Here is a 230686-nt window from a genome sequence, read left to right as displayed (position 1 = left end):
GGCAAATTGCGCATCAGCTGTAATCCGGGCTTTGCCAGTTTCTGGCTGTGCAACCACATCAACGGCTTCCTGCGCCAATACCCCCAGGTGCAGCTGCAGGTGGTCAGCCCTCGGGCCCAGGACGACACCAGCGACGCCGAGGCCGATCTGTTCATTGCCTATGGCATCGGCGACTGGCCGGGGCTGCTGGTGGAGCAGATCGTCACCCTGCGCTTCTCGCCGGTGTGCAGCCCGCGCCTGATCAACGCCATCGGCGGTTTGAAGAGCCCGCTGGACCTCAAGGACTTTCCGTTGATCCACATGAGCGACACCAGCGACTGGCGGGTCTGGCTGGCGGCCGCCGGTGCCAGTCAGGTCAACCCCGACCGTGGCATTACCTTCTCCGACGCCCATTGCGCGCAATCCGCCTGTATCGCCGCCCAGGGCGTGGCCATCGGCGACAACCTGCTCAGCGGCGATGCCCTGGCCCGGGGGCTGCTGGTGCGCCCGTTCGATATCAGCATCAGCGCCCTGCGCGGTTATTTCCTGGTGATCAATCCGGCCAAGGCCGAGCGGCCAGCGGTCCAGGCCTTCAGCGACTGGCTGAAAAACCAGCTGCAGGCCAGTGCCCAAAGCATCAGTGACAGCCCGCTGATCGAGCCCTGAAAGCCGAGTCGAATGGGAAATTTCACTCACCAATGAGGCAAAAATTATTCCATTGATGTGGCGTTGCTTTTCACAATAATGAATCCACCACCTGCTGCACTCACAATAAAAATTCAATCGTGCAGGTGGGTTTCCGGGAGATCTCTGTAGTGTCCAGCAGCCCCTCGACTCAACTCAGCGCCCAAGGAATCAGCCAGTATTACGGCAACTTCACCGCCCTGGACGGCATCGATCTGGACGTTCGCCAAGGCGAATTCCTCACCCTGCTGGGCCCCTCCGGCTCAGGCAAGACCACCCTGTTGATGATCCTCGCGGGCTTCCTCAGCCCCAGCGCCGGCAAGCTGCTGGAGCGTGGCGTCGACATCAGCCGGCGCCCGGCGGAAAAACGCAACTACGGCATGGTGTTCCAGGGCTACGCCCTGTTCCCGCACATGAGCGTGGCCGACAACGTCGCCTATCCCTTGCGCATTCGTGGAGTGAAGGCCGAGGAGCGCCAGCGCCGGGTCAAGCACATCCTCGACGTGGTGGGCCTGGGGGCTCACCTGCACAAGAAACCCTCCGAGCTGTCCGGCGGCCAGCAGCAACGGGTGGCCATCGCCCGGGCCCTGGTGTTCGAGCCGGACATGTTGCTGCTGGACGAGCCGCTGTCGGCCCTGGACAAGAACCTGCGCGAGCAACTGCAGACCGAGCTGCAACGCATCCACCGCCAGGTCGGCACCAGCTTCGTCTTCGTCACCCACGACCAGGGCGAAGCCCTGGCCCTGTCGACCCGCATCGCCATCTTCAACCAGGGACGACTGGCGCAGATCGATACCCCGGAAACCATCTACGACCGGCCGAAAAACCGCTTCGTCGCCGAGTTCCTCGGCAAGATGAACCTGTTCCCGCTGCAGGGCCTTTCCCGCAATGGCAGCCAGGCCAGCGGGCGCTTTGGCGACAGCCCGCTGCACGCCACCACGACCGGTGACATCAGCAACCAGCCGCAGTTGCTGGCGGTGCGCCCGGAACACATGACCCTGCACACCGAGCGCCCACAAGCCGGCGAACACAACGTGCTGCCCGCCTGCCTTGGCGAGCGGGTCTACCAGGGGTCCAGCACTCATCTGGCGCTGAACATCAGCCCGGAACTGGCGCCGGTCAACCTCTCGGTGTCCGGCGATCATCCCGGTGCCCGCTTGCCCAGTGGCACCCCGGTGTGGCTGAGCTGGCCGGTGCGCCACAGCTTCCTGCTGGAAGCCTGAGCCGGCCACGCTCGCTGTCGAGCGTTTGCGTAGAAAGCCAATCACACTATCGGCCGGCGCCTGGCGCATCGGCCTCGCGAGGACTTGCCCCATGAGCCAGCACCACCAACGCGACTGCATCGAAATCCTCATCGAAAAAGCCCGTGGCGGGCAGGTCAGCCGCCGCACCTTCCTCCAGGCCATGGGCCTGCTGTCGGCGGTGCCCCTGGCATTGCGCAGCGGTATCAGCTGGGCGGCGGACAAGCCGCTGGTGGTGGTCAACTGGGGCGGCGATGCGCTCAACGCCTTTCGCAGCGCCTGGACCGACAGCTTCACCCAGAGCACCGGCATCCCGGTGCGCATCGACGGCGCCGGCCCCACCGAAGGCGCCATCCGCTCGCAGCTGGCCAGCGGCCGGCCAAGCTGGGACGTGGTGGATGTGGACAGCTACAGCGCCATGACCCTGGGCCGCGACAAGGTCCTCCAGCCCCTGGACTACAGCGTGGTGCAACGGGACCTGGTGGCCCCGGAGCTGTCCCACGAACACGGCGTCGCCGGCTACCTGTTCAGCTACGTGATCGCCTGGGACAGCCAGAAATACGGCAACCACAGCCCCAAAAACTGGGCGGATTTCTGGAACGTGGAGCAATTCCCCGGCAAGCGCACCCTCTACAAATGGATGAACGGCATGCTCGAAGCCGCGCTGCTGGCCGATGGCGTGGCCGCCGACCAGCTGTACCCGCTGGACGTGCCCCGGGCCTTGCGCAAGATCGATGAGCTCAAGCCCCACGTCCTGTCGTTCTGGGGCTCGGGCGCGGAAAGCCAGCAACTGATGATCGAAGGCGAAGCCTCCATGGGCGCCATCTGGCACACCCGCGCCACCCTGCTCCACGAGGACAGCGGCGGCCGCATCCAGTGGGGCTTCGACCATGCCTTCCTCAACGCCAGCAGTTGGGGCGTGCTCAAGGACAACCCGGCAGGCGCCGCACCGGCCATGCAGTTCATCCAGCACGCCTTGCAGCCCGCCGGCCAGTTGAAGCTGTTCGAAGCCCTGGGCAACGGCCCGTCCAACGCCGCCACCCAGCAACTGATGAGCGCCGAACAGCGGGAGATCAACTGCGCCTCCGAAGCCAACATGAAGAAGCAGATCTTCCTCGACACCCAGTGGTACGCCGACCACTACTCCAGCACCCTGGAGCAGTACCTGACCCACCTGTCCAAGTGAGCCGTCGACCATGAGTGCAACCCGAACCGCGCGCCTGGAACGCAGCCTGCTGCTGTTTCCCCTGCCGTTGCTGCTGGTGGTGTTCTACCTGTTGCCGTTCTTCGGCGTGGTGAGCTGGAGCTTCACCCTGCCCGAGCCCGGGATCGAGCAGTACCAGCGCATCGCCACGGACCCGGCGATCCACGACATGCTCCTGCGCACCCTGCGCCTGTGCCTGACGGTGAGCCTTCTGGCCCTGGTGATCGGCTACCTGCTGGCCTATTGCTGGGTGTTCAGCCCGCCGTTCTGGCAGCGCATGGTGGAGATCTGCGTGTTCATCCCGTTCTGGATCTCGGTGCTGGTGCGGGCCTTCGGCTGGCTGATCGCCCTGCGCAGCAATGGCGTGGTCAACGACAGCCTGCTGTCCCTGGGCTGGATCGATCATCCGTTGCAACTGACCCGCAACGAGCTGGGAGTGGTGATCGGCATGCTGCACTTCATGATTCCGTATGCGCTGTTCCCGCTGCTGTCGAGCATGCGCCAGCTGGATCAACGGGTGCTGCTGGCCTCCCGCGGCCTGGGCGCCGGCGCGCTGCGGACCTTCTGGCAAGTGCTGCTGCCCCAGACCCTGCCGGGGCTCTTGGGGGCCTTCATCATGGTCTTCGTGTTCTGCCTGGGCTTCTTCATCACCCCGGTGCTGCTGGGTGGCGGGCAGACGGTGATGATCGCCGAGTACGTGTTCCTGCAGATGTTCCAGACCAGCAACTGGGGCCTGGGCGCGGCCCTGAGCCTGGTGCTGCTGACCCTGGTCAGCGCGCTGATCTGGCTGCTGCTGCGCGTCACCCGTGTCAATCGACTGGTGGGTTGAGGTCACTATGAATACACATCGCACTGCATTGAGTACCCGACTGATCGCCGTGGTCGCCATGGCCTTCATGCTGTTCCCGCTGCTGACGGTGATCCCGGTGTCGTTCACCGCCAAGCGCTACCTGTCGATGCCGGACGGCAACTGGTCGCTGCGCCACTACGAGGCGCTGCTGAGCAACCCCGACTGGCTGTCGAGCATCGGCCAGAGCCTGGCGATTGCCAGCGCCACCAGCCTGATCGCCACCGTGCTGGCGGTAAGCTTCAGCCTCGGCATCTGGTACCTGCGCTCGCGCCTGGCGACCCTGCTGATCGGCCTGGTGCTGCTGCCCATGGCCATTCCGCCGGTGATCTCGGCGCTGGTGCTGTACTTCATGGAAACCAACCTGGGGCGCATCGCCCCGGGCTGGGGCTACGACACCCTGCCCGGGGTGGTGATCGCCCACGTGGTGATGGTGGTGCCCTACGGCGTGGTGACCATGCTGGTGGCCCTGAGCCAGGTGGACCGGCGCATCGAACTGGCCTCGCGCAACCTGGGAGCGAGCCTGATGCAGACCACCTTCCTGGTGATGCTGCCGAACCTCAAGCTGGGGATTTTCTCCACCGCGCTGCTGAGCTTTGCCCTGTCCTGGGAGGAGGTGGCGGTGACCCTGTTCATCACCAGTGTCGACGTCAACACCCTGCCCCGGCGGATCTGGAGCGGCCTGCGGGACAACGTCGACCCCAGCGTGGCGGCGATCTCGGTGCTGCTGATCGGCCTGACCCTGCTGGTGCTCATGGGCCGCCTGGCCTTGCAGTACGCCGCCCAGCGCCGCGCCCGCACCTGACAGCCCCTTGTGGCGAGGGAGCTTGCTCGCTCGCCACCCCTTCTTTCGCGCTCATGACTAATCACCTTCTAGCTGACCGACGTCATGCCCCGCCCCCCGCGTTTTATCCGATAGTGCGCAGCTCGCTCCAACGGCTTGCCCGGGCTCTTCTAGACTCGATGGGTGGTCGTATTCGGAACCGAACGGGTCGCTTTCGTGCGGTTCAATCAGAGGCAGCGTGTCAAGCTGCCCTTTATGCCCTGAACAGGTGCGGCAACGACCGTACCGGGTACAACAAGATACCCATTCAGGGTGCATGGCCAACGGCCTGAAACGCCGCGCTACCGTGACGTGGCAACCAGTGCCGCAGCCGACACTTTCGGACAGCCGACAACCACCAGGTTCGTCCGTGACCGTGAGGAATTGCTGTATGCCTGATGAAACACTGCATCTGCCGTTGATCCACACCCTGCTGGAGCGTCACAAAGGCTCCCCGGGTGCGCTGTTGCCGATTCTCCATCAGATTCAGGAAGAGCTCGGCTACATCCCCGATCTGGCCGTCCCCGACATTGCCCATGCGCTCAATCAGAGCCAGGCGGAAGTGCGCGGGGTGATCAGCTTCTACCATGATTTTCGTACCGCGCCACCGGCGCGGCACATCCTGCGCCTGTGCCGTGCCGAGTCCTGCCAGAGCCGCGGCGCCGAGCAACTGGCGGCGCAACTGCGCGCACGCCTGCAACTGGATGACCACGGCAGCAGCGCCGACGGTTCCATCAGCCTGCGGCCGGTGTACTGCCTGGGTGCCTGTGCCTGCTCGCCGGCCCTGGAGCTGGATGGACAACTGCATGCCCGAGTCAGCGCCGAACGCCTGGACGCGCTGCTGGACAGTTGCCGGGAGGACGCGTGATGCCGAGCCTCTATCTGCCCTGTGATTCCCTGGCCCGGGCCGTGGGCGCCGACGCGGTGGCCGACGCCATCGCCTCCCAGGCCGAGCACCACAACCTGCCGCTGCAATTGCAACGCACCAGCTCCCGTGGCCTGTACTGGCTGGAACCGCTGCTGGAAGTCGATACCCCGGACGGACGCCTGGGCTTCGGCCCGGTGAGCGTCGCCGACGTGCCCTCGCTGCTGAAAGCCCTGCAAGACGCCCCTACCAGCCATCCCCTGGCCCTGGGCCGAGTCGAAGACCTGCCCTACCTGAAAAGCCAGCAACGCCTGCTGTTCGCCCGCGCCGGCATTACCCGGCCGCTGTCCCTGGCGGACTATCGGGCCCACGGCGGCTTCGAGGGCCTGAGCCGCGCCGTCGCCCTGGGCGGTGAGCAGACCGTGACCGCGGTGCTCGACTCAGGCCTGCGCGGCCGCGGCGGCGCGGCCTTCCCCGCCGGGATCAAATGGCGCACCGTGCGCGACACCCCGCAGCAGCAAAAGTACGTGGTGTGCAACGCCGACGAAGGCGACTCCGGCACCTTCGCCGACCGCATGCTGATGGAAGGCGACCCCTTCCTGCTGATCGAAGGCATGGCCATTGCCGGCATCGCGGTCGGCGCCAGCTACGGCTACATCTACGTGCGCTCGGAATATCCCCAGGCGGTGGCGACCTTGCGCGAGGCCCTGGACATCGCCCGGGATGCCGGTTACCTCGGGGCCAATGCCGGCGGTAGCGGCCAGGCGTTCGACATGGAGGTACGGGTCGGCGCCGGGGCCTATATCTGCGGCGAGGAAACCGCGCTGCTGGACTCCCTGGAAGGCAAACGCGGCATCGTTCGCGCCAAGCCACCGATCCCGGCGCTGCAAGGCCTGTTCGGCCAGCCGACCCTGGTGCACAACGTGCTGACCCTGGCCTCGGTGCCGCTGATCCTGGAAAAGGGCGCAGCCTTCTATCGCGACTACGGCATGGGCCGCTCCCTGGGCACCATGCCCTTCCAGCTGGCGGGCAACGTGCGTCATGGCGGCCTGGTGGAACGGGCCTTCGGCCTGACCCTGCGCGAACTGGTGGAAGGCTACGGCGGCGGCACCGCCAGTGGCCGACCACTGAAGGCCGCGCAAGTGGGCGGCCCGCTGGGCGCCTGGGTGCCACCGGCGCAGTTCGATACACCGCTGGATTACGAAGCCTTCGCCGCCATGGGCGCGATGCTCGGCCACGGCGGCGTGGTGGTGGCCGACGACAGCCTGGACATGGCCCACATGGCGCGCTTCGCCCTGCAATTCTGCGCCGAGGAGTCCTGCGGCAAATGCACCCCATGCCGCATTGGCTCGACCCGCGGCGTGGAGGTCATCGACCGTCTGCTGGCGGCCCCCGATCAAGGCCGCCGCGACGAGCAGGCGCTGATCCTCAAAGACCTGTGCGACACCCTGCAATACGGTTCGCTGTGCGCCCTGGGCGGGATGACCTCCTACCCGGTGGCCAGCGCCCTGAAGCACTTTCCCGCCGACTTCGGTCTGCAGCCCTCGGAGGCCGACCAATGATCAGTATTTTCGACCCTGCCACAGACATCGACCTCAATGCCGTGGACTTCGGCACCCCGGCCCGCGACAGCCAGGTGCAAGTCAGCCTGAACATCGACGGCCGCAGCATCAGCGTGCCCCAGGGCACCTCGGTGATGCGCGCCGCGGCGCTGATGGGCACCACCATTCCCAAACTCTGCGCCACCGACAGCCTGGAAGCCTTCGGCTCGTGCCGCATGTGCCTGGTGGAGATCGACGGCATGCGCGGCTACCCGGCCTCCTGCACCACCCCGGTCAGCGAAGGCATGGTGGTGCATACGCAAACGCCGAAACTGGCGACCCTGCGGCGCAACGTGATGGAGCTGTACATCTCCGACCACCCGCTGGACTGCCTGACCTGCTCGGCCAATGGCAACTGCGAACTGCAGACCGTGGCCGGCCAGGTGGGTCTGCGGGAAGTGCGCTACGGCTATGACGGCGCCAACCACCTGGACGATCAGAAAGACAGCTCCAACCCCTACTTCGACTACGACCCGAGCAAGTGCATCGTCTGCAACCGCTGCGTGCGCGCCTGCGAGGAGACCCAGGGCACCTTCGCCCTGACCATCAGCGGCCGCGGCTTCGAATCCCGGGTCGCGGCGGCCGGTGGCGACAACTTCCTGGACTCCGAATGCGTATCCTGCGGTGCCTGCGTGCAGGCCTGCCCCACCGCGACCCTGATGGAAAAAAGCGTGGTGGAAATGGGCCAGCCGGAGCGGGCAGTGATCACCACCTGCGCCTACTGCGGGGTTGGCTGCTCGTTCCGCGCCGAGATGAAGGGCGAGCAACTGGTGCGCATGGTTCCGGACAAGAACGGCCAGGCCAACCACGGCCATTCCTGCGTCAAGGGCCGCTTCGCCTGGGGCTACGCCACCCACCCGGATCGCATCACCAAGCCGATGATCCGCAAGCACATCAGCGACCCGTGGCAGGAAGTCAGCTGGGACGAAGCGGTGACCTACGCCGCCAGCGAGCTGCGGCGCATCCAGTTCAAGTACGGCCGCGACTCCATCGGCGGCATCACCTCCAGCCGCTGCACCAACGAAGAAACCTACCTGGTACAGAAGCTGGTGCGGGCGGCCTTCGGCAACAACAACGTCGACACCTGTGCGCGGGTCTGCCACTCGCCCACCGGCTACGGCCTCAAGCAGACCCTGGGGGAATCCGCTGGCACCCAGAGCTTCGACTCGGTGATGCAGGCCGACGTGATCCTGGTCATGGGCGCCAACCCCAGCGACGCGCACCCGGTGTTCGGTTCCCAGCTCAAACGGCGCCTGCGTGAAGGGGCCAAGCTGATCGTCATCGACCCACGGCGCATCGATCTGGTGGACGCGGTGCACGCCCGCGCCGAGTTGCACCTGGCCCTGCGCCCAGGCACCAACGTGGCCATGCTCAATGCCCTGGCCCATGTGATCGTCACCGAGGGCCTGGTCAATCAAGAGTTCGTCGACGCCCGCTGCGAGCCGCAAGCCTTCGCCCAATGGAGCGCCTTCGTCAGCCGCGCCGACAACTCGCCGGAAGTGCTCGGCGCGATCTGTGGCGTACCCGCCGCCGATATCCGCGCCGCTGCGCGCCTGTACGCCACCGGCGGCAACGCGGCGATCTACTACGGCCTGGGCGTCACCGAACACAGCCAGGGCAGCACCGCGGTGATGGGCATCGCCAACCTGGCGATGGCCACCGGCAACATCGGCCGCGAAGGGGTCGGGGTGAACCCGCTGCGGGGGCAGAACAACGTCCAGGGTTCCTGCGACATGGGCTCCTTCCCCCACGAGCTGCCGGGCTACCGGCACATCTCCAACCAGGCGGTGCGCCAGGAGTTCGAGCAGGCCTGGAACGTCACCCTGCAAGCCGACCCCGGGCTGCGCATTCCCAACATGTTCGAAGCGGCCCTGGGCGGCAGCTTCAAGGGCCTGTACTGCCAGGGCGAGGACATCGCCCAGAGCGACCCCAACACCCAGCACGTGACCGCGGCCCTGTCGGCCATGGAATGCGTGGTGGTGCAGGACATTTTCCTCAACGAGACCGCCAAGTTCGCCCACGTGTTCCTGCCGGGCAGCTCGTTCCTGGAAAAGGACGGCACCTTCACCAACGCCGAACGGCGCATCTCCCGGGTGCGCAAGGTCATGGAGCCGCTGGGCGGCAAGGCCGACTGGGAAGGCACCCTGGCCCTGGCGGCGGCCCTGGGCTACCCGATGCACTACAACCATCCCTCGGAAATCATGGATGAAATCGCCCGCCTGACCCCGACCTTCACCGGCGTCAGCTACGCCAGCCTGGATCGCCACGGCAGCCTGCAATGGCCGTGCAACGACGCCGCGCCGGACGGTACGCCGACCATGCACATCGACGAGTTCGTGCGCGGCAAGGGCCGTTTCATGCTCACCGGCTACGTGCCCACCGACGAGAAGGTCAATGGCCGCTACCCGCTGCTGCTGACCACCGGCCGCATCCTCAGCCAGTACAACGTCGGCGCCCAGACCCGACGCACCGACAACGTTGCCTGGCACGCCGAGGACCGCCTGGAAATCCACCCCACCGACGCCGAGAGCCGGGGCATCAACGAAGGCGACTGGGTGGGCATCGGCAGCCGCGCCGGGCAGACCGTGCTGCGCGCCCGGGTTACCGAGCGGGTAGCGCCGGGCGTGGTCTACACCACCTTCCACTTCCCCGAATCGGGGGCCAACGTGATCACCACCGACAACTCCGACTGGGCCACCAACTGTCCGGAGTACAAGGTCACGGCGGTGGAAGTCAGCCGCGTCTACCACCCTTCCGAATGGCAGAAGCGCTACCAGGCATTCAGCGACGAACAGCATCGCCTGCTGGATGAACGCCGGCGCTCCCGGGGCGGCAAGGCGGAGGTGCGCCGATGAGCACCGCCAACCTGATCAAGATGGCCAACCAGATCGCCGCGTACTTTGCCAACGAGCCGGATCAGGCGCAGGCGGTGCTGAGCGTGCGCAACCACATGCAGATGTTCTGGACCCCGGCCATGCGCAAGGAACTGCTGGCCTGGCAGACCGAGCAGCAAGGTGCCGAACTGCATCCGTTGGTCCAGCAAGCAGTACGTGACGCGGGCTGGGAGGCCTAGGCAAAAGCTCCCTGGCCGGCTAACCCCCGGCCGGGGACACTCACTGACCGGGGCAACGCCGGTCCGCTGGAGGCCTGGACTGGACCGCCAGCGGCAGGGTTGCCCCCGGTTTGCTCAGCGGCAGCAACTGGTACACCGCAAACGCACACATCGCTTGCACCTCGCCCCCGGCCACCGGGATGTAATTCAAGCCGACAAAGGCTTCGTAACTCTTGCCCGGCTCCAACAGCACCACCTTCTTCACCGGCGGACAGGCGCGATAGGTACTGCCATAACTGCCTGCGGCAACACCTCCCCCTTCCAGCAGAAAAGGCCTGCCAGCGGGCACCCGATACTCGGTGACGACCTCGTTGTAAGAACCCTCGCCCATACGGATCGCCCCCACGTAGGACGGCAGCTTCGGCGCGAAACGCGGCAGCATGTCGATCTGCCTTGGCTGCATTGGAAACTGCGGATAGTTGATGTTCGCCTGTTGATCGCTGCCGAAGCGCCCGGCCTTGGCCAAGCGCTTGCTGTCACCCTGGCAACCGGCATAGGCCTCACCGCGCACCTCGCCATTGGTGATCACCCGCAACTGCGCCGTCGGCACACCCAGGGGCGGCTCCGAATAAGGCTCCACCGGCTTGACGCTACAGGCGCCGAGCAACGACAGCAGCGCCAGCAAGGGAATATTTCCAGGTTTCATGACTGATCTTTCCTTTGTCTGAAGCGGTATGAGCGGCTGAGCAGGCTATCGGCCGAGTGGGGGCCGTCTGCACTGAATCATCGGCTATCCGCCGATGATTCAAAGCCTCCTCGCGCTTGAGCCCCAGAGTGCCTGGGAACGCTACGTATAGAGTCCGCATGGGCCCACGCAAAAATAGTCAGATTTCAGGGGTTTACAGAACCCCGCCAATCGCTATAATCGTCGCCCTAACACGCCGGTATAGCTCAGTTGGTAGAGCAACTGACTTGTAATCAGTAGGTCCCGGGTTCGACTCCTGGTGCCGGCACCATACAAAGCAAAGCCCCTGCAGAAATGCAGGGGCTTTGTTGTTTCCGTACCTCAGAAAAGCCTCACGTCATGTCGTGAGAGCGCCCACAAATTGTCCGCACCTACGCTTTCGCTTCCTGGCATGCCCATCATTTTCATCGAGACTTGGGATTTGCTCGTCGTCAACGCACGACCTATGCCTCTAGCCATTTCGAGCAGGTCATTTGCATCGAATTTGATCGACGCGCAACCAGAAGGATAAGGAGCGCCCACGTGGCAGGCACCCAGCAGAGCTCCCTCGAAGGGCCAAGGTGATGGAGGTTGGATGAAAAACCCCGCCGAAGCGGGGCTCAAGGGTCAGACTCGCCTATTGGCGGCCTCATAGACTTCATCGTCGCGTCTGGCCCCAATGCACAGGACCAGCACGATCTCAGAACCTTGGATCCTATAGACGATGCGAACACCACCTGTCCGAATCCGGCGGTGACCGGCGAGAGCGCCGCGAAGGAGCTTGCCGATCTTGTCTGGCTCGCCTTCAACGATCCGCTCCCGGATCACCTTAAGGACTCTTTTTGCCTCAGCCCTACCTAACTGAGCGAGATCTTGCTCAACATCAGGGTGAAACCGAACGCTCCAGTTCATTGACTATTGCCTACTTGAAGCGAGCCTCCATGTCCTCAAGGCTCACTGTGTTCTGTTCGTCCAAAGTGGACAGGCGCTCAATGGCCAAACGCTCAGCGCGAAGATCTTCGAGTTCGTCCTGCAAAGCTTGGTAGGCGTCTACACCCACCAGCACAGCTGCTGGCTCGTTATCCTTGAAAATCACCAAATGAGTGACTTCACCGCTCGTAACTTCCTTCAGTTTCGCGCTAAAGCCTCGAACCATCGCTGTAGCGGACACTGCCTGCTCAGCTCGGTCTAGGAGTGCACTCATGCTCTATTGCCTCGATTCATCACTCAGTTCGTTCGTCTTTGTCAGTTCATTATCAGTCGGTATTGCGGCACGCGCACCCTCAATATACGCAATATTATGCATACAACAATACACATCAAAAAAATAACGATGAACGGAACCACATGTGAACCTAACTGTTTTGGCTATCCATCTGCACCGCACTTCATGCTCCAATACCCGCCGATCCCCGTTGTACACAGGCCGCCCATGAAGTCCATTTCCCTATCGATCCTGACCCTGTTGCTCCACTCCCTGCTGTTCAGCGCTCCGGCCCTGGCCGGCGACGCCGAGGCCGGTGGCAAGCTGTTCAAGCGCTTGTGCAGCGGCTGCCACAATATAGGGCCTTCGGTGCGCAGTTCGTTCGGGCCGCAGCTCAACGGCATCATCGATCGCCCGGCAGGCAGTGCCACGGACTATCAATACTCAACGGCCATGAAGTCGTCGGGCATCGTCTGGACCCGGGACAAGCTCATCCAGTACCTGGAAGATCCAAAAGCCGTGGTGCCCGGTACACGGATGATTTTCTGGGGGCTGAGCGATGAAGAAAAAATCGATAATCTGCTGGCCTATCTGCAGACCTTCCCTTCCCCCTGATCCGAGCTCGTTTGCCTACAAGGATGTTTTGATGAAATTTGCTCTGCCGTCGCTCGTCGTCACGGGCCTGGCCCTGGCTGCGTGCATGTCCCAGGTGCAGGCCGCCGGTTTTGACTGCGCCAAAGCCTCGACCCTGGTGGAAAAAACCGTCTGCGACACGCCGACCCTGTCCGCCAAAGACGATGAGTTGAACCGCCGTTATCAGGCGCTCAAGCACCTGCAGGTGTTTCGCCTGTTGCAAACCCAGTGGCTGCGAGAAGTGCGCGACACCTGCATCGACAGCGACTGCCTGGAGTCCGCCTACCGGGCCCAGGTGAAGATGCTCGGGCTGTTGCCGATCCCTCCGGCGCCCGGCAAGGACGAGCTGCTGCCCATGGATCCCACCCGTCAGTACCGCCTGCAGGACCCTGATGACTGGCAGCGCTTCACCCTGGCCAGGTTCACCGCCGCCCCGCCCCAGGGCGATCAGCAGATCGTCGACGCCCAGGTGCTGGAGGGCGTGCTGCATGTGGTGCTGTTCGTCGGTCAGTACCAGAAGGGGCAGGAAGGCTATGTCGGCACCCTCTACGAATACGCCGATGACCAGCCCGGCCTGCACCCCATCGCTCGGGATATCGGTTTTGTCGGCTGGGCCCTGCCGGGGGCCAACGATCAGGGCCAGCGCTTCGCCGGGATCGTTGACGGGGTGTTTTACTACCGCCAGCGCAGCGGCGGCGAGCTGCAGCAGGGCATGCGCTATCGCCTGGGCTCGCGCAGTGCTCCCGAAGCCAGCCAGCAGGTGTTCCAATCGCTCTCCAACACCCTGCGCCATGCCCGGGCGCGGGTCGGCCAGGATCTGAATCAGGAGAACTACAGCCTGTCCCTGGACTACGACCGGCAGAGCAATAACACCTACTCCGAGAACGTCACCGAGCACAATGAGGTCGAGGCCGGCTGGAGCATCGTCAATCCCACCTGGAGCGAAACCCGCCCGGTGATGTACTTCGATAACGAAGGGCCGCGGGCCTGTATCTGGCGGGTCGACGTGCAGCACAAGGTGCTGTCCAAGATCGTCCCGGAGCATGAAGCGATTTCAGCCCGTCCTGTGGATATCCATGGCCGTGAGGCGGTGGTGTACCTGGAAGGCGATCAGCTGAAGTTCGCGATCAATCCGGATGACTGATGGGCAAGGTTGCTGAACAAAAAGGCTCGCCAAACGGCGAGCCTTTTTCATTGCGTCGGCAAGGCTCTGCTCAGGGCAGGCTGATCTGGTATTCGGCCAGCTTGGCCTGGTGCTGCGGTTCGACGTACTTCTGGTCCACCCGCTTGGCGAACTGGGTAAAGTCGGCGCGGGCATCGTCGGTCAGGCCCAGTTTTTCGTAGGCCAAACCACGATGGTAGAAGGCCCAGGCATAGTCCGGCTGCTTTTGCAGACCGGCGCTATAGGCTTCAGCCGCCTCACGGTATTGCCCCAGGTCGTAGAGGGCCTGGCCCAGGTGGTAGTAGGTCGGCATGTTGAAGCCGCTGCCCTTGCCCGCCTCGCCCAGGTTGGCGTCGAGGTTGGACTGCACCAGTTGCAGGGCCTTTTGCGGGTTGCCCGACTCACGATAGAGACGGCTCAGGTCCAGCACCGCACGGGCATCGGGTTTGGGCCCCAGTTCGATGGATTTTTCCTTGGCGCTGATGGCTTCCGGGTAACGCTTGAAGCTAGCGTAGGCGTCGGACTTCAGCCAGTACACCAGGCTCTGCATCGGCTTGGACAGTTGGTTTTTCGACAGGCACAGGTCGGCCTCTTGCAGCACCACATCGAACTTCTCGGCCTTGGAGGCCTGGCCCACCAGGCGGCAATGGGCGTAGTTGATCTGGTCCTGGCTCTGCAGGCTGGCACAGCCAGTGACGGCAAGGGCACACACAAGCAGGATCGACCCGCGTACAGACAATGAAGGCATGTTGTTCAATCCAGCAGGTGAGCGTTGAGGTCAGGGCGATAGACCTGCAGCAGTGGCGCGGTAACCGTGCCCTGCAGGCTGCAGAAGATCGTGGTGCGACCTGAGATCGGCGCGCTGGCGATGCCTTTGTCGATGCTCAATACCCGCTCGACGAAACCGAACGGCGTGGCCACGCCGCCGCCGACCAGACCTTCGGTGCGCCAGCTGTCGATAGGGTCGCCCACCCGGCGGATCTCCACCCGGACCATGGCGCTGCGGTCTGCCTTCAGGCGGTGGTTGTCCACCAGCAGAGGTTTGAGCGCTGCGGCCACTTCACGGGGCTCACCCTCGGCAATAAACCCCCAGAACAGCAGGTTACCCACCGACTTCAGCGACTGGGCTTCGTTGTAGTAGCCCAGCAAGCGCACGCCGTTGACCAGCAGCGGCTGTTCGAACGCCTGGTAGCGGCCGCCTTCCTGCAAGGGGTTCAGGATCTTGGGCGCACTCACCGCACCGTACTTGGCCACGGTCAAGGTCGCGGCCGGCAGTTGGGCGGTGTTCAGGCTCTGGAAAAACTGCGCATCGCAGCGTGAGAACTGGCTGAGCAACTGCTCGGATGCAGTCGCTGGCTGGCCGTGGGCGATGCTGGCGACGCTCAGCAGGCACAGGCCGGATAACAGGGTACGGAACATCGAAATCATCCGTGACAGGAAGGAGCCGCGGACTGTAGCAAGATTGATATCGACCAACCACTCGCCGAAAATCCCGGTGCCCCGTGACCAGGCCATTCATGGCCAGACCTGCCTGCCCCCCAAGGACCACCCGCAGATGGAACTGTCAGAACGACTACTGAAAATCCTCAAGAACAACCCCAGCTGGATCGGGCGGGTGTATGAGTCATTCATCATTTCGGCGATCAAGGACTTCGAGCGCAACAATCCGCCGGCCCATAGCCCTGACTTTAAGCCAGAGACCAACCGTAGGCCTTACGGTTACCTGCACAACAAGCTGTTTGACCCGGTCAGCGAAGACAATGGCGAAAGCGATGTGGCGGATATTTACTTTGGCTATCCGCAACCGCTCCTGGATTCGTGCAAGGTCACCACTGACCCCCTGACCGAAGACACAGACTGGTTCTGCCGAACCACCTGGAACGGCTGGGCGGTGGAGGTCAAAACCAAGCTCGTCGACAAGACAGAGCGACCTCTTCGTCACCTGGCCTATGCCAACGAACTGAAAACTGCGCTGCCGGTGTCTCCCAAGGCAGCCTGGATGCAGACCCGCAATGGCAAGGAATTAGCCAGTAATCAACTCAAACGACGCTGGGCAGACCTCTACGTTTATATCCTCTACCAACTCGACGACGGTATTCCGGACTTCACGGGCGCTACCGGCACCTACATCATGGTGATCCCGACCTTCATCTTGAATGAAGCATTGAAAGACACTGGCGAAAACGCGGAGACCATACAGCTCAACAAGCTCATGAAGGTTCTGGCCCCTCACCACCTGCGCTACTTCACCTACCTGACGGAACACATTCCAGGGAAAATGCTTCATCTCGCCAGCGAACATTGGCAAGAAATGTTTGCCTACAAGCGCGAAGGCGACGCCTTGAAAAGACAGTGGTACGAAAACATCCACCTGCCCTCTCTGGCAAAACCCCGCAAGCGATAACCGAACATGAAAAAGCCCCGAACCAGTCGGGGCTTTTTTGCACGGCAACCACCCAGAGTCAGGTGGTGATCAAGCGCTCATCAGAACACGTTGATCGGGTAGTCGACGAACACGCGCAGTTCGTTGCCACCTTTGTTGTACTCATACGACTTCTGCGACACACGCAGAACCGAGCTGCGCACTTTGATGCTCAGGTCCTTGGCCGGGCCGCTCTGCACCACGTACTTGAGCTGGTTGAAGATTTCTCGCTCGCTGCCACCCGTGCTGTTGACGGTGGTGATGTTGTCGCCACGCACGTAGGCCACGTTGTAGGTCAGGCCCGGTACGCCGAAGGCGCCGAAGTCCAGACCGTAGCCCAGTTGCCAGCTGCGTTCGTCTTCCGCGTTGAAGTCGGACCAGTAGGAGTTGGCCAGGTAGATGGTGTTGCCGCCATCACCCACATAGCCGGACTTCTGATAACCGCCATAGGCGTAGCCCAGGTGGCTGTCGCCGGTGCTGCGCTGATGGGCGACGGTGAACGAGTGCGGGCCAGTGGCGAAGGTAGCCGCCAGGCTCCAGATCTTGTTGTCCTGGCCGCCGGCGTTGAGGCCCTTGGCGAAGGATTTGTCCAGCTTGGTGCGGTAACCGTTGAAGTCCAGGGTCAGGGACTGTTCGGTGGCCAGTGGGAACACGTAGTTCAGGTTCACGTATTGTTTCTTCAGCACGTCTTCGACGTCGGAAGCGTACAGCGCGCCCTTGAACTGTTCGGTGAACTGGTAGCTACCGCCCAATACGTTGATCGACTTCAGACCGCCACTGTCACGGCCTTCGGCGCTCTTGCGCGATTCGGCGGTGAAGTGACCGGCGTTCAGCTCCAGGCCCTTGATCTCCTTGGAGGTGATCAGGGTGCCGGTGTAGCTTTCCGGCAGCAGACGCGAGCTGTCGTAGTTGAGTACCGGCAGGGCCGGCATCTGGTCACCGTAGGTCAGCACAGTGTTGGACAGGCGGAACTTGACCGCCGCACCGAACTTGCTCAGGTCATCGGCGGCGTTGCCGCTGTCGCCTTGCTTGAAGAAGTCGATACCGCCAGCGCCGCTGCGGCCCTTGCCGCCGTCCAGGCGCAGTGCGTACAGGCCGAAGGCGTCAACGCCCACGCCCACGGTGCCCTGGGTGAAACCCGAGGAGAAGGTGCCGATGGCAGCCTGGCCCCACTCGGCCTTGTCCTTGTTACCGTCTTTGTAGTCACGGTTGATGTAGGCGTTGCGCAGCAGCACTTTCAGGCTGCTGTCTTCGACAAAACCCTTGGCATCGGCCTGGCCGTCGGCCATGGCCTGTGTAGCGCTCAGAATCCCCAGTGCAATCAAGCAGATCCGCTGTTTCGACATTTTATTTTCCTTATTACGGTTTGATGACGCGCTGTGAGCTCTTTCGGCTATGGCGTTTGAACGCTCTTCTACCGTCGAAACAAAAAAGCCCGACCGCGGGTGATCGCGACGGGCCTTTTATTATTCTTAAATATGGCTCTTGGCCACAGGCGTTGGGGGCGAATCCTATCTGCGCCCTGAACAACGTGTCAATTTCGTGAATCGTCTTTGAATAGCTGAAAATATTCTAAGAACTGCGGGCTAGAGCATTGCCAGCTGCACGCTATGGCTGTCGACGAATTGTTCGAAGTGGGTGACTTTGCCGTTTTTGAGGGTCCACAAATGGGCCACTCGCACATCGATCGGCTTGCCCGAGGCCTTGTAGATGCCTTGGTAGTTGCCATAGGCGAACACCTTGTCGCCCTGGGCCACATAGTCTTCCACCTTGAAGGTGAAGTCCTGCCATTCCGAGCCCAGGCGCTTGAAAACATGCTCCAGCACCGCCTCGAAACCGACGTAGGTGCCGGCATAGGGAAAGCCCGCCGCTTCGGTCCAACGCGCATCCGGGGCCAGGGCCGCAGCGGTGTTGCGCGCATTTTCCTGGGAGTTGGCACCTTCATAGGTGCTTTTGATCAACGCTAGGTTATCCATGGGTGACTCCACGCAGGTCAGGTGAGATCAAAGCGCACAACCGTCCAGGCCACAGGCCTGGAGCGCGCCATCTTGAGGGGCATTAGTGGCGCCCTGGGAAGCCTTCAACCACTGCGCGAAGGCCTCGGGCTTGCCCAGCCAGGGGCTGATGTCGAGCAACTGATAGCGACCGTCCCGCTCCAGCGCCAGGGTTGGGAAACCCTGGCCGCCAACTTTGGCCAGCAGCGCCCGGCTGCTCTTTATATGCTCGTCCAGCTCAAGGGCCACCGCCTGATCGTAGGCGACGGCGAACGGTTGTGGAGCAAACCCCAAGGTCTGCGCCAGTTCCAGCAGGACGTCGCGATCAGCAATCCGCCGGCCCTCCAGGTAATGAGCCGTCTGCAGGCGCCCCAGCAATTCCAGTCCACGACCGCCCTGGGCCTCGGCGGCCAATACAGCAGCGATCGGCGGTGCCGAGTCGAACACCGCCGAGTGGTCACGCAGCAAGCCCTCGAAATAGGCCTCGCCAAAAGGTTGCCCTGTGTACTCGGCGATGCGTCGGTCATGGGGCATGACGTAATCACGCAACTGCGGCGACACCGGCTGGCGGTTGCGACCGGTCATCATGCCACCGGCATGGGCCACCACCGGCACCACTGCCTGGGCAGCCTGGACCAGTGGCTTGGCGCCATAGCACCAACCGCACAGCGGGTCATAAATGTAGTGAAGGGTGGCCGAGGACATAAGGGACTCCAACAGGATCTTGAGTATTCGATGGCCCGCAGACTATGCCCCGCACGCCAGGGGAAAAACCTCGAAATGGCTTTTAGTCTGTTGCTGTATCCGGTCGAATCAGTCTGTTTAGCCTGTGTATGCGGGCAGATACGGCGCCGACACAATTAGAAACAATAGAGCAAAGGAACTTTTAGCGAATAATTAACATAAGTAAATAGCACGCATTATCATTCGCGCCCCTTGACTCACCTTCCTTTCGGATGCGCTTCAGATGCCTGCCCATTTCCGCCTTACGCCCCTGTCACTGGGACTCTGCACCCTGCTGACCGCCGGTTTTGCCTGTGCTGCCAGCACCACCCTGCCAACGACCTCCATCAGCGCCGAAGCCGAGGCCGACCCCGACGATCCCCGGGTCAAGGAAGTCAGCACCGCGACCCGCACCGCCACCGCTGCGCGCTATGTGCCCCAGGCCATCGACACGATCAAGACCGCCAACGTCCTGGACTACGGCCACAACGATCTGGGCAGCGCCCTGAGCGGCATTCCCAACGTCAGCAGCGGCTCCGACACCCGCTTCGACAGCCTGCGGATTCGGGGTTTCGATGCCAGCAACGACTTCTACCTGGACGGCATCCGCGACGACAGCCAGTACGTGCGCGACCTGCACAACATCGAGCGCATCGAAGTGCTCAAGGGCCCGGCGGCCGTGCTCTACGGCCGTGGCAGCCAGGGTGGCATCGTCAACCGGGTGAGCAAGCTGCCGGAGTTCGGCCGCCGCTCCAGCGTCGAAGTCCAGGGCGGTAGCCAGGACCTGCGCAGCCTGTACGCCGACCTCAGTGCCGATCCGACAGAGAACCTCAGCCTGCGCCTGAACCTGGGCAACCAGGACCAGAACAGTTTCCGCGACGGCGTCAGTGGCAATCGCCAGCTGTTCGCACCGTCCATGAGCTGGCAACTGACCCCGGAGCTGAACTGGCTGGTGCAGTACGAATACAGCCGCTACAACCGCACCCCGGACCGCGGCATCACCAGCCTCAACGGACGCCCGGCGAACGTCGGCCGGGAAACCACCTACGGCGACCACCGCGACTACATCGACGACAAATCCCAGTCCTTGCGCTCCAAGCTGACCTACGAGCTCAACGACAGCTGGCAACTGCGCCACACCCTGGCCGTGTTCAAGCTCGACAGTGACTTCGACAACACCTACCAGACCGGCTACAACGCCAACACCGGCAAAGTGCAGCGCCAGCGCTGGCAGCAGGATCTGAAGACGCGCAACATCTACAACAACACTGAGCTGGAAGGCCGCTTCGACACCTTTGGCCTGGAACACCGCCTGCTCACCGGCATCGAGATCGGCAGCCAGCGCCGCGACCCGATCCTCTACAACGCCGCCACCACAGGCCCCGGCAGCCAGGCGGTTCCCGCCGTGGATCTGTACAACCCCAATCCCTACCAGAGCCACACCGGCCGCATGCAGGTCTCCAGCAACAACCACACCGAGGTCGAAAGCCGAGCGCTCTACGTGCAGGACCAACTGCGCCTGAACGAGCAATGGCAATTGCTCGCCGGCCTGCGCTACGACAACTTCGATGTCGAGACCACCAACCGCCGCACCGGGGTTTCCGATAGCCGCAACAGCCACAGTGTCAGCCCGCGTCTAGGGGCAGTCTGGACGCCACTGGAGCACCACTCGTTCTATGCCTCGTGGAGCAAATCGTTCTCACCGGTGGGTGGCGGCCTGATCGGTATCACCCCGAACGCCGCCGGTAACGGCAACGACCTGAGCCCGGAGCTGACCCGGCAGAAGGAAGTCGGGGTCAAGAGCGATTGGCTGGACGAGCGCCTGAGTACCACCCTGGCCGTGTACGAACTGGAGCTCTACAACCGTCGCACCACCGATCCGCTGGATCGCAACATCATCCTGATGACCGGCCTGCAACGCTCCCGGGGTATCGAGTTGACTGCCAACGGCAAGCTCGTCGGCAACTGGTACTTGCGCGGCGGCATCGGCCTGCAGGACGCGGTGGTGGTCAAGGACAACAACGGTTTCGAAGACAAGCGCGTGAACAACGTGGCCAAGCGCAATGGCAGTCTGTTCATCACCTGGAAACCGGAACTGGGCTGGTACGCCGAGACCGGCCTGACCCTGGTGGGCGACCGCTACGCCGATGGCGCCAACACCGTGGTGCTGCCGGGCTACGGCCGTTGGGACGCCCTGGCCGGCTACCGGCACAAGGACTGGGACGTTCGCGCGGCGCTGAACAACATCGCTGACCGCGAGTACTACAGCTCCGCCACCAGTGCCTTCCAGATCCAGCCGGGGGAGCCCCGTAGCCTGGTGGTCACTGGCAACTACCGCTTCTAAACGACCGGCCAAAAAAAAGCGCTGCCATCCCGGCAGCGCTTTTTACAATCCGTCGTTTTCTATCCTTTCACCACATCCCACAGTGCCTGCAGTTCCGCCTCGCTGAGCAATCCAGCGGGGTAACGCTCAACGATGATCCGGCGCGGATCAGGTTCCCTGATCTGACGCGTTCCATTGGACTTCAACCATTGCGCCAGAACCTGCAGCGACTCGTTATTCATTGCCAAGGGATGGGGTGCCCGCTCGCTGACCATATTCATTCCAGCGCTCTCTCCTGGTATCTGAGCGGCCTAACTTATCCAAGGTTTATGACAGAACAACAAAAGTTCCACCTGTCTCAGAATCACCACGAAGCAGATACAAGAGCTATGCCAAAGTGCCAGGTGGCTCGACGTACGGCCATGAAAAAGCCCGCAACCCAACTGGGCTGCGGGCTTGCTGAAAAGCACCCGGTGCGGAATCGGTCCGACGCCGTCAAACAGGCAACACCATCTGTTACAACGGCACTCAAATTCGCTGCGGCGCGGGCTGCTGTTGGGTAAGGCAATGGATATTGCCGCCACCCAGTAACAGTTCGCGCCCCGGCACCATTACCACTTCATGCTTGGGAAACAATTCCTGGAGGATGGCCTTGGCCGGGGCGTCCATCGGGTCGTCAAAACTCGGCGCAATGATCCCGCCGTTGACGATCAGGAAGTTCACGTAGGAACCCGCCAGGCGCACGGAGGGATTTCGCTCCTGGCTGCCTTGCACGGCATCGACACCGGCGCATTCCTCTTCGGTGGCATACAAGGGACCGGGAATCGGCATCTTGTGCACCTTGAAAGTGCGGCCCTTGGCGTCGCGGGTGTTTTCCAGCACCTGCATGGCCGCTCGGCAGCGGGGGTAGTTCGGGTCCTGGGGATCGTCGGTCCAGGCCAGCAGCACTTCGCCCGGGCGCACGTAGCAGCAGAAGTTATCCACATGGCCGTCGGTTTCATCGTTGTACAGGCCATCCGGCAGCCAGACGATCTGCTCCACCGCCAGGTGCTCGCGCAACACCGCCTCGATCTGCTCACGGGACAGATGCGGGTTGCGGTTGTGATTGAGCAAGCATTCCTCGGTGGTGATCAGCGTGCCTTCGCCGTCGACGTGAATCGAACCGCCCTCGAGCACGAAGCCTTCGGTGCGGTACTCCTGGCAACGCTCGATCTCCAGCACCTTGCTGGCCACCTGCTCGTCACGGTTCCACGGCGCATAGAGGCCGCCTTCGAAGCCGCCCCAGGCGTTGAAGCCCCAGTGCACACCACGCACTTCGCCGCTGTGGTTGATGACGAAGGTCGGACCGGTGTCGCGGACCCAGGCGTCGTCGCTGGACATCTCCACCACGCGGATGTTGGGTACGTCCAGCCGCGCCCGGGCGTTTTCATACTGGCCCGCGGAGACGGCCACGGTCACCGGTTCGAAGCGGGCAATGGCCTTGGCCACCGCCGCGTGGGCGGCCTGGGCCGGCTTGCCGCCCAGGCGCCAGTTGTCCGGACGCTCGGGCCAGATCATCCAGGTCTGGGTCTGGGTCGCCCATTCGGCCGGCATGTAGAAACCGTCGGCGCGCGGCGTGCTGTGCAAAGTGCTCATAGTGTTCAGGACTCCAGGGAACCGTCGAGGGTTTTCAGCGCGCCATAGAGGTTCGGACGACGGTCACGGAAACTGCCCCAGGCGCTGCGGATGTGCTCGAGCTCGTCGAGGTCGAAGCTGTGCACAAGGATACCTTCTTCGGTTTGGTTGAGCTCCTGAACCTTCTCGCCGAACTGATTGGCGATAAAGGACGAACCGTAGAAGGTGATGTCGTAACCGTCCTGCTCTTCGTTGCCGATGCGGTTGCTGGCGATCAACGGCATCAGGTTGGCCCCGGCATGCCCCTGTTGCACTCGCTGCCAGTGGTCGCGGGAGGAAATGCTCTGATCATGGGGCTCGCTGCCGATGGCGGTCGGGTAGAAGAGGATTTCCGCGCCTTGCAACGCCATGCTGCGGGCGCACTCGGGGAACCACTGGTCCCAGCAGATGCCCACGCCGATCTTCGCGTAGCGGGTGTTCCACACCTTGAAGCCGGTATCGCCCGGGTTGAAGTAGTACTTCTCGTGGTAGCCGGGGCCGTCCGGGATATGGCTTTTCCGATAAATCCCCAGGTTGCTGCCATCGGCATCGATGATCGCGATGCTGTTGAATCGCGCACGCCCCGCCAGCTCGTAGAAGCTGATGGGCAGCACCACTTGCAACTCCCGGGCAACTTTCTGGAAGTGCGCGATGGCGACGTTGCTATCGACCGTGGTGGCCAGTTGCAGGTAGTCCGGGTTGGGCTTCTGGCAAAAATACGGGGCCTCGAACAATTCCTGGATCAGGATGATCTGCGCACCTTTGGCGGCGGCTTCACGGACCAGTTTTTCGGCGGTTTCCAGGTTGGCCTCAAGGTCCCAGGAACAAGCCATCTGGGTAGCGGCGACGGTAACGATTCGGCTCATGGAACAACTCCCGGGCAATGGACGCGGTCGATGACAACGGATTAGGAAAAGGACGGGGCACGACAAGGTCGCGCCTGACGACGGCCACTTTATATCCGATAAATATCGACTTTAAAAGCCACAGAATTCTTAAGCGCGCAAAATATCCGGCAAAATACCGATAACAATCGAATAGGCATAAACACATTCGCCGGCAAGCCGGCCCCCACAGAAAGGTGTAGGAGCCGGCTTGCCGGCGAATGGAGATGAACGCAAGCGAACGACGATCCCTTACAGATCTTCGCCCAGCACCTTGTCCAGCATGTCGACGAAGAAATCCACGCTCTGCCGGCTGGTGACCATCGGCGGCTTGATCTTGAGGATGTTCAGGTGATCGCCGGTGGGCTGCATGAAGATCCCCAGTTCCCGCAGGCGATCGCACAGCAGGGTGGTCTCCTCGGTGGCCGGTTCCAGGGTCTGGTGATTGCGGATCAGCTCCAGCCCCAGGTAGAAACCGGAGCCATGCACCGCACCCACCAGGGGATGCAGATCCTTGAGCGCCTCCAGGCGTTGCCTGAAATGTTCACCCACCACCCGTGCGTTCTCCCAGAGGCCCTCCTCCTGCATCACATCCAGCACGGCGATGCCGATGCGGCAACTGACCGGGCTGCCACCGGATGAAGAGAAGAAATAGCCCTCGGCCTCCAGCGCCTCGGCAATCTCGCGACGGGTGATCACCGCCCCAAGGGGCTGACCGTTGCCCATGCCCTTGGCCATGGTGATGATGTCCGGCACCACGCCCTGCTCTTCAAAGCCCCAGAAGAACTTGCCCATGCGGCCATAGCCCACCTGGACCTCATCGGCGATGCACACGCCACCCCGGGCCCGAACCCGTTCGTAGACTGCCTGCAGATAACCCGGCGGCAGCGAGATGCCCCCGGCATTGCCGTACACGGGCTCACAGATGAACCCGGCCAACTGACGATGCTGCGCCTCCAGCTTGTGCAACTGCTGGTCGACGCTGCGCAGGTACTGCGGTGTGCTGTCCTGGCCGCGGAACTCGCCGCGATAGGTGTTGGGCGCCGTCACCGGGTGCACCCAGTCGGGACGGCTGGTGAGGGCCTGGGGATTGTCGGCGATGGAGGTCGACACCGCGTCGGCCGCCACCGACCAGCCGTGATAGGCCTCCAGCACGCTGAGCATGTCGCGCCCGCCGCTGTAGGCCCAGGCCAGGCGGATCGCCAGGTCATTGGCCTCGGTGCCGCTGTTGACCAGGAACACCCGGTCCATGGAATCCGGCGCCAGGGCCAGCAGGCGCTCGGAGAATTCGGCGATCGCCGCATAGTGAAAACGCGAGTTGGTATTGAGCAGCGACCATTGGCGCGCCGCCTCGGCGGCCATGCGTGGGTGACCGTGGCCGAGCACCGCGACGTTGTTGAGCATGTCCAGATAGGACCGCCCTTGCATGTCGATCAGGTGATTGCGCCAGCCGCGCTCGATCCGCGGCGGGTCGACGTAGTAGTGCTTTTGCGAGCGGGCAAAGCTGGCATCGCGTCGCTCCAGCAGGGTCTGCGGGTCCAGCTCCGGCTCGGCATCACAGGCCAGCCCCAGCAGCGCGGCCGGAGAGGGGCACAAGGCCTGCCAGGCTGGCGCGCGGGAAGGGGTACAGAACAGCGGCGGATCCAGCTCGGCCGCTCGACACAACTGCACCTTGAGCCGACCGTCGGCTACCACGGCCCCCAGCACCTGCCCCTTGACCAGGGCCGCCCCCGGGTGCAACGACGGCTCGACGCCCCACAAGCGCACGCTCAACGCCGGGCCATCCAGGCGCAGCAGGCCGTTCTCGGCACGGTGCAGCACACCGGCGAACGGTGCTTCTACCGGCGTGCCTGCCGGTACTTGCAACTGCACATGCAACGGGCAGGTTTGCGGCTCCAGGGCGCTGTCGGGGCAGGTCCGCGACAAGCGGTACTGGCCATAGCGACTGGCGGCCAGGCCATGGGCAACAGCGGCTTCGGCCAACAGACGATCATCAATCCCCGGCTGCTCCCAATTGCCGGCTTCGAAGTGCGGGCTGAGCACTCCCAGGTCGATCAGGGCGAACTCGCGCCCTACCAGGCTCGGCAGCAGCGGGACAAAGCCGTCACTGCCAATGGCCGGCAGCGACTCCCCGACAGCGCTGAGAATGGCCGCTTCCATGAACTCGAAAGACACGGAGCTGGCGACCCGGAAAATCTCCCACTCGTGGTGCAAATTGGCGCGGCTGTAGGCGTTGCCCGGATCGATGCTGACCTGCTGCTCGCCACTGAGCACCAGCACCGCGGCGCGGGCCACGATCAATGGCCAGAGCGCCAGCAGCTCGGCCCGTTGCAGCGGGTTGACCTGGTGATAGGCCTGGATCGCCGGCAGGATGCGCAGCGGATCGCCCTCGGCGTGATGCAGCAGTGCGGCGCACGTCACCGACAGATCGGTGATGCGCCAGGTACGGATCAGGTCGCCGAAATCGATCACCCCCTGCAACTGCCAACGGCGCGCGGCATCCCGCTGCCAGACCACGTTGTCGTCGGTGATGTCCATGTGGATCGCCTGCACCGGCAATTGCTCCTGCAAGAGCTGCAGCCGACGTTCGGCGCGCTGCGCGGTGTCAGCGATCAAGGCCCGTTGCTGCGGGTCCTGGATGACTGGCAACAAATGCCCGATCAGCGCCTGGGCATGCCGGGCATCCCATTGCAGGGTGCGTTCGAGCCCCGGATGCTGGAAACCTTCCAAAGCCAGGTCCATCTGCCCGCAGAGCCGGCCCAGGCCCGCCACCAGCTCGTTCCCCAGGTGCGGCAGGTGGGTCAGGGAGCGACCCTCTATATAGTCGAGCAACCGCACGTGCAGCACTTGCCCGGCAATCTCCAGGGACAGCAGGTCCGCACCGTTTTTGGCCGGAATCACCCTGGGCACTCGCAGATCGGGGTATTGCTGCAGGTGCTTGAGGCCCGCGTGCTGCGCTTGCAACTCCAGGGCCGAGTAGTCGCCACGGCAGATCTTCAGGACAAAGCGGCCCTGGGGACTGTCGAGGCGATAGTTGAGGTCCTGCTGGCTGCCCAGAGACTGCAAGGTGCCTTGCAGACCGTAATGGGTTTCCAGCAGCTCCAGCGCTTGCTGTGCAGTGACCTGTGGGCTGGGCAGACTGGCGCGGTGGATCAAGGTGGCGAGCAACATGCAACGATCCCTGGAATTGTTATAAGCCGCTTATATCGCCATTGCCCAAGGCGTTACGCAAGCCCAAAGAACGGGAAACAGACAGGCACCGCCCCCGCCTCAACCCTGCACTTTGCGAAATTTCCGACCGTTCGCGGTGAAATCGACTGATGGCGCCTCTTGCACCTCAGGCGTCATGTCGACAAGCTATGCTGCATTTTTTGCAGTAAATGATCGTTTTCAAGGACACAGGCCCTCCAACATGCGCATTCTCGTCACCGGCGGAGCCGGATTCATCGGCTCGGCTCTGGTCCGCCATCTGATCCAGCACACAGAACACGAAGTGCTGAACCTCGACAAACTGACCTACGCAGGCAACCTGGAATCGCTGCACAGCATCGCCAGCAACAGCCGCTACGAATTCGTCAAGGCTGATATCGTCGACCAGGCCACCGTCAGTGCGGTGCTCGCACGCTTCCAGCCCCACGCGATCATGCACCTGGCAGCCGAGTCCCATGTCGACCGCTCCATCGACGGGCCGTCCGACTTCATCCAGACCAATATCGTCGGCACCTACAGCCTGCTGGAGGCAACCCGCGCTTACTGGCACAAACTGCCCGAAGCGGAAAAGGCCGCTTTGCGCTTCCACCATATTTCCACCGACGAGGTCTATGGCGACCTGCATGGCGTCGACGACCTGTTCACCGAAACCACGCCCTACGCCCCCAGTTCGCCTTACTCCGCCAGCAAGGCTGCGTCCGACCATCTGGTCCGCGCCTGGCAGCGTACCTACGGCCTGCCGGTGCTGATCACCAACTGCTCCAACAACTATGGCCCGTTCCACTTTCCCGAGAAGTTGATCCCTCTGGTGATTCTCAACGCCCTCGCAGGCAAGCCGCTGCCGGTCTATGGCAATGGCCAGCAAGTGCGCGACTGGCTGTACGTCGAGGATCACGCTCGCGCGCTGTACAAGGTGGTGACCGAGGGTGTGGTCGGCGAGACTTACAACATCGGCGGCCATAACGAGCAGAAGAACATCGACGTGGTACGCGGCATCTGCAGCCTGCTGGAAGAGCTGGCCCCGCAAAAACCCCAGGGCGTTGCCCACTACGCCGACCTGATCACCTTCGTCCAGGACCGCCCGGGCCACGACCTGCGCTACGCCATCGATGCCGGCAAGATCGAGCGGGAACTGGGCTGGGTGCCAGAAGAAACCTTCACCAGCGGACTGCGCAAGACTGTGCAGTGGTACCTGGAAAACCTCGAGTGGTGCCGTCGAGTACAGGACGGCAGCTACCAGGGCGAACGCCTGGGTTCCACCGACATCAAGGATCTGATTGCATGATTAAAGGCATTGTTCTGGCGGGCGGCTCCGGCACCCGTCTGCACCCCATCACCCTCGGTGTCTCCAAGCAACTGCTGCCGATCTACGACAAGCCGATGATCTATTACCCGATCTCGGTACTGATGCTGGCCGGCATCCAGGACATCCTGATCATCTCCACCCCCCAGGACTTGCCGCAGTACCGCAACCTGCTGGGTGATGGCAGCCAGTTCGGCGTGCGCTTCAGCTACGCCGAACAACCTTCACCGGATGGCCTGGCCCAGGCGTTCCTGATCGGCGAAGAGTTCATCGGCAATGACCCGGTGTGCCTGATCCTGGGCGACAACATCTTCCACGGACAGTACTTCGGCGAACAGCTGTGCGCTGCCGCCAAGCGCAATTCCGGCGCTACGGTGTTCGGTTACTGGGTCAAGGACCCGGAGCGCTTCGGGGTGATCGACTTCGACAGCGAAGGCCGCGCCCTGTCTATCGAAGAGAAACCCAAGAAACCGAAATCCAGCTACGCGGTCACCGGCCTGTACTTCTATGACAACGACGTGGTGCAGATCGCCAAGGCAGTCAAGCCGTCGCCCCGTGGCGAACTGGAGATCACCGACGTCAACAACGCCTACCTCAAGCGTGGCGATCTGCATGTGGAGCGCTTTGGCCGGGGCTTTGCCTGGCTCGACACCGGCACCCACGATAGCCTGCTGGAGGCCTCGCAGTACGTGCAGACCATCGAGCACCGTCAGGGTTTGAAGGTCGCCTGTCTGGAGGAAATCGCCTACCAGAACCAATGGATCAGCCGTGAGCATCTGCTGGAGCGCGCCGCCTACTTTGGCAAGACCGGCTATGGCCAGTACCTCTTCACCCTGGCCGGGGAGACGCAATGAAGGTCATCCCCACCGACCTGCCCGGCGTGCTGATCATCGAGCCCAAGGTGTTCGGCGACGAGCGTGGGTTTTTCTACGAGAGTTTCAATGCCAAGGCCTTCGCCGACGCCACCGGCCTGAACCAGCCGTTTGTCCAGGACAACCATTCACGCTCGGCCAGGAACGTCCTGCGCGGCTTGCACTACCAGATCGAACATAGCCAAGGGAAACTCGTGCGGGTCATTGCCGGTGAGGTGCTGGATGTGGCCGTGGACATTCGCCGTGGTTCGCCCAACTTTGGCCGCTGGGCCAGCGTCCGCCTGTCCGCCGAGAACAATCGTCAACTGTGGATACCCGAAGGTTTTGCCCATGGTTTCGTAGTGCTCAGCGACTTCGCCGAGTTCCTCTATAAAACCACCGATTACTACACGCCATCCGCTGAGCGCTGCATTCGCTGGGACGACCCGACCCTGGCAATCGATTGGCAGTTGCAGGAGCCGCCAACGCTCTCCGCCAAGGACCAGAATGGCAAAAGTCTGAAAGAAGCCGATCTGTTCCCATGAGCACTCCCCTGAAAATCCTCATCAGCGGCCAGCACGGCCAGGTTTCCCGCGAGCTGCAGCAGCGGCTCGGCGACCTGGGCGAACTGGTGGTCCTTGGTCGAGACCAACTGGACCTGAGCCACCCGGAACAGATTCGCCAGCAGGTCCGCGCCATTGCTCCGCATCTGATCATCAACGCCGCCGCCCACACCGCCGTCGATCAGGCCGAAAGCGAGCCGGAGCTGGCCTTTGCGATCAACGCCACGGCCCCCGGGATCTTCGCCGAGGAAGCCCGGGCACTGGGTGTGCCACTGATTCACTACTCCACCGACTACGTGTTCGATGGCCGCAAGGACACGCCCTACGTAGAGGAAGACGAGCCCAATCCGTTGGGGGTCTACGGCCAGAGCAAGCTGGCGGGCGAACGGGCCATCAACCTGGTACAGGGCCAGCACCTGATCCTGCGCACCAGCTGGGTCTATTCCAGCCATGGCAAGAACTTCCTGCTGACCATGCAGCGCCTGCTGCAGGAACGACCCGAGCTGCGGGTGGTGGCCGACCAGATCGGCGCGCCCACCTGGGCCGGCACCATCGCCAACAGCACGCGCGCCCTGATCGAACGCTGGCAGTCCGGGAATCAAGGCGCCTGGGGCACCTACCACCTCACCGCCCACGGCGAGACCTCCTGGTTCGGTTTCGCCCAGGCCATCGGCGAACAGTTGCTGGCCCTGGACAAGCCTTGCGCGGTGCTCGAAGCCATCCCCTCCAGTGCTTACCCGACCCCGGCTCCCCGGCCGCTGAACTCACGCCTGGACTGCAGCCGCCTGGCTCGCGAATGGGGCGTGACCCAGCCGGACTGGCGCAGCGCACTGCGCGAGTGTCTTGCCGAGCAGGGCTAGGCATAATGCGCCTGTATCCACAGGCGCCCTTTCCATGACCGCACCTCTTCCCCGTCGTCCCCGCTGGCGCAGCCTGGCCCTGCTGGCCCTGTGCCTGGCGCCGTTGCTGTGGCCGCTGGAGCACTTGGCCGAGCGCTACTATCGCAACGAGCTGACCAGCCAGAATCGCCAGACCCTCGACCTCTACGTGGCCAACCTGCTGGGCACCCTGCACCGCTACGAAGTGCTGCCGCAGATCCTCGGCGACCTGCCGGCACTGCGGGCGGTGCTGGGGGCCCCGGACGACGGCGTGACCCAGGGCAACGCCAACCGCCTGCTGAAAAACATCAGCGCCCAGACCGGCGCCGAAGTCATGTACCTGATGGACACCAACGGCAAGACCCTGGCGGCCTCCAACTGGGACAAGCACGACAGTTTCGTCGGGCGCAATTTCGCCTTCCGCCCCTATTTCAGCGAAGCCATGGCCGGACGCCTGGGACGGTTCTTCGGCCTGGGCACCACCTCGGCCAAGCGTGGCTACTTCTTCGCCGCTGCAGTGCGCGACGGCGAACGGATGCTGGGCGTGCTGGTGGTCAAGGTGGACTTGGACCATACCGAAAGCCTGTGGGGCAAGACCCCGGAACAATTGCTGCTGACCGACCACAATGGTGTGGTGATCCTCACCTCGCGCCCTGAATGGCGCTTTCGTGCGACCCGGCCACTGAGCGACGAGGAACGCCAGGCCATCGTCGCCATCCAGCCCTACCCAACCCGGGATCCGCGCCCACTGAACCTCAATCCCGATGCCTGGCTGACCCAGACCCAGCAGATCGAGGAAACCCGCTGGAGCGTCAGCATCCTCGCCCCGCGCACCCTGATCGATCGCCCGGTGCGCACCGTGGTGGCGGTCGGCGCCGCTGCGCTGCTGGTGCTGATGCTGCTGCTCGGCCTGATGATGCAGCGCCGCCGCCACTACCTGGAGCGGATCGCCTTCGAAGCCAAGGCCCGGCGTGAGCTGGAAAGGCGCGTAGCCGAACGCACCAGCGATCTGGAGAGCCTCAACCGGCGCTTGAAACAGGAAGTGCTGGAACGCGAAACCGCCCAACAGGAACTGGTGCGCGCCCAGGACAATCTGGTCCAGGCCGGCAAGCTCTCGGCCCTGGGCACCATGTCGGCGAGCATCAGTCACGAACTCAACCAGCCCCTGGCCGCCATCCGCAGCTACGCGGAAAACGCCGAAGTGCTGCTGGACCACCAACGCACCGATGACGCCCGGGGCAACCTCAAGCTGATCAGCGAACTGACCGGGCGCATGGCCTCGATCATCGCTCACCTGCGGGCCTTCGCCCGGCGCGATCACCACGCCCCGGAAAGCGTCGCCCTGCAACCGGCCCTGGACGATGCCCTGGCCCTGCTGGCCAAGCGTCGCCGGGCCATGGAAGTGGAACTGATCCGCGACCTGCCAGCCGCTACCCTGTGGGTCGAGGCCGGGGAAACCCGCCTGCGCCAGGTCCTCGGCAACCTGCTGGCCAACGCCCTCGACGCCCTGACCGAAAAGGGCCCGCCGCGCAAACTCTGGCTGAGTGCCGAGTCCACCGCCACAGGCGTCAATCTGTACATCCGCGACAACGGCCCGGGCTTCTGCATGGAGGCGCTGGGCCGCGCTGGCGAGCCGTTCTACACCACCAAGACACGGACCCAGGGCCTGGGCCTGGGCCTGGCGATCTGCGACACCCTGATGCGCGCCTTCGGCGGTGAGCTGTCGTTCGCCAACCACCGTGAAGGCGGCGCCCTGATAACCCTGCGCCTGCGTGCCGGGGCCCCCGGCGTCAGCCTGCAGCCCTCCGAGGACCGCGGGGTATGACGCGCAGCGGCAATCACCTAGCAACCACGCCCGGCCCGGCGTTGCCGGCCACGACACGACCTGGAAATTGAGCGATGACCCGTCCCGACAGCCTCGACCCTCAGTTGCAAGTGGTGTTGATCGACGACGATCCGCACCTGCGCCAGGCCCTGAGCCAGACCCTGGACCTGGCCGGGCTCAAGGTGCTGTCCCTGGCCCAGGCCCAGGGCCTGGCGCCGCGCCTGGAGCGGGACTGGCCGGGGGTGGTGGTCAGCGACATCCGCATGCCCGGCATGGATGGACTGGAACTGCTCAACCAGCTGCACGCCCAGGATCCGGAACTGCCGGTGCTGCTGATCACCGGTCACGGCGATGTGCCCCTGGCGGTGCAGGCGATGCGCGCCGGTGCCTATGACTTTCTGGAAAAGCCCTTCGCCAGCGATGCCCTGCTCGATAGTGTGCGCCGCGCCCTGGACTGGCGGCGCCTGGTGCTGGACAACCGCAGCCTGCGCCTGGCCCTCAGCGACCGCCAGGAACTGAGCGCGAGGCTGGTGGGCCAGTCAGCGCCGATGCTGCGCCTGCGCCAGCAGATCGGCGCCCTGGCGGCGACCCGCGCCGATGTGCTGATCCTGGGTGAAACCGGCGCCGGCAAAGAAGTGGTAGCCCGCGCCCTGCATGACCTCTCGGGGCGGCGCAACGGGCCATTTGTGGCCATCAATGCGGGCGCTCTGGCCGAGTCGGTGGTGGAAAGCGAACTGTTCGGCCACGAACCGGGGGCCTTCACCGGCGCGCAGAAACGCCGCATCGGCAAGTTCGAATTCGCCAACGGCGGCACCCTGTTCCTCGACGAAATCGAAAGCATGAGCCTGGATGTCCAGGTCAAGCTGCTGCGCCTGCTGCAGGAGCGGGTGGTGGAACGCCTGGGGGGCAACCAGCTGATCCCCCTGGACATCCGCATCATCGCCGCGACCAAGGAAGACCTGCGCCAGGCCGCGGACCAGGGCCGCTTCCGCGCCGACCTCTACTACCGCCTGAACGTGGCCCCGTTGCGCATTCCACCGCTACGCGAGCGAGGCGAGGACATACTGATGCTGTTCCAGCACTTTGCCGACGAGGCCAGTACCCGCCACGGCCTGCCACCCCAGGAACTGCAACCCGGGCATCGTGCCCTGCTGTTGCGGCATCGCTGGCCGGGCAACGTGCGGGAACTGCAGAACGCTGCTGAGCGCTTCGCGCTGGGTCTGGAACTGGCCCTGGACAACAGCGAGCCGGAGCAGGCTGCCATCGCCTCCCCGACGTTGATTGCCGGCGGTCTGAGCGAACAGGTGGAACACTTCGAAAAGAGCCTGATCGCCGCCGAACTGACGCAACCCCACAGTTCGATGCGTAGCCTTGCCGAAGCCCTGGGCATTCCGCGCAAGACCCTGCACGACAAGCTGCGCAAACACGGCCTGAGCTTCGCCGACAGCGGTGCCAGCCAGCCCGGCGATGAGTCCGAATGAACCGCACCATCCACCCTTCCACCCTTGAGGCCCGTGCATGAACCGCGACAGTCGCTACCTGGAATCCATCCTCCACCACGACATTCCCCTGACCCGGGACATGGGCCTGAAGGTGCTCGACTGGCAGGCGCAGCAACTGCGCCTGCAACTGCCGCTGGAGGCCAACGTCAACCACAAGAGCACCATGTTCGGCGGCAGCCTGTACTGCGGTGCGGTGCTGGCCGGTTGGGGCTGGCTGCATTTGCGGCTCAAGGAAGAAGGGATAGATGACGGGCATATCGTCATCCAGGAAGGCCAGATCAGCTACCCGCTGCCGGTCACCGGCGATGCCGTGGCCATCTGCTCGGCACCGGAAGACAAGGTCTGGAAGAAATTCCTTGCGATGTACCAGCGCCACGGTCGTGCCCGCCTGACCTTGCACAGCCGTGTGGTCAACGTCGGCAGCGAAGACGACGCCGTACGCTTTGCCGGTCAGTACGTCCTGCACCGCTGACCCGTTTCGGAACCTGCTCAACTCTGTAGGAGCTGGCTTGCCAGCGAAGAGGCCGGAAATTCTTGCACAGGGCTCAAGGGCCCCTTCGCCGGCCAGCCGGCTCCTACACAAAAGGTGGCAGAGGCAAGTCGCCGTGGGGCGATCAGGCGCGGGCCAGCTCCAGCAGTTTGCCGCGCCACGCCGCCTTGGCCGGTAGCGCCAGGAAGAAGCCGTTGAGCAACGACTCCCGGGGGGGATAGCAGAACGGCGCACCGGCAAGATCCAGCACTTCGCCACCCGCCCCTTCGAGTACACCCTGGGCCGCCGCGGTGTCCCATTGGGAAGTCGGCGCCAGGCGCGGATAACAGTCGGCTGCGCCTTCGGCCAGCAGGCAGAATTTCAGCGAGCTGCCGATATTGGCCAATTGCAATTCACCCAGGGCCGCGCTCAAGCCACCCAACAAGCGCTCCTGCTCCGGGCTCGAATGGCGCCGACTGGCCACCACGGTAAAGGCCTCGCCAACACCTGGCTGTTCACGCACCTGGATCGCTTGCGGCGCTTGCCCCTGATCCACACGCCAGGCGCCAAGGCCAGCACCACCGAGATAACAACGGCCATTGGTGGGCATCGACACCACGCCAAACACCACCCGCCCCTGTTCGATCAGGGCGATGTTGACGGTGAACTCTTCACTGCCGGAAATGAACTCCTTGGTACCGTCCAGCGGGTCCACCAGCCACCAGCGCTGCCAACCGGCGCGAGTGGCCTGGGGAATGTCGGCATCTTCTTCGGACAGCACCGGGATGCTCGGGTCCAACGCCGTCAGGCCAGCCACGATCAAGTGATGGGCCGCAAGGTCGGCGGCGGTCACCGGCGACTCGTCAGCCTTGTGGTTGACCGCCACGTCGGCGCGCCAGAACGGCAGGATCGCCTCGCCAGCGCGCAAGGCCAGCTCGGCCACCGGAGCCAATAAAGGATGGGGAAAATTCATCGAAGTCATGCTCATGCTGGAAAGGCTCCGCGCTGGCTCAGCAGGTCGCGGGTCAGGTACAGCGCGGCCAGGGCCCGGCCTTCGCTGAATTGAGGATTCTGCGCCAGGCTGGCCAGCTCACGCAGGTTGACCTTGTCGACCCGCATCGGCTCCGGCTCATCGCCCTCCAGGCGCTCTTCATACAAATCGGTGGCCAACACCACCTGGATCTTCTGGCTCATGTAGCCCGGGGACAGCGACAGCTCGGTCAGATGCTCCAGTTGCCGCGCGCCAAACCCGGCTTCCTCCTTGAGTTCACGCTCGGCCGCCGCCAGCACATCTTCACCCGGCTCGATCAGGCCCTTGGGCAGTGACAGCTCGTAGGCGTCGGTGCCGCCGCAATACTCCTCCACCAGCACCGCATGCTCGGCATCGAGCATGGCCACGATCATCACCGCGCCATAACCGGCCCCTTTGCCCACCAGGCGCTCATAGGTGCGCTCGACGCCATTGGAAAACCGCAACTGCACCTCTTCGACACAGAACAGACGACTGGTGGCGACGATCTCGCGGGCGAGTACAGTGGGTTTCTGGCGCATAGCGGGCTCCTTGGCGATAGCGGGTTACTATACAGACTGTTTTCTTACCGCTGGAGAAGTGTTCAATGGCCCTGCTGCCCTGGTGCGATATCGATACCGTCCTGCTGGATATGGACGGCACCCTGCTGGACCTGCACTACGACAACCACTTCTGGATGGAACACTTGCCCCAGCGTTACGCCGAATTGCACGGGGTCAGCCGGACCATGGCCGAGCTGGAACTGCAACCGCTGTTCGAACGCAACGCCGGCCAGTTGCAGTGGTATTGCCTGGATTTCTGGAGTACCGAGCTCAAACTCTCGGTGCGTGAACTGAAGCTGGAGACGGCTCACCTGATCGCCCTGCGACCGGATGCCGACACCTTTCTCGCGGCGATCAAGAAGGCCGGCAAGCGGGTGATCCTGATCACCAACGCTCATCGTGATTCCTTGTCATTGAAGCTGGAACGGATCGAGCTGGCGCCTTACTTCGAGCGCCTGATCAGTTCCCACGACTACGGGTTCCCCAAGGAGAATCCACAGTTCTGGGATGCACTGCAGGCCGATATTCAGTTCGATCCGGCCCGCAGCCTGTTTATCGATGACACCCTGCCGATTCTGCGCAGCGCGCGGGATTTCGGCGTAGCGCAGTTGCTCGCGGTGAGCCAGCCAGACAGCCGCAAAGGGCCGAAGGATACGGCGGAGTTCGCGGCGGTGGGAGATTACCGGGAATTGATCGAAGGGCTGTGAAAGCCTTCGCGGGCGATCCCGCTCCGGCACTGGGAGCGGCATCGCCGGCGAAGAGGGTCGATCATTCAGGGATGCGCAACACCTGGCCCGGGTAGATCTTGTCCGGGTGGGACAGCAGCGGCTTGTTGGCCTCGAAGATCTTGTTGTACTTGTTGGCGTCACCGTATTGCACCTTGGCGATGGCGCTCAGGGTATCGCCCTTCTTCACGGTGACGAACACCGCAGAAACCACCACGGGACCGGTCACCGTAATCTGGTCCTCGACACTGCTGACACCGGCGATGTTGCCCAGGGCCAGAAGGATTTTTTCCTTCTCTTCCTGGCTCGCCACTTCACCGCTGACGATCACCTTGTCGCCTTCCACCGTGGCGTGAACATTGGGATTGCCCAGGCCAACCTTTTCGATGTGCTCCTTGAGCTGCTCGCTGGCATTGGCATTGCCCGGGGTCAGCAGGTCGATCAGTTTTTCACCGGCTTCTTTCACAAAGCTGAAAATGCTCATGTCGCACACTCCTTGGTTGATAGATCCAGACGCGAAAGACTAGACCAGCCTGGAACAATGAGGTTCCCGGGCGACCAGTGACCCAAGGCCCGGCCACCACGGTAGAATCCCGGCCTTTTGCCGCTCCGGAGCGAAGATGGACCTCAAGCAGCTGAAATTCCTCATCGCCCTCGACGAAACCCGCCACTTCGGCCAGGCTGCCGCGCGCTGTCATATCACCCAGCCAACCCTGTCCATGCGCCTGCGCAGCCTCGAGGAAGAACTCGACCTGCCCCTGGTCAACCGCGGCCAGCGCTTCGAAGGCTTTACCGCTCCTGGCGAACGGGTGCTGGCCTGGGCCCGGAGCGTCATGACCGCCTATGACGGCTTGCTGGCCGAGGCCGCCGCGTGCCGGGGCAATCTGGTGGGCACCCTGCGCCTGGGAGTGGTGCCGCTGTCGAGCTTCGACCCTCTGCCGTTGATGCAGCGCCTGCATGCCGAACACCCGAACCTGCGCTTCGAACTCTCGTCACTGAGCTCGGAGCAGATCCTCGAACAGTTGGCGAGCAATCGTCTGGACCTGGGCGTGTCCTACCTGGATCGCCTGGACAGCGAGCACTTCGACTTCCTGACCCTGGACCCGACCCACATGGGCCTGCTCTATGACCAGCGGTATTTCAGCTTCGGCGAACAGCCCCTGAGCTGGGAGGCGCTGATCGAGTTGCCCCTGGGCCTGCTCACCAGCGGCATGCACTTTCGCCAGTCCATCGACCACCACTTCCACATTCGCGGGCTGCAGCCGCAACCGGTACTGCAGACCGACGCCGTCCATCAATTACTGCGCATGGTCCACGGCGGCCTGTGCTGCGCAGTGATGCCCCTGGAAAGCGGCCTGGAGATCGTCACCGAACACTTGCGCCTGCATCCCATCGCCGACGCCCAGACCCTGGCCCGCCTGGGCCTGATCATGCGCCGCAGCGCGCCGCGCTCAGCCCTGGCACAAGCCTGCTTTACCCTCTACCAGGAATCCTTCAGCCCTTCTTGATCGACGCCATCTATCAATAGATCAGTACTAGCAATTAGACGCGACACAATGCCGCGCTTAGTCTTGGGACCCGATGGCCGCTGGTCCCTCATTCAATGCCAGCCCCGGCAACTCCCGCCCTCGCGCTCGGCGCCAGCCAGACCCACAGACGCCTTGAGCGCCCGCCAGCGCAGACACCCGCCAGGCCGGGCAATGGCCGCGTCATCACCGCCTCAACCTTGTCCACCTGCCGCAGAACCGTGCGCCGCGGGTCCACAGCCCCGCGATGGAGAACCCCTGTGAGTACACACAACCAAGCCGATCAGACACCCGTTGCCCGCTACAAGCCTTACAAGGGCCCGGCCGGTGGCTGGGGTGCCCTGATCAGCGTGGCCCAGGCCTGGCTGACCAGCGACAACGCCCTGAAGAACATCCGCATGATGCTCAAGACCAACCAGAACGGCGGCTTCGACTGCCCGGGCTGCGCCTGGGGCGATTCGCCGGAAAGCGGCATGGTCAAGTTTTGCGAGAACGGCGCCAAGGCGGTGAACTGGGAAGCCACCAAGCGCCGGGTGGACGCGGCCTTCTTCGCCAAGCACAGCGTCACCTCCCTGCTGGAACAAAGTGATTACTGGCTGGAGTACCAGGGCCGGCTGACCGAGCCGATGCGCTACAACGCCGAAACCGACCGCTACCAACCCATCAGCTGGGAAAACGCCTTCAGCCTGATCGCCCAGCACCTGAACGACCTGCCCAGCCCGGACATGGCCGAGTTCTATACCTCGGGCCGGGCCAGCAACGAAGCGGCGTACCTGTATCAACTGTTCGTCCGCGCCTACGGCACCAACAACTTCCCCGACTGTTCGAACATGTGCCACGAAGCCAGCGGCGTAGCCCTGGCGCAAAGCGTCGGGGTCGGCAAAGGCACCGTGACCTTCGACGACTTCGAACATGCGGACGCGATTTTCGTCTGGGGCCAGAACCCCGGCACCAACCACCCGCGGATGCTCGAACCGCTGCGCGAAGCGGTGAAACGCGGCGCCCAAGTGGTGTGTATCAACCCGCTGAAAGAGCGTGGCCTGGAACGCTTCCAGCACCCGCAGAACCCGCTCGAAATGCTCACCAACGGCAATCGCCCGACCAACACCGCCTACTTCCGCCCGGCCCTGGGCGGCGACATGGCGCTGTTGCGCGGCATGGCCAAGTTCCTCCTGCAGTGGGAGCGTGATGCGCAGAAAGCCGGCGCAGAATCAGTGTTCGACCACGACTTCCTCAATGCCCACACCGCCCACGTCCTCGATTACCTGGGCACCCTCGACGACACCCCTTGGGAGCAGATTGTCGAGCAGTCCGGCCTGACCCTGGTGGAAATCGAGCAGGCAGCGCGCATGTACGCCAAGGGCAAGAACGTGATCATGTGCTGGGCCATGGGCATCACCCAGCACCGCCACTCGGTGCCGACCATCCAGGAAATCGCCAACCTGATGCTGCTGCGCGGCAACGTCGGCAAGCCCGGCGCCGGGCTGTGCCCAGTGCGCGGCCACAGCAACGTACAGGGCGACCGCACCATGGGCATCAACGAGCGCCCGCCGGTGGCCTTCCTCGATGCCCTGGAGCGGCGCTTCCAGTTCAAGGTCCCTCGGGACAACGGCCACAATGTGGTCGAGGCGATCCACGCCATGCTCGAAGGCCGCTCCAAGGTGTTCATCGGCCTGGGCGGCAACTTTGCCCAGGCCACCCCGGACAGCCCGCGGACCTTCCAGGCCCTGAGCAATTGCGACCTCACCGTGCAGATCAGCACCAAGCTCAACCGCAGCCACCTGGCCCACGGCAAGGACGCGCTGATCCTGCCGTGCCTGGGTCGCACCGACATCGACCTGCAGGCCGGCGGCCCGCAAGCGGTGACCGTGGAAGACTCCTTCAGCATGGTCCACGCCTCCAACGGCCAATTGCAGCCACTGTCGTCGCAGATGCGCTCCGAGCCGTGGATCGTTGCGGGCATGGCTGCCGCGACCCTGGGCAGCCAGCCGGTGGACTGGAACTGGCTGGCGGCGGATTACGGGCGTATCCGCGACCTGATCGCCGATACCATTCCCGGCTTCAAGGACTTCAATGAACGGCTCAAGCACCCGGGCGGTTTCTACCTGGGCAACAGCGCCGGTTCTCGCCAGTGGAACACCCCTTCGGGTCGGGCCAATTTCCGCGCCAACCTGCTGCCCAAGGACCTGATCCACGAACGCACCCGGGCCACCGGTCAACTGCCGGACCTGATCCTGCAATCGATGCGCTCCCACGACCAGTACAACACCACCATCTACGGCCTCGATGACCGCTACCGCGGGGTCAAGGGCCAGCGCGACGTGCTGTTCGCCAACGAAGCGGACATCATCCGCCTGGGCTTCAAGCCGGGGCAGAAAGCCGACATCGTTTCCCTGTGGGATGACGGCCGCGAGCGTCGGGTCAAGGGCTTCACATTGCTGGCCTTCGACATCCCGGCCGGCCAGGCTGCCGCCTACTACCCGGAAGTGAACCCGCTGGTGCCCCTGGAAAGCACCGGCGACGGCAGCCACACCCCGACGTCCAAGTTCATCGCCATCCGTCTGGAAGCGGCCAGCGACAACGGCCTGATCATGGCTCGCTCGGCCTGATTCCTGGCTTGAGGGCCTCTTTGCTGGCAAGCCAGCGCCTACCGTTAGCGCGTGAATCGTAGGCGCCGGCTTGCCTGCGGTTCAAAGCCGCTGCACAGCCTTGAACCGCAGGCACAAAAAAGGCCGCTTTGTTAACAAAGCGGCCATTGCGAAGTAGCTAAAGACCGGCGAAATTCACTTAAGTTCCGCAATAAAAACAGTAAGTTACGAGATTGTGTACAACTCGTGCTATTCGTCGGATTTCGTTTGTAAGCGGCGTGGTCCGGCCTCAGGATCGCGCCGTCATCCCTTTGAGGCTCCTGTATGAAGTTCTCCTCGATTCTCTTGTTGTCCCTTGGCCTGGTCAGCGGCGTTGCCTCTGCCGGTGGCACCGTTGAAGCCGGTGTGGGCGGCGCATTGGGCGGGGTTCTAGGCTCGGTGGTCGGTCAGCAGATCGGCGGCAACACCGGTTCGGCCATTGGTGCGGCCCTGGGCGGTGCCGGCGGTAGCGCGGTGGGTGCGGACAAACGCAGCCGTGGCCAGGCGGCCATTGGCGGCGCCCTGGGTGCAGCCGGCGGCAACGTGGTGGGCCGCAGCATGGGCGGCAATACCGGCAGCCTGATCGGCGCCGCGGCAGGCGGTGGCGCCGGCGGTGCCCTGGGCAACTACATGGGCAACGAAAGCGCCCGGGAAGATCGCGACTACCGTGGCCGCGATGACCGCCGCTACTACCGCGACGGCCACCGTGGCCGTGGTCATGCCTACGGGCATCGCAAGCACCGTCACTATCGCGACTGACCCCCCGCCCTGTAGCCGCTGCCGCAGGCTGCGCACGAGGCCGCAGGCCTCGCCAAGCCAGGCGCTGCGGTGGGTCAGTTGCCACGTGGATTGAGGTTTGGCGCCTCCTGCGCAGCTGATCGCAGCCTTCGGCAGCGGCTACAAGTGCCAGTGCCGGGGGTTGAGATCGAGTATCGAAGTTCACGCCAGCAGCAGACGCTCCAGAGCCGCTCGCAACGCGGGCGGAATCGGCACCGGCTGGTTTGACTCCCGATCCACGAACACATGGACGAAACGCCCCGCCGCACAGGCATCCGCCTCTCCCACCTTGAACACCGCCAGTTCGTACTGCACCGAACTGTTGCCCAGCTTGCCGACCCGCAGGCCGATCTCGATACGTTCGGGAAAGGCGACGGACGCAAAGTAGTCGCAAGCCGAGCTGACCACGAATCCCACCACCTCGCCATCATGGATGTCCAGCCCGCCCTGTTCGATCAGGTAGGTGTTCACCGCCGTGTCGAAGAAGCTGTAGTAGGTGACGTTATTCACATGGCCGTAGACGTCGTTGTCGTGCCAGCGGGTGATGATCGGCTGGAAGTGGCGATAGTCGCCACGTTGCGGCATAGGCTCGGACATCGGGGCTCTCTCCCTTGGATTGAAGGCCGGGCGATCGGTTGATCGCCCGGCATTTCACCGCAGACAGCCAAGCCTGGGCAAACCCTTTTGCGTCCATTGCGCCGGTGGCTTGTCAGGCAGCCAGATGAGCCTCGCACCACTCCCGCACGGCGGCGTAAGGGTAATCCTCCAGTGCCGCGAAACCGGGAATGCTGCGGGCCTTGAGCTTGGTGAACAAAGGCACGCTGATGCCGCAGAGAAAACGCGTCAGCCGCTCTGCTCCCGGCACATCGCCGGTGTGCTGCTGATGCCTGTGGATAAAATCGCCGCACAACCCGTTGAAGTTTTTATCCACAAGCGCGGGCAACACGGGTGGCTCCGGCAGTCGTGCCACCTGGCCGTGACAGACCGAGCAATGCCCACAACGCTGGGGCGCCTGATCGTCACCAAAATACTGCGCCAGGCGGTGCCCCAGGCACTGCTCCGTGGCGAACAGGTCGAGCATGGCGTGAATCCGCGCTATTTCGCTGCCCTCGTGCCGGGTGAAATAAGCATGCAGATCAGTGCTCAAGGCAGCGGCATCGAAGTCGGTTTGCAGCAGGCTGTAGACCTCGGTCATCTGCTTGCTTTCCAGCTCCACCCAACCCTTCTCCTGGAAGTAATCCAGGGCCTTGACCACCCGGGTGCGCGGCGCCTGGTACTGCTCGTAGAGCGCGTCGAAATTCACCGTGGCCCAAGTCCGGGCCCGGCTCGAGGTGTTGATGATGGCTTCGACAAAGTCCCGGCGCTCGCCTTCGAAACGCGCCAGCAGGGCCAGGGGCTCCTCAAGAAGCTTGAAACGGTATTCGGCGAAATAGGCGTAGCGCGGAGCGATCAGGCCCCGCAGTTCCAACTGCACCAGCAGGGTCTTGAGCGGCAACTGGCGAACGTTGCTCTGGTCCGCCAGGGGCCCGAGCAGGAACTCCCACTGTCCGTCCGGCACCGACGCCTGCAACTCATCCAGCACGCAGCGGATGCCGCTCAGCTCCGGGGTGTCGCCATAGACGAAGTTCTCCAGCACGTTGAGGCTGTCGCGGTTGGCCAGCACCAGGCAGTCCGAAGGCTGGCCGTCGCGCCCGGCGCGGCCGATTTCCTGGCTGTAGTTCTCGATGGACTTGGGCAGATCGAAGTGCACCACGTTACGGATGTCGCTCTTGTCGATGCCCATGCCGAAGGCGATTGTCGCGACGATGCAGTTACTGCGCCCTTCCATGAACCGGCGCTGGATCGACTCACGCTGCTCGTGGGGCAGACCGGCGTGGTAGGCCTCGGCGGCGATGCCCTGGTGACTCAAGTGCTCGGCGATCTGCTCGGCGGTCTTTTGCAGGGTCACGTAGACAATGCTCGGCTGCCCGGCCCGCTCACCCATCCACTGCACCAGGCGCCGGCGCTTGTCCGCGCCGCGCACCGGCTCCACCAGCAGGTTGAGGTTGGGCCGGTAGAAGCCGGTGGTCACCACGTCAGCGGCATCAATGGCGAACTTGGCCTGCATGTCGGCGATCACCTTGGGCGTCGCCGTGGCCGTCAGCAGCAGGGCCTGGGGAATGTTGAACTGGCGCTGGTAGTCCGGCAGTTTCAGGTAGTCGGGACGGAAGTTGTGGCCCCATTCGGAAATGCAGTGAGCCTCATCCACCACCAGCAGGGAGATGGGCACCTGCTGCAAAAAGTTGCGGAAGCGCTCGTTCTTCAAACGCTCCACCGAGATCATCAGGATCTTCAGTTCACCGGAGCGGGCCCGGGCCATGACGTCATTGGCTGCATCGCGGCTCTGGGCCGAATCGATGCTGGCGGCGGCAATGCCATGACGCTGGAGAAAGGCCAACTGATCCTGCATCAACGCCAGCAGCGGCGAGACCACCAGGGTCAGGTGCGGCAGCAGCAAGGCCGGCAATTGGTAGCACAGGGACTTGCCGGAGCCGGTGGGAAAGATCGCCGCCGCCGAGCGCCCAGCCAGCACCGCACTGACTGCGGCCTCCTGGCCCGGACGAAACTGTGGATAACCGAAGACCTGTTCGAGGGTGCTGTGCATAAGGGTCACTTCTTTTGACCGCTGACCTGTCCTTGAAGACTAGCGGCACAGGTCGGCGGTTCGAGAAAAGGTCGCGGGAAAACAGATACCGGATGATACCGGGCGGGAGCACTTTCACCGGTAAGCCGGCTCCTACCCAGGAGTCGGCTTACCGACGATAGGGAGCCTGGGCCTAGCGCAAAGTTCGGCAGTCCAGCCATTGCACACCATTGTGCCGATTGGCCTCAAGCAGTGCCGGCACCGCCTGGGCGGCCTTGGCGTGGGTGTCATGGAACAGGATGATGCCGCGCCGCCAGAGCAGCATCAGGGTCTGCACCCGCTGGGCTGCGGCTGCGGCGCTGACCTTTTTGCTCCAGTCCTGGGAGTCGATGTTCCACAGCATCAGTTGCAGCCCCTGGGCCTTGAAGAAGTCGGCACTGTCAGCGCGTCGCTGCCCATAGGGCGGACGAAACAGCGGCTGGTATTCATCCGCCAGAGTGCGGTTGGCCAGGTTTGCGCTGTGGATCACCGAATGCTGCCACTCGCTCCACGAGGCGTGGGACTTGTGTTCCCAACCGTGTACACCCACACACTGGCCATCGTACAACTGGCGCATCTGCCCTGCCGAAGATTGACTCAGGCGCGCCTGAAACGAGTCCCCCAGAACAAAGAACAGGCTATGCAGATCCTTGGATCGCAGCACATCGATCAGTTGATCGGTATGCCCACCCCGCAGGCTCGGCCCGTCATCGAAGGTCAGCAGGAACTCCCGGTCCGCCAGCTCGTCCCCCAGGCGTTCCGTCGGCCCCATGCGCTGGATCTCGCTGCTGACCACGGTGAACAGCGCCGCCAGGCGCAGTTGCTCATTCAGGTACAGCTGATGAAACCGGGTGCTGGCCTCGGCCCACGCCCCATAAGTGGATTTACTCTCCCCGGTAAAACTGGCCACCAGTTGCCGCAGCTCACCGAGATTGCGTACAGGGAGGCAGAACGGCGTACCTTCACAGTCCCGGCTGGCCAAGCGGTAGTTGTTCAACAGCAACTCCCAGAAGCGCTGGCGCACCTGATTCACTGACTTCAGATCCAGTTGCCTGACTCCTAGCCGCTGCTTCAAGGCCTGTTCATCCAAGGCTTCGCTGGCCAGCAGCGCTTTGCCGAACATCAGAATCTCGCCCCGTGAGGCGGTGTCGAATTCCGCGGTGCTGGTCAGGGCATTCGGCCAGCCACTGCGGTCGATGGTGGCGAACACCTGCGGCCCGGCCGCCCGGGCCACGCCGCTGGACAGACACAGCGCCAGCAGCCAGGGGAGAACACCAATTCGCATACCAACCTCCATAAATGCACAACGCGCCACTGTCGGCGCGTTGTGGAGATAACTTCTGCCTGTGTGATCAGCGGTTTTGCAGCCGCTCTATGGCCTTGTCGTACACCGGGTTGGCCTTCTGCTCCCGGGCCTTTTGGTAGTGCTCAAGCGCCGTGGCCAACTGCCCGGCGTCCTCGTAGATGCGCGCCATGTCGTAGTAGGCACTGGCGCGAATGGTCGATGCGGCCGGGCCACTGGCCAGGGCGATGGCCTTGCGGTCCGCGGCGATGGCGTCGTCGGGACGGCTGTTCTTGCGATTGGCCAGGGCCAGGTTGCTGTAGGCCTGGGCAAAGCCCGGCTCCAGCTCGATGGCTTCGCTGTAGAAGATCCGCGCCCCGCCGAAATCGCCCTTGCGGTAAGACTCCTCGCCCTTGAGGTTGAGGCTCTTGGCATCCACCGGTCCGAAGTCCGCACCCACCACTTCATCGATGGACTTGGCATTTTCCAGCAGCGGGTCAAGAGCGCTCATGACCGATTCCGGCTCCTCGCTGCCTAGCAGCAGCCGATCGATATCCTGCAGGCGGCCATCGGCGGTCAGGCGAAACACCACCCACAGATTGCCCTTGCGGTTCTGCGGCACGCGGTAGCTGCGGATCAGCGCAGCGCCTTTATAGACAAAGACCCGCGCCTGGCTGCGGCCCAGGCGCAACGCTTCATAGCTGGTGCTGTTGGTGAAGTCGTGCACGGCAAAGACGTAGGCGTCGCCCGGCACACGCTGGTCGATGGTGATGGTCTCCGGCCGGCTGCTGTCGCTGCTGTCCGATTCCAGACGAGCTCCGGGTCCCTTGCCGGTGGCGAAGTACAACAGCTTGTGGGGATAACTCAGGTGGGCATCGAGGTCCTCTCCCGGCGCGCTCCAGCTCAGCACTATTCGCAGGCTTTCCGGGTTGTCCAGCACCGGGCTCAGGGCGTAGTTGAGCCCCTGGCAAGGACACTTGACCCGCAGGTCGGCGTAACCGGCCTTACGGATCAACAGCTCACTGGCCGGCGAATCGGCCACCTGGGCCGCCAGGGTGACCCGGCCCTGGGCATCGGTGCTACCTGCTACCTGAGTCGCGCCCTGTTGCAGCTGCACCTGGACATCGGCCAGTGGCGCGCCCTTGGCCACCGCGTCCAGCACTTGAATCGACAGGGCCTGAGCCTGTACCGAACCCGCCAGCATCCCTAGCCACAACAGCGCCGCGAGGCGAAAAAAAGCCATAACAAAATCCCTGTAGATAAGGATGACCGGGCCTCTGCCCCGGCCCACCAGCCAGCGGCGAACCATACACAGTTTTGCCCGCCAATGCTCGGTCCAACCAGGGAAATACCGGGCAAAAAAACAGTGCCGATCTCTCGAAATGGCCCGCTGGCGCAACCACTTGGTGACTTGCAACTCAGCCGGAGAATCACCGTACACTGCACCTTCTCAAACGCCGCAAGTGAACTCCGATCATGCAACTGGCCCCCGGCTTTCCCGACGACGCCACCATGCGCCAACTGCTGCAGTTGCTGCATGAAGAAATCGGCCTGCCCGAACGCAAGACCCTGCGCCTGAGCACCGCCATCAACCTCGACCTGGGCTGCGACGGCGCCGACGCCCGGCATTTGCTGCAGGCCCTGGAAGAGCAGTTCGTGATCGATTTTGTCGACTTCGACAGCTATCGCTACTTCCAGCCAGAAGGCTTCGACCCATTCCAGAAACGCCGGGCCAAGGGCCGGGGCGACAAGGTGCCGCTGACCATCGGCATGCTGTACCAGGCGATCAGGCAACAACGCTGGGACACCCAGGTGCTGGAAGCGCTCTAACTGCGCAACCATGGCTTCATGCTCGAACCCGGGCGCGGCTGGCGCCTGTCCCCGGCCTACGACGTGAACCCCTGCGCCCAGGCCAGCGGGCTGAAACTCAACATCAGCGAAGCCGACAATGCGCTGGACCTTGATCTGGCACGGGAAGTAGCGGCATATTTCCGCCTCGGTCGTGCCGAGGCAGAAGGCATCATCGAACACTGCCAGAGCGTGGTTCGCCAATGGCCCACCCTGGCCCAGGCCCTGGGGCTGTCCCGGCGTGAACAAGAACGCATGGCGCCGGCGTTTCGACTCGCACAGCAGTAAACAGCACGGCCGTTGGACTCCTCCAACCCGTCAATCGACAAGGACAGTCAGTGGACGTATTGATGGGCTTGCTCGCCGCCCTGCTCTGGGGCGGCACCGATTTTCTCGTGGGGCTCAACGTCCGCGCCGTGGGCGTGAAACGGGCAGTGTTCTTCAGCCAGAGCCTGGGGTTCACCCTGATGAGCCTGCTGCTGGTGATCTTTCCCGCCATCCTCTACAAGGCCCTGGCCGCGCCCGCGCAAGTCTGGCTGATGGGCGTGCTCGCCGCGGCCTTTACCGTCTCCGGCGCCCTGGCCCTGGGCAAGGCCTTCGCCCTGGGCAAAGCCTCCATCGTCGCCCCATTGGTGACCTCCTACGGCGTGGTCACCACCCTGCTGTCCTGGGCCAGTGGCGAACAGATCAGCCTGCTGCAACTCATGTGCATCCTGTTGTGCGTGATCGGCGTCATCCTCTCCAGCCTGCACTCGGACAGCAAACTGCCCCACAGCACCGCCGCCGGCCGCTCGATCTTCTTCGCCCTGCTCTCGGCCGTTCTGTATGGCACCAGCTTCTGGCTGCAGGGCCGCTACACCCTGCCGCAACTGGGGCCGATCAGCATGCTCTGGCTGGGTTACGCGGTGGGCAGCGCAGTAATGCTGCTGATGGTGCTCAAAGTCGCGGACGGGCTGAAGATCCCGCCGCTGAAGAACTGCGGCCTGCTGGCCTCCACCAGCCTGATGAACCTGGGCGCGTTCTTCGCCTTTTCCTGGGGCGCCATGAGCGGCTCGGTGTCGGTGGTGACGGTGATCAGCACCCTGTCCGGCGGCATCGCCGCGGTGCTGGGCTATGTGTTCTTCAAGGAGCGGCTGACGGCGGTGCAAGTGACCGGCGTGGTGCTGGTGTTGCTGGGGGCGTTGGTGTTGCACCTGAAGACGTGAGGCTTTCTGTAGCCCACAAAAAAGCCGCCCCGAAGGGCGGCTTTTTCATGGCAGGTCGAAGCTTACAGCTTAGGACCAGCAGCCTTGATCGCGTCGCTCACGTCGAACTTCTTGAAGTTCTCGATGAACAGGCCGGCCAGGGCCTTGGCGGCTTCGTCGTAGGCGGCTTTGTCAGCCCAGGTGTTGCGTGGGTTGAGCAGGCCGGTTTCAACGCCCGGTACGGCTTTTGGCACGTCCAGGTTGACGATGTCCAGGTGCTCGGTCTCGGCACCGATCAGAGCGCCGCTCTGGATCGCTGCAATCACGCCACGGGTGGTGGGGATGTTGAAGCGTTTGCCGACGCCGTAGCCACCGCCGGTCCAGCCGGTGTTGACCAGGTAGACCTTGGAGCCGAAGCCGCGGATGCGCTTGATCAGCAGCTCGGCGTATTCGCCCGCCGGACGTGGGAAGAACGGTGCGCCGAAGCAGGTGGAGAAGGTCGACTTGATGCCCGAGCCCGAACCCATTTCAGTCGAGCCCACCAGCGCGGTGTAGCCGGACAGGAAGTGGTAGGCGGCTTGTTCTTCGCTGAGGATCGACACCGGTGGCAGTACGCCGGTCAGGTCGCAGGTCAGGAAGATCACGGCGTTAGGCTCGCCACCGAGGTTCTTCGGTGCACGTTTTTCGATCAGCTCGCGCGGGTAGGCGGCGCGGCTGTTCTGGGTCAGGCTGTCGTCGGCGTAGTCGGCTTTCTTGGTGACCGGGTCGATCACCACGTTTTCCAGTACGGCGCCGTGCTGGATGGCTTTCCAGATCACCGGCTCGTTCTTTTCCGACAGGTCGATGCACTTGGCATAGCAACCGCCTTCGATGTTGAACACCACGCCCACGCCCCAGCCGTGTTCGTCGTCACCGATCAGGTAACGGCTTTCGTCGGCCGACAGGGTGGTCTTGCCGGTGCCCGACAGACCGAAGAACAGGGTCACGTCGCCGTCTTCGCCCATGTTGGCGGCGCAGTGCATTGGCAGCACGTCGGCAGCTGGCAGCAGGAAGTTCTGCACGGAGAACAGGGCTTTCTTCATCTCACCGGCGTAGCGCATGCCGGCGATCAGCACTTTCTTGGCCGCGAAGTTGAGGATCACGGTGCCGTCGGAGTTGGTGCCGTCGCGCTCAGGCTCGCAAACGAAGTTTGGCGCGTTGAGGATCTGCCACTCATCTTTGCCACCGGCGTTGTACTGCTCGGGGTTGATGAACAGGCAACGGCCGAACAGGTTGTGCCAGGCAGTCTCGGTGGTCATTTTCACTGGCAGGTAGTGCGCCGGATCGGAACCTACATGCACGTGGGAAACAAAACGCTCGCGCTCGCCCAGGTAGGCTTCGACGCGGTCCCACAGGGCGTCGAACTTGGCCGCCGGGAACTTGCGGTTGATCGGGCCCCAGGCGATAGCGTCCTGGGTGGTGGGCTCTTCAACGATGAAACGGTCCACTGGCGAACGGCCGGTACGATGACCGGTGCGAACCACCAGAGCGCCGGTATCGGCCAGTTCGCCCTCACCGCGGTTCAGGGCTTCTTTGACCAGATCATCCACACTCAGATCGGTGTACACGGCGTTATTGGCTTGCGTCATGAGGTTCCCCGTCGGCCATTGGCCGAGTGCTCCAAACGTTTTGTAGTAGAAACTCGCGCACTACTACCGCGAAAAAAGTGCGCCGGATTATGCCAGAAAAGCCCAAAAATAGTAGGGTCCTCCCGTCAGTACGGCGTAATTCCGGCGTTTGCCAGGTGATTTACCTGCGCTGAACCGTTTTAGTGACGAGTATCTGACGGCGTGTCGACGCCCGCACCAGCAAACAATTGCGTGATATCGGCGGCATCGAACAGATAACGCTCGTTGCAGAACTGGCAATCGATCTCGATGCTGCCGCCATGTTCCACCACCAGCTCCTGAGCATCTTCGAGCCCCAGGCTGACCAGCGCATTGCCCGAACGCTCGCGGGAGCAGCTGCAGCGGAAGCGCAGCGGTTGCACGTCGAACAGGCGCACGGCTTCTTCGTGGTACAGGCGGTGCAGCACGGTTTCGTTGTCCAGGCTCAGCAGTTCATCGGCGGTCAGGGTGCTGGCCAGGGCGGTGAGGTGCTGCCAGTTGGCTTCGCGTTCTTCCGGATCGCGCAGGCGGTCGGCAGGCAGTTGTTGCAGGAGCAGGCCGCGGGCATTGCGGCCGTCGGCGTAGAGCCAGAAACGGGTGCCGGTCTGTTGCGACATGACGAAGTAGTTGGTGAAGCATTCGGCCAGGGTGGCGCCGTCCAGGTCGACGATGCCCTGGTAACGCTGGCCCTGGGTCGGGTCCACGGTCAGGGCGAGGACGCCGTTGGGCATCATGTCGGCAAGGGTCGCGTCAGGGGCGATCTGCGACGCGTCGTAGCGGGCCAGGCCGCGGATCTCGCGGTTGCTGGAGCACTCGATCATCAGCAACGGCACCGGGCCTTCGGAGCGGGCCTGGAGAATCAGCAAGCCATCGAACTTCAAGGTGCCAACCAGCAACGATGCCGCCGCCATCAGCTCGCCGAGCAGTTGTGCCACCGGCTCGGGATAGGCGTGTTTGGCAAGGACTTCAGCGTAACTGCGCTCCAGCGCCACCAGCTCGCCGCGGGCGTCGCTCTCATCAAAGATGAAGCGTTGAGTGAAGTCGGTATCCGGCAAATCAGTCATAGGTCTGGGTATCTGAATGATGACAAAAAGGTTACAAGCACCGAAAATTGCGGTTTTGCACCATGAAGGTGCAGTTTTTGCGGTGATTGGAGATATTTTATGAACAATCCGGGTTTGTTCCAAGCAAGGTGGAACCTCGGCAAGCTGGTTCTGTGCAATTTACTCCCTTTGGCCCTGCTGGGATTCTGGTTGTGGCCGACCGGACAGATGTACTGCCTGATGTTCGACGAGTGGCTGTTCCGTCACCTCAACACTCCCCTTGCAACCAACTCCACCTGGCTGCACATCTGGGCCGTGGCCAGCCTGCGCCCCTTCGATATCGTGGTGGGCCTGATCATGCTCGGCCTGCTGATTCGCGGTGATTGGGTGTTCAAGGCGGTGGACGTGCGCCGGGCGTTTTTCGGCTTCCTGTCGATCCTGATTCTTATGGTGGTGATTCGCGCGCTGTTTTCCAAGTTGGTGGCGCTGATGAATTGGCAACACAACAGCCCGTCCATGGTGCTCGAAGGCGCCGTGCACATGAGCGACTACTTCCCAGGCTGGGAGAAGACCTGGGAACTCAAGGACCGCTCCAGCCAGAGCTTCCCCGGCGACCACGCTTCGGTGCTACTGATCTGGGGCCTGTTCATGGGCATGTTCAGCCGCAGCGTCGGCCAGTTCCTGATCGTCTGGGGCCTGACCCTGCTGTTCATGATGCCGCGCCTGGTGGCGGGCGCGCACTGGGGCCAGGACGACTACATCGGCGGCGTGCTGTTGGCGGTGCTGGCCCTGGGCTGGGGCTACTACACGCCGTATGCGGCGCGGATGTCGAACTTCCTGCTGCGCCTGACACACCCGCTATTCAAGCTGATGACCCGGATGCCGGTGCTCTCGCGCATGAGTGTGGTCCGCTCCAGCAGCCTGCTGCGCTGATCAGACCTGTAGGAGCCGGCTTGCCGGCGAATGGCCCATTGAGGACGCCTTCGCCGGCAAGCCGGCTCCTACGCTTTCACTCGTGACTGCTGCCGTGGAATTTGAATAGATCACGGCGCTGCTTCTTGCTCGGTTTGCCGTCGGTGCTGACCCCCAGGGCGCCAGCCTTGCGCTGGGCTGCCGCGGTTTCACGCTTGGCGATGCTGGCTTCGGTTTCCGTGTAGAGCGTCTGCGCTTCGGGCGCGCCACGACGGACGATGGAAAGCGCCTGGACCACCACGGTGCGCTCGTCGAAGCCGGCGCGAATCTGATACTCGTCGCCTACCCGCGGCTCCTTGCCCGGCTTGCAGCGCTCGCCACGGTGATGCACCTTGCCGCTTTCAATAGCCGCCTTGGCCAGGGCGCGGGTCTTGTAGAAGCGCGCCGCCCACAGCCATTTATCCAGACGAACCTTGTCCTCTTCTTCCTGCTTGTGCGCCACTGGAATTCCTCTTGCTGAAAAATGTCGCAACTGTACGGCCCGCCTACGGGCTCTCATAAATCCTGCCACTCACCTAAAATAACCCAGGTTGCGTCCTGACACGCGAGGAGTCCCCGTGACTGATTTCCCCACTTCCCTGACCTCGCCGGACAAGCGCTGCGAAGGCTGCCAAAAAAGCCCGCCACTGGGTTTCGATTTTTCCTTCGCCTATCAACCCATAGTCGATCTGCGCGACCGCTCGATCTTTGCCCATGAAGCCCTGGTGCGCGGGGTCAATGGCGAAGGCGCCCACACCGTGCTGGACCAGGTCGACGACAGCAACCGCTATCGTTTCGACCAGCGCTGCCGGACCCTGGCCATCACCACGGCCGCGCAGTTGGAGATGCAAAGCCACCTGTCGATCAACTTCATGCCCAACGCCGTGTACCGCCCGGAACTGTGCATCCGCAGCACCCTGGAAGCCGCCCGCGCCCAGCACTTCCCGCTGGACCGGCTGATTTTCGAAACCCTGGAAAGCCAGCACGTAGATAACAGTCGCCATTTGACCCATATTCTGCGTGAATACCGCGAATTCGGCTTCAAGACCGCCATCGATGACTTCGGCGCGGGGTACTCGGGGCTGAACTTGCTGGCGAATTTCCAACCCGACCTGATCAAGCTCGACATGGCGCTGATTCGCGATGTCGACCAGGATCGCGTACGCCAGGCGATCGTTCGCGGGATTGTCACAATCTGTGCGGAGTTGGGCGTTACAGTCATTGCCGAAGGCATTGAAAGCGCTGGTGAACGGGACTTTCTCAGCGACTGTGGAATTTATCTGATGCAGGGTTACTGGTTCGCCAAACCTGCATTCAAAGCCCTGGCCGAGGTTCCGGTCGCGGCCTGGAAAAGCTAATTGCGGATTTCCCCTATTTGAAGACTTTTGACCATTTGACCGTTGTCGGTCTGCGCGAGTGGGTGGCGCTTCCTGATCTGGGAGTGGCCGGCCTGCGCGCCAAGATCGATACCGGAGCCAGTACCTCCAGCCTGCATGCCACCGAGATCGAGCCCTTCGAGCGCGACGGTGAACAGTGGGTGCGTTTCAATGCCCATCTGGGCAGCGTGGTGCAATTGCGTCACCGGCGTTGCGAAGCGCCGCTGGTGGCGATGAAGACCATTAAAAGCTCCAACGGCCAGGCTCAGGTGCGCTATGTGATCAGCACCACCCTGGCCCTGGGCGATCGCGTATGGCGGGTGGAATTCACCCTCGCCTGCCGCAAGGCCATGCGCTATCGCCTGCTGCTGGGTTCCAAGGCGCTGATCGACGGCCAGTTGGTGGTCAATCCGGGCATCAAATACGTACAAGACAAACCGGTGTTCCCGGTATCCACTACCTCTGCCACAGGTGTTGCATGAAGATCGCTGTGCTGTCGCGTAACCCGCGTCTGTATTCCACTCGTCGTCTGGTCGAAGCCGGCACCGAGCGTGGCCATGAAATGGTAGTGGTCGACACCCTGCGCGCCTACATGAACATCGCCAGCCACAAGCCGCAGATCCACTACCGCGGCAAGCCCCTGGAAGGCTTCGATGCGGTGATCCCGCGGATCGGTGCCTCGGTGACCTTCTATGGCTGCGCGGTGCTGCGCCAGTTCGAAATGATGGGAGTCTTCCCGCTCAACGAGTCGGTGGCCATCGCCCGCTCCCGGGACAAACTGCGCTCGCTGCAGTTGCTGTCGCGGCGTGGCATCGGCCTGCCAGTGACCGGTTTTGCCCACTCGCCAGACGATATTCCCGACCTGATCGAAATGGTCAACGGCGCGCCCCTGGTGATCAAGGTACTGGAAGGCACCCAGGGCATCGGCGTGGTGCTGTGTGAAACCGCCACCGCAGCGGAATCGGTGATCGAGGCCTTCATGGGCCTGAAGCAGAACATCATGGTCCAGGAGTACATCAAGGAAGCCGGCGGCGCCGACATTCGCTGCTTCGTGGTGGGCGACAAAGTGATCGCGGCGATGAAGCGCCAGGCCAAACCGGGTGAGTTCCGCTCCAACCTGCATCGCGGCGGCAGCGCCAGCCTGATCAAGATCACCCCGGAAGAACGCATGACCGCACTGCGGGCGGCCAAGGTCATGGGCCTGAGCGTGGCGGGGGTGGATATCCTGCGCTCCAATCACGGGCCGCTGGTGATGGAAGTCAATTCCTCGCCAGGCCTGGAAGGCATCGAGACCACCACCGGCAAGAATGTGGCAGGGATCATCATCGAACACATCGAGAAAAATGGCGGGCCGAACATGACCCGGACCAAGGGTAAGGGCTAAGGGGTACGCTCGATCGGCGGCCCCTGTAGCCACTGCCGCAGGCTGTGACCGGCTGCGCAGCAGTCGCGCTTGCGGGCCGCGCAAGGGCCTTCGGCCCTTATCGCAGCCTGCGGCAGCGGCTACAGGTGTTCAGTCCGCATCGCGTGGCAGCAACAAGCCCAAAGGCAAGCGCACTCGCGCTTCGAGGCCGCCATCGGGACGGTTGCGCAGTTCGACGTTGCCGCCGTGCATGGCGGCAATCCGCTTGACGATGGCCAGGCCCAGGCCAGTGCCCTTGCCACCCCGGGCACGGTCGCCACGGGTGAAGGGGTTGAAGATCGCTTCCAGCTCAGAAGGGTCGATCCCCGCGCCGCGGTCCATCACACTCAGCACCACATACGGCGCATTGGTGTCACCGGACACATAGGCCGCCACTTCGACATCCGTTCCCGCGTGATTCAAGGCGTTGCCAATCAGGTTGTTGAGCAGACGCTTCATCGATACCCGACGCAGCGGGAACGGCTGGATCGGCTCCAGGCGCAGGTGCACCCGTTCCTGGTTCTGGTTGTAGGGCGCGGCCACCTCACGCACCAGATCGCTCAAGTCCACTTCTTCCACCGACTCGTCGCGGCCGTCGCGGATGAAGGCCAGGAACTGATCGAGAATGGCGTCCATGTCCTCGATATCCCGCACCATGTCGTCGGTCAGGTCGGTGTGCGCGCCCATCAACTCCAGCGACAGGCGCAAGCGGGTCAGCGGCGTGCGCAGGTCGTGGGACACACCCGCCAGCATCAGTTCCCGTTCACGCCCGGCCTGCTCCACATCCTCGGCCATCTGGTTGAAGGCACGGTACACCTCGGTCATCTCGCTCGGCGTATCGCTGATCGGCAGGCGCACGCTGCGCCCCTGACCCAGTTGCCGGGCAGCGTAGACGAGGCGCTTGAGCGGTTGGTTGAGCTGGCTGACGAAGATCCACGCCGAGGCGGTGGATAACAGGCCGATGGCCAGGAACCAGCCCAGCACGCTCCAGATCTTCTGCCCCCGCAGCGGATGCGGATACAGCGGCACCTTGAGCCAGCCATCCCCCAGGCTCGGGGCACGTACCCAGAGCGCCGGCGGTGCATGCATGCGCAGGCGCACTTCGGTGTCGGCGCCCAACTCGGCCTGCATCTGCCGCTGGTAGATCTCGCTGTAGGGCCAGTGCTGCTCGCCGGCCGGCACGCCGCTGCCCACCACCTTGATCAGCCCGGCGGCTTCGGCGATCTGGTCGCGGTTGGATTCGTCGGCGGCCCAGTAGGCGCGCAGGGTCAGGGCCACGCCGTGGCTGTATTGCCGGTCCACCAGCACGTCCTCGTTCATCAACAGATAAACCAGGGTCAACGCCTTGGAAAACAGCACCACGATCAGCACCAGCCACAGGGTGCGGGAGAAGAAACTCTGGGGGAACCACAGCGGGGTTTTCATAACAGCCAATACACACTTTGCAGGAGCGGCTCGCGCTCGCGGAGTGGCAGAATGCGAACGCCCGGGTCGTTACCGGCCCGGGCGTTCGCTCCTACAAATCACCTATCACTTGGTCGCGGTGCCATCCGGCACGAAGACATAACCCACGCCCCAGACGGTCTGGATATAACGCGGCTTGGAAGGGTCGGGCTCGATCATCCGCCGCAGGCGGGAGATCTGCACGTCGATGGAACGCTCCAGGGCATCCCACTCGCGGCCACGGGCCAGGTTCATCAGTTTGTCGCGGGTCAGCGGCTGGCGGGCGTTCATCACCAGGGCCTTGAGTACCGCGAACTCACCGGTGGTGAGCATGTGCACTTCATCGCCACGCTTGAGTTCGCGAGTGGCCAGGGACAGTTCGTAGTCACCGAAGGTCACGCTTTCGTCTTCGCTGCCCGGCGCACCCGGCACCGGAGCCGACTGACGACGCAGCACGGCCTTGACCCGGGCCATCAGTTCGTCAGGGTTGAACGGCTTGGCCAGGTAATCGTCGGCGCCCAGCTCCAGGCCCTTGATGCGGCTCAGCTCGTCGCCCTTGGCGGTGAGCATGATGATCGGAATCTGGTTGTTGGCACTGCGCAGTCGGCGGCAGGCGGTCAAGCCGTCTTCGCCGGGCAGCATCAGGTCGAGGACCACCAGGTTGAACACTTCGCGACCCAACAGACGGTCCATTTGCTCGGTGTTCGGTACCGCGCGGGCACGGTAGCCCTTGCTGACGAAAAAACGCTCCAGCAGGCTGCTCAGCCCCGGATCGTCGTCAACAATAAGAATTTTTTCGCCTTCAGCAGTTTGTGCAGTGCTGCTCATTGGATGCTCCTCTAATCTCGGTGCGCATTATGGCGTAGCTGCCGTTATACGCACCGTGTGCATTGTTAGCAGATTTTTCCTCTATCGCCAGCAAACCCGCTGTCGGCCTGAGGCCGGCGATCACCCCGAAGACCGTAACGCTGGGTATAATGCGCCGCCTTTTGTGTTGGGCAATATCTGATCAGTACGCCTGCGGCCGGTTTTTTTTATTTGCCTGGGCCGGCAGTATTTTTTCGATTTCACGGGTCAACAGCCAGCCTTTTGATCCAGGTGGCGGCGCGTGCCAGGCCGCTCAACCAGACCCGCCGGGCCTCAACTTCCGTGCCCGCGGGCCTGCTTTCACACATTTGTCAGGTGGTTTTATGGACAGCATCAACAGCCGCATTGCCGAGGAACTCGGCGTACGCCCACAACAGGTCGAAGCGGCCGTCGCTCTATTGGATGAAGGCTCCACCGTGCCCTTCATCGCCCGTTACCGGAAAGAGGTCACCGGCAGCCTCGATGACACCCAACTGCGTCATCTGGAAGAGCGCCTGCGCTACCTGCGAGAACTCGACGAACGGCGGATCAGCATCCTCGCCAGCATCGAAGAGCAGGGCAAGCTGACCCCGGAGCTGGCTCGCGACATCAAGCTGGCCGACACCAAGACCCGCCTCGAAGACCTGTACCTGCCTTATAAGCAGAAGCGCCGCACCAAGGGCCAGATCGCCCTGGAAGCCGGCCTCGGCGAACTGGCGGATGGCCTGTTCAACGACCCAAGCCTGACTCCGGAAGCCGAAGCCGCGCGCTTCGTCGACGCCGACAAGGGCGTGGCCGACGTCAAGGCCGCCCTGGAAGGCGCCAAGTACATCCTCATGGAGCGCTTCGCCGAAGACGCGGGCCTGCTGGACAAGCTGCGCAACTTCCTCAAGCAGGAAGCCACCCTCAGCGCCCGCGTGGTCGCCGGCAAGGAAGAGGAAGGCGCCAAGTTCCGCGACTACTTCGAACACGACGAACCGCTGAAAAGCATGCCGTCGCACCGCGCCCTGGCGATTTTCCGTGGCCGCAACGAAGGCATTCTCAGCTCCGCGCTGAAAGTCGGTGACGAGCTGCCGGGCACCATGCACCCGTGCGAAGGCATGATCGGCCAGCACGTGGGCATCCAGAACCAGAACCGTGCCGCCGACAAATGGCTGGGTGAAGTGGTGCGCTGGACCTGGAAGGTCAAGCTCTACACCCACCTGGAAACCGACCTGCTGGGCGAGTTGCGCGACAACGCGGAAACCGAGGCGATCAACGTCTTCGCCCACAACCTGCACGACCTGCTGCTGGCCGCTCCGGCCGGCCCGCGCGCCACCCTGGGCCTGGACCCGGGCCTGCGCACCGGCTGCAAGGTGGCGGTGGTGGATGCCACCGGCAAGCTGCTGGATCACGCCACGGTCTACCCCCACGTGCCGCACAACAAGTGGGACCAGACTCTGGGCATCCTGGCCGCGCTGTGCGCCAAGCACTCGGTGGACCTGATCGCCATCGGCAACGGCACCGCCAGCCGCGAGACCGACAAGCTGGCCGCCGAACTGATCAAAAAATACCCGGCCATGAAGATGACCAAGGTCATGGTCTCCGAAGCCGGTGCATCGGTGTACTCGGCCTCGGAGCTGGCGGCCAAGGAATTCCCGGACCTGGACGTGTCGATCCGTGGCGCCGTATCCATCGCCCGCCGCCTGCAGGACCCCCTGGCGGAACTGGTGAAGATCGATCCGAAATCCATCGGTGTCGGCCAGTACCAGCACGACGTCTCGCAACTGAAACTGGCCCGTGGCCTGGACGCCGTGGTCGAGGACTGCGTGAACGCCGTCGGCGTCGACGTCAACACCGCTTCCGTGGCCCTGCTGGCGCGGATCTCCGGCCTGAATGCGACCCTGGCGCAGAACATCGTCAGCCACCGCGACGAACACGGCGCGTTCAAGACCCGCGCCGCGCTGAAAAAGGTCGCCCGCCTGGGTGAGAAAACCTTCGAACAGGCCGCCGGCTTCCTGCGCGTCATGAATGGCGACAACCCGCTGGACGCCTCGGCGGTCCACCCGGAAGCCTACCCGCTGGTGCAGCGTATCGCCGCCGACACCGGCCGCGACATTCGCTCGTTGATTGGCGACAGCGGCTTCCTCAAGCGCCTGGACCCGAAAAAGTTCACCGACGAAACCTTCGGCCTGCCCACCGTCACCGACATCCTCCAGGAACTGGACAAGCCCGGCCGCGACCCGCGCCCGGAGTTCAAGACCGCCGAGTTCCAGGACGGTGTGGAAGACCTCAAGGACCTGCAACTGGGGATGATCCTCGAAGGCGTGGTGACCAACGTCACCAACTTCGGTGCCTTCGTCGACATCGGCGTGCACCAGGACGGCCTGGTGCACATCTCGGCGCTGTCGGAGAAGTTCATCAAGGACCCGCGTGAAGCGGTGAAGGCCGGTGACGTGGTCAAGGTCAAGGTCATGGAAGTCGACATTCCGCGCAAACGCGTGGGCCTGTCGATGCGCATGAGCGACACCCCGGGCGAGAAGATCGACGGCGCTCGCGGTTCCCGTCCAGGCTCGGCGCCGCGCTCCTCTCAGGGCAACGCACCACGCAAGGAAACCACCGCGGCCGCTCCGAGCAACAACGCCATGGCCTCGCTGTTCGCCAACGCCAAGCAGTTGAAGAAACGCTGATGCAGATCCCTGCCGGCCTGACCGAAAGCGCCTTCAGCCAATTGCTCGGCTGCCGTCTGCAACGCCTGGAAACCGGCGAGGCGGACGTCGCCCTGGAGCTGACCCCACAACTGCGCAATCGCGGACAAAAGCTGCACGGCGGGGCGATCTTCAGCCTGGTGGACATTGCCATGGGGCTGGCCTGTTCCAGCACCCACGGCTTTGACCAGCAGAGCGCCACCATCGAGTGCAAGATCAACTACATCCGCGCCGTAGCCGAGGGTGAAGTACTGTGCCGGGCCAAGGTGATCCACCCCGGCCGCCGCACCCTGGTGGTGGAAGCGGACGTGATCCAGGGCGACAAACTGGTCGCAAAAGCACAAGGCACCTTCGCCGTCCTATAGCTCCCTGTCATGAATTTGGGTTAATTTCGGCGCTGCGAAAGCGGCGTCGGAGTTTTTTGCCTGCGCTAAAGCCAGATTCAGGGATGAAGGATTGGCGTTTTCAAGCGAGTCGGCTTGACTCAAAAACCAGGCGAAAACGCCAGTTTTAACTTCACCCTTGTAGACCGTCCTGCCCACCCCCATATTGGGGCGACTGACGCGTGAAGGAATCCAACTTGAGCGAACTTCTCAACCGCCGCCTGGCTCTGCTCGGCGAGCGCGCTAACCTCTCCCTGCTCGAGCAGTGCCTGCACGGTATCGAACGTGAATGCCTGCGTGTTACCGGCGAAGGCCGCCTGGCACAGACCCCGCACCCGGAAGAACTGGGTTCCGCGCTGACCAACGAACAGATCACCACCGACTATTCCGAGTCGCTGCTGGAGTTCATCACCCCGGCCCTCACGGACCCGGCGGACACCCTGGCCAGCCTCGACAAGATTCATCGTTTCGCCTACAGCAAGCTCGGCAACGAGTACCTGTGGAGTCCATCGATGCCGTGCCCGTTGCCGGCCGAGGAAGACATCCCGATCGCCTATTACGGCACCTCCAACATCGGTCAGCTCAAGTACGTGTACCGCAAGGGCCTGGCCCTGCGCTACGGCAAGACCATGCAGTGCATTGCCGGAATCCACTACAACTTTTCCCTGCCGGAACAGCTGTGGCCGCTGCTCAAGCAAGCCGAAGGCTTCGTCGGCAGCGACCGGGACTACCAGTCTTCGGCCTATATCGCGCTGATCCGCAATTTCCGTCGCTACAGCTGGCTGTTGATGTACCTGTTCGGTGCTTCGCCGGCCCTGGACGCGGGCTTCCTGCGCGGCCGCTCGCACCAGCTGGAGCAACTGGACGCCGAGACCCTGTACCTGCCCTACGCCACCAGCCTGCGCATGAGCGACCTGGGCTACCAGAGCCAGGCCCAGGCCGGCCTGACCCCTTGCTACAACGATCTGAACAGCTACACCGACAGCCTGCGCAAGGCCGTGGCCACGCCCTACGCGCCTTACGTGGCGGTCGGTACCCACAAGGATGGCGAGTGGGTGCAACTGAACACCAACATCCTGCAGATCGAAAACGAGTACTACTCCAACATCCGTCCCAAACGCGTGACCTACACCGGTGAGCGGCCGATCCAGGCGCTGATGGCCCGGGGCATCCAGTACGTCGAAGTGCGCTGCCTGGACATCAACCCGTTCCTGCCCCTGGGCATCGACCTGCAGGAAGCGCGCTTCCTCGACGCCTTCCTGCTGTACTGCGCGCTCAACGACAGCCCGCTGTTCGAGAACAACGAGTGCGGCAACGCCACCTCCAACTTCCTCGCCGTGGTCAAGGAAGGCCGGCGTCCGGGCCTGCAACTGCAACGCCAGGGCCAGCCGGTGGAGATGAAGGAATGGGCCGCCGAACTGCTGGAGCAGATCGCGCCACTGGCTGCCCTGCTCGACCAGAGCCACGGCAGCAACGTGCACAGCAAGGCCCTGGACGCCCAGCTGGCCAAGGTCAAGGATTCGTCCCTGACCCCATCGGCCCAGGTGCTGGCGGCCATGAGCGAGCACAAGGAAAGCTTCAGCCAGTTCTCCCTGCGCCAGAGCCAGGTGCATGCCGAGCACTTCCGCAGCCAGGCCCTGAGCAAGGAAGAGCAAGCCGCCTTCGAAGACGCGGCGCGCAAATCCCTGGAGCAGCAGACCGAGCTTGAGCAAAACGAAGTGGGTGATTTCGACGTGTTCGTCGGCGCCTACCAGGCCAGCATCCTGGCCATCAGCAACTAGGGCCATGGCGAGGGCGCCTGCTCCCGCTAGGTCGGCCGGCCTTCCGCGGCGCAGCCCCTCCCAAACCGGGCGACCGGGTATTCCTGCATAAGCGCGTGGCCCGAGCTGGGGGCCGCGTTGCAGCCCGGCGAGAGCCGGCACCCTCGCCATAACACTTGTCTGGCTACGGCCACGAATTTCACCTCATAAGCTAATGCAAATAAGTTATTTATTTCTGCATTCTTAGATCATTTAGTCTCCTCCCACGCCGATCACCGGCCGCCTATGAGGAGCCCCCCCATGAAACTGCATTTCCCCCTTCGCCTCCTGGCGGCCGCGTCCCTGGCCGCTGCGAGTTTCTTTGCCCAGGCGGCTGACGTCACCGTCGCCTACCAGACCACCGTCGATCCGGCCAAGGTCGCGCAAGCCGACGGCAGCTACGAAAAAGCCACCCAGGCCAAGATCAACTGGCGCAAATTCGACAACGGCGCCGACGTCATCGCCGCCATCGCTTCCGGCGATGTGCAGATCGGCTACCTGGGCTCCAGCCCGCTGACCGCCGCCATCACCCGCAAGGTGCCGGTGCAAACCTTCCTCATCGCCACCCAGATCGGCGCCGCTGAAGCCCTGGTGGCCCGCGACGGTTCCGCGATCAACAGCCCTCAGGACCTGATCGGTAAAAAAGTCGCCGTGCCCTTCGTTTCCACCGGCCACTACAGCCTGCTGGCGGCGCTGAAGCACTGGAACATCGACCCCTCGAAAGTGCAGATCCTCAACCTCGCGCCACCGGCGATCATCGCCGCCTGGAAGCGCGGCGATATCGACGCCACCTACGTCTGGGACCCGGCCCTGGGCGTGGCCAAGGAAAACGGCAAGGTGCTGATCACCTCCGGCGAGCTGGCCAAGTTCGGCGCGCCGACCTTCGACGCCTGGATCGTGCGCAAGGACTTCGCCGAGAAGCACCCGGAAATCGTCACGGCCTTTGCCAAGGTGACCCTGGAGGCCTACGCCCAGTACCGCAAGGACCCACAAGCCTGGCTGGCCAACCAGGGCAACGTCGACAAGCTGGTCAAGCTCTCCGGGGCCAAGGCCAGCGATATCCCGCTGCTGCTGCAAGGCAACGTCTACCCACTGGCCGCCGACCAGGTGCTCAGCCTCGGCGCCCCGACCACCAAGGCGATCACCGACACCGCGGTGTTCCTCAAGGAGCAAGGCAAGGTCGAAGCGGTGCTGCCGGACTACGCCCCCTACGTCAGTGCCAAGTTCATCCCTGAATAACCCGCGACCGGACAGGAGATAGCCGTCATGGCCTTGCTACAACTGGAGCGCATCAGCGCACAGTACCCCGGCGCCGCCGAACCGGTGCTGGCGGATATTTCCCTGACCCTGGGGCCACAGCAACTGCTGGTCGCCCTGGGACCCTCCGGCAGCGGCAAGACCTCGCTGCTGAACCTGATTGCCGGCTTCGTCGACCCCAGCGCCGGGCGCATCAGCCTCGACGGCGTGCCGGTCAAGGGCCCCAGCGCCGAACGTGGCGTGGTGTTCCAGGACGACGCTCTGCTGCCCTGGCAGGACGTGCTGGGCAACGTCGCCTTCGGCCTGGAACTGGCCGGCGTCGCCCGGGACCTGCGTGAAGCCCGGGCCCGGGAGATGCTTGCCCTGGTGGACCTGGCCGGCTTCGACAAGCGCCGCATCTGGCAACTCTCCGGTGGACAGAAACAGCGCGTGGGCCTGGCCCGCGCCCTGGCTGCCGACCCGCGCGTGCTGCTGATGGATGAACCCTTCGGCGCCCTGGATGCCTTTACCCGCGAGCAGATGCAGGAGCTGTTGCTGCAAGTCTGGCGGCGCACCGCCAAACCGGTATTCCTGATCACCCACGACATCGAGGAAGCAGTGTTCCTGGCCACCGACCTGATCCTCCTGGCGCCCAACCCGGGGCAGATCGTCGAGCGCCTGAACCTGGACTTCGGCCAGCGCTACGCCGCCGGCGAATCGGCGCGGGCGATCAAGTCCGACCCGTTGTTCATCGAAACCCGCGAACACGTGCTGTCCCGGGTGTTCTCCCAACGCAGCGCCACCCAGCAGCAGGAGCGCCCATGAGCAGCTACGAGATTCCCGCCACCACCACCCGCGATGCCAAGCCGAAAGCGCCCCTGCCAGTGCGTCGTAGCCTGAGCACCCGCTGGATCAGCGTGCTGACCCTGATCACCCTGCTGGCCCTGTGGTGGGCGGTCACCGCCAGTGGCCTGATCGAACCGCTGTTCCTGCCACCGCCTGCCGCCGTGCTGCAAAAAGGCTGGTTGCTGGCCACCAGCGGCTACATGGATTCCACCCTCTGGCAGCACCTGGCGGCGAGCCTGGAGCGCATCGGCCTGGCCCTAGGCTGTGCCGTGCTGACGGCGATTCCGGTGGGCATCGCCATTGGCGCCAACCGCATCGCCCGTGGCGTGCTCGACCCGTTGATCGAGTTCTACCGGCCGATTCCGCCCCTGGCCTACCTGCCGCTGATCGTCATCTGGTGCGGCATTGGCGAGCTGTCCAAGGTGCTGCTGATCTACCTGGCGATCTTCGCCCCGATCGCCATTGCCACCGCCACCGGCGTGCGCACCGTCGACCCGGCCAAGCTGCGCGCCGCGCAGTCTTTGGGCGCCACCCGGGCCCAGCTGATTCGCCACGTGATCCTGCCCAGCGCCCTGCCGGACATTCTCACCGGCGTGCGCATCGGTCTGGGCGTGGGCTGGTCGACCCTGGTGGCGGCGGAGCTGATTGCCGCCACCAGCGGCCTGGGCTTCATGGTGCAATCCGCGGCGCAGTTCCTGGTCACCGATGTGGTGCTACTGGGGATACTGGTGATTGCCCTGATCGCCTTCGCCATGGAGATGGGCCTGCGCGCCCTGCAACGCAAGCTGGTGCCCTGGCACGGCCAATCCCACTGACCTGCCTGCCCCGCACGCGGTTCACCTGTAGCCGCTGCCGAGCCCTCGCGAGGCTGCGACCGAGCGCGTAGCGCTCGCAGCAATCGATGAGGAAGACCTCGTTGCATGGGTTTGCATCTACTGCGCCGCCGTTCGCAGCCTCGCCAAGGCTCGACAGCGGCTACAGGGTCACGACACCGCCAGCGCAACCGTTTTTTTAGTTTGATGCCGATAAACCGAATCCGACCACGCCGAGCGTTCGGCGCCGTACAAGAGAACCACCATGAGCCTGACCATCACCCCTTTAAGCTCCGCCCTCGGCGCCCAGATCAGCGGCATCGACATCAGCCAGCCGCTCAGCGTCGAACAGCGCGACGCCATTGAGCAGGCGCTGCTCAAGCATCAGGTACTGTTCTTCCGCGACCAGCCGATCACCCCACAGCAACAGGCGCGCTTCGCCGCCCACTTCGGTGACCTGCACATTCACCCGATCTACCCCAATGTGCCGGAACAGCCGGAAATACTGATCCTCGACACCGCTGAAACCGACGTGCGCGACAACGCCATCTGGCACACCGACGTGACCTTCCTGCCAACCCCGGCCCTGGGCGCGGTGCTCAGCGCCAAGCTGCTGCCGCCGTTCGGCGGCGACACGTTGTGGGCCAGCGGCATCGCCGCCTACGAGGCGCTGTCCGAGCCCATGAAGAACCTGCTGCAGGGCCTGACCGCCACCCACGAATTCATCAAGTCCTTCCCTCTGGAACGCTTCGGCAACACCCCCGAAGACCTGGCGCGCTGGGAGGAAGCCCGGCGCAAGAACCCGCCGCTGTCGCACCCGGTGATCCGTACCCATCCGGTGAGCGGGCGCCAGTCGCTGTTCGTCAACGACGGCTTCACCACCAAGATCAACGAACTGTCCGAGAGCGAAAGCGCGGCCATCCTCAAGCTGCTGTTTGCCCACGCCACCCGCCCGGAGTTCACCATCCGCTGGCGCTGGCAGGAAAACGACGTGGCGTTCTGGGACAACCGTGTGACCCAGCACTACGCCGTGGACGACTACCGTCCACAGCGCCGGGTGATGCAGCGCGCGACCATTCTTGGGGATGTGCCGTTCTTTCGCTGAAAGGCGGGGAGATGCAGCAGGCCCCGGCCCCGCTGGATGAGCGAAGCCGGGGACCGCGGGCTATTTGACGCTGGAGGGAGCTTTCTTCTTGCGATTGCCGATATGAATCGCCTGGCCATTCACCGACAAGGCGGCTTCATGCAGGGCTTCGGACAGGGTCGGGTGGGAGAACACCATCATTCCCAGGTCTTCGGCGCTGGTGCCGAACTCCATGCCGATCGCGCCTTCCTGGACCAGTTCCGCAGCGCCCGGGCCGATCACATGCACCCCAAGTACCCGGTCGGTGCTGGCATCGGCAATGACCTTGACCAACCCGGCGGTGTCGTTGGCTGCCATGGCGCGGCTGCTGGCGGAGAACGGGAAAGTGCCGATGTTCAGCTCGATGCCCTGGGCCTTGAGGGCCTGCTCGGTCTGGCCAACCCAGGCGATTTCCGGGTGGGTGTAGATCACTGACGGGATCAGCTCGTAATTGAGCGGATGGTGATGCCCGGCAAGGCTCTCGGCCACCATCACCCCCTCCTCCGACGCCTTGTGCGCCAGCATCGGGCCGCGCACCACGTCGCCAATGGCGAACACCCCAGGCACGCTGGTCAGGCACTGGCCATCGACATGAATAAAGCCACGCTCGTCCAACTGCACCCCGCTGTCGGCGGCCAGCAGATCGGTGGTCAGGGGCCGGCGCCCCACGGCGACGATCAGGCGGTCGAAGGTCTGCTGCTTGTCCTCGCCGCCCTCGCTGAGGCTGACCTTGACGCTGTCGCCTCGCACTTCGGACGCCGTCACCCGGGCCCCCAGGCGGATATCCAGGCCTTGCTTGCCAAAGATCTTCTGCGCCTCCTTGGCGATCTGCACGTCCACTGCCGGCAGGAAGCTGTCGAGGGCTTCGAGCACCGTCACTTCGGCGCCCAGGCGGGCCCAGACCGAGCCCAGTTCCAGGCCGATGACGCCAGCGCCGATCACCCCGAGGCGTTTGGGCACGCGGGTGAATTCCAGGGCTCCGGTGGAGTCGACGATCACCTTGTCCGTCAGCGGCGCTGCGGCGATATCGATGGGCCGTGAGCCGGGGGCGAGGATGATGCTGGGGGCGCTGATGCGCTGGGTGCTGCCGTCGGCCGCGGTGACTTCCACTTCCTTGTTGGCCAGCAACTTGCCGTGACCTTCCAGCAGGGCCACGCCATTGGCCTTGAACAGCGAGGCGATGCCGCCGTTGAAATTGCGCACCACGTTGTCCTTGCGCGCCAGCATGGCCGGCACATCCATCTGCGGATTGCGGATGCCAATGCCGTGCACTTCAAAACCGTTGCGCGCCTCGTAATAGTGATGAGAGCTGTCCAGCAATGCCTTGGAAGGAATACAGCCCACATTGAGGCAGGTGCCACCCAGGGCGGTCTTGCCGTCCTTGCCCTTGTAGCGCTCGATACAGACCGTCTTCAGTCCCAGCTGCGCCGCCCGGATCGCCGCGACATAGCCACCAGGACCCGCGCCGATCACGATCACATCGTATTGTTCACTCATAGATTGCCGTCCTTTGCACAGACAAACTCGACCACAGCCCCCATGGTCGCCCTGTCCTTGAGAATTTTCAGGTGGCCAAGCCCGCGGGTTTGCAGGACTTGCCGGTGACGCAAGCCTTCAGCGAAGGATTGCAGGTCATCTGCCGGGACTTCCTGATCCTGCTGGTCATGCACCAGCAGCACCGGGATATCCACCTGGTGGCCATAACGACTGACCGCCAGGCTGCGCATGTCCTTCTGATAGCGTTGCTCAACCAGAAGTTGCATGCGTTGTCTGACGTCATCGTTGATCCACAGAAAAGCCGCAAAACGCCGAACGACGTTTTCGATGTCGGCCGGCGCAGCCACCAGCACCGCCCGCTCGAAGCCCTTGCCGACCGGGGTGCTCAAGGCATACCCGGCGGCGGCCCCGCCCAGGGAGTGCCCGATCACCGTGTCGAACGGCCCCAGCTGTTGCTGCACCTGATCCAGCATGCTGACGAAGGTCGGCAGCGACGCTTGCCGACCGCCGCTGCCGCCATGGCCGATGCAGTCGAAGGACAGCACTTCACAGCCCTCCTCCAGCAACAGTGGAATCAGGTACTGCCACTGGGTACTGGCGCCACTCCAGCCATGCACCAGCACCACCCGGCGCCGGACCTGCTGCGGGGTCCAGCAAAAACAACGCAGCCGCCCTTCCTCGGTTTCCAGGTCCTGCACCGTGGCGCTGGGCAGCGTCAGCGGAAAATGCTGGCGCAGCCGTTGTGGCGTGGTGAACAGCTTCAGCGCGCGCGTCGCAGCACGCCGAGGAAGCAGCCGCGACTCCATCCAGAAGCTGCAACGCAGCAGCCCCAGAACCCCGTTGTAAATGCCCTTGAAGAGCATTTTCTTGAAGCTGCTACGCCGGCCCTTGGCGGGTGCCGACGCTTGCTCTTGGGTCGCCATCTTGCTTCCTCATCGACTACAGGGTTCAGCGCTGGATTACAGCTTCACCATGTTGAAATCCAACTTGCTCACGCCGCATTCCGGACAGGTCCAGTCTTCGGCAATGTCATCCCAGGCAGTGCCCGGAGGCACCCCCGAATCGGGATCGCCCAGCCGTTGATCGTAGATCCAGCCGCAGATCAGGCACATCCACAGGCCGGACTCGGTCACGGCGCTTTCAGCATAGGTCGTCATGGGTGGTTAACCATCGTCAAAAGGTTGTGCGTTGTGCTCATGCGCTGGCCTGAGCCACTTCGGCCACCTTGATGTTCTGTACAAGGAACTGGGCCACCTGCTCCAGCACCGCGGCATCGGAGAGAATGCGCACATGGCCGAGCCCGGACACTGGCTCCAGCTTCGCCCAAGGCATCAGCGTGGTGATCTGCTGCGCTTCGCAGAACGGCACGATCGGGTCGTTGAGGTCGTGCAGCACCAGGGTCGGCAACTGCAGGCCGTTGCCCAGGGCCGGGATGTCCCAGTGCTGGACCGGCACGCCGTTGCGCTTCCACAGCTCACGGTGCATGGCCTGGACCACCGCCGGCTTGAGCTTGAGGTAACCGTTGGCCCAGCGCTGGATCACCACCGGCAGGTTGGCCGGCGAGCCCAGCAGGCACAGGGCCTTGATCCGATGGGTCTCGGCCAGTTCCGCCAGGGCCCCGGTGGCGGCGATACCGCCCAGGGAGTGGGCGACGATTCCCACCACGTCACCCAGGGCGACGATGGCTGCTTTCACCGCGTCCTTGAACTCGGTCATGGTGCTCAGGGAGCCCGGCGAGATGCCGTGGGCCGGTGCATCGAAGGTCGCGACCTTGAAGCCTTGGCGCTGCAGGACGCGAGTGAAGGAGTACAGGCTGCGACTGTCTGCGCCCCAGCCATGGACCAGGAGGATGGTCTGGTCGCCCGTGCCCCATTGATAGCCGTGGGGAACGCCGGCGATGCCCTTGATATGGAAACGCTGGGCGCCCAGGGGGCTCATTTCCTTGTCAGGTTGCTTGATGTACTCCCGGGTGTAGCCGAACAGATCCGTGGCCTTGGCACCGGCGCTGTCCACCGAGAGCGACCCCAGAATGCCCATGTAGCTGCGCAGCAGCTGCTGCTTCAGGGTCAGAGGACTGTTGGCCGCCTTGGCGCCCGGCGTGCTCTGTCCCTCGGCGGCCTGGGCCGGCCGGTCAAAGGACTCATAGAAGCCATTGACCGGGTCGTACAGGTGACAATTGCGCGCCACGTGCCAGACATCCTGCACGGTCATGGGTTTTTCCCTGACCATCCCTGGGAAGGCACTCTTCAACGCTGCCTGGGCTTCGGGCAGGTTGTAGTGGGGAATGATCGGCGCCACGTGGTGCGCGGTGTGCACCGAAATGTAGTGGGTCAGGAACAGCAGCCACTTGGGGTACATGTAGTCAGTGGTCAGCAGCAGTCGGCTGCTGTTGAAGCTCCAGTGCTCCTTGGTCAGGAACGGAGTCTCATCGCTGATGTGGTGCATCATGGTGGTCAGGCTGAACCAGGCATGGGTCGCCAGCCACGGGGCAACGAAGTACAGGAACAGCCCGGTGAAGCCGGTGAAGTACACCAGGGTCGGCAGGTAGATCAGCGCAGCCACCACCATGAACAGGATCGAACGACGCACTTCGTTGCGCGCTTCGAGCTTGTGGAACATGGACGGACGGAAGCCCGAGTGGCGCTGGTAGTTGACCGTGCCCAGCCAGAACAGCCAGGTGCGGGTGCTGCTGTAGACCAGCTTGTCCCACCAGGGCATGGCGTCGTATTGCACGCGCAGTACCGGGCGCCAGTCGACGTCCATTTCCAGGTTGTTGGTGTTGGCGTGGTGCATGTTGTGCATGTGGCGCCAGCCGTGGAACGGGTAGAGCAACGGCAGCAAGGCGATATGCCCGAGAATGTGGTTGAAGCTGCGATTGCGCGAGAACGAGTTGTGCCCGCAATCGTGTGCCACACAGAACAGGCCCCAGCCACCCAGGCCGGCCACCAGCCATAGCGGCAGGTAGAACATCCAGTGCACGTGGGCGACCGCCACTATCGCACCGATGTAGAGCATGTAGCTGACGACGAAGCTGAGCATTCCGCGCCAGACCCGTGGCTGATACAGGTGCTTGGGGATTGCGTCCGTCAGACGCAGGCCTTCGATCTCCTGTGAGCGTCGGAGCAGGTCATTGAATTTATCGTTTTTTTGCGAAGGCATCTGTGCAATGGCCATGGCCAAACTCCTGCGAAGTCAAACTTCGGATGTGGTCAGTTCATTGGCCAGGTATTTGGACAAGTCATCGATGCTGGAGTATTCGAACAGCAAGGCCGGGGACAGGCGCTGTTCCATGAACTTCTCCAGGTCGCCCGCCACTTTCACCGCCACCAGCGAGTCAAGGCCGTAGGACTCGAAGCTGCGGGCGGTATCGACCTGGGACGGGTCGATCTTCAGCAGCGTGCCCATCTTCTGCACCAGCCAATGCTTGATGCTCTCTTCGTTGAGTTCGACCGCCGCCTGTTTTTTCTCCGAGAAGCTCAGAGTGCTCAGCAAATTGGAAATGAAGTTGGACATAGGATCTTCCTTGATGAGTAGGGTGGTTTACAGATCAGACGATCCCGTTGTTCAGGATGCGGCCTGACGCTTACGGACTTTGTCGATCATTGCCTGGGACGGTGAACGCAGGTCTGAGACCAGTCTCAGCTTGCCCATTAACGCCAGTGTCCAGCCCGACAAGTCGGGCTCCCACCAATGCACGCCATGCCGGTACCAGGCAGGGAATGCGTGGTGATTGTTTTGCAGCCCCTCGCCAAAGGTGAGGAACGCGACAATCCAGTTGTTGGTGCTCTGGTCGTGGGTCACGAACGGCCGGGCGCCATAGCGGTGGCAGATGGAGCCCACGCACCAGGCCGCCTGGTTGGCCACGAAGATCCGTGCCAGGCCGCCGAAGATCAGGCCGCTCCAGGCACCGGACCAGCTCTGGGTGACCAGGCCGCCGATGATCCCCGGCAACACCACGCCCAGGGCGACCCAGAACAGGTAGGTCTGGTTGTAGAAGAACAGCCGACGGTCACGCAGGATGTCGGGGGCAAAGAAGTTCCAGCTCGACATGTCCGGCGCCAGCATCCACGGCATGTGCGCATGCCACAGGCCCTTGGCGCGCTCCAGGCGGCTCTGGCCCATGAGGTTGGGCGAATGCGGATCACCGTGCTGGTCGCTGTAGGTGTGATGCCGGCGATGGGTGGTGACCCAGAACAGGATCGGCCCCTGGGCCGCCATGGAGCCGGCGATCAGCATCAGGCTGCTCATCAGACGCGAGGTCTTGAACGCGCGATGGGCCAGGTAGCGGTGATAGCCCATGGAGACGCCGAACATCTGGATCGCGTAGAACACCCCGAAGAGGATGAAGTCCAGGGCGTGCACCTGACCGGTGACCCACAAACGGATCGCCTCGAAGGCACCGAACAGGGGCACCAGCATCACCGCCAGCGCAATGCGTGCCTTGGTTCTGGCGGCTGCCGGACTCAGCTGCGCGACCCCGCTGATCTCTGGAGTCGCAGTGGTTGTGAGGATCTCGTCCATGAATAGCTTCCTGTGAGGTAAAGACCGGCAATCAGCTTTCTGTAGGTTCTGCAGCAACCGGCGCACCAGGACGCTTCACGTCCCAAGCCAGGCCGCACAAGGCCAGCAACTCGATGAACCAGCCACCGATATCCAGCTGCCAGGGCTTGAGCCCGGCGTGGGCCAGCGCCGGAAAGGCGTGGTGGTTGTTGTGCCAGCCGCCACCGACCGTTGGAATCGCCAGCCAGAACACGTTGCGGCTGGTGTCCCGGGTCGGGTGGTCACGGCCACCGACCCGATGGGCGAAGGAGTTGATGCACCAGGTGGCGTGGTCCACCAGGAAGATCCGCACAAAGCCACCCCACAGCAGGCCACTCAGGGCGCCTTCCCAGCTTCGGGTAATCAACCCGCACACCAGGGTCGGAAGCAGCAGGCCGAGGATGATCCACAGGTAGTAGCGCTGGTTGATCTGCATGATCAGCCGGTCGCGAATCAGGTCGGGAACGAACTGGCTCCAATTCTGCTTTCTCAGGCTGAACAGCCAGCCCAGGTGGGCGTGCCACCAGCCTTGGATATTGCCGACAAAGCCTTCCTTGAGCGGACGCGGCGAGTGCGGGTCGCCTTCCTTGTCGGTGAAGGCGTGATGCTGGCGGTGGGTGGCCGCCCAGAACAGGATCGGGCCCTGGGCTGCCATCGAACCGGCGATACCGAAAAACGCAGTGATCACCGGGCCGGCCTTGAACGCATGGTGGGAAAAGAAGCGGTGCATCCCCACTTCCACCCCCAGGGCGGTCAGCAGGTACATGCTGGCCAGTGCACCAAACTCCAGCCAGCCAATGCCCTGCTGCCAGGCCAGGACCAGTGCGACCAGGGTGCCCACCGCCGGCACACCGACGGTCAGCCAGGCCAGTTGACGCTCGCGATGACCGGTACGGTCGATATGAGGATTCATGGCCGTCATGACAGAGCATCCGTAGGGGTTTTAAGAGGTTGTACCGAGGCCGCTGCGGCCGAACGTCCGGCGCCGTAGCGCGCCAGGCTGTCGTTGAGCAGGGCCTGCCGGGTGGCCTGGCGCTGGACCTTGCCGCTGGTGGTCAGCGGGATGCCGCCCATGGGCGCCAGATGAATACGCGCCGGGGACACGCCAAACTGGCTGACCAGGGTGCTGGTGATCAGCTGGCGCAGTTGTTCCTGCTGGGCTTCGTCGAGTTTTTCGCTGCGCTTGATCTCGACCACGATCGCCAACTGCTCCTGCTGGCCGTTATCCACGCCCACCGCCACGCAACCATTGCTGCGGATGCGCGGGTCCGCACTCTCGACCGCCAGTTCCAGGTCCTGGGGATACAGGTTGCGACCGGCAATGATGATCAGATCCTTGAGGCGGCCGGTGACGAACAGCTCATCCCGATACAAGGCCCCCAGGTCGCCGGTGCGCATGAAATGTCCGTCGACGCCCGGCAACTGGGCGCGAAACACTTGCTCGCTCAGCGCCTCCTTGCCCCAGTAACCGGCACCCACGTTGTCGCCCTGGACCCAGATCTCGCCGATCTGGCCGTCGGCGACCGGCAGCAGGCTGACGGGATCGACAATCGCCAGGCGCAAGCCCGGGGCCACCCGCCCGCTGCTGACCAATGGCAAGGCGAACCCATCTTCGGCGTCGACAATGGCCAAGGTTCCAATGGCGAGCTGGTCCCGATCCACCTGGGTGTTGAATGCCGGTTGGTCATGGGGTTTGCCCGAGACCAGCACCGTCGCCTCGGCCAGTCCATAGCAGGGGCCCAGGGCCACAGGGTTGAAGCCGGCGGCGGCGAAGCGCTCGGAGAAGCGTGCCAGGGTGCTTTGCCGGACCGGTTCGGCCCCACAGTAGATGGCCTTGAGCTTGCTCAGGTCGAGGGTTGCCAGCTCGTCATCGGTGATGTTTTCAACACACAGATCAAAGGCGAAGTTCGGCGCGATGGTGACGTCGGCGCCATACCTGGACACCGCATCCAGCCAGCGCAATGGCCGCTGGACAAAATGCCCGGGGCTGATGAGCACGGTCGGAAAGGCGTCGTAGATCGGCTGCAATATGCCGCCCATCAGGCCCATGTCGTGATAGGGCGGCAGCCAGCTGCAACCGACGCGGTCCTTGACCTTGCCCATCCACTGGCTGGCGCTGCGGCAATTGCTGTAGAGGTTGGCGTGGGTCAGCATCACGCCCTTGGGCGCGGAGGTAGAACCTGAGGTGTATTGCAGCAGGGCCAATTGACCAGGGGTCACAGCCTGCGCCTGCCAAGGTGCATTCTCCGTGGCCAGCTCTTGCGGATCGACCCATTGCGGCGCGGGTACATCATCCTGCAACAAGGCGTTGACCCGTTCCTGGGAGCGCATGAAACGCGAGCTGGTCAGCACGATTTGCGGATGGGCGTCGGCGCAGATCAACGCCAGGCGCTCCAGGCCTCGGGTCCCCACCGGCGGGAAAGCGGGAATCGCCACCGCACCGGCCAGGAACAGTCCGAACAGGGAAACGATGTAGTCGATACCGGTCTCGAACAGCATCAGCACCCGTTTTCCCCGGGGCTCGAAAATCTGCAGCGCCGCGGCCAATCGTTGACTACGCTGCCACAGTTCGGCGTAGCTGATGGCCGCCTCCTCTTGCTCGCCATCGAGCAAGTGGATAAAGGCGGTTGCATCAGGTTGAAGCCAGGCGCGATAAGCCAGTACTTCCGTAACCGAACTTAAACATTCGATTCCCAGGGTGCCGGCCAGCGACAAATCATCAACTGCTAAATGCGCTGAGAAGGTCTGATTAACATCATTTAGATAATCACGAGGCACGGCGTAGTTCATTCAAAATCCTTTTTAAATGGAGAGCCATATATTGACCTAATGGTCGTTTATTATTTTCAGCACTAAGGAACCGAACAAACACCCCTAACAAGGGGAGCTCTTACTAGGCAGTAGACAAGATGTCATTTTATTGACAGGGCGAAGCATTCACTTAATGAATGCCTATTTTCTTATATGTCCCACTGGGAATAGCGTGGGCAGAGAAAGTTAGATTTGGACGCGTTGAGAAGTCTGCCACCAGCTTGTATATTTTGCTAATGCACAAATGGACACTTACAGGGAGAAAATGGACATGGATGTGCTCACGTTGATCGCGCTGGAAGGAGCCATGGGGTCAAGTGTGGCGATCACCTTGGATGTGCTGCGTACTGCCAACCAGATCGCCGAAGTCATGGGACGCCCCACCATTACCTGGAAAATCATCGGCAGCAGTGAATCCGTACGAATGCGCAATGGCATGCGCCTGGATGCACTGCCACTGGACAGCGCCCAGACCATTGAGGGCAGCATGCTGGTCATCCCGGGGCTGGGGCTGGAAAACACCCAGGAGCTGGATTTCTTTGGCTGTCGCCGGGAAAAGAGGCAGCCGGGCCTCAGTCAGTCCACCGAGCTCATTGCCCGGCTCGGGCACAACGACATCCGCAAGCTGAGCAAGCTGGTGCAAGAACACCACCTGCGCGGACGACAGACTGCGGCGTCCTGCTCGGCGGTTTTCGTCCTGGGGGAGGCAGGGATTCTCGAGGGCCGCACCGTCACCACCCACTGGCAACTGTACGAGACCTTCAAGCAGCGTTATCCCGAGGCGATACTCGACACAAAGCGCATGCTTATTCATGACGGAAATATGATTACTGCTGGCGCAGGCATGTCGCAAATGGATCTGATGCTTTATGTACTGCGCAATAAGATGGGTAATCAAATTGCCGAGCTGACCATGCGCTATCTGCTGATAGATGGTCGGCCTGCGCAATATCACTACATGGCCCTATCCAACTTAAAAACAGAAAATCGCGAAGTGCTGATGCTGGAAAAGTTTATCGAGGACTGCCTGCCCAACGTTCCTCCATTGAGCACCATTGCCGAGCACTTGCGCATCACCGAGAAGACCTTATCGCGCAGAATCCGTAGCGCCACGGGTAAGCCGCCCATGGCCTTCATTCAGAAAGTTCGCCTGCAACATGTTCAAAGCTTATTGGAAACTACCAACATGAGCATTGAAGAAGTTGCCTTCAAAGTAGGCTATTCCGACGCGACGGCACTACGTCGATTGATGTGGAAAAACATGGGCTGCACGCCGAGCCAGTTGCGCAAGGCCAGGTCCGGCCCACCGATCATCTGATCAGCGCGCGCTGGAGCCATCACTTGTCATCCTCGGCCGTGCCTGGCGCAGCCGGGGGAACCTTGCACAGCGGCACCAGCAGCAGCGCCACCACGAACATCATCGCCATCAGGCGGAATACATCGCCAAACGCCAGGGTCAAGGCTTCACGCCCCACCAATCTGCCGAGAATGCCCTGGGCCATGAGGAATGCGTGGCTGGAGTCAGGCGTATCGGCGGCGATCTTCAGGGCCAACTGCCCCATCAGTTCCTGGGCCGCAACAGCCTTGGCACCCAAAGATTCCGACAGACGCAGCCCCTGGGTTCGGGCGTCGTCCTGCAGCCAGGTGTTGACCGTTGCAATGCCAATGGCGCCCCCCAGGTTGCGCATCAGGTTGAACAGGCCGGAGGCCTGACGCAATTCCACGCCCTGGAATGAACTCAAGGCCATGTTCACACTGGGAACGATGCAGAGCATCAGGAACAGGCCGCGGGCAACTTGAGGAACCAGCAGCTCATCGAATCCCCAGTTGGACGTGACCCGGGAGGTCAGCCACAAGCTCAGCGCCAGGCCCAGAAAGCCCACCGAAATGATCAAGCGTCGATCAACCTTCTCCGAAGCCCGGGCGGCAATGATCGTACTCACCAGTTGCCCGATTCCCACGACGAAAACGGTGGTGCCGATTTCCAGGCTGTCGAAACCCCGCACTCGTCCGAGAAACACCGGGACCAGATAAGTCGAGGAATACAGGCCAAAGCCAATCACCAGGTTCAGCAGGCAGGCGATGGAAAAGGTCCGATCGCGAAAGGGCACCAACGACACAATCGGGTTATTCGAATACAGCGAACGCTCGATAAACAAACCAAAGGAGACAATGGAAACCCAGGCGGCAATGACAATCCCGCTATCGCTGAACCAGTCCTTGCGCGGCCCCTCTTCCAGCACGTACTCGAAGCAGCCCAGTGCCAGGGCCATGGCCACGAAGTGCAGCCAGTCGATCCGCCGCAACATCGACAGATCGGGGCGATCCACATCGATCAGCAGCGCCGCACCAATGCAGATCAACAGCCCCGGCAGCACGTTGATAAAGAAGATCCAGCGCCAGTCCAGGTAGAAGGTCACCAGCCCGCCCACCGTGGGGCCTAGCGTCGGCGCCAGCACCGCTGTCATGCCGAGGATGGCCGGGACCATCGCCCGCTGCTTGCCCTCGAATAGCACGAAACCCACGGCAAACACCGTAGGCACCATGGCCCCGCCGGCGAAGCCTTGCAGGGCCCGCAATACAATCATCGACTCAATGTTCCAGGCCATCCCGCAGCCAATGCTGAACAAGGTAAAAAATGCCGCACTGACAGAGAACAGCCAGCGGGTGGAAATCGCCTGGGCGAGGAATGCCGAGAAGGGAATCATGATCAGTTCGGCGATCAGATAGGCGGTCTGCACCCAGCTCACTTCATCAGGACCGGCACTGAGTCCAGCCTGCACATCGTTCAGGGATGCCGCCACGATCTGGATATCGATCAACGCCATGAACATGCCAAAGGCCATGATGGTGAAGACCAGAAACTTGCGTCGGGTGGACTGTTGACCAGGCTGGGCGCCCGCGTCAGGGAGGTCGGATACGCTTGTCGTCACGGTAGGTACTTCCCTGTAGTATTGCGACCACCATATGAATATTATGATCGTAATTCAAAACAGCATGGAGCTTCAACATGGAGCAGAGCACCCAGACTCAGAACGCCATCCTGCAAGCCACGCAAGAGACGGAAAAGCCGCGCAAGCGCTCCAAACGGCCTCTGATCGCTGGTGCCATTGCCATGACCTTGGTGGCGGTCGGAGTGGCCTGGGTGCTGATGGCGCCTTCAACCGAAGCCACCGACGACGCCTACATCGCCGCCGATGCCACCTCCGTCGCACCACGGGTTCATGGCCTGGTGACCGAAGTCCTGGTCAAGGACCACCAGACTGTGACGGCCGGACAGCCCCTGGTGCGCATCAACAGCGAAGAGTTCGATAGCCGAGTCGCCCTGGCCGAAGGCGATCTCGCCGACAATCAAGCCCAGGTCGCCCTGGCTGAAGCAGCCCTGACGATCCAGGATGCCGAACAGCGCCTGGCCAACGCTCGGGTGCTGGCGGCGCGCACCTCAATCCGCACCAACCAGGCCGAGTCCAAGCGCGCAGGGGCGGAACGTAACCGTTTCGACACCCTGGTCACTACCGGTGCTGTGGCGCGCAACGAAGTCGAGAAGTACAGCACTCAGGCGATCTCGGCAGAACAAGGTCTCGCCTATGCCCAAGCCATGCTGCAAGTGGCGGAAAACGACCTTGCTGTCACTTCAGCCCAACGCGAACGCTTGCAGGCGCAGCTGCAAATGGCCAAGGCCAAGGTGGTGACGGCGAAAGCTCGACTGGAGCTGGCGCAACAGGACCTGCGACACACCACTATCTATGCGCCGATGGATGGCACCGTGGGCAATCGGCAGATTCAAGTGGGGGACTATGTGCAACCGGGCTCACGCCTGCTGACCCTGGTGCCGCTGCATGACCTTTATGTATTGGCCAACTTCAAGGAAACCCAGACTCAGCACATGTACCCAGGCCAATCCACCCGTATCAAGATCGATGCCTTGCCGGGCGTGAGTATCGCCGGCACCGTTGAAAGCCTGGCACCGGGTTCAGGTTCGACCTTCGCCCTGCTGCCCTTTGAACCGGGAACCGGCAACTTCACCAAGATCGTGCAGCGGGTGCCGGTGCGCATCCGCTTCAACGCCGACCAACCGGGCCTCGAGCGTCTGCGGCCGGGTCTGTCGGTGACCGCCAAAGTCGATCTGGGAGACTCTCAGGAACGCGCAGTGGCCAGCACCCAGACCTCGCTGAAAGTCAGCACCAACACACCCGCCCCGGCGCGCTGACAGGGCCGGCAGCAGCTTCACCCTGCGCCCCACTCCAGACGCCCAGACAGCCCCCGACAGATAACTCTGTTGGGGGCTGTTTGCTCAATGCAGATCCTGAAGGACCTACTCTGCCGTCGATGGCCTTTCCCACAGGTTGATCCGCCCCTCTTTGGCGAAATGATCGATTTCCGCCAGCTCCTCCACGGTAAAACTCAAGTTCTGCAACGCCCCGACATTCTCGATGATCTGCTCCGGCCGGCTCGCGCCAATCAGCGCCGACGTCACCCGCGGATCGCGCAGGGTCCACGCCAGGGCCAACTGCGCCAGGCTCTGGCCGCGATTCCTGGCGATCTCGTTGAGGGCCCGCACATGGGCGATATTGGCCTCGGACAAATGAGCAGCCTGCAACGAACCACCGCCCGGACGATTGACTCGCGCATCCTCGGGAATGCCATTGAGGTACTTGTCGGTTAGCAGCCCCTGGGCCAGCGGCGTAAAGGCGATGACCCCGACCCCAAGCTCGTCGGTGGTATCCAGCAAGTCCTTCTCCACCCAGCGGTTGAGCATGTTGTAGGCCGGCTGATGGATCAGCAACGGCACCTTCCACTCCTTGAGCAGCGCGGCGATTTCCCGGGTTTTCACCCCGGAGTAGGAAGAAATGCCGATGTACAGCGCCTTGCCCTGCTGCACCGCGCTGGCCAGGGCGCTGGCGGTTTCCTCCAGCGGGGTATCCGGGTCGAAACGATGGGAATAAAAGATATCCACATAGTCCAGGCCCAGGCGCTGCAGGCTCTGGTCCAGGCTGGCCAGCACATACTTGCGCGAGCCTCCGCCCTGGCCGTAAGGCCCTGGCCACATGTCCCAACCGGCCTTGCTGGAGATGATCAACTCATCGCGATAGGCCTTGAAGTCTTCCCGCAGTAGCCGGCCGAAATTGATCTCGGCACTGCCATAGGGCGGGCCATAGTTATTGGCCAGGTCGAAGTGATTGATGCCCAGGTCGAAAGCCGTGCGCAGCAAGGCGCGTTGGGTATCGATGGGCGTGCTGTCGCCAAAGTTGTGCCAAAGCCCCAGGGACAGCGCCGGCAGCACCAGGCCACTGCGTCCGACACGGCGATAGGGAATGGAGTCGTAGCGATTTTCGGCAGCTAGATAAGTCATCGAATCCTCTTTGGGTTGGGGTCAATCTGGAAGGGTTAACCTCGGCACACACATTGCCGGCCTAACTCACCGGCACACCACCGTGGGTACGGCCCTTCATACTCTGCTCTGAACAATCCGCGCCACTGCAGTTCCGGATTCTCCTGCGCCGCAAAATCCTGCAACCCTGCCGGACGATGCGATACCCACTGCCGGAAGGACTCAAATTTTTCCCGGGCACGACGCTGCGGTCAGCCATGAAAACGAACGCGCCAAGTATAATTTTCATGAATTACATACTAAATTCGTACTACCCGAGACACCCTTTCAGGCCGGCGTAAAGTCCTGGGCGCAGGCCCGGGAGGACCGCACAGTGAACACCACCTCAGCGGTTTGCACCGCCAGATCGCGCCCGTTCTCAAAGACCCGGACGGGACAATCACGGGATAACCCTGGGATGGCCGCGCCACATTCAACGGCCCTTTGATTGGGAAGATTGCCGCGAAACTGTCCAGTAAATGCGGAAACTGCGGGTTATCGTAGTAACTACTCATCCTATCCCGGACACAGGCATCGCCCTGCCATTTGCCCCAAAGCCCGGTCACTGACTGATAGAACTTCCGTGCCCGACGATGAGGTTCGACATGTTGCTCACGACCGAAATTCGCGCTTCGACGGCATTGTCGGAATTCACCCGACCCACCCCTTCCGCCGCCTGAAAGAAGGACCTTTATGCCTCTCTACGTACTACGTAGCACGGTACGTTATAGTTCTTAGCATTAGTGGCAATACGCCCCGTTCGCTCGATCACGGCCGCCAAGGCCCAGCGCACAACCAAGGGTTCGAAGAAGGTGGAGCGGGCCATGCGCTCGGCAATGGAGTCTGTGGCGCTTGCCAGGCTGTCGGCGACAAACAGCGCATCGAAGCGACGGGGCTCCGGCGATCTGCGCCAATTCTTTATAGACCGCAAAATCCAGTCTTGCCTGGGCCAGCACATCTGCATGACGCCAGGCAGCAAGGTGCTGATCGACAGCCATAAGACAGGTCCCGAGCTTGTTTGGCGGGGGGGGGGAACTGAGCACGGATGACTCCATGCTCATGCTGCAAAAGGGACAACCCCAAAGCCCGCCGCAAGAGCCGGTCGATGCGCTCCGAGCTCGTCCAGGCTGCGCGGCTCACCGTGATGCGCCAAATAGCTCGGGCTGGCGCAGGTCACCTGCTGCAAATTCGCCACCCTTCGGGGCAATCAGCGAGGGCGGCCGCAGCTTCCTGGCAAGCCCGGCGGCGGCCTGGGTCAACGGACAGATTCTGCAGGCCAATGGCGGGCGGGTTTGACGCCTATGCTCGAAACACAAGCCCGTAAATCCATTCACCGGCAAGCGGTACGCCGCCTGGCCGCTCCTGCAAGGAGATGCCCATCATGCACACCACCATCATCATCACCTTCGGCCTGATCCTGCTGGCGTTGGTGCTGTTTATCGGCGAACGACTGGGCTTTGCCCGACAGACATTGAGCTATGGATTTACTGGGTTGTGGCTGGCGTTGACGGTGATCAACGGCGCGGTGGGGATGGTCACCGCCCATCAGCCCCTGAGATCGGAACTGATGGTCGGCAGCCTGGTGTTTGCCGTGCCAGTGCTGGCCCTGGTGCTCTACCTGCTGTTCACCAGGGCCTGAGCGCCTGGCTCAGCGCACCAGATGCAGGAACTGCATGTGGCGTTCGTACTGGTCGAGGATGTCGTTGATGATCTGTTCCTTGCTGTAGCCCATCAGATCGTAATCCTGACTGCCCTCGGCCAGGTGCACCTCGGCCCGGTAGTAACGGCGATTGCGCAGCTCTTTGGGGCCCATGCCACCGCGGGCGAAGGACGGGGTGAAGTAGCCGCGCATCTGCACCTGGTAGATGAACGGGTGCTGGTCGCCATGACCGATTTCCAGGCTCACGCTGTCGTTGGCCGGGTCGGGCTGGGTCACCACGTTCAGGCCCTTCTCGGCGAACACCGCGGTCACCTCTTCGATGGCCGGGCGCACCGTCTGGTCAAGGAAGCGATACACCTCATCCCGGGACGGGAAGTGCACCGCCTGGCTCAGGCGCTGGCGCCAGCCGCCCTTGCCGCGCCGCGAAGGCGCCACCGGGGCCAGGGAATGCAGCTGGGCGATGCGCCGCTGCGACTCCAGGTAGAACGCCTTGTGCAGCCCCCACATCATCAACAGCAGAATCAGCGAGAAGGGCAGCGAGGTCAGCACCACCGCCGACTTCAGCGAGTCGATGCTGCCAGCGAACAGCAACGCGCTGGTGACCAGCGCGGTCATCGCGCCCCAGAACACCCGCAGCCATTTCGGCCCGTCTTCATCGGCGTTGCCGCCACGGGCCGACAGGGTCGAGAGCACCACGGTGCCGGAGTCCGCCGAGGTGACGAAGAACACGAAGCTGATGAACACCGTGACCGCGATCACGGTCTTGCTCCAGGGGTAGGTTTCCAGCAGCAGGTAGAGGGTCATCGACGGGTTCTCGATGGCCGACAGGCCCAGGGCGCTCATGCCGTGGTTGAGCACCTGGTCGATGGCGCTGTTACCGAAAATCGACATCCACGCCAGGGTGAAGCCCAGGGGAATCAGCAGCACGCCGAAGACGAACTCACGAATGGTCCGGCCCCGGGAAATCCGTGCGATGAACAGCCCCACGAAGGGCGACCAGGCAATCCACCAGGCCCAGTAGAACACCGTCCAACCGCCCAGCCAGTCGCTGGGTTTGTTATAGGCGTAGACGTCGAAACTCTTGACCGGCAAGGCACCCAGGTAATCCCCCAGGTTCTGGATCAGGGTGTTGAGCAGGTGCTGGGTCGGACCGGCGAACAGCACGAACAGCAGCAGCGCCACCGCCAGCAGCATGTTGATGTCGGACATCACCCGCACGCCCTTGTCGACTCCGGACACCGCAACAATGATCGCTGCGCCCATCATCAGGGTGATCAGGCCAACCTGAATCCACTGGGTGTGAGCGATGCCGAACAGGTAGTCGAGGCCGGAGTTCAGGTGCAGCACACCAAAGCCCATGTCGGCACCCAGGCCGAACACCGTGGCGATGATGCCGAAGCCGTCCACCGCGTAGCCGATGGGGCCGTTGATGCGCTTGCCGATCAGCGGATACAGCGCCGAACGCAGGGCCAGCGGCAGGTTATGCCGGTAGGCGAAGTAGGCCAGGGCCATGCCGACGAAGGCGAACACCCCCCAGCCGTGCAGGCCCCAGTGCAGGAACAGCAACTGCATGCCCTGGCGCGCCGCCTCGGCAGTGCCGGCCTCGCCCTGGGGCGGTTGCAGCATGTGGGTCAGGGGTTCGGAAACGCAGAAGAAGAACAGGGTGATGCTGATCCCGGCGGCGAACAGCATGCCGGCCCAGGACAGGTAACTGAACTCGGGTTCGTCGTGGTCGGCACCGAGCTTGATCTTGCCGTAGCCGGACAAGGCGGTGACCACCACGAAGACCAGGTACAGGGTCATCGCCAGCATGTAGTACCAGCCGACCGTATTGGCCGCCCAGTTTTGCGCCGCAAGGAGCCAGGCGCCGGCCTGTTCGGGCATGGAAATCACCACCACGCCGAAGATCAGGATAAAGCTCGCGGCGAAGTAGAACACCGGAGGGTTCATGCGAATCAGAGTATTCGCGGAGCTGGATGGCGCACTCATGAACGGTGCACCTCGAAGGGATGAAACACGGCTGAAATGTACGGACTCAGCAAAGGCAAGCCTCCTGTTGTGAGCGGGCAGCGAACCACCGGTTTAACTTGAACGAGCGTTCAAGTTAAACATGGATAGGCGGTCGAGGACTAATCGCAGGGCTCAGCGGTACTGTTCAGTACGCTAGCTCAGGGAAGGGTATGACGGATGACGAACGGAATCGTTCAGCAGAAAAAACGCCGCAGGCTGTGTGTGGCGGTTGATCGTCAAGCAAGGTCCTGCGGACCTTTTCGCAGCCTCGCAGGCTCGGCAGCGGCTACAAGAGGCCGGTGCGGCGGGAGGCATGGGCGCCTCTGTAGCCGCTGCCGCAGGCTGCGAACGAGCCGCAGGCTCGCCGGCGATCTCACCACCGCCGAGGCCCCTGCGGTGCCTGCGGCAGCGGCTACAGAAGGCCAGTCCTACTTTTGCGAGCCGTCGTCGTGCTGCAGGTTGGCCTGGGTCAGGTTGCAACCGGCCGGCACGCTGCGGGTCAGCCAGACGTTGCCGCCAATGGTCGAACCCTTGCCGATGGTGATGCGCCCGAGAATGGTCGCGCCGGCATAGATCACCACGTCGTCCTCGACGATCGGGTGACGCGGGTGGCCCTTCTGCAACTGGCCGTCTTCGTCCGCCGGGAAGCGCTTGGCCCCCAGGGTCACCGCCTGGTAGATGCGCACCCGCTCGCCGATGATCGCGGTCTCGCCGATCACCACACCCGTGCCGTGATCGATGAAGAAGCTGCGGCCGATCTGCGCCCCGGGGTGAATGTCGATGCCGGTGGCCGAGTGGGCGATTTCCGAACTGATCCGCGCCAGCAGCGGCAGACCGGCGCGATACAGATGGTGCGCCAGGCGGTGGTGGATCACCGCCAGGATGCCGGGGTAGCACAGCAGCACTTCATCCACGCTGCGGGCCGCCGGATCACCGTGGTAGGCCGCGAGCACGTCGGTGTCCAGCAACACCCGCAGGCCCGGCAGGGCCAGGGCGAAGTCCTGGATCAGGCGGATCGCCTTGGCGTTGACTTCGGCATCCGCCTCGCCGTTCTGCCGCGCCACATAACGCAGCTCCAGGCGCGCCTGGGCCAGCAAGGCATTGAGCGCCGCGTCCAGGGTGTGGCCAACGTAAAAGTCTTCACTCTCTTCGCGCAAATCCACAGGCCCCAGGCGCATGGGGAACAGCGCACCGCACAGGGCTTCAAGGATCTCTGCCATGGCCGCTCGCGACGGCAGTTCGCGCCCGCCCTGCTCACCACTGACCCGACCGTTGCGGCTACGCCACTGATCACGGGCATCACGCAGTTGGCCAACGATGGTCTGCAATTGCCAATGGCTGGAACGCTCGCTCACGATAAGACTCCTTACTCGGGCGGCCGGACAATCGGGCCGCGCAAACGGCGATCACTTTACGCCCCACCAGGGCGAGGTTTAAGAACTAATTGTTCGGCTCACAGCACTTTTTCGCATAAGCGATTGACGGTTGCCCGGGCAAATATCGCTGCCTATAGTCCTTGCACCTTCCCTGTTCCGTGCGGACTCATGATCAAACAACAGCTTGCCCGCTTTAATCGTCTGGACCTGCTCGGGTCTACCACCGCCCTGGAAAAACTCGAACGCCTGTCGACCTGGATCGGGCGCGATATCTACGTCAAACGCGACGACACCACGCCTCTGGCCATGGGCGGCAACAAGCTGCGCAAGCTCGAATACCTGGCCGCCGACGCCCTGGCCCAGGGCGCCGACACCCTGATCACCGCCGGGGCCATCCAGTCCAACCACGTGCGCCAGACCGCGGCCCTGGCCGCCAAGCTGGGGCTGGGTTGCGTGGCCCTGCTGGAAAACCCCATCGGCACCGAAGACCCCAGCTACCTGGGCAACGGCAACCGCCTGCTGCTGGACCTGTTCGACGCCAAGGTCGAGTTGGTGGAGAACCTCGACCAGGCCGATGAACAGTTGCACGCCCTCGCCGCACGCCTGCGCAGCAACGGCAAGAACCCCTACCTGGTGCCCATCGGCGGCTCCAATGCCCTGGGTGCCCTGGGTTACGTGCGGGCCGGCCTGGAGCTGGCGCAACAGATCGAAGACAGCGGCCTGGAATTCGCCGCGGTGGTGCTGGCCTCCGGCAGCGCCGGCACCCACAGCGGCCTGGCCCTGGCCTTGAGCGAAGTGCTGCCACAGTTGCCAGTGATCGGCGTGACCGTCTCGCGCAGCGACGAGGATCAGCGGCCCAAGGTCCAGGGCCTGGCCGAACGCACTGCCGAACTGCTGGGGGTGAACCTGCCGGCGGCGTTCAACGTGCAACTGTGGGACGAATACTTCGCCCCTCGCTACGGCGAACCCAATGCCGGCACCCTGGCCGCGGTCAAGTTGCTGGCCAGCCAGGAAGGCCTGTTACTCGACCCGGTGTACACCGGCAAAGCCATGGCCGGCCTGCTGGACGGCGTCGGTCGCCAGCGTTTCAACGATGGCCCGATCATCTTCCTGCACACCGGTGGCGCCCCGGCCCTGTTCGCCTACCCCGGCGCCTTCGCGTAGGAAGTGAAGTCTTGTCCAGGAGCCGGCTTGCCGGCGAAGAGGCCCGCAAGCCTTGCGCCGATCTCGACGACGCCTTCGCTGGCAAGCCAGCTCCTACGAGGGAGGGGATTGCTCGTGGACAACCAAACCAAAAAGAATAACAAAGTGAATTTATATTATTTTTAAACCTATAAAAGTCACCTTATAGTCGCGCCGCAGGCTGATTTGCCCAAAGACGCATACGCTGCATTAAGGCAGGATAAGGCGTCACTCTCGGCTCACCGATTGGCCTGCATCTCCCACCCGCATCGTGCATAAGAAAACTCACAGGGGCTTGTCATGAATTTTTCCGTACTGCGTCGCAATCTGCTGATCGGCACACTGGGCCTGGCACTCGGTGCCGGACTGATGGGGCAAGCGGTTGCCGGTGAGCAACTGCAGAAAATCAAGGATGCGGGCGTGATCAACGTCGGCCTGGAAGGCACGTATCCACCGTTCAGCTTCGTCGACGAAAACGGCAAGCTGGCCGGCTTCGAAGTGGAATTCTCCGAAGCCCTGGCGAACAAGCTCGGGGTCAAGGTCAAGCTGCAGCCAACCAAGTGGGACGGCATCCTCGCGGCCCTGGAATCCAAGCGCCTGGACGCGGTGATCAACCAGGTGACCATCTCTGAAGAGCGCAAGAAAAAGTACGATTTCTCCACCCCCTACACCGTCTCCGGGATCCAGGCCCTGACCCAGAAAAAGGATGACGGCAAGTTCAAGACCGCTGCCGACCTGGGTGGCCACAAGGTCGGCGTGGGCCTGGGCACCAACTACGAGCAATGGCTCAAGGACAACGTCCCGACCGCCATCATCAAGACCTACGACGATGACCCGACCAAGTACCAGGACCTGCGCGTAGGCCGTATCGACGCCATCCTGGTGGACCGTCTGGCCGCCTTCGAGCTGATCAAGAAAACCAAGGACACCCTGGTGGTCTCCGGCGAGCCCTTCTCCCGCCAGGAAGCCGGTGTGGCCCTGCGCAAGGGCGAACCCGAGCTGCTGGCCGCGGTGAACAAGGCCATCGAGGAACTGCGGGCCGACGGCACGCTGAAAAAGCTCTCGGAAAAATACTTCAACGCTGACGTCACCCAATAATGGAAGCAGGCCTGCAACTGGCGCTGGATTCAGCGCCATTTCTCCTCAAGGGCGCGTATTACACGGTCATCCTCAGCCTCGGCGGCATGTTCTTCGGGCTGCTGCTGGGCTTTGGCCTGGCCTTGATGCGCCTGTCGCGCCTGACCCTGGTGAGCTGGATTGCCCGGGTCTACGTGTCGTTCTTTCGCGGCACGCCGCTGTTGGTGCAGCTGTTCGTGATCTATTACGGCCTGCCGCAACTGGGGCTGGAACTGGATCCGTTGCCCGCCGCGCTGATCGGCTTCTCCCTGAACATGGCGGCCTACGCCTGTGAAATCCTCCGGGCCGCCATCGGCTCCATCGAGCGCGGTCAATGGGAAGCCGCCGCCAGCATCGGCATGACCCGGGCCCAGACCCTGCGCCGGGCGATCCTGCCGCAAGCCATGCGCACGGCCCTGCCGCCGCTGGGCAACAGCTTCATTTCCCTGGTCAAGGACACCGCCCTGGCCGCCACTATCCAGGTGCCGGAACTGTTCCGCCAGGCGCAGCTGATCACCGCCCGTACCTTCGAAATCTTCACCATGTATCTTGCCGCCGCGCTGATCTACTGGGTTCTGGCCAGCGTGCTCGCGCACCTGCAGAACCGCCTGGAGCAGCGGGTCAATCGGCACGACCAGGAGTCCTGAAGCCATGATCGTGGTGGAAAAACTGACCAAGCAGTTCAAGGGCCAGACGGTGCTCGATGGCATCGATCTGCAGGTCAAGGAAGGCGAAGTGATTGCCATCATCGGCCCCAGTGGCTCGGGCAAGACCACCTTCCTGCGCTGCCTGAACTTTCTTGAAGAACCGACCAGCGGACGCATCCGCATCGGCGACATCGCCATCGACAGCAACATCCCCCTGAACCAGCAACAAAGCCGGATCCGCCAGTTGCGCCAGCAAGTGGGTTTCGTGTTCCAGAACTTCAACCTGTTCCCCCACCGCACCGCCCTGGAGAACGTCATCGAAGGCCCGCTGGTGGTGAAGAAGACCCCACGGGAACAGGCTGTTGCCCTGGGTCGTGCGCTGCTGGCCAAGGTCGGCCTGGCGGGCAAGGAAGACAGCTACCCCAGGCGCCTGTCCGGTGGCCAGCAGCAACGGGTGGCGATCGCCCGGGCCCTGGCCATGGAACCGCGAGTGATCCTGTTCGACGAGCCGACCTCGGCCCTGGACCCGGAACTGGTGGGCGAAGTCCTGGCCACCATCCGCAGCCTGGCCGAAGAGAAACGCACCATGATCATCGTCACCCACGAAATGGGCTTCGCCCGGGACGTGGCCAACCGGGTGATCTTCTTCGACAAGGGGGTGATCGTCGAACAGGGCGAAGCCAAGGCGCTGTTCGCCAACCCCCAGCACGAGCGCACCCGCCAGTTCCTCAGCAAGTTTCTCCACCCCGGCACATGAAGCTTGAAACTCCCCTAGCCGGCTGCCCGCTCCCCTTCCAGGCCATGGAGGCCTGATGCTGGCGCCGCAGAAAATCCATAACCTGCTCCGGCTCTCGCCCCAGGCGCGGTGTGACTACCTGATTCGCAAGGTGGCGGATTTCCAGGTCATCTGGGGGCTGTTCGCTGACGGCTGGGCCACCGCCGGCTCCGCCCAGGCCAGCGCCATCGCCTTCTGGCCAGAGGCGGAGTTCGCCGCCTGGTGCGCCCACGGCCCATGGCACGGCTTTGAACCCAAGCCCATTGAGCTGGGCCATTTCCTCTCCCACTGGCTGCCTGGCATGCAGCGCGACGCCAGGCTCTGCCTGGTGTTTGCGGATGCGGACGGACAAGGCCTGTTGCTGCCCCCCGAGTCACTGCTGCAATCGCTCACCCACGAGCTGGATCAGTACCAGTAACGCCTGCGGCGGCGCCTGAACGCTCAGCGCCGATCGCCTCACTTCGCGTGCTTGCATCCCCCTGCCCGTGTTCTTTTGCACCGACGAAAAATGCTCGCCGGCGTCTGCCGCACACCGCGCCAGCCCGCAGCCACTGGGCCGCAACCGGCCATCCTGCCGTATACGTAAAGCCCTTCTATTAATATTCCTAAAAGTTAGTTTATTTAATTTTTATACGCGCTTAGGGTATATGCACCGGACCACCGGACATTCTTGATTCTGATTTCGCCGCATGACGCGGCCTATCCAAAAGATGTGAGGTAGGTATGGTTCGGAACACAATCACCCCAGTGCAGATCGCCAGGGCATTGCGTGCAGCCAAGGAGTGGCGCTGATGTCCAGTCTGGTTGAAGCACAGGTCCAGAGCGATCTGGATATTGCCCCCCTTTTGTTGCCCGCACGGGTTCTGCGCAACGACGCCGAAGCCCTGCAAGCCGCCCATGAACTGGCCGACGCGGCCCGCCAGCAGGCCGCCCAACGCGACCGCCAGCGCAAGCTGCCCTGGGCGCAGATCGAACAATTCACCCGCAGCGGCCTGGGCAGTATTTCCATCCCCCGCGCCTACGGCGGGCCACAGGTGTCCTTCGTCACCCTGGCCGAAGTCTTCGCGATTATTTCCGCGGCCGATCCGGCCCTGGGGCAGATCCCGCAGAACCAGTTCGGCCTCCTCGGCCTGATTCTCGGCTGCGGCAGCGAGCGGCAGAAGAAACAGCTGCTGCAGAGCGTCCTGGAAGGCTGGCGCATCGGCAATGCCGGCCCGGAGCGCGGCACCAAGAACACCCTGGAACTCAAGGCGCGGATCACCAAAGACGCCGACGGCCATGTGATCAATGGCCAGAAGTTCTACTCCACCGGCGCCCTGTTCGCCCACTGGGTAGCGGTCAAGGCACTCAACGAGGAAGGCCGCCAGGTGCTGGCCTTCGTCCGCCGTGGCACCCCAGGCTTGCGCATCGTCGACGACTGGTCCGGCTTTGGCCAACGCACCACCGCCAGCGGCACCATCCTGCTCAACGATGTGCGGGTCGAGTCCGAGCTGGTGCTGGACAACTGGCGGATCAACGAATCGCCGAATATCCAGGGCGCGGTGTCGCAACTGATCCAGGCCGCCATCGATGCCGGCATCGCCCGGGAAGCCGTGGCCGACGCTATCCGCTTTGTGCGTGAACGGGCCCGCCCGTGGATCGACGCCAACGTCGAGCGCGCCAGCGACGACCTGTACGTGATCGCCGAGATCGGCAAGCTGCAGATCGAACTCCACGCCGCCGAGGCCCTGCTGCGCAAGGCCGGCCAGGTGCTGGACCAGGTCAGCGCGGCGCCGATCACCGCCGAGTCCGCCGCCCGCGCTTCCATCGCCGTGGCCGAAGCCAAGGTGCTGACCACCGAGATCTCGCTGCTGGCCAGCGAAAAGCTCTTCGAGCTGGCTGGCAGCCGCGCCACCCTCGCCGAATTCAACCTCGATCGTCACTGGCGCAATGCCCGGGTGCACACCCTGCACGACCCGGTGCGCTGGAAGTACCACGCCGTCGGCGCCTACCACCTGAACGGCACGCTGCCGGCCCGGCATTCCTGGATTTAACCGCCCAGAACGCTTTTGACCAGATCTCTGGAGAAACACATGTCTCTTGCTCAACACGTTGCGGTCATCACCAGCGACGAACAAGCCCTGATTGTCGCCAGCGACCTGGCGGAAGATTTCAAACGCGACAGCGCCCTGCGCGACCGTGAACGGCGCCTGCCCCATCCCGAGCTGGAAGCCTTCAGCCGCTCCGGCCTGTGGGGCATCAGCGTGCCCAAGGAATACGGCGGCGCTGGGGTGTCCAACGTCACCCTGGCCAAGGTCATCGCCCTGATCGCCGAGGCCGACGCCTCCCTGGGGCAGATCCCGCAGAACCATTTCTACGCCCTGGAAGTGCTGCGGGTGAACGGCAGCGAGCCGCAGAAGCAGCGGTTGTACGCCGAAGTCCTGGCCGGCCGCCGCTTCGGCAACGCCCTGGCCGAGCTGGGCACCAAGACCGCCCACGACCGCACCACCCGCCTGAGCCGCGACAGCAGCGGCCAGGGGTACCGCATCGACGGGCGCAAGTTCTACGCCACCGGCGCCATCTACGCCCAGCGCATCCCCACCTCGGTGGTGGATGAGCACGGCGTGCAGCAACTGGCCTTCGTCCCCGCCGACGCCCAGGGCCTGAGCGTGATCGACGACTGGAGCGGCTTCGGCCAGCGCACCACCGGCAGCGGCTCGGTGCTGTTTGAAAACGTTGCGGTGGACGAGGCCGACGTGGTGCCGTTCCAGAGCGCCTTCGAACGCCCGACCCCGGTCGGTCCCCTGGCGCAGATCCTCCACGCCGCCATCGACACCGGCATCGCCCGCGCCGCCTACCAAGACGCCCTGCGCTTCGTGCGCACCAAGACCCGGCCCTGGATCGACTCCGGCACCGACAAGGCCACCGACGACCCGCTGACCCTCAAGAGCTTCGGCCAGCTGAGCATCCGCCTGCACGCCACCGAAGCCCTGCTGGAGCGCGCTGGGGAGTTCCTCGACCGGGCCCAGGCCGAGACCAACGCCGACACCGTGGCCGCCGCCTCCATCGCCGTGGCCGAGGTCCGCGCCCTGAGCACGGAAATCTCCCTGGCCGCCGGCAGCACCCTGTTCGAACTGGCAGGCAGCCAGGCGACCCTGGCCGAGCACGGCCTGGACCGCCACTGGCGCAACGCCCGGGTGCACACCCTGCACGACCCGGTGCGCTGGAAGTACCACGCGGTGGGCAACTACTACCTCAACCAGCAGAACCCGCCACTGCGGGGGACCATCTGATGGCCGCTGCCGAAACCGCCAAGAAGAAGATCCTGCTCAACGCCTTCAACATGAACTGCGTCGGGCACATCAACCACGGTCTGTGGACCCACCCGCGGGACAACTCGACCCAGTACAAGACCCTCGAGTACTGGACCGAACTGGCCCAGCTGCTGGAGCGCGGGCTGTTCGACGGGCTGTTCATCGCCGACATCGTCGGGGTCTACGACGTCTACCAGAACTCGGTGGACGTGACCCTCAAGGAGTCGATCCAACTGCCGGTCAACGACCCGCTGCTGCTGGTTTCGGCCATGGCGGCAGTGACCAAGAACCTGGGCTTCGGCCTCACCGCCAACCTCACCTACGAGGCGCCCTACCTGTTCGCCCGGCGCCTTTCCACCCTCGACCACCTGAGCCGTGGCCGGGTCGGCTGGAACATCGTCACCGGCTACCTGGACAGCGCCGCCCAGGCCATGGGCCTGAAGCAGCAGATCGAGCACGACCGTCGCTACGACCAGGCCGATGAGTACCTGGAGGTGCTGTACAAGCTCTGGGAAGGCAGCTGGGACGACGACGCGGTGCTTGATGACCGCGAGCAGCGCATCTATGCCCAGCCGGACAAAGTGCACAAGGTCGAGCACCAGGGCGAGTTCTATCAGGTCAGCGGTTATCACCTGTGCGAGCCCTCGCCGCAGCGCACCCCGGTGCTGTTCCAGGCCGGCAGCTCGGACCGCGGCCTGCTGTTCGCCGGGCGCCACGCCGAGTGCGTGTTCATCAGTGGGCAGAACAAGGCCGCGACCAGGGCCCAGGTGGACAAGGTCCGCGCCAGCGCCGTGGCCGCCGGGCGCAATCCCGAGGACATCAAGGTGTTCATGGGCCTCAACGTGATCGTCGGCCAGACCGAGGAACTGGCCTGGCAGAAGCACGCCGAGTACCGCCGCTATGCCAGCGCCGAGGCCGGGGTGGCGCATTTTTCCGCGTCCACCGCGATCGACTTTTCCCAATACGAGATCGACGAACCTATCCAGTACGTGAAGAGCAACGCCATCCAGTCGGCCACCAAGCACCTGCAGAACAACGACTGGACCCGGCGCAAACTGCTGGAGCAGCACGCCCTGGGCGGCCGCTACTTCACCGTGGTCGGCTCACCGCAGCAGGTGGCCGACGAGCTGGAATCCTGGATCGCCGAAACCGGCCTGGACGGCTTCAACCTGACCCGCATCGTCACCCCGGAAAGCTACGTCGACTTCATCGATCTGGTGATCCCCGAACTGCAACGCCGTGGCTCCTACAAGACCGCCTACGACGACGGCACCCTGCGGGAAAAACTGTTCCACGAAGGCCGCAAACTGCCGCAACGACACACCGGCGCGGCCTACCGCCGCTGACCACCCTGTGACGAGGGAGCCTGCTCCCGCTGGCTTGCGCAGCAAGCCCAAACCCGGACGACGCGGTATGCCTGCAACACCGTGGCGCCTGGGTCCAGGGCCGCGATGCGGCCCAGCGGGAGCAAGCGCCCTCGCCACAGACAGCGGTCTTCGCCACACCCAAACGCAATTGTTCAACCTCCTCATTCGGATTGACTGGAAGTAACCACCATGAAAACCACGCTCCTGCGCCACCCGGTCAAAGCCCTGGCCCTCGCCCTCGGTCTGTTCAGCAGCGCCGTGTTCGCCGCCGACGCACCGCTCAAGGTCGGCACCACCGCCGCCTTCGCCATTCCCCTGGAGGCCGCCGTGGAAGAGGCCGGCAAGCAGGGCCTGAAGGTGCAGCTGGTGGAGTTCACCGACTGGATCGCGCCCAACGTCAGCCTGGCCGCCGGCGACATCGACGTGAACTACTTCCAGCACATCCCCTTCCTGGAAAACGCCAAGGCCGCCGCCGGTTTCGATCTGGTGCCCTTCGCCCCGGGCATCATCAACAACGTCGGCCTGTACTCGAAGAAATACACAAGCTTCGCCGAGCTGCCCGAAGGCGCCAGCGTGGCCATCGCCAACGACCCGATCAACAGCGGACGCGGCCTGCAACTGCTGGCCAAGGCCGGGCTGATCACCCTCAAGCCGGGCGTGGGCTACAAGGCCACCGAAGACGACATCGTCAGCAACCCGAAGCAGATCAAGATCCTCCAGGTCGAAGCCGTGCAACTGGTGCGCGCCTATGACGACGCCGACCTGGTCCAGGGCTACCCGGCCTACATCCGTCTGGCCAAGACCTTCGACGCCGGCTCGGCGCTGCTGTTCGACGGCCTGGACCACAAGGAATACGTGATCCAGTTCGTGATCCAGCCCAAGAGCAAGAACGACCCGCGGCTGATCAAGTTCGTCGATATCTACCAACACTCGCCAGCCGTTCGGGCCGCCCTGGATAAAGCCCACGGCAAGCTCTACCAAGCCGGCTGGGAAGGTTGAGATGAGTGTCGCGACGCTGCAGCGCAAGCTGCCGGAAACTGCGCCAAAGAGCGCCGAGCAGACCGAGCTGCACCCCGAGCTGAACCGCGCCCAGGTGCGCTTCATCGGCCTGGGCAAGACCTACCAGGGCCAGCAGGGCCCGGTGCAGGCCCTGCACGGCATCGACCTTTCGATCCAGCGCGGCGAGGTGTTCGGCATCATCGGCCGCAGCGGCGCCGGCAAATCGTCGCTGATCCGCACCATCAACCGCCTGGAGCAACCCAGCAGCGGCCGGGTGCTGATCGATCAGGTGGACATCGGCGATTTCGACGAAGACCGCCTGGTGGCCCTGCGCCGACGCATCGGCATGATCTTCCAGCACTTCAACCTGATGTCGGCCAAGACCGTGTGGCACAACGTCGAGCTGCCGCTGAAGGTGGCCGGGGTGCCCAAGGCCGAGCGCCAGCGCAAGGTCCGCGAACTGCTGGAACTGGTGGGCCTCAAGGACAAGCACCAGGCCTACCCGGCGCAACTGTCCGGCGGCCAGAAGCAGCGGGTGGGCATCGCCCGGGCCCTGGTCCACGATCCCGAGATCCTGCTGTGCGACGAAGCCACTTCGGCCCTGGACCCGGAAACCACCCAGTCGATCCTCGCCCTGCTCAAAGAGATCAACCAGCGCCTGGGCCTGACCATCATCCTCATCACCCACGAGATGGCGGTGATCCGCGAGATCTGCGACCGGGTGGTGGTGCTGGAGCACGGGCGCATCGTCGAGCAGGGGCCGGTCTGGGAAGTCTTCGGCAACCCGCAACACGAGGTCAGCAAGACCCTGCTGGCGCCCTTGCAGCACGGCCTGCCGCCCGAGCTGCAAAGCCGCCTGCGCAGTCATGCGCAATCGTCCGAGGCCGCCGTGGTGCTGAGCCTGCGCTTTACCGGCAGCCAGACTGAGGAGCCGGACCTGGCGGCGCTGTTCGGCGCCCTGGGCGGCCGCGTGCGCCTGCTGCAAGGTGGCGTCGAACGCATCCAGGGCCACGCCCTGGGGCAACTGCTGCTGGCCGTCCAGGGCTCGCCCCTGGGGGCGGCGGAACTGCACCAGCGCGCCGGGCAATGGGCACAGCAAGTGGAGGTACTGGGCTATGTGGTTTGATCGCTTGTTGCAGGGCATTCTCGACACCCTGCTGATGGTCGGCGTGTCCTCGCTGATCGCCCTGCTGGCGGGGATTCCCCTGGCGGTGATCCTGGTCACCAGCGGCAAGGGCGGGATCTACGAGGCGCCGCACCTGAACCGGGCCCTGGGGGCTTTCGTGAACCTGTTCCGCTCGATCCCGTTCCTGATCCTGATGGTGGCGCTGATCCCCTTTACCCGGCTGATCGTCGGCACCACCTACGGCGTGTGGGCGGCGGTGGTGCCGCTGACCATCGCCGCCACGCCGTTCTTTGCGCGCATCGCCGAAGTGAGCCTGCGGGAAGTCGATCACGGCCTGATCGAAGCGGCCCAGGCCATGGGCTGCCGACGCTGGCACATTGTCTGGCACGTGCTGCTGCCGGAAGCGCTGCCGGGCATCGTCGGCGGTTTCACCATCACCCTGGTGACCATGATCAACTCCTCGGCCATGGCCGGGGCGATTGGCGCGGGCGGGCTGGGGGACATTGCCTACCGCTACGGTTACCAGCGTTTCGACAGCCAGATCATGCTCACGGTGATCGTGCTGCTGGTGATCCTGGTGGCGGCGATCCAGCTGGGCGGCGACCGACTGGCGCGGGTGCTGAACAAGCGCTAGTGGCACCCCGTGTAGCCGCTGCCGCAGGCTGCGACAAGGTCCGCTGGACCTTGCGAGGCCCTCAAGAGCGGCGTCTCCTGCGGAGCCGTTCGCAGCCTGCGGCAGCGGCTACAGGGTGCATGGGGTATATTCGGGCCATTCCTCTTCACGCCATGCAGCCCGCCATGAAACTTGCTCCAGACGACCTAGACACCATCACCGCCACCACCCTCGGCCACTACCAGCAGGTGGCCGAAGACTTTCGTGAAGGCACCCGCGACCACGACGTCAGCCAGAACATCGACGCGCTGCTGCGGCATATCCAGGGCCCGACGCCCTTCACCGTGCTGGACTTCGGCTGTGGTCCGGGGCGCGATCTGCAGACCTTCGCCCGCCTGGGCCATATCGCCATCGGCCTCGACGGCTGTGAGCGCTTTGCCCAGATGGCCCGGGACGACAGCGGCTGCGAGGTCTGGCAGCAGGACTTTCTCAAGCTTGACCTACCCGCGGAGCGCTTCGACGGCATCTTCGCCAACGCGGTGCTGTTTCACATTCCCCGCCAGGAACTGCCGCGGGTGCTCAAGCAACTGCATGCGAGCCTCAAGGACGGTGGCGTGCTGTTCAGCTCCAACCCGCGCGGCGACAACCAGGAAGGCTGGAACGGCCCGCGCTACGGTGCCTACCACGACCTCGCAAGCTGGCAGGCGTTGCTGACCGAGGCAGGCTTTGTCGAGCTGGAGCATTACTACCGCCCCGCCGGTCTGCCCCGGGAACAGCAACCCTGGCTGGCCAGCGTCTGGCGCAAAGCCTGAGCCCCCCGCCACACTTCCCCCATAGAAGCCGGCTTGCCGGCGAAGGCGGTCCCGGATCAGGCGCCCGCCTCCCGGGCCCCTTCGCTGGCAAGCCAGCGCCTAAATGGCCGTGGGATGCCTACGCCATTCGCAATACCGCCAACCTCGGAGGAGCCGGCTTGCCGGCGAAGGCGGTCCCAGATCAGGCGCCCGCCTCTCGGGCCTCTTCGCTGGCAAGCCAGCTCCTACAGGGCTGTGGGGCCAGGGGTGTCTTTGCTGGGCTCCTTGATTTTGTACCAGGCCACGTACAGCGCCGGGAGGAACAGCAAGGTCAGCAAGGTGGCAACGATGATGCCGCCAATCATGGCGTAGGCCATCGGCCCCCAGAACACTTCCCGGGCAATCGGGATCATCCCCAGGCTGGCCGCGGCGGCGGTCAGCAGGATAGGTCGACGCCGATGGTGGGTGGCTTCCAGTACCGCGTCCCAGGGGTGATAACCCTCGCGCTCGTATTCGTCGATCTGGGTCACCAGGATCACCGAGTTGCGGATGATGATGCCGATCAGCGCAAGAATCCCGAGGATCGCCACAAAGCCCATGGGCGTGCCGGTGGGCACCAGGGCCAGGACCACGCCAATCAGCCCCAGGGGCGCGACGCTGGCCACCAGGAACAGCTTCTGCACGCTGTGCAACTGGATCATCAGGAAGGTCGCCATGAGGAACAGCATCAGCGGCACCACCTTGGCAATCGGACCCTGGGCCTTGCTGCTTTCCTCCACGGTGCCGCCGGTGGCCACCGAGTAGCCGGCAGGCAACTGCGCGGCAAACTGGTCGATGTCCGGCTGCAATTGCTTGACCAGGTCGGTGGGCTGGATCGCGTCGCGCACCGCCGCCTTGATGGTGATGGTGGGTTTGCGGTCGCGGCGCCACACCAGCGGCTGCTCCAGTTCGTAGCCCACCGTGGCGAAGGCCAGCAGCGGAATCGAGGTGCCATTGGGGGTGACGATCTGCAGGTTCTGCAGGGTTTCCGGTGAGTCGCGCTCACTGTCGTCGGCGCGGCCGACCACGTTGATCAGGTAGATGTCGTCATGCACCTGGGTCACGGTGGAACCGCTGACGATGCTGTTCATCAGCCGCGCCACATCTTCCGAGGACAGCCCCAGTTGCCGCGCCTTGTCCTGGGCGATGTCGATGCGCAGCACTTTGCCGGGCTCGTTCCAGTCGTAGATGATCTCGCCGATGTGCGGGTTCCGGTCCAGTTCGGTGGCCAGGTCGATGGCGTGCTTGCGCACCTGGTCGATGTCCTTGCCGCTGACCCGGTACTGGATCGGCCGTCCCACCGGCGGGCCCATTTCCAGGGCCTGCACATAGCTGCCGATGCCGACGAAGTCTTCGCGCAGGCGCTTGCGCAAACGCTCGGTCAGGGCCGTGCGCTGCTCCAGGCCCTTGCTGACGATCACCAGCTGGGCGTAGTACGGATTCTGCAGTTGCTGGTCCAGGGGCAGGTAGAAACGGATCGCGCCTTCGCCGATGTAAGTGCTCCAGCGCTCAATGTCCGGGTCGTCCTTGAGGGTCGCTTCCAACCGATCCACGGCCATGCGGGTCTCGTCGATCGAGGCGTTCTGCGGCAGGTTGAGGTCCACCAGGATCTCCGGCCGGTCGGAAGACGGAAAGAACTGGTTCTGCACAAAACGCATGCCGAACACCGACGCGGCAAACAGCAGCACGGTGATGCCAATCGCCCACCAGCGGTTGCGCATGGCCCACAGCAGGCCGCCATTGAAGGCGCGACCGACGCGCCCCGGCTCCTCGGAGTGGGGTTTGACGTTGGTGCTGAGGATGTGGATGCCGATCACCGGGGCAAACAGCACCGCGACGATCCACGACACCAGCATGGCCACGGCGATCACCGCGAACAGGGTGAAGGTGTACTCACCAGCGGAGCTGGCGTTGAGGCCAATGGGCACGAAGCCGGCCACGGTCACCAGGGTCCCGGTGAGCATCGGGAAGGCGGTGGAGGTGTAGGCAAAGGTCGCCGCCTGCTCCTTGCTCTCGCCCTTCTCCAGGCGCGTGACCATCATTTCCACGGTGATCATGGCGTCGTCCACCAGCAGCCCCAGGGCGATGATCAAGGCCCCCAGGGAGATCCGCTGCATGGTGATGCCGCTGTACTCCATGAACACGAAGACCATGGCCAGCACCAGCGGAATCGAGCAGGCCACCACCAGCCCGGCGCGCATCCCAAGGCTGATGAAGCTCACCACCAGGACGATGATCACCGCCTCGAACAAGGCGCTGGTGAAACCGCCCACCGCCTCCTGCACCACCTCGGCCTGATCCGAGACCTTGTGCACGCCGATGCCGATCGGCAGGTCGGCGGTCAGCTCATTCATGCGCGCATGCAGGGCCTTGCCGAATTCCTGGATGTTGCCGCCCTTCTTCATGGCAATGGCCAGGCCGATGGCCGGCTGGCCGTTGAAACGGAACAGCGGTGTGGCAGGGTCGACGTAGCCGCGACTGATGTCGGCGATGTCGGCCAGGCGATAGAAGCGGTCGTTGAGGCGCAGGTTGACCGTGGCCAGGTCCTTCTCCGAGGCGAACTGCCCCGAGGTGCGCACCGAGATCCGCTCCGGCCCGGCCTCGATCACCCCGGCCGGGGTCACCGCGTTCTGCGCTTGCAGGCTTTGCAGGACCTGGCGCTGGTCGATGCCCAGGGCCGCCAGCTTGCGCGTGGAGAAGTTGAGGTAGATGACTTCGTCCTGCTCACCGACCATCTCCACCTTGCCCAGGTTCGGCACTTCGCGGATCTCGGCGCGCACCTGCTCCACGTAGTCACGCAGTTGGCGCATGCTCAGGCCGTCGGCGGTGAAGGCGTAGATCGAACCGAACACATCGCCGAACTCATCGTTGAAACCCGGGCCCTGCAAGCCCTGGGGGAAATCGCCGCGGATGTCGTTGATCTTCTTGCGCACCTGATACCAGATCTCGGGAATGTCCTTGGCACTGGTGGTGTCGCGCAGGTTGACGAACACCGTCGACTCGCCGGGGCGGGTATAGCTTTTCACGTAGTCGAGCGAGTCCAGCTCTTCGAGTTTTTTCTCGATGCGGTCGGTGACCTGCTTCAGGGTTTCTTCCTGGGTCGCGCCGGGCCAGCGAGTCTGGATGACCATGGTCTTGATGGTGAAGGACGGGTCTTCCTCACGCCCCAGGTTCAGGTAGGAAAACACCCCCATCAGCAGCGCAACAAACATCAGGTACCAGACGAAGGACTGATGCTTGATCGCCCACTCGGACAGGTTGAAGCTCCCTTTGCTGTCAGGCGTCATTGTGCGCGGCCCTCATCGACTTTGACTTTCTGCCCCGGCTTGAGGCTGTTGACCCCGGCGCTGACGATACGCTCGCCGGGCTTGACCCCCTGGCTGATCAGCGCCGAATCGCTGTCGCGGCTGAGCACTTTGATCTCCCGGGGGGCGACGGTCTGGCTCTGCGGGTCGATGACCCAGATCCGGGTCTGGCCATCCACCTCTTGCAGGGCCGTCAGGGGCAACTCGGTGCGCGGTTCGATGGCCGAGCTCAGGGTCACGCTGATGGCGGTGCCCAGGCGAAAGGCCTCGGGAGTGTCCTTGAGGGTCAGGCGGGCGCGACGGGTACGGGTCGCGCTCTGGGCCTGGGGCTCGATCTCGCGCACGGTGGCCGTGGTGCTGATGCTCGGGTCGAGCTGGGCCGCGACCTTGAACTCCACGTCCGCCGGCAGTTGATCCACCAGGGTCGCCGGCAGGTCGATCACCGCTTCCTTGATCTGCGGCCGGGCCAGGGTCACCACTTGCTGGCCGGCGGTCACCACCTGCCCGGCTTCAGCGTTCCAGGCGGTGACCACGCCGCCGTGATCGCTGCGCAGTTGGCTGTAGTTGAGCTGGTCCTGGGCCTGGCGCACGGCCGCCTTGGCCTGAGCCAGGGAAGCGCCGGTGGTCTTCAAGTCGGTCTGGGCAATGTCCAGTTGCGCCTGGGCGCCGACGCCACGGTCGAACAGCTCCTGCTGGCGCCGGGCATTGGCCTGGGCGTTGATCCACTGCGCCTCGACCTTGGCCAGGTCGCCCTGGGCGGCCCGCAGTTGGTTCTGCTGGTCGGTGGGATCGAGGGTCGCCAGCAAGTCCCCGGGCCCCACTTCGGCACCGACATCCACATTGCGGCTGGCAATCCGCCCCGGCACCCGAAAGCCCAGGTTGGTTTCAAAACGGGCCTGGATGTTGCCGGCAAAGCGCCCGAGGCTTTCCTCCGATTGCGGCGCCACCTGGATCGACAGCACCGGACGCACCGGCTCCGGCGCCGGTTCTTCCTTGGAGCAGCCCAGCAGCAAGAGGCTGGCCCATAACAACGGCAGCAGGCGCTTCATGGTTGTGCTCCCTGTTCCTTGGTCGGCCCGGCAATCTCGACCAACATCCCCGGGTGCAACAACTGCCCCCCGGCCACCACCACGTTCTCGCCGCCCTTGAGGCCGTCGCTGATGATCACCTGGCCGGTCAGGTAACGCCCGACCTTGACGCTGTGCAGCACGGTCTTGCCGTCCTCGCCCACCAGCCACACCGCCGGTTCGCTGAGGTTCTTGGTCAAGGCCGACCAAGGCAGCACCACCGTGGCCTTGCCGTGGGCGCGGGCGGTGGCACTGACCACCGAGCCCAGGTCCATGCCCGCCGGCAGCGAATCGAGCACCACCTTGACCTGCACCGTACCGCTCTGGGCCGAGACCACCGGGGTCACCTCGCGGACCTTGCCGGTGGTGGTCACCTTGGGGTTGTCCAGCAGGCTGACGTGGATGGTTTCCTGGCCCGGCGGCTGCATCAGCAGCGATTCGTAGACGTTGAACACCGCGTCGCGCTCGCCGTCCCGAGCCAGGCTGAAGATCGGCATGGTGGCCTGCACCACCTGGCCCACCTCGGCCTGACGCGCGGTGATCACCCCCGGCGCCTCGGCCACCAGTTCGGTGTAGCTCAACTGCTCGCGGGCATTGGCCAACTGTGCCTGGGCCGCGCTCAAGGCGCTCTGGCTACTGCGCAGGGCGGCCTGGGCCGAATCGTATTCGCTCTGGCTGGTGTAGCCCTTGGGCAGGAGCTTCTGCTGGCGGACGAAGGCTGCGCTGGCCTGCTTGACCCGCGCCTGTTCGGCAAACACCGCGGCAGCGGCGGAATCGACGTTGGTCTGCAAGTCCTTGGGGTCGAGCCGGGCCAGTACCTGCTGGGCGGAAACCCGGTCGCCGACATCCACCAGACGCTGGATGATCTTGCCGCCAACGCGGAACGACAACTCGGTCTGCACCCGAGCCTGGACGTCACCGGTGAGGGTCACCGACGGGGCAAAATCGCTGCTCTGCACTTGCTGGATACGCACCCGCGGGCGTTCCTTCTCGGTCGGCTTTTCCGCTCCGCAGCCGCCGAGCAGCGCCAGCAGGCTCAGCCCCACTATCCACCTCGATTTGAGACCAGCCATGCAGGCTCCTTGTGCTTGATCGTCGCGCCAGTGACGTTACGACTGTGAGCTTAGAACAGGGTTCAACCCTTGCACGCAGGTCTCATAAGCAGGGCTTTCGTAGCGAGGGCGCCCGCTCCCGCTCGGCCGACCGACGCCCCTGGGCGCCGTAGTCGCCAGCCTTGCAGCGCCCCCTGTCCGGGCAAACACAGCAGCGGTTTCGGAGCCGGTGGCGAGCAAGCTCCCGCTCTACAAATCAGGCACACTGCGCACCACGCAACAGGAGACCCGGCATGCTCAAGACCCTGGCGGTGGCCAATTACCGCTCCATCAACAAACTGGTGATGCCCCTCGGCCGACTGAACCTGATCACCGGCGCCAATGGCAGCGGCAAGTCCAATCTGTACCGGGCCCTGCGCCTGCTGGCAGAGACCGCCCAGGGCGGCGTGGTCAATGCCCTGGCCAAGGAAGGCGGGTTGGACTCGACCTTCTGGGCCGGGCCGGGAAACCTCAGCCGACGCATGCGCAACGGCGAGGTGCCGATCGAGGCCAGCGTGCGCTCTTCCAGCAAGCGCCTGCGCCTGGGCTTTGCCGGAGAAGACTTCAGCTACGCCATTGCCCTGGGTCTGCCGGAGCCCAGTCACTCGGTGTTTGCCCTGGACCCGCAGATCAAGAAGGAATGCATCTGGTCCGGGCCGCTCTATCGCCCCGCCAGTCTGCTGGTGGACCGTGCCGGCCCGTTGATCCGCGCGCGCCAGGGCCGCAGCTGGGATGTGCTGGCCCAACACACGCCGGACTTCGACAGCCTGTTCGATCAAGTGGGCAGCCTGCGCGGCTCGCCGGAAGTGCTGCAGATGCGCGAGTTCATTCGTCGCTGGCGTTTCTACGATCACTTTCGCAGCGACAGCGAAGCCCCGGTGCGCCAGCCGCAACTGGGCACCCGCACGCCGGTGCTGCATCACGATGGCCGCGACCTGGCGGCGGCGTTGCAGACCATTCGCGAGATCGGCGACCCCGAGGCGCTGCAGGCGGCCATCAGCGACGCCTTCCCCGGCGCGCGGCTGAACATCGCCCCGCTGCAGGGTGGACGCTTCGCCATCGAGTTCTATCAGGAGGGGTTGTTGCGACCGCTGTCGGCGGCGGAACTGTCGGACGGCACCTTGCGCTACCTGTTGCTGGTAGCGGCCTTGCTGACCCCGCGTCCGCCGAGCCTGATGGTGCTCAACGAACCGGAGACCAGCCTGCACCCGGACCTGTTGCCGGCCCTGGCGCGCCTGATCATCAGGGCCTCAGAGCAGTGCCAGGTGTGGGTGGTGTCCCACGCCCGGCGCCTGATCGCGGCCTTGCAGGAAGACCCCGAGTGCAACTGCATCGTGCTGGAGAAAGAGCTGGGCCAGACCGGCATCGTCGGCCAGCGCATGCTCGACGAACCGGCCTGGTACTGGCCCGACTGAAAATCGCGCCTCCCACACCCTGTAGCCGCTGCCGAAGGCTGCGATAAGGTCCGCAGGACCTTGCGAGGCCCTCAAGAGCGGCGTCTGCTTCGGAGCCGTTCGCAGCCTTCGGCAGCGGCTACACCGTGGATTCAGGACCCGGTTTCAGCAGCCGCCAGCACGCCTCAGCCCTGCCATTTGCCGCCTTCGACAATCACGCTCTCAGGCGGGGTGTCGTCGCTCAGCTCTTTGCGCACGTACTGGTCATACAGCTTGAGCAGGTACTTTTCTTCGCCCAGCTTGGCCAGCTCGGCATTCACCCAGTCCCGCAGTTCGAGGTTGCCCTTCTTCACCGCCGGGGCAATCGGTGCCTGCTCGCCCAGGGTCTGGGGCAATACGCGGTAGCCCGGGTTCTGCTTGGACCAGCTGAACAGAATCAGGTTGTCCTGGGCGTAGGCGTCGCCACGGCCATTGGCCAGGGCTTGCAGGGACTCGGTGTTCTTCTCGAACTTGAGCAGTTTCCAGTCCGGGTGGTTCTGGGTCAGCCAGATGTCTGCGGTGGTGCCGGTGGTGACGATGGTGGTGCGGCTTGCCAGGTCATCCAGGCTCTTCACCGGGCTGCCTTCGGGCACCAGGGCCTGCACCGCCACCTTGAGGTTGGGGTTGGTGAATTCCACCGCTTGCTTGCGCTCCGGGGTCACGGTCATGTTGGCCAGGATCAGGTCGACCTTGTCGCTCTGCAGGAAGGGAATGCGGCTGGCCGGTTCCACGGCGACGAACTCCACCTTGTTCTCGTCCCCCAACAGGTCCTTGGCGAACTGGCGGCCGATGTCGGTATCGAAGCCCACATAGCGCCCGGTTTCATCGACGAAACCGAACGGCGGCTTGTCGGTGAACACGCCGACGATCAGCTTGTCCCGAGCCTTGATCTTGTCCAGGTAACCGGCCGCCGGCGCGGCGCTGGCAGCGGTGGCCGCAGGCTTGGGTGCATCATTGGATTTATCGCAGCCGGCCAGCAGGGCCAGACCGAACAGCGGCAGTAACAACAGCGAAGACTTGGCAGTTTTCATAAGAGCTCCAGTTCCTTTTTAGGGGCTTTCTTGGGCAGTGCTTCAACGAACGAGAACTTCTCCAGGAACTGCTGCGCGCGTGCGCTCTGCGGGTTGGTGAAGAAAGCCTCGGGGGTGTTCTGTTCCACGATGCGCCCGCCATCCATGAACACGATGCGGTCGGCCACGGCCCGGGCGAAGGCCATTTCATGGGTGACGATCAACAGGGTCATGCCGTCCCGGGCCAGGCCCTGGATCACCTGCAGCACTTCCTTGACCATCTCCGGATCAAGGGCCGCGGTGACCTCATCGAACAGCATCACCTGGGGGTTCATGCACAACGAGCGGACGATGGCGATGCGTTGCTGCTGGCCGCCGGACAGCTGCCGGGGAAAGGCCTCGCGCTTGTCCAAGAGGCCCACCCGCTCCAGCAACGCTTCGGCCTGGGCCCGAGCTTCGCGAGGCTCGCGCCTTTGCACCTTGAGCGGCCCGAGGAGGAGGTTGTCCAGCACGTTCATGTGGGGGAACAGGTGATAGCTCTGGAACACCATGCCGATCTGCTGGCGCACCTGACGCCAGTCGGTGTCGGGGCTGAGCAGCTCGCGCCCGGCGAAACGCAGATGGCCGCTGTGGGCGCTTTCCAGGCCGTTGAGGCAACGCAGCAGAGTGCTCTTGCCGCAGCCGCTGGGGCCGAGGATGACGATCACCTCCCCCGCCGCCACGCGCAGGTCGACCTCCTTGAGCACCTGCTGCGGGCCGAAGAACTTGTTGAAACCCTGGAACTCGATCAATGCGCTCATGCTTGCGTCCAGCGCCGCTCCAGCACGCGGGAGGCGGCCGACAGCGGGTAGCAGATAAAGAAGAAAAACAGGAACAGGACGCCATAGATCAGCACCGATTCGTAGGTGCGCTCGATGATCTGCTGGCCGACCTTGATCACGTCCACCACGCCGATCAGCACCGCCAGGGAGCTGGTCTTGATGATTCGCGTATAGACGTTGATGGTCGGCGGCGTCATGCGCTTCAGCGCCTGGGGCAGCAAGACGTAGCCGTATAGCTGGGCACCGGAGAGGCCGATGGACAAGCCCGCTTCACGCTGGCCCCGGGGCAGGGATTGCAGGGCCCCGCGCACCACCTCGCCGACTTCGCTGGCGCCCCACAGCGACAGCACCAGCACCGCGCAGGTGAAGCTGGGAATGCTGAGGCCGAAGAAGATCGGAAAGCCGAAGAACAGCAGGTACAACCAGACCAGCACCGGGATCGCCCGGAACAGCTCCAGGTAGATTCGCAACGGTACATCCAGCACTTTGCGTTGCAGGCTGCGCAGCACGCCGTAGAGCACCCCGCCCAGGGTGCTGAAGGCAATGCTCAACAGCGAAATCGACAAAGTCTGCGCAGCGCCCCGGGCCAGTTGCGGCAAGGACACCAGCAACAGCTCAAGACCCGAACTGGCCATGTTGCAACCTCCTTTCCAGACGGCTGAGCAACAGCGACAGCGGCAAGAACAACAGCACGCAGATCAGCGTCAGCACCGCGAGCATTTCGTAGGTCTTGTAGTACAGGGCGATGTAGCTCTTGGTGGTGTAGAGAATCTCCGGCACCGCCACCGCCGAAACCACGGTGGTTTCCTTGAGCAGGAAAATGAAATTGGCGAACAGCGACGGCAGGCTGAGGATCCCGGCCTGGGGCAGGATCACGTAGCGCAGCAACTGCCACTGCGACAGGCCTATGGAGCGCCCCGATTCCAGCTGCGCCTGGGGCACGGCTTCGACCCCGGCGCGCAGCACTTCGGTGAGGTAGGCGCCGCCGAGAAAGGTCATGGTGATGATCGCCGCGGCAAAACCCGAGACCTTGATCCCCAGGGCCGGCAAGGCGAAGTAGACGAAGAACAGCTGGATCAGCAGCGGTGTGTTGCGCGCCAGTTCCACGTACAGGCCGATCAGGCGGTGCAGATAAGGGGTGCGAAACACCAGGACAGTGGCGTTGATCAGGGCTACCAGCAGCGAGGTGCCGATGGCGATCAGGCCGACCTGCAGGGTCACTCCCACGGCTTTGAGAAAGGCCGGCAGGGTGCTGAGGATAAACGCGTAATCGAGGGTCATGAATCATCCTGAACGCCGCTGGGGTACAGCGACGGTGGTGCAGTCCGTGGGGCAGTGGATAACCGCCCGGCTGCCGCGACTTTATAGCTATAAAAAGCAGAATTTAAATACCGTTAGAGCATATTGATATCACCCAAAAACCTAACCCGCGGATTTGCCGGGCTGGCGCCGGGCTACTACCTTTTCAACCGGGTCGAACGGAGCTTTCGCGCCCGCACCTCCACTGGACGCTACCCCCCTCAAGGACGACCACCATGGCCGATACAAAGCCCCCGCAACCCCTGCCCCCCCATGAACTGATGAAGTGGCTGACGGCGTTGCGCCGCGCCACCCAAGCCACCGCCAAAAGCGCTCCACTTGTGTAAGAGCTGGCTTGTGTAGGAGCTGGCTTGCCAGCGAAGGCGCCCTTCAGGTTCGTACCCGGCCTGAGGAGCTCTTCGCCGGCAAACGCAACGCCGCCCGGCCGGCTCCTGCGGCTTTTGCGGACGCAATAAAAAACGCCGACGCTGTGATAGCCGTCGGCGTTCAAACCTTGAAGGGGTTTGTCGCTTCAGTAGCCTAGTTCATCAGAACGCCGGCAGTACCGCGCCGCTGTATTTCTTCTCGATGAAGGTTTTGACCTCTGGGCTGGTCAGGGCCTTGGCCAGCTTCTGGATCGCCGCGCTGTCCTTGTTGTCCGGACGGGCCACCAGGTAGTTCACGTAAGGCGAATCGGCGCCTTCGATAACCAGCGCATCCTTGGCCGGGTTCAGGCCCGCTTCCAGGGCGTAGTTGGTGTTGATCATGTCCAGGTCAACCTGATCCAGGACCCGTGGCAGCATGGCCGACTCAAGCTCCTTGAACTTGAAGTTGTGCGGGTTCTTGGCAATGTCCTTGGGCGTGGACACAGCGTTCTTCGGGTCCTTGAGTTCGATCAGACCGGCCTTGTGCAGCAGGATCAGGGCCCGGCCGCTGTTGCTGCCTTCGTTGGGGATGGCAATGGTGGCGCCATCTTTCAGCTCGGCCAGGGACTTGACCTTCTTCGAGTAGCCGCCGAAGGGTTCGACGTGCACACCGATCACGGTTTCCAGGTGAGTGCCCTTGCCCTCGTTGAAGTTCTTCAGGTACGGCAGGGTCTGGAAGTAGTTGGCGTCCAGACGCTTCTGATCGACCTGTACGTTGGGTTGCACGTAGTCGGTGAAGACCTTGATCTCCAGGTCCACGCCTTCCTTGGCCAGGGTTGGCTTGATCAGCTCGAGAATCTCGGCGTGGGGCACCGGAGTCGCGGCAACCACCAGCTTCTCGCCGGCCTGGGCAATACCGGCGCTCAGGGCTGCCGCCAGTGCGGTGAACAACAGAACTTTTTTCATGCAAGGTCCTTAGGTGTCGGGATCGACGACGGCTTCAAATGAGGTGCTTATAAGGGTGCCAGTGATGTGCCACTGCTGGCGTGAAGCGGACAATACCGAGATTTTTTATTCCCGAACAATATCTTTTATTCACGTTCATATTCCATTTTGTTCATACATCCCGCCCCACCACCGCGCCCTGTAGCCGCTGCCGCAGGCTGCGAACGACGACGCAGTCGGCGCCAGGGGTTCCGTGGCTATCCAGCAGGATCGTGGTGAACGGTTTTGCGTCTGCTGCGCAGCCGGTCGCAGCCTGCGGCAGCGGCTACACCGCCAGCAGGCGCTTGAGGGCCTGGCGATCCGCGTCTGAATCGCTCTCGGCGATCTGCCGCAGCAGCAGCTCGATCTGCTCCAGCGGCGAGCGCGTCGGCGGCAGGTTGAGGTGCTCGGGAAGGATTTCCTCGCCGCTGCTGACCAGCAGCGCAAAGTGAATGACGTTCTCCAGCTCCCGGGTATTGCCCGGCCAGCTGTGGCGCTCCAGGGCCTGTTGCGCGGCTTCGCTGATCAGCGGCACCGGCAGGTCCAGGCGCTGGCTGTAGATCCCCAGGAAATACTCGGCCAGGGACTCGATATCCCCGACCCGCTCGCGCAGCGCCGGCAGCTCCAACTGGCCCTCGCTGAGGTAGCGGTACAGGCGCTCATGAAACTTGCCCGCCGCCACCGCCTGGGCCAGGTCGATGCTGGTGGCCGCCACCAGGCGCACATCCACCGGGCTCGGTTGCTGGGCGCCGACCCGGGTCACTTCGTGGTTCTCCAGGGCTGCCAGCAGCTTGGTCTGAATCGGCAGCGGCAAGTCGCCGATCTCGTCCAGGTACAGGGTTCCACCATTGGCCGAACCGAACCAGCCGGCCCGGCTGCTGGCGGAGCCGCTGAAGCTGCCGGCGGCGTAGCCGAACAGTTCGGCGTCGGCGTAGGTGGGGCTGATGGCGCCGCAGTTGACCGAGACAAACAGCCCGCTGCGGTCGCTGGCGCGGTGGATGTGTCGGGCCAGCAGCTCCTTGCCGGTGCCGGTTTCACCACGGATCAGCACCGAGATCGCACGGGGCGCCAGTTGCTCCAGCTCTTCACGCAGTTGTCGCGAACGTGGATCGACGAACACCAGCGCCTTGGCGCGGATGCTCAGGGGGCTTTTTTCCGCATCGGGAAAGGTCAGCAGCGGCTGGCCGAAAGGGGTGTGAGGACTCATGGCAGACTCCCGCCCAAAACCGCCTGAGGACGGGGGCGTTTAAACAGGGAAAATACGGTCAGGCACGACGCAGGGCGTGTTGTTCCATGCGGTTCTGCAGGCGATAGAGATAGGCGAATCCCTGCTCCCAGCGCTGGTGGCCGGACTTGACGTTGATATGCCCGGCTCCCGCCAGAATCCCGGCTTCGGCGCCCCAGTCACGGGCCAGTTCCAGGGCACGCGGCGCGCTGACGGCGCTGTCGTTGTCCGAACTCACCACCTGGCTGGGGAACGGCAACAGGTCCCGGGGAATCGGCGCGAAATTGCGCAGCGCCGGGGCACAGGCCGCACGTTCGACATCCGCCGGCGCCACCAGCAGCGCACCGCGCACCTGGCGCAGCGCTGCCGCGGGCGCGCGCGCCGCCCAGTGGGCCACGGTGATGCAACCCAGGCTGTGGGCAATCAGGATCACCGGCGTGTCGTCGATGGCGATGGCTTCGGCCAGGGCCGCCACCCAGTCTTCACGGCGCGGCGTCAGCCAATCGGCCTGCTCCACCCGCGCACTGTTGGGCAGGCTGTTCTGCCAATGGGTTTGCCAATGATCTTCTGGCGATCCTTGCCAGCCCGGCACAATCAAGTAGCGAATGGATTCGTTGCGCATGGGGAACTCTCCTGCTGCGTGTCTGTTCCCGGACGAGTATAGGGAGGGGATTTATATTCGTTAAGGAATAAGAAGCTATTTATTAATACCCCAAAAGAATATAAGGCCTGCCTCCTTCAATCCTTTTGCCTGCGCGCAAACAATTCGTCGGCATCGAACTATCGGCCAAAAATATACGACTTTTTCTTGAGCAAACCGGCTGGCTAGGATGAGAACCATCCGCCCCCGGGGTGCGTCATTCCAAGACTGTCACGGGGGATAAACCTCAACTCATTTGAGGCATGGCCGCGATGAACATCGGTGAACCTTGGATGTGGGCTGCTTTCATCGTCTTCGTCATCGCCGTACTGGCGCTTGACCTGTTTGTCTTCGGTGGGCGCAAGGCCCATCGGGTTTCGGCCCGGGAGGCACTGGCCTGGGTCATAGCCTGGGCCAGCCTGGCATTGGTCTTCGCCGGTCTGCTCTGGTGGTATCTGAACGATACGCTGGGTGCGCAAATCGCCCAGCGCAAAACCCTTGAGTTCCTCACCGGCTACCTGATCGAACAGTCACTGTCGATCGACAACATGTTCGTCTTCGTGATGATCTTCAGCTATTTCGCCGTACCGCCGCCATTGCAGCGGCGCGTGCTGCTGTACGGCGTACTCGGCGCCATCGTCATGCGTGCAGCTATGATTCTCGCCGGCGTCTGGCTGGTACAGGAGTTCGCCTGGCTGCTCTACGTCTTCGGAGTCCTGCTGGTCGTCACGGGCATCAAGATGCTGATCTTTGCCGAGCAACAACCCGACCTCGACAAAAACCCGATACTGCGCTGGATGCGCAAGCACTTGCGCGTCACCCAGGAGTTTCACGGCGAGCGTTTTTTTGTCATCCAGAATGGCCTGCGCTGGGCAACGCCGATGTTCCTGGTGCTGGTGCTGATCGAGGCCAGCGACCTGATTTTTGCGGTCGATAGCATCCCGGCGATTTTCGCCGTGACCACCGATCCCTTCATCGTGTTCACCTCCAACATATTCGCCATCATGGGCCTGCGCGCCTTGTACTTCCTGCTCGCGGACATGGCTGAGCGGTTCCATCTGCTCAAGTACGGGCTGGCCATAGTGCTGGTGTTTATCGGAAGCAAAATGCTGGCCGCGCCCTGGTTCCATATACCGGTCCATTGGTCGCTGGCCATCGTCGGCGGCATCATCCTCAGTGCGGTGGTACTGAGCCTGACGCTGACAAGGGACAGAACACGCATCGCTGGCAAACCATGAGGCCTCAGGCACGCCCAGGAATACGCTAAAAGCGTCTGGCAAAAAAAAGGCCGCACCCTGCCAAGGAGACGGCCTGAAAAGTCGTGGCTTTGTTGCTCGGTTTCAGCGCGCGGTAATCACCGACAGCTTGGTGATGCCCGCACGCTCGATGGACGCCATGGCCCGGGCCACTTCCCCGTAATTGACGCCATCGTCGGCCTGCAGCTGGACCCGCACTTGCGGGTCCTTGGCCTTGGCCGCCTGCAAGTTGGTTTCCAGCAGCTCCGGCTGGATCTCGTCCTTGTTGATAAAGAGTTTGCCGGCGCCGTCGATGCTCACCACCAGCGGGTCCTTCTGCTCCACCGGAGCCACGGCCTCGGTCTTGGGCAGGTTGATCGGGATGGCGTTGGTCAGCAGCGGCGCGGTGACGATGAACACCACCAGCAGCACCAGCATCACGTCCACCAAGGGCGTGACGTTGATCTCGCTCAGCACCTCATCGCTGTCTTGAGTGGAGAAGGCCATATCAGGACGCCTCCTGCACTTTTTGCAGGCTGCCCTGGGCCGCAGCCTTGTGCACGCTCGGGTGGATCAGCACGCGGAAGGAGTTCTTCTGCGCCAGGCTGTAGAAGTCGTGGGCAAAGTCGTCCAGGTCAGCGGCGGTGAGCTTCAGGCGCCGCAGGAAGTAGTTGTAGACCAGCACCGCCGGCACCGCGACGGCGATCCCCACGCCGGTGGCCACCAGGGCCGCGCCGATGGGACCGGCCACGGTTTCCAGGCTCGCCGAGCCCGCCGCGCTGATGCCTTTCAGGGCTTCCATGATCCCCCACACGGTGCCGAACAGGCCGATGAAGGGCGAGGTGCTGCCGATACTGGCGACCACCGCCAGGCCGGTTTCCAGGGAGCGGCGCTCACGCACGATCTGCTGGCGCAGGGCGCGTTCGAGACGGTCCTGGTGGTTGATCGCCTGGCTCAGGTCCGCCGCATGGGGGGCGTCGCCGACCTGGATCGCCGCATAGCCGGCCTGGGCCACCCGGGCTGCCGCGCCGGGCTGGGTTTCACTCAGGGGAGCGGCGGAGTCGAGGCTGGACGCTGCCCAGAACTGATTGTGGAACTTGCGATCCTGGGACTTGAGGCGGGCGAACTGCACGCCCTTGACCAGGGCCAGACCCCAGGTGGCGACGGAGAAGACCACCAACAGCCAGATCACCGCGCTTTCGATGGATTCCAGTGGAGATGCCAGTAACGTCATGATGTGTTCCCTCTGTGTAAGCGTTTAGCGCGTGTGGGTTGATCGGCCTTGCGGCTCAATGAATCTTGAAGTCGATGGGGACGCTGACCCAGCCGTCCTGGGCCACGTCGCCCTGCTTGGCCGGGACGAAGCTCCAGCGCTTGACCGCGGCCAGGGCCGCATCGTCGAGCTGCTGGCGACCACTGCTCTTCTGGATCTGGATCTCCCCCGGCTTGCCGCTGGCCAGCACATGCACCCGCAGCAGCACCGTGCCTTCCCAGCCCCGGCGCTGCGCCAGAGACGGGTATTCCGGCGCCGGGTTCTTCAGGTACGCGGCGCTGGCTGAAGCCGGGGTCACGGGGGCCGGAGCCGGTGGCGCGGGCGCTGCCGGGGCGGCTACCGGCGCCGCAGGTTGCGGCGGCGCCGGGGTCTGCTGCACCGGCTTGGGCGCGGGTTTCGGCTCGGGCTTGGGCACCGGTTTGGGCTTGGGTTTAGGCACCGGCTTGGGCGGTGGCGGCTTGACCGCCAACTCGTCCTCCACCGGCGGTGGCGGCTCCACCACCGGTTGTACCGGCACAGGCACAGGTGGCTCCACCACGGGCGGCGCCGGGTGCGAGAATTCGATGGTCATGGGCGGGATTTCCGGCGGCACGATGGGCAGCACCGGGGTCGGTTTCTGGCTCAGCCAGTAGATCACTGCACCGTGCAATACCAGGGCCGCGACGCCCAGGAGAATCGCCTCACGACGCCGCAATACCCCCTTGGGCGTCCGTTGCAGACGCAGTTGGCCCAGCGGCGAGCGGTGGGGCCGGCCGAGGTCGACCAACTCGCCGCTCGGTGCCTGGCGCCACAGCACCTCATGTGCACTGGCGGCGGTCTGGACATTGCCCATGGATTCACTCCCTACGATCTTTTGAAAAATCCGGCACCAGTGCTTGAACAACCCCCACGCAACGGTGCCGCGGGGTCAATGATCAGTGCCCCGCTCTTATCTCTTAAAGTAATCTTTCAAGTTATAGATAGATTGAAACGGAATATTGAATTCACCCGGAACAGCTCAGGCCACGTGATTCAAGGGCTGTAGCCAAGAGGGAAAAACGCCATGCCTTGCAGGCATTGAAAATATTCCCGCAAAGCATCGAAACAGGCCTGTTAGTGCAGAGAAACAATAGAACCCCATCGCACTCGAAACTAACTTCAGCCCCCATGTACTTAATTAACTTTACCAGCGGACACGACAAAGCCGCTGAACCGGCACGCCACCTTATATAAGGCAGCGCGTATTCAGCGGCTGTTTATTATCGAGCTTGTTATTGCTTGACGAACTCACCGCTCAGGCCGACCACATCGCCGCTGAAGTTGCTGCGGGCACCGGAGGCGCGCAACCGGGAATAATTGTGATCGGGTGAGAACAGCGCCCAGGCCTGGTAACCGTAGCCATCGTTGTAGCCGGAAACATTGATGATGGTCGGCTGCCCGGTGCTGTTCTGGAAGTGGTAATGCCCGGCGACGCTGTACTTGACCCCAGCCTGGGTCAACTCACCGCTGAACGAACCGTTGGAGTCGTTGCCGTCGGTCACGACCAGACGGGCGTCAGCGTTGGAGTTTACATAGGTTCCATTGATGCTCGACATAATGCGGGTTTCCTTATGCAGTTGAATGTTTCGTCCAATGAAGCAAGTTCCTCCTGGAACTCACAAACCCAGCATGGTCGGCGTTTATAACTCTGTCCAAAACAAACTTGAGCAACAACTAATTAAATAGCTATAGCCTGCAATCGGCTCTCTATAAGTTATGACAGAAACAAGAGCACTTATAACTTCCCGGTGGTTTCAACTTGCGGCTTGACACTGGCCACTGTTCGCAACTGCTCCTGTAATGCCTTGCCAGCCCGACTCAGGCCACTGCCGGCGTACAACGCCAGGCGCACGCCCTGGATATCCGGCAAACCGCTGGCGGCATCGAGAATCCGATGCCCCTTGCCCAGCACCCGCACCGGCAACAGGCTGATGCCCAGGCCCGCCGCCACTGCCGAACAGACGCTGGCCAGGCTGGCACTGGAATAGGCGATGCGCCACGGCCAGCCGCCGACTTCCAGGTGGTGAAGCATTTCCTGGCGATACAAACCTCCCACCGGGAACGCCACCAGCGGCAGCGGATCGCGGCCCAAGGCCGGCTGGCGCAGACTGTCGACCCAGCACAAAGGCTCGGGCCAGGAGTCCACGCAGTCATCGCTGTGGCCCATCTGCTTGACCAGCAACAGGTCGAACTCACCACGGCGGAATTGGCGCAGCAATTCCGGTCCCAGACCACTGGTGACCTCCAGGCGCACCGCCGGATAGTCCAGGCCAAAGCGCGAGAGCATCGGCATCAGGCGCTCGGCGGCAAAGTCTTCCGGCACCCCCAGGCGCAGCACTTCCTCGCCGCGCTGGTTGATCAATACGTCGCTGGCCTCCTCATGCAGAGCCAGGATGCGCCGGGCATAGGCCAGCAGGCGCTCGCCCTCCACCGTGGCCACCACTCGGCGCTGATCGCGGTCAAGCAACTGGCAGCCCAAGCTTTCCTCCAGGCGCCGCACCTGCTGGCTCACGGTGGACTGGGTCAAGTGCAGGCGCTCGGCCGCGCGGGTGAAGTTCTGGCAGTCGGCAACCGCCACGAAACTGCGCAGCAACACGGGATCGAACATCGCTCATCACCATTCTGATAGCCACTGATTGGCATGATTATATTTAATTTCAGAATACCCAAGGGCTTCACCATACTCCCCGTTCACCAGCAGGAACGGGAGGTTCCCATGCCGCTCAAGCGGTCCTTCAAACGCGGCCTGATGGCCATAGGTCTGTTAACGGCGGGGGCGGTCATGGCCAACGACAACTCGCTGCTGGATGCAGTACGCAAGGGTCGGTTACAGCAGGTGCAGCAACTGATCCAGCAAGGCGCATCCCTCGACGAGCGTGGCCTGGACGGCAGCAGCCCGCTGCTGCTGGCCACCCGCGATAACCGTATCGACATCGCCCGCGCGCTGATCGAAGCCGGGGCCGACGTCAACCGCAAGAACCTGATCCAGGACAGCCCCTACCTGCTGGCCGGCGCCAGCGGCCACAACGAGATCCTCAAGCTGACCCTGGCCCACGGCGCCGACCTCAAGAGCACCAACCGCTACGGCGGTACTGCCCTGATCCCGGCCTGCGAGCGCGGCCACGTGGAAACCGTGCGCCTGCTGATCGAAGCCGGCGTCGACCTGAACCACGTCAACCACCTGGGCTGGACCTGCCTGATGGAAGCCATCGTGCTGTCCGACGGCGGCCCGGCGCACCAGCAGATCGTCGCCCAGCTGATTGCCGCCGGTGCCGACCTGAACCTGCCGGATCGTGCCGGCATCAGCCCGCTGCAACAGGCCGAGCGCCGTGGCCAGAGCGCCATTGCCAAGCTACTGCGCGATGCCGGCGCGACGTAACCCCTGCCCCCCTTTGAAGGAGCCCTCCATGCACGACGATCAGCACTACCTGCAACAGGCCATGGCACTGGCCAGACGCAATGTCGAACAGGGCGGCCGCCCGTTCGGCGCGCTGCTGGTGCGCAACGGCCGGGTCCTGGCCGAGGCGGTGAATGAAATCCACCTCAGCCAGGACCCCACCGCCCACGCCGAAATGCTCGCCATCCGCGCCGCCAGCCAGCAACTGGGCCCACGCCTGGACGACTGCGTGATCTACGCCAGCGGCCAGCCCTGCCCCATGTGCCTGGCCGCCATGTACCTGTGCGGCGTATCCCGCGCCGTGTTCGCTGCCAGCAATGAACAGGCGCAGCCGTTCGGCCTGTCCACCGCGGCCATCTACCAAGAGCTGAGCCAGCCCCTGGAAGCACAGCGCTTGCCGCTGCTGCACCTGCCCCAGGCGGCCATGACCGCCCTGTACCAGGATTGGCAGGCGCGCCATGCCGCGAACTGAATCGGCCTTCAAGACCTTCGCCGGCTGGGCGCTGCTGGTGTGCCTGGGCCTGAACTTGCGACCGATCCTCAGTTCGGTCAGCCCATTGCTCAACGAAATTCGCGGGGCCACCGGCATGAGCTTCCAGAGCAGCGCCTGGCTCACCAGCCTGCCGGTGATCTGCATGGGCCTGGTGGCCTTGCTCGTGGTACGGATCGAAGCCCGACTCGGCGAACGCCGCGGCGTGTCTCTGGGTTTAGTGCTGGTGCTACTGGCCTGCCTGGCGCGGCTGTTCTTCGGCCAGGCCGCGGCCTTGCTCGCCACCGCCCTGCTCGGCGGCGCCGGCGTGGCCTTGATCCAGGCCCTGGTGCCGGCGCTGATCAAGCGCCAGTTTCAACAGCGCGTGGCGCTGGCCATGGGCGTCTACTCGGCCTCGCTGATGGGCGGTGGCGGCATCGCCGCCCTGCTCAGCCCGCAGGTGGCCAGCCACTTCGCCCACTGGCAAATGGGGCTGGGCATCTGGGTGCTGCCGGCCATGGCCGCCCTGCTGCTGTGGCAGTGCCTGCCCCTGGGCGCCGGCCGCCGCAACGGCCTCCCGGTGGCCAGGACCGGGTTCTGGAACAACCGCCGTGCCTGGCTGCTGGCGCTGTATTTCGGCCTGGTGAACTGCGGCTACATGAGCATGGTGGCGTGGCTGCCGGCCTACTACCTGCAGCTGGGTTGGAGCGCTACCCAGAGCGGCTCGCTGCTGGCCTTCATGACGATTTTCCAAGTCACCGCCGCCCTGCTGATGCCCGCCCTGGCCCAGCGCAGCAGCGACCGCCGCCCGCTACTGGGCATCAGCCTCGCGGCCCAGGCCGCAGGTTTTCTCGGGCTGGTGCTGTGGCCTTTGCAAAGCCCGCACCTGTGGGTGGCGCTGATCGGCTTCGGCCTCGGAGCCTGCTTTGCCCTGAGCCTGATCCTGACCCTGGATCACCGCCGCGATCCCCGGGAAGCCGGACAACTGGCGGCCTTTGTCCAGGGCGTGGGTTTTCTGATCAACGCCATCTCACCCTGGCTCAGCGGCTGGCTGCGGCAAGTCACCGGTAGCTTTGCCAGCGCCTGGTGGGTGCTGATCGTCGGTGTCCTGGCGATGCTGCTGTTGACGCGAATCTTCAGCCCGGCCAGTTATCAGGCCAGGGCCCAGCTCGACACAGCGCCACAACCGGCCTGACAGCGGTCCTCAAACCAACCGCCTGCCAGCACAGCAGGCGGCTTTCTTTGGGTCACAACAGAACCATTCGTCTTTTCGACCGGCTAAGATCGGCCGCCGACGCCACCCGCGCCAACGAATCCCCCACTCAGCACAGGACAATGGAGAAGACATGGACGCTAAAACGATCAGCCGCTGGGTAAGCAACCTCGGGCTCAGCCATGCAGAACTGATCGCCCGGGGAGAGCGCATCGAGCGTCCGACGGGCAAGCTCTACGACGAATTCGAATGGCTGACCGTGGTCGTCGAGCCCGGCCTGATGCTGGACTTCTGGGAAGACAGCCTGGCCCTGGAAAAGGTCCTGATCGAACTCATGCCCCTTGAACAGGGGCGCTCGTTCTACAGCGGCGAACTGCCCGCCCCGTTCTCACGCAGCATGACCCACGCCGACATTCGCGAGCTGCTGGGCACGCCCCTGCGCTCGGGGGAACGCAGGCCATCAGCCGATGGGCAACGCATGCTCAACGCCTGGGAGAGCTACCGCCTGCCGGAGCACCTGCATCCCAGTGCTCGGGTTGGATTCGTCTATAGCGCCGACATGCAGATCAGAGTCCTGTCGTTTGACTTGCTGGAGCCAAAGCGCGACTGATTCGAGCGCACCGCGTGGCTCTTTAAGATTCGCGGCGATCAGCCAGGCGCCAGAGGAGCGGCGCGAGATCGCCAAGCAAGGCCCTGCGGTCCTTTTCGCAGCCTCGCAGGCTCGGCAGCGGCTACAGGGAACGTGGAGGACGACAGAGATAGGCCGGCCGGTAGGCTGCCGTCGGATTCTGATCTGCCTGCCCCCTTAGACACGATGGCCAAACGCAGGCACTAGCCAAAGGTTTTCATAAAGGGCTCGGCACAGTGCCGGATCGCCGCGACGACATGCGGTGCCCGTTCGCCCCATTCGGCCGATCGGCTCAACACCCGCTCCAGTGCGTCCAACTGCCCACGAATGACCTCTTGCGGACGAGCCACATCACAGACCTTGGCGAACTCCAGCAACCCCTGCCGCGAAGCAAACAGGGACTTGTTGCCCAGCAGATCCAGGGCCAGCACGTCCTGCGGGATGTAGGCCGTGGTGTTGACGATGTCGTAGGCCGGCGCTAGCCGTGCATCGCGCTGGCCAGGATCGGAATACAACAGCCCGAAGTTCTTCAGGTGGGCATCGCCATTCCCCACCATGCAGCTCAGGCTGACCATGGCAAACAACTGCGCCAGTGAACCCGGCACCTGCTCGGGCGGGCAGAACAGGCGAACGGCCTTGGCAATGGCCGAATAGCTCTTGCTGTATTTCTGCTCCGCACCCAGCCCCATCAACGCCGCCATGTCTTCAAACCCCAGGCAACCGAGCTGCTCGTCCCGGTCGAAGCGGCGCATGACGAACAGTTTGGCGTTATCGGAGAGGTAGAACTCGGGCACCGCCATCCCCGCCTCCCTGGCCACCGACATGCACAGGAATTCATTGATCGCCAACCCCGGAAACTCATCCCGGCCGCTCTTGATGATCAACTCTGAGGTGTTCGAGGTAAAACGCTGCGACGCGGCGTCATGCCGCTCCGGCACCATCACCTTGGGCTGCACGCCGGATATCCCGGCACGCAGGATGTAGCGGTCCACCAGGTCGGCAAAGATGTCCTCGGCGCCATCCCACGCGAGGATTTCCTGCAGTTTTTCCCCGGGAAACTGCTGTCGCTGCAACAGCCCATCGACTTCGGGCGAGCTCACCGCGACCCGCCCGATCGGCGCGCTGCTGCCAGACAGCGCCAGCAGCAACATCGGGTCAACCTTCACCACCTTGGCCAGGCGGTTGCGCAGTTGCTCCAGCACATAGCCTTCGGGCAGGTTCATCTGAAAGATCGGGTGCAACTCCCGATAACGGTATTCATCCAGCCGCACAGGCATCAGCAGACTGATTGCCGCCTGTGCCCGAGCATCATCGTGATAGCGAAACAGATAATCGCCAGCGCCACGGTGGATTTTCCCGCTCTCACCGGCCGGGGTGGCTACCTGCAGCACCGTGGCCATCAGTCGAACACTCCCTGGATCTCGTCCAATGTGGGCATCGCGGCAGGCACCAGGGTGAATTCACAGTCCAGGGCTCCCAGCACCCGCGCATAGGCCGCCATACCCACCGACAAGTCGCCCCGCTCGATGGCGATGACCTTCTGCCGGGTCACGCCGGCCAAGGCGGCCAGGCTGGCTTGGGTCAGGCCACGATGCAGGCGGCGCTGGCGAACCTGCTCGCCAAGGCGCGCGGTGATAAGAAGGTAGTCCATGTTCTGTATACGCAACAAAATTGATTGAATGTAACGTATACCTAACATGGCGAAAAATCAAAGGGACGCGGTGGGGGCTCACACTCCGTGGCGGCGGGTGAAAGGCTTCGATAGTGGATATGTACTCCCTGACTGTCGCAAGCACAGGTTTTACGGCCGCTACGCGCCCGAGCGGGAGCAGGCTCCCTCGCCACAACATCATTCCAGGCGGCTAGACGAGAACAATCCTAGAGAAATAAATTATTGTAATTCGATAATTTTTTATCAATAATTCGCCACCCCCCAAGTTTTGCAAGGAATGACGCATGAACCCCCAAATGAATGGCTCAGCCCAATACCGCTTGCGACGGGTCGGCCTGCTGGCCGCGATCCTGGCCTGGGTCATGGGTGTCGTCGAGGTCGGTGGCAATGCCGGAATGTGGATCTACAACAAGGACCAGGTGCTCGGTGCCCTGCTCAGCGTCTTCGCCGACCACTCGCCCCGCCTGCTGGAAGCCGATTTCAAGCTGTCGTCGGCAAGCTTCACCCTGCTGGTGATTCTCGACTTCCTGCCCCTGCTGCTGTCGAGCTTCGCCCTGTACCTGACCGGGGTGTTCTTCCTGCGCCTGTCGCGCGGTGAAACCTGGAGCGATCGCAACATCCGCATCCTCTGGCGCGTGGGCATGTTGTGGATCGTCGCCCCGGCGACTTTCCCGATGATGGAAACCCTGCAAGGCCTGGCCCTGTCCCTCGACCTGCCGCCCGGCCAGCGCATCCTGCAGATCTCCGCGGGCTTCTCGTCCTACGCGGCCTACGAGGTGGTCAAAGGAATCTTGCTCTGCTCGTTTTCCATTATCATGCGCGACGCCAAAGTCCTCAGTGATGAGCACAGTCACTACATATAGAACAATGAGATGACCATTATCGTTCGGCTTGACGTTGTCATGGCTAAAAACAAGATTCGCTCCAAAGAGTTGGCCGCCATCCTGGGCATTACCGAGGCGAATCTGTCGTTGCTGAAAAATGGCAAGGTCAAGGGGATGAAAATCGAGACCCTGGACAAACTCTGCGCTGCACTCGACTGCCAACCCGGCGACCTGCTGGAGTATCAGGCCAGCGAGCCTGCGTAACCCCCCGCGTTTGTTCAAACCGAGTCTCGATCGTTAAAGCCTTATCCATTCCTCACGTTGCACAATGGCTTATTCATGACTCGCTACCTGCTCTGCCCGCTGTTTCTGTTCGTCCTGCTTTTGACCGGCTGCGCCAACAAACTCGAAGTGGCCATCGACGCCACCCCGGCCCAAGACTATTACTTCGACCCCAAGGCTCCAGTGCTGGTGACCGTCAACAGCGCCAAGGACGCCCAGGGCCTCAAGGCCAGCTACTACCTGCGCGACATGGTCGCTGCCCTGCACGGCATGGGTTTCACCCAGGTGTATACCGAGTCGTCGTTGCCGAAAAACCACCCGCCGTTTCGCATGAACATTGCCCTGGACGTGGGCAGTAAAAAGACCAGCTACCGCTACACCGCCACCGACTACGGCCAGGTGCCCAGCAGCACTAAAACCACGTGCATGCCCGGCAAGAACCAACAGACCGTGTGCACCAGCACCCCAACGATGTCCTACCGTGCCATCGGCTCCTCGGAGCGCACCGGCTACACCACCCTGTCGACCTTCAATATCAAGGCCAAGGACGAGCAGAGCCGGCGCACCGTGTTCCTGCTGCGGGCCTCGTCCTACAACGAGGATTGCCAGGACGCCAAGGTCGAGGATTTCCTGGTGCAGGAAAGCCTGGACAACCTGGATTTCAAAAACCGGGTGCAGCGCAAATACACCGTCACCCTGCCCGAAGGCCACAGCTGCAACTAAGCGCCTACCGCGCACCAAGCGACACGCTTACAATCGCCCCTCGCCGCCCGCCCGATCCCCCTCGCGCGGGCGCAGCCCCCTCAACGACAAGGCGCAGGTCGAACATGCCCCTGGACTGGACTGCCTGGGAAATCGAACCCGGATCGGCGGTGGACGAACAACTGATCGCCCAGGTGCAGCAACGCCTCGGCCTTGAGTTTCCGGCGCTGTACCTGGAGCTGGTGCAATACGCCGAGGCCGCCACCCCGGGGATCGGCACCTTCCCCTATGGCAACGACTACACCTGCATCAGCGAGTTCTTCGAGTTCGGCCTGGACAACCAGCCCTGGAGCCTGCTCTGGTACGCCAGCCCTGGCCGCGTGCCGGGACTGCCCGCAGGCTGCCTGCCGATTGCCCGGGACGCCGGCGGCCTGCTGATTTGCCTGGACTTCAACAGCCCGCAGGTGGCGGTGGAAATCTTCGATCCCGAGAGCGCCAACCGCTACCCGGTGGCCGCCGACTTCAAGGCCTTTGTCGAGCTGTGGCAGCCATGAGCGCACCGCAGAAATGGATAGTGGTGCCCACTAGCAAGGCCGCCATGCAGCGCCTGGATCTGGACCAGTGCCTGCCGGGCGACCTGGAGGAACTGGCGCTGTCCCCGGAACAGTGGGCGCTGCTGTCCCGCAGCGACCTGCTACCGAGCCTGAACCGCGCCCTGGGCACTCTGATCGACGACTACGAAGACGCCTCGATCCAGGGCCAGGCCGCCCTGGCCACGGCGCTGTCGATCCTCACCCGGACCGCGACGGCGGAGGATGAACTTATCCACAGGCTCATCGCCCTGAACCGACTGGCCCTGGAACGGGACACCGGCCTGTTCTTCTACTTCTGAGGCCCAGCCCAGAGCAACTCCCGCACCTCATTGGTGGCGAGGGCGCTTGCTCCCGCTAGGGCGCCAGCCCGACCCAAGCCGGGCCACGGCACGGCCTCCAGCTCAGATCCCCGCGCTGGCGCTGGCCGGCTTCAGCCCCGACTCCGGCACGCTCACCGCGGTTTCCGAACGCGGTGTGCCCTGGGGCACCCAGTCGTAGCTCACCGGCAAGGCGCGGTACACCCAGTTGCTGACGGCCTCGCTGCCAGGGGCCTTGCCCAGGTAGGGGCTGACGTATTCCCAGACGATTTCGCCGCCGGCGGTGACCTGGAAGAAGCGTCCGTTCATGCCCTCGTCGATCAGCGTGTTGCCGTTGGGCAAACGCCGCGCGCTGCTGATGAACGAGCTGTAGAAGGCCCAACCCGGCTGCCGGGAACTGGCGGCGCTGTACTGCCAGACGATCTCGTTCCTGATCGGGTCGATCTCCAGCACCCGGGAGCCGGCGATCAGCCCCAAAGGCACCGAGGGGTAGCCGGCCGTGCCCTGGTTGTCGAACACCAGCAGGTGCCCGGCGCCCGGTAAACCAGCGGGAATGATGTGGGCGTCATGCTGGCCGACGAACTGGTCCACCGGGCGCGGCACCTTGGCCGCGGTCTTCGGGTTGATCGGCAACAGGTTCGGCCCCAGGCGCCAGACCACCTTGCCGCTGTGCTTGTCGAGGATGGCGATGAAGTTGGCGTTGCGTGAATCGATCAGCAGGTTGTCCGGGGCGAAGCGTTTATCGCCGCCGTCGAACCACTGGTTGGGGCCCACCACGCTGAGGTTGTTGATGTGCAGGTAGTCCGGGTTGTCGCTGCCGTACACCAGCTTCAATTGCGCCGGAGTAAAGCCGAATTCCTTGAGGTGCTCGGAGGCCAGCCACTGCCATTTGACCTGGCCGTCGGGGCTGACCTCATAGATCGCATCGTCGATCACCTGGGGCACCTTGAACCCCGCCACCTTGTGCACCTTGTTGGCCAGCACCAGGGTGTTGCCGTTGCCCAGGCGGCGCTGGTCGTGGTGCTGCTGGGCGGCGCCGCCCGGGGCCTGGTCGCCCCATTGCCAGAGCACCTTGCCGTTCCAGTCCAGCTCGCCGACGCTCTGGTTGCCCAGGCCGTTGCCCGCTGAACCCAGGGGCCCGGGCTCCTTGTCCTTGAGCTGCAACAGCACCCGGCCGCGCTCGCCGTTCACCAGTTGCGGGTCGATGATGGCCGAGGGGAAACCGGCTTGCGGCCAGTGCTTCACCTCGTTGCCGTTCATGTCGATCAAGTGCGTCTGTTTGTCGGCGCCGCTGAAGATCACGTACTGGTTATAGGCCCTGGCCGGATCGTAGCGGGTCACTCCGGTGGGGTAGACGCTGGGGGCGGCCTGCACCGCCGAAGCCAGCAGGGTGGCGGCAATCAGCCAGGGCAAAACGCTTTTGACACGCAGCATGACGAGCACTCCTGTTCAGGTCGAAGGGCGCCGGCGGACCCGGCGCGAGATACGTGAAGCCGGGTTTCAGAAGTCGTAGCGTCCGGTCACGCCCAGGGTTCGCGGGGTGCCCAGCAGGCCCTCGTAACCGCCGTTGCCGGCAGTCCAGAGGGTGGTGTAGTAGGTCTTGTCGAAGGCGTTCTTCAGCCACAGCGAGACGTCCCACTGGCCCTGTTCGTAGTTGCCGCGCAGGCCGGTGGAGAGGTTGACCACGGCGTAGCTGGGGATCTGCCCGTATTCGGAATCTTCCACGGTGCCCACGGCCTTGGAGCGGAAGGCGTAGCTGGCGGTGACGTACTCTTCCAGGCCGTTGTCCAGGTTCCACTTGTATTCGCCGTTGGCGTTGCCGATCCATTTCGAGGCGCCCACCACCTGGTGGCCGCTGAGGTCGCAGGAGGCCGGTGCTCCCGGGCGCAGGCTGACTTCCGGCGGGCACGGCGCATCCTTGTAGGACAGGTAGCGCACGTCGTTGTAGGAACCGTTGAGGTTCAGGGTCAGGCCGCGAATCGGCACCAGGGTGCTTTCCACCTCCACTCCGCGCGAGCGCACCGACCCGGCGTTGGTCAGGTACTGCACGCGGTTGGCATTGTCGTAGGCGTTGGTCTGGTAGCCGTTGACCTGGGTCCAGAACAGGTTGGCGTTGAGTTGCAGGCGGCGGTCCCACAGGGTGCTCTTGAACCCCAGCTCGGCGTTGTTGGCGCGCTCGGTGCCGATCAGCAGCGAGTCGGCCCCGGCGGTCGGCGCCGAGCCCACCGCCAGGTTGACCCCGCCGGACTTCTCGCCGTGGGACAGGGTGGCGTAGCCCAGCAGGTCATCGGTGAAGCGGTAGCTGAGGTTGAGCAGGCCCGAAGGGCTGGTGCTGTACTGGTTGAGGTCGCCCGAATCATAGGCTCCGGCGCGGCCGCGACGGGCGTTGGCGGCGGCACCGGCCACCGCGGCGCCGCCCAGCGGCGCGTTGCGGCTGACCCAGGCGCTTTTTTCCTCGTAGGTGCCGCGCAGCCCGGCGGTGAGATCCAGGCGCTCGGTCAGGTGCCAGGTGCCCTGGGCGAACAGGGCGAAACTGTTGGTCTGGATGTGCCCGTTACCGATGCTGGTGACGTTGCTCAGGGCCCCGGACGGGGTGCCGTTCCAGATGTCCGCCTTGGGCCCGTAATAGGCGAAGGATTTGTTGTCCAGGTCGGAGCCGAAGTAGTAGGCGCCCAGCACGTAGTCGAAGAAGCCGCCAGTGGGCGAGGCCAGACGGAATTCCTGGGACCACTGTTTGTCTTCCACCGACACCCCGGCGTTGTAGGTCGCCGCCACGTTGAGGCCATCGTCGTTACGCGGGGTGAAGTTCCACCAGCGGTAGGCACTGACCGAGGTCAGGGTGAAATCGCTGGGCAGGGTCCAGTTGGCCTCAAGCGAAGTGCCGCCCTGGAACACCGTGACATGCTGGTCGTTGTCCAGGTTGACCTTGCGGTGCGAACCGTTGACCAGGGTCGCACCGGCCGCCGCCGCGCGGGACTGGTAGACGTTGGTGCCGTTGATGGTCGGCCCGGTGCTGTACAACACTCGGGTGCCGGCACTGGAATCCTCTTCGTTGTAGTCGCCGATCCAGCGCAGGTTGAAGCTGTCGTTGGGCTTGTACAGCAGTTGCCCGCGAAAGCCCTGGCGCGATCCGCCATTGAGGTCATGGCCGTCGAATTCGTTCTTGATGTCGCCGTCGCTGCGGGTACGGTAGGCGGAAAAACGCCCGGCCAGCTCATCGCTCAGCGGCCCGGAAATCGTGCCCTTGGTCTGGAAGTAACCGTCCTCGCCGAGGGAGGTTTCGATGCTGCGTTCCGGGGTGAAGCTCGGCGCCCGGGTGCTGATGTTGATCACCCCGGCGGTGGTGTTCTTGCCGAACAGGGTGCCCTGGGGACCGCGCAGCACTTCCAGCTGCTCGATGTCCATCAGGTCGAACACCGCCATCCCCGGCCTTCCCAGGTAGACGTTGTCGATGTACAGCCCGACGCTGCCTTCCAGGCCATCGCTGGCCGGGTTGTTGCCCAGGCCGCGGATCGACACGCTGGACTGACGCGCATGCATGTAGGCGACGTTGACGCTGGGCACCAGCTGCTGCAGATCCTGGATGCGATAGACCCGCTGGCTCTCCAGGGCCTGGCCGCTGACCACGCTCATGGGGGTGGGCACGTTCTGCGAGCTTTCCTCGCGGCGCCGGGCGGTCACGGTCACCGTTTGCAACTGGCCATCGTCGGCCTGGGTCTTGTTGGCGCTGCTCTTGGCCGACGCGGCGGCCGGCACCGGGGCCTCTTCGGCCCAGGTCGGCGTCCAGCTCGCGCTGCCGGCCAGCAACAGCGCCAGGGGCAGGCGCTTGAGCCGCCGGGGCGAGAGGGGTGAAGCGAGGGACAACGGGCTCATGGGCGGCTCCTGGTCAGAAAATATACAGCCTCGTATATTCCTTAAAGTTATTTATTTATGTTTTTACAAAGATTTACTGCATAAGAGATTGCCTTTATAAGGAGTCGACCTAATGCATAGCCAATGCATTTCCCCGATATTTTTTATGTGAAAAATGCATATCGACCTGCGCCAGCTCCGTCACTTCATCGCCCTCGCCGAACAGCGCAGCTTTGTCGCGGCCGCAGCGGCGGTGAACCTCTCGCAATCGGCCTTCAGCCGCAGCATCCAGGCCCTGGAACACAGCGTTGGCTGCCAGTTGGTGGATCGCGGGCGCAAGGACCTGGCGCCGACCAAGCAGGGCCAGTTACTGCTGGAGCATGCCCGTCGGCTGGTCAGCGGGGCCCAGCAGATGGCCAACGAGATCAGCCAGTTCAATGGCCTGGAGGCGGGAGAGTTGCGTTTCGGCTGCGGCCCGGCGCCGGCCTCGGGCTTGATCCCCCGGGCCATCGGCAGCTTTATCGGGCGCTACCCCAAGGCCCGGGTGCAGTTCCAGGTGGATGACTGGCAAAGCCTGAGCAAGCGCCTGCTCAGCGAAGAGTTCGAATTTTTCGTGGCCGACACCCGCCACTTCGAGGCCGACCCGGATTACCTGACCCAGCGCCTGCGCCCGCGCAAATGGCATTTCTGCTGCCGCGCCGGGCATCCGTTGGCTCAGCGCGACAGCGTCAGCGCCAGTGAGCTGATGAGCTACCCGCTGGCGGTGACCATCCGCCCGCCGAACCTGCGCAAGGTGATTGTCGACCTCTGCGGCAAGCCGGACTTCACGCCCAACGTGGAATGCGAAAACAGCTACAGCCTGCTGGGCGTGGTCATGCGCTCGGACGCCATCGGCATCGTCGGCTCCTACAGCGACGCCTTGCACAACGCCAAGGGCGAACTGGTGTGCCTGAAGATCGACGGCCTGGCCGACGACCTGGAAGAGCTCTACACCCGCTACGGCATCGTCAGCCGCGCCGGCTACCGCCTCTCGCCCCTGGCGGCGGCGATGATCGAAGAGATCAAGGCCATCGACGAACAGGACGAAGCGCTGCCGTCCCTCGACAACCTCGCCGTCTGAGCCCCTGACTGGCGTCCTGCCCCGACACTCGCCCCCTGCGCTTGCACCTGTAGCCGCTGCCGAGCCTGCGAGGCTGCGAACGAGGACGCAGTCCTCGCCCCGGCCATCCACGGCAAATCCCCGGCGGCCGCTGCGCGGCCGATCGCCGCCTGCGGCAGCGGCTACAAGGACCTGAGCGATGCACGCCCTGCATCGAAACTATTCGGCAAATGCGCTTGCCGGGAGGCCCCGCCGGAGGCGAAAAAACGCGCCTGTCTTCCCCTCGGTGAACCCCATGTCCAATACCCCTTCCCCCGTGCGCAACGTGCTCTACATCATGTGCGACCAACTGCGCCGGGATTACCTCTCGTGCTACGGCCACCCGCACCTGCACACCCCGAACATCGATCGCCTGGCCGCCGCCGGGGTGCGCTTCAGCCGCGCCTACACCCAGGGCACCATCTGCGGCCCGTCGCGCATGTCGGCCTACACCGGGCGCTATGTCAGCAGCCATCAGGTGGCCTGGAACGCCGTGCCCCTGCCCCTGGAAGAGTTGACCCTGGGCGACTACCTGCGGCCCCACGGCATCCGCACCGCGCTGGTGGGCAAGACCCACGCCACGCCCAACCTCGACGCCTTGCAGCGCCTGGCCATCGACCCCGACAGCCCCCAGGCCGAGGCGCTCAACGAGGTCGGCTTCGAGCCCTACTTGCGCCACGACGGCATCTACCCCGACGACCCGATCTTCGACGACAAGCGCGATGCCGCGCCCTACACCCATTACCTGCGCAACCTCGGCTACGACGGGCTCAACCCCTGGCACGACTGGGCCAACGCCGGGGCCGGCGAACAGGGGCAGATCCTCAGCGGCTGGAAAATGCGCAACGCGCACCTGCCGGCCCGGGTCGCCGAGGAACATTCGGAAACCGTCTACACCACCGACCGCGCCATCGACTTCATCGGCGAACAGGGCGAGCAACCCTGGTGCCTGCACCTGTCCTACATCAAGCCGCACTGGCCCTACATCGCCCCCGCGCCCTACCACGCCCTGTATGGCCCCGAGCAGGTCATCCCGGCGGTGCGCGCCGCGCCCGGGCAGCTCAGCGATCACCCGGTCTATGCTGCCTTCCGCCAGCATGAAGAGAGCCTGAATTTTTCCCGGGATGAAGTGCGCCTGAACGTGGTGCCGACCTACATGGGCCTGATCAAGCAGGTGGACGACCAGCTCGGCCGGCTGTTGGATGTCCTGCAGAGCAATGGCCGCTGGGACGACACCCTGATCGTCTTCACCAGCGACCACGGCGACTTCCTCGGCGACCACTACCTGGGGGAAAAGGAGTTCCTGCTGGAGCCGGCGGTGGGCGTGCCGCTGATTGTCCGCGACCCGCGGGCGGCGGCGGACAGCCGCCGTGGCAGCGTGGATGAGCGCCTGGTGGAAACCATCGACGCCCTGCCAACCTTCCTCGACGCCCTGGGCCTGCCGGGGGCCGAACACCGCCTGGAAGGCCGCTCGCTGATCCCGCTGCTGCACGGCGCGACACCGGACTGGCGCCGCTACGCCATCAGCGAATACGACTACGCCTTCCAGGCCCCGGCCCGGGAGCGCCTGGGCCAGCCCATCGACCGTTGCCGCATGACCATGGTGCGCAGCGAACGCTGGAAGTACCTGGCCTACGACGGCTTTCGCCCACAGCTGTTCGACCTGCACAACGACCCCCAGGAGCTGCATGACCTGGGGGCCGACCCGGCCTACGCCGCGGTGCGTGAAGAACACCTGGGGTATCTGCTGGAATGGCTGCGCGGCCTGAAACGCCGCACCACCATCAGCCATGAAGAGATCGACCTGCGGGGCCAGCGTTTTCGCTACGGCGAGCCGGAAAGCGAAAAGCTGGTGCAGATCGGCGTGTGGTAACCCCCAGCCGACTTGCCGGCGAAGAAGCCCTTGAGCCTTGCAGCGCTCTCTGGGCCGCCTTCGCTGGCAAGCCAGCTCCTACAATGGGCAGGTGTATCGGGTAAATGCCCGTAGGGGCTTGAGGGGGCGGGTCAGAGGCCTTTGATGGTCTGGCTGCGCTGGCCATGCACGCCCACCGGAACGTCGCCCTTGAGGGTCACGCGGCGCACGATGCGGTCCTGGGTGCCGTAGTCGTCCACGGCGTAATGCTGGGTCGAACGGTTGTCCCAGATCGCCACGTCACCGGCGCTCCAGCGCCAGCGCACGGTGTTTTCCAGGCGGGTCACATGGCTTTGCAGCAGGTTGAACAGGTGCGCCGAATCAGCTTGGGAATAGCCCTTGATGCGCTTCACGAAATGCCCCAGCACCAGGCTCTTTTCGCCGCTCTCGGGATGCACGCGGACGATAGGGTGTTCCGTCTCGAATACGGTGGAGGTGAACACTTTACGGTAGCGCTCCAGCTTCTCCGCCGAGACATCGGGCTTGGCCCCGGCGTAGTCGTATTCGTTGCTGTGCACCGCCCAGAGTTTGTCCGCCAGCTCCCGCAGTTCCGCCGGGAGTTCGTTGTAGGCGGTGGCGGTGTTGGCCCACACCGTGTCGCCGCCTGCGGCCGGGGCCACCACCGAACGCAGGATCGAGGCTTTCGGGTAGGCGTCGACGAAGGTCACGTCGGTGTGCCAGGAGTTGGCCCGCTGACCCTCGGCGCCGTCCAGTTCCAACAGGTAGCGGGTGCCGTCGCGCACCGGCACGGTGGGGTGGGCCACCGGCTCGCCCAACAGGTGGGAGAAGGCTTCCTGGCTCTGGTCGTCGAGGTGGGTCTGGCCACGGAAGAAGATCACCTTGTACTGCACCAGCGCCTGCTGGATGGCGTCCACGGTGGCGGCGTCGAGGTCGCCGGACAGTTGCACGCCACGGATCTCGGCGCCGATGCGACCGGCCACCGGGTGGATCTCAAGGGCATCAACAGCGGGTTTAACGGCTAAGGCGGCATTGCTCATCAGGTACACCCTCATCGACTGCTTACGGTTGGAACCGCCGCGAAACAACGCTCTATCTATATTCAATTTGGATCTAATAGATAAGCACATGCTTCGTTGACGGAATAAGAGCTTGCATTTAAAACCTCATTCCTCACTCGTCGCAAATGCCTTCGAGCTATTTTTCGGATGCCGGGAAAGCATATGGATCTTCGCCAATTGCGTTACTTCATCGCCCTCAATGAACACCGCAGTTTTGTCCGTGCCGCCGACGCGATGGGCATCACCCAGCCGGCCTTCAGCCGCAGTATCCAGGGCCTGGAGCAGGAGTTCGGCTGCGTACTGGTGGACCGTGGCAACAAGGACCTGCGCCCCACCCCGGAAGGCCAGGTGGTGCTGCAGCACGCCTTGAGCCTGGTGCAGGGCGCGGCCTTGCTCAGCAGCGAAGTGACCCAGATGACCAAGCTCGATGCCGGCGAGGTGCGCTTCGGCTGCGGTCCGGCGCCGGCGGTGAAGCTGGTGCCCGACGCGGTGGCGCAGTTCAGCAGCGCCCACCCCAAGGTGCGCACCTGCTTTGCCGTGGATAACTGGGAGAAACTCAGCCGCAGCCTGAACCGCGAAGAGATCGAGTTCTTCATCGCCGACATCCGCCATTTCGAAGCCGATCCGAACTACCAGACCCAGCCGCTGACGCCCAAGCGCGGGGTGTTCTTCTGCCGCCCCGGGCACCCGCTGTTGGCCAAGGAAAGCCTGTCCACCAACGACATGTTCGACTACCCCCTGGCCACCACCCTGATCCCTCCGGGGATTCGCAAGCTTTTGGCCAACCTCAGCGGACGCATCGACTTTTCACCGACCATCGAGACTGAACACTTTCCAGCGCTGGTGAAGATCGTCCGTCAGTCCAATGCCATTGGCGTGGGCACCGCCGAGGCCTTCGCCGAAGACATCGAGCAGGGGTCGCTGGTGCTGCTGCACTGGCGCAACCTGCCGCAGAACATCGAAAGCCTGAATGCCCGCTGCGGCATCGTCAGCCGCAGCGGTTTTCGCCTGTCGCCAGCGGCGCGCAAGTTGATCGAAGTGCTGGTGGCGGTCGACCAGCAAACCCACAGCATCGCCGTCTAACCCTGTAGCCGCTGCCGCAGGCTGCGAACGACGACGCAGTCGGCGCAAGAGGCACCCGGTTCTTCCAGATAAACCGCGTTGCCGGCCACAGCGGCCCCCACGGTGCCGAACGCAGCCTTGTAGCCGCTGCCGCAGGCTGCGAACGACGACGCAGTCGGCGCAAGACGGCACCCGGTTCTTCCAGATAAACCGCGTTGCCGGCCACAGCGGCCCCTTCGGTGCCGGGCGCAGCCTGCGGCAGCGGCTACAGGGGTTCAGGGAGGAGGTTACAGGCCGGCGGCGGCGAGTTGCGGGGCAACCCAGGCCTCCACCTTGAACGGCTTGCGGATCAAGCGTTCCTTGGCCGCCAGGTCCACCGAGTCCTGCAATTTGCCGAGGAACACCGGGTCCAGGGTCGAGGGGAAGATTTCACTCAGGCGCTGGTCCTTGAGGTCTTCCTGCAAGATCACCGGCGGGTAGCTGGCCAGGCCCGACACCAACTGGATATAGGCGTCCTTGTTGCTGTCCTGGGTCAGCCACTCTACGGCCTGCTGCTGGGCCTTGAGCAGTTTTTCCACGGCCTCGGGGTGCTCGTCGACAAACTTGCCGGCGCCCACCAGCACGCTCTGCACGCTGCCGGCGCCGCCCAGGTCCTTGGTGCTCAGGGGCAGTTCGGCCAGCCCCTTGCTGCGCAGGGCGGAAAGCCCGGTGCTGCCCCAGGAGGCGTCGATCTGCTTGGCCGCCAGGGCCGCCACCGCCGCGTTGAAGTCGAGGTTGACCACTTTCAGGTCCTTCTCGCTCAGGCCCCGGCTGGCCAGGGCCGCGTCGAACGACAGCTGGGTGGCGGTGCCACGGAACACCGCCACGCGCTTGCCCTTGAGGTCTTCCAGGGTCTTGATCCCCGAGCCCGGCACCACCCCCAGGTAATGCTTGACCCCACGGGCCGAGGCGCTGAGCAGGCGCGTATCCAGGCCGTTGGACTTGCCGATGATGGCCGCCAGGTCGCCGAGATAGGCCAGGTCCACCTGGCCGTTGGCGAAGGCTTCGTTGATCACCGGCCCGGCGCCCTTGAAGAAATTCCACTGGATCTGGATGCCCTGGTCGGCAAAAGCCTTTTCGAAGATCTGTTGCTGACGCAGCACGTCCACCACCCCGCCGCCACTGTGCTGGGTGCCGGCGCTGAGGTCGGGCACGGCGATGCGGATTTCCTTGAGCTCGGCGGCCTGGGCCAGCAGCGGCAGGCAACCCAGCAGTCCCGCCAGGGCCGGCGCGGCGAACAGGCTGATGACGCGTTTGAAGGGAAGGTTCATGGGTGCGGCTCCTGATGGCAAAGGCTGTGAGGAGCAGAAGGTAGGCACGGAATCGATCAACCTTTAAATACTATAAATTCACATTTTAATAACTCATTCGAATAAATCAGGACCCACGGGCATCCCCGGGAACATGCATGAAATGCATGAAAAATATTCTTCAAATGCATTGGATGCGTGTCGGCCAGAAGCCTTAAATGGCCTTTCTTATCTCTTAATAGAATCGATAAGAACATTAATAGACCACAAATGCATAACAGGTAGGAGCCGGCTTGCCGGCGAAGAGGCCCGCCAGCCCTTATTCGCTGACAAGCCAGCGCCTACGGCATCGACCCACGCCATGCAGCACCCGACGACGGAGGTCATCCATGGCCCGTGTTTCCCTGCTCAGCCTGCCCCTGGCGGCACCGTCCACCGGACGCCCGGGCTGGCCCGCAATCCATCAGCGCCTGCTGCCCTGGCTGCTGCCCCTGAGCCTGTTCGTCCTGTGGTGGCTGGCCAGCCGCAACCTGTGGATGAGCGAACAGATCCTGCCGGCCCCAGCCCTGGTCTGGAGCAGCGCCCTGGAGCTGGGCCGCGGCGAGCTGTGGAGCCACCTGGCGATCAGCCTGCAACGGCTGTTCTGGGGCTTGCTGGCGGGCATCGCCGCCGGTGCCCTGCTGGGGGGCGCCCTGGGCTTTAGCCGGCGCCTGGAGCGTCTGGTGTACCCCACCTTCGGCGCCCTGGCGCAGATTCCGACCCTGGCCTGGATTCCCCTGTTCATGGTGTTTTTCGGCATCGGCGAAGTGCTCAAGCTGGTGGTGCTGGTCAAGGCCGTGGTGGTGCCGGTGACCTTGCATACGCTGGTGGGCGTGCGCGACGCCCAGCCCAGACTGCGGGAGGCCGCCACGGTGTTGCGCCTGCCCCCAGCCTTGCTGATCCGCCGCCTGGTGCTGCCCGCCGCGCTGCCGGCCTTCATGGCCGGGGTACGCCTGGCCCTGGCCACCGGCTGGACTTCGTTGCTGGCGGTGGAGCTGCTGGCCTCCAGCGAAGGCATCGGTTACCTGATGGTCTGGGCGCGGCAACTGTTCATGCTGGATATCGTCTTCGTCTGCATCCTGGTGATCGGCGTGCTGGGGGTGTGCATGGACCGCGGCATCGGCTGGCTGGATCGCACCCTGGTGCACTGGCCGCACCCGGCCACCGCCGCTCTGCGCCGCGGTCCGCGCTATCAGGGCTGGCAGCGCCTGCAACCCTGGCTGCTGCCCCTGGCCTTGCTGGGCCTGTGGCAAGTGGCGAGCGCAGGGCAATGGGTGGACGCCAATATTCTGGTGAGCCCGCTGGTGGTGCTGGGCACCACCGTCGACGGCCTGCGGGACGGCAGCTTGCTGGGAGGCATGGGGCTGAGCCTGGGACGCGCCCTGGGCGGCCTGGCCCTGGGCGGCGGGCTGGGCCTGGTCCTGGGCTTGCTGCTGGGGCTGTCGCGCCTCGCTGAACGGCTGCTGGGACCGACCCTGGCCGCCATCCGCCAGATCGCCATTTTCGCCTGGGTGCCGCTGCTCACCGCCTGGTTCGGCCTGGGGGAACTGGCCAAGTGGGTGTTCGTCGCCCTGGCCGCGTTCTTCCCGTTGTTCATCGCCACCCAGCGCAGCGTTGCCCAGCTGTCACCGCAACTGGCGGAGGCCGCCCAGGTACTGCGCCTGAACCTCTGGCAACGCCTGCGCCGGCTGGTGCTACCCGGCGCGGCGCCGGGGATTTTCGCCGGCCTGCGCATCAGCCTGATCTACGCCTGGATGGGCACCATCGGCGCGGAATATTTCATGCCGTCCAATGGCGGCATCGGCAGCCAGATGATCAGCGCCCAGCAACTGCTGCGCATGGACCTGATCATGGCCGGCATGCTCCTGGTGGGCCTGACCGGGGCCCTGCTCAACCTGCTGGGCCAACAACTCGAAACCCGCGCCACCCGCTGGAGACACGCATGAACGCACCCCTGGTCAGTTTCAATCACGTGGGCAAGAGCTTCCCCGTCGCCGGTGGCGAGGTGGAGGCGATCCGCGAATTCAACCTGGACATCGCCGAGGGCGAGTTCGTCGCCATCGTCGGTTCCAGCGGCTGCGGCAAGTCCACCCTGCTGCGCCTGCTGATCGGCCTGGACACCGAGTTTCGCGGCGAGATCCGGGTCGACGGCCAAACCGTCAGCGGTATCGGCAGTGAACGCGGCATTGTGTTCCAGGAGCACCGTCTGTTTCCCTGGCTGACCGTGGCCGAGAACATCGGCCTGGGCCTGGTCAACGAACCCTTGAGCGCCGCCGAGCGCCAGCGGCGGATCGACGATTTCATCGAGCTGGTAGGGCTCAAGGACTTTACCCGGGCCTATCCCCATCAGCTCTCTGGCGGCATGGCGCAGCGGGTGGCCATTGCCCGTGGGCTGGTGGCCAGCCCGCGCATCCTGCTGCTGGACGAGCCCTTCGGCGCCCTCGATGCCCTGACCCGCCAGCAGATGCAGGACGAGCTGCTGGCGATCCGCGAGCGGGCAAGAATCACCACGGTACTGGTGACCCACGATGTCGAGGAAGCGATCTTCCTCGCCGACCGGGTGGTGGTGATGGAGCCGCGTCCGGGCCGCATCAAGCGCGTGGTCGAGGTGGCCCTGCCACACCCGCGCCAGCGCAGCGCTTTCGACTTCCACCAACTGCGCGAAGAACTGCTCCACGAACTCACCCGCGATGATCACTACCAGGCACCGCAGCCGGTGCAGATCCGCGACCTGCCCTTGACCTTCATTGCTTGCTGAACAGGAGTGCCGCGATGCCGCAACGCCCCAACTTTCTAGTGATCCTGGCCGACGACCTGGGCTTCTCCGACCTCGGCGCCTTCGGTGGCGAGATCGCCACGCCGAACCTCGACGCCCTGGCCTTCAACGGCCTGCGCCTGACCGATTTCCACACCGCCCCGACCTGCTCGCCGACCCGCTCCATGCTGCTCACCGGCACCGACCATCACATCGCCGGGATCGGCACCATGGCCGAAGCCCTGACCCCCGAACTGATCGGCAAGCCGGGCTACGAGGGTTACCTCAATGATCGCGTGGTGGCCCTGCCGGAGCTGCTGCGCGAAGCCGGCTACCAGACCCTGATGAGCGGCAAGTGGCACCTGGGGCTGACCGCCGAACGCGCGCCCCATGCCCGGGGTTTCGAACGTTCGTTTTCGCTGCTGCCGGGGGCGGCCAATCACTACGGCTTCGAGCCCACCTACGATGAGCACACCCCCGGGCTGCTGAAATCCACTCCGGCGCTGTACATCGAGGACGACCGTTTCATCGATGAACTGCCGGCGGATTTCTATTCCTCCGACGCCTTCGGCGACAAGCTTTTGCAATACCTGAAGGAGCGCGACCAGAGCCGGCCGTTCTTCGCCTACCTGCCGTTCTCGGCGCCCCACTGGCCGCTGCAGGCCCCGGCGGAAATCGTCGCCAAGTACCGCGGCCGCTATGACGCCGGCCCCGAGGTGCTGCGCCGCGAGCGCCTGGAAAAACTCAAGGCCCTGGGCCTGATCGATGCCGAGGTCGAGCCCCATCCGCTGATCAACCTGAACGCCGAGTGGGACGCCCTCAGCGACGAACAGCGGCAGGTTTCGGCGCGGGCCATGGAGGTGTATGCGGCGATGGTCGAGCGCATGGACTGGAACATCGGCCGGGTGGTGGATTACCTGCGCCAGCAGGGGCAACTAGACAACACCCTGATCCTGTTCATGTCCGACAACGGCGCCGAGGGCGCGCTGCTGGAGGCCTTTCCCAAGTTCGGCCCGGAGCTTTTGACCTACCTCAACCAGCACTACGACAACCGCCTGGAGAACATCGGCCGGGCCAACTCCTACGTCTGGTACGGCCCGGCCTGGGCCCAGGCGGCCACCGCGCCGTCGCGGCTGTTCAAGGCCTTCACCACCCAGGGCGGAATTCGCGTGCCGGCGCTGCTGCATTACCCGCAACTGCCGCTCAAGGGGCAGGTCAGCCACGGCTTCGGCACGGTGATGGACATCACCCCGACCCTGCTCGACCTGGCCGGCGTGCGCCACCCCGGCAAGCGCTGGCGCGGGCGTGATGTGGCGCCACTGCGGGGCAAGTCCTGGCTGGGCTTTCTTTCCGGCGAAACCGCCCAGGTGCATGACCAGCACACGGTGACCGGCTGGGAGCTGTTCGGCCGCCGGGCGATTCGCCAGGGCCAGTGGAAGGCGGTGTACATCCCCGGGCCGGTGGGCCCGGCGACCTGGCAGTTGTATGACCTGGGCCAGGACCCGGGGGAGATTCACGACCTGGCCCAGAGCCAACCGGACAAACTGCGCACGCTGCTGGAGGAATGGCAGCGCTATGTGGATGAAACCGGGGTGATCCTCAGCGAATCGCCGTTCCAGCCGGATTGAGCTTGTAGGAGCTGGCTATGAACCGGACCGTGCAAGAGCGGGCCTGTGTCGGAGCTGGCCTCAGCCTCGGGTGATGCGGCAGGCCGGGGTTGTTGGCAGTTCCTTGACCACAACGTAATGCCCCGCCCGGTTTTTCTCGACCCGCAACGGCGAAGCGGCCAGGTAGCTACCGTGCAGGTTCTGGTCGACAAAACAGATGGTGATGCCCTGCTTCCCCCGCTCCATCACCCTGACGCTGTAGACCCAGCTTTGTTCTTCGTCCGTCGCGTTGTAGGTGCCCTCGGCGCCTGCATCCTTCTCGTAGATCCGATAGGGCGTCTGGCCCAGCGTGGTGCCGTCCGGGTAGTGCCGCGGCCTCAAGGAATTGCGAAAACCGTTCACTTCCAGATGCTTCAAGATACTCAGCGCCAGCGCCTCGTCGCGGCCCTCCGCCACCGGGTCGGCCAGCGACACGCTGCCCACACTCATCAAGGCAACGGCGATCAATCGCCTTACCGCACTGTTCATACTGTCTCCCTGTCGTTGCCCCTTCGCGGATTCCGGGCGTTTCCCGGCGCCGCATGACCTTGGCTTAACGTTATCGGTCCTTGGATATTTAACCAGAAAGACAGTCCTCCCCCTCAAACCCGGGCGTTACGCGCAGGTTGCGTCGCCACCTGCTCCACGGGATGAAAGCGGTTGGCCCGGGCAAAGGTGCCGAAATCGTTGAAGCGTACGCCCATCTCGGCCATCACCTTGTGTGCGACCGGCGCCGTCAGCTGGCGGATGTAGAAGGGTTCCTTGACCACGAAATGGTGGATGCCGTGGGTGCTGCCGAAGTTGCAGCAGAAGGCCTGCAGCGGCCACATCCACCAGGGGTTGAGCACCTGGGTCTGCTGGATCACGTTGCCCGGTTCGATATCGCCGTAGTAGTGCATGTTGGAGCTGACGAAGTGCAGGCAGAAGGTGCGCAGCACGTTGGGACCGATGATCACCACCACGGCGATATCGATGCCGTGCATCAGCGCCAGGGTGTCCGGTGACCACTGGATCGGGCTGCCGAGCCACGCGGCGACACCATTGGCCCCATGAAAACCGAGGAACAGGTACCAGGCGCCCCAGTGCAGCAGGGCCAGCGGCGCGTACACCGCCAGGGTACGGCCGAGGATGCGCAGCTTGTGCTTGGCCCCCGGTGCCCGCAGCAGGCGGATGAAGGCCGCCATCATGTTGTCGCCGACCATCAGCAGGCGGGCGATGCCCCAGGGTTCGCCGTTGGTGATGGCGCGCTCTTCGATATCGCTCTCGCTGCCTGACACCTTGTGGTGATTGAGGTGCAGATGACGCCGCACCCAGGGGTTGATGGTGCTCGGCCGCGCCAGCCAGACCAGCGCCAGCATCAGGTTGTGGGGCAGGCGCTGCTTGCGAAAGTACATGCTGTGGATCAGGTCGTGTTCCAGATCGTGGGTCAGGGACGCGAAGAACGCGTTGAGCAGCAGGCACGCCCACCAAGTCAGGTAGCCACCGACATAGAGCGCCGCTGACCCCAGCATCCCGGACAGGGCAAATAGCAAAATCCCTGCGCCCAGGGCGTCCTGGTGCCGCAGCAAGGGAAAGCGCCGGCGCAGTTCATCGCCCCGGGCCAGGACCACCTGGCGAACGTGCGCCGCTCGCTGTTGTGCGTTCATCCGCTCGGGGCTTGCGCAAATACCTTGCATGATTCCATTCTCTGGTCAGTGATGTGTGCATCCTGCCCCGAGCCCCGGCTCCGGGCGCTAGCCGTAAACGCCAACCTGTTGACCGGACGCGCCAATCGCATGACCGAAGCCACTTCCCTTGCCAGCTGGACCCGCGCCTTGCGCAAGCAACTGGACGCCCTCGACCTCGACAGCGGCGCGCTGTGCCGCGAGGCCGGACTCGACCCGCAATTGATGGACGACCCCAACGCCCGCTACCCGCTGTCGGCCACCACCCGCCTGTGGCATCTCGCCGTGCAGGCCAGCGGCGACCCGGCCATTGGCCTGCGGGTGTCGCGCTTTGTCAGCCCCACCACCTTCCATGCCCTGGGCTACGCCCTGGTGGCCAGCGGCAGCCTGCGGGAAGTCTTCGAGCGCATCGTGCGTTATCACCAGGTGGTCAGCGACGCCCTGGAACTGGCCCTGACCCGGGAAGCGGACCGCTACCGGTTCTTCCTCAAGGTGCCCGAAGGCTCGCCGCAACCGGCCTTCGAGGCCATCGACGCCTTTGCCGCGATCTACGTGCGCACCTGCCGCAACCGCCTGGGTCGCGATTACGCGCCACTCGCCGTGCAACTGCGGCGCCCCGCCCCGGAAGACCCCAGCCAATGGCACAAGGTGTTTCGTTGCCCGGTGCAATTTGCCGCGGCCGACGACTGCCTGGAATTCGGCCTGCACGATTTCGACAGCCACCTGGACGACGCCAACCCGGAACTGGCCGAGCACAACGAAGCGGTGCTCAAGCGCACCCTGTTGCAACTGCGGCCGCTGACCTGGGAGCGCAAGGTGCGCGGCGTGATCGAAGCCCAATTGCCGGAAGGCGAACCCTCCGCGGAACGCGTCGCCCAGGCCCTGCACCTGAGTTTGCGCAGCCTGCAACGGCACCTGGCGGATGAAGGCACGCGCTTCGACACCCTGCTCAACGAATGCCGGGAGAACCTCGCCCTGCTGCACCTGCGGGACCTGGAATGCTCCCTGAGCGAAATCAGCTACCTGCTGGGCTTTGCCGATGCCAGCAGCTTCAGCCGGGCGTTCAAGCGCTGGACCGGGATGACCCCGGGGCAATTTCGCGACGGTTTGCGTTGAGCCCCTGCGCCGGCCAGCCGGTTCCTACAGGTGCAGCGACGGGTGCAACCTCCACCAGTAAAAAAACCCGCGAAAAAGACTCTGCCGATCTACACTGCACAATGCATCAAATAGGATGCATTAGATAACTTTCAGTAAAAATGCATTGCATACAATGCGGAATAAACCCCATGGAAAGCCTTGGACAACTGATCCGGACCCTGCGCAAAGAGCGCAAGCTCTCGCAGCAGGCACTGGCAGCACAATACGGCATGAGCCGCGCCACCATCTCGGGGATTGAAAACAACACCATTACCGAAATCGGCTTGCGCAAGGTCGAAGCCATTCTCAATGGTTTTGGCTACGAGCTCAGCGCCGTGCCCCGCCCCCGGCAACGCCCGACCCTGGACAGCCTGAAACAGGCGCATTTCCATGACTGAGCAACAGCGGCTGCACATCCATGTGGCCGGCATGGCGGTGGGCACTCTCGGCCGTGGCCAGGCGCAGGCGGACTCGGTTTTTACCTACAACGACAACACCTCACCCCGCGACGCGGTCTCGCTGACCATGCCGCCACGCCTGGCGAGCTATGGCTGGGATCGAGGCCTGCCACCGGTGTTCGATATGCACCTGCCGGAAGGTTCGCTGCGTGATGAACTGCTGCGCCGTTTCAGCAAGGCGGTGCGCGGTTTCGACGATTTCGCTCTGCTATCGATCGTGGGGCCGCACCAACTGGGTCGGGTGGCCATCAGCACAACGCAATCACCCCAGGCGCCCCTGCCGGAAACCAGCCTGAAGGACCTGTTGGTGCATGACGGTGCCGAGGGACTGTTCGAGGATCTATTGGCGACCTATGGCCAGTATTCAGGCGTTTCCGGGGTGCAGCCCAAAGTCCTGATCCGCGACAGCACCAACAGCGTCGAACGCCTGACCCATCGCGGCGCCACTCATTTGGTGAAGGCTTTCCGCGCAGATCAATACCCCCACCTGGCCGCCAACGAATTCTTCTGCATGCGTGCGGCGCTGCATGCCGGCCTGCCGGTGCCGGAGATCGAACTCAGCCAGAATGGCCAGTTCCTGGTGGTCAAACGTTTCGACCTGAGCGCCCAGGGCTACCTGGGTTTCGAGGATTTCTGCGTGCTCAACGCCTGGCCGGCGAAAGCCAAGTACGACGGTTCCTACGAAGGCGCGGCGAAACAAATCAAGGCCTTTGTCTCCCCACACCTACTGAACCGGGCACTGGAGTCATTCTTCAAGATCGTGGCGTTGTCGGCCGGACTGAGAAATGGCGATGCCCATCTGAAGAACTTCGGCGTGCTGTACCCCGACACGGATGTGGAAGCCCCCGTCAGCCTGGCACCGGCCTTTGATCTGGTGACCACGTCGGTCTACATCAAGGCGGACAGCCTGGCGCTATTGCTGGGAGGCTCCAAGGCCTGGCCCAAACGCCAGGCGCTGCTGCGCTTCGCCCGCACGGCCTGCAACCTCAGCGAAGGTCGCAGCCATGAACTGTTGCAACAGGTCGAGCACGGCATGGCACAGGCGATGGGCGAGATGCAGGTCTATAGCGCGGCCCATCCCGCCTTCAAGGGCATGGCCGAGGCCATGAGCGAGGCCTGGAAAACCGGTGTGGCGCGCAGCCTGACCCGTTGATCCGGTCACCGTTAAAGCACCGCAAAACCCAGTTCGAACACCGTGGCCTGGGCATCACTGGTCACCCGCACCTGACCGCCATGCAGCAGCATGATCGAGCGCACGATGGCCAGGCCCAGGCCGCCGGAATCCCCCGGTTCGGCGCGGGAGGGGTCAACCCGGTAGAAGCGGTCGAACAACCGGGGCAGATGCTCAGGGGCAATCGCCGGGCCCTGGTTATGTACCTGCAGCCAGCACCAGCCCGCTTCGTCGCGGCGCCGCAGGCGGATCAGCGAATCCGCGCCGGCGTGGCGCACGGCGTTGGCCAGGAGGTTGCCGAGGGCCCTTTGCAGCAGTTGCTGATCGGCCAGCAGCTCGCCGTAAAAACCGTTCTCCAGACGGATTTGCCGGTCATCGGCCAGGGCTTCGAAGTAGTCGCACAACTGCGCGCCGACGCCCGAGAGTGACAGCAGCTGGCGGTCCAGCGCCGCATCGGCCTGCTCGGCCCGGGCCAGGAACAGCAGGTTCTCGGCCATGCGTCCCAGGCGCTCGAACTCCTCCATGTTGGAGGCCAGCACTTCCTGGTACTCCGCGGCGCTACGGGGCTGGTTCAGGGCCAGGCCGTTGCTGCCCAACAGGTTGTGCAACGGCGTGCGGATTTCATGGGCCAGGTCGGCGGAGAACTGCGACAAGCGCTGAAAGCTCTCTTCCAGGCGCGCCAGCATGGCGTTCAAGGCTTGCACCGGCTCGTGGAATTCGGCCGGGATGCCGGTGGTCTGCAGGCGCCGGTCGAGGCTGCGCAGATCGATCTCGCGCACCGACTCGCTGAGCTGGCGCAGCGGCTGCAAGCCCCGACGCAATAACAGCAAGCCCAGGGCGAAGGCCAGCAAGGCCCCCAGGCCTACCGCCAGGTACAGGCGCAGGCGGTAGCTGGCGAGCATCTGCTCGCGCTCGCTGAGCACCTTCCCGGCAATCACCGTCAGGGCCTCGCCCTTGGGGCCGCTGGCCTGTCCCGCCAGCAGGGCCAGCGGAATCTGGTCGCTGCCCGGCCAGAGGAGGATGTCGCGGCGTTGCGGGCGCTGCTCACGGGCAATCGGCAGCAACTCGGGCAAGCGCTGTTGCCGGGGGTTGATGCCGATCACTGTCGAGCCATCGGCCCGCAGCACCAGCAACAGGCTTTCCTGGTTGCCCAGCATGTTCTGGTACAGCCGGGGCCGGGCTTGCAGGGCGTCCAGGCTGTCGCTGTCCTGCAGCAGGGCGCGCACCTGTTCCAGACGTCCCAACAGGGCAAGGTCGTCGCGGTAGGCGATTTCCTCGGCCAGGGAGCGGTAGAGGAACACCCCGATCACGCTGAGCACCAGGGCGCAGACCGCGGCAAAGGCCAGGGCCAGCCGCCAGGCGATGGAACTAGAGCGCTTCATCCGGGGCTTCCAGCTGGTAGCCGACGCCACGCACGGTGTGGATCAGCTTGGGCATGTAGGGATCGTCGACCTTGGCCCGCAACCGGCGCACCGCCACTTCCACCATGTTGGTGTCGCTGTCGAAATTCAGGTTCCACACCTGGGAGGCAATCAGGGTCCGCGACAGCACTTCGCCCTGACGGCTGGCCAACAGGTGCAACAGGGCGAACTCCTTGTTGGTCAGGGCGATGCGCTGGCCACCGCGGCTGACCCGACGGCGCAGCACGTCGATCTCCAGGTCAGCGATGCTGAAGGATTCAGCCTCGCGCAGCGGCCCGCGGCGCAGCAGGGTGCGGACCCGGGCCAGCAGTTCGGCGAAGGCAAAGGGCTTGAGCAGGTAGTCGTCGGCGCCCAGCTCCAGGCCACGAACCCGGTCTTCGATGGCGTCCTTGGCGGTGAGGAACAGCACCGGGGTGGCGCCGCGCTGGCGGATCAACTGCAGCAACTGCCAGCCGTTGAGGCCGGGGAGCATCACGTCGAGGATGATCAGGTCGTATTCCTGCTGCTCGATGAAATGGCGCCCGTCCAGGCCATTCAGGGCCACGTCCACGGCGAATCCGGACTCTCCCAGCCCCTTGGCCAGAAAATTCGCGGTCTTGGCTTCGTCTTCAACTACCAGCAAACGCATGGTGCACCTCGGAAATGATCGGCACAGGCTAGGCGCCCGACGCGCGCTTGCCCATTACAAACTTGTAATCCAAATGACGAGGTTCTGACGAGCACCGCTGGGTAAGGTGGCGGCCTGTCTTTCAGGAGCCTTCCCATGATCTGCAAAACCCTCGTTCTAAGCGTTGGTCTTGGCCTTGCCGGCACTGCCCTGGCGGCCCCGGAGCTTGCGCGTCACGCAGAGCTGGACCTGGCCATCGCCCGTCAGTTGGCCGACGCCAGCCTGGCCCAATGCACCGCCGTGGTGTCGGTGCTGGACCGTGGCGGCAACCTGTTGGTGACCCTGCGCGCCGATGGCGTAGGTCCGCACAACACCCTCGCCAGCCAGCGCAAGGCGTATACCGCGCTGTCCACCAAGACCCCTACCCGGCTGTTCGCAGAGCGGGCGCGCAACAACCCCGAGGCGGCCAACCTCAACACCTTGCCGGAGCTGCTGTTGCTCGGCGGCGGCATTCCCTTGTTTGCCGACAACCAGCTGGTGGGCGCGATGGGCATTGCCGGTGCGGGCGGCGCGGCGCAGGACGAGGCGTGCGCGTTACAGGCGGCACAGCGGGTGGGGTTGGCGGCCGAGGCCGGACGTCAGTGAACGGGAGAGCCGCGCCCGCGTTGTGCTAATGCGCAGCCTCGCGGGCTCGGCAGCGGCTACAGAGTCTGTTGTTTGTTCAATCGAGAAAGGAGTGGGACATGAATATTTTGCGTAATAGCCTGGCGGCCATCGGCCTCTGCGGTCTGTCGAGCCTGGCCCTGGCGGCGGGCAATCCCTTGAGCGTGCATGTGCTGAACCTGGAGAACGGCCTGCCCTCGCCAGGAGTCAAGGTGACCCTGGAGCAGCATGTGGGCCAGGACTGGAAAGCCCTGTCCAGCGGCGTGACCAACGAGCAGGGGCGGATCAGTGAGCTGTTTCCCGCTGGCCAGGCGCTGACGGCGGGTGAATACCGGGTGGTGTTCAAGACCGGCGAATACTTCAAGCAGGCCAAGCGTGACACCTTCTTCCCGGAGATTCCGGTGATCTTCGAGGTCAAGCAGACCGAGCAGCACTACCACATTCCGTTGTTGCTCAGTCCATATGGCTTCTCGACCTATCGCGGTTCGTAGGAACCCGCTGCTGACGAGGGCGGTCTTGCGGGCTCCTTCGCTGGCAAGCCAGCGCCTACAGGCCGGCCAGGGCGCGCAGGCGCTCGGTGTCGAGGATTTCGATCTCGCCGTAGCTCAAGCGCAGGATGCCCTGGTGCTGCAGGTCCTTGAGGATCTGGTTGGTGGTCTGGCGCGACAGCGAGAGCATCAGCGCCAGTTGCTCCTGGGGCAGTTGCAGCAGGCTGCGACTTTGGCTGACTTCGCCGTAGCCGCCGGCCATCGCCAGCAGGCGACTGGCCACCCGCGCCGGCGCCGGCATCAGGCTCAGTTGTTCCAGGTTGATGAAGGCCAGGCGCAGTTTGTGGCTCATCAACAGCGCGAACTGGCGCCAGTACTGCGGCTGTTGCTCCAACAGTTGCAGCAGGTTCGACTGCGGCACCTGAAGCAGGGTGCAGGCACCCTCGGCGTAGGCATCGTGGGTGCGCGGCTGGCCGTCGAACAGGCAGATCTCGCCAAACCAGTGCGGCGCTTGCATCAGGCTGAGCAAGGCTTCCTTGCCCTGCTCGCTGACGGCTCCCACCCGCACCGTCCCTTCCAGCACCGCGTACAAGCCGCAGGGCGGATCGCCGCGCAGAAACAGGCATTGCCCCGGCGCCAAGCGGCGCAGGCGGGCACCGCCGAGCAAACTATTCTGTAAGGAATCCGGCAGGTGGCTGAACCACTGGCCGGTCATCAGGCAGTCACGCCACTGCTGCATGTCCATGAACAGGTTTTTTCCTCAAGGCATCGGCGTGATTGTCGCCTAGCTGACAGTGCCGTGATCGGCGGCCGGGCATGATCGGGCCACCCTAACGGAGGAACAACAATGAAAAGCCTCGTTGATCATCTGAGTCAATACGCCGCCTACCACCGCGACCCGCGCAATATCGCCAGCCACTTTATCGGCATTCCCATGATCGTTCTGGCGGTGGCGGTGCTGCTGTCCCGTCCCGCCTGGCCGCTGGCGGGCATCGTGCTGTCGCCGGCCGTGCTGCTGGCCCTGGCCTCGGCGCTGTTCTACCTGCGCCTGGAGTTGCGCCTGGGCGTGTTGATGAGCGTGCTGATGGGGCTCTCGGTGTGGGCCGGTCAGGTACTGGCGGCGCAAAGCACCGGACTCTGGTTGAGCTGCGGCCTGGGCCTGTTCGTGATCGGTTGGGTGATCCAGTTCATCGGCCATTACTACGAAGGCCGCAAGCCGGCCTTTGTCGATGATCTGTCGGGCTTGATCGTCGGCCCGCTGTTCGTGGTGGCCGAACTGGCGTTCCTGCTGGGGCTGCGCCATGACTTGAAACAGGCCATCGAGCAGCGTTCGGGCCCGGTGGCCCTGCGTCAGAAGAAAGCCATGGTTTGAAGCACCCGGCGGCAAGCCGACCCGGGGGCCCGCACACAAACGAAAAAGCCCCCGGACCGGGCGAAGGTCCGAGGGCTGTTCGGGTCGGCAGGCGTGCGCCTGCACCGCCCTAGAGGCTGCTGTGCTTCTGCCAGACCTTGGGCTTGAAGAACAGCGTCTCGCCACGGGCCAGGCCGATCAGGCTGTCGTGGTCTTTCACCACTTCGGCCTCGATCAGTTCGCTCTGGCCTTCGACCTTGAGGGTGACCCGGGTGGTGGCGCCCAGGGGACGGATGTCGCGCACTTCGGCGGCGTGATGGTCTTCCAGTTCCGAACGCGATAGCGACACTTCGTGAGGGCGGAACAGCACGTGGTTGTCCTCCCCCAGGTGCAGGCGGTTGGAGTCACCCAGGAAGTGGTAGACGAAGTCGCTGGCCGGGTTCTCGTAGACGTCCCCCGGGGAGCCGATCTGTTCGATCACACCCTTGTTCATCACCACGATGCGGTCGGCCACTTCCATGGCTTCTTCCTGGTCGTGGGTAACGAACACCGAAGTCAGGTTGATGTCTTCGTGCAGCCGCGCCAGCCAGCGCCGCAGCTCCTTGCGCACCTTGGCGTCGAGGGCGCCGAAGGGCTCGTCCAGCAGCAGCACCTTGGGCTCCACCGCCAGGGCGCGGGCCAGGGCGATACGCTGGCGCTGGCCGCCGGACAGCTGCTCCGGGTAGCGGTCGGCGAGCCAGTCCAGCTGCACCATGTTCAGCAGCTCATGGACCTTCTCGGCGATCTTGCTCTCGCTGGGACGCTGGTGCTTGGGCTTCATGCGCAGGCCGAAGGCGACGTTGTCGAACACGCTCATGTGGCGGAACAGGGCGTAGTGCTGGAACACGAAACCGACGTTGCGATCGCGCACGTCGTGGCCGGAAACGTCCTCGCCGTGGAACACGATGCTGCCGTCGTCCGGCGTTTCCAGGCCGGCGATGATCCGCAGCAGGGTGGTCTTGCCGCAGCCGGACGGGCCCAGCAGGGCCACCAGCTCGCCGCTGTGGATATCCAGGTTGATGCTGTTGAGGGCCTTGAAGGCGTTGAAGTTCTTGCTGACGTTACGGACTTCGATCGACATGACTTATTCCTCCGCGGCGCTGGCGCGCAGGCGGTTGATTCGGGATTCGCTCCACTGCTTGAGCAGCAGGATGAACAACGCAAGGATCAGCAACAGGCTGGCGACGGCAAAGGCGGCCACGTGGTTGTACTCGTTGTAGAGGATTTCCACGTGCAGCGGCAGGGTGTTGGTGACCCCGCGAATGTGCCCGGATACCACCGACACCGCACCGAATTCGCCCATGGCCCGGGCGGTACAGAGCACCACGCCATAGATCAGGCCCCATTTGATATTGGGCACGGTGACGTGCCAGAACATCTGCCAGCCATTGGCCCCCAGCAACCTGGCGGCTTCCTCTTCCTGGGTGCCCTGCTCCTGCATCAGCGGGATCAGTTCCCGGGCGACGAAGGGCACGGTGACGAAGATGGTGGCCAGGACGATGCCCGGCAAGGCGAAGACGATCTGGATGTCGTGATCCGAAAGCCACGGGCCGAACAGGCCCTGGGCGCCGAACATCAGCACATAGACCAGGCCGGCGATCACCGGCGACACCGAGAACGGCAGGTCGATCAGGGTCACCAGGATGCTCTTGCCGCGGAACGAGTACTTGCTCACGCACCAGGCGGCGCTGACCCCGAACACCAGGTTCAGGGGCACCGAGATCAGCACCGCGATCACCGTGAGTTTCAGCGCCGACAAGGCATCGGGCTCGAAGATCGCTTCAAAGAACGCACCGATGCCCAGCTTCAGGCCCTGGGACACCACGATGAACAACGGCAGCAGCAAAAACAGGGCAAAGATCAGCCAGCCGAGGCCAATCAGCACCCGCCGCGAGGTGGCGCTGCCACGGCGGGCGGCGTTGGCCGACGAGGCGGCGATAGACGATTGAGACATGAGTCGCGCCTCCTTATGGACGTTCGATGCGCCGCTGCAGCAGGTTGATCAGCAGCAACAGGATGAAGGAAACCACCAGCATCAGCACGCCGATGGAAGTGGCGCCGGTGTAATCGTACTGGTCGAGCTTGACCATGATCAGCAGGGGCAGGATTTCGGTCTTCATCGGCATGTTGCCGGCGATGAAGATCACCGAGCCGTACTCGCCGACGCCCCGGGCGAAGGCCAGGGCAAAGCCGGTGAGCCAGGCCGGCAGCAAGGCCGGCACCAGGATGTGGCGGAACACCTGCCAGGGCTTGGCGCCCAGGCAGGCGGCGGCCTCTTCCACTTCACGGGGAATGTCCGCCAGCACCGGCTGCACCGTGCGCACCACGAATGGCAGGGTGACGAAGGTCAGCGCCAGGGTGATGCCCAGGGGCGTGTAGGCGATCTTGAAGCCCAGGTCGGTGGCGAACTGTCCCACCAGGCCGGTGGGCGCGTAGAGCGCGGTCAGGGCAATGCCGGCCACGGCGGTGGGCAGGGCGAACGGCAGGTCGATCATGGCATCGATGACCTTGCGCCCGGGGAAGCTGTAGCGCACCAGGACCCAGGCCAGCAGGGTGCCGATGACGCCGTTGATCATGGCCGCATAGAGCGCGGTACCGAAGCTCAGCTTGAGCGCGGCGAGCACCCGTGGCGCCGAAATGATCGCCCAGAACTGTTCCCAGGTGAGTTGCGCGGCATGCACGAACATCGCCGCCAGGGGGATGAGCACAATCAGGCTGAGGTACACCAAGGTGTAGCCCAGCGTCAGCCCGAAGCCGGGTATGACGGGGGAGATACGACGCGACATAAAAGTCCTTGGTTAACGGAGCGGATACGCAAAGCCCGCAACTGAATGCGGGCTCTACCTGGTAGGAGCCGGCTTGCCGGCCAAGGGGCCTGCTGCCTGGTGTGGCCCTTGAGGGCGCCTTCGCTGGCAAGCCAGCTCCTACAACAGGTTTACTGGGCCGTGTAGATCTGGTCGAACACACCACCGTCGTTGAAGAATTTCGGTTGCGCAGTCTTCCAGCCGCCGAAGTCCTTGTCGATAGTCACCAGGTCAAGTTTGGGGAACTGCTGGGCGTATTTGGCGGCGACGTCCTTGTCCCGCGGGCGGTAGAAGTTCTTCGCGGCAATTTCCTGGCCGGCCGGGCTGTACAGGTGCTTGAGGTAGGCCTCGGCGATCTCGGTGTTGCCTTTCTTCTCGGCGTTCTTGTCCACCACCGCCACTGGCGGCTCGGCAAGGATTGACAGCGAAGGCACGACGATGTCGAACTTGTCGGCGCCGCCGTCTTCCTTGAGGGCCAGGAAGGCTTCGTTTTCCCAGGCCAGCAGCACGTCGCCCTGACCGTTGTTGACGAAGGTGATGGTCGAGCCGCGAGCGCCGGTGTCCAGCACAGGCACGTGCTTGAACAGCTCCTTGACGTATTCCTGGGCACGAGCCTCACTACCGCCGGCCTTCAGGCCATAGGCCCAGGCAGCAAGGAAGTTCCAGCGCGCGCCGCCGGAGGTTTTCGGGTTGGGGGTGATCACCGAGACGTCTTTCTTGATCAGGTCGCCCCAGTCCTTGATGCCCTTGGGATTGCCCTTGCGCACCAGGAACACGATGGTCGAAGTGTAGGGCGTGCTGGCGTCGGGCAGGCGTTTCTGCCAGTCCGCCGGCAGGGTCTTGCCAAGCTTGGCGATTTCGTCGATGTCACCGGCCAGGGCCAGGGTCACCACGTCGGCGCGCAGGCCGTCGATCACCGCCCGGCCCTGTTTGCCGGAACCACCATGGGATTGCTGGATCTTCACGTTGTCGCCGGGATGCGATTGCTTCCAGAAGCTTGTGAACTCGGCGTTGTAGTCCTGGTACAGCTCGCGGGTCGGGTCGTAGGACACGTTGAGCAGCTCGTAATCCTTGGCAATGGCGGAACCGGCAAAAACGGCGCTGGCGAGGGCGGCCAGGGCATAACGGCGAATCGACGACATGATGGAGCTCCCGAAATTTTTTAAAGTGCTGGCATTTTTCTTATGGCGAATCAGGCCCGCATTCGTGGGCGAATGCTGGGGTTCAGACTGGGGGTCATGGATGACGCCCTCCGGTTGTCCAGTCGGGCCTCTCGATCACGAGAGGGTGATGCGGTCTTCGACTGCGCTGCAGTCAGCTGGGTTTGTTGCCGGGCTGTTGCAGGCGGAATTTTTCCTTGCGTTCGATCTGCACGACCTGGGCGTTGTGCACGGTGATTTCCACCGCGCCAAAGCGCAGGTCGCGCAGGGCGCTTTGAATTTCCCGCAAGATGGTTGCTTCGTCCTGGCCGTCAACGCTACGTAGAGATGCGCTCATGGTGCTGCTCCTGAGTGAAAGGTGCCTGGCAGTGGCGGCACTGCTTGCGGCGTGGGAGCAATAGTAGATAGGCGCGGATATTCTTAAAAATACTGTTTAAGAATGTTTATATAACCAGAAAAATTATTCGACCTGACAGCAGCTTAGCCCCTGTAGCCGCTGCCGAGCCTGCGAGGCTGCGACAAGGCCGTCAGGCCTTCAGGCCTTCAGCGGTCTACAACATTTGCGCCCGCGTTGCGGTCGTTCGCAGCTTCGCAGGCTCAGCAGCGGCTACAAGGGTTGGTGGAAGGCCGTTTGGTCGGCGCGCCCGTCCGGGCGGAGCCTGGGAACTCCCCTGGCCATGGCGCATTCGATCCTGTAGCCGCTGCCGAGCTTTCGCGAGGCTGCGACAAGGCCCGCAGGGCCTTGCCTGGCGATCCATAGACGACCCCTTGACGTTCTGACATCGCCGCAACCGCTGTGTCGGAGTGGCGCCCAGCTCGTTCGCAGCCTGCGGCAGCGGCTACAGGGGTATCAACGGATGGCGGGGGCATTGCTCCAGTCGAGCTGCTCTGCCGGCACCGGCCGGCCGAACCAGTAGCCCTGGCCCAGGTCACAGTCGTGTTCGAGCAGGAACCGCGCCTGCTCCGCTTGCTCGATACCCTCGGCGTGAACCTGCATGCCCATGCTCTGGGCCAGGGCGATGATCACCCGAGAGATCGCCGCATCGTCTTCATCGAACGGCAGGCCGGCGACAAAACCCTGGTCGATCTTGAGCTTCTGTACCGGCAGGCGCTTGAGGCGCAGCAAGGACGAGTAGCCGGTACCGAAGTCATCGATGGCCAGGCGAATGCCCAGTTCACGCAGACGGTGCATCTGCTCCAGCGCCACCTCGGGATCGTCCATGACCGCGCTTTCGGTGACCTCCAGTTCCAGGTAGGCCGGGTCCAGGCCGGTGTCGTGCAGCACCTGGGCCACCTGCTGATAGAGCTCGCTGCGCGCGAACAGACGGGTCGATACGTTCACCGCGACAAACGACAGCACCACACCTTCAGCCTGCCATTGGCACATCTGCCGGCAGGCCTGCTGCATGACCCAGGCGTCGATCTCGGCAATCATCCCGGTGCGTTCGGCAATCGGAATGAACTCCGCCGGGGACACCAGGCCGCGTTGCGGATGCTCCCAGCGCACCAGGGCCTCGACGCCGATCAGGCGACTGTTCTTGAGATCGTGCACCGGCTGGTAGTAGACCCGCAGTTCCTGCTGCTCCAGGGCCCGGCGCAGTTCGAAGGCAATCTCCACCCGTTGCTGGGCATGGGCGGTGAGTTCCTCGGTGTACAGGGCATAGCCGTTGCGCCCGGCGCTCTTGGCCTTGAACAGCGCCGCATCGGCGTTGCGCAGCAACTGGCTGGCGCTCAGGGCGTCACTGGGGAACAGACTGATGCCGATGCTGGCGTTGATCACCACCTGCTGTTCACCCAGCTGGAAGGGCTCCTTGAGGCCGTCGATGATGCGCTGCGCCAGGGCCGCGGCCTGCACCAGTTGCGGGCAGCTTTCGGCCAGCACTGCGAACTCGTCGCCTCCCAGACGCGCCAGGGTCATGCCCGGGCCGAACATGCCTCCCAGGCGCTCGCCCACGGCCTTGAGCAACTGGTCGCCGACGTTGTGACCGAGGCTGTCGTTGATCATCTTGAAATGATCCAGGTCGATCATCAGCATCGCGCAGCCGCGCTTGTGGATCTGCGCCGAGGCCAGGGCCTGTTCGGCACGATCGGTGAACAGCAGGCGGTTGGGCAGGTCGGTCAAGGGGTCGTGGTGGGCCAGGTGGGCCAGTTCGTGCTCGGAATCCTTGATTGCACTGATGTCGGAGAACACCGCGACATAGTGGGTGAGCTCGCCCTGCTCATCGCGGATCGCGCGAATGCTCTGCCATTGCGGGTAGATCTCGCCGCTCTTGCGTCGATTCCAGATTTCGCCGCTCCATTCGCCGGTTTTCTGCAGCGAGTCGAACATCGCCTTGTAGAAGTCCGGCGAATGGTGGCCGGACTTGAACAGGCTCGGCTGGCGACCCAGCACTTCTTCGCGCTGGTAGCCGGTGATCTCGATGAAGGCGCGATTGACGTGGACAATCTGGCCCTGGGTATCGCTGACCAGCACGCCCTCGCGGGTGCAGTCGAACACTGCCGCCGCCTGGCGCAGGCGCTCGCGATCCTTCTGCTGATGGCGCAACCAGCGGTCGGCGCCCATGACTCGCAACAGGCGAGCCCGGGCAAAGAAGATCAGCACCGCGCTGACCAGTGCCCAGGCGTAGCCACTGACCTCGTGCCAGTAGGCCTGATCGGCAAATTCATCGAAGAAACTGCTCAGTAAATAACCACTGAACTGCAGCCAGATCAGGGACAGCAGCAGATAGAGCAGCGCGGCACGCAAGCCATTGCGATAAGAAACCGACATAAGTCCGTCTATTTCCACACGAAAAGTTCGGGATTATAGAGGAAGAAACATGCCGCCACTCTTATCTGAAAGGGCGACTGGTTTTCTCCGCGGGCTTGGTGATAATGCCTGGGCTGTTTTTTTCTTTATCGAGGGCCTTATCGCCTATGTGGTACGAAGGTTTACTTGGCTTGTCCGCCTGGCAACTGGTGGCAGTCACTCTGTTGATGACCCACGTGACCATCGTTGCGGTCACGATCTATCTGCATCGCTATTCCGCGCACCGTTCCCTGGAACTCAACGCCGGCCTGAAACACTTCTTCCGCTTCTGGCTGTGGCTGACCACGGCGCAGAACACCCGCGAGTGGACCGCCATCCACCGCAAGCACCACGCCAAGTGCGAGACCGTCGACGACCCCCACAGCCCGGTGATCAAGGGCCTGTCCACGGTGCTGCGCAAGGGCGCCGAGCTGTATCGCGAAGAGGCCAAGAACCCGGAAACCCTGCGCATCTACGGCAAGAACTGCCCGGAAGACTGGATTGAGCGCAACCTCTACAGCCGCTACAAGCTGGGCGGTATCGCGCTGATGGCGGTCATCGATCTGCTGCTGTTCGGCACCATCGGCATCACCATCTGGGCGATCCAGATGATGTGGATTCCATTCTGGGCCGCCGGCGTGATCAACGGCCTGGGCCACGCCGTCGGCTACCGCAACTTCGAATGCCGCGACGCCGCCACCAACCTGGTGCCCTGGGGCATCATCGTCGGCGGCGAAGAACTGCATAACAACCATCACACCTACCCCAATTCGGCCAAGCTCTCGGTGAAGAAGTGGGAGTTCGACATGGGCTGGGCCTGGATCAAGGTCTTCAGCTTCCTGCGCCTGGCCAAGGTCCAGCGCGTAGCGCCTATCGCCCACCGGGTCGAAGGCAAGGGCCACCTGGACATGGACACTGCCATGGCCATCCTCAACAACCGGTTCCAGATCATGGCCCAGTACCGCAAGCTGGTGATCGGCCCGCTGGTGAAGCAGGAGCTGGCCAAGGTCGATCACTCGGTGCGCCACCAGTTCCATCGCGCCAAGCGCCTGCTGTCCCGGGAAACCAGCCTGCTGGAAGACCGCCACCACCTGCGCATCCAGACCATGCTGGAACACAGCCAGGCGTTGAAGGTGATCTACGAAAAGCGCCTGGCCCTGCAGCAGATCTGGGTCAAGACCAGCGCCAACGGCCACGATATGCTGGCGGCGATCAAGGACTGGGTGCACGAGGCCGAGGCCAGCGGTATCCAGTCCCTGCGGGACTTCGCCAATCAGCTGAAAACCTACTCCCTGCGTCCTACCGCAGCCTGAGCCAAAGCCCCTCGCCACAAGCCGGCGAGGGGCGACTGCGACCGTCCGGCGGGCGCGCCAAGTATCGCCGCAACGGCTGGGAACTTAGCGTCCGATCCCCTATCTCACTGAACACTTCGCCACCCAGGCGGGCTTGGTTGTGGCCGCTGTCGAACTTGGCGCGGCACGCCCTTTGAGATCTGTGCCGATGGTCAATAAGAATTCACACACTCCATCTTCGCTTCCCCAGTGGCCCGAAGCCGCGCAAACCCTGATGGCCCTGATGCATGCACAGGGCGAAGTCGCCCGCCTGACCGAGCGCGAGCAGCTGTTCAGCGCCCTGCTGGTCAGCGTCAATGCAGTGCTCTGGGCCTTCGATTGGGACAACCGCCAGGTGCTGTACGTCAGCCCGGCCTATGAACGGATCTTCGGTCGCCCGGCAGGCCTGCTGCTGGCGGACTTCAACCAGTGGCGCGACAGCATCTACCCCGACGACCTGGAATACGCCGAGCGCAGCCTGGCCCAGGTCCTGGACAGGGGCGCGGTAGAAGATCGCGAGTACCGCATCATCGATGCCCAGGGGCAGGTGCGCTGGCTCAGCGACAAATGCTTCATCAACCGCAACACCGAACCCGGGCAGCGGCTGATCGTGGTGGGCATTGCCGAAGACATCACCGAAAAGAAGCAGTTGGAAGCCGAGCTGCAACGCCTGGCCACCACTGATGTGCTGACCCAGAGCAGTAACCGCCGGCACTTCTTCGAATGCGCCAACCGCGAGTTCGAAGAGGCACGCCGGCAAGGTTTACCCCTGGTCTTTCTGTTGCTGGACATCGATGACTTCAAGGTGATCAACGACACCTACGGCCATCCCGAAGGCGACATCGTTCTGCAGCGCATTGCCGAGAGCGGACGGGCTGCACTGCGTCGGGGAGACCTGTTCGGGCGCATCGGCGGTGAAGAGTTCGCGGCGGTGTTTCCCGGCTGCAGCGCGGACATGGCCCATCAGGTCGCCGAACGCCTGCAGCGCGAGATTCAGCGGCAGACCTTCAGTTGCCAGGGCCAGACCTTCAACATCACCATCAGCCAGGGCCTGAGCAGCCGACGCCGCGAAGATGAAAGCCTCGACAGCCTGTTCGCCCGGGCCGATGCGGCGATGTACCAAGCCAAGCGCCAGGGCAAGAACCGCATCGTCAGCGGATAACCACGCGCGCCCCCATCCGTGGGAGCTGGCTTGCCGGCGAACAGGCCCTAAAGGCCCACAGCGCGGTGGCGAATGTCTTCGCCGGCGAGCCGGCGGCTAAAGAGGATCAGCCCTTGCGCAGGCGGGAAAGCTCCGGCAAGCCGACTTTCAGCAGGCGCGCCGTCTTGCTGCGGGCCACCTCCTCCACCCCTTCATGTTCGGTCAGCCGCGCCAGTTGCGCCGCCAGGTTCATCACCAGGGCTTCGCGGGAATAGACCCCTCCGCCCAACTGGTAGATCGAGGCGATCAGTTCACGCAGCTCCAGGGGCATGCGCCAGCGAGTGCGCAGCGCCGAACCATAGGCGGCACCGAAGCGCTCCAGGGCATCACCGATTTCTTCCTGCTCATCCAGTTCGCCACCGGCCTGCTTCCACTCTTGCAGACAACGCAGCAATGCCAGATCGCCCAACCGGTGCAACAGGCCCGCGCAATAGCAACGCTCCTGATCCAGGTCCAGCAGGCGGGCCAGGGTCCGACCATATTCCGCCGTGTGCAGGGACAACTCCCAGTAGCGCTCGGCATAGTCAGCCAGGGCCGGCTCGCTCAGCCGCGCGCTACGCTTGAGGGCCAGGCCCAGAATCAGGTTCATGCTCTGCCCGGTACCCAGCCGGTGCAGGGCCTGGGACAGGGTCTGTACGCCTTCACCGTTGTGTTGCGCGGCACTGTTGGCGGCGCAGATCAGCACGGCAGTGATCTGGGGATCGGTGCGGATCTCCTCCTCCAGCAGCTTGAGGTCCAGCCCGTCGGGGTTGAGGCTGCGCTTGACCGCCAATTGCACATCGGTCAGCAGCGGCGCGCCATCGGCGATCTCGCGACGGCGTTCAAGAAAGGTCCACAGGGTCATGCCCGGGGCCAGGGTCGGCACCTCGCAGGCAACCTCCTGGCCAGCATCCAGCAGCAGCCCCTGCAGGCGCTGGGTCAGGCTTTCCATGTTCAAGGGTTTGGTCAGGTAGGCCGTGGGTGCCAGAGGCAAGGCCTCGCGCACGCTGGCACTGTCGCTGCGCACGCTGAGCAGAATGAATGGCTGCAACGGGTTGCGCTTGCGCTGGCGCACGGAGCGCAGCAAGGCGAGACCGTCGATGCCCGGCAACTCCCAGTCGGCAATGATCAGGTCATAAGGTTTGGCGCTCAACAGTTCCAGGGCTTCCTGACCGTCGGCACACAGATCCAGACGCGCGTCACAGCGCACGTTGAGCAGCACTTGCTTGAGCAAATCGCGAGACCAGGGATCGGCCTCGGCAATCAGCACACGAGGTACAGCGGGTAAATCAACAGCGGTCATGCAGCACGCTCCCTAGGCAATCCTTTGCACCTTAGTCAATGCACGGGCTTCCATACAGCGCAAATCCCCTATGGACCGCCTGGGGATGAAAAAAACCCGCCGAAGCGGGTTTTTTTGTCGATCAGGTCACAGCAGCAACCACTCAGAGTTCAGCGAAGCACTCTTCGATGATGGCCAGGCCTTTATCCAGTTGCTCGTCCGGCGAGGTCAGCGGAACCAGGACCCGCAACACGTTGCCGTAGGTGCCGCAGGACAGCAGGATCAGCCCCTTGTCGCGAGCCTTGGCCACGACCTGAGCCACAGCAGCGGCGTTCGGCTTGTGGCTGTCGCCGTTCTCGAACAGTTCCACCGCGATCATCGCACCCAGGGCGCGCACTTCGCCGATCACCGGGTACTTGGCCTGGATGGCCTTGAGGCCGGTCACCAGACGCTCGCCCACCGCCTTGCAGCGATCGAGCAGGTGCTCTTCTTCGAACACTTCCATCACCGCCAGAGCGGCGGCACAGGCGATCGGGCTACCGGCGTAGGTGCCGCCCAGGCCGCCTGGAGCGATGGCGTCCATGTATTCGGCCTTGCCGCAGACACCGGCCAGCGGGAAGCCGCCAGCGATGGATTTGGCGAAGGTGGTCAGGTCGGCGGCAACACCCATCTGTTCCATGGCGAAGAAGGTGCCGGTACGGCCAGCGCCGGTCTGCACTTCGTCGGCGATCAGCAGGATGCCGTGCTGATCGCACAGGGCGCGCAGGCGCTTCATGAACTCTTTGGGCGCGACGTAGAAACCGCCTTCGCCTTGCACCGGCTCAATGATGATGGCAGCGATATCACGTGGCTCAGCGTCATTTTTGAAGATGCGCTCGATGCTGGCGATGGAGTCGTCGATGCTCACGCCATGCAGTTCGTTGGGGTACAGCGCACGGAAGATACCGCCTGGCATCAGGCCCATGCCGGCCGAGTAAGGCACGACTTTACCGGTCAGGCCCAGGGTCATCATGGTGCGGCCATGGTAGGCGCCAGTGAAGGCGATCACGCCGGCGCGGCCAGTGGCGGCACGGGCGATCTTCACGGCGTTTTCCACGGCTTCGGAACCGGTGGTCACCAGCAGGGTTTTCTTGGCGAAGTCACCCGGAACCTTGGCGTTGATTTTCTCGCACAGCTCCACGTAAGGCTCGTAGGCCAGAACCTGGAAGCACGTGTGGGTCAGCTTGTTCAACTGCTCGGTCACCGCGGCGATGATTTTCGGGTGCACGTGACCGGTGTTCAGTACCGCGATACCGCCGGCGAAGTCGATGAACTCGCGGCCTTCAACGTCGGTGACGGTGGCGTTCTTCGCGCTGTCGGCGAAGATCGGGTGAATCTGGCCAACACCGCGTGGTACAGCGGCTTCACGGCGTTTCATCAAGGATGCGTTGGTCTTGCTCATAGTGTCCTCATTCACCGCGGCTACAGCGGTGTGATTCAAGGGTTGCGGGGCGGGGAAGCGCCTGCGACAGCATGCGATGATCGACTGCCGGAGCGGTCCCGGGCCACCTTGAAAAAGTGCGTTTTTAAAGCGGCGCCAGGGGACAGCGCTCTCGTGCCCCCGGCGCTTGAAACCGGATCAGATACCCAGGCAGAGGTATTTGATTTCCAGGTAATCCTCGATCCCGTACTTGGAGCCTTCACGGCCCAGGCCCGAAGCCTTGATGCCACCGAACGGTGCCACTTCGTTGGAGATCAGGCCGGTGTTGACCCCGACCATGCCGTATTCCAGGGCCTCGGCCACACGGAACACACGCCCCAGGTCGCGGGCGTAGAAGTACGACGCCAGGCCGAACTCGGTGTCGTTGGACATGGCGATGACTTCGGCTTCGTCTTTGAAGCGGAACAGCGGCGCCAGCGGGCCGAAGGTTTCTTCCTTGGCCACGGCCGCGTCTTTCGGCACGTTGACCAGGATGGTCGGCTCAAAGAAGTTGCCTTCCATGGACTTGCCACCGGCCAGCAGGGTCGCGCCTTTTTTCAGGGCGTCGGCGATGTGTTCCTGGACCTTGGCCACGGCTTTTTCATCGATCAGCGGGCCGGTGGTGGTGCCTTCTTCCAGACCGTTGCCGATCTTCAACTTGGCCACCGCCACTTTCAGCTTCTCGGCGAAGACGTCGTAGACCGAATCCTGGATGTACAGGCGGTTGGCGCAGACGCAGGTCTGACCGTTGTTGCGGTACTTGGAGATGATCGCGCCTTCGACGGCCTTATCCAGGTCGGCGTCGTCGAACACGATGAACGGCGCGTTGCCGCCCAGTTCCAGGGAGACTTTCTTGATGTCCTTGGCGCATTCGGCCATCAGCTGGCGACCGATTTCGGTGGAGCCGGTGAACGACAGCTTGCGCACGATCGGGTTGCTGGTCAGCTCGCCGCCGATGTCGCCGGCACTGCCGGTGACCACGCTGAGCACGCCTTTGGGGATCCCGGCGCGGTGCGCCAGTTCCACCAGGGCCAGGGCCGAGAACGGGGTTTGCGAAGCGGGCTTGATGACCATGGTGCAACCGGCGGCCAGGGCCGGGCCGGCTTTACGGGTGATCATCGCCGCCGGGAAGTTCCACGGGGTGATGGCGGCGGTCACGCCGATCGGCTGCTTGATCACGATCAGGCGCTTGTCCGGCTGATGGCCCGGGATCACGTCACCGTAGATGCGCTTGGCTTCTTCGGCGAACCATTCGATGAAGGAGGCGGCGTAAGCGATTTCGCCCTTGGCTTCGGCCAGCGGCTTGCCCTGCTCCAGGGTCATCAGGCGACCCAGGTCGTCCTGGTTTTCGATCAGCAATTCATACCAGCGGCGCAGCTTGGTGGCGCGCTCCTTGGCGGTCAGGGCACGCCAGGCCGGCAGGGCCTTGTCGGCGGCTTCGATGGCGCGGCGGGTTTCGGCGGCGCCCATCTTGGGTACGGTACCGAGGATTTCACCGGTAGCGGGGTTGTTGACCTTGATCGTCTGACCGTTGTCCGCGTCAACCCAAGCTCCATCGATGAAGGCTTGTTGGCGGAACAACTGGGCGTCTTTGAGCTGCATGTCGGCTTCCTTAACAGCACCGCGCATACGCGGGGCGAATTGTGATTGTAAAAAAGGCGCCCTGTCAGGCATGGACCGCGCTGGCGCGTCTGCAAGCCCTGGACAAAGCTGCCGTCAGGAAAATCGTTCACTGGGTAAAAGCACGAAAATGTCGCACACAAGGATAGACGTGCGCTTGGGCACCCAGGCAAGAGCGTTTGAAATCTCAAACGAATCCTAGGGTCAACAGGGGTAAAGGACAATAGGCTGTTCGAAAAAAAGAACGTAAACGTCCTTCAGGTTAAAAATTTCAGATCAACGTCACTCGCAACCGCCGAAAAGACAACGCCCCCGGGGCCTGCAGACCGCGGGGGCGTTGGCGTGACGCCAGGGAAAGGATCAGCTACTGAACGACTTGAGCACCGTCAACAGGCTGGTGAGGTTGTCGGCCACGCCGCCCTGGGCGACTTTCTCGGTGGCTGCCGCTCCGGCGGTGGTGTCGACGCTGTAGATCTGCATCACGCCCTGGTTGGTGGCCGCCTGGGCCAGGGTGTTTTGCTGCTGCTGGGCCGACACCGAGTTCTGGAACAGGATGGCCACGGACTGGCCCATGGACTGGTAGACGGTGCCCATCGCCATGGCCGGTGCTTCGGCAACGACCTTGACGTTGGTCTGGGTCACGGCATCGGTGATTTGCGGACTGACTGTGCTCATAAAAACTCCATTTTTTCAGCAGGAAAGTTCAACGGGAAATCAGGCGCTCAGCCACTCAGCTCTGGAAGGACTTGAGCACCGTCAGCAGGCTGGTGAGGTTGTCGGAGACCCCGCCCTGGGCAACCTTCTCGGTGGCGGCGGCGCCGGCGGTGGTGTCGACGCTGTAGATCTGCATCACGCCCTGGTTGGTCGCGGCCTGGGCCAGGGTGTTTTGCTGCTGCTGCGCCGAGACCGAGTTCTGGAACAGGATCGCGGTGGCCTGGGCCATGGATTGGTAGATGGTGCCCATCGCCATGGCCGGCGCTTCGGCGACGACTTTGACGTTGGTCTGGGTGACGGCATCGGTGATTTGTTCGTTTACAAGTGGCATGGCTCAACTTCCTTTGTTAGTACACGGAGCATTCCGTGTCTTTGAGTGAACGTGGCAGCCGTTTTGCTGTGAACCGTATTGCCCGGGACCCTCGGCTTATTTCAGGGGGGACTCATTGCCCGGCAGCGGCGAGCACCTGCTTGAGGGTGTCCTCGACCTTCTGCGACAACTCGGCCATGCGCGCCTCGACGGCGGCTTTCACCTCCTGCTGCACCAGGGCGCTGATCGTTGCCTTGAGGGCTGGATCGTCGGCAGTGGCAGGAGCTGGGGCGGGTGCCGCGACCTTGTCCGCACTCGGCGCCGCTGCCGGTTCCGCTGCGCCAGTCGGCGCTGGAGTGGCGGCCGCGGACTGGTGCTCGGCCGCCGCCAGCAGCTGACGCAGCACCAGCTCGCGCGCCTGGGGATCAGCCTTGCCGGCACCGGCCCCCGACAACTGCTCGATGATCTTGCGCGTGCGCTGCTCATCGGCCTCTATCAGCTCGACGGCCCGCTGCCGCGCCTGATCAACGCTCTGTTGCGCAGACTTGGACATGTCCAGCGGCTTGTTTTGGACAAACGCCTCCAGCACCTGGCGCTCGACCTGGGTCAACGGACGATTCAGATACTTCTCGGCAAAGAGAAGTATCGTCGCCATCGGGGTTTGCTCTTCATTCGCCATTGCATGCTCCTTGTTGATGAATGGCGTTGAAGGGCTGGGCACCGGGTCCGTCGAACTTCAACGCCTGGGGTGAACAGAGCGGCCGGCGAACGCCGGCGCCTCTTGCACGACGGCCCCGAGCGCCTTGCGCGCCCGAGGGTCGGACTCAGGAAGACGACGATCGATTGGCCAGAGTGGCGCTGTACTTGGCGATGCTGGCGTCGATCTTGTCGATGGCCATGCCGGCTGCCTCCGCTTCCATCGCCCCCGCCGCAGCCGCCACAGCAGCGGCCGCACCGACCATCAGGTCGGTGGCCAGCACGCCCAGGGCATCCTCGGCGGCGCCCTTGACGTTCTCTTTGACGATGTTCTCGGTCATCTGCTTGAGCAGCACCGCCTGGGCCGCCAGGGCCAGCTTGCTGACCCCGTCGAAATACCCCGCCGCCGACTGCGCCACCAGACCGGCGGCCTGGCTGATCATCATGTCCGGCGCGGCAGCGATCTGCGCCGGGGCATAGCTGAACGTCTGGGCATTGGTGAACTGCACCGCCTGGACGATCTGGCTGTTGAGCGCATCAGTGCTGTCGGTGCTGGGGCTGCCGGCCTGCTTGAGCAAATGGGCGTTCATCGTCTCCATCACCGAAGGCCGCGCGGCGGCGGACGGCGGTGATGGCGCAGACTCGGCCGCCGCATCGGTGCCGGGCGACGTGGGCTCGCTGGGCGCCGCCTGCGGCTCGGCCGTTTCCGCACCCGGACTGGGGCCGGCCGCCGCGCTCGCGGTGTCATCGGCCGCGGCTGTGGGTGGGGTTTTCTTCTTGAACCATGCCATGACGATTCTCCTGGGCGATCAGCCCTATTCGCCGATCGCCATGATCAACGCCACGGCCTTGGACACCACCGCGTTAGAGATCTGGTTCAGCGCCTGCTGGCTGTTGACCGCGTTCTGCAACGACAGGCCCGCCGAGTGGCTGGCCACCTGATACAACGAGGCGATGGCCTGGGCCGGGGCTTCGGCCACCACCTTGACGTTGGTCTGGGTCACGGCATCGGTGATCTGCGAGTTGACCATTGGATCGGGCATACATCTCTCCTTAGATGGAATGGCCCACCGCAGAAGGCGGCGGCACCGGCTACAGCGTCGAAAACAGGCTCACTGAACAAGAACGTCCCGGCGCACCCGCTGTGAATCCTGCCACGCCCTCAACGCAGGGCCTCGCGCAACAATTGCACATGCTTGCGCGCCAGGGGCTGGTTCATTCCCAGCTCGGCGGCGATGTTCGGGTAGGGCAGATCGTCGACAAACTTCAGTTCAAACAAGCGGCGTTTTTTAAAGGGCAATTGCGCCACCCGCCGACTGAGCAGGGCCAGGGTTTCCAGCAGTTCCACCTGCTCCAGCACCGACATCTGCGGCGCCTCCAGCTGCTGCAGCGGGTCGTCCTCGAAATCGGCGAAATCCACGAACAGACGCTGCTCCCGCGCCCGCCGCCGACAGCTGTCGACAAACACATGATCGAGCACCAGAAACAGAAAGCCCTGGGGATCGCGAATCCGCTCCGGCGAACGGCGAAAGAACAGCAGCGCCTTGATCGCCGTGGCCGCCAGCCACTCCTGGGCGCCATCGGCGTTGCCCCGCGCCAACTGCCGGGCACGACGCTGCAACCCGGGCAACACCGCCTTCCAGCTCGCCTCGAACAGATGATCCGCCAACGCTGTCGGCAGGCCCTCTTGCATTAAACAGTTCATCTCCCGCACCTCCCTGTGCCCCGTGACTGCACGGATATGGCTGCAGGTTGCGCTGGGCCGACCGGCCGATGCAGCGGGAAAAACTGCCACTACGGCCCGGGTTTCCGGGGATTGCGCCGGGCGGTGGAAAAGGGATGCAAGCCGGCGTGGACGCTTCGAGTCGACATAGGTATGATGTCGCCCGCACTGCATCCGTAGCTCAGCTGGATAGAGTACTGCCCTCCGAAGGCAGGGGTCGTGGGTTCGAATCCCGCCGGGTGCACCAGCTTCAACGAGAAAGCCCCAGGTCTGATGGCCTGGGGCTTTTTTGTTTCCGAAAGCCGGCGTTGCCGGCAGCAGCCTCATTCACTCCCTGATCCAGGACGACGGCTCGCGACTGGAGGCTGTCCCGGTGGAGCGCGACTTGCTACATTCCCAGCCCCCCCGGACAGGAGGTCCCGATGCTGCGCCATCCCCTGCTCAACCATCCCTTCGAGCCAGACATTCGTGACTGGGTCAGCTGTTTCATGGGCTATGACATGCCCCCGGAGCGGGATGCCGAACTGAGCCGCTACAACCCCAATGATTCCCAGGACCGCGAATACCTGATCCGTCATTACGCGTTGCGGCGCGACTACCCCCAGCAGAACTTCCGTCATCGGCAACGGCTGGTGGAGGTTCTGCAAGCCGCACTGGACGATCCGGACTATGACTTCGACAACATCTGGGAGCCTGCTGAAGATGACGACGAATACGCGCAATGGCCCAGCACTTGGCCGGCGGTGCTCTACGACAGCCGGGACTTCTTCCAGCGCCTGCTGATCGCGGCCCGGGAGCGGTGGCACGAGGACCTGATCCGCGCCCGCTTGCCTTCTCTGCAGGCATGCAGGGCGATTGCGCAGCGGGATCGGGGCACCCGCGACTGGCTGTTCAACATCGACAACAGCCAAGCCTGGCGAACGGTCTTCAATGAGGCGGCCACGCCCTATGACTTCAATACCCAGGGCCCGGTGTTTCAAGGCGAGCAACTGAGCCTGCAACTGTATGGCGACCTGGGGCGTCTGTCCGTGCCTTGCACCTGGCCGGCGAGCCAGACCCCGACCCACTGCCGCCTGCTGCTCAAGGTGCAGGGCATCAGCGAACTGGCGCTCAGCGGTACGCGCTTCGACGGGCGCATGCGTACCCAGCTCACCCGCCTCAACCCCGGTTATCACCTGCACCTGGAAATCGGTTTTGACTGCGTGATCGAATGCGTGGCGCTGTCCGTGAACATCACCGACGTCGAAGGAATACGCGATGAAAAGCAACTTTGAAGTGGCCCTGGAACGTCAGGAAATGCCCCAGTTCTTTCGCGGCCAGGGCCAGTACCTGACCCGGGATGGCGATTGGGACGAGCACCTGTACTGCATCAACTGGCCAGGGATCTTCGCTTACCTGCGGGACCACGCCGATGGCGCACAGCAACTGAGCAGCGCCTTCGAGCTTTACGTCTACAGCGTTGGGGAAACCATCGAGGATTGCTTCGGCCTGCGGGAAAACCTGTTCGGCTACTACTCGACCCGGACCCGCTGGGCGCCCGAGAGCGTCGATCTGCTGGCACAGCTGCCGGAGCCCTGCCGGCGGCGCATCGTGCAGCGTTTGAGCTGGTATCGCTGGCAGGTGGAAAATCACGCCCGGCTGCTGCCGGAACGGGCCCGGCGCATGAGCGCGGACGGTGCCTGCGCCGAGTTCATCGACCTGCCCGCCTTGCCCTACAGCTGAACCCGACGGCCGCCGGGATTATTCATCCTCGGCGGCTTCGGCGTCCTGCTGCGCTTGTTCGGCTTCGTCCTGCGCCTCGGGATCGGCGCCCTCTTCAGCCTCTTCCAGGCCAAAGTCCTTGCGACTCTCCTTGATGGCCTGACGGATATCCGCGCCCTTGATCGGGCAGTTCAACATTGCCGCTATACGGTCGATGCGGGGTGCCATGACCGGCCTCTCACTTTCTGGAAACTGCGCAGATAGTGCGCGCTTTCCCTGGCGACAGCCAACCCCCGCACCTTATTGACGACGCAAGGCTTGCAGGCGCGCGTCCAGATCCTCCTGTGGATACTGTTCATGCAGCTGCAGCAGCAGCTCGGCCGCCTCGCGACTCTGGCCGCCTTCCCACAAGCGCAAGACCGCCTGAAGCTGCTTATCCAACCGCTTGAGGGTCCGCAGCTCGGCCGGGGCCGACATGCGTTGGGCCAACTTGCTCGACTCAGCCCTGGGCTTGGCCATCGCTGGTGGCGCTGCGTCACTCAGCGCTTCGAGCTCTGGCGCCGCGGCAAAACTGCCCACAGGGGCTGCCGCAGTCATGGGCTCAGGGACACTCAAAGCCCCGGCCAGCTCGGCGGAGCGTGGCGCCGCCTGACGCGCCATGGGCGCCGCTGGGGTTGGAGCGGGCGCGGGCGCGGGAACAAAGGCCTGCTCTTGTGGATAGTGCTCCGGGGAAGGCCGCAGCAAACCAATGACCAGGGCCACGCCAAACAGGCTGGCAAAGGCCAGTTGATAGCGCGGCCGCTGGCAGGCGCGCATCCAGCGCTGCCAAAGACTCGGCTTGGGCGCAGGGGCTTCGCGGCGCGCAGTGGCCAGGATCAGGGCATCCAGATGGGCCGGTGGCTCCTGGGCGCTGTGTTGGCGAATGTGCGCCAGCATCTGCTCTTCAGGGGACGGGGTCTGTCGGGCGTCAGTCATGTGAGTACCTCCTCGGCCAGGAGCCGACGCAATTTTTTCAGCGCATAACGGAAACGGCTTTTCACCGTTTCCAGGGGCGCCTGGGTCAGGCTGGCGATCTCTGGCAGTTCCAGGTCGCCGTGGGCCCGCAGCAGGAACACTTCGCGCTGGTCTTCGGGCAAGTCCTGCAAGGCGGCTTCGATACGCTGCTGGTCGCGGCACAGGCTCAGTTGCTGTTCGGGGCCGGGAGCCTGGTCGGTTTCGCCGTGCAGTTGTTCGTCGTAGCTGTCGTGCAGCGGGTTGCGCTGGCCGTGCTTGCGCCAGTGGTCGATCAGGCGGTTGCGCGCGATCTGATACAGCCAGGTACGAAAGCTGGCCCGACCCTGGGGTTGGCTGGCGCTGCGGATCAGGCTGAGCCAGGTGTCCTGGTAGACCTCTTCCGCCAGCTCGGCCTTGCCGCACAGGCCCAGCACAAAGCCATACAGGCCCTGGCGGTGGCGCTGGTACAGCACCTCGAAAGCCGTCGGATCTCCGGCGCGATAACGCGCCAGCAGCGCTTCATCGCTGCTGGCATCGGTGGACATTTGAGGAGCAGACATGGGGCGGATGAACTCCTGTTCACTGCTCGTGATGTGGCTATTCAAGGCGGCTCTGCACCTGGCTCATGTCCACGGGCTGCGCCTCGGCCTGGGGCGCATTTCCCGCCTGGGTTTTCGGCGCCTGAGTTTGCAGGCTTTGCGCCAGCTCTACCAGTTGTACGAACTCGCCGCGCAGTCCGTAAGGATCTTCGCCCTTGGCGCCCCGGGCCAGCTTGGCGGTGTCGGTCAGGCTGAAGTTGCCGGTGTAGCGGCCGTCCTTGAGCTGCTGGGAGAACGCCGCCACCGCAGCGGCGAAGCGCAGGTCGGGGCTGGCCTCAGCCAGTTTAGCCGGCTGCTGCGCGCTGATCGGCCGTTCGATCAAGCGGCTACTGCCACCTTCCGGCGCCTTGTAGCGCACCCGCAGCATCGCCAGTTCACCATTCTTGCCACCCTGCTGCGGCGCCTTGGCCTGTGCATAACGCAGGGGCTCCAGCCAGCCCTTCTCGCCCGCCGGGACGATTTCATACAACGCGGTCACCGTATGCCCAGCGCCGATTTCCCCTGCGTCCACTTTGTCGTTGCTGAAGTCTTCACGCTTGAGGGCACGGTTCTCATAACCCAGCAGACGGTATTCGCTGACTTGGGCCGGGTTGAACTCCACTTGCAGCTTCACGTCCTTGGCCACCACCGCCAGGGTCGAACTGAGCTGGTCCACCAGTACCTTGCGCGCTTCGCGCAGGTTATCGATGTAGGCGTAGTTGCCGTCACCGGCATCGGCCAGTTGCTCCATCAGGTGCTCGTTGTAGTTATCCACACCGAAACCCAAAGTGGTGAGGGAGACACCGCTCTTGCGCTTCTCGGCGGCCATGGCCTTGAGGCTGTCGAAGTCGCTGATGCCGACGTTGAAGTCACCGTCGGTGGCCAACAGGATGCGGTTGATGCCCTTGTGGATAAAACCCTGCTGGGCCATCTGGTAGGCCAGCTGGATGCCCGAGGCGCCAGCCGTGGAACCGCCGGCGCTGAGCTGGTCGATGGCGCTGCGAATCTTCGCCTTGTCGCGTCCGGAGGTGGGCTCCAGCACCACTCGCGATTCGCCGGCGTAGACCACCAGCGACACCCGGTCCTGATCCCGCAGTTGATCCACCAGCAGCTTGAGGGTGCTTTTCACCAGGGGCAGGCCTTCGCGGCGGTCCATGGAACCGGAGACGTCCACCAAAAATACCAGATTGGCCGGGGCCAACTCCGCCACCGCGCGATCCGATGCCTTGATGCCGATGCGCAGCAAACGGGTGTGGGGATTCCACGGCGAGGGCGCCAGCTCGGTGGTCACGCCGAAGGGCGAACCCTCGCTGGGCAGGGCGTAATCGTAGGGGAAATAGTTGACCAGCTCCTCCAGGCGCACCGCGCCTTCCGGCGGCAGGCTGCCCTGGTTGAGCAAGCGGCGGACATTGGCATAAGCACCGGTATCGACGTCGGCGCTGAAGGTCGAGACCGGTGCTTGGGCAACGCTGTGGATCGGGTTGTCCGGCAACTTCTGGTACTGCTCACGGGCCTCGTCGCGGTAACCGGCCATGATCGAATCACGGGCGGCGATGGGCGCCGGCATCGGTGCCGACAACCTCATGGGATGCGCCACGCGCTTGGTCATGGCGGCATCGGCGTGTTGCGCCTCGTACTGCGCTTCAGGCGCAGCCTGCAATGCTCCCTGGGTTGACGACCCGGCGGCGGATTCGGGCTTGGACGACACACCACAGCCGGCAACCGCCAGCAACAGACCGGCGGCGAAACCCTGGGCGACCGGACGAAGGAAATGCACGGGAAGGGACATGGGGGCTGACCTCGGGAAGAAATGATCCATTCCCCCCTTCAGACGAAGCCCCTGAGCCATTCGGGTTAAGCCACGAAAAAAAATTCACTCAGCGAGAGTAGCGGCGCACCACACTGCTATTGCGCAACACGTGGCCGTTGATCTTCTCCAGCAACTGAGCCCGGGTCAGCCCGGCAGGCAGGGCATCCGGCGCCAGATCCAGGGCGTAGATCTGCATGATGTAGTGGTGCGCGCTGTCACCCACTGGCGGGCATGGGCCCATGTAGGAAGTACCGTTGCGGCTGTTGAGGCCGCCCACACCTTCCAGAGTCGGCTTGGTGCCCGCTCCGGCGGGAATCTGCCGAGTGCTGGACTTGATGCCGTAATGCACCCAGTGATCCACACCCTGGCCCTTGGCGCCGTCCGGGTCGTGCATGACGATGGCGTAGCTCAAGGTGCCGGTGGGGCCTGCGGTCCAGTTCAGGGCCGGGGAGTTGTTGTGCCCGCCACAGCCCTTGGCATCACTGGCATTGCCGGTGGTGAACAGCCGGTCATCCGAGACCCCAGGGATGTTCAGGGTAAAACGCTCCTGGGCCTGCACGGGAAACTGCAGGCACAGCAGCACGGCACCAGCGGCCAGCCAAGTATTGCGTGAGGCAAAGCGAGACATACGAAAGCACCTTTTGCAGATGAGATCAGGAGGCCAGAGGACTATAGCCTGCACAAAAGAGCGCGCTCCTTCGTGCACGGCGCGGGGAGATTGAGCTTGAGGACAGGGGTAGTTGTAAATGGATATTTCAGAGTCCGACCGCGATCGCGAGCACAGTTCACGGCCGGCCAGACACTGCGCCCGACATGACGCGGCAGGCCCTCAGCCTCGATGGGCCTGCATGTACTGACGCAGCAATTGGTTGATCCGCGTCTGATAACCCGCGCCCTGGCCCTTGAACCACTCCAGCACATCGGCGTCCAGGCGAATGGTCACGGCCTTCTTGCCCGGCAGGTGCACCTCGGCGCGGCGAAAGAAATCGTCATCCAGCTCGGGAATATCTGACGTATCGATGCTCTGGTCATCGGCTTTCGCCAGGCGATCCCAATCCGTTTTCGATCCGTCAGTTTTCGATCCGTTGGACATAGTATTTAGCCTCCCGTTTAGTGGCTTTTCGCGCCGAGATAATGCGCACCGCATGACCCCGCCGCTCGGTATGGACCACCACGCCCACCAGGGTCCTGATCCAACCGAGGCTGACCCAGCGCTCCTCGCCGTAGTCCAGGCGCTCATCGCGCAAGGACAGCACCGGACGCTGGAACATCAGCACGGCATCGTTGAAATCGATGCCGTGCTTGAGCAGGTTGGCGTGGTTCTTGGCCTCGTCCCATTCAAAGTACATGAGCAATTCCGTATTTACAAATGTACATACAGGCTAGCCGACCGTTCGCCAAAAGCGGTCTGGGTAAACACCTGGAAATACAGTCGACTCGGTGCTCATGCCAGTCGCAGTCAACGACACTGTTGTCAACAATCCGTACTCTATCCACCCCCGGGCGGCTTCCCGGCCGCCCGCTTTTCATAAGGAAATGCCATGCATAAACCCGCAACAGAACTCCCCCAGCGCCAGATCCGCGCGCTCTACGACGCCGACACCATCCGCGTCTACCAGGCCTACTCCGACAGCATCGCCGACGCCGCCCTGGCCCACGGCACCTTCGTCTCCCCGCCCTTCAAGATGGAGCGCATGACCTGGATAAAGCCGTCTTTCCTATGGATGATGTACCGCGCCGGCTGGGGCTACAAAGACGCCGGACAGGCCCGCATCCTCGCCATCGACATCAGCCGCGAAGGCTTCGAATGGGCCCTGGCCAACGGCTGCCTGAGCCATGCCGACGAGTCCATGAGCAAAGAAGAGTGGTTGAAGTTGAAAGACCAGTCGCCGGTGCGCATTCAATGGGACCCAGAGCGTGACCTGTACCTGCGGCCCCAGGAACACCGCGCGATCCAGATCGGCCTGAGCAAGGAGGCCGTGCAGTTGTACGTGAACCAGTGGATCAAGCGCATCACCGATGTCACGCCCCTGGCTCACGAGATTCATCGGCTTATTCAGCTAGGTGATTTGGACGGCGCCCACAGTCTGATTCCGCAAGAACAGGAATATCCCACTCCCCGCGAGTACAGATGAGTCGCTCTTGGCGCCAGCTCAACCATCAGCGACGCCTGCCCTACCTCCTCAGGACTGAGGTGCAAACACTGCATGACGACCACTCTCCGGACAGCAAAACGCCCGGGCTGTTGAACAGCACCGGGCGTTGGGCTTCGCGGTCGGAGGGCGCCAGAGACGCCCCTACTTAGGGCTTACTGCAAGGTGCCAGCACCGCCCATTTTGCTCATGACAAAACCCACGAACTGCTCGACGGTCATCTTCTGGCCGTTGAAATTCACTTCGTTATTGGCGTAGTGCAGCGACGACACCACCGCATTGCCTTCCAGCTTGGCCAACTGGGTGGCCAGGGCCATGGCGCTGAGCATTTCCGCGGTGGCGGCGCTTTGCTCGGCGATTTGCTTGGCGTCGGTCTGGCCTTCGGCCTGGGCCTGCAAGGCGGCGACGTCGGCCAGCATCGGCTTGGACAGCGACAGCTTGGCGTCCAGCTGGCTGATCAGTTGCTTGCCCAGCTCAGCCGGCGGCAGTTCCAGGCTCTGCGGCTTGGCCAGGTCCAGGCTCAGGCTGAAGCGGCTTTCACCACCAGCGGTCTTGAATGCCAGGCTTTCCAGGGCGATCTGTGGTTTGGCTTCCAGGACCTTGTTCACCGCGGCACGTACCTTGACCTGCTCGGCGTCGCTCATTTGCAGTTCCGGTGCCGGTTCGCCCTCGGCAGTCGCCTCGTTGGTCGCCTGCTGATACGGCTGCAGCACGGTCTGATAGACCTGGACCAGATCGAGCATGCCCTGGCTGTCGAGGTTCTTCATGCTCCAGAGCATCTCGGCCGAACCCACGGTCTTGCCGTCGAAGGCGATTTCGCCCACTCGGTAATCCGCGCGGCCCGCTACCGTGCTGCCGGTTTCTTCGCTGGAGGTCTTCTGTTCGAAGTTCTTCAGGGTCAGCACCGACTGCTTGTCACCGAAGGTGGCCTTGGTGCTGGTGAGCTCCAGGGTGTTCTGCCCCAGGTAGTAGTCGAAGCTGCTCTTTTGCAGGTTGCTGGCCAGGGTCAGGCCGTTGATTTCCAGTTTGAGCGGTGCTTTATCCGGCGAGCTGAGGAACAGGCTCAGGCTGTCCATGTAGCCGTCGACCTTGGCTTTCTGGCGGTTTTCGCTGACGCTGAAGATGGCGTTCAGACCGGAGAACTTGAGGTTGTTCAGCTCATCCCGGGCCAGCTCCATCGGGGCGAAATCCACAGTGCCCTCGGCGGACAGGTCATAGCCAACATTGACCACGCCCTTGAACGGTGCAGCACCCTTGGTGGCGGCAAACCACTTGTCGGTCTGGGCATTATTTTCCAGTTGGAAATGACTGGACGCCATGACGGGCAGCCACTTGAGACGGATCAGGCGCGAGAAAGGCAGCGGGCCGTGTTCGATGTGGTCGGCGATCATCAGTTCCAGCCCACCGTTGAACACCTCGCCCTGGGTCTTGAGGCGGTAGCGGGCGTCGCTGCTGAACACGCCACGCTCCAGGGACACCAGTTCCAGGGTAGCGGTGGCGTCATAGCCGATCAGCGCCGCTTGCAGCTCCTTGTTGCTTTCAACCACCTGCTGCTGCAGAACCCCTTCCAGCTTGGTGCCGGTGTACCAGGCGCCGCCGGCACTGATGACACCTACCGCGACGACGATTCCTAACAGTACGCCTGCTGATTTATTCATGTCTGACCCGATCAATATCCGTTGTTTGAAGGTGTGCTCGTCTTCCCTGAACCCATGACGGGTTGCGGCTCGACTCCGCGCAAAACCGGCGCAGATTACCATTGGCGGCTAGCGCGAGCCCAACAAAAGCTAAAAAGCCCCAAGCCTCAAGCGCCAAGCTGCAAGCTAAAGGCAGCAGGCGGCTTGAGGCTTGAGGCTTGAGGCTTGCAGCTCAGGAGTATTGGACTTCCAGGGCGTCGAGTTGATGGTCGAAGCTCTTGAGACGGGCGCTCCAGGTGTAGACCAGTACTTCGAAGTCACGATCGATCACCGGGCTGTTGCCACGGGATTCGCCGCGGGGATCACAGAAATCCAGCTGGTATCGCTCCCGCGCCATGGCGGTGGCGACATCCGACAGCTCCCGGGCATTGTTCAGCCAATGGCGTCCGTCATCGGCCTGTTTGTCCAGCAGGATGCACTGCTTTTTCAGAGCTTCCAGGCTCTTTTCCAGCGGGGTGCCGGTGAGTTCGCCCATGACTTCGGCGAAGGTCCGCCCCGGCTGCCAGTAGCTTCCCCAGAAGTAACGGTCGAACACGGTCTCAACCCGGCGCAGAGCCACCTTGGTGTCCCAGATCATCACCAGGGTCTTGCTCTGTTCGAGCTGTCTTTTCTTGATTTTCTGACTTTGCCACGAGGCCCAGGCCACCACACCGATGGCCAACACCGCGATCAGCGCGCTGGCGCTGTCGAGGAACACCATGGCCTTGTCGATCTGGTGGGCCAGCATGATGCCGTAGAAGTAGGTGGCAGACAGCAGCACCAGTGCACAGAGCGCACACCAGAAGCCCGGAGCATAAGGGTTTTTCATTATTGGAATCCCCATGACCATCACATGCTTTGATCGGCTGGAAAGTCCATTGCACGCGGGACTGTTCCAACTGATCAAAGCATAGCAACGGCCTCAGGGTTTCGCGGGTTGCGAGCCTTGCGTTCGTCCGCTTTCCCAACCGCCGCCCAGGGCCAGGAACAGATCGATCTGACTCATTGCCACCTGGGTGTTGGCCGCTGCCAATTGCGCGCGCATATCGGTGTAGGTGCGGGTGGCTTGCAGGTCGGCGAGGAAGGAAGCGCGCCCGGCCTGGAAGAAACGGTGAGTCTGGTCCGCCGCCAGTTGCGCCGACTGCTCGGCATCCGCCAGAGCATCGCGGCGTTGCAGCTGGGCGCTGTACTGGGCCAGGCCGGTCTGGGTTTCACGAATGGCGTTGAGCACGACTCCGTCGAAATGGGCCAGGGCGCCCTGGCTCGCCGCTTCGGCCTCATGAATGCGTTCACGGGCGCCGTTGGCCGGCACGCTCCAGCTGATCAGCGGGCCGAAGCCCCAGCGGTTGGTGGAGGGCTTGCCGAGGTTGTCGAGGATGCCCACGGTGCCGACCGTCGCGCCAATGCTGATGTCCGGGTACAGGGCCCCGGTGGCCACCCCGATGCGCGCGGTGGCGGCGGCCAGTTGACGCTCGGCCTGCCGTACATCGGGACGCCGCTTGAGCAGCGCCGCGCCATCGCCCACCGGCAACAGTTGGGCGATGTGCGGTAACTCGGCGCACGTGCCGGTGCCAGCGGGCAGTTGATCCAGCGGTTTGGCCAGCAGCATCGACAGGCGAAACAGCCCCGACTGGCGCGCGGCTTCATAGCGCGGCAACTCGGCGCGCAGGGATTTGAACTGGGTCTGGGAACGGGTGACCTGGGTTTCGTCGCCGCGCCCGGCATCGCGCAGGCGCTGGGTCAGTTCGGTGCTCTGGGCTTGCAGGCGCAGGGAGTGCTCGGCGATTTCCCGCTCCTCGTTGGCCGCGCAGACCTGGGTGTAGGCGCGCACCACATCCGCCACCAGGGTGATGCGGGCGGTGTCAGCCGCAGCCTGGGTCGCGTCGGCATTGGCCTGGGCCGCTTCGATGCCGCGTTGCAGGGTACCGAACAGGTCGAACTGGTAAGAGGTGCTGATGGACAGGTTGCCGACGTTGGCCACCGGCACTTTTTCCGGCAGCAGGAAGGCCTCGCCGGATTCCTGCAAACGTTCGACCCCGGCCTTGACCCCGCCGCTCCAGCCACCGGCTGCCTGGGCCTCATCCACCTGAGCCCGGGCCCGAGCCAGGTTGGCCGCGGCCACGCGCAAGTCGGTGTTGGAGGCCAGGGCCTGCTGCACCAACTGGTCCAGGCGCGGGTCCTGGTACAGGCGCCACCAGTCGGTGGGCACCGGCGCCGACACCACATTGGCGCCCTGGGCGGCCAATTGGCCCTGCAGGTCCTGGCGTTGCAGCGCCGCGTCCTTGGGCAGACGGTAATCCGGCCCGACCATCTGACAGGCCGTGAGCAGCAGGCCGAGTCCGGCCAGGGCCAAACGTGCGCCGCTGTTCATTGGCCGGGCTCCCGCTTGGCCTGGTGGTCGAGGATCGACACCGTGGCGGTGCGCCCGGCGATCATGCGGAAGTCCGCCGGCACGTCATCAAAGGCGATCCGCACCGGAATCCGTTGCGCCAGGCGCACCCAGCTGAAGGCCGGGTTGACGTTGGGCAACAGGTTGGAACCGCTGCTGCGGTCACGGTCCTCGATCCCGGCGACGATACTTTCCACATGCCCGCGCAGCCGCGCGCGATCGCCGATCACACGGATGTCCACCGCCTGACCAACATGAATGCCATCGAGCTTGGTTTCTTCGAAGTAACCATCGATATGAAAGGAATTGCTGTCCACCACCGACAGCACCGGCCGGCCAGCGGTAACGAACTCCTGGGTCCGTGGCGCGCGGTCATTGACGTAGCCCTCCACCGGGCTGCGCACCACCGAGCGGTCGAGGTTGAGCTGGGCGCTGTCCACCGCCACCTGGGCCTCGGCCAGGGCCGACTGGGCACGGGCCTCGCGGGACTGGCTCTCTTCCAGTTGCTCGCGCGGCACCAGGTTGCCCAGGCCACGGTTGCGCCTGGCCTCGCGCTGGGCCTGGGCCAGGGTTTCCTGGCGGTCGGCCAGGGCCGCCTTGGCTTGGCGCAGGGCCAGCTTGAAGCGGTCCTGGTCGATGCTGAACAGCACCTGGCCGCGCTTGACCAGCTGGTTGTCGCGCACCTCCACCTGCTGGATCAGCCCGGACACGTCCGGGGCGATCTGCACGATATCGGCGCGGATGTGCCCGTCCCGGGTCCAGGGCGCGAACATGTAGTACATCACCATGCGCCAGACCACCACGACCGCGAAGGTCACCACCAGTAACGTCAGGACCACACGGCCAATGGTCAATAAAGGTTTTTTCATGTCATCAGGTATCGACTCAGAGAGTCCACCGCGCCCAACAGCAGCGCGTAGAGACCCACGTTGAACAGCGCCCGGTGCCAGACCAGACGATAAAAGTGCAAGCGCGTCAGCACCCCGTGCACCAACAGGTACAAGCCATAGGTGATGCCCATCAGCACCAGCAGCGTGGGCAGGAACACCCCGCTGATATCCAGATCACCGATCACAAGGGCGCTCCATCAATGCCATGGGGAAGGGGTTGTTCAAGCTCGCCGGTGGCGACGAATTCCACCCCCGGCAGCAGCGCCAGGCGCAGGCCACTGAGGGCGTGCAGCAGATGCAGGCGGGTTTCGTCGTCGCCTTGCAGGCCCTGGCTGTTGAGCGCTCGCCGAGTGCGATCCAGGGTCATCAGCAACGCACTGGGTGCGGGCAGGCGCTCACCGGCCTTGAGGCAGGCCTTGAAGTATTCGCCGACCTCGGCCACCACCCGGCGCAGCAGGGTCTGGGCCTGTCCTTGTACCCGTGGCGCGTAGGCCTGAAGGTCCAGGACATTGAGCGCCACGCGCAACTCCCGCAGGGCGGCGCCGGTGTCCTGGCCGGTCATGGCCAGGCGCGGCAGGTGCTGCATCAGCCGGTCGAGCATCTGCGCCCCCATGTGCCGGTGCTCGGCCAGGGTTGCCGGCTCGGAGAGGCTGACGATGTCGCGCCAGCTGAAGCGGGTCAGGCGCTTGGCCGCCAGCTCCGAGCCGAACGGCCGGGCGATGAGGGTCCAGACAAAGGCAAACAGCAGGCCCATGGGCCCGGCCAGGTTGGCGTTGGCAAAACTCAGGAAGTCCGCGTCGTAGGCGCCCTGGATGCTGATGAAGGACGAGGTGTTGACGATGGTCAGGAGCATGCCCAGGTAGAACCGCGGTTGTACCGTCAGGGTGCCGACGCAGATAAAGGGCACGGCAAAGGCCAGCACCAGCATGGGGAAGTCATGCAGGTTGGGCAGGATCAGGAACAGGTAGAGGCTGGCGAACAGCACCGACATCGCGGTCCAGAAGAAGAACCGGTAGATCTGCGGCGCCGGGTCGTCCATGGAGGCGAAGAAGCTGCAGGCCACCGCCGCGAGGATCACCGCGCTGCCGCCGTCGGTCCAGCCCAGGAGTATCCACAGCACCGAGGCGACGATGATTGCGAGCACCGTCGAGCCCGCCGAATACAGCATCAGCCCGCGGTCGAGAAAGGGCGTCAGCCGGCCCAGGCGCCAATGCCGGTAGACCGCGCGCCAGGTGTCCTGGCTTTCGCACTGGATGGCGTGCTGCAGGCTGCGGCAGTCCTGCCACAAGTCGATCCACTCGCCGAGGCGGTACAGGGCATTGGAGAACAGCAATTGGCGTCGGTCATCCAAGGCTTCGGCGCTCGGCTGCAGGGCTTCGAGCTCACTGCGCAGGGCTTGCCAGTGTTGCACCGAGGCATCAAGGGCGGTGCCTTGCAGCCACGCTTGGGCCTTGGCCAGCAAGGGGGCAAATTGCGCCACCCGTTCCGGGGCGCGTCGTTCCAGGGCGTACAGGGCGTCATCCAAGGCATCCACCACCGGCAGCAGGTGGATCATCCGTCCGCGCAGCTCCTTGGTGTTGCGCACCGTCTGCGGCCGGGCGCCTTCGTGGGGCAACTGGCCGATCATCAACTCCAGGCTGTTGAAGGTGCCCACCATCGATGCACGCAGGGCGCTGACTTCTTCGGGCTGGACGTTGCGGGCCAGGAAGCGCTGGCTGTAGAGCGCGGCATCGGCGAACCACTTGCCGGCGGAATCGACGAACACCGGGGCCAGCCGCCGGGGCCAGAACAGGCTGCCAATGACCGCCGCGCAAATGATGCCGAGGAAGATTTCCTCGGTGCGCGCCTCGGCCACATCCCACACCGCCAGGGGGTTGTCCACCACCGGCAGGGCAATCAGCGGCAAGGTGTAGCCGGCCAGCATCAGGGCGTAGTTGTTGGCAGTGCGCAAATGCATGGACAGGAACAGCAAGATCCCGGTCCACAGGGCGATGACCAGCACCAGCACATAGGGACTCTGCACGAACATCGGCACCAGCAGCACCGCCGCCGCCGCGCCAAGAAAGGTGCCGACCGCCCGATACAGCGCCTTGGAACTGGTGGGGCCGACAAAGGGGCTGGAGACGATGTACACCGTGGCCATGGCCCAATAGGGACGCGGCATCTGCATCAGCATGGCGATGTACAGCGCGATCATCGAGGCGGCGAAAGTGCGGACACCGTAGAACCAGTCCCGCGCGGGGGGCATGCCGGTGAAAAAGCCTTTCAAGATGGCAGCGCCGGTACATGGCTGGCGGACTCGAAGGCGCGAATCACCCGCAGTGCCGCTTCCAGGTCGCTGCTACTGATGCCTTCGAGGACTTCATGGCGCAGGCGCACCAACTCGCTCTCCACGGCGTGCACCAGCTCGCGGCCGCTGTCGGTCAGGCTCAGGCATTTGGCCCGGCGATCGTTGGGGTCTTCACTGCGGCACACGTAGCCGGCGCTGCACAGTTGATCCAGCAAACGCACCAGGGATGGGCTTTCCATCCCCGCGGCCTGGGCCACCGTGACCTGACGCACGCCCTCGCCCAGGCGCCCGATCATCAACAGGGGCACCGCACAGGCTTCGGAGATGCCAAAGTTGACCAGGGTGGTCTGGCAGATACGCCGCCAATGCCGGGACGCAACCACCATGCCACTGCTGATGTTCATGTGGAGTGATTCAAGGGAATGAGGCACAAGACTGTTCGCACACTGTTAGTTTGCTAACTATCAATATGGCATCGCCGAATAAATTCAGTCAAGTTTTGTAACAATTACCTGATGATGGAGAAACACCGCTTGCCAGCAAACCTCAGCGTTTCCTGGCCTGCTCGTACACAGCGCCACGCTCGCGCTTGCCTACCGCAACCACGCAAACCACGACGCGTTCTTCGATCACTTGATATACCAACCGGTAGCCCGAAGCCTTGAGTTTGATTTTGTAGCAATCGGCAAGCCCGTGCAGGGCATCAGCGGGGATTCGCGGCACCTCAAGCCGTTCGGCGAGCTTTTTCTTGAATTGCTCTCGAAGCGTATGCCCCAACTTGCTCCATTCCTTGTGTGCCGAAGGCAGAAACTCAAGCCTATAAGTCATCCAGACTGACCGGAACGGGCGTCTCATGGCTGCGCGCGCGAACGATTTCGGCCAACTCCAGATCATCCAGGCGTTCCATCAACGCTTCGAAAACCTCGGCCGGAACCATGTAGCCCATGACACGGTTGTGATTCAACACCGCCACTGGCCCGCCCTGGGCACCACTCAAGACGGCAGAAGGGTTTTTCTTCAACTCAGATACGCTGACGGCTTTGTCAGCCAGAATACTTTGCATAATCATGACCTCAATTCAGGTCGTGATTCTGGTCTAAATAGTCCACATCAACAACTGCAGCTCATCAGCCCCCTCGCCCCTTCCTCAACAACACATCCAACTGATCCACCACCTCCGCCCAATCGGCATCGTCGAGCAGTTCCGTGCGCAGGAAATCCGCCTGGCTCTTGCTCCAGAAGAACGCGTCCGCCAGGTGCAACTCCGGTTTCAGCGGGGAATGGGTAGCGATGAATCGATCAATGCTCACCGGGTCATCGGCCAGCCCCAGTTGCTTGAACAGCGCCGGCAGATTGTGGGTCGGTGATTCCATGGTCTGACTCCTGATCAGTGAGACACTTCGCAAACCTGGGCGTGGGGCACCATTTTCAGGTACTGGGCCATGCTCATGTGCACCAGGTTGTGGTGATTGCCGGCCTCCAGATAGATGTCTTTCTGCCGGGTCAGGCAGGGGTCGATGACGACATCCAGGCCGTAGGATTCGCCAAGAGCCGGTACCGCGCCGCGCTCGCAGTCGTTGAACAGATGGGCCAGGGTGCTTTCCCGGGTGATCTGCCATTCACCGCTGCCGCGGACCTTGCTCAAATCTAGATGCCGGCTGGCGGGCAATACCGCCATCAGGTAGTGACCGTGGTGATCGTCGAGAATCACCGACTTGGCCAGCCGCTGCGCGGGAACCCCCGCCACGCGTGCGGTCTCCAGGCTGCTGGCCGAGTGAGGGTGAGTTATCAGGTCAAATTCGCAATGCGCCAGCTCCAGGCTGCGTTGCACGGTTCTTGCCATACGCATGATGCACCTCGGTGCCCCGAAACCGGTTCGAGGCGGCAGGTTGACGTTCCCTCAAATGAGTCTAGGTCGGGCCAGGGTTGCCGCACCGCGCAACTTCCGAACGGCATTCAACGCACTCAGCGCGAGCTGCAACGCGCTGCCACAGAGGCGCACATGACAAACAGTCGGGCCCGGGTGCTGCCTGCAGCGAACTCGCTGACTGTGTGCCAGCCGGCCGGCAAGGGCGTGAACTCCTCGGACGGATCGTCGGTACCCACCAGCCAGACCCGGCCGCTGCCCACTGGCAACGAGCCCAGTTGATCCAGGTAGACCTCATCCGGCTGGTCGATCAGGGTGCCGAAACCATAGGCGTTCGGCCTGCCGGAGGCGCCCCCCGACAACGGTGGCGTATACAGCAACGGCTGAGCATCGGTGCGGTTGTAGTAGACGTAGCTCAAGTACCAGAGCATGTCGCTGATGACGATGCGGTCGCCCGGGGCGTAGTGGGTGTTGACGTAATCCACCATCACGCTGATCTGGTCGTTGACGTCGACATCGGTGTTGTTTCGCAGCCCCTGGGCTTCGATCCCCACGAAGACCAGCAACAGGGCCAGGGCCAGCAGTCGCGCGGTGCGCAGCCAGCGGTCGATGACCATTGCCACGATCAACGGCAGGCCCAGGGCATAGGCCGTCAGGTAGCGTTCGATGAACACCGGGGAAATGAACGACACCGCAAACACCAGCAACAGCGGCACCAGGGTAAAACTCGTCAGCAGCCCGCCCAGCCGGGTCCGCGAGTCGTCACGCCACACGGGCACCAGACAGACCAGCAACACCAGTAGCGGCAACCCCACGAACAGCGGCCAGGGCAGGCTATCGCCTTCGTCCTGGAGCAACAGCTGCCAGACCATGGCCGGCAGGGACGACCAGGTCACCGCAGGTTCCCAGCCCACATCGCCGCCGGCCTTCAACTCGTCCAGGTGCCGCAGCAGCTCCAGCAGCTCGGGAACCCAGGGCAGGTACAACAGCACCACCAGGGCATTGGCCAGCCACCAGACCGGCCGCCCAAGCAACCGCCGACCGTCCTCGCCCCGGGCGCCCGATAGCCCCAGGTACAGCCAATGGGCCAGAACACAGAGCACCGTGAAGTAATGGGTGTAGAACGCCAGCGCCAACAACAGGCTGTAGATCAGCAGGTAGCGCCGGCGCCGAGGCTGGCGTACCCAGTACGCCAGGGCCAGGGTCGCCCCCAGCAGCAACATGCCCAGCAGGGCATACATGCGCACTTCCTGGCTGTAGCGCACGGCGGTGGGCAGCAACGCCAGGAGCACCCCGGCGAGAATCGCCGCTCGTCGGCCTGCCAGCAGCGCCACCAGCCAGACACCCAACCCCACCGTGACAATCCCCGGCACGGCGCTGAACATTCGCACCGACAAAATGCCGTCGCCAAACAGTGCGATCCAGCCATGCAGCAGCATGAAATACAGCGGCGGGTGGACATCGCGAGCGGCATGCCGCCAGATCTCCATCAGGGAATACTGGCTGAGCAACAGACTGGAACCCTCGTCGCCCCAGATGGCGGCCGCCGTCAGGTCATAGAAGCGGATGCCGGCGGCCAGCAGAAAGATCGGCAGCAGCCCGTATTCCAGCACCCGCCGGGCCAGCCGCTGCAGCCCAGCGCCCTGCTGCATCATCGCCTGCGGCGACAAACGCCCGACCAGATCCGGCGCTTTGCGAAATTCCATTCCCAGCTCCCCTCACCCGCATGACGTGGCTGCAATGACCGGCACAGCATCTTCTTTTGCCTGGAAAACCGCAAAGCCCAGACAGGCCCGACAGCCGTTGCAAAACATCGGAATCTTCGCTGGCTGCATAGGTGTGCCTCCAGGCCTTCTGTATGATTCGCCCATCTTCAAGGTGCTCCCTCGCGGCTTTGCGAATTAAGGACAATTCATGCGTATCGGTCTTCTTCCATCATTGACCCTGGCCCTGGGCACCTTGTTTGCCGCCCTGGCCCAGGCCAGCTCGGACGACATCTGCTCACCGAGCTGGAAGCTCTACTCCAACCAGCTGGACGCCTGCAGCAACCTGCCCTTTCTCAGCCCGGGCAACGACAGCCGGGTCAACCTGCGGCTGCTGCTGGCCGACCAGGGCAGTCTGCCTCTGACTCCCAGGGCCTTGACCCAGGATGACCTGGGCATGGGCTACGGTCCCGTGCCCTTCATGCACTATCGCCTGCACCCGGCGCAGCCCGAACTCGACCCCGACACGGGCAACCCACCCAAGCCCGGCCCCGCGCCCGCCACCGAGCAGCTCGACAGCCTGCTGGAGACCGTGGGCCTGCGTCGCGACAGCAAGGAAACCGCCGGGGACGGCTTTCTCTCCGGAGAAGGCAGCCGCTGCCGCAGCAACTCGGACGCCAGCGCCCTGGCCTTTGTCGAGCAGCTCAACCAGGCGCCACTGAGCCCGGAAGAACGCCAGGCCCTGGCCGAAGCCCGGGTGCAACTGCTGGCCAGCTGCAGCTGGAACGCCAGCGAAATGAGCAAGCTGCTGCCAGGCAACCTGAACTCGGCGGCGGCCAAGGCGTTCGCCAGCTACCTGCAGGCCGCCGCCGACTTCTACAGCGGCCGCTTCAGCGAAGCCGGCAACGGTTTTGCCGCGCTCAAGGACAATCCCCAGCCCTGGCTGGCCGAAACCGCGGCCTACATGAGCCCGCGCACCACCCTCAACCTGGCCCAGCAGAACGCCTTCGATGAATGGAGCATGGTCAATCTGGAGCATGTGGACAAAGCCGTCCTGCAACAGGCCGGCGCCGGTTTCGAGGCCTACCTGAAGGCTTATCCACAGGGCCGTTACGCCGTGTCCGCCAAAGGCCTGATCCGGCGTGTGCACTGGCTGACGGGCGACACCCCGGCCCTGGCCGACGACTACGCCTGGCAACTGACCCAGGCGCCGGGCACCCCGCGCAACATGCGTCTGGACGACCTGGTGGAAGAAGTCGACTACAAATTGCTGAGCCTGCCCGAAGACAACTTCAAGGCCCCGCTGCTGCTGGCGGTCAAGGACCTGATGCACATGCGCGGCGCCACGCCGGCGGCATTGACCCGCGACACCCTGCAACAGCAAAAAGCCCTGTTCGAAGGGCAACCGGCACTGTTCGATTATCTGCAGGCCGCCTTCAGCCTGTATGTCGAGCAGCAACCGGCCACGGCGCTCAAGCAACTGCCCAGCCAGTTGCCAGCGCACCTGGACTACCTGAGCTTCAGCCAGCAGACCCTGCGTGGCCTGGCAATGCAGGCCCAACAGGACTGGAAAGGCGCCGAGGCGCTGTGGCTGCAATTGCTGCCCCTGGCCCAGCAACCGCTGCAACGCGAACAGCTGGAACTGGCCCTGGCCTACACCTACGAGCGCAGCGGCCAACTGGACAAGGTGTTCGCCGCCGACTCGCCGATCAAGACCGCCCAGGTGCGCGCCATTCTCCTGCGCCAGGTGGCCTCGCCCAAACTGCTGCGCCAACAGGCGCAGAAGGCCGACTCGGCAGAAGAGCGCAACGCCGCGCGCTTTATCCTGCTGTACAAGGACCTGACCCGCGGCCAGTACGCGGCCTTCGGCCAGGACTACGAGCAACTGCCGCCCACCCTGCCCGACGCCAGTCTTCCCGCCAGCCTGGGCTACATCTACCTCAGTACCACGCCATTGCAGGATTTCCACTGGAATGGCGCACAGCCCGAAGCGCAAACCCCCGACTACCGGTGCCCGAGCCTGGTGGAGACTGCCGCGCTCCTTGAGCGTGACCCGAAAGCGCCGGCCGGGCTGCTCTGCCTCGGGGAGTTCATGCGCCTGAACAACTTCGACCAGATGCCCCTGGACACGCCACCCAACGCCCAGTCCCTGGGCGGCACCCAGGACACCTTCCCCGGCAAGCCGTTCTCGCGACTCGACGGCTATCAAGTGGTGATCAACAACCCCAAGGCCAGCCGTGACGAACGCGCCTACGCCCTGTACCGGGCCATCTACTGCTACGCCTCCTCCGGCAACAACCGTTGTGGCGGCGCCGGCGTCGAGCCGGCCGTGCGCAAGGCCTGGTTCCGCCAGCTCAAGGGCAAGTTGGGGGACACCCAATGGGGCCAGTCGCTGCGTTACTACTGGTGAATCCAAAACGCCTGGCCGGCTGCCTGCTGTCACTGTGCCTGTACTGGGCAGCACCGGCAGGCGCCACCGTAGACGCGGCGCAATACGACGCCTTCTGGCTGTGGAGTGGAGTCAAGACCCAGCCCGTGCTGGCCCAGGCCAAGACCCTGTACATCCTCCAGGGGCAGATCAGTCGCTCGCGGCGCCATCCCGGACGCGGTGTCGAGCTCATCGCCCAGGGCCTGCCGGTGTCGCAGCTGCCCCAGGAACAGGTCTGGGTGGTCTATCGCGCCCATACCCTGGCCTGGCCGGAGTCGCTGTATCGCCAGTTGCTTGGCCAGGTGCAGCGCTGGCAAGCCACGGGCACGCCGGTGATGGGCATCCAGATCGATTTCGACAGCAGCACCCGCGACCTCGAAGGCTACGCGAGTTTCCTGCGCGACCTGCGCCAGCGCCTGCCGGCGCACTACCGCCTGAGCATCACCGGCCTGATGGACTGGGGCAGCAACGCCGATCCGCAAGCCATCGGCCAGCTCAAGGGCGTCGTGGATGAAGTGGTGGTGCAGACCTACCAGGGCCGCCGCAGCATCCCCAACTACGCCAGCTACCTGCCGCGCCTGGACCGCATGGGCCTGCCCTACAAGGTCGGCCTGATCCAGGGCGGTGACTGGCAGGAGCCCCAGGCGCTGCGCGATAGCCCCTGGTTCAGGGGCTATGTGGTGTTTTTGCAGAATCCTTGAGAGCAAGGCGGTCTGGCGGACACCTTTGCTGGCAAGCCTGCGCCGGCAAAAACCAAAAGCGCACAACGCTCCAGCTCATCAGCCTGATGGACCCTTACCAGTCATAGGTCAAACTCGAGACCATGGTCCGCCCCTCACCGTAGTAGCAGTCCCAGATGCTGGTGCAGTTGGCGACGTAGGTCTTGTCGGTGAGGTTCTTCACGTTCAGCGCCAGCTTCACGCCCTTCCATTGCAGCGGTGATTTTTCCAGGTCGTAGCTCAGGCTGGCGTCGTACACGGTGTAGGACGGGATCTGGAAGGCGCCGTCGTAATCGGTGCCATAGCTGCCCTTGACGTAGCGGGTGCCGACGCCTGCGCCCAGGCCCGCCAGCGGCGTGTCGCCAAGGATCGTGTAGTTGAGCCACAGCGAGGCGGTCAGCGGCGGCATGCCGGCCGGGTGACGCCCTTCGCGCCCGTCGTTGTCCTTGGTGTACTTGATGTCGTTGCGTGACGCCGAGGCAATCACGTCCAGCGATTCGCTGAGGCTGGCCTTGGCTTCCAGCTCGATGCCACGGGAACGCACCGCGCCACTCTGGATGCTGAACCCGGGGTTGGCCAGGTCGGAGGTCAGGATGTTCTCCTGATCCAGCTGGTAGGCCGACACCTGGACGAAACTCTCCTGGCCCGGCGGCTGGTATTTCATCCCCACTTCGTACTGCTTGCCGCTGGACGGCTTGAAAGCGCTGCCCCCGACGCTGGTGCCACTCAAGGGCAGGAAGGATTCCGAATAACTGACAAAGGGCGCCAGGCCATTGTCGAACAGGTACACCAGCCCGCCGCGACCGGTGAAGGACTGGCTCTTGGCGTTGGTATGACCACCGTTGAGCGGCGTCTTGTTATCGGTTTCCGCCCAGTCGTTGCGACCGCCCAGCACCAGCACCCACTGCTCGTACTTGATCTGGTCCTGCACATACAGGCCGGTCTGGATGATGGTGTTGTCCCACTGGTAAGGATTGCCGAAATTCAGCGACTGGCCGTAAGTGGGGGTGAACATGTCGAGGATCGGCGGGTTGAAGTCGTACTTGCCGTCGAATTTTGAATTGAAGTGGTAGTAGTCCAGCCCCACCAGCAGGGTATGGCTGAAGGGCCCGGTGTCGAACTCGGCCTGGGCGATGCTATCCACGCCATAGACCTTGTTGTGCTGCTTCCAGTCCACCCCGTAGCGGGTCATGTAGCGCTGGTCGTTGAGGCCGGTCTTGGGATTGCTGACGAACTTGTAGCCGTGCAGCGGCGCGCGGTAGCGGTCATCGACGTCGGCGTAGCGGGCGTTCTGCTTCAGGGTCCAGACATCGTTCAGGCGATGGGAGAACTCGTAGCCGAGGACGAACTGGTCGCGGTCGTAGGCATTGACCCCGGGCTCGCCGAGGAACAGGTCGCGGTCGATCTTGCCATTGGGGTTGGCGAACACCGTGCCCACGCTGGGCAGGCCCTGGGCCTCGGGTACGTCATTGTCTTTCTGATACTGGGCGAACAGCGTCAGCTGGGTGTCGTCATCGGGCCGCCAAGTCAGGCTCGGGGCGATGAACTGGCGCTGACGCTGGACGTAATCGACGGCGTCCTGGCTGTCGCTGGCCAGCCCGGTCAGGCGATAGAGGAACTGCCCCTGCTCATCCAGCGGGCCGCCCAGGTCCAGGGCGACGCTCTTGTGGTCATAGCTGCCGGCTTCCAGCACCAACTGATGCAAGGGGGTTTCGGTGGGCCGCTTGCTGACCATGTTGACGATGCCGCCCGGCTGGTTTTGCCCGTAGAGCACCGAAGCCGGGCCCTTGAGCACTTCGATGCGCTCCAGGGCATAGGGCTCGATCTGCAGGGCACCGCCGGTACTGCCGCCGCCGTAGGGCAAGTGCAGGCCATCGAGGTACATCGGCGTCGGGGAAAAACCGCGGGAGGTGGGTTCGTCGAAAATCTTCACCCGGTCGGAAAAACCACCGCCGGTCATGCCCGGGGTGTAGAGCAGCGCTTCGGTCACGCTTTGGGCGCCGCGGGCCTTGATTTCCTTGGCGCCGATCACGTTGATGGTCTGCGGAATCTCCACCAGCGCCGAGTCGGTCTTGCTCCCGGTGGCGCTGCGTTTGGCGACGATCCCCGGCACCGCGCCCCAGGCGTACTCGGTCATCTGCGTGGCGCCGATCCGAGTCGGCGCCAGTTGCAGCGCGCCGTTCTCGGCCAAAGGTTGCAGGCCCCAACTAGCCCCGGTCTGCACCGCCTGCAAACCACTGCCAGCGAGCAACGTCTGCAGGCCCTGTGCGACCTCGTAGCGCCCATGCAGGCCGGCACTGTGCTTGCCGGCCGTCATGCTCGCATCCACCGACAGGAGAATCCCCGCGGCACTGGCGAAACGATTCAGGACCTGATCGAGATTGCCGGCGGCAATCTGGTAGTCCCGCGCCTGGCTCTGGCTGCCGCTGTCGGCCTGGGCCAGGCCCGGCAACACCGGGGCCATGGCCAGCAGCGCGACAAAGGCGCGGCGGCGGGCAGCGGTGCCCAGGGTCAAAATGGATGCTGTGGTCTGGTAAGGCATTCCTGAACTCCCCATGAGAATGCGTCTTGATCGGCTTTCATGGGGTATCCCGGACAGCTCGGCAGAATCGACAATCGCGCAGAAGAATTATTTGCAATCAGTCCCGCGGCTTGAGGGTCACCCAGTAGCGGGTCACCGCGTGCGCCCGCACCGGCAGCGAACGTTCCAGGGCCGCGAGTACCGCATCGCTGTCCGCCAGGGGGAAGACCCCGGTGAGCAACAGGCCGGCCACCTGCTCGTCACAACGCAACAGCCCCGGGCGATAACGCGCCAGCTCGGTGACGAACTGCCCCAGGGGCTGGCGTTCGGCAATCAGCCGGCCCTGGCTCCAGCTGCTGGCATTGACCTCGGCCACTTGCCGCGCCGAAACCCGCCCGGCGCTGAACCACAGGCGCTCGCCGGCATTGAGTTGCAGGGCCGGGGCATGCCGGGGACTGATCCGCAGCGCACCTTCGTAGAGATCGACCCGGGTGCCGCCCTCCAGCTCGCGCACGGCAAAGCGCGTGCCCAGGGCCTGGATGTCTCCGGCGGCGGTTTCAACGATCAGCGGCCGCGAAGCATCATGCCCGCTGGTGAGCAGGAGCTCGCCCTGGATCAGACGGATGCGCCGCTCACTGGCACTGAACAGCAGGTCGACGGCGCTGGCGCTGTTGAGGTCCAGGCGACTGCCGTCGCTCAGGGTCAGGTGGCGAATTTCTCCGGTGGCCGTACGCTGCCCGGCAAAGGCCGCCCGCCAAGGCTGGCTGTCCTGGACCAGGTAACCGCTGCCCCCGGCCACCAACAGCAAGCCCAACAGTTTCAGCGCCGCACGTCGTTGCGGGTCCGGGGCCTGCGCCAGCAGCACATGGGCACTGTGCTCCGGCACCCCGCCCAGGGTTTGTTGCAGTTGCTGCAAGCGCTGCCAGGCCCGCTGGTGTTCGGAGTCAGCCTGTTGCCAGGCCACGAATGCCTCGCGTTGCTGCGCATCGAGCTCCCCGCCCCAATGCAGCATCAGCCATTCACTGGCCTGCTCGACGATGGCGGGAGCAATGGGTGCCTGATGCGCCTTCATTCTTCGTAAAGCACCTGATAGCAAGCCTGGATCGCACGGATCATGTACTTCTGCACCGAACTGACAGAAACCTCCAGGCGCTCGGCAATCTGGGCATAACCCAGCCCTTCGAACTGCGACATGACAAAGGCCTGGCGCACCTTGTCCGGCATGCGATCGAGCATGGCGTCGATCTGCATCAGGGTTTCGAGGATCAGTGCGCGGCTTTCCAGGGAGGGCGTCTGGGGTTCCGGCAGGTGGGCGATGCTTTCCAGGTAGGCGCGCTCGATGCGCAACCGGCGCCACTGGTCGATCACCAGATTGCGCGCGATTTGCGCCAGGTAACTGCGGCTTTCCTGCTGCCCGGGAAAGCGCCCCGACAGCAACAGGCGCTGGAAAGTGTCCTGCGCCACGTCCGCCGCATGCTCGCGATCGCCCAGGCGCTTGCGCAACCAGCTCTGCAGCCAACCGTGATGATCTCGATACAGACGATGGAGCTGGGCGTTACCGTCAGTGGTTGCTTCCATGAATGAAACTGCACACATGATTGAGAGCAATTATCATTACACTTTTTTCTCAATCCAGGCAAAAAGGCTTTCAGTGCCCCTGACTGGCGGCGTGCAGCGGATACACCGACTCCCAGCCTCCCCCCAGCGCCTTGTACAAACCGACCATGGACAGGGACACCCCCGCCGAGCTTTCCACCAGTTGCTCCTGGGTGGCCAGCAAGGCGCCCTGCACGGTCAGGACGTTGACGAAATCCACCACTCCTTCGACGTATTGCTGCTGCGCGGTACGCAAGGCGATCTGATTTTGCCGCACCGCTTCGGCCAGGCTGTCGCGGCGCAGCTGGCTGGCGTTGTAGCGGGTCAACTGGTCGTCGATTTCGTGCCAGGCCCGCAGCACGGTCTGCTGATAGGCCAGGGCCGCTTCCTGCTGCTGGGCCTCGCGCAACTGGAGCATGCCGCGCAAACGACCACCGTCGAACAGCGGCAGGCTGAACTGCGGGCCGATGCCGAACTGACGGGAGCTCCAGGAACCAAAATCTGCCAATTGCAGGGCCTGGGAACCGAAGTTGCCGGACAAGGTAATGCGCGGATAGAAATCCCCCTTGGCCACGCCGATGCTGGCCGTCGCGGCATGCAGCCGTGCCTCGGCCTGGCGGATATCGGGGCGGCGTTCGGCCAGCTGCGACGGCAGGCCGATGGCCACTTGGCTCGGGGGTTGGGGCACCGGCGCGTCACTGGCCAACACCTGATGCAGGGCCTGGGGCGGCTCGCCCAGCAGCAGGCTCAGGGCGTTGATCAACTGTGCCTGACGCTGCTGCAACTCCGGCAGCCGGGCCTCGATGGTCGCGACCTGGGCCGCCGCTTCGGCCACATCCAGGTCAGTGGCCACGCCATCGGCCAGGCGCAGTTGCGAGAGTTTCAGACTGTGCCGGGCAACCTCGAGGTTCTGCTCGGTAACGGCTCGGGTGCTCTGCACGCCACGCAGTTGGATGTAGTCCTGAGCGACCTCCGCCAGCACCGACAGCAGCACCCCGCGCCGGTCGTTCTCCGCCACTTCCAGGGTCGCGTCGGCGGCCTCGGTCTCGCGCCGGACCCGGCCCCACAGATCCAGCTCCCAGGCGGCGGAAAAACCCGCTTCCCAGAGATTGAAGGCTGACTTGCCGTTGTTCCCCGAGGGGTCGCTCAAGCCTTCACCAGTGTTGCGCTTGCGCCCGTAGCCGCCATTGGCCGCCGTGCTCGGGTAGCGCTCGGCGGTGATCACCTGGCGCGCCGCCCGGCTCTGCTGCAAGCGACTGCTGGCCAGTTGCAGGTCGAGGTTGTCGCTCAGGGCGCGGCGACTCAGGGCCGACAGTTGTGGATCGTTGAACACCTCCCACCAGCGCTCCTGCATGGCACTGTCCACCGCCTGGCTGGTGGCAGCCTGTGCAGGGGCCGACCAGGCCTGGACCTGAGTCGCCTGGGGCCGCTGGAAATCCGCGCCGACGCTGCAGGCGCCCAGCGCCAGCAGGCTCAGCACCAGCAATGCAGGGCGCCACGAAAGGCGCCTTGGCAACGAACTCTCTTGGATCTGCCGCTCGATACTCATCGCTGGGTCACCTCGCGGGCACGGGTGGTGGAGCTGTGGGTGTCCACGCTGGCTTCCACCGACATGCCGACCCGCAGGCGCTCGGCCATGGGCTGGTTGGGGTCCAGGAGAATCTTCACCGGGATGCGCTGCACCACCTTGGTGAAGTTGCCGGTGGCGTTGTCCGGCTTGACTGCGGCGAAGGTCACGCCGGTGGCCGGGGCCAGACTCTCGACGCGGCCATGCAGGGTTTCGCCGCCCAGGCTGTCGACCCGGACTTCGACCGCCTGCCCGGCGTGCATCGCGGTGAGCTGGGTTTCCTGGAAGTTGGCCAGCACATAGGCTTGCTGCAAGGGCACCACGGCGAGGATCTTGCTGCCGGGAGTGACATAGGCGCCAACCCGTACCGCGCGCTCGCCGACCATGCCGTCCACCGGGGCGACGATGCGCGTGTAGGACAGCTCGTAGCTGGCCATTTCCAGGGCTGCCTGGGCCCGCTTCAGGCCGCCTTCGGCCGCATCACGCTGGGCAGTGAGGATCTCCACCTGCTTGCGCTCCGCCGCCAGGGCCGCAGTGGCCGTGGCCAGCCGGGCACTGGCCTGGTCGATGCGGGTCTTGGCCTGCTGGGCGTTCTGCACGGTGCCGGCGCCGACCCCTGCCAGGTGGTTGTAGCGATTGAGTTCGTGCTCGGCAAAGGCCATTTCGGCCCGGGCCGCTCCCAGGGCCGCCTGGGCCTGGGCAATCACCGAACTCTGCCGGTCCAGGGTGGCCCGGGCGTTCTGCAACTGGGCCTGGGCCACCAGGGTTTCGGCATCCGCCGCCTGGGCCGCGGCCCGCAGGTCACGGTCATCGATCAGCGCCAGCAGTTGACCGGCCTTGACCTGCTGGTTGTCCTCCACCAGCACTTCCTTGATGAACCCGGCCACCCGCGGCGCCACCAGGGTGTAGTCGGCGGCGATGAAGGCGTCGTTGGTGCTCTGCTCGCTGGAGCGGCCGAACAGGCCCGGCATCACCAGATAGGCCAGCACGCCAAGGGTCGCTACCGTCGCCACGGCGACGGCGATTTTGTCTTTGCTCTGGATCGTCATAAAAACCTTCTCGTTCAAGTGGGCGCCCGCGGTGGATAGATCCGCGTCGGCAGCCAGAAAATCAGCAGGATCAGCGCAGCGGCCACCCCTGCCATGCAGAAATACAGATCGGCGGAAGTCAGCACCACGGCTTGCTGGTGCAGGCGCTGAGCCAGCCCGGGCACCCGGTCGTCCACCAGGGGCGAATTGCCCAGGCTGTCCACCAGCATCGTCGAGTGGAAATGCAAACGGTGGGTGGTGAGCACATCCAGCACCCCGGTGGCGATCACCGCCGCCAGGCCTTTCACGGTGTTGAACCAGGCCGAAGCAAAGGGCCCCTCCACCGGCGTGATGCTGCCGGTGGACAGCATCAGCAACGGCAGCACCGCCATCGGCTGGCCGAAGACCTGCAGCAATTGCAGCCCATAGAAATCGTCACGAATCCAGGCCGAGGTCAGGTGCGTGCCCCCCAGGCAAGACAGCACCAGCATGCCCAGGCCGATCCCCAGCACCCAGCGGCAGTCGACCCAGCGCAGGTTGCACAGGGCCGCCACCAGGGGCAGGGCCAGCAGTTGCGGCAAGGCCATCACCAGCATCACCGGCGCGGTCTGCAACGGTCGATAGCCCTGGACCTGAGCCAGGTAGGCCGACGGGATGATGATCACTGCGGTCAATACCACCAGCACCCCGGCCAGGGTCAGCAGGGCGAAGGACAGGTTGCGGATGCCGAGCATCTGCAGCTTGAAGAAGGGAATCGGCTGCGACCATTCGTTGATCATGAACAGCACCAGCAACACCAGCCCGCCGACCAGCAGCACACTGATCAGCGGCGACTCGAACCAGTCCAGGCGATTGCCCTGAAGAATGCCGATCACCAGCATGCAGATCGCCGGGAAGCCCAACAGCAGCCCACGCCAGTTGAACTGCTTGCAACGCTCCAGACGCAACGGGTCCTGAGGCAGGCCGTAAGCCACCGCCGCCATGGCCAGCAGACAGGGCGCCACCACCTGCCAGAAGGCCCAGCGCCAGCCCACGTACTCGGTCCACAGTGCCGCCAGGGGCGTGCCCAGGCTCGGGCCGAAGGTGGCAGTCAGGGCATAGCCGGCCAAGCCGTAGAGCTTGACGTTGGCCGGCAGGAAGCGCAGGGCCACGGTCATCAGCATCGGCGGCAGCGCGCCCCCGGCCAGGCCTTGCAGAGTGCGCAGCAGCAACAGGCTCTGGTAGTTGGGGGCGAAGGGGCACAGCACCGCCAGCAGGGTGAACAGCGCAATGGCGCAGAGGGTGAAACGCCGCAGGGAAAAGGTCACCGAGCACCAGGGCGCGAAAGCCATGGCCGCCACCGAGGTGGCGGAGTAGCAAGCCACCAGCCAGGTGCCTTCGTCGAAGCCGATGAACAACGCGCCGCGGATATCCGCCAGGGCGATCTTGGTCACCATGTCGTTGAGACCGGAGACCAGCACCGCCAGCAGCACACCCACCAGGCCGATGATGATTCGCGGTCCGAAGACCGGTGGGGCAATGGCTGCCGGCTTGCTGGCGGCTTCAACCGAAGCGGGCGCAGCGACAGCGAGAGAACTCATGGAAATACTGCTCCAGACAAGAAAACCAGAGCAGTTTATGAACAGCCAGCACTGACGAAAACTGACTTATTGGCACTTTATAAGTGCACCAGACGCAACAATTAAACCTATTGACCGTAGAAGCTGGTTTGCCAGCGATGAGGCCATCAAGACCGCTTCCGCCGGCAAGCCGGCGCCTACGAGGAGGTCGGCTGGGCTTCTTGCCAGGTGGCCTGGCAGGAGCTGCGCAGGGTTTCGCGGAACCATTTGTGCGCCGGGTCCTTGTCGTAGCGCGGGTGCCAGGCCTGGGTCAGGACCAGGGTCGGCAGGGAAATCGGCAGGACAAAGGAGCGCAGACGCAGGCCCAGGCGCGAGACGCTGAGCAATGTTTCCTGGGGCACCGGCAGGATCAGGTCCGAATCCGGCAGCATGAACATGGCGGCGTGAAAGCCCGGGGCAATCAGCGGCACTCGACGCTCCAGGCCCAGCTCCGCCAGCGCCGTATCGATCGGCCCACGGGCAATGCCTCGACGCGACATGCTGATATGGGGAAACGCGGCAAAACGCTCGGCGGTGATGTCTTCGTCCAACAATGGGTGGCCTTCACGCACCAGGCCGACAAAGGCCGTGGTGAACAGGTTCTGCACCTTCACTTCCGGGGTCAGGGGCCGGGTGTTGCTGATCCGCAGGTCGATCCGCCCCTCCCGCAGGGCCTCGTCATCGCCATCGCCTTCCGGCACGAAGCGCAGCTCGCACAAAGGCGCCTGACGCTCCAGGGTGTCGATGAGGCGACCGCCATAGACGCCGACGAAAAAGTCGTTGGCGCGCACATTGAAGCGCCGCCGCAACGACAACAGGTCGACCTGGTCCGCCGAGCGAAACAGCAGCGCCGCCTGCTCCACCAGATCACGCACCTGGCTGCGCAGCTCCAGGGCCTTGGGGGTGGGCACCAGGCCACGCCCGGCACGCACCAGCACCGGGTCGCCCAGGGCTTCGCGAATCCGCGTCAGGGTCCGGCTCATCGCCGCTGGGCTGAGGTTCATGCGTCGTGCGGCGCCGACTACGCTGCCCTCATCCAGCAGGGCATCGAGGGCGACCAGAAGGTTCATATCCGGGAGTTGCATACCGAGCACTCATGACTGATCAGGGATGATCCAGACGCAATGCTAGCAGGCTTGGCGCCGAGGAAAATGAGAGAGATCAATCCTTACCCGTGAACCCACTACCCGCGTAGGGGCCGGCTTGCCGGCGAATGGGCCTTCAAACCTTGCCTCGCCCTTGAGGACGCCTTCGCTGGCAAGCCATCTCCTACAGTCGGGGGGGGGGGCTGGCGGACGAGGTAGCTCAGCGTTGCATGCCCCAACGTTTCACCGTGATGCGCTCCAGGGTGTCGAAGATCAGGTTCTCCACCAACAGGCCGATAAGGATCACCACCGCCAGCCCGGCAAAGACCTTGTCGGTGTACAGCTCGTTGCGGTTCTGGAAGATGTACCAGCCCAGGCCGCCCTTGCCGCTGGTGGCGCCAAACACCAACTCAGCAGCGATCAAGGTGCGCCAGGCGAAGGCCCAGCCAATCTTCAGCCCGGCCAGGATCGACGGCAGCGCCGCCGGGATCAGGATGAACAGCACCAGGCGCAGGCCCTTGAGGCCGTAGTTGCGCCCGGCCATGCGCAGGGTTTCCGAGACGCCGAGAAACCCGGCGTAAGTGTTCAGGGCCAGGGCCCAGAGCACCGAATGCACCAGCACGAAAATCAGGCTGTTCTGCCCCAGGCCGAACCACAGCAGCGCCAGGGGCAACAGGGCAATGGCCGGCAACGGGTTGAACATCGAGGTCAGGGTACTCAGCAGGTCGCGGCCGAACTGGGTCGACACCGCCAGGGTGGTCAGGGCAAACGCCAGGACGATACCGATCAGGTAGCCCTTGAGCAGCACCACCAGGGAAATGCCCACCTTGCCCAGCAATTCGCCGCTGAGCAGGCCCTGATACAGGGCGCTGGCGGTTTGCACAAAGCTGGGCAGCAGCAGGTCGTTATTCTGGTAGCGGGCCACGGCCTCCCACAGCAGCGCCAAAAGGATCAGGATCAGGCCCTTGCGCAGCCAGCCCTGTTGCCAGAGACGCTGGCCCAGGGGCAGCTCTCGTTCCAGCGGGACTTGCAGCAAGGGTTGCAGGACAACTTCGTATTCTTCGCGCACGGGGGATGACTGGCTCATCGGGCGTTCCTCGTTCAACGGTGGCCTGACGGCTCAATAGGCGATACGGATATCGGCGAAATCCAGCTCGGTTTCGGTGTCAGGCCCCTGGCCTTCATCGAACAGCAAGCGATGAATACGCTGTGCCGTCTGCTGGAAAGCCACGCCGCCAAGGCTTTGCAGGTCGTACTGGTGGCTGTGGACTTCCGCCCGCACCCGCCCCGGATGCGGCGACAGCAAAAGGATGCGATTGCCCACCACCAGCGCCTCCTCGATGGAGTGGGTGACGAACAGCAAGGTGAAGCGCACCTCCTCCCAGAGCAGCAGCAACTCCTCCTGCATCTTGCGCCGGGTCAGGGCGTCGAGGGCCGCGAAGGGCTCGTCCATCAGCAGGATCTTCGGCTGCATGGCCAAGGCCCGGGCAATCGCCACCCGAGCCTTCATGCCACCGGACAAGGTGTGTGGATAGGCATCGGCGAAAGCCGCCAGGCCGACCTTGGCCAGATAGTGCAGGGCACGTTCTTCGGCCTCGCGGCGGCCGAGGGTTTTCGACGCCAGCAGGGGAAACATCACGTTCTGCTTCACGGTTTTCCAGGGCGGCAGCTGGTCGAACTCCTGGAACACCACGATGCGATCCGGCCCGGGCTGACTGACTGGCCGCCCCTGCAGGCGAATCTCGCCCTCGCAAGGCTGGATGAACCCGGCCACCGCCTTGAGCAGGGTCGACTTGCCGCAGCCCGAAGGCCCCAGCAGGACAAAACGATCGGCCGGATCAACCTCGAAACTCACCTGGTGGGTGGCCCGCACCACGCGCTGCGGGGTTCGGTATTCCAGGCTGACTTGATCCACCGCCAACAGCGCTTCGACGGCGGCGGTGGGGTTGCTGGCCGTGTGGCCTGGCAAGGGGGCGTTCATGGCAATCAGCTCCCCTGCAGCGGTTTGGCGTCCTGGAAGAAGTAGTCCTTCCACGACTGCGGCTTGTTCTTGATGGCGCCGACGCGGTGCAGGAACTCCGCCAGCGGGTAGGTGTTTTTCGGCGTCACGCTGAATTCGAACTGCGGGTTGTCGATGATCTTCAGCAGCGCGGCGCGGTCGATCTTGGCCTTGGTCACACGGATGTAAGTGTCGGCGGCCGCGCCTTTGTCGTTCTGGGCGAACTCGGCCGCTTCAGCCAGGGCTTCGACGAAGGCCTTGTAGGTCTTGGGGTTGTCGTTGCGGAATTTTTCGGTGGCAAACAGCACCGTTGGCGAGTTCGGGCCCAGCAGGTCGTAGGTGTTGAGCACCACGTGCACATTGGGGTTCTCCAAGGCCTGATCCTGGAACGGCGGGTTGGAGAAGTGCCCGGTCAGCTCGGTGCCGCCGGCAATCAGCGCGGCGGTGGCGTCCGGGTGCGGCACGGCGATGGTGTACTTATCCAGGCGATTGAATTCCTGGTCGCCCCATTGCTTGGCCGCGGCGTATTGCAGGAAGCGCGACTGCACCGAGACGCCCACCGCCGGCACCGCGATGCGGTCCTTCTCGGTGAAGTCGGCGATGGTCTTGACCTGGGGATTGTTGCTCACCAGGTAGTAGGGAAAGTTACCGAGGGAGGCCACGGCCTTGACGTTCTGCCGGCCATGGGTGCGGTCCCAGATGGTCAACAGCGGGCCGACGCCGGCTCCGGCAATGTCGATGGAGCCCGACAGCAACGCGTCGTTGACCGCTGCGCCGCCGGACAGCTGGGTCCAGTCGACCTTGATGTCGATGCCCTCTTGCTTGCCGTGCTTTTCAATCAGGTTCTGATCGCGCACTACGTTGAGCAGCAAATAGACGATGCCGAACTGTTCGGCGATGCGGATCTCGCCTTCGGCATGGGCCGCCGAGGGAGCCACCAGGCTGCCGGCCAGCAGACTGAAACCCAGGCCGATGGCCGTGGCCAGTTTGCCGAGGCGGGGAATGAAGGGAATGGATAAGGACATGATGATTCTCCTGCCGTGCCTGGCGATCAGTAAGGGGCGTCGCCCTGAATGGTGGTGCGATACAGCTTGCGGCGCAGATGGCTCGGGCAACCGGCGGCCAGGTGGATCAGCGAGCGGTTGTCCCAGAACACCAGATCGTGGGGCTGCCATTGATGGCGGTAGATGTTTTCCGGCAGCACGCTGTGGGCGTACAGCTCGGCCAGCAATTGGGCGCTTTCGTCTTCCGGCAGGCCGACGATGCGGGTGGTGAACCCCTCGCTGACGAACAGTGCCTTGCGGCCGTTTTCCGGGTGGGTGCGGACGATGGGGTGCACCACCTCGGCGACCTGGGCCAGTTGCTCCGGGGTCAGGGTCGGGCGCCAGTTGCCCTCGAACTTGGTCTCGCTGTAGCGCGCCGTGTAGGAATGCGCGGCACTGCGGCCCTGCACCGCCTTGCGCAGTGCCTCGGGCAGGGTGTCCCAGGCTGTGTGCATGTCGGCGAACAGGGTGTCGCCACCTTCGGCCGGCAATTCCTGGGCGTGCAGCATCGAGCCCAGGCTCGGCAGTTCCTTGTAGGACAGGTCCGAGTGCCAGAACTTGCCGGCATCCCCCAGGCCAATGGACTGGCCGTTCTCGATGATGTTGGAAACGATGAGGATTTCCGGGTGACCGGCCAGCAGGAACTGCTTGAGCACATGGATCTGCAGCACGCCGAAGCGGCGGCTGAAGGCGATTTGTTGTTGGGGGCTGATGCGCTGGTCGCGGAACACCACCACGTGGTGATCCAGATGGGCGCGGTGGATGCGGGCGAAGTCCTGGTCGTTGACCGGCCGGGACAGGTCCAGGCCGATAATCTCGGCGCCCACGGCGCCGCTGAAGGGACGGATTTCGAAGGCTTGTGCAGCGATGGGCGCGGCACTGGCTGATGCAGACATGACTTAAAACTCCCGCGCAGGCGCGCCCAGGGCGCGCGCGTCGATCAGAAACTCACGGAGATCCCGTGTGGGTTCATTTCGTGCGGCGCGCCGATTGGTCGGCAGGTACGCAGGGAGTCGACTTTATAGATATAAGAAAGCGATTTTAAATACCGTTAGCGAATAACGATATGTTGATTCGAGCGGCGCGATACCTGGGGACGCTGCGCTGTCGACGGCTCGATGAGACGAACTGTAGGAGCCGGCTTGCCGGCGAAGGCGCTCTCACGGGCCCCTTGGCTGGCAAGCCAGCTCCTACAAGGCTGGCAAGGTCGCTTCTTACATGGATCAGCGCTCGTGCAGGGCTTCAGCGCGGGCGCGGATGATCGGCTTGAGCAGGTAGCTGAGGATGCTCTTCTTGCCGGTGATGATGTCCACCGATGCGACCATCCCGGGGATGATCAGCAGCGGTTTTTCATCGGTGCCCAGATGGCTGCGGTCGGTGCGCAGCTTGATCATGTAATAGGTGGTTTTCTTGTCTTCGTCGGTGATGGTGTCGGCGCCGATCTGCTCCAGGCGGGCCTTGAGGCCGCCGTAGATGGTGTAGTCATAGGCGCTGAACTTGACGATCGCTTCCTGCCCCGGGTGCAGGAACGCGATGTCCTGGGGACGGATCTTGGCTTCCACCAACAGGGTGTCGTCCAGGGGCACGATCTCCACCATGTCGCTGCCCGGCTGGATCACGCCACCGATGGTGTTGACCATCAGTTGCTTGACGATACCGCGCACCGGCGAGGTGACCAGGGTCCGGCTGACCCGGTCTTCCAGGGCCTTGCCGGTGGCGCTGGCCTTGTTCAGTTCGGTGCGCGCCTCGTTGAGCTGGGTCAGGGCCTCGCTGCGGAACTTGCCGCGGGTTTCATCGATCTTGCGCTGCACTTCCTTGATCGCCGATTCGGCACGAGGAATCGCCAGGGTGGTGGCGTCCAGCTGGCCGCGGGTTTCCACTTCGGCACGCTTGAGCCGCAGCACTTCCACCGGTGATACCGCGCCCTGGGCCACCAAAGGCTCGGACATGGCAATTTCCTGGCGTTGCAAGCCCAACTGCTGACGGTACTGAGCCTGCTTGGAGGTGAACTCGCGCAGCTCCTGTTGCTTCTGGATCAGCTGTTCCTGAAGGCCGCCGATTTCGTCATGCAGTTGCTGGCGACGACTTTCATAGAGGGACTTTTCGCTGGCGGCCTGGCCCGGGACTTCCTTGAGCACGTCCTCGGGGAAATTCAGCGCCCGGTCATCGACCTCGGCGCTCAGGCGCTCGACCCGCAGCAACATGGACAGGCGCACAGTCTCGGTCTCACCGACGTTGGACTGGAAGCGCGTGTCATCCAGACGGATCAGCGGCGCTCCGGCCTCCACCACCTGGCCTTCCTTGACGTACAGCTCGGAGACAATGCCGCCTTCCAGGTTCTGGATCTTCTGCACCTTGGACGACGGAATGGCCTTGCCCTCGCCCTTGGTCACTTCGTCGATGACCGCGAAGTTGGCCCACAGCACCAGGAACAGGAAGAACGCGATGATGCCCCAGATGGTCAGGCGAATGACCCGAGGCGCATCTTCGATCAGGGCCTTGTTGACCTCAGGCAGCGGCTGCCCCTGAAGAGAATCGGTGCCTTTGAAATAGCGGCGGATCGAGTCCTTGAATCCCGACTTAAGCAACACTGATCTGCCCCTTCTTCAACGCTTCCATCACCACCGCTTTCGGGCCATCGGCCAGGATCTGTCCACGGTCCACCACCAACAACCGATCCACCAGCGACAACAGCGACGCCCGGTGAGTAACCAGGACCACGGTCTTGTTCTGCACCACTGACTCCAGGCGCTGCTTCAGGCGTTCTTCACCGGTGTTGTCCATGGCGCTGGTGGGCTCGTCGAGCAACAGGATCTGCGGGTTGAGCAACAGGGCACGGGCCAGGGCGACGTTCTGACGCTGGCCACCGGACAGGTTCTGTCCACGTTCACCCACCTGCAATTCATAGCCTTGCGGGTGCAGCCGGGCGAATTCGTGAACCCCCGCCAGTTCGGCGGCTTGTAGCACCAGCTCGTCTTCAACGTAGCGGGCACCGGAGGTCAGGTTGTCCCGCAGGGTGCCAGCCAGCAGCTGGATGTCCTGGGGCACGTAGCCAATGTTATGGCGCAACTCGCTGACATCGATCTGGCGGATGTCCACGCCGTCCACCAGCAAGGCACCGGAATCGGGCTGGTAAAGCCCTACCAGCAGCTTGGCCAGGGAGCTTTTGCCCGAGCCGCTGCGGCCGATGATGCCGACCTTCTCGCCTGGCTTGATCACCAGATTGATGTTCTTGAGCGCCGGGTTCTGCTGCCCCGGGTAGGTGAAATTCAACAGCCGGCATTCGATGGCGCCCTGCAGCACGTTGCGGCTCAGGGGACGCTCGTCGAAATTGCGCTCCTGGGGCAGCTCCATCATCTGGTCCACCGAGGTCATGGTGACGCGGGCCTGCTGGTAGCGGGTCAGCAAGCCGGACAGCGAAGCCAGCGGGCTCAGGGCCCGGCCGCTGAGCATGTAGCAAGCGATCAGCCCGCCCATGCTGAGGTTGCCGTCGATGATCTGGTACACGCCGAAGATGATCATGATCACCCCGGCCAGTTGCTGGATCAGCAAGGTGATGTTCATCGCCAGGCTGGAGAGCATCTTCACCCGCAGTTCCAGGCGGCTGAGGGTGCCAATGGTCTGCTCCCATTGATACTGACGCTCGCTTTCAGCGTTGTTGACCTTGACCGCGTCCAGCCCGGCCAGGGTTTCGATCAGGCTCGATTGACGCTCGGCACCCAGGGCCATGGTTTTCTCCATGGTCGCCACCAGGGGCTTCTGCAAGGCGTAGCCGATACCCAGGGCGATGGGGAACGCCAGCACCGGAATCCACACCAGGTGCCCGCCCAAGATGGCGATCACCAGGAAGATCAGCAGGGTGAACGGCAGGTCGATGAGGCTGGTGAGGGTCAGGGACGCGAGAAAATCCCGCAGGCTCTGAAACTCATGGATGTTCTGGGCGAAGCTGCCGACCCGAGCCGGGCGGTACTTCATGGCCATGCCGACGATGCGCTCGAACAGCGTGGCGGAAATGATCAGGTCGGTCTTTTTCCCCGCCAGGTCCAGGCACAGGCTGCGCAGACTCTTGAGGATCAGGTCGAAAATGTAGGCGCCCATGATGCCAATGGACAGCACCCACAGGGTCGAGGTGGCCTGGTTGGGGACTACCCGGTCGTAGACATTCATCACGAACAGCGGCGCGGCCATGGCGATGATATTGATCAGCAGGCTCGCGGCGATGGCGTCGGCATACAACCAGCGCGAACGCTTGAGGGTGTCGCGGAACCAGGAGCGGGCCCGGGGAATCAGCGACCCGTGATTGACGTCGAACTTGTGCTGGGGCTGGGCAAAGAACACCTGGCCGCTGTAGTCGTCGGCCAGTAGCTGGCGATTGACGCAGACTTCACCGCCGTCGCTTTCGCTGAGCAGCAGCCGTGCCTGGTCCTCACCCTGCCAGCCCAGAAGCACGGCGCTGCGGCCGTCCTTGAGCAATAGCAGGGCGGGCATCGCGATGGTCGGAATCTGCTCGAGCTTGCGACGTAAAACGCGCCCCTGCAGCCCGGCCCGGGCCGCCGCACGGGGCAGCAGCTCGGCGCTCAAGCGCTGTGACGGCAATGGCAGACCCGTGGTCAGCATGGCCGCACTGGCGGGCTTCTGATGCAGGAAGCAAAGGGTCAGCAGCCCATCCAGCAAGGGGTCGTCATGCATGCCGCGCGGATCATGACTGAATTGCACACGACTGACTTCTGATTCCACGCTGGACACTCTTGGCTGGCAATAGGATGAAAGTAGCTCAATTCATCCCAGGCAGCTGGACCTTGGGCTTCGCATCGTTCTGCACGACCGAAGCCATAGGTGCGACCACTCCCTGGCTCTTGAGCAACTCGCCCATGGTCGCCTTGATTCGATACTGAGTAAATAACTGAATGTTCTGGATCTCGGCCAAACGCCGGGAGGCGGTGAACAGTTCGTTTTCACTGTCGAGCAGGTCCAGCAGGGTGCGCTCGCCCAGACTGAACTGCTTCTGGTAGGCCGTGCGCACCGCGGTGCTGCGATCGACATATTGCTGGGCGATCGGCACCTGAGCGTTGGCATTGCTCAAGGCGTTCCAGGCCAGGCCCAACTCTTCGTTCAGCACCCGCAGAGCGTTGTTGCGGATATCCAGCGCCTGGTTGGACTGGTAGGCCTTGGACTCCAGATCGGCCTTGTTACTGCCGCCGGCGAACAGGTTGAAGCGCATGCGCAACATGGCCTGCCATTCATTGTTGTGGCCGTTCTGACCGTCGAGGTCGTTGTCGGCGGTGCGTCCCAGCTCAGCATCGAAGCGTGGGTAGAACGCCGATTTGGCGGCGTCGTACTGCTTCTCGGCAGCGACAATGTCGGACTCGGCGGAGCGCAGGATCGGGCTGTTTTCCAGCATCTGACGGCGGGCCTCATCGAGGTTGGCCGGCAGCATCGCCATAAAACTGGCAGGGCGTTCCAGTTGATCCGGCATCTGCCCTACCGCACTCAGGTAGTTGGTCTGGGCGTCGGCCAGGTTGGTCTGCTCGGTGATCAGGTTGTTGCGGGCCTGGGCCATGCGCGCTTCGGCCTGGTCAAGGTCGGCGCCACTGCCCACGCCACGCTGGGTGCGCAGTTTGATCTGGTCGTAGATGCGTTCGTGATTACGCAGATTGTCTTCTGCCAGTTGCACGAATTGACGACGGGTCAACACATCCAGGTACACCTGGGCCACGGTCAGCGCGGTGCGCTCGGAAGTACCCAGCAGGGAATAAGCCCGAGAGTTGACGGTGGCTTGTTGACGCCCCACTTCGCTGGACGTGGCAAAACCGTCAAAAACCATCTGCTGGAGACGTAAACTTGACTCGCTACGGTTCAGGGTTTCCCAGTGATTGCTGCCAGTACCCGCACGAGTACTAGGGTTATCGGTCCCTTCGCGACCGTAGCCAGCGAGCATATCGACACGCGGCAAATAGCCACCCTTGGCGGCTTTAAGTTGATAGTCAGCGGCTAGACGGCTGTTTACCCCGGCTTGAATTTCCGGGTGCACATCCAGTGCTTTCTGCATGGCTTCGGGGAGTGTTTGTGCCTGCACGAAACTGGCAGCTAAGGCGAACGGCAGGGCCTTGAACAGGTGAAAACGCATGGTAAGAATTTCCCTCGGACAGCATGTCCAGAAACACGTCATAACGTGGTGCCACATCGAATGATTGCAACCACAACGACCGTCCGTCGGAAAGTTCAAACTAAGAACTGGTTCACATACTTCAAGTCAGGTTACTGCACGAATATCAATGTGACATTAATTCGGCGATTGTTTAGGATGGCACCCATAAGGTCAATAGTTTGGCATAAAGTTAATCTCGAAAAAATATAGCCAAAATATTGACGACTATACTGTCAAATACCCGTTCCCAATTACACAGCAATGTACCTCCAGACTGAGTTGCGGCCCGCGCCCAAGCCGGTACATGGATGTCAACTGAGCGGTACACCGGAGAGTCCCCAATGAGCAGTGTTGTTGCCATCGTCAAAAGCATTGTCGGTCAGGTTTTCGTAGTTTCCCCGGAAGGAATCCGGCGCGTACTCATCGAAGGCGACCGCCTGTTCGTGGGTGACCAGGTGGATACCGGCCCGGCGGGTGCCGTTACCCTCGAGTTGACCGACGGACGGACCCTCGACCTTGGCCGCGACACTCAATGGAGCGGTGCCGCACCAGACTCCAGCACCGACCTGGCCCAGGCCAGTGCGCAAGCCGCGCCATCGGTGGCTGAACTGCAGCAGGCCATTGCCGCGGGTGTCGACCCGACCACCGACCTGGAAGCCACCGCTGCCGGCCCGTCCGCAGCAGGTACGGGCGGTGCCGCCGGGGGCGGCCATAGCTTCGTCCAGCTTGAGGAAACCGCTGGCCGGGTGGACCCGACCATCGGCTTCCCGACGGCCGGCCTGGGGCTGGCCACTTCGGCCCAGGACAACACCATTGGCGGGCTGACCAACAATAATGGCCTGGCCAATGGCAACGGCAGTGGCAGTGATTCGCTGCGTCCGGCGACCCTGACCCTGGGCGCCACCCCGACCATCACCGAAGCCGGTGGTGTGCTGGTGTATACCGCCACTCTGACCCAGGCACCGCTGACCGACCTGACCGTCACCCTGTCCAATGGTGCGGTCATCGTGATCAGTGCGGGCCAAACCACTGGCAGCGTGCAGGTCCCTCTGGCGCCCCAAGACAACGTCTACATCGACCCCGGCCAGATCAGCGTGAGCGTGACCGGCACCGCTGGCGGCGGTGGCCTGCTGGTGACCGTCAATCCAACCCCGGCGGTGACCCAGATCACCGACACTATCGACACCACCACCGTCACCCTGACAGCCGATGCCAACGTCACCGAAGGCGGACAGATCACCTACACCGCCACCCTGACCAACCCGGCGCAGACGCCGGTGACCATTACCCTGTCCAACGGTTCGATCATCACCATCGAAGCGGGCAAGTCCAGCGGTTCGATCGACGTCGCGGCCCCGGCCAACGATGTCTACAAGAACGGCAGCACCATCGAGGTCGGCATCACCAAGGCCGAGGGCGGCAACTTCGAGAGCCTGGTGCCCAGCACCGACAAGGCCGTGACCACAGTCACTGACACCATTGACGATACCGGCCTGAGCCTGTCGGCCACCGGCACCGTGGCCGAAGGCGGCTCCATCGTCTACACCGCGACACTGACCAATCCTGCTGGGACTCCGGTCACCGTGACCCTGAGCAACGGTGCCGTGATCACCATCGCCGCTGGCGCCACAACTGGCACCGCCACCGTGGCGGCACCGGCCGATGACGTCTATAAGGATGCCGGCAAGGTCGAAGTCAGCATCACCAAGACCGATGGCGGCAACTTCGAAAACCTGGTCACCAACCCAGCGCCTGCCGTGACTGATGTCACCGACACCATCGACACTTCCACCGTCAGCCTGACTGCCACTCCGAGCGTCGCCGAAGGTGGAACCGTGGTGTACACCGCCTCGGTTACGGCTCCGGTGACCGGCTCGCCGGTTGTGGTGACTCTGTCCAACGGACAGACCATCACTATTCCGGTTGGCGAATCGTCCGGCACCGTGAACTTCACCGCGCCGAATGACGCACTGGCAGGCGGCAGTTCCCTGAGCACCACCATTACCAAGGCTGACGGCGGCAACTACGAGAAGCTGGAGATCAACGACAAGCCAGCTGAAACCTCGGTTACCGATACCCCGGACACCACCACCCTCAGCGTGACTGCCACCGATACCGTGGCAGAAGGCGGATCGATTGTTTACACCGCGACCCTGACCAACGCTGCCGGCACTCCGGTCACCGTGACCCTGAGCAACGGCGCGGTGATCACCATTGCCGCAGGCGCCACAACTGGCACCGCCACCGTGGCGGCACCGGCCGATGACGTCTACAAGGATGCCGGCAAAGTCGAAGTCACCATCACCAAAGCCGATGGCGGCAACTTCGAAAACCTGGTCACCAACCCAGCGCCAGCCGTGACTGATGTCACTGACACGATCGATACGTCGACTGTCAGCCTGACTGCCACTCCAAGCGTCGCCGAAGGTGGAACCGTGGTTTACACCGCGTCGGTTACCGCTCCGGTGACCGGTTCGCCGGTCGTGGTGACCCTGTCCAACGGTCAGACCATCACTATTCCAGTGGGCGAGTCCTCCGGCAGCGTGAACTTCACCGCGCCGAATGACGCCCTGGCTGGCGGTAGCTCTCTGAGCACCACCATCACCAAGGCCGATGGCGGTAACTACGAAAAACTAGAAATCAGCGATAAACCTGCTGAGACCAGCGTTACCGATACGCCAGATACCACCACCCTGAGCCTGTCGGCCACCGACTCCGTGGCCGAAGGTGGGTCCATCGTTTACACCGCGACCCTGACCAACGCCGCTGGCACACCGGTCACGGTCACGCTCTCCAACGGTGCCGTCATCACCATCGCGGCAGGCGCCACTTCGGGGACTGCAACCGTTGCCGCTCCTGCGGATGATGTTTACAAAGATGCCGGCAAGGTCGAAGTCACCATCAGCAAGGCCGAGGGCGGCAACTTCGAGAACCTGGAAACCAACCCGGCTCCAGCAGTGACCGATGTCACTGACACCATCGACACTTCGACTGTTAGCCTGACCGCAACCCCGAGCGTCGCTGAAGGCGGCATCGTGGTATACACCGCATCGGTCACCGCGCCAGTGACTGGCTCGCCAGTGGTAGTGACCCTGTCCAACGGCCAGACCATCACTATTCCAGTGGGCGAGTCCTCCGGCAGCGTGAACTTCACTGCACCGAATGACGCCCTGGCTGGCGGTAGCTCTCTGAGCACTACCATTACCAAGGCCGATGGCGGCAACTACGAAAAACTGGAAATCAGCGATAAACCCGCTGAAACCAGCGTTACCGATACTCCGGATACAACGACTCTGAGCCTGACGGCCACTGAGTCTGTGGCCGAGGGCGGCTCTATCGTCTACACCGCCACTCTGACCAACGCTGCCGGAACTCCGGTGACCGTGACCCTGAGCAACGGTGCTGTGATCACCATCGCCGCTGGTGCCACGACTGGCACCGCCACTGTTGCGGCGCCAGCCGACGACGTCTACAAAGACGCCGGCAAAGTCGAAGCCACCATCACCAAAACGGACGGTGGCAACTTCGAGAACCTGGTTACCAACCCAGCTCCAGCGGTGACTGATGTCACCGATACCATCGACATCAGTACCGTTTCACTGACTGCTACGCCAAGCGTCGCTGAAGGCGGCACCGTGGTGTATACCGCATCGGTCACCGCTCCGGTGACCGGTTCGCCGGTCGTGGTGACCCTGTCCAACGGTCAGACCATCACTATTCCAGTGGGCGAGTCCTCCGGCAGCGTGAACTTCACCGCGCCGAATGACGCCCTGGCTGGCGGTAGCTCCCTGAGTACCACCATCACCAAAGCGGACGGTGGCAACTACGAAAAGCTGGACATCAACGACAAACCCGCTGAGACCAGTGTTACCGATACGCCGGACACCACGACGCTGAGCCTGTCGGCCACCGACTCCGTGGCCGAGGGCGGCTCCATTGTCTACACCGCTACCCTGACCAATGCTGCAGGCACTCCGGTCACCGTGACCCTGTCCAACGGTGCAGTCATCACCATCGCCGCTGGCGCTACCTCGGGTACAGCCACCGTCGCCGCACCGGCTGACGACGTGTACAAGGATGCGGGCAAGGTCGAAGTCACCATCACCAAAGCTGACGGCGGCAACTTCGAGAACCTGGAAACCAACCCAGCGCCAGCCGTCACCGATGTCACCGACACCATCGATACCTCGACGGTGAACCTGACGGCGACTTCAAGCGTGGCCGAAGGCGGTACCGTGGTGTACACCGCGTCGGTGTCGGCGCCGGTGACCGGCTCGCCAGTTGTAGTGACCCTGTCCAACGGACAGACCATTACCATCCCGGTGGGCGAATCGTCCGCCACCGTGAACTTCACCGCGCCTAACGATGCCCTGGCTGGCGGCAGCTCCCTGAGCACCACCATCACCAAGGCTGACGGCGGCAACTACGAGAAGCTGGAGATCAGCGACAAGCCCGCTGAAACCACAGTAACCGACACCCCGGACACCACCACCCTGAGCCTCTCGGCCACCGACTCCGTGGCCGAGGGCGGCTCCATTGTCTACACCGCTACCCTGACCAATGCCGCAGGCACTCCGGTCACCGTGACCCTGTCCAACGGTGCAGTCATCACCATCGCCGCTGGCGCTACCTCGGGTACAGCCACCGTCGCCGCACCGGCTGACGACGTGTACAAGGATGCGGGCAAGGTCGAAGTCACCATCACCAAAGCTGACGGCGGCAACTTCGAGAACCTGGAAACCAACCCGGCTCCAGCCGTCACCGATGTCACCGACACCATCGATACCTCGACGGTGAACCTGACGGCGACTTCAAGCGTGGCCGAAGGCGGTACCGTGGTGTACACCGCGTCGGTTTCGGCGCCGGTGACCGGCTCTCCGGTTGTGGTGACCCTGTCCAACGGACAGACCATTACCATCCCGGTGGGCGAATCGTCCGCCACCGTGAACTTCACCGCGCCTAACGATGCACTGGCTGGCGGCAGCTCCCTGAGCACCACCATCACCAAGGCTGACGGCGGCAACTACGAGAAACTGGAGATCAGCGACAAGCCCGCTGAAACCACAGTAACCGACACCCCGGACACCACCACCCTGAGCCTCTCGGCCACCGACTCCGTGGCCGAAGGCGGTTCCATCGTTTACACCGCCACACTGACCAATGCCGCTGGCACCCCGGTGACCGTGACCCTGAGCAACGGCGCGGTGATCACCATCGCCGCTGGCGCCACGACTGGCACCGCCACTGTCGCGGCGCCTGCCGACGACGTCTATAAGGACGCCGGCAAGGTTGAAGTCACCATCAGCAAGGCTGACGGCGGCAACTTCGAGAACCTGGAGACCAACCCGGCTCCAGCGGTGACCGATGTCACTGACACCATCGACACCTCGACCATCAGCCTGACCGCTACCCCAAGCGTCGCCGAAGGCGGCACCGTGGTGTACACCGCGTCGGTTTCGGCGCCGGTGACCGGCTCTCCGGTTGTGGTGACCCTGTCCAACGGACAGACCATTACCATTCCGGTGGGCGAGTCTTCCGCAACGGTGAACTTCACCGCGCCTAACGATGCCCTGGCTGGCGGCAGCTCCCTGAGCACCACCATCACCAAGGCTGACGGCGGCAACTACGAGAAACTGGAGATCAGCGACAAGCCCGCTGAAACCACAGTAACCGACACCCCGGACACCACCACCCTGAGCCTCTCGGCCACCGACTCCGTGGCCGAAGGCGGTTCCATCGTTTACACCGCCACACTGACCAATGCCGCTGGCACCCCGGTGACCGTAACCTTGAGCAACGGCGCGGTGATCACCATCGCCGCTGGCGCCACGACTGGCACCGCCACTGTCGCGGCGCCTGCCGACGACGTCTATAAGGACGCCGGCAAGGTTGAAGTCACCATCAGCAAGGCTGACGGCGGCAACTTCGAGAACCTGGAGACCAACCCTGCTCCGGCAGTAACCGACGTCACTGACACCATCGACACCAGTACCGTGTCCCTCACTGCAACGCCAAGCGTCGCTGAAGGCGGCACCGTGGTGTACACCGCGTCGGTTACGGCTCCGGTGACCGGCTCGCCGGTTGTGGTGACTCTGTCCAACGGACAGACCATCACTATTCCAGTGGGCGAGTCTTCCGCCACGGTGAACTTCACCGCGCCGAACGATGCCCTGGCTGGCGGTAGCTCTCTGAGCACCACCATTACCAAGGCGGACGGTGGTAACTACGAGAAGTTGGAGATCAGCGACAAGCCAGCTGAAACCTCGGTTACCGATACCCCGGACACAACGACGCTGAGCCTGTCGGCCACCGACTCCGTGGCAGAAGGTGGCTCCATCGTTTACACGGCTACGCTGACCAACGCTGCTGGTACTCCGGTCACTGTGACCCTGAGCAATGGCGCGGTAATCACCATCGCAGCCGGTGCCACTACTGGTACCGCCACTGTTGCGGCGCCAGCCGACGACGTCTACAAGGATGCCGGTAAAGTCGAAGCAACCATCACCAAAGCTGACGGTGGTAACTTCGAAAACCTGGTCACCAACCCAGCACCTGCCGTGACTGATGTTACCGATACCATCGACACCAGCACCGTTTCGCTGACTGCTACGCCAAGCGTCGCTGAAGGTGGCATCGTGGTTTACACCGCGTCGGTTACGACTCCGGTGACCGGTTCGCCGGTCGTGGTGACCTTGTCCAACGGTCAGACCATCACCATCCCAGTTGGCGAAAGCCAAGGTTCGGTGAACTTCACTGCACCGAACGATGCCCTGGCTGGCGGTAGCTCTCTGAGCACCACCATCACCAAAGCGGACGGTGGTAACTACGAGAAGCTGGAGGTCAGCGATAAGCCAGCTGAAACCTCGGTTACCGATACGCCAGATACCACGACGCTGAGCCTCTCGGCCACCGACTCCGTGGCTGAAGGCGGCTCCATTGTCTATACCGCGACACTGAGTAATGCGGCTGGTACGCCGGTCACCGTAACCTTGAGCAATGGCGCGGTGATCACCATTGCTGCCGGTGCCACTTCCGGCACCGCCACCGTCGCAGCACCAGCCGACGACGTTTACAAAGACGCCGGCAAAGTCGAAGCCACCATCACCAAAGCCGACGGCGGTAACTTCGAAAACCTGGTCACCAATCCAGCGCCTGCCGTGACTGATGTCACTGACACTATCGATACGTCGACTGTCAGCCTGACCGCTACACCAAGCGTCGCCGAAGGCGGCACTGTGGTGTACACCGCTTCGGTGACTGCTCCGGTGACTGGCTCCCCGGTTGTGGTGACCTTGTCCAACGGTCAGACCATCACTATTCCGGTTGGCGAATCGTCCGGCACCGTGAACTTCACGGCACCCAACGACGCACTGGCAGGCGGCAGTTCCCTGAGCACCACCATTACCAAGGCTGACGGCGGCAACTACGAGAAGCTGGAGATCAGCGACAAACCTGCTGAAACCTCGGTTACCGATACGCCAGATACCACTACCCTGAGCCTGACGGCCACCGATTCTGTGGCCGAAGGTGGCTCGATCGTTTACACCGCAACACTGACCAACGCCGCTGGCACTCCGGTCACGGTCACACTCTCCAACGGTGCCGTCATCACCATCGCCGCTGGCGCTACTTCGGGGACTGCAACCGTTGCCGCTCCTGCGGATGATGTTTACAAGGATGCCGGTAAGGTCGAAGTCACTATCACCAAAGCAGACGGTGGCAACTTCGAAAACCTGGAGACCAACCCAGCGCCAGCCGTCACCGATGTCACCGACACCATCGACACCAGCACCGTTTCGCTGACCGCTACGCCAAGCGTCGCTGAAGGCGGCATCGTGGTGTACACCGCTTCGGTCTCCGCTCCAGTGACCGGCTCGCCGGTAGTGGTGACCTTGTCCAACGGACAGACCATCACTATTCCAGTGGGCGAGTCTTCCGCAACGGTGAACTTCACCGCACCCAACGACGCTCTGGCGGGCGGCAGCTCCTTGAGCACCACCATCACCAAGGCTGGCGGCGGCAACTACGAGAAGCTGGAGATCAGCGACAAACCAGCTGAAACCTCGGTTACTGATACGCCAGACACCACCACTCTGAGCCTGAGTGCTACTGACTCGGTAGCAGAAGGCGGGTCCATCGTTTACACCGCGACCCTGACCAACGCGGCTGGTACTCCGGTCACTGTGACCCTGAGCAACGGCGCGGTGATCACCATTGCTGCCGGTGCCACTTCCGGCACCACCACCGTCGCAGCGCCGGCCGATGACGTCTACAAAGACGCTGGCAAGGTTGAAGCCACCATCACCAAAGCGGACGGCGGTAACTTCGAGAACCTGGTCACCAATCCAGCGCCTGCGGTCACCGATGTAACTGACACGATCGATACCAGCACCGTTTCCCTGACGGCGACTCCGAGCGTCGCCGAGGGCGGCATCGTCGTTTACACCGCGTCTGTGTCTGCGCCAGTGACCGGTTCGCCAGTTGTGGTGACCTTGTCCAACGGTCAAACCATCACTATTCCAGTGGGCGAGTCTTCCGCAACGGTGAACTTCACCGCACCCAACGACGCTCTGGCGGGCGGTAGCTCCCTGAGCACCACCATCACCAAGGCTGACGGTGGTAACTACGAGAAGCTGGAGATCAACGACAAGCCAGCTGAAACCTCGGTTACCGATACCCCGGACACCACTACTCTGAGCCTGAGTGCTACTGACTCGGTAGCAGAAGGCGGGTCCATCGTTTACACCGCGACCCTGACCAACGCGGCTGGTACCCCGGTTACTGTGACTCTGAGCAATGGTGCAGTCATCACTATCGCTGCCGGCGCTACCTCGGGTACGGCCACCGTCGCAGCCCCGGCTGATGACGTCTACAAGGACGCTGGCAAGGTTGAAGCCACCATCACCAAAGCGGACGGCGGTAACTTCGAGAACCTGGTCACCAACCCAGCGCCAGCCGTCACTGACGTCACCGATACCATCGACACTTCCACCATCAGCCTGACCGCCACTCCGAGCGTTGCCGAAGGTGGAACCGTGGTGTACACCGCATCGGTTTCGGCACCGGTAACCGGCTCGCCGGTTGTGGTGACCTTGTCCAACGGACAGACCATCACTATTCCAGTGGGCGAGTCTTCCGCAACGGTGAACTTCACCGCACCCAACGACGCTCTGGCGGGCGGCAGTTCCCTGAGCACCACCATTACCAAGGCTGACGGCGGTAATTACGAGAAGCTGGAGATCAGCGACAAACCAGCTGAAACCTCGGTTACTGATACGCCAGACACCACCACTCTGAGCCTGAGTGCTACTGACTCGGTAGCTGAAGGTGGGTCCATCGTTTACACCGCGACCCTGACCAACGCGGCTGGTACCCCGGTTACTGTGACTCTGAGCAATGGTGCAGTCATCACCATCGCTGCCGGCGCTACCTCGGGTACGGCCACCGTCGCAGCCCCGGCTGATGACGTCTACAAGGACGCTGGCAAAGTCGAAGCCACCATCACCAAAGCGGACGGTGGCAACTTCGAGAACCTGATCACCAACCCAGCACCTGCCGTGACTGATGTCACTGATACCATCGACACCAGCACCGTTTCGCTGACTGCTACGCCAAGCGTCGCTGAAGGCGGCATCGTGGTTTACACCGCGTCGGTCACCGCGCCAGTGACTGGCTCACCAGTAGTAGTGACCCTGTCCAACGGTCAGACCATCACCATCCCGGTCGGTGAAAGCCAAGGTTCGGTGAACTTCACTGCACCGAATGATGCCCTGGCTGGCGGTAGCTCCTTGAGCACCACCATCACCAAGGCTGACGGCGGCAACTACGAGAAACTGGAGATCAACGACAAGCCAGCTGAAACCTCGGTTACCGATACACCAGACACCACGACACTGAGCCTTTCGGCCACCGACTCCGTGGCTGAAGGCGGCTCCATTGTCTATACCGCGACACTGAGTAATGCGGCTGGTACGCCGGTCACCGTAACCTTGAGCAATGGTGCGGTGATCACCATTGCTGCCGGTGCCACTTCCGGCACCGCCACCGTCGCAGCACCAGCCGACGACGTTTACAAAGACGCCGGCAAAGTCGAAGCCACCATCACCAAAGCCGACGGCGGTAACTTCGAAAACCTGGTCACCAATCCAGCGCCTGCCGTGACTGATGTCACTGATACTATCGATACGTCGACTGTCAGCCTGACCGCGACCCCGAACGTCGCCGAAGGTGGAACCGTGGTTTACACCGCGTCGGTCACCGCGCCAGTGACTGGCTCACCAGTAGTAGTGACCCTGTCCAACGGTCAGACCATCACCATCCCGGTCGGTGAAAGCCAAGGTTCGGTGAACTTCACTGCACCGAATGATGCCCTGGCTGGCGGTAGCTCCTTGAGCACCACCATCACCAAGGCTGACGGCGGTAACTACGAGAAGCTGGAGATCAACGACAAGCCAGCTGAAACCTCGGTTACCGACACCCCTGACACCACCACTCTGAGCCTCTCGGCTACTGAGTCTGTGGCTGAGGGTGGTTCGATCATCTACACCGCCACCTTGACCAATGCCGCTGGTACGCCAGTGACCGTGACCCTGTCTAACGGTGCGGTGATCACCATTGCTGCCGGTGCCACTTCCGGCACCGCCACCGTCGCGGCCCCAGCCGATGACGTCTACAAAGACGCTGGCAAGGTTGAAGCCACCATCACCAAAGCGGACGGTGGCAACTTCGAAAACCTGGTCACCAACCCAGCTCCGGCTGTGACTGATGTCGCCGACACCATCGACACTTCCACCGTCAGCCTGACTGCCACTCCAAGCGTCGCCGAAGGTGGAACGGTGGTTTACACCGCGTCGGTTACGGCTCCGGTGACCGGTTCGCCGGTCGTGGTGACCTTGTCCAACGGACAGACCATCACTATTCCAGTGGGCGAGTCTTCCGCAACGGTGAACTTCACCGCGCCGAACGATGCCCTGGCTGGCGGTAGCTCCTTGAGCACCACCATCACCAAGGCTGACGGCGGCAACTACGAGAAGCTGGAGATCAGCGACAAACCGGCTGAAACCTCGGTTACTGATACGCCAGACACCACCACTCTGAGCCTGAGTGCTACTGACTCGGTAGCAGAAGGTGGCTCCATCGTTTACACCGCGACCCTGACCAACGCCGCTGGCACTCCGGTCACCGTGACCCTGAGCAACGGCGCGGTAATCACCATTGCCGCTGGCGCCACTTCCGGCACCGCCACCGTCGCGGCCCCAGCCGATGACGTCTACAAAGACGCTGGCAAGGTTGAGGCCACCATCACCAAAACGGATGGCGGCAACTTCGAGAACCTGGTCACCAACCCAGCGCCAGCTGTGACTGATGTCACTGACACTATCGATACGTCGACTGTCAGCCTGACCGCGACCCCGAGCGTCGCCGAAGGTGGAACCGTGGTTTACACCGCGTCGGTTTCGGCTCCGGTGACCGGCTCGCCGGTTGTGGTGACCCTGTCCAATGGCCAGACCATCACTATTCCGGTCGGTGAATCCTCCGGCACCGTGAACTTCACCGCTCCCAATGATGCTCTGGCTGGCGGCAGCTCCCTGAGCGCCACCATCACCAAGGCTGACGGCGGCAACTACGAGAAGTTGGAAATCAGCGACAAGCCAGCTGAAACCTCGGTTACCGATACGCCAGACACCACCACCCTGAGCCTGAGTGCTACTGACTCCGTGGCCGAAGGCGGGTCCATCGTTTACACCGCAACACTGAGCAACGCGGCCGGTACTCCAGTCACAGTGACCCTGAGCAACGGCGCGGTGATCACCATCGCTGCCGGCGCCACCACTGGCACTGCCACCGTCGCGGCGCCAACCGATGACGTTTACAAGGACGCTGGCAAGGTTGAGGCCACTATCACCAAGGCCGAAGGTGGCAACTTCGAGAAGCTGGTGCCAAACACCACGCCAGCCGTAACCGATGTGACTGACACCATCGACAACTCCACCGTCACGCTCAAGGCCACGCCTTCGGCTGCCGAAGGCGGCAACGTCACTTATACCGCCACCGTTAGCGCTCCTGTGACCGGTTCGCCCGTCACCGTGAACCTGGCCAACGGTGAGAAGATCACCATCCCGGTCGGCGAGACCACCGGTTCGGTGAGCATCAGCGCGCCTAACGATGTACTGGTCGGCCACACTCCGCTGACCAACTCCATCACCAACGTCAGCGGCGGCAACTACGAGAACCTGGTGGCTGACAAGACCCCGGTCAGCACCACCGTAACCGACACCGTCGACACCACCAGTGTCAGTCTCAGTGCCACCGGCACTGTGGCCGAGGGCGGTTCCATCGTTTACACCGCGACCCTGAGCAATGCTGCAGGCACTCCGGTTACCGTGACCTTGAGTAATGGTGCAGTAATCACCATCGCTGCCGGCGCCACCACTGGCACTGCCACCGTCGCGGCGCCAACCGATGACGTTTACAAGGACGCTGGCAAGGTTGAGGCCACCATCACCAAGGCCGAAGGTGGCAACTTCGAGAAGCTGGTGCCAAACACCACACCAGCGGTGACCGACGTTACCGACACCATCGACAACAGCACCGTCACGCTCAAGGCCACGCCTTCGGCTGCCGAAGGCGGCAACGTCACTTATACCGCCACCGTTAGCGCTCCTGTGACCGGTTCGCCCGTCACCGTGAACCTGGCCAACGGTGAGAAGATCACCATCCCGGTCGGCGAGACCACCGGTTCGGTGAGCATCAGCGCGCCTAACGATGTACTGGTCGGCCACACTCCGCTGACCAACTCCATCACCAACGTCAGCGGCGGCAACTACGAAAATCTCGTGGCCGACAAGACCCCGGTCAGCACCACCGTGACCGACTCCGTCGACACCACCAGTGTCAGCCTCAGCGCCACTGGCACCGTGGCTGAAGGCGGTTCGATCATCTACACCGCGACCCTGACCAACGCAGCCGGTACTCCGGTGACCGTCACTCTGAGCAACGGCGCGGTGATCAACATCGCCGCCGGCAACACCACCGGTACCGTCACCGTTGCGGCGCCGGCTGACGACGTCTATATCGACGCCGGCAAGGTCAATGCCTCGATCACCAGCGCCACCGGAGGCAACTTCGAGAAGCTGGTGCCGGACACCACACCAGCGGTGACCAACGTGACCGACACCGTGGATACCACTTCGGTGGGCATCACCGGCAGCACTTCGGTCACTGAAGGCCAGACCGCCAGCTACACCGTGAGCCTGACGCATCCGGCGCAGACCGAAGTCACCCTGAAGATCAGCTACAGCGGCACCGCCACTGACGGTTCGGACTTCAGCGGCGTGTACACCGTGAAGATTCCGGCCGGCACCAGCAGCGCCAACTTCAACGTCGCCACCATTGACAACAAGATCACTGAAGGCACCGAGAACTTCACGGTCAAGATCGATTCGGCCAGCGGCGGTAACTTCGAGAACCTGGTGGTGGGCAGTAACAACAGCGTCACCACCTCGATCATCGACAACGATGCGCCACCGGTCATCGACCTGGACGCCAACAACTCCAGCGGCGCCACCGGTGCCGACTACAAGGTCACTTTCACCGAAGGCACCACGGGCCCTGGCGTGTCGATCGCCGACACCGACCTGAGCATCACCGACCCGGACAGCACGATGCTGACCGGCGCCACCATCGTGCTGACCAACCGTCAGCCGGGGGACTCGCTGAACCTGGGCAACAGCGTCAACGGCATCAACATCAATGCCAACAGCAAGGACGGCTCGATCACCCTGACCCTGTCGGGCAACGCGACGCTGGCCGACTACATGCAACAGATCAAGAACATCACCTTCACCAACAACAGTGAAGACCCGAGCACCACGCCACGGACCATCACCGTGACCGTGACCGACGGCGGCAACTACTCCAATGTCGCCACCACCACGGTCAATGTGGTGGCGGTAAACGACGCCCCAACCGCCACCGGCGGCGCCGTGACCGGCAGCGAAGACAGCCCGCTGGCCCTGACCTGGTCCAACTTCGGCGTCAGCGACGTCGACAGCCCGGCTGCCAACCTCGGGGTGAAAATCACCCAACTGCCAGGTGACGGCAAACTGCAATACCTGGACGGTTCGACCTGGAAGGATGTGGCCAACAACCAGACCTTCAGCAAGGCCGATATCGATGCCGGCAAACTGCGCTTCACCCCGGACGCCAACGAATCCGGCACCAATGGCTACGGCGGCAGCGGCGTAGGCAACCAACAGGCCGATTACGCCCAGATCAAATTCCAGCCAACTGATGGCCAGGCCCTGGGCAGCACCGGTACGGTCACGGTCGACATCACCCCAGTGGCCGATGCCCCGACCCTGAGCGTGGCGGGTAACAACGTCAACTCGGTCGGTCTGCTCAAGGAAGTCTGGACCGGCCTCAGCGGCCTGGGCACCGACGGCAACGGCGCGTCCGCCAGCACCCTGAAATCGGTGATCGACGCCGCCGGCACGCCCAACAGCAGCAGCCTGGCGACCAACGTCCAGTCCGACGGCAACATCACCCCGGGCACCGCATCGAAGACCTCCGGCCTGATCTACCTGGAAGCCGGCAAGGCCTACACCTTCTCCGGCACCGGCGACGACAGCCTGCTGGTGACCATCGGCGGCAAGAACGTGGCCAGCACCACCTGGGGCGCGGGCGGTAACCTAAACGGTACCTTCACCCCGACCACCAGCGGCTACTACACCATCGATATCTACCACCACAACCAGAGTGGTCCGGGCAGCTACGACGTCAACCTCTCGGTCAACGGCGGCGCCGCGGTAGACCTGAGCAACGCCGGCGTGCCGCTTTACACCGGCGTCACCGACCTGACCAACGCCGGAGTTTCGGTGTCCGAGCTGCACGGCACCAACGGCGAGGGTTACTACGACGGCTACAAGCTCAACGAAGGCGGCGAAGGCGGCAGCGTGCATCTGTCGAAGATCAGCACCGGCCTGACCGATACCGACGGTTCGGAAACCCTGAGCGTGAAGATCAGCGGCATTCCTGCAGGCTCCGTCCTCAGCGATGGCGCCGGGCATACCTTCACCGCCACCGCGACCTCCGGCGAAGCCAACGTCACCGGCTGGAACCTGGGCAACCTGACGGTCACCCCGCCGCCGTACTACAACGGCACCTTCAATCTCAACGTGACCTCGACCTCCACCGAGTCCCTGGGCGGTTCTGCCAGCACTTCGGCGCAGATCCCGGTCAAGGTCTACCCGGCAAACTACAACGCGATGGTCGCCACCGCCGACGACGATACCGTTATCGGTACCGACGGCAACGACATCGTGGTCGCCGACATCGGTGGCCTGACGGTGGTCCCGGGCACCAACTACAACATCGCCTTCATGGTGGACACCTCGGGCAGTATGAGCAGCGCCTCGATCACCGCGGCCAAGAACTCCCTGACCTCGGTGTTCAATACCCTGAAGAACAGCATCGGCAGCGCTGGCTCGGGCACCGTGAACATCTTCCTTGCCGACTTCGATACCCAGGTCAACAAGTCGGTAGCGGTGAACCTCAACGATCCGAATGCCCTGGCCCAACTCAAGGCCGTGCTGGACTCGATGGCTTCTGGCGGCGGCACCAACTATGAAGACGTGTTCAAGACTACGGCCAACTTCTTCCAGAGCAGCCAGGCTACCGGCAATACCAATGCCAAGAACCTGACCTACTTCATCACTGACGGCCAGCCGACCTTCTATCAGAGCGGCGAGCAGACCAACCCGACGCTGTACGGCAACGTGCGCCTCGATGACGTGGTGACCACCAGCAATTACAAGCTGGGGGATACCTTCAGCAAAACCATCGACAGCGATCACATTCTCAGCGTGAGCAGCAACGGTACGGTCAAGCTTCAGACCTACAGCACCAATTGGTGGGGCCAAGGCTCTTGGAATACTGCAACCTTGGGCACCCTGCATGCCCAGGGCGACGGCACCTACGAGCTGTCGAACCTGGCCGGCTCCGGCAGCAGCACCGATTACTACACCTCCACCAACTCCAGCAGCGGCTTTGCCTTGCTCAGCGGCCTGTCGAACGTCGAAGCCATCGGTATCAATAGCGGCGTCAGCCTCAACGACCTCAAGCCATACGACAGCGATGGCAAGCCGCAGACCAACATCGACCCGAACGATCTGGCCAATTCGATCATCGGTCACACCGAAGCCACCATGCCGGGGGCCGACAAGGTCAGCGGCGGCGACGGCAACGACATCCTGTTCGGCGACCTGGTGAGCTTCAACGGCATCGCCGGCGAGGGTTACCAGGCCATGCAGGCCTACGTGGCCGAGCAGAACGGGGTCGATGTGAGCAAGGTCACCACCAGCAACGTGCACCAGTACATCACCGAGCACTACAAAGAGTTCGATGTGTCTGGCAGCCATGACGGCAACGACACCCTGCTGGGCGGCGCCGGCAATGACATTCTCTTCGGCCAGGGCGGCAACGACACGCTGGACGGCGGCAAGGGCAATGACATCCTGCTGGGGGGCACCGGCAAAGACACCCTGATCGGCGGCCAGGGCAACGACATCCTGATCGGCGGTTCAGGTGCCGATACCTTTGTCTGGAAGGCCGGCGATACCGGCAATGACGTGATCAAGGATTTCAAGGCCAGTGAAGGTGACCGTATCGACCTGCGGGATCTGCTGCAGGGCGAGAGCGCCAGCACCATCGACAACTTCCTCAAGATCACCACCGTGGACGGGGTCTCGACTCTGCAGGTCAGTTCCGAAGGCAAGCTCAACGCCGCCGGGGGCCTGGCCAACGCCGACGTGACGATCAAGCTGGAAGGCAACAACTGGTCCAATGCCAACATCAACTCGTTGATCGCCGGTAGCGACCCGACCATCAAGATCGATCACAACAACAGCTGATCGGCTCCTGGCAGCCACCCCTGGCGGGTGGTTGCCGGGTCCTGGCCAACAGCCTGCGCCGTGACGATTGTCGCGGCGCACCGCATACTCGCGCTCTGAATGCTGCGCTGGCCTATGCTGCTGACAGCCGGATGCCTAAAAAAGCCTGAGGGATTTGCCATGTTCTACGTGCAACGCGATGCGCAAGGTCAGCTGATTCGCGTGGAAGCCGCCGCTTACGCCGAGGCTACCGAGACGCTGCCCGCCGATCACCACGAGATCCAGACCTGGTACGCCAACGAGGCGGTGGAAGTCAGTCTCAAGCAGCTCAAGCAGAGTGACCTGGAAATGATCCGGGTGCTGGACGACCTGATTCAGGTCCTGACCAGCAAGGGCGTGATTCGCGTCACCGACCTGCCGGCGGCGGCTCAGGCCAAGCTGATGGATCGCACCCAGGCCCGTGAGGCCCTGGGTGGACTCAGCCGGCTGATCAATGATGATGAAACCGGTTTGATCTGAAAGCCCCTCGCCTACAGGAGCCGGCTTGCCGGCGGATGCACGTTCAAGCCCAAGGTGCTGGCTCGCCGAACAGTTGCCCCTGCACGCCATACAGCCCCATCTCGCGAATCACCTGCAGCTCGCCCTGGGTCTCGACCCGCTCGGCAATCAGCGGCAGGTCGATGCTGTGGGCAGCCCGCTGGATAGCTTCGATAAACAGGCGTTTGTCGCTTTCCTGATCGATGTCGCGGATGTAGCTGCCGTCAATCTTCAGATAGGCCAGGCCCAAGCGCGCCAGGTTGCCGATCATGCTGAAGCGCCCGCCAAAGCGTTGCAGGCTGAGGGAGAAGCCCAGTTCCCGCAGGCGCCGGGTCAACTGTTCCAGCTGAATCTGCTCAGGCAGCTGTTCTTCACCAATTTCCAGGGTCAGGCGCGGCCCCAGATCAGAGTGCTGGCGCAGAATCTCGAATACCCGGTTCAGGGCCTGAGGATCTTCCAGGGTGGCTGCCGACAGGTTCAACGCCAGGCAGTGGTCATGTCCGACCATCTGCTTCAACACCTGTTCCAACATCAGCAGATCCAGGCGCGACGTCCAGCCAAAGCGCTCCAACCAGGGCAGGAAGCGCCCGGCCGGGATGGTCTGGCCCTGCTCGTCCAGCAACCGCGACAACACCTTGTAGTGCAGCACCAGCGTGGTGTCCTGGGCCGCCACCACCGGCTGGAAATACAGCTTGAAGCGCTGCTCCGACAGCGCCCGGTCCAGCAGCCGGTGCCAGGCATGGTGATCATCCCCGACTTGAGCTCCGCCCCCCTGATCCAGGCAGGCCCAGTTGGTCTCGCCCTGGGCTTCGGCCTGGGCCAGGGCCTGATCACCGAGGCTGAGCACCGCTTGTGGCGAATCTCCGTGAGCAAAGGCCGCCAGACCGATGGTGGCTACTGCGGCAACGTCGGTGGCGCCGGTGGCATGCAGGTTGCCCAGAGCGCTGTCCAGGCTTTGGGCCAGCTGGATGGCTTCCTCACGCACCAGGCCGGGCGCCAGTACGGCGAATTCGCCACCGCGGACCCGGGTCACCAGGTTCTGGGTTTCGGGGTACTTGTTGCACTCGCGCAGCAATTGCTCCCCCACCGCTTGCAGCAGTTGGTCGGTGCGCTGGCCCCCCAGACGCTGGTTCAGGCCAGCCAGGTCCTTGACCCGCAACAGCAGCAGGTAACCGGAACTGGCCTGCTCCGGGTTGCTCACCCGGGCATGCAGCTGCATTTCGAAATAACGCCGGTTGGCCAGCCCGGTCAGGCTGTCCTGGTACGACTCGATGCGCAGTTTTTCACTGCGCTCGGCCTGCTCCTGGAACAGCGCCTTGAGCTTCTCGACCATCTGGTTCATCGCCTGCACTACCCGGCGCAGTTCCGGGGTTCGGGGCAGTTGCGGCAGGCTGAGGAACTCGCGGCGGGCAATGGCATGGGACTGCTGGACCATGTAGTCCAGCGGCTTGAGCTGGCGCCGCAGCAACAGGGCACCGAGCACCGCGCTCACCGCGCCGCAGATCAACAGCCAGCCCAGGCTGCCCAGGGCGCTCTGCCAAAGCTTGGCCACGGCGAACATCGGATGGCTGAGCACCTCGACCCGCGCGGCCTGCTCCCAGCCGCGACTGACGATGGCGTCGCCGCCGGCAGGCTCAAGGCCGATGAGCTTGACGAACCACTGGGGCACATTGCTGACTTCCGGGATGCCGTTGCGCTCGACGATGGTCTTGTCGGTGGCCAGGTCCACCACCCGGATGCTGGCGTAGTAGCCGCTGTCGAAGATCGAACTGACCATCAGTTCGACCATCGCCGGATCGTCGATATTCGGTGTCAGCGACAAGGCCAGGGCCGTGGCCGCGTCCTGGGCATGGGAGCGCAGCTGATTGACATACTGGGTGCGCGAACTTTCCAGGCTGACCATGAAGCTGCCGCTGAAGGCGACCACCAGGAACACACAGATTGCGATCAACAGTTGTTTGAACAAAGACATCTGAGCTCGTGCTCCTAGTTAGTCGTCTCGACCGGAAAACCTTCGGCCTGCATTTTTTTCAACACGTCCTGCCAACGGGACAGGCGCTTGGTATCACCGACCCGCTTGTTGCCTTTGGCGCCCGGCAGCCATAACCCTTCGGCATTGAAGGAATACACCGGCAGCAGGTCGGTTCGCTCGCTGGCCGGGCGGATCGAGTCCTCCAGGCTATCGAGCACCAGCGGCATGGCGTCCGCCGTGGAATAGTAGGTCAGGACCATGTGCGCGCGGTTCTGGCGCAAGGCCTTGACGTAGGTGATGCGCAGTTTGTCACTGGACACCCCGAGACGCCGCAGGCTGAAGTACTTGGCAATCGCATAATCCTCGCAGTCGCCAGCGCCCTTCCATAGCGCCTCGATCGGCGTCTCCCAGTAGTCCACCTGACGCCACAGATCGATATCTTCCATGTAGCGCATGTTCTTATTGAAGAACAGGTTGACCACTTTCAACTGCTCGCGCTCGGACACCTGCTTCTGCGTGGCCAGCAGGTGCTGCCAGGCATCGATACGTTGCTGACCTTCGCCCAGGGGACCGTAAAGCGCCGTGGCACGGCGGCTGATCAGGGAAAAATCCCAGTCGGCGTGCAGACTGCCCAGCAGCGCGCCAGCCAGCAGCAGTGCCGAGCAGAACCAGCGCAAGGTCCGAAAAAGAGCTAAACGTGCCGCCAATGCAATGAGTCCATGGGAGCTGTCGTAAATCGGCTGATGGTGAAGGCTGGCCCGACAAAAAACAATGGCACCTTACAATCACCGGCCACCAGGGAAGGGCCTGCATTCAACACTCAGAGAATAGCGTCAAGTGGCATTTGCGTTGCCGGCGACAGCCCATGAATTTCACCAGTGGCCACGTGCATTCAGCCGCGCCAGCCACTATGTTAGAAACCATTCGCGGACTGGGACGTCCCCCTCCAACGGCCTCTTGTCCGCAACGAGATCCCGCCCACGGGCCACCTTGCTTAAGGAAAAGCTGTGTACACCGACACCCGACAATGGACGCTGGTGATCAACTCAGGGCACGCCACCCGCATACGCCTGATCTGCTTTCCCCAGGCCGGGGCGGCAGCGGAGCAACTGCGGGTGTGGTCCAACAGCCTGGCCGATCACATCGAGCTGGTGGTGATCAACCTTCCGGGGCACGGCCCACGCCGCGACGAAGCGCCCTGTGACAACTGGCCGAGCCTGCTGGAAAACACGTTCGCCGCCCTCAATCCCTGGCTCGACAAGCCCCATGCGCTGTTCGGCCACGGCCTGGGGGCACTGTTGGCGTACGAAACCTGCAAGTACGCCCAGGAGCGGTTTCCACAGCAGACCCGCCACCTGTTCGTCTCTGGCTGCCGCAGCCCTGACAGCCTGCCCCGTCGGCCTTTGCTGCACTCATTGCCCATCGAGGCATTCCGCGAAGCGATCCTGACTCTCGGCGCCAGCCCCCTGGAGATGCCCCGGGGGCAAAACGACCTGCAATCCTACGAACGTTTGCTGCGCAACGGCCTGAAACTCTTCGAAACCTGGTACGACACCTCCAGCGGCTGCCTCGACATACCGCTGACGGCTTTCTATGGCAGTGAGGACCCGCTGGCGACAGCCAACCATATGCTCAACTGGCGAGAGTTCACTGGGCGCGAATTCGAACTGATTGAAGTGGCCGGCAACCATTTCTTCATCAAGTCTCAGCGCCAGCGCCTGTTGCAGGTGATCAACACGCACCTGGGGCTGCTGGGGGAACACCTGGCCTGAACGCCGCCCATGAAAAAGCCCGCTCTGCTGTGATGCAGGAGCGGGCTTTAGGGGCGGTCCCTGATGGCCTCAGATCTTGAAGCTGTCCACCAGTTGCTTCAGGCGGCTGGCCTGCTGCGACAGTGCATCACAGTCCTTCAGGGTTTCATTGAGGTTGGCAACGCCCTGCTGGTTCAACAGGTTGATCTGGTTGATGTCGACGTTGAGGGTCTCCACCACCGCGGTCTGTTCCTCGGTTGCCGCAGCCACCGACTGGTTCATGCCATCGATCTCGCCGATCCGCTGAGTCACGCTGATCAACCGTGCACCGGCCTGGTTGGCCACTTCGACGCTCTCTTCGCTGGACGCCTGGCTGGCATTCATGGTCGAGACCGCCTCGCGGGACCCGACCTGCAGGGAGGTGATCATCTTGTGGATCTCTTCCGCCGACTCCTGGGTACGGTGGGCCAGGTTACGCACCTCATCGGCTACCACGGCGAAACCACGGCCGGCTTCACCGGCACGGGCCGCTTCGATGGCGGCGTTGAGGGCCAACAGATTGGTCTGCTGGGAGATGCCCTTGATCACATCAAGAATGTGCCCGATGTTGTCGGTGCTGGCATTCAGAGTCTCGATCTGGGTGCAGGACAGGCTGATCTTCTGCGACAGCTCGGTCATCGCCTGGATGGTCTGCTCCACCACTTGGCGACCGTCGTCGGCCTGCTCGCTGGCGCCACTGGCGTGTTGCGAGGCATCGGCGGCGTTGCGGGCGATTTCCTGGGTGGCAGCACCCAGTTCGTTGATCGCTGCGGCCACGCTGTTGGTGCGGGCGCTCTGCTCGTCGGAACCGATGATCGACGCGTTGGACGATGCCATCACCCGTTGCGACAAGTCATGCACCTGGCGAGTAGCCGAGGACACTTCGGAAATCGAGGCGTGAATCCGTTCCACGAACTGGTTGAACGAACTGCCCAACTCGCCGAACTCGTCCTTGCTTTCCACGACCAGACGCCGGGTCAGGTCGCCTTCGCCCTGAGCTATGTCCTGCATCGCCCGGCCCATGGTGATCAGCGGGCGCATCAGCACCTGGATCAGCAGAGTCAGCAATACCGCAATCACCGCCACAGCGATAAACATGGCGATCAAGGCAGAAGTACGGAACTGGCTCAGTGGTGCGTAGGCCTTTTCCTTGTCGATGGACAGGCCGATGTACCATTCGGCATTCGGCAGACCGGTCACCGGGGTGAAGGAAAGGATGCGTTCCTGTTTGTTCAGGACCACTTCCTGGTTGCCGCTGGCGATCCGTACGTTGGCGCTGGGATAGATGTCCTTGAGGTTCTTCATCACCTGGTCTTTGTCCGGGCTGACGATCACCTGACCGTCGGCGCTGACCAGGAAAGCATGGCCCAGGCCGCCGAAGTCCACCGAGTTGATGATCTTCACCAGGGTTTCCAGGCTCAGGTCGCCACCGACCACACCGAGTAATTCTCCCTGCTTCTTCACCGGCATGGCGATGGTGACCACCAGACCGCCGACAGCCGCCATGTAGGGCGGGGTCAGCATGGTTTTATCGGCGGTTACGGCCTGTTTGTACCAGGGCCGCTGACGCGGATCGTAGCCGTCGGGCATCTTCGCATCAGGACGCTGGGTGAAGGTGCCATTGGCCTGGCCGACATAGGTGAACTGGAAGTTCGAGGTGAAGGCTGGCTGATCCACCAGGCCCGGGAAGTCTGCGTTGTGACCTTGGTGGGCAACGTTCTGCGCCAGGTTCTCGAGCACCAGGATTCGCCCGCTCATCCAGTTCTGAACGCTGCTGGAGGTGAGCTCACCGGCCTGCTGGATGGAGGACTCGAGGTTCTGTCGGATAGTGTTTCGCTGCAAGTAGTCGTTGTACAAAGTGAACAACGCAAAAGCCAGAACCACTACGCCGGAGGCGGCCAAAAGGATTTTATGGCTGAACTTGAGATTCATTTCATGGGACTTCTTATGCCGAAAGTGGGGATGCGTCCGTAAAGCAACATTCCATGTAACAGTGCAGGCGACATTCTCCGGCCGCTCTACTTTGGTGCACACATGTCTTATCAGTCTTTCGGCAAGAATCCCCGAACCCTTAGAGATTTATCTGAATTACTTGTCTGAACTTGCCGATTCCCGCCGAACGGCATGCCAGAGCGTCCGCCGCGCATTTTCAGATGACCGACAGCTTCCTGCTCACAGCCAAATCGATAACCCCTCCACAACAGCCCGACTAATTGTCATTTGTGGCAATCAGGCCGGCAGGCCTCCATGTCATCAAGCAAGTTCGCCGTCCAGATCAGCAGGGCACTCAGCGCCCACTTCTGGTGGAGAGCCGGCATGCCTTCCTCAACTCTATGAAGCATAAGGAGCAGCGCCACTACTGGCACCCGGAACGCTGGTGGACCGAGTGCAGACCGAATATCCAAGGCTGCAGGAGTATCCACAAGAGGCCGGACACTGCGTTGCTGGCAGTTTGTACCACGTACGGAACTACCACCCGCAGGCGTTATGCCAAAGCCATTGGGTGCTTTATCTAGATTCGGTCAGTGCTCAAGCGCTTTGGGGGGAACCTGCGGCTTACAGAGAGAACCTGGTGCCGTTTCTGCTTGAGTTCCACTGCAACCCTGGTCCTGCCCGGCAATTGTGGGCTGTGGCTGATGGCATTTATATCTGGTGGTGCAAGTTGATTGCCCGCAGGAGCGGCAAGCGGCATAGAGCCCGGCGTTAAGGATAGAGTCGAACGTTGGTAATAGCCGTCTGTTCGGCAGCTACAGGTACTCTGCAGGACCTTGTGACTTGATTACCCAGACTTTATCGAGCGCAAAAACAAAACCCCTGTCTGCGTCAGCAAACAGGGGTTTTGGAATTTAATCTTGACGATGACCTACTCTCACATGGGGAAACCCCACACTACCATCGGCGATGCATCGTTTCACTTCTGAGTTCGGGATGGGATCAGGTGGTTCCAACGCTCTATGGTCGTCAAGAAATTCTGTGGCCGATCCGTTGGACTCTAGAGTCGAACGTGTCAGCAAAATCAGTAACTTCTACATAAAGACAAAACCCCAATTGCTTTCGCAATTGGGGTTTCGGAATTTAATCTTGACGATGACCTACTCTCACATGGGGAAACCCCACACTACCATCGGCGATGCATCGTTTCACTTCTGAGTTCGGGATGGGATCAGGTGGTTCCAACGCTCTATGGTCGTCAAGAAATTCGGTAGCCAGTCCGTTGCTGATGCAACGTGCCAGCGAATGGGTATGTAATAGATTTGTGTGTTGTGCAAACTTTCGGTTTGTTTCGTCTTCACACACCGCAACTCGCTTCTTAAGCAAATTGCTTGGGTGTTATATGGTCAAGCCTCACGGGCAATTAGTATTGGTTAGCTCAACGCCTCACAGCGCTTACACACCCAACCTATCAACGTCGTAGTCTTCGACGGCCCTTTAGGGGATTCAAGATCCCAGTGAGATCTCATCTTGAGGCAAGTTTCCCGCTTAGATGCTTTCAGCGGTTATCTTTTCCGAACATAGCTACCCGGCAATGCCACTGGCGTGACAACCGGAACACCAGAGGTTCGTCCACTCCGGTCCTCTCGTACTAGGAGCAGCCCCTCTCAAATCTCAAACGTCCACGGCAGATAGGGACCGAACTGTCTCACGACGTTCTAAACCCAGCTCGCGTACCACTTTAAATGGCGAACAGCCATACCCTTGGGACCGGCTTCAGCCCCAGGATGTGATGAGCCGACATCGAGGTGCCAAACACCGCCGTCGATATGAACTCTTGGGCGGTATCAGCCTGTTATCCCCGGAGTACCTTTTATCCGTTGAGCGATGGCCCTTCCATACAGAACCACCGGATCACTAAGACCTACTTTCGTACCTGCTCGACGTGTCTGTCTCGCAGTCAAGCGCGCTTTTGCCTTTATACTCTACGACCGATTTCCGACCGGTCTGAGCGCACCTTCGTACTCCTCCGTTACTCTTTAGGAGGAGACCGCCCCAGTCAAACTACCCACCATACACTGTCCTCGATCCGGATAACGGACCTGAGTTAGAACCTCAAAGTTGCCAGGGTGGTATTTCAAGGATGGCTCCACGCAAACTGGCGTTCACGCTTCAAAGCCTCCCACCTATCCTACACAAGCAAATTCAAAGTCCAGTGCAAAGCTATAGTAAAGGTTCACGGGGTCTTTCCGTCTAGCCGCGGATACACTGCATCTTCACAGCGATTTCAATTTCACTGAGTCTCGGGTGGAGACAGCGCCGCCATCGTTACGCCATTCGTGCAGGTCGGAACTTACCCGACAAGGAATTTCGCTACCTTAGGACCGTTATAGTTACGGCCGCCGTTTACCGGGGCTTCGATCAAGAGCTTCGCGTTAGCTAACCCCATCAATTAACCTTCCGGCACCGGGCAGGCGTCACACCCTATACGTCCACTTTCGTGTTTGCAGAGTGCTGTGTTTTTAATAAACAGTCGCAGCGGCCTGGTATCTTCGACCGGCATGAGCTTACGGAGCAAGTCCTTCACCCTCACCGGCGCACCTTCTCCCGAAGTTACGGTGCCATTTTGCCTAGTTCCTTCACCCGAGTTCTCTCAAGCGCCTTGGTATTCTCTACCCAACCACCTGTGTCGGTTTGGGGTACGGTTCCTAGTTATCTGAAGCTTAGAAGCTTTTCTTGGAAGCATGGCATCAACCACTTCGTCACCTAAAAGGTAACTCGTCATCAGCTCTCGGCCTTAGAACCCCGGATTTACCTAAGATTCCAGCCTACCACCTTAAACTTGGACAACCAACGCCAAGCTGGCCTAGCCTTCTCCGTCCCTCCATCGCAATAACTAGAAGTACAGGAATATTAACCTGTTTTCCATCGACTACGCTTTTCAGCCTCGCCTTAGGGACCGACTAACCCTGCGTCGATTAACGTTGCGCAGGAAACCTTGGTCTTTCGGCGTGGGTGTTTTTCACACCCATTGTCGTTACTCATGTCAGCATTCGCACTTCTGATACCTCCAGCAAGCTTCTCAACTCACCTTCACAGGCTTACAGAACGCTCCTCTACCGCATCACTTACGTGATACCCGTAGCTTCGGTGTATGGTTTGAGCCCCGTTACATCTTCCGCGCAGGCCGACTCGACTAGTGAGCTATTACGCTTTCTTTAAAGGGTGGCTGCTTCTAAGCCAACCTCCTAGCTGTCTAAGCCTTCCCACATCGTTTCCCACTTAACCATAACTTTGGGACCTTAGCTGACGGTCTGGGTTGTTTCCCTTTTCACGACGGACGTTAGCACCCGCCGTGTGTCTCCCATGCTCGGCACTTGTAGGTATTCGGAGTTTGCATCGGTTTGGTAAGTCGGGATGACCCCCTAGCCGAAACAGTGCTCTACCCCCTACAGTGATACATGAGGCGCTACCTAAATAGCTTTCGAGGAGAACCAGCTATCTCCGAGCTTGATT

General features: G+C 63.3%; 198 protein-coding genes, 2 tRNA genes, 3 rRNA genes and 4 pseudogenes (2 of these 207 only partly in view). 89 read left to right on the top strand and 118 right to left on the bottom strand.

Features of this window, described 5'->3' with window-relative positions:
- The 9 genes from ACMGF8_RS06655 to ACMGF8_RS06615 form a co-directional block, all read left to right on the top strand.
- A protein-coding gene (locus tag ACMGF8_RS06655; RefSeq protein WP_102862711.1) for a LysR substrate-binding domain-containing protein crosses the window boundary here: on the top strand, window positions 1-645 show its 3' portion. 273 nt of this gene lie to the left of the window's left edge; 645 of the gene's 918 nt are visible here — the last part of the coding sequence; the start codon falls outside the window, past its left edge; its stop codon occupies window positions 643-645.
- Window positions 646-794: 149 nt separating this feature from the next.
- Entirely contained in the window at window positions 795-1886 is a 1092-nt protein-coding gene (locus ACMGF8_RS06650; RefSeq protein ID WP_115581402.1) for an ABC transporter ATP-binding protein, read from the top strand.
- A 91-nt stretch (window positions 1887-1977) separates the two neighbouring features.
- The gene (locus ACMGF8_RS06645) at window positions 1978-3090 is read left to right on the top strand and encodes an ABC transporter substrate-binding protein (protein WP_102862709.1); all 1113 of its coding nucleotides are present in this window, start codon (window positions 1978-1980) and stop codon (window positions 3088-3090) included.
- Window positions 3091-3100: 10 nt separating this feature from the next.
- Window positions 3101-3937 carry an ABC transporter permease gene (locus tag ACMGF8_RS06640; RefSeq protein ID WP_060842203.1) on the top strand — a complete coding sequence of 279 codons (837 nt, stop codon included), beginning with the start codon at window positions 3101-3103 and terminating at the stop codon, window positions 3935-3937.
- 7 nt (window positions 3938-3944) lie between these two features.
- Complete coding sequence (locus ACMGF8_RS06635; protein ID WP_115581401.1) at window positions 3945-4760, top strand: ABC transporter permease; 816 nt, start codon at window positions 3945-3947, stop codon at window positions 4758-4760.
- A gap of 409 nt (window positions 4761-5169) precedes the next feature.
- Window positions 5170-5646, top strand: coding sequence for a formate dehydrogenase subunit gamma (locus tag ACMGF8_RS06630; protein ID WP_102862707.1), 477 nt, complete (start codon window positions 5170-5172; stop codon window positions 5644-5646).
- The gene (locus ACMGF8_RS06625) at window positions 5646-7205 is read left to right on the top strand and encodes a formate dehydrogenase beta subunit (RefSeq protein WP_207815547.1); all 1560 of its coding nucleotides are present in this window, start codon (window positions 5646-5648) and stop codon (window positions 7203-7205) included. The genes ACMGF8_RS06630 and ACMGF8_RS06625 overlap by 1 nt, the downstream gene beginning before the upstream one ends.
- Complete coding sequence (gene fdhF, locus ACMGF8_RS06620; protein WP_115581398.1) at window positions 7202-10099, top strand: formate dehydrogenase subunit alpha; 2898 nt, start codon at window positions 7202-7204, stop codon at window positions 10097-10099. Before ACMGF8_RS06625 ends, fdhF begins: the two co-directional genes overlap by 4 nt.
- On the top strand, window positions 10096-10317 hold the full coding sequence (locus tag ACMGF8_RS06615; RefSeq protein WP_102862704.1) for a formate dehydrogenase subunit delta: 222 nt from the start codon (window positions 10096-10098) through the stop codon (window positions 10315-10317). Before fdhF ends, ACMGF8_RS06615 begins: the two co-directional genes overlap by 4 nt.
- Before the next feature lie 40 nt (window positions 10318-10357).
- Here ACMGF8_RS06615 and ACMGF8_RS06610 read toward each other — a convergent pair whose 3' ends face one another.
- The gene (locus ACMGF8_RS06610; RefSeq protein WP_102862703.1) at window positions 10358-11002 is read right to left on the bottom strand and encodes an amidase; all 645 of its coding nucleotides are present in this window, start codon (window positions 11000-11002) and stop codon (window positions 10358-10360) included.
- 234 nt (window positions 11003-11236) lie between these two features.
- Here ACMGF8_RS06610 and ACMGF8_RS06605 point away from each other — a divergent pair.
- Window positions 11237-11312: transfer RNA gene (locus ACMGF8_RS06605), tRNA-Thr, on the top strand.
- Window positions 11313-11647: 335 nt separating this feature from the next.
- On the opposite strand, the gene ACMGF8_RS06600 is transcribed toward ACMGF8_RS06605, so the two are convergent.
- Together ACMGF8_RS06600 and ACMGF8_RS06595 are read right to left on the bottom strand one after the other, a co-directional pair.
- Window positions 11648-11932: a type II toxin-antitoxin system RelE family toxin gene (locus ACMGF8_RS06600; RefSeq protein ID WP_207166922.1), complete on the bottom strand. Its 285-nt coding sequence runs from the start codon at window positions 11930-11932 to the stop codon at window positions 11648-11650.
- Window positions 11933-11942: 10 nt separating this feature from the next.
- Window positions 11943-12176 carry a type II toxin-antitoxin system Phd/YefM family antitoxin gene (locus ACMGF8_RS06595; RefSeq protein WP_221178206.1) on the bottom strand — a complete coding sequence of 78 codons (234 nt, stop codon included), beginning with the start codon at window positions 12174-12176 and terminating at the stop codon, window positions 11943-11945.
- Between the two features lie 276 nt (window positions 12177-12452).
- Between ACMGF8_RS06595 and ACMGF8_RS06590 the strand changes: the two genes are divergently transcribed.
- Entirely contained in the window at window positions 12453-12839 is a 387-nt protein-coding gene (locus tag ACMGF8_RS06590; RefSeq protein ID WP_115581395.1) for a c-type cytochrome, read from the top strand.
- A 31-nt stretch (window positions 12840-12870) separates the two neighbouring features.
- Window positions 12871-14001, top strand: coding sequence for a lysozyme inhibitor LprI family protein (locus ACMGF8_RS06585; protein WP_207815549.1), 1131 nt, complete (start codon window positions 12871-12873; stop codon window positions 13999-14001).
- A 70-nt stretch (window positions 14002-14071) separates the two neighbouring features.
- Here ACMGF8_RS06585 and ACMGF8_RS06580 read toward each other — a convergent pair whose 3' ends face one another.
- Window positions 14072-14767, bottom strand: a complete 696-nt coding sequence (locus ACMGF8_RS06580; RefSeq protein ID WP_207815553.1) for a tetratricopeptide repeat protein — start codon at window positions 14765-14767, stop codon at window positions 14072-14074.
- Window positions 14768-14772: 5 nt separating this feature from the next.
- Complete coding sequence (locus tag ACMGF8_RS06575; RefSeq protein ID WP_416759074.1) at window positions 14773-15534, bottom strand: hypothetical protein; 762 nt, start codon at window positions 15532-15534, stop codon at window positions 14773-14775.
- A 40-nt stretch (window positions 15535-15574) separates the two neighbouring features.
- Here ACMGF8_RS06575 and ACMGF8_RS06570 point away from each other — a divergent pair, with 40 nt between their 5' ends.
- Complete coding sequence (locus ACMGF8_RS06570; RefSeq protein WP_207815555.1) at window positions 15575-16423, top strand: hypothetical protein; 849 nt, start codon at window positions 15575-15577, stop codon at window positions 16421-16423.
- Window positions 16424-16503: 80 nt separating this feature from the next.
- On the opposite strand, the gene ACMGF8_RS06565 is transcribed toward ACMGF8_RS06570, so the two are convergent.
- From ACMGF8_RS06565 to ACMGF8_RS06555, 3 genes are all read right to left on the bottom strand, one after another.
- The gene (locus ACMGF8_RS06565; protein WP_207166918.1) at window positions 16504-17787 is read right to left on the bottom strand and encodes an OprD family porin; all 1284 of its coding nucleotides are present in this window, start codon (window positions 17785-17787) and stop codon (window positions 16504-16506) included.
- A gap of 240 nt (window positions 17788-18027) precedes the next feature.
- Window positions 18028-18417, bottom strand: coding sequence for a nuclear transport factor 2 family protein (locus tag ACMGF8_RS06560; RefSeq protein ID WP_207166917.1), 390 nt, complete (start codon window positions 18415-18417; stop codon window positions 18028-18030).
- A gap of 27 nt (window positions 18418-18444) precedes the next feature.
- Window positions 18445-19140, bottom strand: a complete 696-nt coding sequence (locus tag ACMGF8_RS06555; protein WP_207815561.1) for a DsbA family protein — start codon at window positions 19138-19140, stop codon at window positions 18445-18447.
- Between the two features lie 262 nt (window positions 19141-19402).
- Between ACMGF8_RS06555 and ACMGF8_RS06550 the strand changes: the two genes are divergently transcribed.
- Window positions 19403-21502, top strand: a complete 2100-nt coding sequence (locus ACMGF8_RS06550) for a TonB-dependent receptor (RefSeq protein WP_102862686.1) — start codon at window positions 19403-19405, stop codon at window positions 21500-21502.
- 59 nt (window positions 21503-21561) lie between these two features.
- Here the strand turns inward: ACMGF8_RS06550 and ACMGF8_RS06545 are convergent, their stop codons facing one another.
- The 4 genes from ACMGF8_RS06545 to ACMGF8_RS06530 all read right to left on the bottom strand — a co-directional run bounded on the left by ACMGF8_RS06545 (window position 21562) and on the right by ACMGF8_RS06530 (window position 27189).
- Window positions 21562-21762 (bottom strand): hypothetical protein, encoded by a 201-nt coding sequence (locus ACMGF8_RS06545; RefSeq protein WP_102862685.1) that lies wholly within the window; start codon window positions 21760-21762, stop codon window positions 21562-21564.
- A gap of 247 nt (window positions 21763-22009) precedes the next feature.
- Window positions 22010-23116: an agmatine deiminase gene (gene aguA, locus ACMGF8_RS06540; protein ID WP_115581389.1), complete on the bottom strand. Its 1107-nt coding sequence runs from the start codon at window positions 23114-23116 to the stop codon at window positions 22010-22012.
- Window positions 23117-23121: 5 nt separating this feature from the next.
- Window positions 23122-24000, bottom strand: coding sequence for an N-carbamoylputrescine amidase (aguB, locus tag ACMGF8_RS06535; RefSeq protein WP_102862683.1), 879 nt, complete (start codon window positions 23998-24000; stop codon window positions 23122-23124).
- A 270-nt stretch (window positions 24001-24270) separates the two neighbouring features.
- On the bottom strand, window positions 24271-27189 hold the full coding sequence (locus tag ACMGF8_RS06530; protein ID WP_207815563.1) for an aminotransferase: 2919 nt from the start codon (window positions 27187-27189) through the stop codon (window positions 24271-24273).
- A 241-nt stretch (window positions 27190-27430) separates the two neighbouring features.
- Between ACMGF8_RS06530 and rfbB the strand changes: the two genes are divergently transcribed.
- From rfbB to ACMGF8_RS06495, 7 genes are all read left to right on the top strand, one after another.
- On the top strand, window positions 27431-28513 hold the full coding sequence (gene rfbB, locus ACMGF8_RS06525; protein ID WP_102862681.1) for a dTDP-glucose 4,6-dehydratase: 1083 nt from the start codon (window positions 27431-27433) through the stop codon (window positions 28511-28513).
- Entirely contained in the window at window positions 28510-29385 is an 876-nt protein-coding gene (gene rfbA, locus ACMGF8_RS06520) for a glucose-1-phosphate thymidylyltransferase RfbA (RefSeq protein WP_102882165.1), read from the top strand. The genes rfbB and rfbA overlap by 4 nt, the downstream gene beginning before the upstream one ends.
- Complete coding sequence (rfbC, locus tag ACMGF8_RS06515) at window positions 29382-29927, top strand: dTDP-4-dehydrorhamnose 3,5-epimerase (protein WP_102862679.1); 546 nt, start codon at window positions 29382-29384, stop codon at window positions 29925-29927. Before rfbA ends, rfbC begins: the two co-directional genes overlap by 4 nt.
- Window positions 29924-30805 (top strand): dTDP-4-dehydrorhamnose reductase, encoded by an 882-nt coding sequence (gene rfbD / locus ACMGF8_RS06510; RefSeq protein ID WP_102862678.1) that lies wholly within the window; start codon window positions 29924-29926, stop codon window positions 30803-30805. Before rfbC ends, rfbD begins: the two co-directional genes overlap by 4 nt.
- Window positions 30806-30839: 34 nt before the next feature.
- Window positions 30840-32648: a sensor histidine kinase gene (locus tag ACMGF8_RS06505; protein WP_102862677.1), complete on the top strand. Its 1809-nt coding sequence runs from the start codon at window positions 30840-30842 to the stop codon at window positions 32646-32648.
- 74 nt (window positions 32649-32722) lie between these two features.
- On the top strand, window positions 32723-34129 hold the full coding sequence (locus tag ACMGF8_RS06500) for a sigma-54-dependent transcriptional regulator (protein ID WP_115581385.1): 1407 nt from the start codon (window positions 32723-32725) through the stop codon (window positions 34127-34129).
- Window positions 34130-34166: 37 nt separating this feature from the next.
- Window positions 34167-34622 (top strand): thioesterase domain-containing protein, encoded by a 456-nt coding sequence (locus tag ACMGF8_RS06495; RefSeq protein ID WP_207815564.1) that lies wholly within the window; start codon window positions 34167-34169, stop codon window positions 34620-34622.
- Between the two features lie 142 nt (window positions 34623-34764).
- On the opposite strand, the gene cysQ is transcribed toward ACMGF8_RS06495, so the two are convergent.
- Window positions 34765-35592 carry a 3'(2'),5'-bisphosphate nucleotidase CysQ gene (gene cysQ / locus ACMGF8_RS06490; protein ID WP_102863054.1) on the bottom strand — a complete coding sequence of 276 codons (828 nt, stop codon included), beginning with the start codon at window positions 35590-35592 and terminating at the stop codon, window positions 34765-34767.
- An 11-nt stretch (window positions 35593-35603) separates the two neighbouring features.
- Window positions 35604-36170, bottom strand: a complete 567-nt coding sequence (gene nudE, locus ACMGF8_RS06485; RefSeq protein WP_102862674.1) for an ADP compounds hydrolase NudE — start codon at window positions 36168-36170, stop codon at window positions 35604-35606.
- A 65-nt stretch (window positions 36171-36235) separates the two neighbouring features.
- Here nudE and yrfG point away from each other — a divergent pair, with 65 nt between their 5' ends.
- Entirely contained in the window at window positions 36236-36898 is a 663-nt protein-coding gene (gene yrfG / locus ACMGF8_RS06480; protein ID WP_102862673.1) for a GMP/IMP nucleotidase, read from the top strand.
- 61 nt (window positions 36899-36959) lie between these two features.
- Here yrfG and lysM read toward each other — a convergent pair whose 3' ends face one another.
- Window positions 36960-37400 carry a peptidoglycan-binding protein LysM gene (gene lysM, locus ACMGF8_RS06475; protein WP_102862672.1) on the bottom strand — a complete coding sequence of 147 codons (441 nt, stop codon included), beginning with the start codon at window positions 37398-37400 and terminating at the stop codon, window positions 36960-36962.
- Between the two features lie 136 nt (window positions 37401-37536).
- Here lysM and ACMGF8_RS06470 point away from each other — a divergent pair, with 136 nt between their 5' ends.
- From ACMGF8_RS06470 to ACMGF8_RS06455, 4 genes and pseudogenes are all read left to right on the top strand, one after another.
- Window positions 37537-38424, top strand: coding sequence for a LysR family transcriptional regulator (locus tag ACMGF8_RS06470; RefSeq protein WP_416759065.1), 888 nt, complete (start codon window positions 37537-37539; stop codon window positions 38422-38424).
- A gap of 181 nt (window positions 38425-38605) precedes the next feature.
- Window positions 38606-38698, top strand: a pseudogene (locus ACMGF8_RS06465) (sulfurtransferase FdhD); the annotation flags it as partial.
- Window positions 38699-38702: 4 nt separating this feature from the next.
- Complete coding sequence (locus ACMGF8_RS06460; RefSeq protein ID WP_207815569.1) at window positions 38703-41051, top strand: FdhF/YdeP family oxidoreductase; 2349 nt, start codon at window positions 38703-38705, stop codon at window positions 41049-41051.
- A 303-nt stretch (window positions 41052-41354) separates the two neighbouring features.
- Window positions 41355-41828 carry a YMGG-like glycine zipper-containing protein gene (locus tag ACMGF8_RS06455; protein ID WP_102862669.1) on the top strand — a complete coding sequence of 158 codons (474 nt, stop codon included), beginning with the start codon at window positions 41355-41357 and terminating at the stop codon, window positions 41826-41828.
- Window positions 41829-42008: 180 nt separating this feature from the next.
- On the opposite strand, the gene ACMGF8_RS06450 is transcribed toward ACMGF8_RS06455, so the two are convergent.
- From ACMGF8_RS06450 to ACMGF8_RS06435, 4 genes are all read right to left on the bottom strand, one after another.
- A complete protein-coding gene (locus ACMGF8_RS06450) occupies window positions 42009-42443 on the bottom strand; it encodes an acyl-CoA thioesterase (protein WP_416759062.1) in 435 nt (144 codons plus the stop codon).
- A gap of 112 nt (window positions 42444-42555) precedes the next feature.
- Window positions 42556-44490 (bottom strand): RecQ family ATP-dependent DNA helicase, encoded by a 1935-nt coding sequence (locus tag ACMGF8_RS06445; RefSeq protein WP_416759060.1) that lies wholly within the window; start codon window positions 44488-44490, stop codon window positions 42556-42558.
- A 172-nt stretch (window positions 44491-44662) separates the two neighbouring features.
- Entirely contained in the window at window positions 44663-45793 is a 1131-nt protein-coding gene (locus ACMGF8_RS06440; protein ID WP_115581380.1) for a polysaccharide deacetylase family protein, read from the bottom strand.
- Between the two features lie 67 nt (window positions 45794-45860).
- Window positions 45861-47033: a tetratricopeptide repeat protein gene (locus ACMGF8_RS06435; protein ID WP_416759057.1), complete on the bottom strand. Its 1173-nt coding sequence runs from the start codon at window positions 47031-47033 to the stop codon at window positions 45861-45863.
- 233 nt (window positions 47034-47266) lie between these two features.
- Here ACMGF8_RS06435 and ACMGF8_RS06430 point away from each other — a divergent pair, with 233 nt between their 5' ends.
- The 3 genes and pseudogenes from ACMGF8_RS06430 to ACMGF8_RS06420 all read left to right on the top strand — a co-directional run bounded on the left by ACMGF8_RS06430 (window position 47267) and on the right by ACMGF8_RS06420 (window position 48843).
- Window positions 47267-47620, top strand: coding sequence for a DUF1493 family protein (locus ACMGF8_RS06430; protein WP_110651152.1), 354 nt, complete (start codon window positions 47267-47269; stop codon window positions 47618-47620).
- Window positions 47621-47926, top strand: a pseudogene (locus ACMGF8_RS06425) (HipA domain-containing protein); the annotation flags it as partial.
- A gap of 62 nt (window positions 47927-47988) precedes the next feature.
- Window positions 47989-48843: a DMT family transporter gene (locus ACMGF8_RS06420; protein ID WP_207815708.1), complete on the top strand. Its 855-nt coding sequence runs from the start codon at window positions 47989-47991 to the stop codon at window positions 48841-48843.
- A gap of 62 nt (window positions 48844-48905) precedes the next feature.
- Here the strand turns inward: ACMGF8_RS06420 and ACMGF8_RS06415 are convergent, their stop codons facing one another.
- Both ACMGF8_RS06415 and hslO read right to left on the bottom strand, forming a co-directional pair.
- Window positions 48906-50450, bottom strand: a complete 1545-nt coding sequence (locus ACMGF8_RS06415) for a phosphoenolpyruvate carboxykinase (protein ID WP_060837041.1) — start codon at window positions 50448-50450, stop codon at window positions 48906-48908.
- 179 nt (window positions 50451-50629) lie between these two features.
- Window positions 50630-51532 (bottom strand): Hsp33 family molecular chaperone HslO, encoded by a 903-nt coding sequence (gene hslO, locus ACMGF8_RS06410; RefSeq protein WP_016966988.1) that lies wholly within the window; start codon window positions 51530-51532, stop codon window positions 50630-50632.
- 99 nt (window positions 51533-51631) lie between these two features.
- Here hslO and ACMGF8_RS06405 point away from each other — a divergent pair, with 99 nt between their 5' ends.
- Window positions 51632-52444, top strand: a complete 813-nt coding sequence (locus ACMGF8_RS06405) for a phosphatase PAP2 family protein (RefSeq protein WP_102862658.1) — start codon at window positions 51632-51634, stop codon at window positions 52442-52444.
- Between the two features lie 76 nt (window positions 52445-52520).
- Here ACMGF8_RS06405 and ACMGF8_RS06400 read toward each other — a convergent pair whose 3' ends face one another.
- Window positions 52521-52925 (bottom strand): RNA-binding S4 domain-containing protein, encoded by a 405-nt coding sequence (locus ACMGF8_RS06400; protein WP_016966989.1) that lies wholly within the window; start codon window positions 52923-52925, stop codon window positions 52521-52523.
- Window positions 52926-53040: 115 nt separating this feature from the next.
- Here ACMGF8_RS06400 and ACMGF8_RS06395 point away from each other — a divergent pair, with 115 nt between their 5' ends.
- The 3 genes from ACMGF8_RS06395 to rimK are packed head-to-tail and all read left to right on the top strand — an operon-like array spanning window position 53041 to window position 55222.
- Window positions 53041-53820: an EAL domain-containing protein gene (locus ACMGF8_RS06395; RefSeq protein WP_416759054.1), complete on the top strand. Its 780-nt coding sequence runs from the start codon at window positions 53041-53043 to the stop codon at window positions 53818-53820.
- A gap of 35 nt (window positions 53821-53855) precedes the next feature.
- Window positions 53856-54320: an ATP-dependent zinc protease gene (locus tag ACMGF8_RS06390; RefSeq protein WP_370505884.1), complete on the top strand. Its 465-nt coding sequence runs from the start codon at window positions 53856-53858 to the stop codon at window positions 54318-54320.
- Window positions 54317-55222, top strand: a complete 906-nt coding sequence (gene rimK / locus ACMGF8_RS06385) for a 30S ribosomal protein S6--L-glutamate ligase (RefSeq protein ID WP_007931744.1) — start codon at window positions 54317-54319, stop codon at window positions 55220-55222. The genes ACMGF8_RS06390 and rimK overlap by 4 nt, the downstream gene beginning before the upstream one ends.
- Window positions 55223-55351: 129 nt before the next feature.
- Here the strand turns inward: rimK and ACMGF8_RS06380 are convergent, their stop codons facing one another.
- Window positions 55352-56665 (bottom strand): ATP-binding protein, encoded by a 1314-nt coding sequence (locus ACMGF8_RS06380; protein ID WP_016966991.1) that lies wholly within the window; start codon window positions 56663-56665, stop codon window positions 55352-55354.
- 105 nt (window positions 56666-56770) lie between these two features.
- On the bottom strand, window positions 56771-57511 hold the full coding sequence (gene ompR, locus ACMGF8_RS06375; protein WP_016966992.1) for a two-component system response regulator OmpR: 741 nt from the start codon (window positions 57509-57511) through the stop codon (window positions 56771-56773).
- A 362-nt stretch (window positions 57512-57873) separates the two neighbouring features.
- Between ompR and ACMGF8_RS06370 the strand changes: the two genes are divergently transcribed.
- The 7 genes from ACMGF8_RS06370 to tauD all read left to right on the top strand — a co-directional run bounded on the left by ACMGF8_RS06370 (window position 57874) and on the right by tauD (window position 66397).
- A complete protein-coding gene (locus tag ACMGF8_RS06370; protein WP_115581375.1) occupies window positions 57874-60198 on the top strand; it encodes a Tex family protein in 2325 nt (774 codons plus the stop codon).
- Complete coding sequence (locus ACMGF8_RS06365; RefSeq protein WP_011058654.1) at window positions 60198-60581, top strand: PaaI family thioesterase; 384 nt, start codon at window positions 60198-60200, stop codon at window positions 60579-60581. The genes ACMGF8_RS06370 and ACMGF8_RS06365 overlap by 1 nt, the downstream gene beginning before the upstream one ends.
- A 215-nt stretch (window positions 60582-60796) precedes the next feature.
- Window positions 60797-62380 carry a glutamate--cysteine ligase gene (gene gshA, locus ACMGF8_RS06360; protein ID WP_102862654.1) on the top strand — a complete coding sequence of 528 codons (1584 nt, stop codon included), beginning with the start codon at window positions 60797-60799 and terminating at the stop codon, window positions 62378-62380.
- Between the two features lie 279 nt (window positions 62381-62659).
- The gene (gene tauA / locus ACMGF8_RS06355; RefSeq protein ID WP_102862653.1) at window positions 62660-63637 is read left to right on the top strand and encodes a taurine ABC transporter substrate-binding protein; all 978 of its coding nucleotides are present in this window, start codon (window positions 62660-62662) and stop codon (window positions 63635-63637) included.
- Window positions 63638-63664: 27 nt separating this feature from the next.
- Entirely contained in the window at window positions 63665-64459 is a 795-nt protein-coding gene (gene tauB / locus ACMGF8_RS06350; RefSeq protein ID WP_102862652.1) for a taurine ABC transporter ATP-binding subunit, read from the top strand.
- A complete protein-coding gene (gene tauC / locus ACMGF8_RS06345) occupies window positions 64456-65295 on the top strand; it encodes a taurine ABC transporter permease TauC (RefSeq protein WP_416759047.1) in 840 nt (279 codons plus the stop codon). The genes tauB and tauC overlap by 4 nt, the downstream gene beginning before the upstream one ends.
- A gap of 262 nt (window positions 65296-65557) precedes the next feature.
- Entirely contained in the window at window positions 65558-66397 is an 840-nt protein-coding gene (tauD, locus tag ACMGF8_RS06340; RefSeq protein WP_250329866.1) for a taurine dioxygenase, read from the top strand.
- 60 nt (window positions 66398-66457) lie between these two features.
- Here the strand turns inward: tauD and lpdA are convergent, their stop codons facing one another.
- From lpdA to ACMGF8_RS06300, 8 genes are read right to left on the bottom strand one after another with little or no spacing between them, the layout of a single operon-like run.
- Window positions 66458-67912 (bottom strand): dihydrolipoyl dehydrogenase, encoded by a 1455-nt coding sequence (gene lpdA / locus ACMGF8_RS06335; protein ID WP_416759045.1) that lies wholly within the window; start codon window positions 67910-67912, stop codon window positions 66458-66460.
- Window positions 67909-68835, bottom strand: coding sequence for an alpha/beta hydrolase (locus ACMGF8_RS06330; protein WP_180988552.1), 927 nt, complete (start codon window positions 68833-68835; stop codon window positions 67909-67911). Before ACMGF8_RS06330 ends, lpdA begins: the two co-directional genes overlap by 4 nt.
- 36 nt (window positions 68836-68871) lie before the next feature.
- Window positions 68872-69069: a rubredoxin gene (locus ACMGF8_RS06325; RefSeq protein ID WP_102862648.1), complete on the bottom strand. Its 198-nt coding sequence runs from the start codon at window positions 69067-69069 to the stop codon at window positions 68872-68874.
- A 37-nt stretch (window positions 69070-69106) separates the two neighbouring features.
- Window positions 69107-71086 (bottom strand): alpha/beta fold hydrolase, encoded by a 1980-nt coding sequence (locus ACMGF8_RS06320; RefSeq protein WP_102862647.1) that lies wholly within the window; start codon window positions 71084-71086, stop codon window positions 69107-69109.
- A gap of 18 nt (window positions 71087-71104) precedes the next feature.
- Window positions 71105-71425: an acyl carrier protein gene (locus ACMGF8_RS06315; RefSeq protein ID WP_102862646.1), complete on the bottom strand. Its 321-nt coding sequence runs from the start codon at window positions 71423-71425 to the stop codon at window positions 71105-71107.
- A gap of 51 nt (window positions 71426-71476) precedes the next feature.
- A complete protein-coding gene (locus tag ACMGF8_RS06310) occupies window positions 71477-72433 on the bottom strand; it encodes an acyl-CoA desaturase (RefSeq protein ID WP_102862645.1) in 957 nt (318 codons plus the stop codon).
- 31 nt (window positions 72434-72464) lie between these two features.
- Window positions 72465-73373 (bottom strand): acyl-CoA desaturase, encoded by a 909-nt coding sequence (locus tag ACMGF8_RS06305; RefSeq protein WP_102862644.1) that lies wholly within the window; start codon window positions 73371-73373, stop codon window positions 72465-72467.
- Window positions 73370-75166: a fatty acyl-AMP ligase gene (locus tag ACMGF8_RS06300; protein WP_416759041.1), complete on the bottom strand. Its 1797-nt coding sequence runs from the start codon at window positions 75164-75166 to the stop codon at window positions 73370-73372. Before ACMGF8_RS06300 ends, ACMGF8_RS06305 begins: the two co-directional genes overlap by 4 nt.
- Window positions 75167-75533: 367 nt before the next feature.
- On the opposite strand from ACMGF8_RS06300, the gene ACMGF8_RS06295 reads away from it, so the two are divergent.
- Complete coding sequence (locus ACMGF8_RS06295) at window positions 75534-76580, top strand: GlxA family transcriptional regulator (RefSeq protein WP_240321944.1); 1047 nt, start codon at window positions 75534-75536, stop codon at window positions 76578-76580.
- 19 nt (window positions 76581-76599) lie between these two features.
- On the opposite strand, the gene ACMGF8_RS06290 is transcribed toward ACMGF8_RS06295, so the two are convergent.
- Window positions 76600-78195, bottom strand: a complete 1596-nt coding sequence (locus tag ACMGF8_RS06290) for a DHA2 family efflux MFS transporter permease subunit (RefSeq protein WP_102882191.1) — start codon at window positions 78193-78195, stop codon at window positions 76600-76602.
- A gap of 77 nt (window positions 78196-78272) precedes the next feature.
- Here ACMGF8_RS06290 and ACMGF8_RS06285 point away from each other — a divergent pair, with 77 nt between their 5' ends.
- A complete protein-coding gene (locus tag ACMGF8_RS06285) occupies window positions 78273-79472 on the top strand; it encodes an HlyD family secretion protein (protein ID WP_207166901.1) in 1200 nt (399 codons plus the stop codon).
- A gap of 105 nt (window positions 79473-79577) precedes the next feature.
- On the opposite strand, the gene mgrA is transcribed toward ACMGF8_RS06285, so the two are convergent.
- Together mgrA and ACMGF8_RS06275 are read right to left on the bottom strand one after the other, a co-directional pair.
- Window positions 79578-80615, bottom strand: a complete 1038-nt coding sequence (gene mgrA / locus ACMGF8_RS06280; RefSeq protein WP_102862639.1) for an L-glyceraldehyde 3-phosphate reductase — start codon at window positions 80613-80615, stop codon at window positions 79578-79580.
- A gap of 1120 nt (window positions 80616-81735) precedes the next feature.
- Window positions 81736-81834: pseudogene (locus ACMGF8_RS06275) on the bottom strand (LysR family transcriptional regulator); the annotation flags it as partial.
- 180 nt (window positions 81835-82014) lie between these two features.
- Between ACMGF8_RS06275 and ACMGF8_RS06270 the strand changes: the two are divergent.
- Window positions 82015-82272 carry a hypothetical protein gene (locus tag ACMGF8_RS06270; RefSeq protein ID WP_102862638.1) on the top strand — a complete coding sequence of 86 codons (258 nt, stop codon included), beginning with the start codon at window positions 82015-82017 and terminating at the stop codon, window positions 82270-82272.
- 9 nt (window positions 82273-82281) lie between these two features.
- Here ACMGF8_RS06270 and betT read toward each other — a convergent pair whose 3' ends face one another.
- Window positions 82282-84243: a choline transporter BetT gene (betT, locus tag ACMGF8_RS06265; protein ID WP_162884165.1), complete on the bottom strand. Its 1962-nt coding sequence runs from the start codon at window positions 84241-84243 to the stop codon at window positions 82282-82284.
- Between the two features lie 488 nt (window positions 84244-84731).
- A complete protein-coding gene (gene epsC, locus ACMGF8_RS06260; RefSeq protein ID WP_102862636.1) occupies window positions 84732-85658 on the bottom strand; it encodes a serine O-acetyltransferase EpsC in 927 nt (308 codons plus the stop codon).
- Window positions 85659-85847: 189 nt separating this feature from the next.
- Here epsC and ACMGF8_RS06255 point away from each other — a divergent pair, with 189 nt between their 5' ends.
- The 12 genes from ACMGF8_RS06255 (at window position 85848) to ACMGF8_RS06200 (ending at window position 97609) form a co-directional block, all read left to right on the top strand.
- A complete protein-coding gene (locus tag ACMGF8_RS06255) occupies window positions 85848-86843 on the top strand; it encodes a D-cysteine desulfhydrase (protein WP_115581370.1) in 996 nt (331 codons plus the stop codon).
- Between the two features lie 318 nt (window positions 86844-87161).
- A complete protein-coding gene (gene tcyJ, locus ACMGF8_RS06250; RefSeq protein ID WP_102882197.1) occupies window positions 87162-87959 on the top strand; it encodes a cystine ABC transporter substrate-binding protein in 798 nt (265 codons plus the stop codon).
- Window positions 87959-88624 carry a cystine ABC transporter permease gene (gene tcyL / locus ACMGF8_RS06245; RefSeq protein ID WP_060837016.1) on the top strand — a complete coding sequence of 222 codons (666 nt, stop codon included), beginning with the start codon at window positions 87959-87961 and terminating at the stop codon, window positions 88622-88624. Before tcyJ ends, tcyL begins: the two co-directional genes overlap by 1 nt.
- Before the next feature lie 4 nt (window positions 88625-88628).
- Window positions 88629-89381 carry an L-cystine ABC transporter ATP-binding protein TcyN gene (tcyN, locus tag ACMGF8_RS06240; RefSeq protein ID WP_060837015.1) on the top strand — a complete coding sequence of 251 codons (753 nt, stop codon included), beginning with the start codon at window positions 88629-88631 and terminating at the stop codon, window positions 89379-89381.
- Window positions 89382-89436: 55 nt separating this feature from the next.
- Window positions 89437-89817, top strand: coding sequence for a DUF2750 domain-containing protein (locus ACMGF8_RS06235; RefSeq protein WP_414159101.1), 381 nt, complete (start codon window positions 89437-89439; stop codon window positions 89815-89817).
- A gap of 373 nt (window positions 89818-90190) precedes the next feature.
- Window positions 90191-91432: an SfnB family sulfur acquisition oxidoreductase gene (locus ACMGF8_RS06230; RefSeq protein ID WP_416759036.1), complete on the top strand. Its 1242-nt coding sequence runs from the start codon at window positions 90191-90193 to the stop codon at window positions 91430-91432.
- Between the two features lie 39 nt (window positions 91433-91471).
- Window positions 91472-92671, top strand: coding sequence for an SfnB family sulfur acquisition oxidoreductase (locus ACMGF8_RS06225; RefSeq protein WP_115581368.1), 1200 nt, complete (start codon window positions 91472-91474; stop codon window positions 92669-92671).
- On the top strand, window positions 92671-94038 hold the full coding sequence (locus tag ACMGF8_RS06220) for an LLM class flavin-dependent oxidoreductase (protein ID WP_416759034.1): 1368 nt from the start codon (window positions 92671-92673) through the stop codon (window positions 94036-94038). The genes ACMGF8_RS06225 and ACMGF8_RS06220 overlap by 1 nt, the downstream gene beginning before the upstream one ends.
- 210 nt (window positions 94039-94248) lie before the next feature.
- Window positions 94249-95058, top strand: coding sequence for a MetQ/NlpA family ABC transporter substrate-binding protein (locus ACMGF8_RS06215; RefSeq protein ID WP_207166896.1), 810 nt, complete (start codon window positions 94249-94251; stop codon window positions 95056-95058).
- Window position 95059: 1 nt separating this feature from the next.
- A complete protein-coding gene (locus ACMGF8_RS06210; protein WP_416759031.1) occupies window positions 95060-96184 on the top strand; it encodes a methionine ABC transporter ATP-binding protein in 1125 nt (374 codons plus the stop codon).
- Window positions 96174-96818 (top strand): methionine ABC transporter permease, encoded by a 645-nt coding sequence (locus ACMGF8_RS06205; RefSeq protein ID WP_207815610.1) that lies wholly within the window; start codon window positions 96174-96176, stop codon window positions 96816-96818. Before ACMGF8_RS06210 ends, ACMGF8_RS06205 begins: the two co-directional genes overlap by 11 nt.
- Before the next feature lie 164 nt (window positions 96819-96982).
- Window positions 96983-97609, top strand: coding sequence for a class I SAM-dependent methyltransferase (locus ACMGF8_RS06200; RefSeq protein WP_416759029.1), 627 nt, complete (start codon window positions 96983-96985; stop codon window positions 97607-97609).
- A 224-nt stretch (window positions 97610-97833) separates the two neighbouring features.
- On the opposite strand, the gene ACMGF8_RS06195 is transcribed toward ACMGF8_RS06200, so the two are convergent.
- Genes ACMGF8_RS06195 through ACMGF8_RS06185 form a run of 3 tightly spaced genes read right to left on the bottom strand, consistent with a single transcriptional unit; the run spans window position 97834 to window position 103072 of the window.
- The gene (locus ACMGF8_RS06195) at window positions 97834-100914 is read right to left on the bottom strand and encodes an efflux RND transporter permease subunit (protein WP_102862625.1); all 3081 of its coding nucleotides are present in this window, start codon (window positions 100912-100914) and stop codon (window positions 97834-97836) included.
- Window positions 100911-101981 (bottom strand): efflux RND transporter periplasmic adaptor subunit, encoded by a 1071-nt coding sequence (locus ACMGF8_RS06190; RefSeq protein ID WP_102862624.1) that lies wholly within the window; start codon window positions 101979-101981, stop codon window positions 100911-100913. Before ACMGF8_RS06190 ends, ACMGF8_RS06195 begins: the two co-directional genes overlap by 4 nt.
- A complete protein-coding gene (locus ACMGF8_RS06185; RefSeq protein WP_102882724.1) occupies window positions 101978-103072 on the bottom strand; it encodes an efflux RND transporter periplasmic adaptor subunit in 1095 nt (364 codons plus the stop codon). Before ACMGF8_RS06185 ends, ACMGF8_RS06190 begins: the two co-directional genes overlap by 4 nt.
- Window positions 103073-103344: 272 nt before the next feature.
- Here ACMGF8_RS06185 and ACMGF8_RS06180 point away from each other — a divergent pair, with 272 nt between their 5' ends.
- On the top strand, window positions 103345-104505 hold the full coding sequence (locus ACMGF8_RS06180) for an AAA family ATPase (protein ID WP_207166892.1): 1161 nt from the start codon (window positions 103345-103347) through the stop codon (window positions 104503-104505).
- Between the two features lie 164 nt (window positions 104506-104669).
- Here ACMGF8_RS06180 and ACMGF8_RS06175 read toward each other — a convergent pair whose 3' ends face one another.
- From ACMGF8_RS06175 to ACMGF8_RS06145, 7 genes are all read right to left on the bottom strand, one after another.
- Window positions 104670-105554 carry a transporter substrate-binding domain-containing protein gene (locus ACMGF8_RS06175; RefSeq protein WP_060837002.1) on the bottom strand — a complete coding sequence of 295 codons (885 nt, stop codon included), beginning with the start codon at window positions 105552-105554 and terminating at the stop codon, window positions 104670-104672.
- Window positions 105551-106333, bottom strand: a complete 783-nt coding sequence (locus ACMGF8_RS06170; protein WP_416759025.1) for an amino acid ABC transporter ATP-binding protein — start codon at window positions 106331-106333, stop codon at window positions 105551-105553. The genes ACMGF8_RS06175 and ACMGF8_RS06170 overlap by 4 nt, the downstream gene beginning before the upstream one ends.
- The gene (locus ACMGF8_RS06165) at window positions 106330-106989 is read right to left on the bottom strand and encodes an amino acid ABC transporter permease (RefSeq protein ID WP_011058612.1); all 660 of its coding nucleotides are present in this window, start codon (window positions 106987-106989) and stop codon (window positions 106330-106332) included. Before ACMGF8_RS06165 ends, ACMGF8_RS06170 begins: the two co-directional genes overlap by 4 nt.
- Window positions 106970-107635, bottom strand: coding sequence for an amino acid ABC transporter permease (locus tag ACMGF8_RS06160; protein ID WP_102862620.1), 666 nt, complete (start codon window positions 107633-107635; stop codon window positions 106970-106972). The genes ACMGF8_RS06165 and ACMGF8_RS06160 overlap by 20 nt, the downstream gene beginning before the upstream one ends.
- Window positions 107636-108201: 566 nt before the next feature.
- Window positions 108202-108984 (bottom strand): MetQ/NlpA family ABC transporter substrate-binding protein, encoded by a 783-nt coding sequence (locus ACMGF8_RS06155; protein WP_102862619.1) that lies wholly within the window; start codon window positions 108982-108984, stop codon window positions 108202-108204.
- Window positions 108985-109288: 304 nt separating this feature from the next.
- Window positions 109289-110209 (bottom strand): sigma 54-interacting transcriptional regulator, encoded by a 921-nt coding sequence (locus ACMGF8_RS06150; RefSeq protein ID WP_102862618.1) that lies wholly within the window; start codon window positions 110207-110209, stop codon window positions 109289-109291.
- A 58-nt stretch (window positions 110210-110267) separates the two neighbouring features.
- The gene (locus ACMGF8_RS06145; protein ID WP_102862617.1) at window positions 110268-110849 is read right to left on the bottom strand and encodes an alpha/beta hydrolase; all 582 of its coding nucleotides are present in this window, start codon (window positions 110847-110849) and stop codon (window positions 110268-110270) included.
- Window positions 110850-111130: 281 nt separating this feature from the next.
- Here ACMGF8_RS06145 and ACMGF8_RS06140 point away from each other — a divergent pair, with 281 nt between their 5' ends.
- On the top strand, window positions 111131-112105 hold the full coding sequence (locus tag ACMGF8_RS06140; protein ID WP_102862616.1) for a TerC family protein: 975 nt from the start codon (window positions 111131-111133) through the stop codon (window positions 112103-112105).
- A gap of 102 nt (window positions 112106-112207) precedes the next feature.
- On the opposite strand, the gene ACMGF8_RS06135 is transcribed toward ACMGF8_RS06140, so the two are convergent.
- The 5 genes from ACMGF8_RS06135 to ACMGF8_RS06115 all read right to left on the bottom strand — a co-directional run bounded on the left by ACMGF8_RS06135 (window position 112208) and on the right by ACMGF8_RS06115 (window position 116001).
- Window positions 112208-112609: an ExbD/TolR family protein gene (locus ACMGF8_RS06135; RefSeq protein ID WP_102862615.1), complete on the bottom strand. Its 402-nt coding sequence runs from the start codon at window positions 112607-112609 to the stop codon at window positions 112208-112210.
- 1 nt (window position 112610) lies between these two features.
- Complete coding sequence (locus ACMGF8_RS06130; protein ID WP_102862614.1) at window positions 112611-113336, bottom strand: MotA/TolQ/ExbB proton channel family protein; 726 nt, start codon at window positions 113334-113336, stop codon at window positions 112611-112613.
- Between the two features lie 55 nt (window positions 113337-113391).
- Window positions 113392-114207 (bottom strand): energy transducer TonB, encoded by an 816-nt coding sequence (locus ACMGF8_RS06125; protein ID WP_207166890.1) that lies wholly within the window; start codon window positions 114205-114207, stop codon window positions 113392-113394.
- Window positions 114208-114625: 418 nt separating this feature from the next.
- Window positions 114626-114949 carry a hypothetical protein gene (locus ACMGF8_RS06120; protein WP_016963092.1) on the bottom strand — a complete coding sequence of 108 codons (324 nt, stop codon included), beginning with the start codon at window positions 114947-114949 and terminating at the stop codon, window positions 114626-114628.
- 179 nt (window positions 114950-115128) lie between these two features.
- Complete coding sequence (locus ACMGF8_RS06115; protein ID WP_102862612.1) at window positions 115129-116001, bottom strand: LysR substrate-binding domain-containing protein; 873 nt, start codon at window positions 115999-116001, stop codon at window positions 115129-115131.
- Window positions 116002-116109: 108 nt separating this feature from the next.
- Here ACMGF8_RS06115 and ACMGF8_RS06110 point away from each other — a divergent pair, with 108 nt between their 5' ends.
- From ACMGF8_RS06110 to ACMGF8_RS06095, 4 genes are all read left to right on the top strand, one after another.
- Window positions 116110-116772, top strand: a complete 663-nt coding sequence (locus ACMGF8_RS06110; RefSeq protein WP_207166889.1) for an ankyrin repeat domain-containing protein — start codon at window positions 116110-116112, stop codon at window positions 116770-116772.
- 28 nt (window positions 116773-116800) lie between these two features.
- A complete protein-coding gene (locus tag ACMGF8_RS06105) occupies window positions 116801-117262 on the top strand; it encodes a nucleoside deaminase (RefSeq protein ID WP_207166888.1) in 462 nt (153 codons plus the stop codon).
- A complete protein-coding gene (locus ACMGF8_RS06100; RefSeq protein ID WP_115581358.1) occupies window positions 117249-118454 on the top strand; it encodes a CynX/NimT family MFS transporter in 1206 nt (401 codons plus the stop codon). The genes ACMGF8_RS06105 and ACMGF8_RS06100 overlap by 14 nt, the downstream gene beginning before the upstream one ends.
- Before the next feature lie 151 nt (window positions 118455-118605).
- Complete coding sequence (locus ACMGF8_RS06095) at window positions 118606-119082, top strand: DUF6392 family protein (RefSeq protein WP_115581357.1); 477 nt, start codon at window positions 118606-118608, stop codon at window positions 119080-119082.
- Window positions 119083-119303: 221 nt separating this feature from the next.
- Here ACMGF8_RS06095 and ACMGF8_RS06090 read toward each other — a convergent pair whose 3' ends face one another.
- Window positions 119304-120500: a type II toxin-antitoxin system HipA family toxin gene (locus tag ACMGF8_RS06090; protein WP_207166887.1), complete on the bottom strand. Its 1197-nt coding sequence runs from the start codon at window positions 120498-120500 to the stop codon at window positions 119304-119306.
- Window positions 120500-120751, bottom strand: coding sequence for a helix-turn-helix transcriptional regulator (locus tag ACMGF8_RS06085; protein WP_016963101.1), 252 nt, complete (start codon window positions 120749-120751; stop codon window positions 120500-120502). The genes ACMGF8_RS06090 and ACMGF8_RS06085 overlap by 1 nt, the downstream gene beginning before the upstream one ends.
- Window positions 120752-121056: 305 nt before the next feature.
- Between ACMGF8_RS06085 and ACMGF8_RS06080 the strand changes: the two genes are divergently transcribed.
- From ACMGF8_RS06080 to ACMGF8_RS06060, 5 genes are all read left to right on the top strand, one after another.
- Window positions 121057-121635 (top strand): hypothetical protein, encoded by a 579-nt coding sequence (locus ACMGF8_RS06080; protein WP_060842147.1) that lies wholly within the window; start codon window positions 121057-121059, stop codon window positions 121633-121635.
- 9 nt (window positions 121636-121644) lie between these two features.
- Window positions 121645-121860: a helix-turn-helix domain-containing protein gene (locus ACMGF8_RS06075; protein ID WP_016963103.1), complete on the top strand. Its 216-nt coding sequence runs from the start codon at window positions 121645-121647 to the stop codon at window positions 121858-121860.
- 75 nt (window positions 121861-121935) lie between these two features.
- Window positions 121936-122601, top strand: a complete 666-nt coding sequence (locus ACMGF8_RS06070) for a hypothetical protein (RefSeq protein ID WP_102862607.1) — start codon at window positions 121936-121938, stop codon at window positions 122599-122601.
- A 104-nt stretch (window positions 122602-122705) separates the two neighbouring features.
- A complete protein-coding gene (locus ACMGF8_RS06065; protein ID WP_207166886.1) occupies window positions 122706-123134 on the top strand; it encodes an SMI1/KNR4 family protein in 429 nt (142 codons plus the stop codon).
- Window positions 123131-123472 carry a hypothetical protein gene (locus ACMGF8_RS06060; RefSeq protein ID WP_207166885.1) on the top strand — a complete coding sequence of 114 codons (342 nt, stop codon included), beginning with the start codon at window positions 123131-123133 and terminating at the stop codon, window positions 123470-123472. The genes ACMGF8_RS06065 and ACMGF8_RS06060 overlap by 4 nt, the downstream gene beginning before the upstream one ends.
- A gap of 102 nt (window positions 123473-123574) precedes the next feature.
- Here ACMGF8_RS06060 and ACMGF8_RS06055 read toward each other — a convergent pair whose 3' ends face one another.
- On the bottom strand, window positions 123575-124924 hold the full coding sequence (locus tag ACMGF8_RS06055) for an aryl-sulfate sulfotransferase (protein WP_207166884.1): 1350 nt from the start codon (window positions 124922-124924) through the stop codon (window positions 123575-123577).
- Between the two features lie 66 nt (window positions 124925-124990).
- Window positions 124991-127363: a TonB-dependent receptor gene (locus ACMGF8_RS06050; protein WP_416759015.1), complete on the bottom strand. Its 2373-nt coding sequence runs from the start codon at window positions 127361-127363 to the stop codon at window positions 124991-124993.
- Window positions 127364-127517: 154 nt separating this feature from the next.
- Here ACMGF8_RS06050 and ACMGF8_RS06045 point away from each other — a divergent pair, with 154 nt between their 5' ends.
- Window positions 127518-128462: a LysR family transcriptional regulator gene (locus ACMGF8_RS06045; RefSeq protein ID WP_060842144.1), complete on the top strand. Its 945-nt coding sequence runs from the start codon at window positions 127518-127520 to the stop codon at window positions 128460-128462.
- 274 nt (window positions 128463-128736) lie between these two features.
- Complete coding sequence (locus tag ACMGF8_RS06040) at window positions 128737-130353, top strand: alkaline phosphatase family protein (RefSeq protein WP_416759012.1); 1617 nt, start codon at window positions 128737-128739, stop codon at window positions 130351-130353.
- 131 nt (window positions 130354-130484) lie between these two features.
- On the opposite strand, the gene ACMGF8_RS06035 is transcribed toward ACMGF8_RS06040, so the two are convergent.
- Window positions 130485-131390, bottom strand: a complete 906-nt coding sequence (locus ACMGF8_RS06035; protein WP_060841860.1) for a TauD/TfdA dioxygenase family protein — start codon at window positions 131388-131390, stop codon at window positions 130485-130487.
- A 183-nt stretch (window positions 131391-131573) separates the two neighbouring features.
- On the opposite strand from ACMGF8_RS06035, the gene ACMGF8_RS06030 reads away from it, so the two are divergent.
- The gene (locus ACMGF8_RS06030; protein ID WP_115581353.1) at window positions 131574-132494 is read left to right on the top strand and encodes a LysR family transcriptional regulator; all 921 of its coding nucleotides are present in this window, start codon (window positions 131574-131576) and stop codon (window positions 132492-132494) included.
- 266 nt (window positions 132495-132760) lie between these two features.
- Here ACMGF8_RS06030 and ACMGF8_RS06025 read toward each other — a convergent pair whose 3' ends face one another.
- Window positions 132761-133783, bottom strand: coding sequence for an ABC transporter substrate-binding protein (locus ACMGF8_RS06025; RefSeq protein ID WP_060836980.1), 1023 nt, complete (start codon window positions 133781-133783; stop codon window positions 132761-132763).
- Window positions 133784-134151: 368 nt separating this feature from the next.
- On the opposite strand from ACMGF8_RS06025, the gene ACMGF8_RS06020 reads away from it, so the two are divergent.
- From ACMGF8_RS06020 to ACMGF8_RS06010, 3 genes are read left to right on the top strand one after another with little or no spacing between them, the layout of a single operon-like run.
- Complete coding sequence (locus ACMGF8_RS06020; protein ID WP_416759009.1) at window positions 134152-135747, top strand: ABC transporter permease; 1596 nt, start codon at window positions 134152-134154, stop codon at window positions 135745-135747.
- Window positions 135744-136559 (top strand): ABC transporter ATP-binding protein, encoded by an 816-nt coding sequence (locus ACMGF8_RS06015; RefSeq protein ID WP_416759007.1) that lies wholly within the window; start codon window positions 135744-135746, stop codon window positions 136557-136559. The genes ACMGF8_RS06020 and ACMGF8_RS06015 overlap by 4 nt, the downstream gene beginning before the upstream one ends.
- Window positions 136560-136573: 14 nt before the next feature.
- Window positions 136574-138184 carry an arylsulfatase gene (locus tag ACMGF8_RS06010; protein WP_416759006.1) on the top strand — a complete coding sequence of 537 codons (1611 nt, stop codon included), beginning with the start codon at window positions 136574-136576 and terminating at the stop codon, window positions 138182-138184.
- Between the two features lie 60 nt (window positions 138185-138244).
- On the opposite strand, the gene ACMGF8_RS06005 is transcribed toward ACMGF8_RS06010, so the two are convergent.
- A complete protein-coding gene (locus ACMGF8_RS06005; RefSeq protein WP_416759004.1) occupies window positions 138245-138691 on the bottom strand; it encodes a hypothetical protein in 447 nt (148 codons plus the stop codon).
- A 113-nt stretch (window positions 138692-138804) separates the two neighbouring features.
- Window positions 138805-139878: a fatty acid desaturase gene (locus tag ACMGF8_RS06000; RefSeq protein WP_416759002.1), complete on the bottom strand. Its 1074-nt coding sequence runs from the start codon at window positions 139876-139878 to the stop codon at window positions 138805-138807.
- Window positions 139879-139977: 99 nt separating this feature from the next.
- On the opposite strand from ACMGF8_RS06000, the gene ACMGF8_RS05995 reads away from it, so the two are divergent.
- The 3 genes from ACMGF8_RS05995 (at window position 139978) to ACMGF8_RS05985 (ending at window position 142614) form a co-directional block, all read left to right on the top strand.
- Window positions 139978-140982, top strand: a complete 1005-nt coding sequence (locus ACMGF8_RS05995) for an AraC family transcriptional regulator (protein WP_207166874.1) — start codon at window positions 139978-139980, stop codon at window positions 140980-140982.
- A 170-nt stretch (window positions 140983-141152) separates the two neighbouring features.
- Window positions 141153-141401, top strand: a complete 249-nt coding sequence (locus ACMGF8_RS05990; RefSeq protein WP_102862594.1) for a helix-turn-helix domain-containing protein — start codon at window positions 141153-141155, stop codon at window positions 141399-141401.
- Complete coding sequence (locus ACMGF8_RS05985) at window positions 141394-142614, top strand: type II toxin-antitoxin system HipA family toxin (protein WP_416758999.1); 1221 nt, start codon at window positions 141394-141396, stop codon at window positions 142612-142614. Before ACMGF8_RS05990 ends, ACMGF8_RS05985 begins: the two co-directional genes overlap by 8 nt.
- 11 nt (window positions 142615-142625) lie before the next feature.
- On the opposite strand, the gene ACMGF8_RS05980 is transcribed toward ACMGF8_RS05985, so the two are convergent.
- The gene (locus tag ACMGF8_RS05980) at window positions 142626-144014 is read right to left on the bottom strand and encodes a heavy metal sensor histidine kinase (protein WP_416758997.1); all 1389 of its coding nucleotides are present in this window, start codon (window positions 144012-144014) and stop codon (window positions 142626-142628) included.
- Window positions 144001-144681 carry a heavy metal response regulator transcription factor gene (locus ACMGF8_RS05975; protein WP_102862591.1) on the bottom strand — a complete coding sequence of 227 codons (681 nt, stop codon included), beginning with the start codon at window positions 144679-144681 and terminating at the stop codon, window positions 144001-144003. The genes ACMGF8_RS05980 and ACMGF8_RS05975 overlap by 14 nt, the downstream gene beginning before the upstream one ends.
- A gap of 135 nt (window positions 144682-144816) precedes the next feature.
- On the opposite strand from ACMGF8_RS05975, the gene ACMGF8_RS05970 reads away from it, so the two are divergent.
- Both ACMGF8_RS05970 and uraH read left to right on the top strand, forming a co-directional pair.
- On the top strand, window positions 144817-145305 hold the full coding sequence (locus tag ACMGF8_RS05970) for a GlcG/HbpS family heme-binding protein (RefSeq protein ID WP_207815652.1): 489 nt from the start codon (window positions 144817-144819) through the stop codon (window positions 145303-145305).
- 98 nt (window positions 145306-145403) lie between these two features.
- Window positions 145404-145814, top strand: a complete 411-nt coding sequence (gene uraH / locus ACMGF8_RS05965) for a hydroxyisourate hydrolase (protein ID WP_102862589.1) — start codon at window positions 145404-145406, stop codon at window positions 145812-145814.
- A gap of 55 nt (window positions 145815-145869) precedes the next feature.
- Here uraH and ACMGF8_RS05960 read toward each other — a convergent pair whose 3' ends face one another.
- The gene (locus tag ACMGF8_RS05960) at window positions 145870-146556 is read right to left on the bottom strand and encodes a Crp/Fnr family transcriptional regulator (protein WP_416758994.1); all 687 of its coding nucleotides are present in this window, start codon (window positions 146554-146556) and stop codon (window positions 145870-145872) included.
- Between the two features lie 102 nt (window positions 146557-146658).
- On the opposite strand from ACMGF8_RS05960, the gene ACMGF8_RS05955 reads away from it, so the two are divergent.
- Window positions 146659-147183, top strand: coding sequence for a DUF962 domain-containing protein (locus tag ACMGF8_RS05955; RefSeq protein ID WP_102862587.1), 525 nt, complete (start codon window positions 146659-146661; stop codon window positions 147181-147183).
- A 109-nt stretch (window positions 147184-147292) separates the two neighbouring features.
- On the opposite strand, the gene ACMGF8_RS05950 is transcribed toward ACMGF8_RS05955, so the two are convergent.
- From ACMGF8_RS05950 to dibA, 6 genes are all read right to left on the bottom strand, one after another.
- Window positions 147293-148282, bottom strand: a complete 990-nt coding sequence (locus tag ACMGF8_RS05950) for a sulfate/molybdate ABC transporter ATP-binding protein (RefSeq protein ID WP_102862586.1) — start codon at window positions 148280-148282, stop codon at window positions 147293-147295.
- Window positions 148283-148285: 3 nt separating this feature from the next.
- Complete coding sequence (gene cysW / locus ACMGF8_RS05945) at window positions 148286-149155, bottom strand: sulfate ABC transporter permease subunit CysW (protein ID WP_016968484.1); 870 nt, start codon at window positions 149153-149155, stop codon at window positions 148286-148288.
- Window positions 149156-149168: 13 nt separating this feature from the next.
- Window positions 149169-149987: a sulfate ABC transporter permease subunit CysT gene (gene cysT, locus ACMGF8_RS05940; protein ID WP_102862585.1), complete on the bottom strand. Its 819-nt coding sequence runs from the start codon at window positions 149985-149987 to the stop codon at window positions 149169-149171.
- Window positions 149988-150136: 149 nt separating this feature from the next.
- Window positions 150137-151147 (bottom strand): sulfate ABC transporter substrate-binding protein, encoded by a 1011-nt coding sequence (locus ACMGF8_RS05935; protein WP_416758990.1) that lies wholly within the window; start codon window positions 151145-151147, stop codon window positions 150137-150139.
- Window positions 151148-151319: 172 nt separating this feature from the next.
- Window positions 151320-151502, bottom strand: coding sequence for a sulfur starvation response protein OscA (oscA, locus tag ACMGF8_RS05930; protein WP_022643503.1), 183 nt, complete (start codon window positions 151500-151502; stop codon window positions 151320-151322).
- A gap of 513 nt (window positions 151503-152015) precedes the next feature.
- On the bottom strand, window positions 152016-153935 hold the full coding sequence (dibA, locus tag ACMGF8_RS05925; protein ID WP_102862583.1) for a phosphodiesterase DibA: 1920 nt from the start codon (window positions 153933-153935) through the stop codon (window positions 152016-152018).
- Window positions 153936-154081: 146 nt separating this feature from the next.
- On the opposite strand from dibA, the gene desA reads away from it, so the two are divergent.
- Together desA and ACMGF8_RS05915 are read left to right on the top strand one after the other, a co-directional pair.
- Window positions 154082-155266: a delta-9 fatty acid desaturase DesA gene (gene desA, locus ACMGF8_RS05920; RefSeq protein ID WP_102862582.1), complete on the top strand. Its 1185-nt coding sequence runs from the start codon at window positions 154082-154084 to the stop codon at window positions 155264-155266.
- A 187-nt stretch (window positions 155267-155453) separates the two neighbouring features.
- Window positions 155454-156446, top strand: coding sequence for a GGDEF domain-containing protein (locus ACMGF8_RS05915; protein ID WP_416758987.1), 993 nt, complete (start codon window positions 155454-155456; stop codon window positions 156444-156446).
- Window positions 156447-156552: 106 nt separating this feature from the next.
- Here ACMGF8_RS05915 and ACMGF8_RS05910 read toward each other — a convergent pair whose 3' ends face one another.
- From ACMGF8_RS05910 to ACMGF8_RS05870, 9 genes are all read right to left on the bottom strand, one after another.
- A complete protein-coding gene (locus ACMGF8_RS05910) occupies window positions 156553-157767 on the bottom strand; it encodes a response regulator (protein WP_102862580.1) in 1215 nt (404 codons plus the stop codon).
- A 142-nt stretch (window positions 157768-157909) separates the two neighbouring features.
- A complete protein-coding gene (gabT, locus tag ACMGF8_RS05905; protein ID WP_102862579.1) occupies window positions 157910-159187 on the bottom strand; it encodes a 4-aminobutyrate--2-oxoglutarate transaminase in 1278 nt (425 codons plus the stop codon).
- A 177-nt stretch (window positions 159188-159364) separates the two neighbouring features.
- Window positions 159365-160807: an NADP-dependent succinate-semialdehyde dehydrogenase gene (gene gabD, locus ACMGF8_RS05900; RefSeq protein ID WP_416758985.1), complete on the bottom strand. Its 1443-nt coding sequence runs from the start codon at window positions 160805-160807 to the stop codon at window positions 159365-159367.
- Window positions 160808-161185: 378 nt separating this feature from the next.
- Window positions 161186-161500, bottom strand: a complete 315-nt coding sequence (locus ACMGF8_RS05895; RefSeq protein WP_102862578.1) for a RebB family R body protein — start codon at window positions 161498-161500, stop codon at window positions 161186-161188.
- A 55-nt stretch (window positions 161501-161555) separates the two neighbouring features.
- Window positions 161556-161870: a RebB family R body protein gene (locus ACMGF8_RS05890; protein WP_011058563.1), complete on the bottom strand. Its 315-nt coding sequence runs from the start codon at window positions 161868-161870 to the stop codon at window positions 161556-161558.
- Window positions 161871-161982: 112 nt separating this feature from the next.
- Entirely contained in the window at window positions 161983-162504 is a 522-nt protein-coding gene (locus ACMGF8_RS05885) for a hypothetical protein (protein WP_416758982.1), read from the bottom strand.
- Between the two features lie 169 nt (window positions 162505-162673).
- Window positions 162674-163336, bottom strand: coding sequence for a hypothetical protein (locus ACMGF8_RS05880; RefSeq protein ID WP_250329842.1), 663 nt, complete (start codon window positions 163334-163336; stop codon window positions 162674-162676).
- Between the two features lie 24 nt (window positions 163337-163360).
- Entirely contained in the window at window positions 163361-163588 is a 228-nt protein-coding gene (locus ACMGF8_RS05875) for a RebB family R body protein (protein ID WP_011058560.1), read from the bottom strand.
- Between the two features lie 119 nt (window positions 163589-163707).
- Window positions 163708-164250, bottom strand: coding sequence for an RNA polymerase sigma factor (locus tag ACMGF8_RS05870; protein WP_162884103.1), 543 nt, complete (start codon window positions 164248-164250; stop codon window positions 163708-163710).
- Between the two features lie 188 nt (window positions 164251-164438).
- On the opposite strand from ACMGF8_RS05870, the gene ACMGF8_RS05865 reads away from it, so the two are divergent.
- The 3 genes from ACMGF8_RS05865 to ACMGF8_RS05855 all read left to right on the top strand — a co-directional run bounded on the left by ACMGF8_RS05865 (window position 164439) and on the right by ACMGF8_RS05855 (window position 165990).
- Window positions 164439-164515, top strand: a tRNA-Arg gene (locus ACMGF8_RS05865).
- A 175-nt stretch (window positions 164516-164690) separates the two neighbouring features.
- A complete protein-coding gene (locus ACMGF8_RS05860; RefSeq protein ID WP_416758979.1) occupies window positions 164691-165542 on the top strand; it encodes a hypothetical protein in 852 nt (283 codons plus the stop codon).
- Window positions 165526-165990: a hypothetical protein gene (locus ACMGF8_RS05855; protein ID WP_102862573.1), complete on the top strand. Its 465-nt coding sequence runs from the start codon at window positions 165526-165528 to the stop codon at window positions 165988-165990. Before ACMGF8_RS05860 ends, ACMGF8_RS05855 begins: the two co-directional genes overlap by 17 nt.
- An 18-nt stretch (window positions 165991-166008) precedes the next feature.
- Here the strand turns inward: ACMGF8_RS05855 and ACMGF8_RS05850 are convergent, their stop codons facing one another.
- The 7 genes from ACMGF8_RS05850 to ACMGF8_RS05820 all read right to left on the bottom strand — a co-directional run bounded on the left by ACMGF8_RS05850 (window position 166009) and on the right by ACMGF8_RS05820 (window position 170699).
- Window positions 166009-166197 (bottom strand): hypothetical protein, encoded by a 189-nt coding sequence (locus ACMGF8_RS05850; protein WP_102862572.1) that lies wholly within the window; start codon window positions 166195-166197, stop codon window positions 166009-166011.
- Window positions 166198-166269: 72 nt separating this feature from the next.
- Window positions 166270-166944: a hypothetical protein gene (locus ACMGF8_RS05845; RefSeq protein ID WP_250329840.1), complete on the bottom strand. Its 675-nt coding sequence runs from the start codon at window positions 166942-166944 to the stop codon at window positions 166270-166272.
- Window positions 166941-167522 carry an RNA polymerase sigma factor gene (locus ACMGF8_RS05840; protein WP_060836949.1) on the bottom strand — a complete coding sequence of 194 codons (582 nt, stop codon included), beginning with the start codon at window positions 167520-167522 and terminating at the stop codon, window positions 166941-166943. The genes ACMGF8_RS05845 and ACMGF8_RS05840 overlap by 4 nt, the downstream gene beginning before the upstream one ends.
- Before the next feature lie 37 nt (window positions 167523-167559).
- Window positions 167560-169329 (bottom strand): vWA domain-containing protein, encoded by a 1770-nt coding sequence (locus ACMGF8_RS05835; protein ID WP_416758975.1) that lies wholly within the window; start codon window positions 169327-169329, stop codon window positions 167560-167562.
- A gap of 88 nt (window positions 169330-169417) precedes the next feature.
- Window positions 169418-169978 carry a YbhB/YbcL family Raf kinase inhibitor-like protein gene (locus tag ACMGF8_RS05830; protein WP_416758973.1) on the bottom strand — a complete coding sequence of 187 codons (561 nt, stop codon included), beginning with the start codon at window positions 169976-169978 and terminating at the stop codon, window positions 169418-169420.
- A gap of 201 nt (window positions 169979-170179) precedes the next feature.
- Window positions 170180-170443, bottom strand: coding sequence for a BrnA antitoxin family protein (locus ACMGF8_RS05825; protein ID WP_102862568.1), 264 nt, complete (start codon window positions 170441-170443; stop codon window positions 170180-170182).
- Window positions 170421-170699, bottom strand: coding sequence for a BrnT family toxin (locus ACMGF8_RS05820; protein WP_102882683.1), 279 nt, complete (start codon window positions 170697-170699; stop codon window positions 170421-170423). Before ACMGF8_RS05820 ends, ACMGF8_RS05825 begins: the two co-directional genes overlap by 23 nt.
- A 192-nt stretch (window positions 170700-170891) precedes the next feature.
- On the opposite strand from ACMGF8_RS05820, the gene ACMGF8_RS05815 reads away from it, so the two are divergent.
- Window positions 170892-171485 (top strand): DUF4291 domain-containing protein, encoded by a 594-nt coding sequence (locus tag ACMGF8_RS05815; RefSeq protein WP_102862566.1) that lies wholly within the window; start codon window positions 170892-170894, stop codon window positions 171483-171485.
- A 173-nt stretch (window positions 171486-171658) separates the two neighbouring features.
- On the opposite strand, the gene ACMGF8_RS05810 is transcribed toward ACMGF8_RS05815, so the two are convergent.
- The 12 genes from ACMGF8_RS05810 to ACMGF8_RS05755 all read right to left on the bottom strand — a co-directional run bounded on the left by ACMGF8_RS05810 (window position 171659) and on the right by ACMGF8_RS05755 (window position 182321).
- The gene (locus ACMGF8_RS05810) at window positions 171659-173161 is read right to left on the bottom strand and encodes a YdgA family protein (protein WP_416758970.1); all 1503 of its coding nucleotides are present in this window, start codon (window positions 173159-173161) and stop codon (window positions 171659-171661) included.
- 211 nt (window positions 173162-173372) lie between these two features.
- A complete protein-coding gene (locus tag ACMGF8_RS05805) occupies window positions 173373-174008 on the bottom strand; it encodes an NADH:ubiquinone oxidoreductase subunit N (protein ID WP_102862564.1) in 636 nt (211 codons plus the stop codon).
- Between the two features lie 93 nt (window positions 174009-174101).
- Window positions 174102-175550: an efflux transporter outer membrane subunit gene (locus ACMGF8_RS05800; RefSeq protein ID WP_416758968.1), complete on the bottom strand. Its 1449-nt coding sequence runs from the start codon at window positions 175548-175550 to the stop codon at window positions 174102-174104.
- Window positions 175547-176437: an HlyD family secretion protein gene (locus ACMGF8_RS05795; protein ID WP_102862562.1), complete on the bottom strand. Its 891-nt coding sequence runs from the start codon at window positions 176435-176437 to the stop codon at window positions 175547-175549. Before ACMGF8_RS05795 ends, ACMGF8_RS05800 begins: the two co-directional genes overlap by 4 nt.
- A complete protein-coding gene (locus tag ACMGF8_RS05790; protein WP_011058538.1) occupies window positions 176434-176643 on the bottom strand; it encodes a DUF1656 domain-containing protein in 210 nt (69 codons plus the stop codon). The genes ACMGF8_RS05795 and ACMGF8_RS05790 overlap by 4 nt, the downstream gene beginning before the upstream one ends.
- Window positions 176640-178727 carry an FUSC family protein gene (locus tag ACMGF8_RS05785; RefSeq protein ID WP_416758965.1) on the bottom strand — a complete coding sequence of 696 codons (2088 nt, stop codon included), beginning with the start codon at window positions 178725-178727 and terminating at the stop codon, window positions 176640-176642. The genes ACMGF8_RS05790 and ACMGF8_RS05785 overlap by 4 nt, the downstream gene beginning before the upstream one ends.
- Window positions 178724-179152, bottom strand: coding sequence for a MarR family winged helix-turn-helix transcriptional regulator (locus tag ACMGF8_RS05780; RefSeq protein WP_102862560.1), 429 nt, complete (start codon window positions 179150-179152; stop codon window positions 178724-178726). Before ACMGF8_RS05780 ends, ACMGF8_RS05785 begins: the two co-directional genes overlap by 4 nt.
- 142 nt (window positions 179153-179294) lie before the next feature.
- Window positions 179295-179576, bottom strand: a complete 282-nt coding sequence (locus ACMGF8_RS05775) for a type II toxin-antitoxin system RelE family toxin (protein WP_102862559.1) — start codon at window positions 179574-179576, stop codon at window positions 179295-179297.
- Entirely contained in the window at window positions 179566-179811 is a 246-nt protein-coding gene (locus ACMGF8_RS05770; protein ID WP_060841856.1) for a type II toxin-antitoxin system Phd/YefM family antitoxin, read from the bottom strand. Before ACMGF8_RS05770 ends, ACMGF8_RS05775 begins: the two co-directional genes overlap by 11 nt.
- Window positions 179812-179875: 64 nt before the next feature.
- Window positions 179876-180121 carry a DUF2789 domain-containing protein gene (locus ACMGF8_RS05765; RefSeq protein ID WP_102862558.1) on the bottom strand — a complete coding sequence of 82 codons (246 nt, stop codon included), beginning with the start codon at window positions 180119-180121 and terminating at the stop codon, window positions 179876-179878.
- Between the two features lie 14 nt (window positions 180122-180135).
- Window positions 180136-180597, bottom strand: a complete 462-nt coding sequence (locus ACMGF8_RS05760) for an aminoacyl-tRNA deacylase (RefSeq protein WP_102862557.1) — start codon at window positions 180595-180597, stop codon at window positions 180136-180138.
- Window positions 180598-180713: 116 nt separating this feature from the next.
- Window positions 180714-182321: a glycosyltransferase family 39 protein gene (locus tag ACMGF8_RS05755; protein ID WP_102862556.1), complete on the bottom strand. Its 1608-nt coding sequence runs from the start codon at window positions 182319-182321 to the stop codon at window positions 180714-180716.
- A gap of 208 nt (window positions 182322-182529) precedes the next feature.
- Here ACMGF8_RS05755 and ACMGF8_RS05750 point away from each other — a divergent pair, with 208 nt between their 5' ends.
- Window positions 182530-184728, top strand: coding sequence for an outer membrane assembly lipoprotein YfiO (locus tag ACMGF8_RS05750; RefSeq protein WP_207166855.1), 2199 nt, complete (start codon window positions 182530-182532; stop codon window positions 184726-184728).
- Window positions 184698-185447: a DUF3142 domain-containing protein gene (locus tag ACMGF8_RS05745; protein ID WP_102862554.1), complete on the top strand. Its 750-nt coding sequence runs from the start codon at window positions 184698-184700 to the stop codon at window positions 185445-185447. Before ACMGF8_RS05750 ends, ACMGF8_RS05745 begins: the two co-directional genes overlap by 31 nt.
- 94 nt (window positions 185448-185541) lie before the next feature.
- On the opposite strand, the gene ACMGF8_RS05740 is transcribed toward ACMGF8_RS05745, so the two are convergent.
- From ACMGF8_RS05740 to ACMGF8_RS05675, 14 genes are all read right to left on the bottom strand, one after another.
- Entirely contained in the window at window positions 185542-188007 is a 2466-nt protein-coding gene (locus ACMGF8_RS05740; RefSeq protein WP_207166853.1) for a TonB-dependent siderophore receptor, read from the bottom strand.
- A gap of 97 nt (window positions 188008-188104) precedes the next feature.
- Window positions 188105-189058, bottom strand: coding sequence for a FecR domain-containing protein (locus tag ACMGF8_RS05735; RefSeq protein WP_250329832.1), 954 nt, complete (start codon window positions 189056-189058; stop codon window positions 188105-188107).
- Entirely contained in the window at window positions 189055-189564 is a 510-nt protein-coding gene (locus tag ACMGF8_RS05730; protein ID WP_416758959.1) for a sigma-70 family RNA polymerase sigma factor, read from the bottom strand. Before ACMGF8_RS05730 ends, ACMGF8_RS05735 begins: the two co-directional genes overlap by 4 nt.
- Window positions 189565-189634: 70 nt before the next feature.
- Window positions 189635-191131 (bottom strand): efflux transporter outer membrane subunit, encoded by a 1497-nt coding sequence (locus tag ACMGF8_RS05725; RefSeq protein WP_416758957.1) that lies wholly within the window; start codon window positions 191129-191131, stop codon window positions 189635-189637.
- Window positions 191128-192198 carry an HlyD family secretion protein gene (locus ACMGF8_RS05720; protein ID WP_416758955.1) on the bottom strand — a complete coding sequence of 357 codons (1071 nt, stop codon included), beginning with the start codon at window positions 192196-192198 and terminating at the stop codon, window positions 191128-191130. The genes ACMGF8_RS05725 and ACMGF8_RS05720 overlap by 4 nt, the downstream gene beginning before the upstream one ends.
- A gap of 14 nt (window positions 192199-192212) precedes the next feature.
- Window positions 192213-193757, bottom strand: coding sequence for an MFS transporter (locus ACMGF8_RS05715; RefSeq protein WP_115581327.1), 1545 nt, complete (start codon window positions 193755-193757; stop codon window positions 192213-192215).
- A gap of 176 nt (window positions 193758-193933) precedes the next feature.
- Window positions 193934-194860: a LysR family transcriptional regulator gene (locus ACMGF8_RS05710; protein WP_102862548.1), complete on the bottom strand. Its 927-nt coding sequence runs from the start codon at window positions 194858-194860 to the stop codon at window positions 193934-193936.
- A gap of 220 nt (window positions 194861-195080) precedes the next feature.
- Complete coding sequence (locus ACMGF8_RS05705) at window positions 195081-195947, bottom strand: ABC transporter permease (RefSeq protein WP_060836922.1); 867 nt, start codon at window positions 195945-195947, stop codon at window positions 195081-195083.
- A gap of 33 nt (window positions 195948-195980) precedes the next feature.
- Complete coding sequence (locus ACMGF8_RS05700) at window positions 195981-196841, bottom strand: ABC transporter ATP-binding protein (protein WP_102862547.1); 861 nt, start codon at window positions 196839-196841, stop codon at window positions 195981-195983.
- Between the two features lie 5 nt (window positions 196842-196846).
- Window positions 196847-197884, bottom strand: coding sequence for an ABC transporter substrate-binding protein (locus ACMGF8_RS05695; RefSeq protein WP_102862546.1), 1038 nt, complete (start codon window positions 197882-197884; stop codon window positions 196847-196849).
- A gap of 26 nt (window positions 197885-197910) precedes the next feature.
- A complete protein-coding gene (locus ACMGF8_RS05690; protein WP_102862545.1) occupies window positions 197911-198798 on the bottom strand; it encodes a TauD/TfdA dioxygenase family protein in 888 nt (295 codons plus the stop codon).
- 327 nt (window positions 198799-199125) lie between these two features.
- Window positions 199126-200493 carry an HlyD family type I secretion periplasmic adaptor subunit gene (locus tag ACMGF8_RS05685; RefSeq protein ID WP_102862544.1) on the bottom strand — a complete coding sequence of 456 codons (1368 nt, stop codon included), beginning with the start codon at window positions 200491-200493 and terminating at the stop codon, window positions 199126-199128.
- On the bottom strand, window positions 200483-202639 hold the full coding sequence (locus ACMGF8_RS05680) for a type I secretion system permease/ATPase (RefSeq protein WP_102862543.1): 2157 nt from the start codon (window positions 202637-202639) through the stop codon (window positions 200483-200485). The genes ACMGF8_RS05685 and ACMGF8_RS05680 overlap by 11 nt, the downstream gene beginning before the upstream one ends.
- A 37-nt stretch (window positions 202640-202676) precedes the next feature.
- Window positions 202677-204029, bottom strand: coding sequence for a TolC family outer membrane protein (locus tag ACMGF8_RS05675; protein ID WP_102862542.1), 1353 nt, complete (start codon window positions 204027-204029; stop codon window positions 202677-202679).
- A gap of 362 nt (window positions 204030-204391) precedes the next feature.
- Here ACMGF8_RS05675 and ACMGF8_RS05670 point away from each other — a divergent pair, with 362 nt between their 5' ends.
- Window positions 204392-220960, top strand: coding sequence for a LapA family giant adhesin (locus ACMGF8_RS05670; protein ID WP_416758950.1), 16569 nt, complete (start codon window positions 204392-204394; stop codon window positions 220958-220960).
- A gap of 159 nt (window positions 220961-221119) precedes the next feature.
- Window positions 221120-221458, top strand: a complete 339-nt coding sequence (locus tag ACMGF8_RS05665; RefSeq protein WP_102861886.1) for a tryptophan synthase subunit beta — start codon at window positions 221120-221122, stop codon at window positions 221456-221458.
- Between the two features lie 43 nt (window positions 221459-221501).
- On the opposite strand, the gene lapD is transcribed toward ACMGF8_RS05665, so the two are convergent.
- Window positions 221502-223448: a cyclic di-GMP receptor LapD gene (lapD, locus tag ACMGF8_RS05660; RefSeq protein WP_102861885.1), complete on the bottom strand. Its 1947-nt coding sequence runs from the start codon at window positions 223446-223448 to the stop codon at window positions 221502-221504.
- A 14-nt stretch (window positions 223449-223462) separates the two neighbouring features.
- Window positions 223463-224155, bottom strand: a complete 693-nt coding sequence (gene lapG / locus ACMGF8_RS05655; RefSeq protein ID WP_102861884.1) for a cysteine protease LapG — start codon at window positions 224153-224155, stop codon at window positions 223463-223465.
- A gap of 300 nt (window positions 224156-224455) precedes the next feature.
- Here lapG and ACMGF8_RS05650 point away from each other — a divergent pair, with 300 nt between their 5' ends.
- Complete coding sequence (locus tag ACMGF8_RS05650; RefSeq protein WP_102861883.1) at window positions 224456-225220, top strand: thioesterase II family protein; 765 nt, start codon at window positions 224456-224458, stop codon at window positions 225218-225220.
- Between the two features lie 69 nt (window positions 225221-225289).
- Here the strand turns inward: ACMGF8_RS05650 and ACMGF8_RS05645 are convergent, their stop codons facing one another.
- The 5 genes and pseudogenes from ACMGF8_RS05645 to ACMGF8_RS05625 all read right to left on the bottom strand — a co-directional run.
- Entirely contained in the window at window positions 225290-226075 is a 786-nt protein-coding gene (locus tag ACMGF8_RS05645; RefSeq protein ID WP_371826218.1) for a methyl-accepting chemotaxis protein, read from the bottom strand.
- Between the two features lie 69 nt (window positions 226076-226144).
- Window positions 226145-227170: pseudogene (locus ACMGF8_RS05640) on the bottom strand (cache domain-containing protein); the annotation flags it as partial.
- A gap of 918 nt (window positions 227171-228088) precedes the next feature.
- Window positions 228089-228204, bottom strand: a 5S ribosomal RNA gene (gene rrf, locus ACMGF8_RS05635).
- A gap of 113 nt (window positions 228205-228317) precedes the next feature.
- Window positions 228318-228433, bottom strand: a 5S ribosomal RNA gene (gene rrf / locus ACMGF8_RS05630).
- A gap of 139 nt (window positions 228434-228572) precedes the next feature.
- Window positions 228573-230686: ribosomal RNA gene (locus ACMGF8_RS05625) — 23S ribosomal RNA — on the bottom strand (it continues 778 nt past the right edge of the window).

It is taken from the genome of Pseudomonas sp. BNK-7, assembly GCF_048072025.1.
GTDB lineage: Bacteria > Pseudomonadota > Gammaproteobacteria > Pseudomonadales > Pseudomonadaceae > Aquipseudomonas > Aquipseudomonas danubii.
Note: the sequence above shows the minus strand (reverse complement) of the source record. Positions and strands in the feature narration are given on the sequence as shown.

Coding starts and splice junctions, on each gene's coding strand:
- ACMGF8_RS06645 (WP_102862709.1), top strand. CDS start 1,978: ATGAGCCAGCACCACCAACGCGACTGCATCGAAATCCTCATCGAAAAA.
- ACMGF8_RS06640 (WP_060842203.1), top strand. CDS start 3,101: ATGAGTGCAACCCGAACCGCGCGCCTGGAACGCAGCCTGCTGCTGTTT.
- ACMGF8_RS06635 (WP_115581401.1), top strand. CDS start 3,945: ATGAATACACATCGCACTGCATTGAGTACCCGACTGATCGCCGTGGTC.
- ACMGF8_RS06630 (WP_102862707.1), top strand. CDS start 5,170: ATGCCTGATGAAACACTGCATCTGCCGTTGATCCACACCCTGCTGGAG.
- ACMGF8_RS06625 (WP_207815547.1), top strand. CDS start 5,646: ATGCCGAGCCTCTATCTGCCCTGTGATTCCCTGGCCCGGGCCGTGGGC.
- fdhF (WP_115581398.1), top strand. CDS start 7,202: ATGATCAGTATTTTCGACCCTGCCACAGACATCGACCTCAATGCCGTG.
- ACMGF8_RS06615 (WP_102862704.1), top strand. CDS start 10,096: ATGAGCACCGCCAACCTGATCAAGATGGCCAACCAGATCGCCGCGTAC.
- ACMGF8_RS06610 (WP_102862703.1), bottom strand. CDS start 11,002: ATGAAACCTGGAAATATTCCCTTGCTGGCGCTGCTGTCGTTGCTCGGC.
- ACMGF8_RS06600 (WP_207166922.1), bottom strand. CDS start 11,932: ATGAACTGGAGCGTTCGGTTTCACCCTGATGTTGAGCAAGATCTCGCT.
- ACMGF8_RS06595 (WP_221178206.1), bottom strand. CDS start 12,176: ATGGTTCGAGGCTTTAGCGCGAAACTGAAGGAAGTTACGAGCGGTGAA.
- ACMGF8_RS06590 (WP_115581395.1), top strand. CDS start 12,453: ATGAAGTCCATTTCCCTATCGATCCTGACCCTGTTGCTCCACTCCCTG.
- ACMGF8_RS06585 (WP_207815549.1), top strand. CDS start 12,871: ATGAAATTTGCTCTGCCGTCGCTCGTCGTCACGGGCCTGGCCCTGGCT.
- ACMGF8_RS06580 (WP_207815553.1), bottom strand. CDS start 14,767: ATGCCTTCATTGTCTGTACGCGGGTCGATCCTGCTTGTGTGTGCCCTT.
- ACMGF8_RS06575 (WP_416759074.1), bottom strand. CDS start 15,534: ATGGCCTGGTCACGGGGCACCGGGATTTTCGGCGAGTGGTTGGTCGAT.
- ACMGF8_RS06570 (WP_207815555.1), top strand. CDS start 15,575: ATGGAACTGTCAGAACGACTACTGAAAATCCTCAAGAACAACCCCAGC.
- ACMGF8_RS06565 (WP_207166918.1), bottom strand. CDS start 17,787: ATGTCGAAACAGCGGATCTGCTTGATTGCACTGGGGATTCTGAGCGCT.
- ACMGF8_RS06560 (WP_207166917.1), bottom strand. CDS start 18,417: ATGGATAACCTAGCGTTGATCAAAAGCACCTATGAAGGTGCCAACTCC.
- ACMGF8_RS06555 (WP_207815561.1), bottom strand. CDS start 19,140: ATGTCCTCGGCCACCCTTCACTACATTTATGACCCGCTGTGCGGTTGG.
- ACMGF8_RS06550 (WP_102862686.1), top strand. CDS start 19,403: ATGCCTGCCCATTTCCGCCTTACGCCCCTGTCACTGGGACTCTGCACC.
- ACMGF8_RS06545 (WP_102862685.1), bottom strand. CDS start 21,762: ATGAATATGGTCAGCGAGCGGGCACCCCATCCCTTGGCAATGAATAAC.
- aguA (WP_115581389.1), bottom strand. CDS start 23,116: ATGAGCACTTTGCACAGCACGCCGCGCGCCGACGGTTTCTACATGCCG.
- aguB (WP_102862683.1), bottom strand. CDS start 24,000: ATGAGCCGAATCGTTACCGTCGCCGCTACCCAGATGGCTTGTTCCTGG.
- ACMGF8_RS06530 (WP_207815563.1), bottom strand. CDS start 27,189: ATGTTGCTCGCCACCTTGATCCACCGCGCCAGTCTGCCCAGCCCACAG.
- rfbB (WP_102862681.1), top strand. CDS start 27,431: ATGCGCATTCTCGTCACCGGCGGAGCCGGATTCATCGGCTCGGCTCTG.
- rfbA (WP_102882165.1), top strand. CDS start 28,510: ATGATTAAAGGCATTGTTCTGGCGGGCGGCTCCGGCACCCGTCTGCAC.
- rfbC (WP_102862679.1), top strand. CDS start 29,382: ATGAAGGTCATCCCCACCGACCTGCCCGGCGTGCTGATCATCGAGCCC.
- rfbD (WP_102862678.1), top strand. CDS start 29,924: ATGAGCACTCCCCTGAAAATCCTCATCAGCGGCCAGCACGGCCAGGTT.
- ACMGF8_RS06505 (WP_102862677.1), top strand. CDS start 30,840: ATGACCGCACCTCTTCCCCGTCGTCCCCGCTGGCGCAGCCTGGCCCTG.
- ACMGF8_RS06500 (WP_115581385.1), top strand. CDS start 32,723: ATGACCCGTCCCGACAGCCTCGACCCTCAGTTGCAAGTGGTGTTGATC.
- ACMGF8_RS06495 (WP_207815564.1), top strand. CDS start 34,167: ATGAACCGCGACAGTCGCTACCTGGAATCCATCCTCCACCACGACATT.
- cysQ (WP_102863054.1), bottom strand. CDS start 35,592: ATGAATTTTCCCCATCCTTTATTGGCTCCGGTGGCCGAGCTGGCCTTG.
- nudE (WP_102862674.1), bottom strand. CDS start 36,170: ATGCGCCAGAAACCCACTGTACTCGCCCGCGAGATCGTCGCCACCAGT.
- yrfG (WP_102862673.1), top strand. CDS start 36,236: ATGGCCCTGCTGCCCTGGTGCGATATCGATACCGTCCTGCTGGATATG.
- lysM (WP_102862672.1), bottom strand. CDS start 37,400: ATGAGCATTTTCAGCTTTGTGAAAGAAGCCGGTGAAAAACTGATCGAC.
- ACMGF8_RS06470 (WP_416759065.1), top strand. CDS start 37,537: ATGGACCTCAAGCAGCTGAAATTCCTCATCGCCCTCGACGAAACCCGC.
- ACMGF8_RS06455 (WP_102862669.1), top strand. CDS start 41,355: ATGAAGTTCTCCTCGATTCTCTTGTTGTCCCTTGGCCTGGTCAGCGGC.
- ACMGF8_RS06450 (WP_416759062.1), bottom strand. CDS start 42,443: ATGTCCGAGCCTATGCCGCAACGTGGCGACTATCGCCACTTCCAGCCG.
- ACMGF8_RS06445 (WP_416759060.1), bottom strand. CDS start 44,490: ATGCACAGCACCCTCGAACAGGTCTTCGGTTATCCACAGTTTCGTCCG.
- ACMGF8_RS06440 (WP_115581380.1), bottom strand. CDS start 45,793: ATGCGAATTGGTGTTCTCCCCTGGCTGCTGGCGCTGTGTCTGTCCAGC.
- ACMGF8_RS06435 (WP_416759057.1), bottom strand. CDS start 47,033: ATGGCTTTTTTTCGCCTCGCGGCGCTGTTGTGGCTAGGGATGCTGGCG.
- ACMGF8_RS06430 (WP_110651152.1), top strand. CDS start 47,267: ATGCAACTGGCCCCCGGCTTTCCCGACGACGCCACCATGCGCCAACTG.
- ACMGF8_RS06420 (WP_207815708.1), top strand. CDS start 47,989: ATGGGCTTGCTCGCCGCCCTGCTCTGGGGCGGCACCGATTTTCTCGTG.
- ACMGF8_RS06415 (WP_060837041.1), bottom strand. CDS start 50,450: ATGACGCAAGCCAATAACGCCGTGTACACCGATCTGAGTGTGGATGAT.
- hslO (WP_016966988.1), bottom strand. CDS start 51,532: ATGACTGATTTGCCGGATACCGACTTCACTCAACGCTTCATCTTTGAT.
- ACMGF8_RS06405 (WP_102862658.1), top strand. CDS start 51,632: ATGAACAATCCGGGTTTGTTCCAAGCAAGGTGGAACCTCGGCAAGCTG.
- rimK (WP_007931744.1), top strand. CDS start 54,317: ATGAAGATCGCTGTGCTGTCGCGTAACCCGCGTCTGTATTCCACTCGT.
- ACMGF8_RS06380 (WP_016966991.1), bottom strand. CDS start 56,665: ATGAAAACCCCGCTGTGGTTCCCCCAGAGTTTCTTCTCCCGCACCCTG.
- ompR (WP_016966992.1), bottom strand. CDS start 57,511: ATGAGCAGCACTGCACAAACTGCTGAAGGCGAAAAAATTCTTATTGTT.
- ACMGF8_RS06370 (WP_115581375.1), top strand. CDS start 57,874: ATGGACAGCATCAACAGCCGCATTGCCGAGGAACTCGGCGTACGCCCA.
- ACMGF8_RS06365 (WP_011058654.1), top strand. CDS start 60,198: ATGCAGATCCCTGCCGGCCTGACCGAAAGCGCCTTCAGCCAATTGCTC.
- tauA (WP_102862653.1), top strand. CDS start 62,660: ATGAAACTGCATTTCCCCCTTCGCCTCCTGGCGGCCGCGTCCCTGGCC.
- tauB (WP_102862652.1), top strand. CDS start 63,665: ATGGCCTTGCTACAACTGGAGCGCATCAGCGCACAGTACCCCGGCGCC.
- tauC (WP_416759047.1), top strand. CDS start 64,456: ATGAGCAGCTACGAGATTCCCGCCACCACCACCCGCGATGCCAAGCCG.
- tauD (WP_250329866.1), top strand. CDS start 65,558: ATGAGCCTGACCATCACCCCTTTAAGCTCCGCCCTCGGCGCCCAGATC.
- lpdA (WP_416759045.1), bottom strand. CDS start 67,912: ATGAGTGAACAATACGATGTGATCGTGATCGGCGCGGGTCCTGGTGGC.
- ACMGF8_RS06330 (WP_180988552.1), bottom strand. CDS start 68,835: ATGGCGACCCAAGAGCAAGCGTCGGCACCCGCCAAGGGCCGGCGTAGC.
- ACMGF8_RS06325 (WP_102862648.1), bottom strand. CDS start 69,069: ATGACGACCTATGCTGAAAGCGCCGTGACCGAGTCCGGCCTGTGGATG.
- ACMGF8_RS06320 (WP_102862647.1), bottom strand. CDS start 71,086: ATGGCCATTGCACAGATGCCTTCGCAAAAAAACGATAAATTCAATGAC.
- ACMGF8_RS06315 (WP_102862646.1), bottom strand. CDS start 71,425: ATGTCCAACTTCATTTCCAATTTGCTGAGCACTCTGAGCTTCTCGGAG.
- ACMGF8_RS06310 (WP_102862645.1), bottom strand. CDS start 72,433: ATGGACGAGATCCTCACAACCACTGCGACTCCAGAGATCAGCGGGGTC.
- ACMGF8_RS06305 (WP_102862644.1), bottom strand. CDS start 73,373: ATGACGGCCATGAATCCTCATATCGACCGTACCGGTCATCGCGAGCGT.
- ACMGF8_RS06295 (WP_240321944.1), top strand. CDS start 75,534: ATGGATGTGCTCACGTTGATCGCGCTGGAAGGAGCCATGGGGTCAAGT.
- ACMGF8_RS06285 (WP_207166901.1), top strand. CDS start 78,273: ATGGAGCAGAGCACCCAGACTCAGAACGCCATCCTGCAAGCCACGCAA.
- mgrA (WP_102862639.1), bottom strand. CDS start 80,615: ATGACTTATCTAGCTGCCGAAAATCGCTACGACTCCATTCCCTATCGC.
- ACMGF8_RS06270 (WP_102862638.1), top strand. CDS start 82,015: ATGCACACCACCATCATCATCACCTTCGGCCTGATCCTGCTGGCGTTG.
- betT (WP_162884165.1), bottom strand. CDS start 84,243: ATGAACCCTCCGGTGTTCTACTTCGCCGCGAGCTTTATCCTGATCTTC.
- ACMGF8_RS06255 (WP_115581370.1), top strand. CDS start 85,848: ATGATCAAACAACAGCTTGCCCGCTTTAATCGTCTGGACCTGCTCGGG.
- tcyJ (WP_102882197.1), top strand. CDS start 87,162: ATGAATTTTTCCGTACTGCGTCGCAATCTGCTGATCGGCACACTGGGC.
- tcyL (WP_060837016.1), top strand. CDS start 87,959: ATGGAAGCAGGCCTGCAACTGGCGCTGGATTCAGCGCCATTTCTCCTC.
- tcyN (WP_060837015.1), top strand. CDS start 88,629: ATGATCGTGGTGGAAAAACTGACCAAGCAGTTCAAGGGCCAGACGGTG.
- ACMGF8_RS06235 (WP_414159101.1), top strand. CDS start 89,437: ATGCTGGCGCCGCAGAAAATCCATAACCTGCTCCGGCTCTCGCCCCAG.
- ACMGF8_RS06230 (WP_416759036.1), top strand. CDS start 90,191: ATGTCCAGTCTGGTTGAAGCACAGGTCCAGAGCGATCTGGATATTGCC.
- ACMGF8_RS06225 (WP_115581368.1), top strand. CDS start 91,472: ATGTCTCTTGCTCAACACGTTGCGGTCATCACCAGCGACGAACAAGCC.
- ACMGF8_RS06220 (WP_416759034.1), top strand. CDS start 92,671: ATGGCCGCTGCCGAAACCGCCAAGAAGAAGATCCTGCTCAACGCCTTC.
- ACMGF8_RS06215 (WP_207166896.1), top strand. CDS start 94,249: ATGAAAACCACGCTCCTGCGCCACCCGGTCAAAGCCCTGGCCCTCGCC.
- ACMGF8_RS06210 (WP_416759031.1), top strand. CDS start 95,060: ATGAGTGTCGCGACGCTGCAGCGCAAGCTGCCGGAAACTGCGCCAAAG.
- ACMGF8_RS06205 (WP_207815610.1), top strand. CDS start 96,174: ATGTGGTTTGATCGCTTGTTGCAGGGCATTCTCGACACCCTGCTGATG.
- ACMGF8_RS06200 (WP_416759029.1), top strand. CDS start 96,983: ATGAAACTTGCTCCAGACGACCTAGACACCATCACCGCCACCACCCTC.
- ACMGF8_RS06195 (WP_102862625.1), bottom strand. CDS start 100,914: ATGACGCCTGACAGCAAAGGGAGCTTCAACCTGTCCGAGTGGGCGATC.
- ACMGF8_RS06190 (WP_102862624.1), bottom strand. CDS start 101,981: ATGAAGCGCCTGCTGCCGTTGTTATGGGCCAGCCTCTTGCTGCTGGGC.
- ACMGF8_RS06185 (WP_102882724.1), bottom strand. CDS start 103,072: ATGGCTGGTCTCAAATCGAGGTGGATAGTGGGGCTGAGCCTGCTGGCG.
- ACMGF8_RS06180 (WP_207166892.1), top strand. CDS start 103,345: ATGCTCAAGACCCTGGCGGTGGCCAATTACCGCTCCATCAACAAACTG.
- ACMGF8_RS06175 (WP_060837002.1), bottom strand. CDS start 105,554: ATGAAAACTGCCAAGTCTTCGCTGTTGTTACTGCCGCTGTTCGGTCTG.
- ACMGF8_RS06170 (WP_416759025.1), bottom strand. CDS start 106,333: ATGAGCGCATTGATCGAGTTCCAGGGTTTCAACAAGTTCTTCGGCCCG.
- ACMGF8_RS06165 (WP_011058612.1), bottom strand. CDS start 106,989: ATGGCCAGTTCGGGTCTTGAGCTGTTGCTGGTGTCCTTGCCGCAACTG.
- ACMGF8_RS06160 (WP_102862620.1), bottom strand. CDS start 107,635: ATGACCCTCGATTACGCGTTTATCCTCAGCACCCTGCCGGCCTTTCTC.
- ACMGF8_RS06155 (WP_102862619.1), bottom strand. CDS start 108,984: ATGAAAAAAGTTCTGTTGTTCACCGCACTGGCGGCAGCCCTGAGCGCC.
- ACMGF8_RS06150 (WP_102862618.1), bottom strand. CDS start 110,209: ATGAGTCCTCACACCCCTTTCGGCCAGCCGCTGCTGACCTTTCCCGAT.
- ACMGF8_RS06145 (WP_102862617.1), bottom strand. CDS start 110,849: ATGCGCAACGAATCCATTCGCTACTTGATTGTGCCGGGCTGGCAAGGA.
- ACMGF8_RS06140 (WP_102862616.1), top strand. CDS start 111,131: ATGGCCGCGATGAACATCGGTGAACCTTGGATGTGGGCTGCTTTCATC.
- ACMGF8_RS06135 (WP_102862615.1), bottom strand. CDS start 112,609: ATGGCCTTCTCCACTCAAGACAGCGATGAGGTGCTGAGCGAGATCAAC.
- ACMGF8_RS06130 (WP_102862614.1), bottom strand. CDS start 113,336: ATGACGTTACTGGCATCTCCACTGGAATCCATCGAAAGCGCGGTGATC.
- ACMGF8_RS06125 (WP_207166890.1), bottom strand. CDS start 114,207: ATGGGCAATGTCCAGACCGCCGCCAGTGCACATGAGGTGCTGTGGCGC.
- ACMGF8_RS06120 (WP_016963092.1), bottom strand. CDS start 114,949: ATGTCGAGCATCAATGGAACCTATGTAAACTCCAACGCTGACGCCCGT.
- ACMGF8_RS06115 (WP_102862612.1), bottom strand. CDS start 116,001: ATGTTCGATCCCGTGTTGCTGCGCAGTTTCGTGGCGGTTGCCGACTGC.
- ACMGF8_RS06110 (WP_207166889.1), top strand. CDS start 116,110: ATGCCGCTCAAGCGGTCCTTCAAACGCGGCCTGATGGCCATAGGTCTG.
- ACMGF8_RS06105 (WP_207166888.1), top strand. CDS start 116,801: ATGCACGACGATCAGCACTACCTGCAACAGGCCATGGCACTGGCCAGA.
- ACMGF8_RS06100 (WP_115581358.1), top strand. CDS start 117,249: ATGCCGCGAACTGAATCGGCCTTCAAGACCTTCGCCGGCTGGGCGCTG.
- ACMGF8_RS06095 (WP_115581357.1), top strand. CDS start 118,606: ATGGACGCTAAAACGATCAGCCGCTGGGTAAGCAACCTCGGGCTCAGC.
- ACMGF8_RS06090 (WP_207166887.1), bottom strand. CDS start 120,500: ATGGCCACGGTGCTGCAGGTAGCCACCCCGGCCGGTGAGAGCGGGAAA.
- ACMGF8_RS06085 (WP_016963101.1), bottom strand. CDS start 120,751: ATGGACTACCTTCTTATCACCGCGCGCCTTGGCGAGCAGGTTCGCCAG.
- ACMGF8_RS06080 (WP_060842147.1), top strand. CDS start 121,057: ATGAACCCCCAAATGAATGGCTCAGCCCAATACCGCTTGCGACGGGTC.
- ACMGF8_RS06075 (WP_016963103.1), top strand. CDS start 121,645: ATGACCATTATCGTTCGGCTTGACGTTGTCATGGCTAAAAACAAGATT.
- ACMGF8_RS06070 (WP_102862607.1), top strand. CDS start 121,936: ATGACTCGCTACCTGCTCTGCCCGCTGTTTCTGTTCGTCCTGCTTTTG.
- ACMGF8_RS06065 (WP_207166886.1), top strand. CDS start 122,706: ATGCCCCTGGACTGGACTGCCTGGGAAATCGAACCCGGATCGGCGGTG.
- ACMGF8_RS06060 (WP_207166885.1), top strand. CDS start 123,131: ATGAGCGCACCGCAGAAATGGATAGTGGTGCCCACTAGCAAGGCCGCC.
- ACMGF8_RS06055 (WP_207166884.1), bottom strand. CDS start 124,924: ATGCTGCGTGTCAAAAGCGTTTTGCCCTGGCTGATTGCCGCCACCCTG.
- ACMGF8_RS06050 (WP_416759015.1), bottom strand. CDS start 127,363: ATGAGCCCGTTGTCCCTCGCTTCACCCCTCTCGCCCCGGCGGCTCAAG.
- ACMGF8_RS06045 (WP_060842144.1), top strand. CDS start 127,518: ATGCATATCGACCTGCGCCAGCTCCGTCACTTCATCGCCCTCGCCGAA.
- ACMGF8_RS06040 (WP_416759012.1), top strand. CDS start 128,737: ATGTCCAATACCCCTTCCCCCGTGCGCAACGTGCTCTACATCATGTGC.
- ACMGF8_RS06035 (WP_060841860.1), bottom strand. CDS start 131,390: ATGAGCAATGCCGCCTTAGCCGTTAAACCCGCTGTTGATGCCCTTGAG.
- ACMGF8_RS06030 (WP_115581353.1), top strand. CDS start 131,574: ATGGATCTTCGCCAATTGCGTTACTTCATCGCCCTCAATGAACACCGC.
- ACMGF8_RS06025 (WP_060836980.1), bottom strand. CDS start 133,783: ATGAACCTTCCCTTCAAACGCGTCATCAGCCTGTTCGCCGCGCCGGCC.
- ACMGF8_RS06020 (WP_416759009.1), top strand. CDS start 134,152: ATGGCCCGTGTTTCCCTGCTCAGCCTGCCCCTGGCGGCACCGTCCACC.
- ACMGF8_RS06015 (WP_416759007.1), top strand. CDS start 135,744: ATGAACGCACCCCTGGTCAGTTTCAATCACGTGGGCAAGAGCTTCCCC.
- ACMGF8_RS06010 (WP_416759006.1), top strand. CDS start 136,574: ATGCCGCAACGCCCCAACTTTCTAGTGATCCTGGCCGACGACCTGGGC.
- ACMGF8_RS06005 (WP_416759004.1), bottom strand. CDS start 138,691: ATGAACAGTGCGGTAAGGCGATTGATCGCCGTTGCCTTGATGAGTGTG.
- ACMGF8_RS06000 (WP_416759002.1), bottom strand. CDS start 139,878: ATGCAAGGTATTTGCGCAAGCCCCGAGCGGATGAACGCACAACAGCGA.
- ACMGF8_RS05995 (WP_207166874.1), top strand. CDS start 139,978: ATGACCGAAGCCACTTCCCTTGCCAGCTGGACCCGCGCCTTGCGCAAG.
- ACMGF8_RS05990 (WP_102862594.1), top strand. CDS start 141,153: ATGGAAAGCCTTGGACAACTGATCCGGACCCTGCGCAAAGAGCGCAAG.
- ACMGF8_RS05985 (WP_416758999.1), top strand. CDS start 141,394: ATGACTGAGCAACAGCGGCTGCACATCCATGTGGCCGGCATGGCGGTG.
- ACMGF8_RS05980 (WP_416758997.1), bottom strand. CDS start 144,014: ATGAAGCGCTCTAGTTCCATCGCCTGGCGGCTGGCCCTGGCCTTTGCC.
- ACMGF8_RS05975 (WP_102862591.1), bottom strand. CDS start 144,681: ATGCGTTTGCTGGTAGTTGAAGACGAAGCCAAGACCGCGAATTTTCTG.
- ACMGF8_RS05970 (WP_207815652.1), top strand. CDS start 144,817: ATGATCTGCAAAACCCTCGTTCTAAGCGTTGGTCTTGGCCTTGCCGGC.
- uraH (WP_102862589.1), top strand. CDS start 145,404: ATGAATATTTTGCGTAATAGCCTGGCGGCCATCGGCCTCTGCGGTCTG.
- ACMGF8_RS05960 (WP_416758994.1), bottom strand. CDS start 146,556: ATGGACATGCAGCAGTGGCGTGACTGCCTGATGACCGGCCAGTGGTTC.
- ACMGF8_RS05955 (WP_102862587.1), top strand. CDS start 146,659: ATGAAAAGCCTCGTTGATCATCTGAGTCAATACGCCGCCTACCACCGC.
- ACMGF8_RS05950 (WP_102862586.1), bottom strand. CDS start 148,282: ATGTCGATCGAAGTCCGTAACGTCAGCAAGAACTTCAACGCCTTCAAG.
- cysW (WP_016968484.1), bottom strand. CDS start 149,155: ATGTCTCAATCGTCTATCGCCGCCTCGTCGGCCAACGCCGCCCGCCGT.
- cysT (WP_102862585.1), bottom strand. CDS start 149,987: ATGTCGCGTCGTATCTCCCCCGTCATACCCGGCTTCGGGCTGACGCTG.
- ACMGF8_RS05935 (WP_416758990.1), bottom strand. CDS start 151,147: ATGTCGTCGATTCGCCGTTATGCCCTGGCCGCCCTCGCCAGCGCCGTT.
- oscA (WP_022643503.1), bottom strand. CDS start 151,502: ATGAGCGCATCTCTACGTAGCGTTGACGGCCAGGACGAAGCAACCATC.
- dibA (WP_102862583.1), bottom strand. CDS start 153,935: ATGTCGGTTTCTTATCGCAATGGCTTGCGTGCCGCGCTGCTCTATCTG.
- desA (WP_102862582.1), top strand. CDS start 154,082: ATGTGGTACGAAGGTTTACTTGGCTTGTCCGCCTGGCAACTGGTGGCA.
- ACMGF8_RS05915 (WP_416758987.1), top strand. CDS start 155,454: ATGGTCAATAAGAATTCACACACTCCATCTTCGCTTCCCCAGTGGCCC.
- ACMGF8_RS05910 (WP_102862580.1), bottom strand. CDS start 157,767: ATGACCGCTGTTGATTTACCCGCTGTACCTCGTGTGCTGATTGCCGAG.
- gabT (WP_102862579.1), bottom strand. CDS start 159,187: ATGAGCAAGACCAACGCATCCTTGATGAAACGCCGTGAAGCCGCTGTA.
- gabD (WP_416758985.1), bottom strand. CDS start 160,807: ATGCAGCTCAAAGACGCCCAGTTGTTCCGCCAACAAGCCTTCATCGAT.
- ACMGF8_RS05895 (WP_102862578.1), bottom strand. CDS start 161,500: ATGAGCACAGTCAGTCCGCAAATCACCGATGCCGTGACCCAGACCAAC.
- ACMGF8_RS05890 (WP_011058563.1), bottom strand. CDS start 161,870: ATGCCACTTGTAAACGAACAAATCACCGATGCCGTCACCCAGACCAAC.
- ACMGF8_RS05885 (WP_416758982.1), bottom strand. CDS start 162,504: ATGGCGACGATACTTCTCTTTGCCGAGAAGTATCTGAATCGTCCGTTG.
- ACMGF8_RS05880 (WP_250329842.1), bottom strand. CDS start 163,336: ATGGCATGGTTCAAGAAGAAAACCCCACCCACAGCCGCGGCCGATGAC.
- ACMGF8_RS05875 (WP_011058560.1), bottom strand. CDS start 163,588: ATGCCCGATCCAATGGTCAACTCGCAGATCACCGATGCCGTGACCCAG.
- ACMGF8_RS05870 (WP_162884103.1), bottom strand. CDS start 164,250: ATGAACTGTTTAATGCAAGAGGGCCTGCCGACAGCGTTGGCGGATCAT.
- ACMGF8_RS05860 (WP_416758979.1), top strand. CDS start 164,691: ATGCTGCGCCATCCCCTGCTCAACCATCCCTTCGAGCCAGACATTCGT.
- ACMGF8_RS05855 (WP_102862573.1), top strand. CDS start 165,526: ATGAAAAGCAACTTTGAAGTGGCCCTGGAACGTCAGGAAATGCCCCAG.
- ACMGF8_RS05850 (WP_102862572.1), bottom strand. CDS start 166,197: ATGGCACCCCGCATCGACCGTATAGCGGCAATGTTGAACTGCCCGATC.
- ACMGF8_RS05845 (WP_250329840.1), bottom strand. CDS start 166,944: ATGACTGACGCCCGACAGACCCCGTCCCCTGAAGAGCAGATGCTGGCG.
- ACMGF8_RS05840 (WP_060836949.1), bottom strand. CDS start 167,522: ATGTCTGCTCCTCAAATGTCCACCGATGCCAGCAGCGATGAAGCGCTG.
- ACMGF8_RS05835 (WP_416758975.1), bottom strand. CDS start 169,329: ATGTCCCTTCCCGTGCATTTCCTTCGTCCGGTCGCCCAGGGTTTCGCC.
- ACMGF8_RS05830 (WP_416758973.1), bottom strand. CDS start 169,978: ATGTCTCGCTTTGCCTCACGCAATACTTGGCTGGCCGCTGGTGCCGTG.
- ACMGF8_RS05825 (WP_102862568.1), bottom strand. CDS start 170,443: ATGTCCAACGGATCGAAAACTGACGGATCGAAAACGGATTGGGATCGC.
- ACMGF8_RS05820 (WP_102882683.1), bottom strand. CDS start 170,699: ATGTACTTTGAATGGGACGAGGCCAAGAACCACGCCAACCTGCTCAAG.
- ACMGF8_RS05815 (WP_102862566.1), top strand. CDS start 170,892: ATGCATAAACCCGCAACAGAACTCCCCCAGCGCCAGATCCGCGCGCTC.
- ACMGF8_RS05810 (WP_416758970.1), bottom strand. CDS start 173,161: ATGAATAAATCAGCAGGCGTACTGTTAGGAATCGTCGTCGCGGTAGGT.
- ACMGF8_RS05805 (WP_102862564.1), bottom strand. CDS start 174,008: ATGAAAAACCCTTATGCTCCGGGCTTCTGGTGTGCGCTCTGTGCACTG.
- ACMGF8_RS05800 (WP_416758968.1), bottom strand. CDS start 175,550: ATGAACAGCGGCGCACGTTTGGCCCTGGCCGGACTCGGCCTGCTGCTC.
- ACMGF8_RS05795 (WP_102862562.1), bottom strand. CDS start 176,437: ATGAAAAAACCTTTATTGACCATTGGCCGTGTGGTCCTGACGTTACTG.
- ACMGF8_RS05780 (WP_102862560.1), bottom strand. CDS start 179,152: ATGAACATCAGCAGTGGCATGGTGGTTGCGTCCCGGCATTGGCGGCGT.
- ACMGF8_RS05775 (WP_102862559.1), bottom strand. CDS start 179,576: ATGACTTATAGGCTTGAGTTTCTGCCTTCGGCACACAAGGAATGGAGC.
- ACMGF8_RS05770 (WP_060841856.1), bottom strand. CDS start 179,811: ATGCAAAGTATTCTGGCTGACAAAGCCGTCAGCGTATCTGAGTTGAAG.
- ACMGF8_RS05765 (WP_102862558.1), bottom strand. CDS start 180,121: ATGGAATCACCGACCCACAATCTGCCGGCGCTGTTCAAGCAACTGGGG.
- ACMGF8_RS05760 (WP_102862557.1), bottom strand. CDS start 180,597: ATGCGTATGGCAAGAACCGTGCAACGCAGCCTGGAGCTGGCGCATTGC.
- ACMGF8_RS05755 (WP_102862556.1), bottom strand. CDS start 182,321: ATGGAATTTCGCAAAGCGCCGGATCTGGTCGGGCGTTTGTCGCCGCAG.
- ACMGF8_RS05750 (WP_207166855.1), top strand. CDS start 182,530: ATGCGTATCGGTCTTCTTCCATCATTGACCCTGGCCCTGGGCACCTTG.
- ACMGF8_RS05745 (WP_102862554.1), top strand. CDS start 184,698: ATGGGGCCAGTCGCTGCGTTACTACTGGTGAATCCAAAACGCCTGGCC.
- ACMGF8_RS05740 (WP_207166853.1), bottom strand. CDS start 188,007: ATGCCTTACCAGACCACAGCATCCATTTTGACCCTGGGCACCGCTGCC.
- ACMGF8_RS05735 (WP_250329832.1), bottom strand. CDS start 189,058: ATGAAGGCGCATCAGGCACCCATTGCTCCCGCCATCGTCGAGCAGGCC.
- ACMGF8_RS05730 (WP_416758959.1), bottom strand. CDS start 189,564: ATGGAAGCAACCACTGACGGTAACGCCCAGCTCCATCGTCTGTATCGA.
- ACMGF8_RS05725 (WP_416758957.1), bottom strand. CDS start 191,131: ATGAGTATCGAGCGGCAGATCCAAGAGAGTTCGTTGCCAAGGCGCCTT.
- ACMGF8_RS05720 (WP_416758955.1), bottom strand. CDS start 192,198: ATGACGATCCAGAGCAAAGACAAAATCGCCGTCGCCGTGGCGACGGTA.
- ACMGF8_RS05715 (WP_115581327.1), bottom strand. CDS start 193,757: ATGAGTTCTCTCGCTGTCGCTGCGCCCGCTTCGGTTGAAGCCGCCAGC.
- ACMGF8_RS05710 (WP_102862548.1), bottom strand. CDS start 194,860: ATGCAACTCCCGGATATGAACCTTCTGGTCGCCCTCGATGCCCTGCTG.
- ACMGF8_RS05705 (WP_060836922.1), bottom strand. CDS start 195,947: ATGAGCCAGTCATCCCCCGTGCGCGAAGAATACGAAGTTGTCCTGCAA.
- ACMGF8_RS05700 (WP_102862547.1), bottom strand. CDS start 196,841: ATGAACGCCCCCTTGCCAGGCCACACGGCCAGCAACCCCACCGCCGCC.
- ACMGF8_RS05695 (WP_102862546.1), bottom strand. CDS start 197,884: ATGTCCTTATCCATTCCCTTCATTCCCCGCCTCGGCAAACTGGCCACG.
- ACMGF8_RS05690 (WP_102862545.1), bottom strand. CDS start 198,798: ATGTCTGCATCAGCCAGTGCCGCGCCCATCGCTGCACAAGCCTTCGAA.
- ACMGF8_RS05675 (WP_102862542.1), bottom strand. CDS start 204,029: ATGCGTTTTCACCTGTTCAAGGCCCTGCCGTTCGCCTTAGCTGCCAGT.
- ACMGF8_RS05670 (WP_416758950.1), top strand. CDS start 204,392: ATGAGCAGTGTTGTTGCCATCGTCAAAAGCATTGTCGGTCAGGTTTTC.
- ACMGF8_RS05665 (WP_102861886.1), top strand. CDS start 221,120: ATGTTCTACGTGCAACGCGATGCGCAAGGTCAGCTGATTCGCGTGGAA.
- lapD (WP_102861885.1), bottom strand. CDS start 223,448: ATGTCTTTGTTCAAACAACTGTTGATCGCAATCTGTGTGTTCCTGGTG.
- ACMGF8_RS05645 (WP_371826218.1), bottom strand. CDS start 226,075: ATGGCATCGTCCAACGCGTCGATCATCGGTTCCGACGAGCAGAGCGCC.